Raw genomic sequence first — 223,889 nt, 5'->3', positions numbered from 1 at the left:
TCCGCACGCTCGACGCGGTTGGCACCGAGGGCGCCGGGCTCGCCGCCCGCCATGCCGTACGGGGGAACCCTGCGGTGCTGGGAGAGCGTCGAGACGGTCATCGGCTCGTGGAACCGGATGCGGCGTACCGCGCCGTCGCCGCCGCGCCACCGTCCCGCGCCTCCGCTGCCGCGCCGGACCGAGAACTCCTCGAGCCGGACGGGCAGGCGCCACTCCAGGACCTCGGGGTCGGTCAGCCTCGAGTTGGTCATGTGGGTCTGGACGACGCTCGCGCCGTGGAAGCCGTCACCCGCGCCGGAGCCGGAGGCGACGGTCTCGTAGTACTGGTGGCGGGCGTTGCCGAAGGTGACGTTGTTCATGGTCCCCGAGCCCTCCGCCTGAACCCCGAGCGCGGCATACAGGGCGCCGGTAATGGCCTGGGAGGTCTCCACGTTGCCCGCGACGACGGCGGCGGGCGGCTCGGGCGCCAGCATGGAGCCGTGCGGTACGACGATGTCGATCGGGCGCAGGCAGCCGTCATTGAGGGGGATGTCGTCGGCGACCAGGGTGCGGAAGACGTAGAGGACAGCCGCATTGACGACGGAGTAGGGCGCATTGAAATTAGTGGCCAGCTGGGGTGATGTACCGGTGAAGTCGACCAGGGCGGAGCGGTTTTCGCGGTCCACGCGCACGCGTACCCGGATGACGGCGCCCGCGTCTGTCTCATAGGCGTACTCGCCGTCGTCCAAGGCGTCGATGACGCGGCGCACGGCTTCCTCGGCGTTGTCCTGGACGTGCCGCATGTACGCCTGGACGACGTCGAGGCCGAAGTCCCGGATCATGCGGGCGACTTCGTCGACGCCCTTCTGGTTGGCGGCGATCTGGGCGCGCAGGTCGGCGAGGTTCGTCTTCGGGTTGCGGGACGGGTGGGGTGCCTCGGTGAGCAGGCGGTGGGTCTCCTCCTCGCGGAACCGGCCGTTCTCGGCGAGCAGCCAGTTGTCGAAGAGGACGCCTTCCTCCTCGATGGTGCGGCTGTTGGCGGGCATGGAGCCGGGGGCGATACCGCCGATCTCGGCGTGGTGGCCGCGCGAGGCGACGTAGAAGAGGATTCGGTCACTCTGCGTGTCCTCGGCGCTGTCGGTGTCGAAGACCGGGGTGATCACGGTGACGTCGGGGAGGTGGGTGCCGCCGTGGTACGGGTCGTTCACCGCGTAGGTGTCCCCGGGCCGCATGCTGCTGCCGCGGCGTCGGATGACCTCCTTCACGCTCGTGCCCATCGAGCCCAGGTGAACAGGGATGTGGGGGGCGTTGGCCACCAGGTTTCCGTCCGGATCGAACAGGGCGCAGGAGAAGTCCAGACGCTCCTTGATGTTGACGGACTGTGCCGTGGACTCGAGTCGGGCACCCATCTGTTCGGCGATGGACATGAAGAGGTTGTTGAAGACCTCAAGGAGAACCGGGTCGGCTTTCGTGTCGAGTTCGGAACTCTGTGTAACCGCCGCGCGTTCCATGACCAGATGCCCGTCGTCGGTCGCCGCGGCCTGCCAGCCGTCGTCGACGACGGTCGTCGCACTGGCCTCCGTGATGATCGCGGGGCCTGTGACGGTGTCGCCGGGGGGCAGGTCCTCGCGGCGATGGAGGGGTACGTCGCGCCAGGCGCCGCCGGTGTGGAGGCGGACGGCCTGCGGGGCGGTGGGGCGGCCCTCGTAGGGGGCGAGAACGGAGAGATCGGGGGGTTCGGTGATGCCGGTGGCTTCCACGGAGAGGGCTTCGACGACGATCGGGCGGTCGAGGGTGAAGGAGTACGTGGCGCGATGACGTTCTTCGAAAGCGTGCTGCATCGTGGCGGGATCGGTCAGCTCGACGGTGAGGGCGGTGTCGGTGCCGTCGTAGCGGAGCTGGGCGCGGCGGGTGACCTCGATACGGTCCTCGGGGACGTCCTCGGCGAGGAGCTCGGCGCGGGCGGCTGCCTCCAGGTCGTCCGCCGTCTTGAGGACGCCGGGCATGGCGGCGGGCTCCAGAGGGGCCTCGACGGACTGCTCGCGCATGGCGGTGGTATCGGCAAGGCCGATACCGAGCGCGGAGAGGACTCCGGCCATGGGGGGTACGAGGACGGTGCGGATACCGAGCGAGTCGGCGACCATGCAGGCGTGCTGGCCGCCCGCACCGCCGAATGTCGTGAGGGCGTAGCGGGTGACGTCGTGGCCCTTCTGGACGGAGATCCGCTTGACGGCGTTGGCGATGTTGGCGACAGCGATCTGCAGGTAGCCCTCGGCAACCTGTTCCGGGGTGCGGTCGTCGCCGGTCTTTTCGCGGATCTCACGCGCGAGATCCGCGAAGCGGTCGCGGACCAGGGCCGCGTCGAGGGGCTGGTCGCCGTCGGGGCCGAACACGTGAGGGAAGTGGTCGGGTTGGATCCGGCCGAGCATCACGTTGGCGTCGGTGACGGCGAGCGGGCCGCCGCCCCGGTAACAGGCGGGCCCGGGGTCCGCGCCCGCCGAGTCCGGCCCTACGCGGTAGCGGGAGCCGTCGAAGTGGAGGATCGAGCCGCCGCCGGCCGCGACGGTGTGGATGTCCAGCATGGGGGCACGCAGTCGGACGCCGGCGATCTGTGTGGTGAAGACGCGTTCGTACTCACCGGCGAAGTGCGAGACGTCGGTGGAGGTGCCGCCCATGTCGAAGCCGATGACGCGGTCGAAGCCGGCGAGCTGCGACATGCGGGCCATGCCGACGATGCCACCCGCGGGGCCGGACAGGATGGCGTCCTTGCCGCGGAACTGGCCGGCTTCGGCGAGCCCTCCGTTCGACTGCATGAACATCAGGCGTATGCCTTCGAGCTCGTCGGCGACGTGCTGGACGTAGCGGCGCAGCACGGGCGACAGGTAGGCGTCGACGACGGCGGTGTCGCCGCGCGGCACGAGCTTCATCAGCGGGCTGACCTCGCTGGACAGCGAGATCTGCGGGAAGCCGATGCGCCCGGCGAGCTCCCCGACGGCCTGCTCGTGGGCGGGGTGGAGGTGGCTGTGCATGCAGACCACGGCAACGGCTCGGATTCCGTCGTCGTACGCCTGCCGGAGAGGGCCTGCGAGAGCGTCCAGGTCGGGGGCGCGCAGGGCGGTGCCGTCGGCGGCGAGGCGCTCGTCGGCCTCGATCACGCGTTCGTGGAGCAGCTCGGGAAGGTCGATGCGGCGGGCGAAGATGTGGGGGCGGTTCTGGTAGGCGATGCGCAGGGCGTCGCGGAAGCCACGCGTGGTGACCAGCAGGGTGCGCTCACCCTTGCGTTCCAGGAGGGCGTTGGTGGCGACCGTCGTCCCCATCCGCACTGCTTCGACGGGGTCCTGGGAGCCGGCCAGCAGTTCGCGGACGCCCGCCACGGCCGCGTCGGCGTATCGGGCCGGATTGTCGGACAGCAGCTTGTGTGTCAGCAGTCGACCGTCCGGGCGCCGCGCGACGATGTCGGTGAAGGTGCCGCCCCGGTCGACCCAGAACTGCCAGCCTGTCACGTCTCCACCTCGCTTCCGCGCTGCTCACAGCGCCCGGAGACCGTTGATCACGTCGCGCAGAATATTCTCGTCCGGCAGCTCGGCCGGGGGTACAGGGCGTGTCACATGGATCAGTTCCGCGTCCACGAGGTCCCCGATGAGGACCCGTACCACTCCGATCGGCAGGTCGAGTTCGGCTGCGAGTTCGGCGACCGACTGAGGAGCCTCGCGGCAGAGCGCGACGATGTCCACGTGCTCCGGGGACAGCGCCGGGTCCGCTTCCGGATCGTCCGCGTGGGGCTCCGTGACGACCACCGCGATCAGATCGAGGCGGTGCTGGGCCGCATGGCTGGTGCGGCCGCGCGTCATGGCGTAGGGGCGGACGACCGGTCCTGCTTCGTCGTCGAACCAGTGGCTTCTTGCCTGACCGTCTGCGCTCATGTCATCCCACTACCCGCCTGCGGGCAGATCGGTGCGCGGAGCGGTGGCCAGATGCGCGCCGACGCGCTTCACGAGGAGCGTCATCTCGTAGGCGACCTGACCGACGTCCGAGTCGGCGTCGGACAGGACGGCGAGGCAGCTGCCGTCGCCGGCGGCCGTGACGAACAGGAAGGCGTCGTCGAGCTCGACCATCGTCTGCCGCACGTTGCCCGCCTCGAAGTGCCGGCCGACGCCCTTGGCGAGGCTGTGGAATCCGGAGGCGACGGCGGCCAGGTGCTCGCCGTCCTCCCGGGTCAGGTCCTTGGAGACACCAGTCGCCAGGCCGTCGCCGGAGAGCACGACGGCCTGGCGGATGCTCGCAACGCGGTCCACCAGGTCGTCGAGGAGCCAGTTGAGCTCGCCGGACTTGCCGTTCGCGGTGTGGCCGGTCGCCTTCGGTGCGGTCATCGACCGTCCCCCTTAGTCGTTCCTTGTGGTGCTGTGCCGCGCTGGGCGTCGTCGCCCGCGGCGTTCTGCTCACGGCCGCGCTGCCAGCCGCGCTGGAGCGAGGCCATCCGGCTGCGGACCTCGTCGGCGTCCCGTTCCACGGGTTCCGTCCTGTCCTCGGTGCGGCGGCCGGGGTCCTGCCGGAGCTGGGGGGCCAGGCTGGCCTGGCGGACGCGCCGTGGGAGCGGACCGACGGAGGACCCGGGCTCGTCGGCCGTGGTGCGCTCGGCGGTGTCGTCGACTGCGCCGGACTCGATCGCAGAGGGCGCTGTGCGCCTTGGGAGGGCGGGAGGCGCCGCCGGTCCAGCGAGGCCACGCCCGGGCCTTGCGGTGCGCCCGCCGAGGTCGCGTACCGGGGACTCGGTGCGCTCGCGGCTGCCTCCCGGGGAGTCGGAGCGCTCACCGCGGTCCTCGCCCTGGGAAGCTGGGCGCTCGCCGACACGGCCGTCGGGGCTGGAGGACCGGCCGAGCGGCGAGCCGCCGCGGCGACGGGTCGGCAGGGGTGCTGTTCGCTCCGTCTCCGGTCGGCGTGCGGCGGGGCCGGTCGAGTTCTCCTCGTCGGCTTCCTGGCGACGGGACCGCTGCTCGGCGACCGGGCGTCCGTGGGAGCTGACCAGTTTCGGGGTCCGTCGGCGGGGCAAGGGCACCGGGGTGCCGAGGTGATCGTCCGTGTCGGCTCGGCCGGAGCCGTCGAAAGAGCCGGCGCCCGGCTCGTCGTCGGCGCTGCTCGTCTTCTCGTCGTCCGCGCGGGTGAGGGAGCGGCGCGGACGGAACAGGCCGCCGCGCTCGGTCTCCTCGCCGTCGAGCTCGCCGGGGAAGTCCGCGATGGCGTCCAGGTCGACGGGGGCCTCCAGTTCGACCGGCCCGTCCAGGAGCGAGGTGGGCAGGCCGGGCAGCTGCACCGGCACCTGGGAGAGTGCGATCCTGCGGCTCTCCTCGAGTTCGGCCTCTTTGGAGGGCCGAGGGCGGTCGAGGCGGAAGCCGATACCGTTCGTGTCCGGTACCTCATCCGTCAGCAGCGAGTCGGGAATGAAGACGACGGCCGTGGTGCCGCCGTAGGGGGACGGCTGCAGCGAGACCCGGACGTTCTGCCGCTGGGCGAGCCGGCTGACCACGAACAGCCCGAGCCGGTCGGTGTCGGACAGCTCGAACTCCGGGGTCTCTGCAAGCCGGAGGTTTGCGTCCAGCAGGGCCTCGGCCGCCATGCCCAGGCCACGGTCGTGGATCTCCAGCGTGAAGCCGTTGGCGACCCGCTCGCCGAGCACATGGACGGCCGTGTGCGGGGGCGAGAAGACCGTGGCGTTCTCCAGGAGTTCGGCCACGAGATGGGTGAGGTCCGCGACTGCCGGGCCGGTGACAGCGGTGCGCGGCAGGCGGCGGACCTCGATCCGCTCGTAGTCCTCGACCTCTGCGACGGCGGCGCGTACGACGTCCATGAGCTGGATGGGTTTGCGCCACTGCCGGGAAGGGGCGGCGCCGGAGAGGATCACCAGGCCCTCGGCGTGTCGGCGCATACGGGTGGTGAGGTGGTCGAGGCGGAACAGGTCGGCCAGTTCCTCGGTGTCCTCGGTCCTGCGTTCCATGGCGTCGAGGAGCGTGAGCTGCTTGTGGAGGAGGACCTGACTGCGGCGGGCGAGGTTCACGAAGACCTCGGAGACACCGGAGCGGAGTTGGGCCTGTTTGACGGCGGCTTCGACGGCAGCGCGCTGCAGGGTGTTGAGGGCCTGGCCGACCTCGCCGAGCTCGTTCCTGTCGTACTCCAGGCGCGGGACCTCGGTCTCCACGTCGACCTCTTCGCCCGCCGAGAGGCGGCGCATCACGCTGGGCAGTCGTACGCCGGACGCCTCGTGCGCCTCCAGGCGCAGTTGCCGCAGGTCGCGAATGTGGCCGCGGCCGATGCGGACGGACACGAAGAGCGAGGCCAGCAGTGCGATCAGGCCGAGCACTCCGGCGACGACGGCCTTGACGATGACGCCGATCGCGATCGGGCGGACGCGGTCCTGATAGCGGTCCGCGGCCTCGTCGTCGAGGGTGCCGAGTTCGTCGAGGACATTCCCGGCGGCGGTGTCCCAGCTCTGTGCGGTGACTCCGTCGGCATCGCCAGAGGGCTCGGAGACGGCGGATTCCTCGGCGACGCGCAGGGGAGCGCTGGCGGCGTTCTTCCAGAATCTCTCGTAGCGGTCGCGCTCCGAGCTCGGCAGCAGCGGCAGGTTGGTGTCGTACATCAGTGTGCGCTGGGCCATGAGGTCGGTGATGTCGCGGATCTCGTCGCGGGAGAGCTTGCCGACGATCAGCGCGGAGCCGAGGAGAGCGTCCTCGCGGGAGAGCAGTTCGCGGGCTCGGGCGAGGTTGACGAGTGCGCGGTACTGCGTGTCCATCTCCACATTGTCGACGACATGGAGGTCGGCGAGGAGGACGAAGCAGGGGTCGACCAGGCGGTTGTACAGGTCGAGGGCCTGGGAGCGGTTGACGGTGCCGTCCTCAACACTGCTGCGCAGGGATTCGATGCCTTCGAAGGCGTCCAGTACGGCGGTCAGGCGTTCCTTCGTGTCCTCGCCGAGGGCGTCACCCACCTCGGTGTTCCGGGCGTTCTTGCGGACCTTGGCCAGGGCTTCGTCGGTGGCGGTCCGGCTACGCCTGAGCGCAGCGAGTCCGTCGGAGGCACGGGGGTCGGCGAGATGGACCAGGGTCTGGCGGCGTTCCTGCTGGAGGACCCGGACGGTGTCCTCAATGGGGTAGCCGATGTTCTCGACGACGGACGAGACGCTGACCAGCCGACCTGCTTCGCGTCCCGTAAGTACCGTGGCAAAGGCCCAGATCGCGGTCAGGGACACCAACGGCACGAGCAGCAGCGCCACGATCTTCCTGCGGATGGATTTCCCGCGAAAGCGCATGGCCTCCCCCAGCTCGACCCCCACCGGCAGGGGGTACATGTGCATCAACAAACGGCGCGAGCCTACTACCGTCGCACAGTTAACTCGAAGGGCATTCCGGAGGCCGAGCTTCCGTACGGGTCGCCGGGCATGGGGAGTTGTCCGGTCATTGCGGGAGATTGCCTCCCGGATTCCGGCCGCGGCCCCGAGACCCGATCAGGTCGGCATGACTGGGCGTTTGGCCGGAATTTTTCGCTCGTTGGGAATCTTCGGGGCGCACCGTTCGTCCTTCTCCACAGGAAATGGGGGCGGAATGGGCCACAGGAGCCGCATCCTGCACCCGGGCGGCGTAAAACAGCGCAAGCCGGGCAGCCAATGGGGAGTCGGGTCTTCGGACCGGGGCGAGCGTCTGCTGGCGGTGGGGAGTGACACGGTGATGGGCACGGCGGAGCTTCGTGAGGCGCCCGCGGACGGCGCGGCCGCGCGGGTGAGGGAGCAGCGGGACACCAGGGCACCGGATCGCGACATTCCGGCAGGCGGACCCGAGCCGGCGGACCGGCGCGCGGCCAGGCAGGGGCGGGAGGCGGCCGACGCGGGCTTGTCGGGGGAAGGGCGTGACGCTCCGGCGGGTATGGACACCGGAGCGACGGAACACGGCCGCGTCGCGGGGTCCGATGAGCCGGATGCAGCCCAAGGGCGGTCGTACTACCGACCGTTGTGGGTCGAGGAGCCCGCGAAGCGCCGTCGGCTGCCCGACCCGGTGCGGACGGCGGCCGTGCGGGCGGTGCTCATCATCGCCGTGACGTTGATCCAGGCGATGGTTGCCTTCCTGTGCACGATGGCCGGATCCTGGCTGGCGTTCCCCATGGTGATCAGCAGCGTCGTCAGTACTGTGGTGGCGACCTGGAGTGTGCTCGACGTATGGGTGACGCGTCAGGTCTGGAATCAGCGCAACGGCGTGGTGTCGATGCCGAGCAGCACCGCACGCGCTTTGCGCCGCGAACGGCGCAGGGCTCGGCGCAGGGCACGGGCCACCGAGCGCACGCAGCAGCGAATACGCCGACGGGGCGGCACCGGACAGCTGTCGCACCCCTGAGGTACCTGTCCTCGGGGGCGGGAGCCGCGGCGTCGGGCTCCCGCCGGTGGCGGCGGCCAGTCTGTTCCGCCGAGGCCCTTCCGCTCAGAGTGCGGCCGGCTCCACTCTCCCTTCCCCGCCCACGAACTCGCGTCTTTCCTGACGCAGAGTTCGCGCCCCCAATTTGATCAAGATGCCGGACGTCGATCGTGTCGAGTACGGATTGATCAAGGTGGCGCTGCGCGAGTGGCTCCGCTACGCCTGGGGTGTGCCTCACCGACGCCCCCTCCTTCGAGGAGACGGTGACGGGCGCGGCCGTCGAGCGGCTCGGTGACGCGGCCGCCATCGAGCACTACGGCACGGAGAACCTCGCGCTCGGAAAACGCATCACCTATGACGTGAAGGCGAACTGGAAGCTGATCGTCAGGAACTTCATGGAGTGCTGCCACTGCGCGACGATCCATCCCGAACTCACCAATGCCCTCCCGGAGTTCGCCAACGGCTACGCAGCAGTCTTCATCAACCTCGTACCGGATCACGTCACCCTGCACCGGGTGTCCCGCTTGCCGAAGACCGCACGGAAGTCGACTGCGACTGGCTGTACGCGCCGGAGCTGGTGGCGTCGGGGGCGGACGTGTCGAAGTCGGTGGAGCTGTTTCACCGGGTGAACACACATGACTTCGAGGCGTGTGAAAGGACCCAGTCGGCGATGGGTTCCCGCGCGTACCGCAAAAGCGCCCGCTGCCCCGCAGACGGCTCGCGGTCGGGGTCGTGGACGAGCGACGAGGCCCGGGCGCACGGGTAGCGGCGCGGCTGTACTTGGGCACGGTCTGGATCAACGACTACCACCCGTACGCCCCGCCGGCGGACTGAGATCCGGCCACAAGGAGGTCAACAGCTCATGCGCATCGATGAGTTCGACTACGTCGTGGTCGGCGGCGGCACGGCGGGCAACGTGGTCGCGGCCCGGTTCCCCGAGAACCCCAAGCGGATCTGGTCAAGGCGGATGACTAGGCCGGCCGCTTGAACATCCGCGTCGCCGTGATCTCGCTGTGCCCGGCTTCACCGGCGGGAGTCTCACGCGGAAGGCCCGGCCGGAGGTGTTCCTCCACGCTGATGTACTTCAGGCCCGCGCGCAGGTCCGCATCGTTGCGCAGCCGGATGACCAGCGGGAACTCAGCGAGTGCCGTGGTGTCGAAGAGGCCGGTGGTGTAGAGGAGCTGGACGCCCAGCGCGTCCGACACGGCGCGCTGGAGCTCCAGCAGGTACGTGGCGTTGGCGCGGCCGATGGGGTTGTCGAGGAACAGCGTGCCGGCGTGCCGGTGCTTGTCGCGGCCCCGGTCGTTGGAGCGCAGCGCGGCCATCGTGCAGTACAGGGCGATGGCCGCGGTGAGCAGCTGGCCGCCGGAGAACACATCGCCCATCTGTCCGACCGGGACGCGCTCCGCGCGCAGGACGGCGTCCGGCTTGAGGATCTCGACGGCGACGCCCTTGGGCTGGAGTGCCGCGGCCACGCCCCGCAGCAGCAGGGACATGCCGTCCCGCCGCAGGTCGGAGTTCTTCTTGACGGCGGCCCGGGTCGCCTCGTCGATGACCTCGCCGAGCCGCTCGGTGAGGGTGGCCTGGTCGGGCTCCTCGAAGCGGATGCGCAGGAACTCCTGCCCGGACCACTCGCCGAGCCCTTCGGGCAGCCGGGACAGCCGCTGCGCCGAGCGCAGGGTGGCCAGCGCCGAGTCGACCAGCCCGCGCAGCCGGTCCACGATCGAGTCCCGGTTGCGCTCCAGCTGCGCCAACTCGTCGGTGAGGACGCGCAGTCGGGGCGCGAAGGCATCGGCCCACTTCTGGGCGTGCTCGGGCAGCGCGGATGCGGGCAGCTCGCGGATCTGCTGCCGGGCGGGGGTGCGCACCTGCTCGTAGCGGGTGGAGTTGGCGTGCCGGACGAGGATGTCGCTCGCCTCCCGGACGGCGGCCTCGGCGGCCGACAGGTCGGCGGCGCAGCCGCGCAGGGACCGGCGGGCCTCGGCGGCGGACTGCCGGGCGTCCTCGAGGCCGCCCGGGTACGGCTCCGGCGCCTCCTGCTCCTCGTCCCCGGCGTGCTCGCGCAGCAGGTCGCGCAGCAGCGCGGCGATCTCGTCGAAGCCGCCGGCCGCGTCCTCCGCGGCGCGATGGGCGTCGAGGAGCTCGGCGTGCGCCTCCCGGGCCTGCGTCAACGCCTCGGTGCGCGAGGCCAGTTCGGAGGTCGCCGTGCGCAGCAGCGCCTGCGCGTGCTCGGCGTCGCAGGGCTGGAGGTCCTCGGGCAGCTCGGTGTGCGTGTCTCCGTCCTCGGGTGCGTGCCGCTCGGCCTCGCCGCGGAGCCGGCCGAGCTGCTCGCTGGCGCTGGACATGCGGGTCTCCAGGAGCTGTACGAGCTCCTCCGCGCGCGCGGCGGCGGCCTGCCGGGACGGCCCGTCGGAACCGTCGGGGGACTCGAGCAGCTGCTCCGCGCGCGTGCGGACCTTGTTGCTCAGGCGGTCCAGCTCCGCGCGGGCAGCGCTCTCGTCGCTCTCCGCGCGCGCCTGCTCGGCCCGCAGGTCGGCGCCGACGCCGACCTTCTCGTACACCTGGGATGCTGCGCGATAGGCCTCGCGCAGAGCGGGCAGGGCCGCCTTCGGCGCGTCCGTGGCGTCTTCCGGTACGTCATCGGGGGCGCCGGCGATCTCGGAGCGCTCGGCGCGCAGCGCACGCGCGGTGCGGCGGGCGTCGTCGGCGGCCCGCTGGGCGGCACGCCGGTCCTCGTCGGCGGCGCGGGCACGCTCCAGGCAGGCCTGGGCGCGGGCCTCCGACTCGGTGGCCTCGTCGGCGAGTTCGCGCAGCTTCACCTGCCAGCCGGCCCGCTCGCGCAGCCGGAAGGCCAGCCCGGCGAGGGCGTCGGCGGCGCGCCGGGCCTTCTGTGCGGCCTCCTGCCGCTCCTCGCGCACCTGCGCGGCCTCCGCGGCGGCCTCCTCGGCCTCGGCCCGCACGGTTCGCGCCTCGGTCAGCTCGGCCTCGGTCTCTTCGGCGAACGCGCGCGCCTCCCGCGCGGCCTGCGCCAGTTCGACCAGCCGACCGGCCGGACAGCCCGTACGCCACGAGGCGAGGCGTGCGGCCAGTTCACGATCCTTGCCGAGCCGCGCCGCGAGCGTGCGGATCTCCTGGTCCCGTTCGGTGGCCCGCGCGCGCAGCGCCTGCCGCTCCTCGTCGGCGGCGTGCTCGTCGTGCATGGCCGGGTTCGGCGGGACGAGGAACACGTCACCGGGGGTCGAGTCGGCGGGCGGGGTGGGTGCGAGCAGGGCGGCGGCCGTGCCGACCGCCACGGCGGAGCGGGGCAGCAGCGCGGCGTCGCTCAGCGCCTCCCGGGCGCGTGCGTGCGACGCCGGGTCGGTGATGATCACGCCGTCGACCAGCTCTGGACGCGCGGCCAGCACGCGTGCGTGGTCGGCGGGATCGACGGCTTGGGCGAGATAGCGCCAGCCCGGCAGCGCGGGGATGCCGTGCTCGCCGAGGTACTCCACCGTGGCCAGCACGTCCGGGCCGGGCGGCAGCAGCCCGCCGTCACCGAGCGCACCGAGGATCCGGGCGTCGTCGGCTGCGGCCGTCCTCAGCTCGAACAGCTGCCGCTCGGCCGAGGAGACCGCGTCGTCGAGCAGCTCGCGCAACTCGTCGGCGAAGCGGTCCAGTTCCTCGGCGGTGAGGGCGCCCTCGGCGAGGGGACGCGGAGTCCTGCGGGCGTCCTGGCGCGGGCGGCGCGACGGGGTGTCGGCCGCGTCCGTGCCCGCACCCCGCCCGGCCGTGCCGTCGGCTGCGTCGGCACCCGCCGCTGGGGCGCTGCCGGTGAGGCCGTCCGCGGCCTCCGACGGGGCACCGTCCCCGGAACCCTGTCGCCCGCCCCCGCTCGTCCCGTCGGCACCCGCTCGAGGTGCGGACACGCGACCGGACGCCGCGCCGCCGGAGCCGGGCAGGCTGAGCAGCTCCGCCAGCCGCTCCTCCGCGGCCAGCCCCTCGGCGATACGGCACTCCGCCTCGTACGACCGCTCGGCCGCCGAAGCTGCGTCCGCCGCGCGGGCCGCCGTCAGCTCGGCGCGGGACTCCGCCGAGGCGGCCTCACGCGCATGCTCGCTCGCCCGGCGCGACGCCTCACGCGCCGTGTCCCAGGCGGCCACCGCCGACTTCTCGGCATCGCTGGCCGCGAGGGCCGCGCGGGCCGGATCGGCGTCGGGTGCGCTGTCGTCGAGCCAGCCCGCGCGCACCGCCTCGGCGGTCTCCTGCTCGACCTCGGTGAGGCGCTGGCGCAGGTGCCCGGTCTCGCTGCGGGCCCGCTGCGCCTGCGTGGCGGCGGCGGTGGAGTCCCCGTACGCGGACTCGCTGACCTCCTGCAACGCCGCGGACCGCTCCTCCTCTTCGTTGGCGAGGGCCTCGGCGCTCTCCGCGGCCGCGTGCAGAGCCCGTACGAGGTCGACGGCGGCCTTGGTCCGGGCGGCCAGCGCGGGGGCGGCGTCCCGCTCGGCCTCCTGGATGGCGACGGCCACGCGTGCGACCCGGTCGGCGGCGGCGCGGTGCCGCAGCACGGCTTCGGCGGCCTGCCAGGCCGCGTGCAACGTACGTGCGTCGGCGAGCTCGCGTTTCTGCGCGGCCGCCGACTTCTCGGCTGCGGCCAGCGCCAACGAGGCGTGCCGGTAGGCGAGTTCGGCGGTGATCAGCGCGCTGCGCTCACGCCCCGACTCGGCGTGGGTGACCGCGTAGGCTGCGGCCGTGACCCGCTGGGCGAGGTCGGCGGCCCGCACCCGCTCCTGGGCGCCGCGCGCGGACAGCCGCCGGGCCAGCGTCCGCGTCCGCCGCTCGGCGCCGGCGTGGATGTCACGCGCGCGGGCACGCGCTTCGGCGGCCTCCACGATCCGCCCGAGCAGGTCGACCGACCCGGCGGTGAAGTCGCGCTCGGCGATCAGCTCGGCGCGCCGCCCCAGCTTGTTGCCGAAGCCGCTGACGAGGTCGGCGAGCCCGTCGGTGTCCCGGGTGTCGGTGACCGCGCGCAGCAGCAGGTCGGTGAAGTCGGAGTCCTTCTTGACCGCGAAGAGGCCGGCGGCCTCGCCCTCGTCGGCGTTCATCTCCCGCTGGTAGCGGAAGAGTTCGGGGTCGAGGCCGAGGTCACCGAGGTGCTCGATCCACCGGTCGTGGATCTCCTCCCAGTGGACTTCCAGGTGCGGGTACGCCTTGCCCGCCTCGGTGAGCGCGTCCCGGAAGCCCTTCATGGTGCGCCGACGGCCCTGCGCGCCGGACTGGCCCTCGGCGGGCGGCCGTATGGCGGTGGCCTCGGCCACGGGCAGGTTGTCCAGCGTGAGCCCGGGCCCGGGACGGAAGGAGTACCAGGCCTCGGCGAACTTCCGCGGGTCGTTGGAGACCTGACGGCCCCGCCATTCGCTCACCTTGCCGACGACGACGCACTCGCCGGTCTGCACATGCTGCCACTCCAGCGCCACGTGCCCGCAGTCGTCGGCGAGCAGGAACTTCCGCAGCACTCCGGAGCTGGCACCACCCAGAGTGTTCCGGTGACCGGGCAGCATCACCGAGAAGATCAGCTTCAGCAGGACGGACTTGCCGCCGCCGTTCTCCAGGAAGAGCACACCGGCAGGGGCGGGCCGACGCGGCGGTCCGACGGGCTCCTCCTCGAAGAACTCCGCCTGGGTGGGCGCGGGGTCGGGCACGGGCTCGCCCACACCGCGCAGGTCAAGCACGGTGTCGGCGTAGCGCGCACCGGCGGGCCCGATGGAGTAGAGGCGGACCCGGGACAGCTCGTACATGGCGGACTCTCGTAAGCCTTCGTCAGTCTTCGTCAGGAATTCGTCAGGAAAGGGAGTTCAGGCGGAGTGGAACGGCAGCCCGGCGTCGGCCACCAGCTCCAGGTCGTCGGTGTCCTCGGCGGGCAGCAGCGTCGGAGTGCCGTCGGTGACCGGGACGACGCCCAGGTCCAGCAGCTCGGCCATGGCGGCACTGCCCGCCATGTCGCGCACCTGGAGCTGGTAGCGGGCGGTCGTCCGGTACGTCCCGCCGTTGTCGTCGCCGGTGCGCTGCAGGAACCCGGAGTCGGTGAGGAAGGCCACGGCCTTGCCGACGATGCCGGTCGTGGAACCCGCGAGCCGGCGCGCGTCCTTCGTGGCACCCGTCGCACTGCGTCTGACCCAGATCCGCCACGCGGCCTCCAGCCCGGGCGCGTCCGTGGCGGGGTCGGTGTTCTCCCCCTCCTCGGCCGCCCGCTCCTCCAGCCGCCGGCAGGCCTGGCGCACGAAGGCGTCGACGCCGTTGACCGTCACGCGCCCGATGTAGCCGTCGTCGGCCAGATCCTCGGGCCGCGGAAACGCCATGGCCGCCACGGCGAGATGCGCGAGCCCGTGCAGGAAACGGTCCCCGGAGTCGGCAGCGGTGCGCCGCGCATAGTCGCCCATGCGAACGGCGAACACCGAGTCCTCTGCCGCGGTCACCGCCATCCCCGCTCGCGGCGACACCTCCAGCACGACCAGCCCGAGCCCGGTGGCGACGGCGTCCGCGAGCCGCGCGAACGCCGGATCCTCCCGGTACCGGCGCAGCAGATCCGCGTACTCCTGGTCCCGTGCGGGCAGCAGCTTCGGCTGCAGTCCGAACGCCACGAGCCGCGCCGCGTCGGCGGCGTCGGCAGGGGTGACGGCGGGGGAGGCGGGCGGGGCACCGGCCTCCGGCTCACTCCGGTCGACGTTCTCGCTCACGGTCGGGGCTCCTCGCTGCGCTGATGCTCGTACGTACTCATGCCGCCTCTGTCCTGTCGGCCGCCATCCCTGCCGCATCCAGCAGAGCCGTACCGACGATGAGATCGGCCCCGCCGAACTCGGGGTCGTCCAGCTCGGTCCCGTCGTCCACGGCGAACAGGAGCTTCTCCTCCCCCTGCCGGTAGGCCGTGCCGACCGCCGGGCTGGCCGCGTGGACGGCCAACAGGGCGACGAGATAGGGCAGGTCGGGATCGCGCCGCCGAGCCTGAGCCAACAGCCCCGACAACCGCCGCGGCGCATCCGCCGGCAGGTCCAGCAGCTCCGTGGCCGCCGCCAACTGCTCCTCGCTGAACCGGCTGTCGTCCGGCGTCGCGATTAGGTCCGGCTCCGGCATCTCGGCCCCCAGATGCTCCCGCTCCACCGGCGGAGTCAGCAGCAGGTCCAGCAGGTCCCCCATCCGAACGGACACCGGCGTGCGCAGTCCGGTGCCCCGCGCGAAGAACGCGTCCGTGACGCGGATCGCCTGCTCCAGCGGCAACGGGAGCACCGGCGCGACGAGATGGCCGTACAGGTCTATCCCGGATGTCGCCGTCGGCGCGGCGAAGGCCTGGCGGTCCTGCTCGGCGCGGAACAGCGGCCCGGCTTCCAGCAGTCGCGACTGCAACTGGGTGTGCCGACGGATGCAGTCCTTGACGATGTCGACCAGTTCGGCGGCCCGCCGCTTGTGCTCGGGGTCCTCCGACTCGTCGCGCGCCCTGCGGATGTTGGTGAGGATCGCGTTCTCGTGCCGATAGCGGTCTGCCACGTGGTCGAGCGCCTCGGCGATCATGTCGGGCACGGTGTTCAGCCAGTCCACCGCACGGACGTTGCGCCGGGTCGCCTCGAGCGCCCTGCGGAGGGTCTCCGAGTACTGCACGGTCCGGTAGCGGGCCTGCTCGGCCGCCAGCTGCGCGTCCGCGAGCCGGCCGCGGTTGATCAGCACCTCCAGCTTGACCTCGGCGGCGATCTGCGCGCTGGTGACGTCGGTGTCGAGGGCGCCGACGAGGACGTTGACCGCCTCGTCCGTCGTACGGAGATAGACGCTGCCGCCGGGGCCCGGCACCTCCTCGATCAGCTTGAAGTCGTAGTCACGCCGGACATACGTCCCATCTGGTGCGAATGTGCCGTATACCGCCCGGAATCCGCGGTCCACGCTGCCGACGTTGATCAGGTTCTCCAGCACCCAGCGGGCCACACGCTCGTGCTCGGCGACGGGTCGCTGCGGGGCCTGCGCGGCGATGCGCGGCAGGAGCCGTGCGACGACCTGGTCGTGGTCGGCGCCGGTGTCGAAGTCCATGTTCAGCGTGACCAGGTCGATCGCCGCGAGGGCGACCTCCGCCATGCCGTACACGGCGTACTCGCCGGCGAGGTTGGCCTTGCGCGCATCGAGATCGTGCAGCGGCGCGGTGCAGGCGAGCGCGCGCAGCCGCCGCGCCAGTCCCTCGTCGGCGGCCGGACCCGGAGCGGGTCGCGGCCCCGCGCTGAACTGGGGCGGAGCACTGTCCGTCGATACAGGCGAAGTCACGGTGCACAGATTAGGTCCTCGGTCTGACAACGACCCAAACGACGCAGATGCGCCCCTGCGTCACGGTTGTCACACCGACGACGGTGAATGCTCTAGTCGTCCTCGCCCACCCGACGCCGGTACACCTCCACGACCCGCTCGAGCGAGTCGTCGAGGTAGGTCTCCAGCAGCCGCTCGGCCTCGACCCGGTCCCCCGCCTGCAGCGCCTGGAGGATCTGGCGGTTGCGCATGAGGTACGGCTCGTGCAGCCGGCGCGGGTCGTCCACGACGTGGAAGGCGAGGCGCAGTTCGGCGAAGACGCTGCGCATCAGCTCGTCGGTGCGCTCACTGCCGGCGAGCGCGACCAGCTCCCGGTGGAAGTGGATGTTGGCCGTACCCAGGCCTTTCCAGTCATTCTCGACGGCGGCCCGCTGCCCCTGCGTCACGGCCGACGCGAGGCCGTCGAGGCCGTACGGCGGCTCGCCCAGACCGCGGACGACCGCACACTCGACGAGCCGTCGGGTGCGGTAGATGTCCTCGACGTCCTCCACGGCCAGAACCCGCACGAAGACGCCGCGGTTCAGCTCGTGGACCAGCAGACGTTCATGTGTGAGCAGCCGGAACGCCTCGCGCAGGGTGTTGCGGGAGACCCCGAGCGCTCCGCCGATGCTGTCCTCCGACAGCCGGGTGCCGGGCGGGAAGTATCCCTCGGCGATGCGGCTCCTGAGGATGTCCGAGACCCGTTCGGCAGTGCTGGTACGCCCCAGGAGGGCGCGGTCGTCGGCCAGTCCGGTCAGCTGCTCTGCCATGCCCGGAATTCAATCGCAGATACAAGAACGAAACAACATGAGTATTGAGGGATCGTTCAACGATCCTCTACCTTGCTACGAACGGCGCCGCCCATCCCCACCGCGGTACCGATCGCCTCCGCACGGCACGGCTCAGTCCTCAAGCACCCTCCGTCCTCCCACTGCGAGGTGCCCATGAGCACGACCCCTCCACCGCAGGCCCTGACCACCGACACCCGCCCCGGGGCGGGTGAACACACCGCCGACGACGGCGCGTTCGCCTGGCTGCGCGCCCTCGGCCCGCGGGGCCGCCGCGCCTTCGCGGGCGCGTTCGGCGGCTATGCGCTGGACTCGTACGACTACTTCACGCTTCCGCTGAGCATGGTCGCGCTGGCCGCGTACTTCGGCCTGGACAGCGGCCAGACAGGCCTGTTCACCACCGTCACACTCGTCGTCTCCGCGGTCGGCGGTGCCCTGGCCGGGGTGCTGGCGGACCGGATCGGCCGGGTCAAGGCGCTGATGATCACGGTCATCACGTACGCCGTCTTCACCGTGGCCTGCGGCTTCGCGCCCAACTACGAGACCCTTCTGGTCTTCCGGGCCCTGCAGGGGCTCGGCTTCGGCGGCGAGTGGGCGGTCGGCGCGATCCTGGTCGCCGAGTATGCGAGCGCTAAACACCGCGGCCGCACCCTCGGAGTGATCCAGAGCTCCTGGGCCGTCGGCTGGGCCCTGGCCGTGATCGTGTACACCCTGGTCTTCTCGTACCTCGGCGACGACCTGGCCTGGCGCGTGATGTTCTGGACCGGCGCGCTTCCGGCGGTGCTGGTCATCTGGATGCGACGCCGGGTGCACGACGCACCGGAGGCGGCCGCAGCTCGGGAGAAGAACCCGCAAAAGGGTTCATTTGCGGCCATTTTCCGGCCGGGCACGGCCGAGGCGTCCGGTCTGCTGCGCACCACGTTCTTCGCGGTGCTGCTCTCCACCGGCGTCCAGGGCGGTTACTACACGCTCGCGACCTGGGTGCCGACCTATCTGAAGACGGAGCGCGATCTGTCGGTCGTCGGCACCGGCGGCTATCTCACGTTCCTCATCTCCGGCGCCTTCATCGGCTATCTGACGGGCGGTTACCTCACCGACCGACTGGGCCGCCGGCGCAACATCTGGCTGTTCGCGCTGCTGTCGGCCGTCTGCATCCTGGCGTACGCGAACATTCCCAGCGGCGCCAACACCCTTGTGCTGGTGCTCGGTTTCCCGCTCGGGTTCTGCATGTCGGCCATCTTCAGCGGCTTCGGTTCCTTCCTGAGCGAGCTGTACCCGACCGCGGTGCGGGGTACGGGGCAGGGATTCACGTACAACACCGGTCGCGCGGTGGGCGCCGTCTTTCCCACGACGGTCGGCTTCCTGGCGGACAGCTGGGGCGTGGGCGGCGCGCTGGTCTTCGGTGCCGTCGGCTACGGACTCGCGGCGCTGGCGCTGCTCGGGCTGCCCGAGACGCGCGGGAAGGAGCTGGCGTGAACCGCACGGAGGACCGTCCGCTGACCCTTGTCGACGAGCACGCGCGCGCGTGGAGCCCGAAAACGGCCCGAGCCCGCTTCCGCGCGGGACTGACCGGCCCGACGGCCGGGGTCGCGGCCGGCCACACCCAGGTCAACCTGATCTCGGTGCCCGCGGACTGGGCGTACGACATGCTGCTGTTCTGCCAGCGCAACCCCAAGCCCTGCCCGGTGCTCGACGTCACGGACGCCGGCTCGTGGACGACGGTGCTGGCAGCCGGCGCGGACCTGCGCACCGACCTGCCGCGCTACCGGGTGTGGCGGGACGGTGAGTTGGTGGACGAGCCGACGGATGTGCTCGGCCACTGGCGGGAGGACCTGGTGTCGTTCCTGATCGGCTGCAGCTTCACCTTCGAGTGGGCGCTGACCGGCGCGGGCGTACCGATCCGCCATATCGAGCAGGGCCGGAACGTCCCGATGTACGTCACGAGCCGTCAGTGCCGGCCGGCGGGACGGCTGCACGGGCCGCTGGTGGTGTCCATGCGTCCCGTGCCGCCCGAGCACCTTGCGGCGGCGATCCGGGAGAGCAGCCTGCTCCCGGCGGTGCACGGCAGCCCCGTGCACTGCGGCGATCCGTCGGGGCTCGGCATCGACGACCTGGCCGGCCCGGACTTCGGCGACCCGGTGGACGCCGAAGCGGACGACATCCCCGTGTTCTGGGCCTGTGGGGTGACTCCGCAGGCCGCGGTGATGGCGTCCCGACCGCCGTTCGCCATCACCCACGCACCGGGCCAGATGTTCCTGACCGACGCCCGCGACGAGCAGTACCGCGTGGCCTGACCACCAGAGGGGACCATGACCGCGATCGATCTGAACGCCGACCTCGGCGAGGGCTTCGGCCGCTGGCGGCTGACCGACGACGAGCAGTTGCTGTCCGTTGTCACCAGCGCCAACGTGGCCTGCGGCTTCCACGCCGGGGACGCGGCCACCATGCGCCGGGTGTGCGAGCTGGCCGCCGCGCGCGGGGTGACGATCGGCGCCCAGGTCTCCTACCGGGACCTGGCCGGGTTCGGGCGGCGCGCGATGGACGTCCCGTCCGCCGAGCTGACGGCCGAAGTGGCGTACCAGATCGGCGCCCTGGAGGTCTTCGCACGGGCGGCGGGTGCCCGCGTGGCGTACGTCAAGCCGCACGGTGCGCTGTACAACCGCGTGGTGCACGACGAGGAGCAGGCCGGCGCGGTCGTCGACGGCGTGCTCCTCGCGGACGTCACGTTGCCCGTGCTGGGGCTGCCCGGCTCGCGGCTGCTGGAGCTGGCCGCCAAGGCGGGGCTCCCGGCCGTCACGGAGGCCTTCGCGGACCGCGCGTACACCGACGAGGGCACCCTCGTGCCGCGCGGCCGGGAGGGCGCCGTGGTCACCGACCCGGAGACCGTCGTGGAGCGCTCGGTCGGCCTGGCGCGCTCGGGCATGGTCACCTCGCACTCCGGGTCATCCATCGAGGTACGCGCGCGTTCCCTGTGCCTGCACGGGGACACGCCCGGCGCCGTCGAGCTGGCCCGTCGGGTGCGGGAACGGCTGGAGAAGTCAGGTGTCCGGGTGGAGGCCTTCGCATGAGGGCGCTGCCCGTCGGCGACGACGCCCTGCTCGTCGAGGTGTCCTCGGGCGAGGAGGCACAGGCGCTGCACGCGGAGCTGCTGCGCCGCCGCGCGGAGGGCGCGCTGTCGGTCCGTGAGATCGTCCCCGCGGCCCGCACCGTCCTCCTCGACGGCCTCGCCGACCCAGTGCGCCTGGCTGCCGAACTGGCCGCCGCCGAAGTGCCGCCCGCTCCCCCGCGCGCGCGTGAGGTCGTCGAACTCCCGGTGCGCTACGACGGCCCGGACCTGGCCGACGTCGCCGCACACTGGGGCGTCGACGAGCAGGAGGTGGCCCGCATCCACGCGGGCACCGAATTCCGCGTCGCCTTCTGCGGTTTCGCCCCCGGCTTCGGCTACCTCACCGGCCTGCCACAGCGCTACGACGTCCCGCGCCGGGCCACGCCGCGCACGGCCGTCCCGGCCGGTGCGGTGGCGCTGGCGGGCCCGTACACGGGCGTGTATCCGCGCCCGTCGCCGGGCGGCTGGCAGCTGATCGGCACCACGGACACCGTGCTGTGGGACCACGCGCGCGTGCCGGCCGCGCTGCTGTCACCGGGCACACGCGTGCACTTCGTGCAGGTGGGACCTGTAGGACGAGCCGGGCCGGTGCGACAGACCGGAGCGGCTGGACCGGTCGGCGCGGCAGGACCGGCGGTGGCGGAATGACCGACCGCGCGCTCGCCGTCGTACGGGCCGGGGCGCTGACCACCGTCCAGGACCGGGGCCGCCCGGGCCACGCCCACCTCGGAGTGCCCCGCTCCGGGGCGCTCGACGCACCCGCGGCGGTGCTCGTCAACCGGCTGGTCGGCAATCCGCCCGAGGCGGCCGTCCTGGAGACCACCCTCAACGGCTGTGCGCTACGGCCGCGTTCTGCGGTCACCGTGGCGGTCGGCGGCGCCCCGTGCCCGGTCACGGTGGGCGGACGCCCGGCCGCCTGGGGCGCGCCGGTGCGGGTGCCCGCCGGGGCGCTCCTGGACGTCGGCGCGGCCGTCTCCGGGGTGCGCAGTTATGTGGCCGTCTCCGGCGGTATCGCCGTCGAGCCGGTCCTCGGCAGCCGCTCCACCGACCTGCTGTCGGGGCTCGGCCCGCCACCGCTCACGGACGGTGCCGTGCTTCCCCTGGGGCAGCCGGTCGGCCCCCACGCGCGCGTGGACGTCGCCCCGCAGCCGGCGCCCCCGGCCGAGCTCGTCCTGCACGTGACCCTCGGTCCCCGCGATGACTGGTTCACACCGGCGGCCGTACGCACGTTCACGTCCCGCACGTACCAGGTGTCCGCCGCGAGCAACCGCATCGGGCTGCGCACGGAGGGACCCGCCCTGGAGCGGGCCCTCCCCGGTGAACTCCCCAGCGAGGGCGTGGTCCTGGGAGCGGTCCAGGTCCCGCCCGACGGCCGGCCGGTCGTCTTCCTCGCCGACCACCCCACCACCGGCGGCTACCCCGTGATCGCGGTCGTCGGCGCGAGCGACCTCCCGGCAGCCGCGCAGGCGGTGCCGGGCACCCCGGTCCGGTTCGTTGCCGTACGCCGTCGCTGACTCCCGCAACCCCCTGCGTGCGCTACGCCGCCTCCGGCTCGGGCTGCTGCTCCGGTACCGACAGCCTCTCCGACAGGGACCGCTGCCCCGGCACGGACCGCTGCCCGGGCATCGACCGATGCTCCGGCAACGGCCTCGGCTCGGGCGCCGACAGCGAGGCCAGCGCCCTGGACACCGCCTGTGCCGCCCGCAGGTCGAGCCGGCCGCTGGTTCCCCTCGCGCGGTGGCGCATCTCGTCGGCCGCGAGGCGCAGCAACTGGGGCAGCAGGTCGTTGCACCGGCGGACCACCCAGGCGGTACCTGCAGTGGCCAGCCACAGCAGGCTCGCCGACCTGGTGGGCGGCGGGAACTCGGGCTCGGGCCGGGGCGCGGTCCCCGTCGCGATGCCGGCGTCCGCCAGCAGCCCGTGGAACCGTACGGCCAGCTGTCGGTGCCCCCGCTCCCCGGGGTGCAGCCGGTCCGAGCTCCACATCGCCCGGTCGTCGACCCAGTCGCCCTCGGCGGCGTGCAGGTGCAGGGCCCCGTACCGCTCGGAGAGCGCGTGGACCACGGTGTTGACCGCCCGCTGCCGCCGGGCCAACGGTGTGGCCAGCACCCCGGGCAGTCCGAGCATCGCGCCGGGGTCGGGCAGGCACGCGGTGAGCACGGCGGTGCCCTGCCGGGTGAAGGCCGCGTAGACCTTGTCGAGGCGTTCGGCGACGTTGTGGATGTCGAACGTGCGGCGCAGTGTGTCGTTGACGCCGACGAGGACGGACGCGACGTCCGGGCGCAGGGCCAGCGCGGCGGGCAGCTGGGTCTCCAGCACGTCCCGCGTCTGCGCCCCGCTGACCGCGAGGTTGGTGAATTCGGCGGGCGGTTCGCAGAGCCCGCCGGCGAGCAGCGCGGCCCAGCCGCGCCACTCATTCCCCACGGGATCGCCCACCCCCTCGGTCAGCGAGTCCCCGAGGGCGACGTAACGGACCGGTCTCATGCCGCGCCCTCCGCACGCACGAAGGGACGCGTCGGCACCGCCGCGTCGTGCGCGGTGAGGAAGGCGTCCACCGCCGTGCCCCAGCCGAAGCACTCCGCACGCGCGCGTGCCGCCTCCCGGCGCTCGCGCTCGGGACGGTCGAGCAGCATCTCCACGGCGTCCGCGAAGGCGTCCCCGGTGTCCGCCGCGGTGGCGCCGGCGGATCCGATCACCTCCGGCAGCGCGGAGGACGCGCTCGCCACGACGGGCGTGCCGCAGGCCATGGCCTCCAGCGCGGCAAGCCCGAACGTTTCGGCGGGCCCGGGTGCCAGGCACACGTCGGCGGAGGCCTGGAGCGCGCCGAGCAGGCTGCGGTCGGCGACATGACCGAGGAAGGTCACCGGCAGGTCGCGCTCCTGCGCCCGCTGTTCGAGCCGTGCGCGCAGCGGGCCGTTCCCGGCCACCACGAGCACCGCGCGCACGCCGCGCCCGCGCAGCGCCTCCAGGGCGTCCAGCGCAGTGCCGGGCCGCTTCTCCACGGACAACCGGGAGCACATCACGAGCAGCTTCTCGTCCGCACGCGCGTGGGTGTCGCGCAGCGCCGCATCCCGCAGGGTGGGACGCCGGTTCATCAGGTCGACGCCCAGCGGGGCCCGTACGACGTTGCGGGCGCCGATCCGCACGAACTCCCGCTCGGCGAACTCGGTGGTGCACACGACCTTGGCGTACGTGTGGGCTGTACGGACGTTGAGGGTGTCGGCGGCGCGTCGGGACAGGTTCTCCGACAGACCCCAGGTGCGCAGCACGCCGTCGGCGGTCTCGTGGGAGACCATCACGGCTGGGACCCGGGCGCGGCGGGCCCACTTGCCGGTCCACCGCAGCGTCGTACGGTCGGAGACCTCGAGGCGGTCGGGGGCGAGCTCCTCCAGGAGGGCGGCGACCCGCCGCTTGTCGATGAGCACGCGGTAGCCGCCGGTGCCGGGCAGCACCGGGCCGGGCAGAGTGATCACCCGGCCCTGCTCGGTCTCGCAGTCGCTGTACTTCTCACCCGGCACGATCAGGACGGGATCGTGGCCCGCCACCTTGAAGCCCTTGCCCAGCTCGCGCAGCGCGGTACGCAGCCCCCCGGAGGCGGGGGCGACGAAGTTCGCCAGCCGGACGATGCGGAGTGCGCTGTTCATGCCACCACCGCCGGCCTGCGGGCCTGGAGCACGGCCTCGTAGTGGGCGATGAGCTGGTCGCCGATGGCGGCCCAGGTGCGGCCCTCGACGGTGGCTCGCGCGGCGGCCCCGTAGGCGGTGCGCAGCCCCTGGTCGGCGGCCAGGGTCCGTACGGCCTCGGTGACGGCGTCCGCGTCGCGCGGCGGGACGAGCAGCCCGGTGCGGCCGTGGTCGACCAGGTCCAGCGGTCCGCCGGCGGCGGGCGCGACGACCGGGACACCGCTCGCCATGGCCTCCTGCACGGTCTGGCAGAAGGTCTCGAAGGGGCCGGTGTGGGCGAAGATGTCCAGCGAGGCGAAGATCCGGGCGAGGTCGTCGCCGCCGCGGCGGCCCAGGAAGACCGCGCCGGGCAGCGCCTCGGCCAGGCCGGGCCCGCTCGGCCCGTCGCCGACGATCACCACCCGCACGCCCGGCAGGCCGCAGACCCCGGAGAGCAGCTCGATGTGCTTCTCGGGTGCGAGCCGCCCGACATAGCCGACGATCAGCTCGCCGTTCGGGGCGAGCTCGCGACGCAGTGCGTCGTCCCGGAGGTCGGGGCGGAAGCGCACGGTGTCGACACCGCGCCGCCACAGGTGCACCCGGGGCACGCCGTGGGCCTCCAGGTCGGCCTGGGAGGCGCTGGAGGGGGCGAGGGTGCGGTCGGCGGCGGCGTGGACGGAGCGGATGCGCCGCCAGGCCGCGGCCTCACCGGCGCCCACGTAGGTACGGGCGTAGCCGGCCAGGTCGGTCTGGTAGACGGCGACGGCCGGGAGGCCGAGCCGGGCGGCGGCGGCCATGCCGCGGACGCCGAGGATGAAGGGGCTGGCCAGATGCACGATGTCGGCCTGGTGCGCCAGGAGCGCGGCGGCGAGCCGTCGGCTGGGAAGGGCGACGCGGACCTGGGGATAGCCCGGGAGCGGTAGGGAGGGGACGTGGACGACAGGGCACGGCGCGAGAGCGGCGGCTGCCTTGCTGCCCGGAGCGGGGGCCGGTGCGACGACGAGGGGAGCGTGACCGCGATCGACGAGGTGTCGGGCGGTCTGGAGCGCGCAGTGGGCCACGCCGTTCACATCGGGGGGAAAGGATTCGGTCACGATGACGACACGCATACGGGTGTTGTCGCCGCGCTGGACGTGGCCGCGTCAACGTCGATCTTTCCGAACGGGGAACGATCCATGAGCGTTGCGCTGCGCACTCGAGCAGGTCAGGCCGCGTCCATGCGCCTCTGACCAGTGAGTCATCCCACGTTCACTTTGCGGGCCCGGCGCGTCCGAATTCAGCCGTCGGGCCCGGCAGGTCCGAGTTCACTCAGCAGGTGCGCCAGGTCCGGTCCGGCTGCCTGCCATCGCGTCGTTCACACAGCGGGTGCGTCGGGCCCGATCCGGCTGCGTACCGCCGTCTGGACCTCCGCCTCCTCGGCCGGGTCCGCGGCGAGCCGACGCAGTTGCTCGACGACCCGGGCGTCGCCCGTCTCGGCGTGTCGGGCGGCGAGCTCGCGGGTGGTCTCCTCGCAGTCCCAGAGGCACTCGACGGCGAAACCCGCGGGGAAGGAGGGATCGGTGGCGGCGAGCGCGCGGGCGGCCCTGCCGCGGAGGTGGGACGAGGCGGTCTCGCGGTAGATATGGCGCAGAACCGGTGCGGCACAGCCGATGCCGAGCCGTCCGGCGCCGTCCACGAGGGTCCACAGCGTCGGTGCGTCCGGCCCTTCGCCCCGTACGGCTTCGCGCAGGGCTCCGAGGACCAGGTCGCTGTCGTGGGCTCCCCCCCGGCAGGCGAGCATGCGTCCGGCGGCGGCGCCCAGCGGATCGGGCCGTCGCGCCCAGCCGCGGGCCCGGTCGACGGCGGCGACGCTGCGCATCCGCTCGAAGGCGTCGAGGGCGGCCTCCACGACCGGCGCCGAGCCGGTGGCGACGGCAGCCTCGATCAGGTCGAGGGCGTCGGGATCGTTGCTGTCGGCGAGATAGCGCAGGGCGGTGCAGCGGGCGCCCTCGGTGCCGTCCTTGGCGGCCTGAACGATCTCGGGCCGGTCCTCGGGGCCGGCGACGGCCGTGAGGCAGCGGGCGGCGGGCACATGGAGCGAGGCGCCGCGTTCGAGGCCCTGCTGGGCCCATTCGAACACCGCTTGCACACTCCAGCCCGGACGGGGCCCCGTGGGCCGCATCTGCCGCTGCCATCGGTCGAAGCAGCCGGTTTCCTGTGCGGCACGCACGCGCGTGCCGATCGATTCGCGCGGATCCTCGGCCCACAGCCGCCATGGCCGGGGCTCGAAGGCGTCCCGCACGGCGGCGGCCAGCTCGGCCTCGCCCTCGGCGTCGGCCGGGAAGCGGGCCAGCACGGGCGCGGCCAGGGCGCGCAGACCGGCGTCGTCGTCACGCAGGGCGAGTTCGTCCAGGGCCCAGGCCCAGTTGGAGCCGTGGGCGGCGTAGCGGCGCAGCAGTTCCAGCGCGTCGCGCCTGCCGTAGGAGGCGAGGTGGCCGAGGACGGCGAGGGCGAGCCCGGTTCGTGACTCGTCGGTGTCGACGATGTCCTCGGGGTCGAAAAGATGCGCCTCGATCGCGCCCAGGTCGCCGCCCAGGTCGAGGTAGAGGCGGGCGTAGTACAGGGAGCGGTTCTCCACCTGCCAGTCGTGGCGGGGGTCGCGCAGCACACAGTGGTTGAGTGCCGCGAGCGCCTCGGCCCGGGGGGCGGTGAGCGCGTGCAGTGTGCCGTCGCCGCGGCCCCGCTGGAGCAGGCCGAGCAGCGTACCGCTGGGCGCTATGACCGGATCGAACATGGGAAACAGCCTCACATCAAGCGTCGACGCAACCGGGAAACGTGCTCTACCTGGCCGCGTGACAACACGTCGGGGCGCCCGCCGTCTCTTGCTTGCTGTAGACCATCTTCCTCTGCCTCTCGTCTGTGGCCCATGCGGACCGATCACGGCCCGCGTGGTGCGGCAACACCTGCCCAGCCATCGCGTCCGTGAATCACGACGTCATGATGACCCGGCTGTTCTCGATGCCGCGACCGAAATTTCCGGCGGCCCGGTACCGCCTCCCCCGTTTTCCGTGTCCTGCCTGATCAGGACGGCTCTTTTCGCTGGTCAGGGCGACGGTCTCAGTGTGCGCCGAACATTTCCAGCAGTTCCGTCCTGCCGAACATCCGGGCGGTGTCGACAGCCGACGGGGTGCCGGCGGCCGGGTCGGCGCCGCCCTCCAGCAGGGCCTTGATCACTTCTTCCTCGCCCTTGAAGACCGCCCCTGCGAGCGGGGTCTGACCTCGGTCGTTGACCCGATCGGCCTCGGCGCCACGGTCGAGCAGCGCCCGCACGGTCCCGGCGTGCCCGTGATACGCGGCGAGCATCACGAGGGAGTCGCCCCGGTCGTTGGTGAGGTTGGCCGGAACGCCCGCGTCGACATAGGCCACGAGGGCCTCGGTCTGTCCCTGCCTGGCCAGATCGAAGATCTTGGTCGCGAGCTCCACGACCTCGGGGTCGGGGGCTTCAGTCATCGGCCGGACCGCCTCTCACTACGCACGTCGAGGACCCTGGGAACAAGCGTACGGCCGCGAGCGGTACGGCCGTACGGGTGAATCGCCAGCGTACTGGCTGCACAGGAACATGACCGGCCGCAGCCGAGGCAAAGATCACCAATGCACCCATCGGGCGCAAGCCCGCCACCGGGCCGCGCCGAGCCGAATCCGCCGCATGGGCGAAATCCACCAGATTTCACCCAGTTGCACCTTTTATCGTATGGATACATCCTGTGATCCTGGAAGTACTCATGGTGACTGTCCCCCTCGACACCAGGAGACCTCATGATTCTGTCCATCTCAGGCGTCGTCCTGCTCGGCGTCATCATCTTCATCTTCTGCCGCAAATGCGATCTCAAGGTGTCCCACGCCCTGATCTCGGCCCTCTTCGGCTTCTACCTGGCGAGCACGGCCATCGCCCCGAGCATCAAGGCGGGCGGCGAGAGCCTGGCGAGCCTGCTGGGCGGCATCAAGTTCTGACGCGCCCGCCGCCCGGACACACCATCCCGCACGTACGCACCTCCAGGAGACACCCGTGGCCCGGCGCCCCCTCCCCCGCATTCTGAGCAACGGCAGCGCGCAGCTCGCCCGGAGCCGGGAGCTGGCCCGGACGGCGGCCGACAGCGCCACCGACGTCCTCCACCCCCTGATCACGATCACCCGCGGTCTGCGCCGACTGGCATCGGCCGGGCGGCGCAAGTGGGCCGACACCCCCAAGGACCGGCGCGGCCCGCTGCTGTTCCTGATGGCTTCGGTGTTCCTGGCCGTGGCGCTCGTCCCGTACGGCCCGCTGCTCGCCGTCATCGCCCTGATGGCGGCGGCAGCCTGGCAGGGCCGCAACCGCACCGGACAGACCGCCGAGGGGCCCGACGAGTCCCAGATCCAGCGCCTGCAGTCGCTGTACGAGGCGATGGTCCCGTACTTCTCGACCACCGAGGACCCGGCGCCCCTGTACGCGCACGGCGGCGAGTGGGAGAAGGCCTTCCCGGAGTACGAGTTCGACGCCACCGGCCGCATCACGCACCTCGCGATCCGCTACCCGGCGTACTTCCCGGACGGCGAGGCCGAGGCGCGCGCCCGGATCGAGCACCTGCTCTCGGCGAAGTCGGGCCGCGGCCGCGAGTACCGCTTCGCGTGGGACGAGGAGGGCAACCAGCTCACGGTCACGGTCCTCGCGCCCCTGCCCACCGACATCGCCGCCCAGCGCTTCGTGACGGCACCCGGCGAGACGGTCCTCGGTTTCACCGACCCCACCGAGGTCCAGCGCACGCTCCCGCTCGGCCACGGTGCGCAAGCGCGCGACGTGCCGCCCGTCGTGTGGCGCACGGGCATCCGCTCCACCGAACCGCACCTGCTGGCCGTCGGGCAGCCGGGCAGCGGCACGTCGACTCTGCTGCGCTGCATCGCCCTGCAGGCCCTGCAGTTCGGCGACGTCGTCATCGTCGACGGCGGCGGCACCGGTGACTACGCCTGCCTGACCGGCCGGGACGGGGTCCTGGCGGTCGAGTGCGCCCTTTCCGGGGCGCTGGCGAGCCTGGAGTGGGCCACCACCGAGACCGAGCGACGGCTGATCGCCGTCAACCGCGCCCGGCAGGCGGGCCACCCGCCGCCCGAGGACACCAAGCGCCCCCTGTGGCTCCTCCTGGACCGCCCGACCACGCTGGGCCAGGTGGCCGCCGCGGACGGCCACAAGGACCCCCAGTCCCTGCTCCAGGTGCCGCTCCGGCACGGCCGATCCGCCAATGTGACGGTGGTCGTGGCCGAGCAGTTCGACGGCCTGGACGCCCTCAGCGACCCCGTACGGCAGCACACACGCGCGCGGGTCGCGCTCGGCGCCGCCACCGCCGAGCAGCTCGAAGCGGTCCTGGGAGCGCCCCCGCACACCACGCCGGTCCCCCAGGTTCCGCCGGGCCGCGGCTACGCACGGCTGGGCGCGGGACCGGTCCTGCGCCTCCAGGTCCCGGCGACGCCCGACCCCTACGACGACGCGACGAGCGATGTCCACCGCCAGGCGGTGCTGGACCTCCTGCCGCCGCGTACGACACCGGCGGACGCGGAGCCCGAGCGGGTGCCCGCGGAGCCGGAGCCGGTATCCGCGGAGGCCGTGGTGGTGGAGAGGCCCAAGGCACGGACGTAGCCGTGGCTCGGGCAGCCCCCGTGCCGCCAGGGCGGCTGCCCGAGCCCCCTCAAGCCACGAACGACCCCGGCGCCACCGCCCCCACGGTCCCCCCGCTCTCGACCAGCCGAGCCGCCGCCGCCAGCCGCACCGCCGCCTCCTCCGCCACCGCACCCCCCACGGTGAACGGCAGCCGCACATACCCCTCGAAGGCACCGTCCACTCCGAACCGCGGCCCGGACGGCACCCGCAGCCCGACCCGCTCGCCCGCCTCCGCGAGCCGCGAGCCCGACAGGCCACCCGCGCGCACCCACAGTGTGAGCCCGCCCCGCGGTACCTCGAACTCCCAGCCGGGCAGCTCCCGGCGCACCGCGGCGACCAGGGCGTCCCGGTTGTCCCTGGCCTGCTCCCGGCGCACCGCGACCGCCTGCTCCCAACCCCCAGTGCCGAACAGCCAGTTCACCGCGAGCTGCTCCAGCACCGGCGTGCCCAGGTCGGCGTAGGCGCGCGCGGCGACCAGGCTGCGGATCACGTCCGGTGCCGCCCGCACCCAGCCGATGCGCATCCCGGCCCAGAAGGCCTTGCTGGCGGACCCGACGGTGACGACGGTGGACCCGGCCGGGTCGAAGGCGCAGACGGGCCGTGGCATCTCGACGCCGGGGTCCAGCCACAGCTCGCTCATCGTCTCGTCGGCGACGAGCACGGTGCCGGCCGAGCGGGCCGCCTCCACCAGCCGCCGCCGCTGGTCCTCGTCGGCGAGCGCACCGGTCGGATTGTGGAAGTCGGCGACGACGTAGGCGATCCGCGGCGCGGCTTCCCGCAGCACCTGCCGCCAGCGGTCCAGGTCCCACCCGGCGAGCCCCTCGGCCATCGCGACGGGCACGAGCCGGGCGCCGGCCTCCCGCATCAGCTGGAGGATGTTCGCGTACGACGGCGACTCGACGGCGATGCGCTCGCCACGCCCGCCGAAGAGGTGGCAGATGGCGTCGATGGCGCCCATCGCGCCGGTCGTCACCATGATCTGCTCCGGCATGGTGGGAATCCCGCGCGCGGTGTAGCGGTCGGCGATCATCGCGCGCAGTGCGGGCAGTCCGGCCGGGTAGTCGCCGTGCGTGCGTGCGTAGGGCGGCAGCTCCTCCAGGGCGCCCTGGACGGCGCGGGTGAGCCAGGGTTCCGGCGCGGGCAGTGCCGCGCAGCCGAGGTCGATCATCGAACCGAGTGCCTCGGGCGGCAGCGGTTCCAGGCCGCGCGCGGGGATCGGATTTCCGGCCGGTACGGCGGTCCAGCTGCCGGCGCCGCGCCGCGACTCCAGGAATCCCTCGGTGCGCAGCGCCTCGTAGGCGGCGGCGACCGTCGTACGGCTGACGGACAGCGCGAGGGCGAGCTCCCGCTCGGCGGGCAGCCGGGCGGCCACCGGCACCCGCCCCTCGAGCACCAGCAGGCGGATGCCGTCGGCGAGCGCGCGATAGGCCGGCGGACGGCGCGAACCCGGGCCCGCCGGACGGTCCTGCTGCGACTTGAGCAGCCGGGCGAGCTGCGCCGCCCCCACCGCCGAGGTCCACTGAGCCATGCGTACCAGTCCACCTTCCCCGAATTGGCCATGGATGGCGTTACTTCCCAAGCCACAGAGTGTCATGCATCAGGCCACTACCACCACCAGGGGGCACGTCTTGTCCACGCAGGGGCATCTCATACGTCGGTTGACCCAGCTCTACGCCGGTCTCGCGCTGTACGGTGCGAGCTCCGCGTTCCTGGTGAAGTCCGGCCTCGGCCTGGAGCCCTGGAACGTGCTGCACCAGGGACTGGCCGAGCGCACGGGCCTGAGCATCGGAACGGTGTTGATCATCGTGGGGGCGGCCGTCCTCCTGTTGTGGATCCCGCTGCGCCAGCGTCCCGGCCTCGGCACGGTCTCCAACGTATTCGTGATCGGCGTCGTCATGGACGGCACGCTGGCGGTGGTGCCCCAGGCGCACACCCTGGCTGTGCAGGTTCCGCTGATGCTGGCGGGCGTCGCTCTCAACGGCGTCGCCACCGGCCTCTACATCGCCGCGCGGTTCGGTCCCGGTCCGCGCGACGGGCTCATGACGGGGCTGCACCGGCGCACCGGCCGCTCGATCCGGCTGATCCGGACCGCCGTCGAGGTCACGGTCGTGGTGACCGGCTTCGCGCTGGGCGGCACCATCGGTGTCGGCACGCTGCTGTACGCGGTGTCGATCGGCCCGCTCGCCCAGCTGTTCCTGCGGGTGTTCGCCGTCCCCTCGGCATCCGGCGTCAGTACCGTCGTTGCCACCGGTCAACCCCGGCGCGCGATACTGCGTCCGTGAGCACGCGCATACGCCACCCCTTCCTGGACCACCCCGGCCCGATCGCCTTCGCCCACCGGGGCGGGGCGGCGGACGGCCTGGAGAACACCGCGCTGCAGTTCCGCCGCGCGGTCGAGGCGGGCTACCGGTACATCGAGACCGACGTCCACGCCACGCGGGACGGCCGGATCGTCGCCTTCCACGACGCGACGCTGGACCGGGTGACCGACGGGGCGGGCCGGATCGCCGACCTGCCCTGGGACGACGTACGGCACGCGCGCGTGGCGGGCCGGGAACCGGTGCCGCTGTTCGAAGAGCTCCTGGAGACCTTCCCCGACGTGCGCTGGAACGTCGACCTCAAGGCGGAATCGAGCCTCCATCCCTTCCTGGAGCTGATCGAGCGCACCGACGCCTGGGACCGGATCTGCGTGGGCTCCTTCTCCGAGGCCCGCGTGGTCCGCGCCCAGCGCCTGGCCGGACCGCGCCTGGCGACCTCGTACGGCACGCGGGGCGTGCTCAATCTGCGGCTGCGCTCCTGGGGCGTGCCGGCCGTGCTGCGCCGCTCGGCGGTCGCCGCCCAGGTGCCCGAGTCGCAGTCCGGCATCCAGGTCGTGGACCGCCGCTTCGTTCGGACCGCCCACGCGCACGGACTGCAGGTGCACGTGTGGACGATCAACGAACCGGAGCAGATGCACCGGCTTCTGGACCTCGGCGTCGATGGCATCATGACCGATCACATCGACACGTTGCGCAAGGTCATGGAGGACCGGGGCGTCTGGGTCTGACACCCCGGCCGGCCCGCGCACGGCACCTTCTCGGGGAAGCGAGGGCACGGGTGGGCACCGAGACCGTGCGGACACCGGAGGCGGACGAGGCCGCCGGGCGGCGGCGCGAGCAGCGCGGCTGGTACTTCTACGACTGGGCGTGCTCCGTCTACTCGACGAGCGTGCTCACCGTGTTCCTGGGCCCCTATCTGACCACGGTCGCCGAGTCCGCCGCGGACGCCGACGGCTTCGTCCATCCGCTGGGGATCCCGGTGCGTGCCGGTTCCTTCTTCGCCTACTCGGTGTCCCTGTCGGTGATCGTGGCCGTCGTGGTGATGCCCCTGGTGGGCGCGGCCGCCGACCGCACCGGACGCAAGAAGCCCCTGTTGGGTGCCGCCGCGTATCTGGGGGCGGCGGCGACGGCGGGCATGTTCTTCCTGGCCGGCGACCGCTATCTGCTCGGCGGCGCACTGCTGGTCGTCGCGAACGCGGCGCAGTCCGTGGCGATGATGCTCTACAACTCCTACCTGCCGCAGATCGCCCCGCCCGAGGAACGCGACGCGGTCTCCTCCCGGGGCTGGGCCTTCGGTTATGCCGCCGGAGCGCTGGTTCTGGTCGCGAACCTGGTCCTCTACCTCGCCCACGACACCTTCGGCGTCTCGGAAGCCATGGCCGTGCGCATCTGCCTGGCGTCGGCCGGCCTGTGGTGGGGCGCGTTCGCGCTCATTCCGCTCCGACGTCTGCGCGACCGCCGCGGGGCGCGGCGGGAGGCGTCCGTGACCGGCTGGCGGCAGCTCGCCGCGACCGTCCGCGACATGCGCCGCCACCCGCTGACGCTGTCCTTCCTGCTGGCGTACCTCGTCTACAACGACGGCATCCAGACGGTGATCACCCAGGCGTCGGTCTACGGCTCCGAGGAACTGGGCCTCGGACAGTCCACACTCATCGGCGCCATCCTGCTCGTGCAGGTGCTCGCGGTGTTCGGCGCGCTGACGCTGGGCCGGCTGGCCCGTCGGTACGGCGCGAAGCGCACGATCCTCGGTTCGCTGATCGCCTGGACGCTGACCCTGGCCGCCGGCTACTTCCTGCCGGCCGGGGCGCCGGTCTGGTTCTTCGTGCTGGCGGCCGGGATCGGGCTCGTCCTCGGCGGCAGCCAGGCACTGTCCCGTTCGCTGTTCTCCCACCTGGTTCCGGCCGGCAAGGAGGCCGAGTACTTCTCGGCGTACGAGCTGAGCGACCGCGGAATGAGCTGGCTCGGCCCGCTGCTGTTCGGTCTGACCTACCAGCTGACCGGAAGCTATCGGGACGCGATCATCTCGCTGGTGGCCTTCTTCGTCCTCGGGTTCGTGCTGCTCGCGAGGGTTCCGGTACGGCGTGCGATCGGCGAGGCCGGGAACCCGGTTCCGGACAGGATTTAGCGCTCACGGCGAAAGGGCTGTAGTGTACGCGTTTGGCCTGCCAGGCGTACCGTTACTGCGCGTCAAAGAAGCCGAAACGCTGGGTGACATCTACTGCCAGATGTGACAAACCGGGCGCCGGTGGGTACAACATGGGCGGCTACGACGGCGACGCATGACCCGGAACGGGACTCCGAACGGGAATCTTTACCGCCGACCGGACGTTGACCGGATGACGACGACAGCGACACCTGTCCTGTGGGCGACAAGCCCGGGAGGCACGATTCATGAGTGAGCGAGCTCTTCGCGGCACGCGCCTCGTGGTGACCAGCTACGAGACGGACCGCGGCATCGACCTGGCCCCGCGCCAGGCCGTGGAGTACGCATGCGAGAAGGGGCACCGCTTCGAGATGCCCTTCTCGGTCGAGGCGGAGATCCCGCCGGAGTGGGAGTGCAAGGTCTGCGGTGCCCAGGCACTCCTTGTGGACGGCGACGGTCCGGAGGAGAAGAAGGCCAAGCCGGCGCGTACGCATTGGGACATGCTGATGGAGCGGCGCACGCGTGAGGAGCTCGAAGAGGTCCTCGAAGAGCGTCTCGCCGTTCTGCGTTCCGGCGCGATGAACATCGCGGTGCACCCCCGAGACAGCCGCAAGTCCGCATAGTCCCTGCGGGGCTCGGAACCGGGGGTTCAGCGCGCGCCAATGACCGCGGGCGCCGTACGTGAGGTTGACGTACGGCGCCCGCGGTCTTGTGTGCGACGGTCGTGTCCCTGCGCTCAGCGCGTCAGCGGAGGGCGAGGTTCCTGCGGGGTCTCCCCGGGCTCGTCCCTGATGACCTCACCCTGCACGACCTTGCCGTCCGGGCGGTGAATGCGGGCCTGCTGAAAGGCGTCGCCGAGGCTACCGGGTGCGGCCCGGCGGAGTCGGCGGTCCACCGTGCGCTCCGCGTACCGGCTGAGGGCCTTCTGCACCGGCGGAATCAGCAGGAGCAGGCCCACCCCGTCCGAAATCAGGCCAGGGAGCATCAGAAGCAGGCCGCCCAGCATCATCAGGCCGTTGCCGCCGCCGCTCGACGGCGCACCGCCACGCTGAAGTGCCTCGTTCAGGTTCTGGAAGGCGCGCCGGCCCGCCCGCTTGATGACCACCGCACCGAGCACCAGCCCGGCGAGCAGCAGCAGGAAGACCGTGAACCCGCCCGCCCAGCCGGCGACCACGGTCAGCAGCCAGATCTCCAGCACCAGCCACGCGGCGATGCCCAGCGGCAGGAAGGTGCGCAGCCGTGAGCGCCGGGGCCGCGTGGAGTAGGGAGGAGTCGAAGCGCCAGTCGTCATGACTCCAGTGTGCCTGGGCCCGGCTCAGCGCGGGATAAACCCCTACGACTGCGGCGGCCGTCCCCGGCCCAGGAGCTTGCCGACCCGCTCCCCCACGCCCCATGAGGTGACCCGCCACAGCGCCTCGACGAGGATGTCGCGGCTCATCTTGGAGTCGCCCAACTCGCGCTCGACAAAGGTGATCGGCACCTCGACGACGTGGTAGCCGGCCTTCACGGCACGGCGGGCCAGGTCGACCTGGAAGCAGTAGCCCTGGGAGGCGACGTCGTCGAGGCCGAGGCCCTCCAGGGTCTCGCGGCGGAAGGCGCGGTAGCCGCCGGTGACGTCGCGGATCGGCACATCCAGCAGGACTCGTGAGTAGAGGCTGCCGCCACGGGAGATGAACTCGCGGCTCCTGGGCCAGTTCACGACCCGGCCGCCGGGCACCCAGCGCGAGCCGAGCACCAGGTCGGCACTCTTGAGTGCGGTCAGCAACCGGGGCAGTTCCTCGGGCTGGTGGGAGCCGTCGGCGTCCATTTCGATCAGTACGCCGTATCCGTTCTCCATACCCCAGCGGAAGCCCGCGAGGTAGGCGGCGCCGAGGCCCTCCTTGCCCCTGCGGTGCAGGACCCGGACGTGGTCGTCACCGGCGGCCAGCTCGTCGGCGATCTTTCCGGTGCCGTCGGGGCTGTTGTCGTCGGCCACGAGGACGTGCGCCTCGGGAACCGCGTTGCGCACCCGGCCGACGATGCTCTTGATGTTCTCCGCCTCGTTGTAGGTCGGAATGATCACCAAGGCGGTGCCGAGCGGGCCGAAGCGCCTCCCCCGGGCCTCTGCCGCGCGGGTCCCCTCGCCGTCGTTCACTGCTGCCCCTTCATGTCCGTCGCAGACGTCCACCATAGTGGCCGCAGCCTGCGCGGACGTGAACAGGACGGTCGTAAGGCGGTGTCGATTCCGCAGGAGCGGGGTAAGGATGGGTTTTTGCCCCTCTGTGCGAGCCGCGCTGCGGATGGGGGCCCGGCGCCCTTCGGGCCGACCTGGGACCCGCCGGCTGCGGGTCGACCTGAAGCCGTTGTCTACTGAGCTCCCGGGCCCCACCCTGGTCACACCCTTCCCCCCTCCGAGCTCTCGGCTTCGCTCAGGCAGGGACGGACCCCCGTCCGGCCGGACGTTCCCCAGCCGCGGCGCGGTCGCTGAGCCTGGCTCCCAGTGACGGTGCCCCGGTGCGGTACACCATCCCTGACCCAGCGGTGCCGCGACGCGTAAGCGGACGTTCGCCGGTCGGGCGTCCCGTGGTGGACCCGGCCGAACCTACCGGCCCCGAGCCGCGGCCTGTCAACTGCCGTGTGGGCTGCGGGGTTTCCCGCCATGCCCAGGTCGGCCCGCTGGACACGCAGGTCGCGCAACGGCGCGGCGGGCGGTGAGGTCCGCCGTGCCGCCCCAGAGATCACTCGCCCGGCCGTACGAACACCGTCCGTCCGCCCACCACGGTGCGCAGGCAGACGGGCAGGTCGGAGCCCGGGGTCAGGTCGGGCAGGCCGGGAGTGCCGGAGCGGGGGTCGGTCGACCAGCGCGCGACCCGGTCGTCGGGCGCCTGGACGACCAGCTCACCGGTGCGCCACACGGCGTAGTCCGCGGGCGTGCCCGGCACCAGGACGCCCGCGTCGTCGCGTCCGGTCGCCCGCCAGCCGCCGCGCGTGTGCGCCGTGAACGCGGCGCGTACGGAGACCCGGTGCTCGGGCGTGCGATGGAAGGCGGCGGCCCGGACGGTGCCCCACGGGTCGAGGGGCGTGACCGGGCTGTCGGAACCGAGGGCGAGCGGGACGCCGGCGCGCAGCAGCGCGGCGAAGGGGTTCAGCGTCCTGGCACGCTCCACTCCGAGGCGCTGGGCGTACATGCCCTCGTCGCCGCCCCACAGCGCGTCGAAGGCCGGCTGCACGGACGCCGTCAGACCGAGCTCGGCAAAGGCCGCGATGGTGTCAGGGGTGAGCATCTCGGCGTGTTCGACGCGGTGGCGGGCGGCACGGATCCGGGCGAGGCCGACCTTCTCGGCGGCGGCGCGGACGCCCTCGACGACGGTGGTCAGGGCGGCGTCGCCGATCGCGTGGAAACCCGCCTGGAGGCCCGCCTCGGTGCAGGCGACGACATGGGCGGCGACGGCTGCCGCGTCGAGGTAGGCGGTGCCGGTGTGGTCGGCGTCGGCGTACGGCTCGTGCAGGCAGGCCGTGTGGGAGCCGAGGGCGCCGTCGACGAACAGATCCCCGGCGGCGCCGGCCGCCCCCAGCTCGCGCGCCTTCTCGACGTCCCGCTCGGCCCAGTAGCCGACGACCCGCGGCCCCGGCTCCTCGGCGGCGAGCCGGAGCAGCCCCGTGAAGTCGTCCTCGGAGGAGATCTCCGGCCCGGCGCACTCGTGGACCGAGCCGATGCCGAGGGACGCGGCGTGGGCGAGGGCGGCGCGCTGGGCCTCGGTGCGCTGGGCCGGGGTGACGGCGGCGAACGCGGCGGCGCGTACGGCGTGATGGGCGTCGCGGGTGAGGGGGCCGTCCTCCCGGTCGAGGCCCGGAACGAGGTCGAGCAAGGCGGTGGTGACGACCGCCGAATGCACGTCGATCCGGCTCAGGTAGAGGGGACGGCCGCCGGTGGCCTCGTCGAGCTCCGCGCGGGTCGGGGGACGGCCGCCCGGCCAGCGCGCTGCGTCCCAGCCGTGGCCGAGCAGGACGCGGTCGCTCGGGCGGGCCTCGGCGAAGCCCCGGACCAGCGCGAGGGCCGCCTCCAGGGAGGGCGCGCCGGACAGGTCGAGGCCGGTGAGTGCGAGGCCGGTGGACGTGATGTGCACATGCGCGTCGGTGAACGCCGGGGTGACCAGGGCGCCATCGAGGTCGATCACCTTGTCCACGCCGTCCGCGAAGGCGTCGGCCGCGCCCTCGGAGCCGACCCAGGCGACCTGGCCGCGCTCGACGACCATTGCGGTCGCGAACGGGTCGGCGGGGCTGTGGACCTCTCCGCGGCGGAGCAGGACGGTCTTCGGCGGGGCGGTGCGTTCACTCATGACCGACAGTTTCCCGCCCTGCGCCGGTTGTGCTGCACCCGGGGCCCGGCGGTCGGGGGCGACAGCCCCGTCCGGCCCGCTCAGATGCGCGGTGGCCGTGCCTCGTACGGCGTGGACAGCACCACCGTCGTCCGCGTCGACACCCCCGCCAGCGACCGCAGCCGCGCCAGCAGCTCCTCCAGCTCGTGGGGGGTGGCGACCCGCACCTTGAGGATGTAGTTCTCGTCGCCGGCCACGCTGTGGCAGGCCTCGATCTCGGGCACGTCCGCCAGGCGGTCCGCGATGTCGTCGGGAGCGCTGGGGTCGAACGGTTTCACCGAGATGAAGGCGGTCAGCGGCAGCCCGACGGCCTCCGGGTCGACGACCGCGGCGTACCCGCGGATGACGCCACGCTGCTCCAGCCGGCGCACCCGCTGGTGCACGGCCGACGTGGACAGGCCCGTGGCCTTGCCCAGGTCGGTGTAGCTCATCCGCCCGTCCTTGACGAGCAGCTGCACGATCTGTCGGTCCAGCTCCTCCATGGCGCTAGAACCTACAGTGCGCCTGATCTCCTCGGATACCTCAGCAGCGCAGGTCATACCCGGTTCGTGATGTGCCCGAGAGCCGGCCGTGAGCCGGCTGGGGGACGAACGTGCCGCGCCGGGCACCTGCGAGCGGCATGTGACGAACGCCACAGGCCTCGAACGGTCTCCGTGATGAAGTCGCGATTACCCCGGAGAGCGGACGGGAAGTGCTTGCTGTGGTCGAGGCCGCAGCGCCTTCACGGCCCAGCACGAGGGGGAGAATCCCATGCAGAGTCTTAAGCGCCCTGGTCGTACCGCGCCCAAGCGTCAGCAGCCGGTCGTCGAGCCCGAGCCGGAGGGTGTCGAACCCGACGCCTTCGAAGCGGACGAGCTCGACGCGTACGACACCTTCGAGATGTACCGGGTGATCTGCCCGGACTGCGCACAGCCCATCGCCTTGCTGGCGGACGAGGATTTCCTGCCGGAGCACGCGCTGTGCGCCTCGCCGTGGAACCCGTTCGGACTCACGGTCTGCGCCGGCACGGGCCGCAGGGCCGCCGACGCCCGGCCCGCGGACGAGTCCATCGAGCCCCAGGAGCAGGACACCGCCCTCCTACTGACGCTCCCTCAGGGGCTCGACTGGCGGATGCAGCCCTTCTCGCACGTCGGAGGCCCGGGCTCACGCCCGATGCGCGTGCCGTCGATGCGCCGCCACGCCGCCTGAGCGACCTCGCTCAACCCCAGTAGCTGCCCCTGCACCATGGCCCGCAGGCTGCCGTGGTGCAGGATCAGTGTGCCCGGGGCCCGGCGGGACGGCGAACGCGGCGTATCTCAACCGGCCCTTGGCACAGTGCAGTTGACGGTACGTCAGGTGACATCGACCGCCGGACGCAGTCCCGGACCGTTGCGTGAACGCACGCTCGATTCCGGAGATCGGTGACCTGCCCGCACTTGGTCGCGTTGCCCAGGTATGACCCCCACCTACTCCACGACCGGGCGTCAGCACCGAGCGTTCGTTCCCGCCTCGGCGGAATCGGTTCCGCGGACCCCTCCGCCGCCCGCGCCGCCGCTCCAGGACCCGCCCATCTACAGCGATCTGATGCGCACCTGGGCCAACCGCGGCCGCACGCTGCCGGGACGCCACGATCCGGAGTGGATCCGGCTGGCGGCGCCCCTGGTCAGGCGGGGTCAGTTCAGCGGGTCTCCGGACCCGCGAGGTGACGGGCGATGACCATCCGCTGGATCTGGTTGGTGCCCTCGACGATCTGCAGGACCTTGGCCTCGCGCATGTACCGCTCGACCGGGAAGTCCGCGGTGTAGCCGTATCCGCCGAGGATCTGCACGGCGTCCATGGTGACCTTCATCGCGGTGTCGGTGCAGTGCAGCTTGGCCATGGCCGCCTGCTTGGCGAAGGGCCGGCCGGCGTCCCGCAACCGTGCGGCGGCCAGGTACAGGGCGCGGCCCGCCTCGATCTGCGTGGCCATGTCGGCGAGCATGAAGCGCAGCCCCTGGAAGTCGGCGATCGGCCGCCCGAACTGCCGCCGCCCGGTCGCGTACGCGACGGCCTCGTCGAGCGCCGCCTGGGCCAGGCCGATCGCGCAGGCCGCGATGCCGAGCCGTCCGGAGTCGAGAGCGGACAGGGCGATCGCGAAGCCCTGGCCCTCGTCGCCGATGCGCCGGGCGTCGGGGACCCGTACGCCGTCGAAGTGGACCTGGGCGGTGGGCGAGCCCTTCATGCCCATCTTCTTCTCCGGGGCCGCCGCGCTCAGCCCTTCGGCGTCGCCGGGCACCAGGAACGCGGTGATCCCGCGCGGACCCTCCTCGCCGGTGCGAGCCATGACGGTGTAGAAGTCGGCGACCCCGCCGTGCGTGATCCAGGCCTTGGTGCCCGTGATCACCCAGTGGTCGCCGTCCCGGACGGCCTTCGTGCGCAGCGAGGCCGCGTCGGAGCCGGAGGAGGGCTCGGAGAGGCAGTACGCGCCGAGGAGACCGCCGCCGAGGATCGCGGGCAGGTGCTCGACCTGCTGCTCCTTGGTGCCGTAGGCGGCGAGGGCGTAGGAGGCGAGGGTGTGGACGCTGACGCCGAGGCCGACGGTCAGGCGGGCCGCGGCGAGCTCCTCGAGCACCTGCAGATAGACCTCGTACGGCTGGTCGCCGCCGCCGTACTCGGAGTCGTACGGCAGACCGAGCAGTCCCGACTCTGAGAGCAGGGTGAAAACCTCGCGCGGGAAGCGTCCGGCGTCCTCCTCCTCGGCCGCGTGCGGGGCGATCTCGCGCTGCGCGATGTCGCGGACGAGCGAGATCAGATCCCGGGCCTCGTCCGTGGGCAGTTGACGGTCCACCGGCTGCGGGGCGCGGTCGGGCATGGCGACGCTCTCCTCCCTTTCGGGCGCTGCGACGGAGGTGCCGTGGGTGGGCGGCTCCGCCGGGTCTCACGGGTGCCCAGCCGACGCTCCGGCTCCCGGGTCACGGAAGGCGCTGACCAGCGGCTGTGCGCTGTGAGTATGCCCGATCGAAGGCATCGAGTCACCGGTTAACGGTCGCTTACTTCAGGAAACCTCCGACCGCCGAAATTGGTCCGCACCATTGACCCACTGGTCTAGTCCTCCTACTGTGACGGACCAGCCGACGCTTCATCGCGTTCATGCCAATCGGCGCCCGTCCCCCTCTCCCCCACGAGGAGACACCCGATGCGAACCTCCCACCGCCCCCGCGCCCGGTTCCGGGCGCTTCTCGCCGCCGTGTGTTCCGCCGTCCTCGGCGCCGGACTGCTCGGCGGCGTCGGCACCGCCACCGCCGCCCCCACAGCGGAGCGGGCAGCCGGCTCCAAGGTCGTCGGCTACTTCACGGAGTGGGGCACCTACGACCGCAAGTACCTGGTCAAGAACATCGAGACCTCCGGCTCCGGCGCCGAGCTCACCCACATCAACTACGCCTTCGGCAATGTCACCGGCGGCAAGTGCGCCATCGGTGACGCCTATGCGGCGACCGACCGGGCCTACACCGCGGCCGAGTCGGTGGACGGCATCGCGGACACCTGGGACCAGCCGCTGCGTGGCACCTTCAACCAGCTGCGCAAGCTGAAGCAGAAGCACCCGGACCTCAAGATCCTGTGGTCGTTCGGCGGCTGGACCTGGTCCGGCGGCTTCGGCGAGGCCGCCCGCAACCCGGCCGCGTTCGCCCAGTCCTGCTACGACCTGGTCGAGAACTCCAGGTGGGCGGACGTCTTCGACGGCATCGACATCGACTGGGAGTACCCGAACGCGTGCGGCGCCACCTGTGACACCAGTGGCCGGGACGCGTTCAAGAACCTGATGGCGGCCGTGCGGGCGAAGTTCGGCTCCGGCAACCTGGTCACCGCGGCGATCACCGCGGACGCCACACCCGGCGGCAAGATCGACGCGGCCGACTACGCGGGCGCCGCACAGTACGTCGACTGGTACAGTCCGATGACGTACGACTTCTTCGGCGCCTGGGACACCACCGGCCCGACGGCACCCCACTCGCCCCTGACCTCGTACTCGGGCATCCCGAAGGCCGACTTCCACACGTCGGCCACCATCGCCAAGCTCAAGGGCCTCGGCATCCCGGCCTCCAAGCTGCTGCTCGGCATCGGCTTCTACGGGCGCGGCTGGACCGGCGTGACCCAGTCGGCGCCCGGCGGCACCGCGACCGGGGCGGCGGACGGAACGTACGAGGACGGCATCGAGGACTACAAGGTGCTGAAGACGAAGTGCCCGGCGACCGGCACGGTGGGCGGCACCGCGTACGCCAAGTGCGGGAACGACTGGTGGAGTTACGACACCCCCGCGACCGTCGCGACCAAGATGACGTACAAGAACCAGCAGGGCCTGGGCGGCACCTTCTTCTGGGAGCTGAGCGGCGACACCGCGGACGGTGAGCTGATCAAGGCGATCAACTAGCCGCCGGGAACGGTTCACCCGGGGCGGAGGTTCCTTCTCGGGCCTCCGCCCCTCGCTCATGGGTCCCGGCGGGCGGACGCGGGGGCCGGGTAGGCGGGGTCCAGTTCCTCGATGGCGCGCAGGGCACCGCCGAGGGTCTTCACCAGCAGCTCACGCATCGTGTCGCGGGAGAGCTCGGGCTGATCGATCCAGTCGAGGGTGGCGCCCTCGACGGCGCACACCCAGCCCAGCAGTCCCATCCGCGCGAGCGGGTCGATCTTCCGCCTGCCGTACGCCCCTTCGGCGATGGTCGCGACGATCGCCTCACGCACCCCGTCCCGGATCGCCTGCACCTCGGTGTCGAAACCGACGCCGCCGCTGACGATCGTGCGGTACGCGGCGTGGTTGTGCTCGGCGTAGCGCAGATAGCCGTCGATCGTGCGGTGGACCCGCTCCACCGGCGGGAGTTCCAGGCCGCCGGCCGCGAAGGTGACCAGGTCGGCGACCGAGTCCTGGACGATGGCCAGGTAGTAGCCGCGCTTGGAGTGGAAGTAGTAGTAGATCAGCCCCTTGGCGACATGCGCCTGCCGGGCGATGTCGTCCATCGACAGCGCGTCGTACGACGTGTCGGCGAACAACCTGCGCCCGATGGCGATGAGTTCGGCGCGGCGCGCCAGCGAACGCTCGGTGCCACGCGCCCGGGGGCGGGCCGCGTCGCGCTGTTGACTGATCTTCACTGTCGACCCTGGTTCCAACGGGCGGCGGGACACCCGCAGTATGTCAGGTCGCCGTGTGGGTCAGTTCACAGCAGACCGAGCTGAGTCAGGAGCATGGCGAGCACCACGACGAGGGTCCAGCCCATGACGTGCTCGACGATCTTCGGGCCGTCGTCCTTGGGTCCGCCGGTGCGAACGCGGGCGGCAGTGGCTGAGTGTGCGGTCATGGCGTCTCGCTGTGTGTCGTGCGTGCAGTGGACTCTCCCCCACCGATCCGTCCACCTTGCCACTCCCGGCGGCTTTTGCGGCGGAGACGTTGGTCACAGCCGAAGGCCCCCGGAGTGGGTCCGGGGGCCGTCACGGGCCGGTTCAGCGCACGCCCACCGCCGCGAGCGCCATGCGCTGGCGCGGGGTCGGACGGGCCGGGAAGTAGAGGTAGCAGACCCCGCCGGTGCCGGAGACGACCTTGCCGGAGGCGTTGTACCGCTTGGTCCTGAGCCAGATGTTCTCCCACTCGCGCCGCCGGTAGACGCGTCGCACCGCCTCGTTGCTCGGCGAGGCGGGGTCGTTGGCGATCACATCGCCGTCGGCGGTGAAGCCGATCACGGTCATCAGGTGGCCGGAGGTGCCGTATCCGGCTCCCGTCAGCTCCGACGCGAGGAACGACTGGGACGTTATGGCCGGGATCCCGGCGGCGATCAGTGCCTCCAGGTCGGTGAGCGAGCCGAGCCGGGTGACCACACCCTGCAGGCCCTTGAAGGTCGCGGCGTAGGCGGCGTTGAAGGGCCAGTTGCCGCAGCCCGCGTACTGGTAGTCGTAGGTGTACCGGGCGGCGTGGCACACCTGCGGGTCGGCGTAGCTCGGATCGACCCAGGCCAGCTGCTCCTCGCTGAGCCGGCCGCCCCAGTACTCGATGATCATCTGTGACGAGGTGGGGCTGCACCAGGCCTCGCCGCCGTTGTCGTACTCCGGGTACTGGCCCTTGTGGATCTCCTGCGAGTACCGCGGGACGATCAGCTCCTCGGCCAGGCCGGGTGTCGAGGCGGGGACGGTGAAGCGGTCGGGCACGTCGGAGCCCATGGCGCCGAGCCGCCACACGGTGGGGGTGAGCTTGGTGCCCGGCTTGCGGTACAGGGTCAGGCGCAGTCGGTACGAGGTGAGGCGCAGGCCGGTGGCCGGGTCGTCGACGGCGAAGGTGTCCGTCCAGACGGTGCTCCGGCCGTCGGTCTGGTCGTCCACCGAGGTCCGCCGGATGTCCTGGTCGCCGGCCGCCCAGCGGCCCATCACGTACCAGGGCGTGTCCGTGCCGTCGGAGTAGGTGCCGCGCAGTTCGACCTGGATCCAGGTGCCGGCCGGGGTGTGCGCGTTCCAGGAGGCGATGACCTCGGTGGAGGGGACGGCGAGCCGGTGGACCGGGGACGTCCAGGTCGCGTACTCCCAGGTGGACGTCTTGCCGGTGTGCGGGTCGGAGTAGTCGACGGTGCCCGCCGCGGTGGCGATCACGACGCCGGGTCGGGCGCCGGCGACGGCACGGGTGCCCTGGGCGGTGCCGCCGCGCCAGTCGGTGTACGTCGTCCAGGCGCGGTTGTCGACGGAGCGGGCGGTGGTCCGGGCGGGGCCGACCGCGGGGGTGTCCGGCTGGGGTCCGGGGTTGTCCGGACGGGTTCCGGCGACGGCCACCGCCGGGCCCGCACTGCCTGCGACGGCGGCGACGACCGCGGCGGCCAGGAGGGTTCTGCGGGACGGCTGTTCGGCTCTGCTCATGGGCGGAAGACTCCCGGGGTCCGAGTCGGGGGCTGGTCCAGTGCACAGTTGCGTGCGCCAACTATGGCCGTGGGGGCCCGGTACTGCCAGCACTTCGGGGCATGCCGCGCCCACCAATATTGGTAAGGACCACTGGCATGACCTGGAGAGGAGCACGCCGGAGCGCGGGGCATGATGGGGGCGTGTCACCCTCCAGTCCCGCCTCGCACCCCGCGCTGCACGACCTCGCCCGCAGACTGCGCGCCCTGCCGCCGTCCTGCGGCCCGGCCCGCCTCATCGGCGTCGACGGTCACGCGGGCGCCGGAAAGACCACGTTCGCCGGGCAGTTGGCCGAGGTGCTGGGCGGCGCGCCGGTGCTGCACCTCGACGACATCGCCAGCCATGACGAACTGTTCGCCTGGACCGGCCGGCTGCTGTCCCAGGTGATCGAGCCGCTGCGCCGCGGCGAGACGGCGCACTACGCCCCCTACGACTGGCGGGCCCGGCACTTCGGACCGCCCCGCCCGCTGCCGCCCGCGCCGGTGGTCCTGGTCGAGGGCGTCGGCGCGGGCCGCCGCGCTCTGCGCCCCCATCTGGCGCAGCTGCTGTGGCTGGAGCTGCCCCACGAGGAGGCCTGGGCGCGCGGGCAGTCACGCGACGGGGCGGAACAGCGCGAGTTCTGGGCCGGGTGGGTCCGGGCGGAGCGGCGGCATTTCGCCGAGGATCCCTCGCGACCGTTTGCCGACCTGCTGGTGCGGCAGGTGATGGAGGGGTATGAGGTGCTCCCGGGGCCCGCGGGACCTACTGGTCCGGACCAGCAAGTCACGCACGGTGACGGACCATCCGCAATGTGCTGAACTTGTGAAGACCCCTGCGGCGGAACTTGGCCGAGTGCCTCAACTCGGCTTGACCGGGGGCCCGTACAGGACTTACGTTCTCAATGAGCGGCCGAACGAGGTCGCCGACAGACGCGAAGCCCCCGGTTGTTCCCCCGTGATCGGGGGCTTCGTTCTGTCCTCTTCCACTTCTTCCGGGCGCTCCGAGGCTCGATCCCCTCACCCTCGGTCACCATGCGCAGTGTGCGCCCCCTCTGCTCCCACCTCGCCGAACAGCCGGTGCGGCACCCTTCGGCGGGCACCGACCCGCGGGTACGATGCCCTCGGTGCGACCTGCGGACGGCTGCTCCGCGCACCGTTGCAACTCCGGTCCGCGGCACAGCGGTTGGACCGAGTCGGTCGGCGGGCGACGGCCCGGCGGCGAACCAGCGGGGGCAGGTTTGTGGGGGGACGTGATGGACTTCGGCACGCAGGGCCCCGAGGCCCCTGCCGACCTCGCCTGGCTACGAGGCGTGGACGCCTACACGATGGGCGCCTATCCGCAGGCGGAGGAGGAGTTCCGGACCGCGGTACGGCTGGATCCCGGGATGGCCGACGGCTGGCTGGGGCTGCACGCGCTGCGCGTGGACACGACGACCGCGCTGCTCAGGATGTTCCGCCACCGTGAGCGCTTCGGGGAACAGCGCAGCCGACACCGCCGCACGCTCAACTCCTGGTACTGGCTGGGCTGGTGGGTGCAGCCCGTGCTGGAGAGCCCGCGCGATCTGCTGCTCGCGCACGCCTCGCACTGGCTGGACGGCCGCCACGTCCCGGAACTCGATCGCGCGCTCGCCGGTCTGCCGCCCGTCGACACCGATCCGCAGGTGCGTTTCCTGCATGCCTGCCGCGCCTATCTGGTGAAGGACTGGGAGCAGTTGGTGCGGCACACCGACCCGCTGCTGAGCGATCCCCTGCTCGGCATCGAGGCCGGTCTGTTCGGCGGCATGGCCCGGGTCCGCCTCGAGATGTACGGACAGGCCGAGCCACTGCTGTCGGCGGCCCTGATGCGCTGCCGCAGCGAGCAGCCGCAGCGCAAGGAGCTGCGCTACTGGCTGGCCCGCGCCCACGAGGGCACCGGTCGCTCGGCCGCCGCGCTCCCGCTGTACCGGGCGGTGCACCGCGTCGACCCCGCGTTCATGGACACTTCGGCCCGGCTGGCGGCGATCGCCGAGGGGGACGGGTACGACGACGCCACCGACCTCGCCGCGATCGCCCTCGCCGGGACCGGGCAGGACAGCCTGGACGGCCCCGACGCACTCGATCCGCTCTACGGCAGCGAGGGCCGGGACCTCAAGCTCTCCGAGCCCGGCCTGCCGCCGACCGGGCCCCCGCCCTCGGTCACCGACCCGGCGGTGCGGGAGAAGAACACCGGGCCCGCGCCGTCGCTGCCCGCCGGACCGACCGACCCCGCATTACTCGAGGAGGCGCTCGCCGAGCTCGAGCGCATGGTGGGCCTGGAGCCAGTGAAACGCCAGGTCAAAGCGCTGTCCGCGCAGTTGAACATGGCCCGGCTGCGGGCCGGGCAGGGGCTGCCTGTCCAGCCGCCGAAGCGGCACTTCGTCTTCTCCGGCCCCTCCGGCACCGGCAAGACCACGGTCGCCCGCATCCTGGGCCGGGTCTTCTACGCCCTCGGCCTGCTCGGCGGTGACCATCTCGTGGAGGCCCAGCGGGCCGACCTGGTCGGCGAGTACCTGGGGCAGACCGCCGTGAAGGCCAACGAACTGATCGACTCCGCGCTCGGCGGTGTGCTCTTCGTCGACGAGGCGTACTCGCTCTCCAACTCCGGTTACGGCAAGGGCGACGCGTACGGCGACGAGGCGCTCCAGGTGCTGCTGAAACGGGCCGAGGACAACCGCGACCACCTCGTGGTGATCCTGGCCGGGTATCCGGAGGGCATGGACCGCCTCCTCGCCGCCAACCCCGGCCTGTCCTCCCGCTTCACCACCCGCGTCGACTTCCCGTCGTACCGGCCCCTCGAGCTCACCGCGATCGGCGAGGTGCTGGCCGCGGAGAACGGGGACGTGTGGGACGAGGAGTCCCTGGAGGAGCTGCGGTCGATCGCGGGGCACGTCGTCGACCAGGGGTGGATCGACGAGCTGGGCAACGGGCGGTTCCTGCGGACGCTGTACGAGAAGAGCTGCGCGTACCGGGATCTGCGGTTGTCGGCGTATCCGGGGATGTTGTCGCGGGATGATTTGTCGACTTTGCGGTTGCCGGATCTGATGCAGGCGTATGGAGAGGTGCTGTCGGGTCGGGGGCCGCAGGATCCGTCGGCCATGTAACCCCCGTAGCTGCGGGCAGTCGTGCCTCCCCCAGTGCCTTAAGGGCCTGGGGGGACCCCCAGGGCGGCACGGGTGGGCGCAGCGGCACCCTGCCGGCGCGGGCGAGCGAAACCCCGCCCGCACCAGCACCCCGCAGCTACGTCTGGGCCAGCACCTCTTCCGGCGAACTGCCGCGAGGCTCCGGCATCTCCCGATGCGCCGGATCCCGCACCTCACCCACCAGCAGCTCCAGTACGTCCTCCAGCGCCACCAGCCCCAGCACCTTGCCCGCCCCGTCCGCCACCTGCGCAAGATGCGTGGCGGCCCGGCGCATCACCGTCAGCGCGTCGTCCAGCGCAAGCTCGGACCGCAACGTCGTCATGGGCCGCCAGAGATGCTGCGGAACCGCCCGTTCGGAGTCCTCGAGGTCGAGTACGTCCTTCACGTGCAGGTACCCCATGAAGGCGCCGTTCTCCGCGGCCACCGGGAAGCGGGAGTAGCCGGTGCGGGCGGTCAGCTCGATGATCCGGCCCGGCGTGACCGAGGGGCTGACCGTGATCAGCGACTCACGTCGGAGGAGGACGTCGGTGACCGGGCGGGAGCCCAGCTCCAGGGCGTCCTCCAGGCGCTCGGCCTCCTCGGGGTCGAGCAGGCCGGCCTGGCCGGAGTCCTCCACGAGCCGGTTGAGCTGCTCGCTGGTGAAGACCGCCTCCACCTCGTCCTTGGGCTCGACACGGAACAGTCGCAGGACGGCCCGGGAGCAGGCGCCGAGGGCGACCGTGATCGGCCGGCACAGCCGGGCGAAGGCGACCAGGCCCGGGCTGAGCCACAGCGCCGCCTTCTCCGGAGCCGCCATCGCCAGGTTCTTCGGGACCATCTCGCCGATGACCAGGTGGAAGAAGACGACGGTGGCGAGGGCGATGACGTACCCCAGCGGGTGCACCATCGCGTGCGGCAGGTGGATCCACTCGAAGACCGGCTCCAGCAGATGGGCCACCGTCGGTTCGGCGACCGCGCCCAGGGTCAGCGAGCAGACGGTGATGCCGAACTGTGCGGCGGCCATCATCTGCGGCAGCCGCTCCAGGCCGTACAGCACCTGCCGGGCCCGGGCGGTGCCGAGCGGTTCGATCTGGCTGCGGCGCACCGAGACCAGCGCGAACTCGGCGCCCACGAAGAAGCCGTTGGCGAGCACGAGCAGCGCGGCGAACAGGAGTTGGAGCACGCTCATCGCACGGCCTCCATGACAGGGGCGGTGCGCACGATGCGTACCCGCTCGGCGCGGTAGTGCCCGACCTGGCGCACGGCCAGCCGCCAGCCGGGGAGTTCGGCCCGGTCGCCGACGGCCGGGATCCGGCCGAGCAGGTCGGCGACCAGTCCTGCGACCGTCTCGTACGGGCCCTCGGGCACGTCGAGGCCGATGCGCCGCAGGACGTCGATCCGGCAGCTGCCGTCGGCATCCCAGGCGGGGCGGCCGTCCTCCGGCGGGGCGGCGGCGAGTTCGGGCTGTTCGTCGAGCACGTCGTCGTGCTCGTCACGGACCTCGCCGACGATCTCCTCGACGATGTCCTCCAGGGTGACCACGCCGGCCGTGCCGCCGTACTCGTCGACGACGACCGCGATCGGCTGCTCGCTGCGCAGTCGGGCGAGCAGCGGCCGGACCGGCAGTGTCTCCGGGACGAGCAGCGGCGGCCGGGCGATCCGGCCCACGGGGGTACGCAGCCGCTCGGAGGACAAGACGGCCAGGGCGTCCTTGAGATGGACCATGCCGACGATTTCGTCGATCTTCTCCCGGTAGACGGGGAAGCGGGACAGGCCGGTGGCGCGGGTCAGGTTGACCACATCCGCGGCGGTCGCCGAGGACTGGAGCGCGCTCACCTTCACGCGCGGGGTCATGACGTGCTGTGCGGTCAGCTCGCCGAGCGACAGCGTCCGTACGAAGAGGTCCGCGGTGTCCTGTTCCAGGGCACCTGCACGCGCCGAGTGCCGGGCCAGGGAGACGAGTTCGCCGGGGGTGCGAGCGGAGGCCAGCTCCTCGGTGGGCTCGATGCCCAGGGCGCGGACCAGGCGGTTGGCGACGGCGTTCAGTGCGGCGATCACCGGCCGGAACACGCGCGCGAAGACATGCTGCGGGCCCGCGACGAAGCGTGCGACCTGCAGCGGCCGGGACACCGCCCAGTTCTTGGGCACGAGTTCGCCGACCACCATCTGCACGGCCGAGGCCAGCAGCATGCCGACGACGACGGCCACGCCGGGCACGGCGCCCTCGGGTATGCCGACGGCCGTGAACGGACCGTCCAGCAGCCGGGCGAGCGCCGGTTCGGCGAGCATGCCGACGACGAGGGAGGTGATGGTGATGCCGAGCTGGGTGCCGGAGAGCTGGAAGGACAGTTCCTTCAGCGACTCGACGACCCGATGGGCGCGTCGGTCGCCCTCGGCTGCGGCCTTCTCGGCGTCCGGGCGGTCGACCGTCACCAGGCCGAACTCGGCGGCCACGAAGAAGCCGTTGGCGAGAATGAGCAGGAACGCGGCTGCCAGGAGCAGCAGAGGGATGGTCATGATGCCGCCGCCCGTGCGCTATGTCGGCAGGGGGCGGCGCAGGTACTACAGGACGATCCGTCCATCGCCGGAGGGAGTCACTCCTCGGGTAGCAGGAACCCCTGTGCACCGGCCGGCACCACAGGGGCGGAGACGCAACGGGAACGCCTCCGCCAACAGATTAATCAAGACACCGGCCGATACGGCAGGGTGAACGGCCCGGAGTCGCCCGAGTCAGCTGTGATGTTGCTCGGCCCGGGCCTCGACCAGCGCTCGCAGTGCCCGGGCGTCGGCAATGGCGCGCTCCTTGGCGATGCCCGGCTGGATGCCGATGGCGGCCAGGCTGGTGCCGTCGCTGAGGTCGAGGAACACCCAGGGGTCGCCGACCCGCAGATGCACCTGGACGATTTCCGCCCAGGCCAGCCGACGCGTACTGGCGAAGTTGACGACCGTGACGCCGGATTCGTCGGCGACGACCTTCGGCCGGGCCAGCACCAGCACCACCGCCGACAGAAGCGCCGCGGTGAGAACGAAGCTGAGCCGCTCGGCCGTGCTGAGCCGGTCCAGCAGCAGCGCGACCAGCGACACGGTCACGAAGATCGCGACGGCCGCGGTGAGCAGCACGGCGCGGGTGCGGCCCGGCCGGAAGGTGACGGGCAGCTCGGGAAGAGGGGTCGAATCCGACATGGGTGTGTGGTGCCCCTCAGAGACGGCAGGCGTGGATGGCGGTGGTCAGGATGGCCCGCGCTCCGATGGCGTACAGGTCGTCCATGATCCGCTGGGCGTCCTTGGACGGCACCATGGCGCGGACCGCGACCCAGCCCTCGTTGTGCAGCGGCGAGATGGTCGGACCCTCCAGGCCGGGGGTGATGGCGACGGCCTGTTCCAGGTGCTCGGCGCGGCAGTCGTAGTCCATCATCACGTACGTCCGGGCCACCAGGACGCCCTGCAGCCGGCGCAGGAACTGCTGCACCTTGGGCTCCTCGGTGTCCGCCCCGACCCGCCGGATGACGATGGCCTCGGACTTCATGATCGGCTCGCCGATGACCTCCAGGCCCGCGTTGCGCAGCGAGGTGCCGGTCTCGACGACGTCCGCGATGACCTCGGCGACGCCGAGTTCGATGGCGGTCTCGACGGCCCCGTCGAGGTGGACGACGGAGGCGTCGATGCCGTTGTCGGCGAGGTGCTTGGCGACGATGCCCTCGTACGAGGTGGCGACGGTCCTGCCGTTCAGGTCCTCCACGCCGTTCGCCGTGCCGGGCCTGGTGGCGTAGCGGAAGGTGGAGCGGGCGAAGCCGAGCGGGAGGATCTCCTCGGCGTTGGCTCCGGAGTCGATCAGCAGGTCGCGGCCGGTGATGCCGATGTCCAGCTGCCCGGAGGAGACGTAGATCGCGATGTCGCGGGGGCGGAGGTAGAAGAACTCGACGTCGTTCTCCGGGTCGACGATGCGCAGTTCCTTGGACTCGCGGCGCTGCTGGTAGCCGGCCTCATGCAGCATCTCCGCCGCAGGGCCGGACAGTGAACCCTTGTTGGGGACGGCGATGCGCAGCATGAGGTCGGCTTCCTTTGCGTGGTTTCTTACGGGAACGGGTGCGGCTTACAGGTGGGCGTAGACGTCGTCCAGGGAGATCCCGCGGGCGACCATCATCACCTGGACGTGGTACAGCAGCTGCGAGATCTCCTCGGCGGCCGCCTCCTTGCCCTCGTACTCGGCGGCCATCCAGACCTCGGCGGCCTCCTCGACGACCTTCTTGCCGATGGCATGGACGCCCTTCCCGACCAGCTCTGCGGTGCGGGAAGTGGCGGGGTCGCCGTTGGCGGCCTTGTGCTGGAGCTCGGTGAAGAGCTCCTCGAACGTCTTCTTGGACATGGTGGCGCCCACTTTACGCGGTGTACCGGGCGGCCTAACGCCATGGTTCAGATACTGAGCGGAGGGTGGCCGCCGTGGCCACCGCCGCCGTCACCGCCTCGTGGCCCTTGTCCTCGTTGGAGCCGGGCAGACCCGCGCGGTCCAGGGCCTGCTCCTCGGTGTCGCAGGTCAGCACGCCGAAGCCGACGGGGACGCCGGTGTCGACGGAGACCTGGGTGAGGCCCTGGGTGACGCCCTGGCACACGTACTCGAAGTGGGGGGTGCCGCCGCGGATGACGACGCCGAGGGCGACGATCGCGTCGTAGCCCCGGCCGGCGAGCACCTTGGCGACGACCGGCAGCTCCCAGCTGCCGGGAACCCGGAGCAGGGTCGGCTCGTCGATGCCGAGGTCGTGCAGGGCGCGCAGGGCGCCGTCGACCAGACCGTCCATCACCTTCTCGTGCCACTGCGCCGCGACGACGGCGACCCGCAGGTCACCCACATTGCGTACGGACAGTTCCGGTGCGCCCTTGCCGCTCACGTTCTCGTGTCTCCTCGCTGTTCGCTTACTGGTTGCTGCAGGTGGACACGGCAGGCGTGTCCAGCCACGGCAGGTCGTGCCCCATCCGGTCCCGCTTGGTGCGCAGGTAGCGGAGGTTGTGCTCGCCCGCCTGGACGGGCATCGGCTCGCGGTCGGTGACCTCGATGCCGTGCCGGACGAGCGCGTCGGTCTTCTCGGGGTTGTTGGTCATCAGGCGCACGCTGCGGACTCCGAGGTCCGTCAGGATCTGCGCGCCGGCGGCGTAGTCCCGGGCGTCGGCGGGCAGGCCGAGCTCCAGGTTGGCGTCGAGGGTGTCACGGCCGCGCTCCTGCAGCTCGTACGCCCGGAGCTTCGACAGCAGCCCGATGCCGCGGCCCTCGTGCCCGCGCAGGTAGACGACGACTCCCCGGCCCTCGGCCTGGATGCGCTCGAGGGCCGTCTCCAGCTGGGGGCCGCAGTCGCAGCGCAGGGAGTGGAAGACGTCGCCGGTGAGGCATTCGGAGTGGACGCGGACGACAACGTCCTCGCCGTCGCCGATCTCACCGTGCACCAGGGCGACGTGCTCGACGCCGTCGACGGTGGAGCGGTAGCCGTACGCCGTGAAGGTGCCGTGGGCGGTGGGGAGCTGCGTCTGTGCCTCGCGGCGGACGGTGGGCTCGGAGGTGCGACGGTAGGCGATCAGGTCCTCGATGGAGATGATCGTCAGGCCGTGCTTGCGGGCGAACGGGACGAGTTCGGGCAGGCGCAGCATCTGGCCGTCCTCGCCGGCGATCTCGACGATGGCGCCGGCCGGGCGCAGGCCCGCGAGGCGGGCGAGGTCGACGGCGGCCTCCGTGTGCCCGTTGCGGACCAGCACGCCGCCGGGCCTGGCGCGCAGCGGGAAGATGTGGCCGGGGCGGACCAGGTCGGCGGGCTCTGCCGTGCCGCTCGCGAGCAGCTGAAGGGTGGTCGCCCGGTCGGATGCGGAGATCCCGGTGCTCACTCCATGGGCGGCCGAGGCGTCCACGGAGACCGTGAACGCGGTCTTCATCGACTCGGTGTTCTCCTCGACCATCTGCGGGAGGCGCAGCCGGTCCAGTTCCGCACCCTCCATGGGGGCGCAGATCAGGCCGCGGCACTCGCTCATCATGAAGGCGACGATCTCGGGGGTCGCCTTCTCGGCGGCGATGACAAGGTCGCCCTCGTTCTCCCGGTCCTCGTCGTCGACGACCACGACCGGGCGGCCGGCCGCGATGTCGGCGATGGCTTGCTCGATCGGGTCGAGGGTGAGGTCGTCGCTGTCGTCGGTGTAGTCGGTGCTGTAGAGGATCGGGGCCGTGCTCATGCCGGCGCTCCTTCCAGGACGGGCCGCGCGTCCTTGCGGGAGCGCAGCCACCAGTCGCGCATGCCCCACAGGACGAGTGCGCCGTAGATGACGTAGACGAAGCCGGAAAAGGCGTAGCCGTTGGCGAAGTTGAGGGGCACGCCGACCAGGTCGACGAGCAGCCAGGCGAACCAGAACTCGACCATCCCGCGCGCCTGGGCGTACATGGCGACGATGGTGCCGACGAAGATGTAGGCGTCCGGCCAGGGGTCCCAGGACAGGGTCGGGTAGGCGGTGAAGAGCAGGGCCACGGCGACCGTGCCGACGGCGGCCGCGGCGATCATCGCGCCGCGCTCGCGCCAGGTGGCGAAGCGTACGGAGATGCGGCCGTCCGCGGCCCGGCCCTTGCCGCGGTTCCACTGCCACCAGCCGTACAGCGCGACGGCCATGACGACGACCTGCTTGCCGGCGCTGCCGGTGAGGTGGCCGTAGAACGCCGTGAAGAGGACGAGGCCGGACAGGAACTGCACCGGCCAGGTCCACAGGGAGCGCCGCCAGCCGAGGGCGAGGGTGATGAGGCCGAGGACGTTGCCGACCATGTCCGACCAGATGATGTGCTGGCCGAAGAGGACGAACGCCTCGGAGTTGAGCCAGTTCACTGGGCCGCCCCCTGGGCGCCCAGGAGCCGCTCGACGTACTTGGCGATGACGTCGACCTCGAGGTTGACCGGGTCGCCGGGCTGCTTCAGACCGAGGGTGGTCAGGGCGAGGGTGGTGGGGATCAGGCTGACGGTGAAGTGGTCGGAGCCCGCTTCGACGACGGTGAGGCTGATGCCGTCGACGGTGATGGAGCCCTTCTCGACGACATAGCGCGCGAGGTCCGCGGGGAGCGAGACCTTCACGATCTCCCAGTTCTCGGACGGCTTGCGTTCCAGGACGGTGCCGGTGCCGTCGACATGGCCCTGCACGATGTGCCCGCCGAGGCGGGCGCCCACGGCGGTGGGGCGTTCGAGGTTGACGCGGGAGCCGACGGTGAGGACGCCGAGGCTGGAGCGGTCGAGGGTCTCGGCCATGACGTCGGCGGTGAACTCGTCGCCTTCGTGGTCGACGACCGTGAGACAGACACCGTTGACGGCGATGGAGTCGCCGTGCTTCGCGCCCTCGGTGACGACGGGGCCGCGCAGCCGGAAGCGGGAGGCGTCGCCGAGGTTCTCGACGGCGGTGACCTCGCCCAGCTCTTCGACGATTCCGGTGAACACTTCCCGGGTCCTCCTGCCTCTTCGGGCACGGACTCCGGGGCTGTCGCTGGACGACAGAATGTACGGGCTGTGGCACCGAGGGCGACGCCGGACAGAACCCGCCCTCACTGGACGAGCCGATACGGCGGCGCGCACGAATGCCCGCCCGCCGCGCACTGCCTCCCATCCGGACTTTAACCGTCGGTCCAGGAATTTCACCTGGTCAACCGGCCGCTGGAAGCGACCGGGTCGCGGACTGTAACCGCCGGTTCGGACTTTCACCGACCCCGGAGTGCGCTGCTTCTGGTACAGGGCAAGTGTGCCACGCCGGATCGACGTCCATACGGGCGATGGGTGTGGGTTCGCTCACAGGTCACGTCACTGGACTTCTCGACCAGGCGAACGGGCACCAACTCCCGTATGACCGCATCGGTTTGGAAATTGGTTTATACCTATTGACGCACTGGTCTAGTCCTCTCTGGGGTCTGCGCCAGCGGGCCCCGGCGGCGGTGACGACGGCCCTTGCCCGCCGCCGGGCCTCGCCAAGGCGCACGCACGTGTCCTGGCAGGGTGACCCCCTGGAGTCGGCCGAGCAGCGCGACGCCGTGTGCATGGCGATGCTGGTCCCCGGGACGGTGATCCGTCCGGGCGGGCGACACGCTGGTCGCGGTGGTGTCGGTCGAGCTGCGCGAGGGGCTGATCGCCGACCTGCGGGCCGTGGTGAATCCGGACAAGCTGGAATGTGTACGAGGTCGGCTCACGCGTGCCTGATCGTCCCCGGCGCGGTTGTCACATTTCCCGAGGGCTACCGGGGCACAGCTGACGAAGGGCGCTCCACCTGGGAGCGCACGGCGTCCGAAGGAGCTGAACAGCATGACCACGATCCTGGTGACCGGCGGTACCGGGACGCTCGGCCGGATCCTCACCGAGCGGTTGCGCGCGGACGGGCACGAGGTGCGGGTGCTCAGTCGGCATGCGCAGCCGTACGCGGTCGATCTGCGTGAGGGGGGCAGCGGTCTGGACGCGGCCGTCGAGGGCGTGGACACGATCGTGCACTGCGCGACCTCGCCGCGCGGCGGCGACGAGGAGGCGGGCGCGCATCTGATCGCGGCGGCGCGCCGGGCCGGCGTGGGCCACCTGGTCTACATCTCGATCGTCGGGATCGACCGGGTGCCGTTCGGTTACTACAAGACCAAGCTCGCCGTGGAGCGGCTGATCGAGGAGTCGGGACTGGGCTGGACCGTACTGCGCACGACCCAGTTCCACGACCTGCTGGCCCAGGTGTTCGACATTCTGGCCAAGCCGCCTGTCATGCTGCTGCCGGCCGGCGTGAACGACCAGCCGATCGAGGTCGCGGAGGTCGCGGGCCGGCTCGCGGAGCTGGCGGCGGGGGCGCCCGCGGGACGGGTCGAGGACATGGGCGGCCCCGAGGTGAGGACCTTCGACTCGCTGGCCCGCACCTATCTCAAGGCCACGGGCCGGCGTCGGGCGGTGGTGAGCGTGCCGCTGTGGGGCAAGGCGTACCGCGGCTTCCGCAACGGCGGCCATCTCACGCCGGAACGGGCCGTGGGGAAGGGCACGTTCGAGGAGTACCTGGCGACACGCTTCGGTGCAGGACGCGGGGCCTAAGGCCGGTCCGGGGGAGCGAACAGTTCGTCCTGGGCCCGGTCGCGTGCGGTCAGCAGCGCGCCGCGCAGCACCGCGCCGCCGCCCAGGGCACCGGCCCGCACCTCCGTGGCCAGCGGCGACATCCGCCGCAGCCGCTGCTCGACCCGCCCGGCGAGGACGTCACCCCCGGCCTGTCCCACCTCACCGCCGAGCACCACACAACCGGGGTCCAGGACGGCGACGACGGAGGCGACGCCGACGGTCAGGCGGTCCGCGAGGGCGTCGAGGAAGGGGGCGGCGGCGGAAACGCCGGAGGACACGGCCGCCACCGCGTCCCGCACCAACGCCGCTGCCACCGGCTCACCACCCCCCGCCGAGCCGACCACCCCGTGCTCCCCCGCCAGCCGGGCGATCGCCGCCGACCCGGCCAGGGAGTGAAAGCCGCCCTCGCAGTCGGTGGCAGAGGGCAGGCCGGCCGTCCCCGGCACCGGAAGGAACCCGATCTCTCCGGTGCCGCCGGAGGCCCCGCGGCGCAGCGACCCGTCCAGGACCACCGCGGCACCGGTGCCGTGGCCGAGCCACAGCAGCACGAACGTGTCCCGGTCCCGGGCCGCACCGTCCCGCTGCTCGGCCAGAGCGGCGAGGTTGGTCTCGTTCTCGACGATGACGCGGGCGTCGGGGAGCCGTTCCTGCAGGGCGGCGACCAGGCGGCGGTGCCACTCGGGCAGGCCGGAGGAGTCACGGAGTTCGCCGGTGGCCGGGTCGATCAGGCCGGGGGCGCCGATGCCGAGGGTGTGCAGTTGGTCGGCGCCCGCCTCTTTCGCCACGCGTTCGACGAGGGCGACCGCCTGCTCCACCGCGGGCCCGGTCCCCGTGGCACCGTCGATCGGCACGGACGCCTCGGCGAGCACCCGGCCGAGCAGGTCGGACACGACCACGGAGACGCCCTCGGTGCGCACGTCGAGCGCGGCCAGGTAGGCCCGGTCGGCGACGATCCCGTAGAGCTTGGCGTTGGGTCCGCGCCGCTGTTCCCCCGCCTCCCCGACCACGGCGATCAGACCGGAGGCGGTGAGGCGTTCGACGAGGTCGGCGACGGTCGGCCGGGACAGCCCGGTCAGCTGCTTCAACTGCCCCGCCGTCAACGGGCCCTCCTGCTGCAGCAGTCGCAGGGCGAGCCGGTCGTTGATGGCCCGGGCGGTGCTGGGGGTTGCGGGCATGCCGGGATCCTTCCAGACGGCGGGGCCGCACGACGTACGGCCGCCGGAATCCCCTATCTATCAGGCAGGGTCCCTGATAGTTTACGCGGCGGACAAGGCGAGGCCGAGACGCGACAAGGGGCAGGAACATGAGTGACGTGGTCCACGAGCACCGCGAGGTGAAGCGCGCACGGTACGCCGTGGCCGCCGTGTTCGCCGTGCACGGCGCCGTCACCGGCTCCTTCGCGACCCGCGTGCCGTGGATCCAGGACCACGCCTCGGTGAGCGCGGGCCAGTTGGGCCTCGCGCTGGCCTTCCCGGCGCTCGGGGCGTCCGTCGCGATGCCGCTCGCGGGCCGGATCAGCCACCGCTTCGGCGCCCGCACCGCGCTGCGCGGACTGCTCTCCCTGTGGACGCTGGCGCTGATCCTGCCGTCCCTCTCGCCCAACCTGCTCACGCTCTGCCTGGCCCTGTTCGTCTACGGCGCCACGGCGGGCATGGCGGACGTCGCCATGAACGCGCTCGGCGTGGAGGTCGAGAACCGTCTCGGCAAGTCGATCATGTCCGGCCTGCACGGCATGTGGAGCGCGGGCGCGCTGGTCGGCTCGGCCGGCGGCACGCTCGCCGCGCACCTGGGTTCGGACGCCCGCCTGCATCACGCTCTGGCGGCCGCGGTCCTGACCCTGCTGGGCCTGGTGGCGTGCCACTGGGTGCTGGACCTGCAGCCGACCGAGGACGAGGAACCGCCGCCGCGGTTCGCGCTGCCGCCGAAGTCGGCGGTGCTGATCGGCGCGGTCGGGTTCTGCGCGGTGTTCGCGGAGGGGGCGAGCCTCGACTGGTCGGCCGTCTATCTGGAGGACGAGCTGGGGAGCTCGGCAGGGCTCGCGGCCGCCTGCACGACCGGCTTCACGCTCACCATGGCGCTCGCCCGGCTCGCGGGCGACCGTGTGGTGGACCGTTTCGGCTCCGTGCGCACGGTCCGCTGGAGCGGTGTCCTCGCGACCCTCGGCGGGCTGTTGATCGTCGTCGCCGACCATCCTGCGGTGGCGATGGCCGGGTTCGCCCTGATGGGTCTGGGCATCGCGGTGGTCGTCCCGCTGTGCTTCGCGGCGGCGGGCCGCAGCGGGCCGAACCCCAGCCAAGCCATCGCCGGTGTGGCCACCATCACGTACACCTCCGGCCTGATCGCCCCGAGTGCGATCGGCTCCCTCGCACAGGCGACGAGCCTGGTGGTGTCGTTCGGCCTGGTGACCGTCCTGTCGTGCGGGCTCACGGCCTTCGCGGGCGTCCTGCGCTCGGGCGACCGGGACCGCCCGAAGGTCGGTCCGCCGAGCGCAGCAGTGCCCGACCCGCGGCCCTGAAATCACTCGGCCTCAGCGGGCGCTCACGTGTGCGAAGCACTCCCGGCCTGCCCTGACAATGGTCCGGACGGACTGCACGCACAACGAAAGCGACACCTCACATGGATCTCGGCGTCCGCTGGAAACTGCACGGCGACGGACGCACCCCCGCACCCGGCGCGGTGGTCCGGCCCGATGAGCGGCTGTCCTGGCCGCGCACGGCCGGGCTCGGCGCCCAGCACGTGGTGGCGATGTTCGGGGCCTCCTTCGTGGCGCCGGTCCTCATGGGCCTGGACCCCAACCTGGCGATCATGATGTCGGGCGTCGCGACGATCGTGTTCCTGCTCGCGACCCGCGGCCGGGTACCCAGCTACCTCGGCTGCTCCCTGTCCTTCGTGGGCGTCGCCGCGGTGATCCGCGCGCAGGGCGGTACGAGCGCCACCGTGACGGGCGCGGTCTTCGTCGTCGGCGTCGCGCTGTTCCTCGTGGGTCTGGCGGTGCAGCGGTTCGGGGCGCGGATCATCCATGCGGCGATGCCGCCGATCGTCACCGGCGCGGTGGTGATGCTGATCGGCTTCAACCTCGCTCCGGTCACGGCGTCCACGTACTGGCCGCAGGACCAGTGGACGGCCCTGCTGGTGATGCTGTTCACCGGCCTGGCCGTCGTCTGTCTGCGTGGCTTCTGGTCGCGCATCGCGATCTTCCTCGGTCTGGTCTTCGGCTACGGCATCTCCTGGGCCTTCGACCGGATCTTCGGCAGGATCCACTCGGTGGACGCGAGCGGCAAGCTCACCGACCACTGGCGCCTGGACCTCTCCGGCGTCGGCCAGGCCGACTGGATCGGCCTGCCCACCTTCCACGGGCCGTCCTTCGAGTGGTCGGCGATCCTGGTCGCGCTGCCGGTCGTCATCGCGCTGGTCGCCGAGAACGCGGGCCACGTCAAGGCGGTCGGCGAGATGACCGGCGACCCCCTGGACGACAAGCTCGGTACGGCGATCTCCGCCGACGGCGTCGGCTCGATGCTCTCCACCGCGGTCGGCGGCCCGCCCAACACCACGTACTCCGAGAACATCGGTGTGATGGCGGCGACCCGCGTCTACTCGACGGCCGCCTACTGGGCCGCCGCGGGCTTCGCGCTGCTCTTCGGTCTCTGCCCGAAGTTCGGCGCGGTGGTGGCCGCGATCCCGGGCGGGGTGCTCGGCGGTATCACCGTCATCCTGTACGGCATGATCGGCCTGCTCGGCGCCCAGATCTGGATCAACGCCAAGGTGGACCTGCGCAATCCGCTCAACCTGGTGCCGGCCGCGGCGGGCATCATCATCGGCGTCGGCAATGTCTCCCTGGAGTTCACCGACACCTTCTCGCTGAGCGGCATCGCGCTGGGCACGCTCGTCGTCATCACCGGCTACCACGCGCTGCGAGCCTTCGCCCCCGCCCACCTCAAGACGCAGGCCCCGCTGTTGGACGAGGGCACGTCCCGCTACGACGAGGCGGCTCAGCGCGCCAAGTCGTAGGCGTACGACGGTGTGAAGGTGCCGGGCCTCCCCTTGCACCCGTCCGACTCCCCCGGCAGCTTCACCCACAGGTAGGCGTCGATCCGCTCCTCGCCGGTGTTCATGGTCGGCGCCCGGCCGATCTTCCGTCCCGCCGGATCGCACCATTCGCCGTCGGCCGGGGCGCCGTTGCCGTTGCGGCTGGTGTCGATCACGGCGCCGAGGCCGGCCGGGCCGCCCAGGGCGTCCAGCACCTGTCGGTCGTAGGCGATCTCGTCGGCCGTGCGGTGGAAGTTGGAGACGTTGCTGAAGATGCCGTCGGAGGAGGCGGGTGAGGCCGCGCCGGCCTGTTTCAGCAGCGCCGCTTGCTCGGCGGCCGGGTGCCAGCCGGAGTGGCCTGCGTCGTGGTAGACCCGCGCCCTGGGGTTGGCGGCCTTGAGGACGCGGCCCGCGCGGGCCAGGGAGGCGAAGCGGTCGGCGCGGTCACCGGCGGAGAGACAGCCCGCCTGGGCGACGGAGTCGGGCTCCAGGATGACGATGACGTCGTCCGAGCCCAGCCCGGCGGCGAATCGGTCGATCCACGCGTCGTACGCCGCAAGGTCCGGCGCTCCGCCCTGGGAGTGGCCGCCGCAGTCGCGGTCCGGGATGGCGTACACCACGACGACCGGCACCCGGCCCTGCGCAGCGGCGCCGGAGGTGACGGCCGCGACCCGGGAGGTGATGGTCGCGGGCGTGAAGTCGGCGAACCACACCGAGGCCGGCTGGTCGGCGATACGGGATTCGATGACCGGGCGGCGCGGGTCGTCCGGGTTGGCCCGGACCCAGTCGAGGACCTGGGACTCGGGGTGGCGGTAGAGCCGGGTGTGCACGGTGGCGGTCCGCTGCTCCCGTTCGGTCCGGCTGGGCGAGGGCGTGGGTGTCTCCTTCTTGGTCGCGGATGCGGATGCAGACGGAGGCGGCGAAGGAGAAGGTGTCACCGGCGGCGACGGCACGACCGGCAGGCGCTCCAGACGCGTCGAGGCGGACCCGGTCGGCGACGGCCGCGCCTGGTCCGAACCGTCCCCGTCGTCCCACGCGGTCAGCACGCCGGTGACCGTACCGACCGCGACCACGACGGAAGCCGCCGCCACCATGGCGCCCCGCCGGGCGGCGCGACGGCGCTCGGCCCTGCGAGCGGCCAGGCGCCGGGCACGTAAGCCTGACACGGTGCTGCTCCCCCCTCTTCGGCCCGTTCTCGGCCCCGCGCGACGGGCGCGTTCCCCCGTTCCGGGGAAGCGTCGGGCCCGTCGGCACTCGGGCAAGCCTAGGACTGGGACCCTGCCCCCATGACGCAGTTGGAACAGTTCCCCACTCCCGTCGACACGGTGGTCGCCCGGATGCACGCGCTGGACGCGGCCCTTCCGGCGCGGGACGGGGTCGCGGTCTTCAACCGCGTCTACCTCGCCGTCACCGAGGCCGTCGACCGGCGCATCGACGCCGGACGGTTCCCGGACCCGCGGGCCGCGATCACGCTGGACGTGCGGTTCGCGGAACGCTATCTGGCGGCGGTCGACGCGGCCGCCGAGGAGCGCCGCCCGCCCGCCTGCTGGCGGCCCCTCTTCCAGTACCGTCGCCATCCCGGCGTACGACCGCTGCAGTTCGCGCTCGCGGGCATCAACGCGCACATCGGGCACGACCTCGCGCTCGCCGTCGTGGACGCCTGTCGTACGCTCGACTGCGAACCCGGCGAGCTGGAGGACGAGTTCGACCGCGTGGGCGACCTCCTCGTGACGCTGGAGGAGCGCATCCGCGAAGATCTGATGCCGGGTCCGGACCTGCTGCAGATCGCCGACCCGCTCACCCATCTGCTGGGCGCCTGGAGCCTGGAGCGCGCCAGGGACGCCACCTGGTCGACGGCACGGGCCCTGTGGGCGCTGCGCCGGCTCCCGGACGTCGCCCGGGAGTTCACCGACCGCCTCGACGCGGCGGTGGGCCTGGCGGGACGGATGATGCTCACCCCACTGCCGGACTGATCCGCCTGGGCCGTGCCGTGCGCCGGAACTCCTGTGTGACCGCTGTACGTTCGACAGAAAAGGACCTCTTGCAAAGGAGCACAGGGCATGGCGACCCGCCTCGGACTCGGCCTCCCGCAGAACAGGCAGTACGACCTCGGACGGGACGTGCCCGACGTGGCGCGCGCCGCCGAGCGGACCGGCTACGACAGCCTGTGGGTGTACGAGCGGGCTCTGTTCCCGGAGCCCGCCACCCAGGGCCTGTACGGCATCGAGGGGCTCCCCTGGCCCGACTCCTACCGGGGCGTGGCCGACCCGCTGGTCACGCTCACCCTGGCGGCCGCGGCCACCGAGCGCGCCGAGCTGGGCACCAGCGTGCTGGTGGCGCCGCTGCACGTGCCGTTCCAGCTCGCCAAGGCGCTGGCCTCGCTGGACGCGGCGAGCGGCGGCCGGGTGGTCGCCGGCTTCGGCACGGGCTGGTCCCTCGACGAGTACGCGGCTGCGTCGGTGCGGCCGTTCGAGGAACGCGGGCAGATGCTGGACGAGCTGATCGGGGTGTGCCGCGCGGTGTGGGGTCCGGACCCGGTGTCGTACGACGGGCGCGTCACGAAGATCGCCTCGGCCGTGGTCGGCCCCAAGCCGGCCCGGCCGATCCCGATCCTGCTGGCGGCGAACACCCCGAGGGCGCGGCGCCGCCTCGTCGACCACGCCGACGGCTGGATGCCGGTGGGCATGGGCGCCGAGGCCGTCGCCGCGCAGTGGCGTCAGCTGCAGGACCTGGCGGCCGAGCGCGGCCGTAAGGAGCCGATCCGCACGGTGCTGCGGGTGAACCCGCAGTACACGGCCGCGGCGTACGACGGCCCCGACCGCAGCCCCTTCCAGGGCAACGTCGACCAGATCCTCGAGGACCTGGTCGCGCACGCCGAGGTCGGCCTCGAGGAGATCCTCCTCGACCTCCAGTCCACCGTGCGGGACGCCCAGGAACTCAAGGACGTCGCCGCCCAGGTGTACGAGAGGGCGCGAGCGGCCGGAATCTAGCCTGCTAGTCCTCGGGGAGTTCCACCGGCGCGATCTCGTCGTAGCGGTCGCCGGGGCCGGGGTTGGTCGGGTCGGTGGTGCCGCCGAAGTGGTGCATGACGCCCCAGACCGCGTTGAGTGCGGTCTGGACGGCGCCCTCGGCCCAGCCGGCCGTCCAGGAGATGTCGTCGCCGGCGAGGAAGATGCCCCGCTTGTCCTCGGGCAGCCGGTCCTGCATGAAGTGCGTGAACAGGCGCCGCTGGTAGCGGTAGTGGCCGGGCAGGTTGGCCTTGAACGCGCCCATGAAGTAGGGCTCGTTCTCCCAGGAGACCGTCACCGGGTTGCCGATGATGTGCTTGCGGATGTCGACCTTGGGATAGATCTCGCCGAGCGACTTCAGCATGACCTCCATCCGCTCGTTCGCGGACAGCGGCAGCCACTTCAGGCTGTCGTCGCACCAGGTGTACGACAGGCAGATCACGGCGGGCTTGTCGGGACCGTCGTCGAGGAGGTAGGTCCCGCGCGTCATGCGGTCGGTGAGGGTCATCGACATGACGTCCCGGCCGGTCTCCTCGTCCTTGTCCAGCCAGAACGGCCGGTCGACCGGGACGAAGAGCTTCGAGGACTCCATGTAGTGAGTCCGCTCGATCGCGGTCCAGTGGTCGATCGGGAAGAGCGAGTCGTCGCAGGCGATCTTCGACAGCAGCATCCAGGACTGGGCGGTGAAGATCGCCGCCTGGTAGGTGCGGATGTCGCCGTTCGCATCCGTCACGGTGATCCGGTTGCCGGCGGTGCGGTGGAGCCGGGTGACCGCCGGACGGGGCTCACCGCCCTCGTGCAGCGTGGCCAGCGAGGTGCCGTACGGCCAGTGCACGATCTTCTCCGGCTCGCGCTCCCACAGGCGCAGCGGCAGCTGCTGGGAACCGCCGACGATGCCGCGGTGGTGGTCGTCGGCCTCGGTGTAGACGACCCGCAGGATCTCCAGGATGGAGTTGGGGAAGTCGGTGTCCCAGCCGCCGGTGCCGAAGCCGACCTGGCCGAAGATCTCGCGGTGCCGGAAGGACTTGAAGGCCTCGGAGTCGCAGAGGAAGCCGTAGAAGGTCTGGTTGTCCAGCTTCTCGACGAGCTTCGCCCAGATCTCGCGGATGCGCGGGACGTCGCGCTCGCGCATCGCCCGGTTCATGTCGGAGAAGTCGGCGCCCTCCTCCAGACACTTGTTCCAGGCCTGAGCCACGTCCCGGTAGACCTGCGGCAGGTCGTCGATCGTCTCGGCGTAGTGCGACTCGCCCTTGAGGTCGACGACGGTGGACGGGGTCGCCTCGGCCAGCGGGTTGGGGAACGGGCGGGTCTCGAGTCCCACCAGGTCGATGTAGTGCTGGAGGGCCGTGGAGGACGGCGGGAAGCGCATGGCGCCCATCTCGGCGGTCAGCGACGGGTCGCAGCCGTCGAAGCCGACGGTCCGCAACCGTCCGCCGATCCGGTCGGCCTCGTAGACGACCGGCTTGAGGCCCATCTTCATCAGCTCGTACGCGGCCACGATGCCGGACAGGCCGCCGCCGATGACCGCGACCTCGGTGCCGTGCTCGGTCGCGGGTATCTGGCCGAGGCCCGCCGGGTGGGCGAGGAAGTCGTCGTAGGCGTACGGGAAGTCCGGGCCGAACATGGTGATCGGCGGCTGCTGCTCGTCTGCGTGCTCGACGGCGTTGGGCACGGTGGACGTCATGGGGTACGGACTCCTTGCGCGGGAAGTGCTGGGGAAGCTGAGGGGGTTCAGACGAGGGACCCGTAGAGACCGGGGCGGCGGTCCTTCAGGTACGGGTTCGCCTCGCGGGATGCGGCGAGGAAAGCGGGGTCGACATCGGCGAGGACGAGTTCCTCACCGCGCCCGGCGCGGGTGCGGGCGATCCCGTCGGGCCCGGCGAGGGTCGAGAGCCCGACGAACTCGAACTCCCCCTCCTGGCCGACCCGGTTGACGTACGCGACGTACATCTGGTTCTCGAAGGCGCGTACCGGGACGACGCACTCGGCGACGAACTGGAAGGGGTGCATCTGCGCGGTCGGCACCAGCAGCAGGTCGGTGCCGGCGAGGGCGTGGGCCCGGACGTTCTCCGGGAACTCCACGTCGTAGCAGATCATCAGGCCGACCCGCAGACCGTTCAGCTCGGCCTGGACGACCGGCTGGTCGCCCGGGGTGAAGTGGTCGCGCTCGAAGCAGCCGAAGAGGTGGGTCTTGCGGTAGTTGGCGAGGCGGGTGCCGTCGGCGGAGATCAGCTGGGCGGAGTTGTACACCGCATCCGAGGAGCGCTCCGGGTACCCGTATGCGATGGCCAGGCCGTGCCGGGACGCGATGTCGGCGATCGCGTCGGCGGCATCGCCGTCGGCGGGCTCGGCGAGGCGGGCGATGTCGTCGCCGATCGCGTAGCCGGTCAGGAACATCTCCGGCGCGGCCAGCAGCGCGGCGCCCGCGGCGGCGGCGCGCCCCGCGGCCTCGTCGAGGACCTTGAGGTTCTCGACGGTCGAGCCGGGGCGGCCGGAGCTCTGGAGCAGGGCGGTGCGCATGCGTGATCCTCACCGGTACGGGGATGGATGTGGGGGCCACGTAGACGGTACGGGCGGGGGGTTCCACGGGACAAGGAGGAGCCGTTGCGCGCCGGTGAGCCGATCGTTGCGTCCGTTCGGGGCGGGGCGGCGATTCGTTGCGCGGCCCGGTTCGGGCGAGCCGGTCACAGTTCGCGCAGCCGCGCCACGATCTCCCGCAGCAGCTCCGGGTCCGTGGCCGGGCCGCCCGCCGCCGGCCACCGCGGCTCGTCGATGCGCACCAGACCGGCCTCGGCCAGATCGCCGAGCAGCACCCGTACGACGGTCAGGGGCAGGTCGGCGTCGGCGGCGAGCTCGACGACCGGCCGGGGGCCACGGCGCACGAGGTCGAGCAGCGAGGCGCGGGCGTGGTCGAGGCCCGGCCGTCCCTCGTCCGCTTCCACTGCGGTGACCTGCGACATCAGGTCGACGGTGTGACGGCCGGAGGGCCGGGTCCGGCCGCGCGTCACCATGTAGGGGCGCACCATCGACCCGGTCTCGTCCTCGTACCAGTGGTCGTCGGTCACGGCTGGCTCAGGGATCGTCGGTGCCGGCGGCCGACCGTACGGCGGTGTCGGCCTCCTCCGCCTCCAGCGGCGCGAGCACCCCCTCCGGCAGCAGCACCGCCGCCGTCGTGCCGCCGTACGGCGATCCGCTCAGGGTGACCTGGATGCCGTGCCGGACGGCGAGTCTGCCCACGACGTAGAGGCCGAGCCGGTCGTGCCGGGTGGGGTCGAAGTCGTCGGGGCGGGTGAGGGTGCGGTGGGCCTGAGCCAGCTGGTCGGCGGCGAGGCCCAGGCCCCGGTCGTCTATCTCCAGGACGAAACCGCCGCGAGCCGCCCGCCCGGTGCGCATGGTGACCCGGGTGTGCGGCGGCGAGAACATGGTGGCGTTCTCGACGAGCTCGGCGATCAGGTGCACGACGTCCGCGACGGCGTCCGCGGCGACGCCCACCGGCTCCATCGGGGGCACCTCCACGCGCGCGTAGTCCTCGATCTCGCTCACCGCGGAGGACACGACGTCGGCGAGGGGCACCGGGCGCCGCCATCGGCGGCCAGGGGCCGCGCCGGAGAGAATGATCAGGCTTTCCGCGTGGCGTCGCATCCGGGTGGTGAGGTGGTCGATGCGGAACAGCTCCTGAAGAACGTCCGGATCGTGGGTCCGCCGCTCCAGCGTGTCGACGAGCTTCAACTGCCGGTGTACGAGCGCCTGGTTGCGCCGGGCGATGTTCAGCAGCACCGCGGACATGCCCCGGCGCAGCGTGGCCTGCCGGACGGCGGCCTCGACGGCCGCGAGCCGTGCGGCGTTGAAGGACCGGCCGACCTGCCCGATCTCGTCGTCGCCCGCCTCCCCGTCGGCGAGCGGTGGTGCCTCGGTGGCGGCGTCCACGTCCTCTCCGGCGCTCAACCGCTCCATCACGTCAGGCAGTTGGTGTGCAGTCAGCAGATCGGCGGCATCCCTCAGCGTCTCCAGGCGGCGGGAGATGCGCCGGGCGCCGCGCACCGCCAGCCACAGCGACAGGCCCACGGCCGCGAGGCCCACCACACCGACGGCGACCGCCTTGGCCAACTCCCGGTAGGCGAACGCCCGTCCGCGTTCGGCGGAGTTCACGGCCGACTCGGTGCACAGCAGCATGTACCGCTTGACGGCCCGGTCGGTGGTGGTGCGCCAGGAGCCGGCCGCGACGGCCTCGCCCGCGCCGTCCGCTCCGGCCCGCAGCAGGGCGTCCTCGCTCGCGGTCAACTGCCGGTGCAGGTCGCTGCGTCGGAACTCCTCGAACAGCGCCCGTGAGTCGGACGGCAGGTCGGGCACATAGGTCCGCTCGAAGACCCGGCGGTCCTCGATGGTCGCGGTCAGCGTGTCGTACTGCCGGTCGGTGAGGGTGCCCGCGGCACGCGCCCCGGCGACCAGGGCGTCCTCGCGCGAGACGAACTCCCGCACCCGGACCAGCTCGATGACGACCTGCGCCTCCCGCGCCAACTGCCCGGCCTGCAGGGCGGTGAGCGCGGACTGGACGTCGAAGCCGGGCTCCACGAGGGTGCTGTACTCGCTCACCGCACGGTCCCAGGAAATGTCCCGGGACAGCACCCGCTGGCGCAGCGCCTCCAGCTGGTCGGCGGAGTCCACGACGGCGTCGAGCACCTGCCGCTGCCGTGCGGAGAGCCGGTCGCGGTCACCGTCCCGGATCGCGTCGCGCATGGCGCTCACCGCACGGTCGGTGCGGCGCTGCTGCTCCAGGAGATCCACGGCGGTGTCGGTACGGTGCCCGGCGCCCAGGTACGCGGCCGAGAGCCGCCGCTCGATCTGGATCTGCCCGATGGCCGTGTCCACCGGTGTGCCGAAGTCCTCGTAGACCCCCTGGACCCGGATCAGCGCACGCAGTTCGCCGGTGACGGACCACATGGCGAAGCTCCACAGCATCATCAGAGCGATCACCGGCGCGACCGCGAGCGCCACGATCCGGGCACGCACGGTGGTGGGACGGCCGATGGGCCGGCGCATGGTCTCCCCAGGGCGACAGGACGGTCGGACGGCTGGACACACTCGTTACCCACCGGTTCTACTCACCGGTAGCAAGCCGCGGCACAACCTACGGGACGGCGCCGCGGACCGCAATGGTCACCGGCGCCACCCCTGCCTCACGGCTTACGCCTCCCGCGCTCCGTTCCCCCGGCCGCCATCACCAGCGCGGTCACCAGATACGGCACCCCGAACACCGCGAACGCCGTGCTGTGCCCGGTCGACGAGACGACCGCCGCGTAGCCGCCGAACACGGCGACCGTGACCAGTTCGGTCCCCAGGCCCGCAACCGATGTCAGGGTCGCCCGCCCGGTGTCGTCGATCCGCCGCTGGAGGCGGGCGTCGGCCAGCACGTTCGCGAGCTGGAACCCGCCGAAGGCGACGGCGACCAGCACCAGCCCGGCCGGCGTCCGTGCCAGGGCGCCCGCCGCGAGGGCCAGTGCGGAGCCCCCGAGCAGCGCCGCGAACCCGGTCCGGCCCAGGCGTTCGCCCACACCGGCAAGCAGGCTGCCGGTCGTGGCGCCCGCCCAGATCAGCAGGAGCAGGTAGGGAGCGGCCCAGCCGGGGACGCCGGTGTCGCGCACCAGCAGCGGCGTGTACTCGTCGAGCGCGCCCCACACCGAGGCGACGAGGGCGACCAGCAGGAGCGAGGCCATGACGGGCCGGTCGGTCCGGGCCGCGGCGAGCCCGGAACGCAGGGTGCCGGCCCAGCTCGCGCTCCCGGCCGCCGGCGACCGGCGCTCCGGGAACCGGCTCGCCGTGGCCGCCGTCAGCAGGCAGGCCAGCACGCTCGCCGCGCCCACGGCCGGGTAGCCGCCGAGCGCGAACACCGGCCCGGCGAGTCCCATCGCGGCCATCACCGCCACCAGGCCCGCGGCGCGGGCGCGGCCCATCACGCGCGCATAGTCGTCGGCCGCACCGAGCCGGTCGAGCTCCTCGTACACCAGCGCCTCCAGGGCGCCGGATCCGAGCGCTCCGCCGACGCCCCACAGGACGAAGCCGAGCGCGAACGCCCAGTACGACGGCGTGAGCACCCACAGGGTGAAGCCGACGGCGGTCAGCAGCGGGCCGAGCCACAGCAGCAGCCGACGGGAGACGGCGTCGGCCAGGGCGCCGGAGGGGACCTCCAGCACGACGGCGGTGACGGACCACAGCGCGAAGAGGAAGGAGATCTGCCCGACCGTCAGACCGGTGTCGCTGAAGAGCAGCGCGTACAGCGGGTAGAGCAGGACGAACTCGTCAAGGAACGCGTAGCCGTACAGCGTGGCGGTCAACCGCCGGACGCCGGGCTCCCGTTGCTTCCGTTCACGTGAAGATCAATGTCGCCAGGTCATGGCTCCGATGCTACGCGGTGATCCTCCCCCGGCCCAGCGAATTACGTCGGCGACCCCGACGAGAAGCGCCGCAGCAGCGGCGACAGCACGAGCACCGACTTGGTGCGCTCCACGAACGGCTCCCCCGCGATGCGCTCCAGGACCCGTTCGAAGTGCCGCATGTCGGAGGCGAAGACCTGGGCGATCGCGTCCGCGTCCCCCGTGACGGTGGACGCGGCCACGACCTCCTGGTAGCGCTCCAGGCCCCGCTGGATGGTCTCCGGCGAGGTGTTGCTCCGGCAGTAGATCTCGACGAACCCCTCGGTCTCCCAGCCGAGCGCCGACGGGTCCACCCGTACGGTGAAGCCCGTGATGGCACCGGTGGCGCGCAGCCGGTCCACGCGCCGTTTCACGGCGGGCGCGGACAGGCCGACGAGCTGCCCGATGTCGGCGTAGGAGCGGCGGGCGTCCTCGGCGAGGGCGTGCACGATGCGTTCGTCGAGATCGTTCAGCACTGCGGGTGGTTCACTTCACTTCTGCTGCGGCGAGACGGGAACGGCGATAGCCGTACACGAAGTAGAACACGAGACCGGCGGCCATCCAGAACCCGAAGACGACCCAGGTCACGGTGTCGAGGCTGAACATGTTGTACGCGCAGAAGGCGAAGCCCAGGATCGGCAGAACCGGGCCGAACGGCACCTTGAACGTGCGCTCCAGCTCGGGTCGCCGGTAGCGCAGGACGATCACCGCGATGTTGACCAGGGCGAAGGCGAACAGCGTGCCGATGCTGGTGGCGTCGACGAGCTTGCCCAGCGGGATCAGGGCCGCGAGCACACCGCAGAACAGGGACACGATCACCGTGTTGAGGCGGGGCGCGCCGGTCTTCGGGTGAATCTTGCCGAGCGCCTTGGGCACCAGGCCGTCGCGGGACATCGCGAACAGGATGCGGGTCTGGCCGTAGAGCACGGTGAGGACGACGCTCGCGATGGAAATGACCGCACCGAGGGCGAGCAGGGTGCCCCAGAAGGTCTGGCCGCTGACGTCGTTCATGATCGCGGCGAGCGAGGCGTCGGAGCCCTCGAACTTGGTCCAGTTCCACGCGCCGACGGCGACGGCCGCGACGAGCACGTACAGCGCGGTCACGATGATCAGCGACAGCATGATCGCCCGCGGCAGGTCGCGCTTGGGGTTCTTGGCCTCCTCACCGGCGGTGGAGGCGGCGTCGAAGCCGATGTAGGAGAAGAAGAGCGTCGCACCCGCGGCACTCACGCCCGCCATGCCGAGCGGCATGAAGTCGGCGTAGTTGCCGGACTTGAAGCCCATGAAGCCGACGGCGCAGAACAGCACAAGGGCGGCGATCTTCACCGCGACCATGATCGTGTTGGCGCGGGCGGACTCACGGGCACCGCCCAGCAGGAACACCATCGCCAGCAGGACGACGATCAGGGCGGGCAGGTTGATGATGCCGCCCTCACCGGGCGCCGAGGACAGGGCGGACGGGATGGTGACCCCGATGGTGCCGTCGAGCAGTTCGTTGAGGTACTCGCCCCAGCCGACGGCGACGGCGGCCACCGAGACGCCGTACTCCAGCACCAGGCACCAGCCGCAGACCCAGGCGACCAGTTCGCCCATCGTTGCGTACGCATACGAGTACGAGGAACCGGCGACCGGGATGCTGCCCGCCAGCTCGGCGTACGAGAGGGCCGAGAACAGTGCGGTGAGTCCGGCGATCACGAACGCCAGGGTGACCGCGGGGCCGGCCTCGGGGACGGCGTCGCCGAGGACGACGAAGATACCGGTGCCGAGGGTGGCACCGATGCTGATCATGGTGAGCTGCCACAGCCCCAGGGTGCGCCGAAGCGCGCCTCCCTCACCCTGGCCACCCTCCGCGACCAGGTGTTCCACGGGCTTACGACGCATCAGGCGCGCGGCGACGCCCGGGGACGGCGGGGCGGTCTGGCGATTGTTCTGCGGGGGTGCGCCTTGGTCGAGCACGCGCTGGCTCCTTCATCGCTGCCGGTCAGGGAGACGGGGACCGGCGGCACCCCTTCGAGCAGGGACCCACCGAGCGGGGTCCCCGCCACGCCACGTACGAGGCGACAGCCTATGAGCAGCGACGTTGCCGTTGTAATGCAGCAACCTTGCGTATGCCCGCAAGATCATTGCGTTCATCGGGGCGGCGTGAGCGTTCGTTGCGCGGCGGCTGTCGACCGTTGCGCGAACGCCGTTTCAGAGCTCGTCCGGCTCCCCCGCGAGCGCCCGCGCACGCGGCCGCGTCGGCCTCCCAGCACACGGCGATCTCCATCCGCCCGACGGTAGAGCGTGAGGACGCGAACGGCCCCCGATCATCCCGGCGGGCGGGACAACGGGGGCCGTGCGGAAGGGAGTCGGGTCAGTTCCAGCTGGCGTGCAGGGGCTTGCCCTCGGCGTAGCCGGCGGCGCTCTGGATGCCGACGATGGCCTTCTCGGCGAACTCCTCGAGGGAGCCTGCGCCGGCGTAGGTGCAGGAGGAGCGGACGCCCGCGATGATCGAGTCGATCAGGTCCTCGACGCCGGGGCGGGCCGGGTCCAGGTACATGCGGGACGTGGAGATGCCCTCCTCGAACAGCCCCTTGCGGGCCCGGTCGTACGCCGACTCCTCCGACGTGCGGTTGGCCACCGCGCGCGCGGAGGCCATGCCGAACGACTCCTTGTAGAAGCGGCCGTCGGGGTCTTGCTGGAGGTCGCCCGGCGACTCGTACGTGCCCGCGAACCACGAGCCGACCATCACGTTGGACGCACCCGCGGCCAGCGCCATCGCCACGTCACGCGGGTGCCGGACACCACCGTCGGCCCACACGTGCTTGCCGTACTTCTTCGCCTCGGCGGCACACTCCAGCACGGCCGAGAACTGCGGCCGGCCCACGCCGGTCATCATCCGGGTCGTGCACATGGCGCCGGGGCCCACGCCGACCTTGACGATGTCGGCGCCCGCCTCGATCAGATCGCGCACACCCTCCGCGGAGACGACGTTGCCCGCGACGATCGGAACCTGCGGATCGAGGTCACGCACCAGCTTGACGGCGCTGATCATCGACTCCTGGTGGCCGTGCGCGGTGTCGATGACGAGCGTGTCCACTCCCGCGGCGAGCAGCTGCTCGGCCTTGCCGGCGACATCGCCGTTGATGCCGACGGCTGCGGCGATGCGCAGCCTGCCCTTCGCGTCGGTGGCCGGCGTGTACAGCGTGGCGCGCAGGGCGCCCTTGCGGGTGAGGATGCCGACGAGCTTGCCGTCCGCGTCGACGGCGGGGGCGTAGCGCCGGTTGTGGTGGTCGAGGGTGTTGAAGGCCTCGCGCGGGTCCATGCCGGCGTCGAGCAGAAGCAGGTCGTCCTTGGACATGACCACTTCGAGCTGGGTGAAGCGGTCCACGCCGGTCAGGTCCCGGTCGGTGACGACACCGATCGGGCGGTGCTCCTCGTCGACGACGACACCGGCGTTGTGCGCCCGCTTGTGCAGCAGGGAGAGCGCGTCGGCGACGGTCTGGTGCGGCGCCAGCACGATCGGGGTGTCCAGGACCAGGTGGCGGCTCTTCACCCAGGAGACGACCTCGGTGACGACCTCGATCGGGATGTCCTGCGGGATGACCACGAGGCCGCCGCGCCGGGCCACCGTCTCGGCCATGCGACGGCCGGCGATCGCCGTCATGTTGGCGACGACGAGCGGAATCGTGGTGCCCGTGCCGTCCGGGGAGCTGAGGTCCACGCCCTGACGGGAGCCGACCGCGCTGCGGCTCGGCACCATGAACACGTCGTCGTACGTCAGGTCGTACGAGGGCTGGATGTCGTTGAGGAAACGCACGTGCTGCACATCCCAGTCGATCAGAGGTGGCCCCCGGACAGGTCAGCCAGGGGGAAGAGCACGTACTTCATTGTCCCATGACGGCCGGAATGCGATGCCCGGTCACTTCATCCAGGCTGGTCAGAGCCCTCTTCGGAGGATCCTCCAAGGGCGAGTGCCACGGTCAGCGCCGACGCCGTGTCCGCGGCCTGGGCGAACACCTCCTGGGCGGTCTCCCACTCGTCCGGTCGCGCCTTCGCGTACGGCTGCCAGTTCCGTACGACGATCAGCAGTCCCTTCTCGACGGCGTCCTCGGGCCAGACATCGTGGTCGGAGAGGCTGTCGGCCAGCGCGTCCCAGTTGCGGCCGAACCAGTCGGGCAGCTGAAGGGCCCGGGCGCAGCGGTCCATCAGGCCGGCCTTGTCCATGACCCCGTCGAGATCGAGGGTGACCACGAGCTCCGTCATCTCAGTACCGCCCTGAACGAGTCGTAGTGATCGTCGGTGTAGTAGATCTCGCCGCCCCGTCCGGTGACAATGCGCCGGGCGCCGCGATCGCGTGAGCCGGGCGTCCTGACGGTGTATTCGCGGTAGTAGCCACGCTCGTGCGTCGGCAGCAGCCGCTCGAAGTTCCCGAAGACGGCACCGTCCCTGGCGTACGGGAAGGGGCCGCCCTCGTCGATGAGCCGGAGCGTCTCGCGGGCCTCGGCGGGGAGCTCGGCCTCCCGGACGGTGGCCGTGTCCCGGGCCCACGACGGTGGGGCGGAAGTGTCGCCGCATCCCGCGAGCAGGACGGCGAAGAGGCAGGCCAGCACCCGGGGGACGAACCGCAGCACCATGCCGCCGATGCTGCCACGGCCGCCCCCGCACGGCCTTGAAGTCAGGCCCCGTCCGGGTCGGCCCGGTTCAGCGCGGGCCGCGGCGTCGGCCCGGCCGCCATCAGATAGTCGGCCGCGGACGTGTCCGTCACCAGGCTGGTGACCAGCCCCGAGCGCAGCACGGCGTCGATCGCCGCCGCCTTGCGCTGCCCGCCGGCGATCGCGACGACCTCGGGGATACGGCGGAGCTGGTCGGCCTTGACCGTGATGCACCGCTCGCCGAGGTCCCGTCCGACCCGGCGGCCGTCGGAGTCGAAGAGGTGCGCGGACATCTCGGCGGCGACGCCGAGAGACGCGTAGTGCGCGCGCTCCTCGTCGCTGAGCATGTCGTGCACCGTCGAGATACCCGGCTCCCAAGAGCCGATGGAGACGCAGGCGACCGTGACCTTGTCGAAGTACTCGAAGGCCCGGGCGATCCCGGTCTGGTTGCGCAGCGCGGCCGCCGTGGCGGCGTCCGGCAGCAGCATCGGCGCGTAGATGGGATGCGCGTCACCGCCGGACACCTGCGCGGCCCGCCGCACGGCCTCCACCGAGCCGCGCTCGGCGGTCCCGGCGTCGTACACACCCGTCAGCTGCACCACCGTGCAGGGCGGCAGCCGGTCGAGGGCGGCGGCCATGTGGATGGTGGACCGGCCCCAGGCCAGGCCCAGGACGTCCCCCTCGTTGACGAGCTCGCCGAGCAGGTCGGCGGCCACCTCACCCAGGTTCTCGGGATCCGGGGTCTCCTCGGCCTCGGCCGGGGATTCGACCACGACGGCGTGCCTGAGGCCGTAGCGGGCGCGCAGCGCGTCGGAGCGCTCGGCGTCCAGCTCGGCCGGGACGCGGATCTCGATGCGCACGAGATCCCGTTCGAGGGCGGTCTCCAGGACCCGGGCCACCTTGAAGCGGCTGACGCCGAACTCCTCAGCGATCTGGATCTTGGACTTTCCCTCGAGGTAGAAGCGGCGGGCCATGGCCGCCGCCTGCACCAGCTCAGCGGGTCCCATCCGCATGGCTGACCGGCCCGCCGACATACCCGACACGGCGATCTCCTCACTGCTGTTCACACTCTGGATTCGCCGTTCATCCTTGCAGATCCGGCGCGGTTGATCAGCCCTGATCGACGACCGACGGGCGCCGTTCACGTAACCGTGGCTCAGTGGTCGCACGCCCATGTTGCCTGCTTCGTCACGGCCTCCGCCTTGGCCCGCAGGCCACGCACCGCGGCGGCCGGGTCGGCAGCGCCGTACACCGCCGAACCCGCAACGAAGACGTCGGCGCCCGCCTCCGCACACCGCTCGATGGTTGCGTCCGAGACCCCGCCGTCGACCTGGAGCCACAGTTCGAGGCCGTGCTTGCCGATCAGCTCACGGGTGCGGCGGATCTTCGGAAGCATGATGTCGAGGAACGCCTGCCCACCGAAGCCCGGTTCGACCGTCATGATCAGCAGCATGTCGAGCTCGGGAAGCAGATCCTCGTACGGCTCGATGGGCGTCGCGGGCTTGAGCGCCATGGACGCGCGGGCGCCCTTGGCCCTGATCTCCCGGGCGAGACGCACCGGAGCGGCGGCCGCCTCCACATGGAAGGTGACCGAAGAGGCACCCGCTTCCACGTACTGGGGCGCCCACCGGTCGGGGGCCTCGATCATCAGATGGCAGTCCAGCGGAGTGTCCGTCGCCCGGGCCAGGGACTCCACGACCGGCACGCCGAGCGTGAGGTTCGGTACAAAGTGGTTGTCCATGACGTCGACGTGGAGCCAGTCGGCCCCCTCGACCGCCTTCGCCTCGTCGGCGAGGCGCGCGAAGTCGGCGGACAGGATGCTGGGGTTGATCTGCACGGCCATGCCCCAAGCCTGCCATGCCCTCCGGGGGGTGGCGGCATCCGGTCCGTCGTGGGAACGGTTACACGGAAACCGCGGGCCGTCCTGTGGCTGGTCGCGCCCGCGCGGCGGAGCCGCACATGTCACGGCCCCGCGCCCCTTTCGGGGCGCTGCTGCCCCGGCGCTGCGAAGCCGGGGGCGAGCTTCAGCCGGTCCTCCGGATCAGCGCCAGGTACATCGCGTCCGTCCCGTGCAGATGGGGCCACAGCTGTACGTCGGGGCCGTCGCCGAGGTTCGGTACGTCCGGCAGCAGTGGACGGGCGTCGACGAGTTCCGTCTCGGGGAACTGCTTGAGTACGTCGGCGACCACGGCACGGGTCTCGGCGAGATGCGGCGAGCAGGTCGCGTAGCCGACGACGCCGCCGACGCGCACGGACTCCAGGGCGGTGCGCAGCAGCCCGCGCTGGAGCGGCGCGAAGCCGTCGAGGTCCTCGGGCCGGCGCCGCCAGCGTGCCTCGGGCCGCCGCCGCAGGGCGCCCAGCCCGGTGCACGGCACATCCATCAGCACGCGATCGAAGGTGCCCGGCAGCCACGGCGGCCGGGTCCCGTCGGCGGCGATCACCTGGTAGGGCCCGGGATTGCCGTGCAGGGCCCTGGCTACCAGTCCGGCCCGATGGGGCTGCTTCTCGGCGGCCAGCAGCGAGGCACCCCGCTCGGCGGCGAGGGCGGCGAGCAGCGCGGCCTTGCCACCGGGTCCGGCACACCCGTCCAGCCACCGCTCGTCGGGCCCGTCGACCGGCGCGTTGGCCAGGGCCAGCGCGACGAGCTGGCTGCCCTCGTCCTGCACGCCCGCACGACCGTCCCGTACGGCGTCGATCGCACCGGGTTCGCCGCCCTCGGTGAGCCGTACGGCGTACGGCGACCAGCGCCCCGGCACGGCGGCGTCCTCACGCAGCAGCTCGTCGGTCGTGGCCCGCCCCGGCCGGGCGACCAGCGTCACCTCCGGCCGCTCGTTGTCGGCCGCCAGCAGCTCCTCGATGCCGGTCCGCCCGCCGCCCAGCGCGTCCCACAGCGCGGAGACGACCCAGCGCGGGTGCGAGTGCACGACGGCGAGATGGTCCTCGGGATCCTCGTCGTAGGGCGGCGCAATCCGCTCCAGCCATCCGTCGAGGTCATGCTGGGCGACCTTGCGCAGCACCGCGTTGACGAACTTGGCGCGCCCGTCGCCGAGCACGACCCGGGCGAGCTCGACGGTGGCGGAGACGGCCGCATGGGACGGGATGCGCGTCCCCAGCAGCTGGTGCACACCGAGGCTCAGCACGTCGAGGACGGGCGGATCGACGTCCCTCAACGGCCGGTCGACGCACTCCGCGATGACGGCGTCGTACGTCCCCTGCCGGCGCAGCGTCCCGTACACCAGCTCGGTGGCGAGGGCGGCGTCCCGCCCGTCGAAGTCCCCGCTCTCCCGCGCCTTGCGCAGCAGCGGCGGCAACACCAGGTTGGCGTACGCGTCCCGCTCGTCGACCGCCCTGAGCGCCTCGAAGGCGAGGATGCGCACGGGGTCCTTCTTGGGCCGACGGTAGGGCTTGCCGGGTTTGCGGGGCCGACGGGAGGTGTCGCTCACGAAAAGGTGCTCCGGATTTCTGTATACGGTGTGCACCCAGCGTACGTCGAAGGGCTCCCGCCGGGCCGTCAGGCCCCGAGCGTCTCCCTCTCCGCGATACGCACCCCGCGCGCCCAGTCCGCCGCCCGCATCGGCTTCTTGCCCTGAGCCTGCACCCACAGCAGCTCGACGGCGTACGAGCCGGTGCCGACATGGACGCTGTTCTTGCCGACCGCCGGCTGACCGGGGGCGAGATCCGTCCGGTCGGGCACGGGCGCGACCTGGACGAGCTTGAGCCGCTCGCCCCGGAAGGTGGTCCAGGCGCCCGGCGCGGGGGTGCAGCCCCGCACCACCCGGTCGATCCGCAGGGCGGGCGCGGACCAGTCGACCCGGGCGTCCTCGACGGTGATCTTCGGTGCGATGGTGACGCCGTCGGCGGGCTGCGGTACGGCCTTCAGCGTGCCGTCCTCGATGCCGTCCATGGTGGCGGCGAGCAGCCCGGCGCCGGCGAAGGCGAGCCGGGTCAGCAGGTCGCCGCTGGTGTCGGTGGGCCGGATCGTTTCGGTCACGGTCCCGTAGACGGGCCCGGAGTCGAGCCCTTCCTCGATGAGGAACGTGGACGCCCCCGTGATCTCGTCGCCCGCCATGATGGCGTGCTGCACGGGCGCGGCCCCCCGCCAGGCGGGCAGCAGCGAGAAGTGCAGGTTGACCCAGCCGTGGGCGGGGATGTCGAGGGCGACACGGGGCAGCAGCGCCCCGTAGGCGACGACGGGACAGCAGTCCGGCCCGATCTCCCGCAGGCGGTCCAGGAACTCCGGGTCCCGCGGCTTCACCGGCTTCAGCACCTCGATCCCGGCCTCCTCGGCCCGCTCGGCGACGGGGCTCGCGACCAGCCTGCGCCCCCGCCCGGCCGGCGCATCCGGCCGCGTGACAACGGCGGCCACCTCATGCCGCCCGGAGGCAAGCAGGGCGTCCAGAGCGGGAACAGCGACCTCGGGGGTACCGGCGAAGACAAGCTTCATGGGCGGACACGGGCCTCTCGGCTGGGGTTTGGCAACGGGCAACACACAAGTCTATGAGCCACTACGCCCCCGGAAAGCCCCCAACGATCCGGGAAAGCCGCCACCGTCGATCAACCCCCACAGGCGAGGCCCACCTCTTACCCGACTGGAAACGGGTGGTGCGCGGGTGGGAGAAAAACGAATCCCGGCCGCAGGCCGAACCGGCCGCGCACACCCGGCACGGACAGGCGCACGCATATGCCCATACGCCCCCACTGCGTGACCCGCGGAGCGAATCCGCGTTGGTCAAGAAAGAGTTGACCACAACGGGCCGCGCGACCATCGCGGCCCGATCCTTTCTCCTCAACGCCGGTTCGAGAGGCTTGTTCATGGCCGACCACGCAACCCACGACGCCCAGGCTCGGGCCAGCCTGCACTTGCTGGTGCGGGACATCGAGCGGGTCCGCCGGCAGGTGGACGCACTGCGCACGCTCACCGCCCAGCTGGGCAACGTCTACCGCCCGCGCCGCTCCGGCCCCTCCACGGGCTTCGTCGTCTACGGACGCGCCCCCGCCCCGACAGTCCGGCTCGCCCAGGAACTGCGGGACAGTGTCGAGACCCTGGTGACGGCCGCGGTCGACTTCGACCGCTCACTGGGCTTCTCGTGGGACGCGGTGGGCTCCGCACTCGGTGTCACCAAGCAAGCGGTCCACCGTCGTTACGGCTCTCGCCGCGCCACTGCACAGGCGGCCGCCGAGGCCGAGCGGAGCACGGAGCCGTCGGGCACCCGCACGGTCAATGTCAACACCGGAATCCCCACCGTGCCGACGGTCCCCGCGGCCCGCTCCATGCCGACCCAGCCGACCGCGGGCAGCAAGGCGCTGCGCGACGAGGCCAGGCAGCCGACGGCCCTCCCTGGCCCGCGCAACGGCTGACGCCCACTGCCGCACCACCGGCTGCCTCACCCGCCCTCCCGGCCGTGTCCGGGAGGGCAGCCGTATGCCCGACGTCACCGCAGCAGCCGTACCCGCGCTCGCCGAGGCAGGCACGGACCGCCGCCCGCACCGCACACGAGCGCGCCTCACCCGATGTCGGGCGGATCGATCCGCACTCGCACCGCCTGCGCGGCACCCCGAGCCATCCGCGCCGCCTGAGCCGCTTTCAGGGCGGCCGCCAGCGCGGCGCCCTTCCCCGGCGGCACCCGGATCAACGCCCGCTCCCACTGTTCTCCGGCAGGCGGCGTCCCCGGCCGCCGCGACCGCCCCGTCGCCACGGTCGGGGTCACCGGCAGCGGTACGGGCCCCAACATCTCTGCCTCCGGCGGCAGTTCGACGGCCCCCAGGAACTCCACGACCGCCTCCGCCGGCCCGGACACCGCCGCCATCCGCGACACCGGCGGAAACCCCAGCTCGGCCCGCTCGGCGAGCTCCCGCACCGCATGCCCGACCGGGTCCCACCGCACCAGGGCCTGCACCGGCCGAAGCGTCGGCTCCGCCACGACGACCACGGTCCCCCCGGCACCGTGCGGCCGTACGAGCGCGGCGGCTGCGATCCACCGCCGCAACGCGTCCTCACCGGCGCGCAGATCGGGCCGCCCGAGCATGGCCCAGCCGTCGAGCAGCAGCGCGGCGGCGTATCCGCCCTCGGCGACCGGCTCGGCGCCGGGCGTACTCACCACCAGTGCGGGCGCCCCCGGCACCGTGTCCAGCACCTGCTCGCGCCCGGAGGTCCGCACCGGCACGGCCGGAAACGCCCGCCCCAGCTCCTCGGCGGTACGCCGCGCCCCCACGACCTGGGCCCGCAACCGGAACGACCCGCATTCCGGGCAGTGCCAGGAGCCTTCCGCACGCCCGCACCACCCGCACCGCAGCGCCCCGGCATCCCGCGCCTCCAACGGCCCGGCGCAGTGCCGGCACCGCGCGGGCGCCCGGCACTGCGCGCACGCCATCCGCGGCACGTATCCCCGCCGGGGCACCTGCACGAGCACCGGCCCGGCCCGCAGCCCGTCCCGGACCACCTGCCAGGCGAGGGTCGGCAACCGGGCGGCCCGGGCGGCCTCGTCCCGTGCCAGGTCCTGGTCCCCCACGGTCCGTACGAGCGGAGCGGCCTCCCGCACCTGCTCCCGCAGCGCGACGAGCGGCCGCGCCCACCCGCTCTCCACGAGCTGTGCGGCCTCCACCGTGCAGCTCCAACTCCCCAGCAGGAACGCGCACTTGTCCTGTGCAGCGCGGAGCAGCAGCACTTCCCTGGCATGCGGCTGCGGTGCGTGCTGTTCGCTGTGGCTGTCGTCGCCGTCGTCCCAGAGGGCGACCAGCCCGAGATCCCGGACCGGCGCGAACATCGCGGCCCGCGTCCCGACCACGGCCCGTACGGATCCCCGCCGCACGGCGAGCCATTCCCGGTACCGCTTCTCCGGGCCGGCGTCGGCGGTCAGCAGCGCATGCCGTCCCTCGCCCAGCAGGGCGGTCAGCGCGGCGTCGACCCGCGCGGCGGCGCGCCCGTCCGGTACGACGACCAGCGCACCGCGCCCCGAGGCCAGCGTCGCGGCGACCGCGCGGGCCAGTTCATCGCTCCACTCGGGGCCGGGCAGGGCGTTCCACACGGCACGCGGCGCGCCCCCGGAAGCCAGCGCCTCCAGGAAGGCCGCCCCGCGCTCATAGCGCGCCCAGGACCCCGCCTCGGGCACCCCGGGCGGCGGCAGCGGCTCCGGCGACGGCCGCTGCTCGGCCCGCGCGCTGCGGGGCGGCACGGCGAGCTGCAGGACGTCGGCGAGGCTCCCCGCATAGCGGTCGGCCACGGCCCGAGCCAGGCCCAGCAGTTCCTCGCTCAGCACCGGCTCCGGCGAGACGACCTGGGCGAGCGCGGCGAGCGGCCCGGCGTAGTCGGACTCGGCCCTCCGCTCGACGAGGAACCCGTCGATGAGCCCGCCGCCCTCACGACGCCCTTCCCGCACCCGATGCCGCCCGGCCCCGAACCGCACCCGCACCCGCACCCCGGGCTGCGCCTCGGCATCCAGCTCCTCGGGCACGGCGTAGTCGAAGTACCGGTCGAGGTGGAGCACGCCCTTGTCCACGAGCACGCGTGCCACGGGCAGCTCCTTGGCCAGCGCGGCCCCCCGCCACGTCCGCGGCTTGGCCCGGGGCGCCTTGGCCTTCCGCACGCTCTCCCGAATGAACGCGAGCTGCTCCGGCGGCGCGCCTTCGGCCCCGCCGCCGTCCCCCTGCCCGTACTCGCTGCTCACGCTTGCATTCTTACCAAACGCCACTGACACCGCTTTCGCGCATGCCGCACACGCCGAGGCCCGGCCCCCAAGGGGAACCGGGCCTCGTAAAGCCGACGCGGGACTCGCAGAGCGAGGCGGGACCTACAGCCCCGCAGCCGCCCGCAGCGCCTCCATGCGGTCCGTGCGCTCCCATGTGAAGTCGGGGAGCTCACGACCGAAGTGGCCGTACGCCGCGGTCTGGGCGTAGATCGGGCGGAGCAGGTCGAGGTCGCGGATGATCGCGGCCGGGCGGAGGTCGAAGACCTCGTCGATCGCCTTCTCGATCTTCTCGTGGTCGATCTTGGCGGTGCCGAAGGTCTCGACGAACAGACCGACCGGCTCGGCCTTGCCGATCGCGTAGGCCACCTGGACCTCGCAGCGGGAGGCGAGGCCCGCGGCGACCACGTTCTTGGCGACCCAGCGCATCGCGTACGCCGCCGAGCGGTCCACCTTGGACGGGTCCTTGCCGGAGAAGGCACCGCCGCCGTGGCGGGCCATGCCGCCGTAGGTGTCGATGATGATCTTGCGGCCGGTCAGGCCGGCGTCGCCCATCGGGCCGCCGATCTCGAAACGGCCGGTCGGGTTCACCAGCAGGCGGTAGCCCTCGGTGTCGAGCTTGATGCCGTCGTCCAGGAGCGCCTTCAGCTCCGGCTCGACGACGAACTCGCGGATGTCGGGCGCCAGGAGGGACTCCAGGTCGATGTCGCTGGCGTGCTGCGAGGAGACGACCACCGTGTCCAGGCGGACGGCCTTGTCGCCGTCGTACTCGATGGTGACCTGCGTCTTGCCGTCCGGGCGCAGGTAGGGGATCGTGCCGTTCTTGCGCACGTCGGACAGGCGCTTCGACAGACGGTGCGCCAGGAAGATCGGCAGCGGCATCAGCGTGGGTGTCTCGTCGGAGGCGTAACCGAACATCAGGCCCTGGTCACCGGCGCCCTGCTTGTCGAGCTCGTCGTCGTCGCCCTCGACCCGGGACTCGTACGCCGTGTCCACACCCTGCGCGATGTCCGGGGACTGCGCGCCGATCGACACCGAGACACCACAGGAAGCGCCGTCGAAGCCCTTCTTCGAGGAGTCGTAGCCGATCTCGAGGATCTTGTCCCGGACCAGCTGCGGGATCGGCGCGTAGGCCTTGGTGGTGACCTCGCCGGCCACGTGCACCAGACCGGTCGTGATCAGGGTCTCGACCGCGACCCGGGATGACGGGTCCTCGCGCAGAAGCGCGTCGAGAATGGTGTCGCTGATCTGGTCAGCGATCTTGTCGGGGTGACCCTCGGTCACGGACTCCGAGGTGAACAGGCGACGGGACACAACGCTCCCTGGGGTTGCAGCGGCTGCTGGCTGATCATTGGCGGACGGGACGGGGGCTGCGCCCGGCGTCGTCCGAGAACAGTTTATCGGTCGCGCTCCGCCGCATGGCCACCGTCTCGCTTCTCGGGAGTGCTGTGACCTGCGGCACGGGCATTCTGCCCAAAGTCCGGCTGCGTTGGCCAGGGTCGCCACGCCTCAAATGTGCATGCGTGCGGAGCGCGGTGGGGCGCATGAAGCATTCAGCGCAGTCGTTCGGACACCAGGTCCCACACCGTTTCGGCCAGTGCCTCCTTCGGGCCGTACGGTACGGGGATCTCGGTGCCGTCGGCGCCCAGCACCACGGCCTCGTTCTCCTCGGAGCCGAAGGTCTTGCGCTCCCCCACCTCGTTCACCACGAGGAGGTCGCAGCCCTTGCGCTCCAGCTTTCTGCGACCGTTGGCGAGGACGTCGTCGGTCTCGGCGGCGAAGCCGACGATCACCTGTCCCGGTCGGGCGCGGTCGGCCGAGATCTCGGCCAGGATGTCCGGATTCCGCACCAGCACGATGGGGTCCGGGTCCTGCCCGTCCTTCTTCTTGATCTTCCCGGCGGCGTACGTCTCCGGGCGGAAGTCGGCGACCGCCGCGGCCATCACGACCGCGTCGGCGTCCGCGGCCGCCTTCAGCACCGCCTCGCGCAGCTGTACGGCCGTTCCGACCGGGACGACGTCCACGCCGGCCGGGTCGGGCAGGCCGGTGGTGTTCGCCGCGACCAGGGTGACCCGGGCTCCGCGGGCGGCGGCCGTACGGGCGAGGGCGTAGCCCTGCTTGCCGGAGGAGCGGTTGCCGAGGAAGCGGACCGGGTCGAGGGGCTCGCGGGTGCCGCCGGCGCTGACGACGACATGGCGGCCCTTCAGGTCCGGCTCGGTGACGCCCCGGGCCAGGACGCGGCGGCAGACCTCGAAGATCTCGCCCGGGTCGGGCAGCCGGCCCTTGCCGGTGTCGACGCCGGTGAGCCGGCCGACGGCGGGCTCGATGACGACCGCGCCGCGGCGGCGCAGCGTCGCCACGTTCTCCTGGGTGGCCGGGTGCTCCCACATCTCCGTGTGCATGGCGGGGGCGAAGACGACCGGGCAGCGGGCGGTGAGCAGGGTGTTCGTCAGGAGGTCGTCGGCGAGGCCGTGGGCGGCCCTGGCGAGCGTGTCGGCCGTGGCCGGGGCGACGACCACCAGGTCGGCCTGCTGCCCGATGCGCACATGCGGTACCTCGTGGACGTCGTCCCAGACCTCCGTCGAGACGGGGTTGCCGGACAGGGCGGACCAGGTCGCGGCGCCGACGAAGTGCAGGGCGGAGGCGGTGGGCACGACACGGACGTCATGACCGGACTCCGTGAGTCTGCGCAGCAGCTCACAGGCCTTGTACGCGGCGATGCCGCCGCTGACCCCCAGAACGACCTTCGGCTTGTCCACCGTCTCTCCCCGGACTCGGCAACGTACGACTCCACACTGCATCATCACGGGGGACGACCCCGCACCCCCGAGCAGACCACAGGCCCGGCAGTCGCGCTGCCGGGCCTGTGGATAAGACTGCTGCGAGCAGAAAATACTACTGCGCCGGGCCCTCGACGGCCTCGGAGGTCAGCAGCCCCGCGTTGATCTCGCGCAGGGCGATCGAGAGCGGCTTCTCGTGGACGTGGGTGTCGACGAGCGGACCGACGTACTCGAGGAGGCCCTCGCCGAGCTGCGAGTAGTACGCGTTGATCTGGCGGGCCCGCTTGGCCGCGTAGATCACGAGGCTGTACTTCGAGTCGGTGGCCTCGAGGAGCTCGTCGATCGGCGGGTTGATGATGCCCTCGGGCGCGGAGATGGAAGAGGACACGCTCTACCTTCCGATGGATGGGAAAGAATCAGTCAGGGTGATCAGTCAGTCACGATCACACGACGTCCATCAAGGCTAGCAGCTCGCGCGCCACGTCCTCGACGGAGGTGTTGACCAGGGTCACGTCGAACTCCGGCTCGGCCGCCAGCTCGACCTTCGCGGCCCGAAGCCGGCGCTCGATCACCTCGGGCGGCTCGGTGCCCCGGCCGGTCAGTCTGCGCACCAGCTCCTCCCAGGAGGGCGGGGCCAGGAACACCAGCTGGGCCTCGGGCATGGACTCACGAACCTGCCGGGCGCCCTGGAGGTCGATCTCCAGCAGGACGGGCTCGCCCGCCTCCAGCCGCTCCAGTACGGCCGCACGCGGCGTGCCGTAGCGGTTGCCGGCGAACTCGGCCCACTCCAGCAGCTCGCCGTTGGCGATCAGCTTGTCCATCTCCTCGTCGGTGACGAAGAAGTAGTGGACTCCGTGCCGTTCGCCGGGGCGGGGCTTGCGGGTCGTCGCCGAGACCGAGAGCCAGACCTCGGGGTGTTCCTTGCGCAGATGGGCGACGACCGTGCTCTTGCCGACCCCGGAGGGTCCGGAGAGCACGGTCAGCCGCGGACGTTCACTCATGCAGCGATTATTCCAGCAATCCGGGAGTGCCCGGGACCAGTCCCGGTGTCCCGGATGAAGTCAGGAACCGGTGCTGCCGAACTCACGCTCGAGGGAGGCGATCTGGTTGGAACCGAGACCACGCACGCGGCGGCTCTCGGAGATGCCGAGTCGCTCCATGATCTGCTTGGCGCGGACCTTGCCCACGCCCGGCAGGGACTCGAGCAGGGCGGAGACCTTCATCTTGCCGATGACGTCGTTCTCCTGGCCCTGCTTGATGACCTCGTGAAGGGAGGCGCCGGAGTGCTTGAGTCGATTCTTGACCTCGGCCCGCTCCCGGCGAGCCGCGGCGGCCTTTTCGAGCGCGGCTGCGCGCTGTTCGGGGGTAAGGGGCGGAAGAGCCACGCCTACGTCACCTCGGATGTCGAACTGTCGGATACGGACCGGTGAGGAACCTAGTCGCCCCACACCTGGGGAGCCACGAGCAACACGCTTGCCCGCTCACTCACGTCGGAGACTAGCGGTCAAGTCCGCCAGAGTCAGCGAGAACAGCGGAAAAGTCCTGGTCAGCCTCTGTCAGGACAGGATATTTCAGACATACTGCCCTGGATTTGAGAATGTATCCAGCCTCAGACCGGCTCGGAGACGCTGGTCGAAGGGCTCAGGCCGCCGTCACGGCGGCCCGGATCTCCTCCGCGAAGCGGTCCGCGGCCGCCCGCAGCGCCCCGACGTCGGGTCCGTGCCGCAGCACACCCCGGCTGACGTTGGGCACGACGTTGCGCACCGCAGCCCCGAAGACCCGGGGAAGATCGGCCGGAGTGGCGCCCTGAGCCCCGATGCCCGGGGCGAGCAGCGGACCGTTGATGTCGAGGTCGTACGACGAGAGGTCGCCCAGGGTGGCGCCGACGACCGCGCCGAAGGAGCCCAGGGGCTCGTCCCCTGCGTTCTCGGCAGCCAGGTGCGCCAGCATCGTCGCGCCGACCGTGCGGCCGTCGGCGCGGACGGCGTGCTGGACCTCGCCGCCCTCGGGGTTGGAGGTCAGCGCCAGCACGAACAGCCCGGTACCGCTCTCGCGCGCCAGCTCGACGGCCGGCTCGAGAGACCCGTAGCCGAGGTACGGAGAGACGGTCAGCGCGTCCGAGAACAGCGGGGCGTCCTTGTGCAGGAAGGACTCGGCGTACGCGGCCATGGTGGAGCCGATGTCGCCGCGCTTGGCGTCCATGACGACCAGCGCACCGGCCGCCCGCGCCTCCTCGACCGCCTTCTCCAGGACGGCCACGCCGCGCGATCCGAAGCGCTCGAAGAACGCGCTCTGCGGCTTGAGGACGGCGACCCGGTCGGCCATGGCCTCGACGACCGTGCGGCTGAACCGCTCCAGGCCGGCGATGTCGTCGTTGAGGCCCCACTCGGTGAGCAGGGAGGCATGCGGGTCGATGCCGACGCACAGCGGGCCCCGCTCGTCCATGGCGCGGCGCAGCCGGGCTCCGAAGGGTTCGAGAAGAGTCATCCCGTCTTCCTTACGTCGGCGCCGACCGCGTCGGCGAGGGTGGCGTACGGGCTCGCACGGAGGCGGGTGGCGAGGCCCTTGTGGATGGCACGGGCCCAGAAGGGGCCCGCGTAGATGAAGGCGCTGTATCCCTGTACCAGCGTCGCGCCGGCCAGGATGCGCTGCCAGGCGTCCTCGGCGCTCTCGATGCCGCCCACGCCGACGAGCGTGATGCGGTCGCCCACGCGCGCGTAGAGACGGCGCAGGACCTCCAGGGAGCGGGCCTTCAGCGGGGCGCCGGAGAGGCCGCCGACCTCCTTGACCAGGGAGGGTTCGGATTTCAAACCGAGTTCGTCGCGCGCGATGGTGGTGTTCGTGGCGATGATCCCGTCGAGGCCGAGCTCGACGGCGAGGTCGGCGACGGCGTCGATGTCCTCGTCCGCCAGATCGGGCGCGATCTTCACCAGCAACGGAACGCGGCGGTCGGTCACGCGGCGGTCGGCGGCCTCGCGGACCGCGCTGAGCAGCGGGCGCAGGTGGTCCACGGCCTGGAGGTTGCGCAGCCCGGGCGTGTTCGGCGAGGAGACGTTCACGACCAGGTAGTCGGCGTACGGCGCGAGTCGCTCGGCGGACTTCACGTAGTCCCCGACGGCCTCGGCCTCCGGAACGACCTTGGTCTTGCCGATGTTGACGCCCACGACCGTCCTGAAGACCGGCGTACGCGAGGCGAGGCGGGCGGCGACGGTCAGGGAGCCGTCGTTGTTGAAGCCCATGCGGTTGATCAGGGCGCGGTCCGGCACCAGCCGGAACAGCCGCTTCCTGGGATTGCCGGGCTGCGACTCCCCTGTCACCGTGCCGATCTCGACATGGTCGAAGCCGAGCATGGCCATGCCGTCGATCGCGACGGCGTTCTTGTCGAACCCGGCCGCGAGCCCGAAGGGGCCGTGCATGCGCAGGCCGAGGGCTTCCGTGCGCAGCTCCTTGTAGCGGGGCGCCAGCACGGCCGCGACGAAGGTCCGCAGCACGGGGATGCGGACGGCGAGGCGGATCCACCGGAAGGCAAGGTGGTGGGCCTGCTCGGGATCCATCCGTCGGAAGACCAGACGGAAGAACAGCTTGTACATCACTCAGTGTCCTCACGAAGAGGGGGACACCGTTTCCGGTGTCCCCCTCGGGCTGCTAGTCGCGGGCCGCGGTCAGGAGTTCCGCGTGTTCCTGGAGCGAACGGACGCCCACATCACCGTGGTTGAGGGCGTCGATGCCCTGGACGGCGGCGGCGAGCGCCTGAACCGTCGTCAGGCACGGCACCGAACGCGCCACGGCTGCCGTACGGATGTCGTAGCCGTCGAGGCGGCCGCCGGTGCCGTACGGGGTGTTGACGATGAGGTCGACCTCGCCGTCGTGGATGAGCTGGACGATGGTCCGCTCGCCGTTCGGGCCGGTACCCTCGGACTGCTTGCGCACGATGGTGGCGTGGATGCCGTTGCGCTTGAGGACCTCGGCCGTGCCGGACGTGGCGAGCAACTCGAAGCCGTGCGCGACCAGTTCACGCGCCGGGAAGATCATCGACCGCTTGTCGCGGTTGGCGACCGAGATGAAGGCGCGGCCCTTGGTGGGCAGCGGGCCGTAGGCGCCGGCCTGCGACTTGGCGTACGCCGTGCCGAAGACGGAGTCGATGCCCATGACCTCGCCGGTGGACCTCATCTCGGGGCCGAGGACGGTGTCGACGCCGCGTCCGGAGGTGTCCCGGAAGCGGGTCCAGGGCATCACGGCCTCCTTGACCGAGATCGGCGCGTCCAGCGGCAGCTCGCCGCCGTCGCCCCGCGCGGGCAGCAGGCCCTCCGCGCGCAGCTCGGCGATGGTCGCGCCCAGCGAGATCCGGGCGGCGGCCTTGGCCAGCGGCACCGCGGTGGCCTTCGAGGTGAAGGGGACGGTGCGTGAGGCACGCGGGTTGGCCTCGAGGACGTAAAGGATGTCCCCGGCCATCGCGAACTGGATGTTGATCAGGCCGCGGACACCGACGCCCTTGGCGATCGCCTCGGTCGAGGCGCGCAGGCGCTTGATGTCGAAGCCGCCGAGGGTGATGGGGGGCAGGGCGCAGGCCGAGTCGCCGGAGTGGATGCCGGCCTCCTCGATGTGCTCCATGACACCGCCGAGGTACAGCTCCTCGCCGTCGTACAGCGCGTCGACGTCGATCTCGATCGCGTCGTCGAGGAACCGGTCGACCAGGACCGGCCGGGAGGGGCTGATCTCGGTGGACTCGGCGATGTACGCCGACAGCCGGGCCTCGTCGTACACGATCTCCATGCCGCGCCCGCCGAGGACGTACGAAGGCCGGACGAGGACGGGGTAGCCGATCTCGTCGGCGATGGCCTTGGCCTCGGCGAAGGTGGTGGCGGTGCCGTGCTTGGGCGCCGGGAGGCCGGCTTCCTTGAGGACCTGCCCGAAGGCGCCGCGGTCCTCGGCGGCGTGGATGGCCTCCGGCGGGGTGCCGACGACCGGCACGCCGTTGTCCTTCAGCGCCTGCGCCAGGCCCAGCGGGGTCTGGCCGCCCAGCTGGACCACGACACCGGCGACCGGGCCCGCCTGCTGCTCGGCGTGGACGATCTCCAGCACGTCCTCGAGGGTGAGCGGCTCGAAGTAGAGACGGTCGGAGGTGTCGTAGTCGGTGGAGACCGTCTCCGGGTTGCAGTTGACCATCACGGTCTCGTACCCGGCGCCGGACAGCGCGAAGGAGGCGTGGACGCAGGAGTAGTCGAACTCGATGCCCTGGCCGATCCGGTTGGGACCCGAGCCCAGGATGATGACTGCGGGCTTCTCGCGCGGCGCGACCTCGGTCTCCTCGTCGTACGAGGAGTAGAAGTACGGCGTGCGGGCCGCGAACTCGGCGGCGCAGGTGTCGACCGTCTTGTAGACGGGACGGATGCCGAGTGCGTGCCGCACCTCGCGCACGATGTCCTCGCGCAGGCCACGGATCTCGCCGATCTGCTGGTCGGAGAAGCCGTGCCGCTTGGCCTCGGCCAGCAGGTCGGGGGTCAGCTCCGGCGCCTCGGCCAGCTCGTCCGCGATCTCCTTGATCAGGAACAGCTGGTCGACGAACCACGGGTCGATCTTCGTCGCCGCGAAGACCTCTTCCGGCGTGGCACCGGCGCGGATGGCCTGCATGACCGTGTTGATCCGGCCGTCGGTGGGCCGGACCGCCGCGCGCAGCAGCTCGTCCTTGTCCCCGGGGTCGCCCACGAACGTGAACTGGCTGCCCTTCTTCTCGAGCGAGCGCAGCGCCTTCTGGAACGCCTCGGTGAAGTTCCGGCCGATGGCCATCGCCTCGCCGACCGACTTCATGGTGGTCGTCAGCGTGGAGTCGGCGCTGGGGAACTTCTCGAAGGCGAACCGCGGTGCCTTGACGACCACGTAGTCGAGGGTCGGCTCGAAGGAGGCCGGGGTCTCCTGCGTGATGTCGTTCGGGATCTCGTCGAGGGTGTACCCCACGGCAAGCTTCGCGGCGATCTTGGCGATCGGGAAACCGGTCGCCTTGGAGGCGAGCGCCGACGACCGCGACACGCGCGGGTTCATCTCGATGACGATGACACGGCCGTCGTCCGGGTTCACCGCGAACTGGATGTTGCAGCCGCCGGTGTCGACGCCGACCTCGCGGATGACGGCGATGCCGATGTCCCGCAGGATCTGGTACTCGCGGTCGGTGAGCGTCATCGCCGGCGCGACGGTGATCGAGTCGCCGGTGTGCACGCCCATCGGGTCGAAGTTCTCGATGGAGCAGACGACCACGACGTTGTCGTGCTTGTCGCGCATGAGCTCCAGCTCGTACTCCTTCCAGCCGAGGATGGACTCCTCCAGGAGCACCTCGGTGGTGGGCGAGAGCGTGAGGCCCTGACCGGCGATGCGGCGCAGTTCCTCCTCGTTGTGCGCGAAGCCGGAGCCGGCGCCGCCCATGGTGAAGGAGGGGCGGACGACGACCGGGTAGCCGCCGAGCTGCTCGACGCCCCCCAGTACGTCGTCCATCGAGTGGCAGATCACGGACCGGGCGCTCTCGCCGTGCCCGATCTTGCGGTGCACGGCGTCGACGACCAGCTTGAACTGATCGCGGTCCTCACCCTTGTGGATCGCCTCGACGTTGGCGCCGATCAGCTCGACGCCGTACTTCTCCAGGGTTCCGTTCTCGTGCAGCGAGATGGCGGTGTTCAGCGCCGTCTGACCGCCCAGCGTCGGCAGCAGGACGTCCGGCCGCTCCTTGGCGATGATCTTCTCGACGAACTCCGGGGTGATCGGCTCGACGTACGTCGCGTCGGCGATCTCCGGGTCGGTCATGATCGTCGCCGGGTTGGAGTTGACGAGGATGACCCTGAGGCCCTCGGACTTCAGGACACGGCACGCCTGGGTGCCGGAGTAGTCGAACTCGGCGGCCTGGCCGATGACGATCGGGCCGGAGCCGATGACCAGGACGGACTGGATATCGGTGCGCTTAGGCACGCTGGCCCTCCATCAGGGAAACGAAGCGGTCGAACAGATAGGCGGCGTCGTGCGGGCCGGCTGCCGCTTCGGGGTGGTACTGGACGCTGAAGGCCGGGCGGTCGAGGAGCTGGAGACCTTCCACCACGTTGTCGTTGAGACAGACGTGGGAGACCTCGGCGCGGCCGTAGGGGGTGTCGGAGACCTTGTCGAGCGGGGCGTCGACGGCGAAGCCGTGGTTGTGCGCGGTGACCTCGACCTTGCCGGTCGTCCGGTCCTGCACCGGCTGGTTGATGCCGCGGTGGCCGTACTTCAGCTTGTAGGTGCCGAAGCCGAGCGCGCGGCCCAGGATCTGGTTGCCGAAGCAGATGCCGAACAGCGGGGTGCCGCGCTCCAGGACCGCCTGCATCACGGAGACCGGGTGGTCGGCGGTGGCCGGGTCGCCCGGGCCGTTGGAGAAGAACACGCCGTCCGGGTTCACGGCGTACACGTCGTCGGCGGTCGCCGTGGCGGGCAGCACGTGCACCTCGATGCCGCGCTCGGCCATCCGGTGCGGGGTCATGCCCTTGATGCCGAGGTCGACGGCGGCGACGGTGAACTTCTTCTCACCGATGGCGGGGACGACGTACGGCTCGGTGGTGGCGACCTCGGCGGAGAGGTTCGCGCCCTTCATCTCGGGGGCCTGGCGCACTTCGGCGAGCATGGTGCCCTCGTCGGGCAGCGCGTTGCCGGAGAAGATGCCGACGCGCATGGCGCCGCGCTCACGCAGGTGCCGGGTCAACGCGCGCGTGTCGATGCCGGAGATGCCGACGACGCCCTGGTCGCGCAGCTCCTCGTCCAGGGACCGCCTGGAGCGCCAGTTGGACGGCACGCGCGCGGGGTCCCGTACGACATAACCGGAGACCCAGATCCGCTTCGACTCCGGGTCCTCGTCGTTGACGCCGGTGTTGCCGACGTGCGGGGCGGTCATCACGACGACCTGACGGTGGTACGACGGGTCGGTCAGCGTCTCCTGGTAGCCGGTCATGCCGGTGGAGAACACGGCCTCGCCGAAGGTCACCCCCACGGCCCCGTAGGCACGGCCGCGGAAGATCCGGCCGTCCTCCAGGACGAGTACGGCAGGAACCTTCGCGGTTCCCCTGGTGGAGGTCGTCATCGTTCGGCGCCTTCCGTGGTGGTTGCTTTGATCATGGAGTTAATGACGTCGGCCCACTCGTTGTGCTCGGCCGCGTGGTCGGAGCGGAAGCCGGAGTCGATCAGCCGGTCGCCGTGCGCCCAGGTCACCACGAGCAGACCGCCCTCGGTGAGGACCTTGCCGGCGATGCCCTTGTCGAGCCGCGCTTCGCGCAGGGCCTCCACGGGGACGAAGAAGTCGGTCGCCCCGGGGCGTACGACGTCCAGTCCCGCGTCCGTCAGCGTGAGCTCGACCCGGCTGCGGGTGCCCAGGCCGTGCGCCACGATGCGGTCCAACCACTGACCGGCGGTGGTGGAGCCGTGGTAGCGGCCGCTCAGGCTCAGTTTCGCCGGGCCGGGGTCGTCCGGCGCGGTGGGGAGCTCCGGCAGGTCGCCCTGAAGGGTGCCGCGCCACTTCCAGCCCTCGCGCATCAGCCAGTAGACGAGCGCGACGAACAGGGCGAGGCCCACCACCCAGCCAACACGGGCGGCCCAGTCGGTCACTTCCGCCGATTCCTTCTCGGCGGCCAGCAGGATTACAGGTGTCACGTGAGCTTCCCGTCGACGAGCGTGGCCTTGCCCCGGAGCCACGTGTGCGTGACACGGCCCGGCAGCTCACGCCCCTCATAGGGGGTGTTGCGGCTGCGCGAGGCGAAGCCCGCGGGGTCCACCAACCCACGGTATGCCGTGTCGACGAGAGTGAGGTTGGCGGGCTCACCTGCCGAGACGGGACGTCCGTGGCCCGTGGCCTGCCCGATCCGCGCCGGCGTGAAGGACATACGGTCCGCGACGCCGGCCCAGTTGAGCAGCCCGGTGTCGACCATCGTCTCCTGGACCACTGACAATGCGGTCTCCAGGCCGACCATCCCCATGGCGGCGGCGGCCCACTCGCAGTCCTTGTCCTCGTGCGGGTGCGGGGCGTGGTCGGTGGCGACGATGTCGATCGTGCCGTCGGCGAGCGCCTCGCGCAGCGCCAGCACGTCGCGCTCGGTGCGCAGCGGCGGGTTCACCTTGTAGACCGGGTTGTACGTCCGGACCAGCTCGTCGGTGAGGAGCAGGTGGTGCGGGGTGACCTCGGCGGTCACGTCGATGCCGCGGGACTTGGCCCAGCGGACGATCTCGACCGAACCCGCCGTCGACAGGTGGCAGATGTGGACGCGCGAGCCGACGTGGTCCGCGAGCAGCACGTCGCGGGCGATGATCGACTCCTCGGCGACGGCCGGCCATCCGCCCAGCCCCAGCTCCGCGGAGACCACGCCCTCGTTCATCTCGGCGCCCTCGGTCAGCCGCGGCTCCTGCGCGTGCTGGGCGACGACGCCGCCGAAGGCCTTCACGTACTCCAGCGCCCGCCGCATGATCACGGCGTCGTGGACGCACTTGCCGTCGTCGGAGAAGACCGTGACGCCGGCCGCCGACTCGTGCATCGCACCCAGCTCGGCGAGCTTCTTGCCCTCCAGGCCGACGGTGACGGCCCCGATCGGCTGGACGTCGCAGTAGCCGTGCTGCTGTCCGAGCCGCCAGACCTGCTCGACGACACCGGCCGTGTCGGCCACCGGGAAGGTGTTGGCCATGGCGAACACGGCGGTGTAACCGCCACTCGCAGCCGCGCGCGTACCCGTCAGCACGGTCTCGGAGTCCTCGCGGCCGGGCTCACGCAGATGGGTGTGCAGGTCGACGAGGCCGGGGAGCAGCACCTTGCCGTCGGCCTCGACGACCTCTGCGCCGTCGGCGCTCAGACCGGTACCCACCTCGGCGATGGTGTCGCCGTCGATCAGGACGTCCTGCGGCTCGCCGCCGAGCACCTTCGCACCACGGATCAGGATCTTGCTCATCTGTGTTACTTCTCCTCGGTACGGGTGTTGGTGACGGCGGGTTCGTTGCCGCCGAGCAGCAGGTACAGAACGGCCATCCGGATGGAGACTCCGTTGGCGACCTGCTCGATCGCGGTGCAGCGCCCGGAGTCGGCGACCTCGGCGGTGATCTCCATGCCGCGGACCATCGGTCCGGGGTGCATCACGATGGCGTGCTCGGGCATCCGCGCCATGCGGTCGCCGTCGAGGCCGTAGCGCCGCGAGTACTCCCGCTCGGTCGGGAAGTACGCGGCGTGCATCCGCTCGCGCTGCACGCGCAGCATCATCACCGCGTCGGACTTGGGCAGCGCGGCGTCGAGGTCGTAGGAGACCTCGCAGGGCCAGGAAGCGACGCCGACCGGCAACAGGGTCGGCGGGGCGACGAGGGTGACCTCGGCGCCGAGGGTGTGCAGCAGGTCGACGTTGGAGCGGGCGACCCGGCTGTGCAGGACGTCGCCGACGATGGTGACGCGTCGGCCGGCGAGGTCCTGACCGAGCCCGGCGTCCCGGCCGACGAGCCGGCGGCGCATGGTGAAGGCGTCGAGCAGGGCCTGGGTGGGGTGCTGGTGGGTGCCGTCGCCGGCATTGATGACGGCGGCGTCGATCCAGCCGGAGTTGGCCAGCCGGTACGGGGCTCCGGAGGCGCCGTGCCGGATGACGACGGCGTCGACGCCCATGGCCTCCAGGGTCTGGGCGGTGTCCTTGAGGGACTCGCCCTTGGACACGCTCGACCCCTTGGCGGAGAAGTTGATGACGTCCGCGGACAGCCGCTTCTCGGCGGCCTCGAAGGAGATCCGGGTGCGGGTGGAGTCCTCGAAGAAGAGGTTCACGACGGTGCGGCCGCGCAGGGTCGGCAGCTTCTTGATCGGCCGGTCGGCGACCCGGGACATCTCCTCGGCGGTGTCGAGGATCAGGACGGCGTCGTCGCGGGTGAGGTCGGCGGCCGAGATGAGATGGCGCTGCATCTTTCAGGCTCCGTAAGGCAGTTCATTCGGGAGATTTCGGGCGGGCAGGAGTGCACGCAGGCGTACGACGGTGGCGTACGCCTCCGTTTGCTAGTGCTGCGCGCCCTGGGCGGTCTGCTTCACACCGAGCAGCACGGTGTCGCGACCGTCCTCCTCGGCGAGCTGGACCTTGACCGTCTCCCGCAGCGACGTGGGGAGGTTCTTGCCGACGTAGTCGGCGCGGATGGGCAGTTCACGGTGACCGCGGTCGACCAGGACCGCGAGCTGCACGGCACGCGGGCGCCCGATGTCGTTCAGGGCGTCGAGGGCGGCGCGGATGGTGCGGCCGGAGAAGAGGACGTCGTCGACCAGGACGACGAGCCTGCCGTCGATGCCGTCACCGGGGATGTCGGTGCGGGCCAGCGCACGCGGCGGGTGCATGCGCAGGTCGTCGCGGTACATCGTGATGTCCAGCGAACCGCACGGGACCTTGCGCTCGGTGATCTGTTCGAGCTTGGCGGCGAGCCGCTGGGCGAGGAAGACGCCTCGGGTGGGAATGCCGAGGAGCACCACGTCGTCGGCGCCCTTGGCGCGCTCGACGATCTCGTGGGCGATGCGGGTCAACACCCGCGCGATGTCGGGCCCTTCGAGCACGGGCCGCGCATCGGACGCTTGCGTGTCCATACGAAACGGACCTCCTTCTCCGCCTCACGGGACGGACCTTAAAGGACGTCGGGATTGCGCCATCCACGGTAGCAGGCCGGGACGACCGCCCTGATCACCCCCCTGACGGCCGTGGATCACTCGCTCGGCGCAGTCGACCGCCGATACCACGGAAGAGTCGCTGCGGACCATTCGGCTTGACGCAGGAGAGTAACGCTGCGTAACCTCACAGTGAGTTACCAGCCGCGCGGCATGGAAACAAGCCGGCCGCGTCGACACAGTGTCCGGGGAGCTATATGTCCAGCGAATACGCCAAACAGCTCGGGGCCAAGCTCCGGGCCATCCGCACCCAGCAGGGCCTTTCCCTCCACGGTGTCGAGGAGAAGTCCCAGGGACGCTGGAAGGCGGTCGTGGTCGGGTCGTACGAGCGCGGCGACCGCGCCGTCACCGTGCAGCGCCTTGCCGAGCTGGCGGACTTCTACGGCGTACCCGTGCAGGAACTCCTTCCGGGCACCACCCCCGGCGGCGCCGCCGAGCCGCCGCCGAAGCTGGTCCTGGACCTGGAGCGGCTGGCCACGGTGCCGGCCGAGAAGGCGGGTCCCCTGCAGCGGTACGCGGCGACGATCCAGTCGCAGCGCGGCGACTACAACGGCAAGGTGCTCTCGATCCGCCAGGACGACCTGCGCACACTCGCCGTCATCTACGACCAGTCGCCCTCGGTCCTCACCGAGCAGCTGATCAGCTGGGGCGTACTGGATGCGGACGCGCGTCGTGCGGTGTCCCACGAGGAGGGCTGAGCACTCCGCGGGTTCAGCAGAAACGTGCCGCCGGGGTGGCCGGAACTTCATGGTTCCGGCCGGGGGGGGGGGGGGCCCCCCCGGGGGGGGGCGGCCCCCCCGGCGTTTACCCCCCACCGGGGCCGGGGGGGGGCCGTCAAATTCTGGGCCCCCCCCCCCCCGGCGGCGTTCTGAGCGCTTCGGGGGCCCTCTGAGCACCCGAGGACGCGGAAAACGCCTCAGGGCCGCAGCGTGCGAGCTGCGGCCCTGAGGCGTTCAGGTGACTCAGTCCTCGGCGTCCTCGGCGGTGCGACGCAGCGAGGGCTTGAGGTCCTTCAGCCGGCCGAGGAGACCGTTGACGAACGAGGGCGACTCGTCCGTCGAGAACTCCTTCGCCAGCTGCACCATCTCGTCCAGCACGACGGCGTCCGGGGTCTCGTCGACCCAGATCAGCTCGTACGCGCCCAGGCGCAGGATGTTGCGGTCCACGACCGGCATCCGGTCGAGCGTCCAGCCGACCGAGTACTGCGCGATCAGCTCGTCGATCCGCTTCGCGTGCTGCGCGTAGCCCTCGACCAGCTGCATCGTGTACTCGCTCACCGGCGGCTGCCGGGTGTCGGTCCGGGAGAGCCGGATCCAGTCCGCGAGGACCGTCAGGACGTCGGCGCCGCGCTGGTCGCCCTCGAAGAGGATCTGGAAGGCGCGCTTGCGGGCCGTGTTGCGGGCAGCCACGGTTAGCTGTTCACCCGGCCGAGGTAGTCGCTCGTGCGGGTGTCGACCTTGATCTTCTCACCGGTGGTGATGAAGAGCGGGACCTGGATCTGGTGGCCGGTCTCCAGCGTCGCGGGCTTGGTGCCGCCGGTGGAGCGGTCGCCCTGGACGCCCGGCTCGGTCTCGGCGATGGTCAGCTCGACGGCGGCCGGGAGCTCGACGAAGAGCACCTCGCCCTCGTGCTGGGCGACGGTGGCGGTGAAGCCCTCGACGAGGAAGTTGGCCGCCTCGGCAACGGTCTTGCGGTCGATGTGCAGCTGGTCGTAGGTCTCCATGTCCATGAAGACGAAGTAGTCGCCGTCCATGTAGGAGAACTGCATGTCACGCTTGTCGACGGTGGCCGTCTCGACCTTGACACCGGCGTTGAAGGTCTTGTCGACGACCTTGCCGGAGAGCACGTTCTTGAGCTTGGTGCGCACGAAGGCCGGGCCCTTGCCGGGCTTGACGTGCTGGAACTCGACGACGGACCAGAGCTGGCCGCCTTCGAGCTTGAGCACCATGCCGTTCTTGAGGTCGTTCGTGGAAGCCACGGTTGCGGAATCTCCTGGACTGACGTGGACGACCCCGGGGCAGGCGCCGCGGTGGTGTGCCGCTAGAGCGCGAGCAGCTCCTTGGTCGTGATGGTGAGTAGCTCGGGTCCGCCGTCCGCCTCGGGGCGTACGACGAGCGTGTCATCGATCCGGACGCCGCCCCGGCCCGGGAGGTGGACCCCCGGTTCGACGGTGACCGGCACGCAAGCGTCCAGTTTACCCATGGCCGAGGGAGCCAGCTGAGGGTCCTCGTCGATTTCGAGTCCGACGCCATGGCCGGTGAGGGGCGGGAGGCCTTCTGCGTACCCCGCGGAATCCAGCACCTGGCGTGCGGCGCGGTCGACGTCGCGGTAGGCGGAGCCGGGCGCCAGCATCTCCCGGCCGGCGCGCTGGGCTGCGAAGACCAGGTCGTACAGCTCGATCTGCCAGTCGGCGGGCGAGGTGCCGATGACGAAGGTACGGCCGATCTCGCAGCGGTAGCCGCGGTACGTCGCGCCCAGGCATACGGAGAGGAAATCGCCCTCCTCGACGCGGCGGTCGGTGGGGCGGTGGCCGCGACGGCCGGAGTTGGGGCCGGTGGCGACAGAGGTCGGGAAGGCGGGGCCGTCGGCGCCGTGGTCGACGAGGCGGCGCTCCAGTTCCAGGGCGAGGTGGCGTTCGGTGCGGCCCACGAGGATGGATTCCAGGAGCTCGCCGAGGGCCTGGTCGGCGATTTCGGCGCCGATGCGCAGGCAGGAGATCTCCTCCTCGTCCTTGACGACCCTGAGCTGCTCGACCGCGCCGCCGAGATCGGCGAGGCGCAGGCGGGGGGCGACCGAGCGGATGGCGCGGTGCCGGGCGACGGTGAGGTGGTGTTCCTCGACGGCGAGGGAGTCGGCGCCCTGGGATACGGCGAGGTCGGCGGCCGCGACGGCGGGGTCGCCGGCGGGGCCGGGGCCGGGCAGGGTGTGCACGGGCAGGGCCTCGTCGGGGCGGCCTTCCGTCGGTTTCTCGTCCGGGGGGCCGGTGCAGACCAACAGGTCTTCGCGCTTGCCGATCAGCAGGGCGGCACGCTGGGGTGCCGCTCCTGCGAGGTAGCGGACGTTGGCGGGACGGGAGATCAGCGCCGCTGCGCTGCCGGCCGCGTTGCAGCGCTCCCGTAGCCGGGTTCGGCGGGCCGCGTACACCTCTGACATGAGCCGAGCGTACGAGGGGTGGGCGGTGATCGCCGGTTGGGAGGGCCGAGTGGGGGTGTCTCCGACGATTGAGCGGCGGGCGCCTTGTGCCGGTGGGTGGGTCGGGGTCGCGGTGGTGCGGCGAGCCCGCCGCGGGTTGCGCCCCTCCGCCAGCTGCCACGGTGGACGTCCGTTGGTAACCGGCTAAGCGGCGGGCTGCGCCGCACCCCCACGACCCGCTCCCGTGCATCGGCGGCTGCGGGTGTGTGGTGGCGTGCGTGCTAGCCGCGCCCACCCGTGCCGCCTGGGGCGGCACGGGTGGGCGCGGGCGGCACCCCGCAAGTGCCGGGCTGCGCGACCAACCCCGACGCCTTCACCAACGCCGGGCTACGTCACCCACCGCTCGCGTCAGCTACCACTTGGGCGGCGATGCGATCGACCTCGCCAGGACCTCGTCCAGGACGCGGGCCGTGCCGGGTATGTCGAGTTGGGAGTTGTCAATGATCGGGAGGCCCGAGCCGTACCAGCCCGCCATGCGGCCGTGGATGCGGGCGACCTCCTCGTCGGTGAGGCGGCGGTTGCCGGTGCGTTCGGCGTTGCGTTCCAGGACTATGTCGAGGCCCGGGAGGAGGACCACGGGGAGCAGGCCGGGGCCCACGTGCCGTTTCCAGCCGCCGAGGCCCACGACCGGGCGGTCCGGGAAGACAGCATCGTCGAGGATGCAGGAAATGCCGTTGGCCAGAAAGTTGCGCGCGGCGAATCCGCAGGTGCGGCGGGCGAGGCGGTACTGGGCCTCGGAGTGGTCGTTCCATCCGGACTGCGGGTCCGCGAAGCCCGAGCGGACCCATTCGCGTACGTCGTCCAGACTGATGTGGGCCGTGGGGACCCGGCGGTGGTCCGCCCAGAACTTGGCCACGCTGGTCTTGCCGGCGCCGGCGGGGCCGATGAGCAGCACCGCGAGTGTCGTGGTGCCGGGGTCGGGAGCGGTCGTCGCGGGCGGCGTGCTGGGCATGGCGACGGGGCCGCCGGGCGGTAGCGGCACATGGCCGGTGGTGTCGGGCGCCGTCGGGACGGTTTGCGCAGCCGTCGGGTGCGAGGCGGGCGGGACCGGGGCGGAGGGGGCGCCGGTGAAGCCGGGGGCCGGGGGCGGCGGGGGCACGGGGACGGGTCCCTGCGGCCCGGGTGCGGAACCCTGGTGGTGCGGACCTGGGTGTTGTGCGGCCGGCGACCAGCCGGCGGCCGGTCCGTGCCCCGGCTGGTGGGGCGGCGGCAGCGGAGACCCCACTGCGTGCTGCATCCGGTGCCACTCCGTCTCGTACAGGCAATTGGCGCTGGCAGCGGGGCGCACCCGCTCGCTACCGAACGGTACCGTCCCCGGCCGCCGTTTGGTGAACGGCCGGGGACGGCCCGAAGTGCCCGGTGTGGAGAGGCGAATCGGGCGGATGGGGCCCCTGTGGACTTACTGGCCCACTTCGCCGTAGGCGGCGAGGAGCATGGCCGGATCGGGGCCTTCCAGAACGGTGGGCTTGGCCAGGCCGTCCAGGACGATGAAGCGCAGCAGGTCCCCGCGGGACTTCTTGTCGACCTTCATGTTCTGCAGCAGCTTGGGCCACTGGTCGTAGCGGTAGTGCAGCGGCAGGCCGACCGATTCGAGGATCGTGCGGTGCCGGTCGGCGGTGGCGTCGTCCAACCGGCCCGCCAGACGGCCGAGTTCGGCGGCGAAGTGCATGCCGACGGCGACCGCGGCGCCGTGCCGCCACTTGTAGCGCTCGTTCTTCTCGATGGCGTGACCGAGGGTGTGGCCGTAGTTGAGGATCTCCCGCAGGCCCGACTCCTTCAGGTCGGAGGAGACGACCTCGGCCTTGACCCGGATGGACCGCTCGATGAGCTCGGCGGTGTGCGGGCCGGCCGGGGTGCGGGCGGCCTGCGGGTCGGCCTCGATGAGCTCGAGGATCGTCGGGTCGGCGATGAAGCCGGCCTTGATGATCTCGGCGAGCCCGGAGACGTAGTCGTTGACCGGGAGGGAGTCCAGCGCCGCCAGGTCGCACAGCACGCCGGCGGGCGGGTGGAAGGCGCCGACCAGGTTCTTTCCCTCGGCGGTGTTGATGCCGGTCTTGCCGCCCACCGCCGCGTCGACCATGGCCAGGACGGTGGTGGGGATCGCGATCCAGCGGACCCCGCGCAACCAGGTCGCGGCGACGAAACCGGCGAGGTCGGTGGTCGCACCGCCGCCGACGCCCACGACGACATCCGTGCGGGTGAAGCCGGACTGGCCGAGCGCCTTCCAGCAGTAGGCGGCGACCTCGGCGGTCTTGGCCTCCTCGGCGTTGGGCACCTGGATGGCGACCGCCTCGTAGCCCTGCTCGGCCAGATCGGCGCGCAGTGCCTCGCCGGTCTCGGCGAGCGCCTCGGGGTGGATGACGGCGACCCGCTTGGCCTTGTCGCCGACCAACCCACCGAGCTCACCGAGCAGCTGACGGCCGACCAGGACCTCGTACGGCTCGCTGCCCGCGGTGCCGCCGACCTGGATCCGCGTCACTGACTCGCTGCTCATGCTTCCTTCAACTCCAGGGCGTTCAGGACCTCTTGGGTGACCTCTTCGGGCGTACGGTCATCGGTGGCCACGACCGAGCGCGCCACCTCCTCGTACAGGTGCCGACGGGCCTCCATCAGCTCCCGCCACTGCTTGCGCGGGTTGATCGCCAGCAGCGGCCGGGCGGCGTTCAGGCCGGTGCGCCGGGCCGCTTCCTCGACGTCCATCGACAGGTAGACAACCCGCTGTGCGGCCAGCAGGCCGCGGGTGTCCGGGTCGAGGACGGCGCCGCCGCCGAGTGCCAGCACTCCGGCATGCTCGGCCAGCGCCTTGTGCACCGCCCGCTTCTCGATCGCGCGGAAGGCCGGTTCGCCCTCCTCGACGAAGATGTCGGAGATGGTGCGGCCCTGTTCGGCCACGATGTCCTCGTCGGTGTCCCGGAAGCCGACCCCGAGCCGCTGCGCGAGCAGTTGGCCCACGGTGGACTTGCCGACGCCCATCGGGCCGACCAGGACGACCAACGGCCCGCTCACCGGATCGCCAGGTTGTCGAGGTACGACTGCACGTTACGGCGGGTCTCGGGCACGCTGTCGCCGCCGAACTTCTCCGCCACCGCGTCGGCCAGCACCAGCGCCACCATCGCCTCCGCGACGATGCCGGCGGCCGGCACCGCGCACACGTCGGAGCGCTGGTGGTGAGCGGCGGCCTCCTCGCCGGTGGCGACGTCGACGGTCCGCAGGGCCCTCGGCACCGTCGCGATCGGCTTCATCGCGGCCCGCACCCGCAGCAGCTCACCCGTCGACAGTCCGCCCTCGGTGCCGCCGGAACGGCCGGTGGCCCGCTTGATGCCCTCGTCGGTGGTGAGGATCTCGTCGTGCGCCTTCGAACCCGGCACCCGTGCCAGCTCGAAGCCGTCGCCGACCTCGACGCCCTTGATCGCCTGAATGCCCATCAGGGCGGCGGCCAGCCGGGAGTCCAGCCGGCGGTCCCAGTGCACGTGCGAACCGAGGCCCACGGGCACGCCGTACGCCAGCACCTCCACGACACCGCCGAGCGTGTCGCCGTCCTTGTGGGCCTGGTCGATCTCCGCGACCATCGCCTTCGACGCGTCCGCGTCCAGGCAGCGCACGGGGTCCGCGTCGAGCTTCTCGACGTCCGCCGGGGTCGGGTACACGCCGTACGGGGCCTTGGCCGCCGCCAGCTCCACGACATGGCTGACGATCTCGATGCCGGCGGTCTCCTTCAGGTACGACCGCGCCACCGCGCCGAGCGCCACCCGGGCCGCCGTCTCCCGCGCGGAGGCCCGCTCCAGCACCGGACGTGCCTCGTCGAAGCCGTACTTCTGCATGCCCGCGAGGTCGGCGTGACCGGGCCGGGGCCGGGTCAGCGGCGCGTTGCGGGCGAGGCCGGCCAGCGCCTCGGGGTCGACCGGGTCGGCCGCCATGACCTGTTCCCACTTCGGCCACTCGCTGTTGCCGACCATGATCGCGACCGGCGAGCCCAGGGTGAGGCCGTGCCGGACACCGCCGAGGAAGGTGACCTCGTCCCGCTCGAACTTCATCCGCGCACCGCGCCCATAGCCGAGCCGTCGGCGCGCCAGGTGGTCCGCCACCATCTCCGTGGTGATCGGCACGCCGGCGGGAAGGCCCTCCAGCGTCGCGACGAGTGCGGGACCGTGGGACTCCCCCGCGGTCAGCCAGCGCAACCTGCTCAACGGTGCTCCTCAGTGCTCGCGCCCCGGTACTGCCCTGCGTACGCGCGTCCTCGCGTACGGCGATGGCGCGACCGGGGTGCGCGGCCCTGGCCCGCCACCTCCGATCCTCCCACGTCCGAGGCCCCTGCCCCGCCGCCGGTCCATCAGACGGACGGGACCCGGCAGGACGACGATCAGGAGGGGCCGTTCTCCGGACGCTGCTGCGGGGCGTAGGCGCCGAGGTAGTCGGCGCCGCTGGGCTGCTGCGGGGCCGACTGCTGAGGCGCGTACTGCCCCAGGTAGTCCGCTCCGCTCCCCTGCCCGTACTGTGCCGCCGGCACCGGCTGTGCCATGCGCCGCGCGCGGCGTGCGGCGATCTTGTTCCTCAGCTTGAGGATCCAGGTCGCCAGGACAGCGACAATGATCAGTACGAGCACGGTGTTCTGCACCCAGTCGGGCAGGAACCACAGCAGGCTCTCGAAGATCTGGCTCTTGGCAGACGCCAGCGACACGCCTGTGGACATCGAACGCTTTCCCCTCCCGGCCCGCCCCCTGCGGAACCGGGGGGATCCTATCGAGCGTCGAGCGCGTGTTCGCCCGCTTTTCGCATGGCCTCCAGCGCCGGTACGCGCCCCGTCATCTGCTCGACCTGGAGCACCGCCTGGTGCACCAGCAGGTCGAGACCGCTGACGACGGCCCCGCCGAACATGGACCAGCGGGCCGCGAGTTCGGTGGGCCACGGCTCGTAGAGCACGTCGAAGAGGGTGGCGGGCCGCTCGGGCACAGCGGCGGCCAGGACGTCCGTCGTACCGGTCGGCGTCGTCGCGATCACCAGCGGAGCGCGCAGCGCCTCGGCCGCGTCCGCCCAGTCCGCCGTCCGTACCTCGACGTCGAGCCGCTCACCCCACTGCCGCATCTCGGTGGCGCGGGCGGCGCTGCGGACGTACACCACGACCTCGCCGGTGCAGATCCGGGCGAGCGCGGCCAGCGCGGAGGAGGCGGTGGCGCCCGCGCCGAGGATCGCCGCCGAGTCGACCTGCTCGATGCCGTGCTCGCGCAGCGCGGCGACCATTCCGGGGATGTCGGTGTTGTCGCCGACGCGGCGGCCGTCCTCGGTGAAGACGACCGTGTTGACCGCCTCGACCGAGGCCGCGGTGGCGCTGATCTCGTCGAGCAACGGGATCACGGCCCGCTTCAGCGGCATGGTCAGCGACAGCCCGGCCCACTCGGGACCGAGCGTGCCCAAGAAGCCCGGCAGCGCCGCCTCGTCGATCTCGAAGCGGTCGTACCTCCACCCCTCCAGGCCCAGTTGCGCGTACGCGGCACGGTGCAGCACCGGGGAGAGGGAGTGGGCGATCGGAGAGCCGAGCACGGCGGCCCTTCGAGGTGCGGGCATCAGTCGTCCCTCGACGCGTTGAACTTGTCGACCAGCCTCTGGTGTTCCTCGATCGTCTTGGCGAACTCGGTCTTGTTCATGCCGTCCGTGGCGACGAAGTACATCCAGCCGTCCTCCGTCGGGTTCAGCGCGGCCTTCAGCGCCTCGTCGCCCGGGTTGCCGATCGGGCCGGGAGTCAGGCCCTTGTTGGTGTACGTGTTGTACGGGTCCGGGTTGCTGTTGATCTCCGACGCGGAGATGTCGATCTTGCTCTGACCCTTGAGGTAGTTGAAGGTCGAGTCGAACTGGAGCAGTTGGTTCGTCTCTGTGTTGGTCGACTCGAGGCGGTTGTAGACGACCTCGGCCATCTTGCGGAAGTCGTCCGTCGTCTTGCCCTCGGCCTGGACGAGGCTGGCGACCGTGATGACCTGCAGCGGATTCTCCAGGTCGAGCGCCTTGGCCTTCGCGTCGAGGTCGTACCGGCCGTACTGCTCGTTGGCCCGCGTGACCATCTCCTTCAGCACCGCCTCGGGCTTCATGCCCTTGGCCGCGGGATACGTGCCCGGGTAGAGGAAGCCCTCCAGCGGGTCCTTGATGTCGCCGTTGTTGTTCGCCCAGCTGGGCAGGCCGAAGCCCTTGTACTTCTTCTTGGCGACGTCCTTGGTGGTGCCGGACTCCAGGCCAAGCTTCTCGTCGATCCTGTCGTAAACCTGCACATTTCGCTGGCCCGGAGCGACGATCACATTGTTCTGGCTCTTCGGGTCGAGCATCATCTCGACGGCGCTCGCCGCGGACATCTGCTTGTTCAGCAGATAGGCGCCCGCCTGGATCGACTCCCCGTCAGGGTTCTGCGACTGCGCGGCGACGAAGGCGTCCACGCTCTTGATGACGCCCGCGTCCTTGAGCCGGCGGCCGATCTCGGCTCCGCTGGCGCCCTTGGGGACTTCGACGGTCACCTGCTCGTCGGTGCCGTCCCCCGCGTAGTCCGGGGCGGCGCCGAAACGATCCTGGTAGTACTGGTAGCCGAAGTAGGAGACACCGGCCAGGCCGCCGCCGAAGACCAGGACGACCACCAGGCAGGCGCATCCGCTGCGGCTCTTCTTGCTCTTGCCGCCCCGGCCCCGCCGGTCGCCGCGGCCACGCCGGTCCCCCGGCTCGTCGCCGTCGTCATCGTCCCCGCCCGAGAAGAAGGCGTGCTCGCCCTGGTCGGGGCCGGGATCCCAGTCGGTCCTCGGCTCCGGTTCGGCGCGCCGCCGGGCGGGCGGCTCCGGCGGCGGGTACGCGTCCGGGGTGCCGTAGAAGTCCGGCTGCTGTGCGCCGTAGGGGGCCGCCTGCTGGGCGTACGGGTCGGCCGGGTCCGGGGTGTACGGGACCTGCGGGTGCGTGCCGGTGGCCCAGCCGCCGGTGTCGTACTGCTGGTGCGGGTCGTACGACTGCTGCTGGTGCGGGTCGTACGACTGCTGCTGGTGCGGGTCGTACGACTGCTGCCCCTGACCGGAGTACTGCTGCTGCCCCTGACCGGAGTACTGTTGCTGCGCCTGATCGTATGCGGCCTGCCGGCCGTCGCCCCAGTCGCCGTACTGCGGCTGCTGCGGCTGCTCTGGATAGTGCTGCGACTGGCCGTCGTAGGGGGACTGCTGACCCTCGTGGGCCTGCTGTCCTCTCCATCCGCCGTCCCCGTACAACGGGTCCTCCGGATGCCACGGTTCGGAGCCTTGGCCCCGGCCATACTCAGTCATCGATCCCCTAGAGCCGCGAGGCGGCGGTCGCGTGGCTTCCGGCTCGGCTCCCGTCCCGCCTCTTGCTGTGCGGAGGCTGTTCGAACACCACCGCATCGCGCGGAACGTTACCGTATCGCGATCAGATGACCACTTCGACGCCCTCGCCCGGGGCTTTCCCTGACACCCGTTCGGATTCCAGCGCCTGCTGCAGGATGATGACAGCGGCTGCCTGGTCGATGACCGAGCGGCCCTTCTTGGACTTCACGCCCGAGGCGCGCAGTCCCTGGCTCGCCGTCACCGTCGTCATCCGCTCGTCGACCAGCCGGACCGGGACCGGTGCGATGCCCTGCGCGAGTTCCTGGGCGAAGCCGCGGACCTTGGCCGCGGCCGGGCCCTCGCCCCCCTTGAGGGAGCGCGGCAGCCCGACGACGACCTCGATCGGCTCGTACTCCTCGACGAGCTGCTTCAACCGGCGGTGCGCTGCGGGGATGTCCCGTCCCGGGACCGTCTCCACCGGGGTGGCGAGGATCCCGTCGGGGTCGCACGAGGCGACCCCGATCCGGGCGTCCCCGACGTCGATCGCGAGTCGACGTCCTCTGCGCATCACTTGGCCGTTTCCGCCACGAGCCGCTCGACGGCGTCGACGGCCTCGCCGATGGCGGCCGGGTTCTGGCCGCCGCCCTGAGCGACGTCCGGCTTGCCGCCGCCACCACCGCCGAGGGTCTTGGCGGCCGTACGGACCAGGTCACCGGCCTTCAGGCCGCGCTCGCGGGCGGCCTCGTTGGTGGCGATCACCGTCAGCGGCTTGCCGTTGACCGTGGTGAACAGGGCGACCACGGCGGCCCGGCCGCCCTGGATGCGGCCGCGCACGTCAAGGACCAGCTTGCGCAGGTCGTCGGCGGTGGTGCCGTCCGGGACCTGGCCGGTGACCAGGGCGACCCCGCGCACGTCCTTGGCGGACTCGGCGAGGCCGGCGGCGGCCTGGAGCACCTTCTCGGCGCGGAACTTCTCGATCTCCTTCTCGGCGTCCTTCAGCTTGCCGAGCATGGCGGAGACCTTCTCCGGCAGGTCCTCCGGGCGGCCCTTGAGCAGCTCGGTGAGCTGGTTGACGACCGTGTGCTCGCGGGCGAGGAAGTTGTAGGCGTCCACGCCGACCAGGGCCTCGATCCGGCGGACACCGGAGCCGATGGACGACTCGCCGAGCAGCTTCACCAGGCCCAGCTGGGCGGTGTTGTGCACATGCGTGCCGCCGCACAGCTCCTTGGAGAAGTCGCCGATCGTCACGACGCGCACGCGCTCGCCGTACTTCTCGCCGAACTCGGCGATGGCGCCCTGCTTGCGGGCCTCGTCGATGCCCATGATGTCGGCGCGCACGTCGAGGTCGCGGGCGAGCACCTCGTTGATCTTCTGCTCGACGTCGGTCATCACGGCCGTCGGTACGGCGGACGGCGAGCCGAAGTCGAAGCGGAAGCGGCCGGGCTGGTTCTCGGAACCGGCCTGGGCGGCCGTCGGGCCGAGGGCGTCGCGCAGGGCCTGGTGGGTGAGGTGGGTGGCCGAGTGGGCGCGGGCGATGGCCTTGCGGCGCCGGTTGTCGATCGAGGCGTGGGCCTTGGCGCCGACCGTCACCTCGCCGACCTGGACGACGCCCTTGTGAACGTACACGCCCGGGACCGGCTTCTGGCAGTCGCGGACCTCGATGACGGCACCGGTGTCGACCTTGATCCGGCCGGTGTCGCCGATCTGGCCGCCGCCCTCGGCGTAGAACGGCGTGCGGTCGAGGACGATCTCGACCTCGTCGCCCTCGGTGGCGGCCGGGGAGGAGACGCCGTCGACGAGGATGCCGACGATCGTGGACTCGCCCTCGGTGTCGGTGTAGCCGATGAACTCCGTCTCGCCGGCGCTGTCGGCGATCTCGCGGTAGGCGCCGAGGTCGGCGTGGCCGGTCTTCTTGGCCTGGGCGTCGGCCTTGGCGCGCTCCCGCTGCTCCTTCATCAGGCGGCGGAAGCCGTCCTCGTCCACGGACAGCCCCTGCTCGGCGGCCATCTCCAGGGTGAGGTCGATCGGGAAGCCCCACGTGTCGTGGAGCAGGAAGGCCTTGTCGCCGGGCAGGACGGTGGAGCCGGCGGCCTTGGTGTCGGCGACGGCGGTGTCGAGGATGTTGGTGCCGGCCTTCAGCGTCTTGAGGAAGGCGTTCTCCTCGGCGAGGGCGACCTTCTCGATGCGCTCGCGGTCGGTGATGAGCTCGGGGTACTGCTGGCCCATCATGCCGATGACGACGTCGATCAGGTCCTTGACGACCGGGCCGGTGGCACCGAGCAGGCGCATGTTGCGGATGGCGCGGCGCATGATGCGGCGCAGGACGTAGCCGCGGCCCTCGTTGCCGGGGGTGACACCGTCGCCGATGAGCATCACGGACGTGCGCATGTGGTCGGTGACCACGCGCAGGGAGACGTCCGAGTCGTGGGCGTCGCCGTAGCGCACGCCGGTCAGCTCGGTGGCCTTGTTGATGACGGCCATGGAGGTGTCGATCTCGTACATGTTCTGCACGCCCTGCAGAATCATGGCGAGCCGCTCCATGCCGAGGCCCGTGTCGATGTTCTTGCTCGGCAGCTCGCCGAGGATCTCGAAGTCCTCCTTGCCGGTGCCCTCGCCACGCTCGTACTGCATGAAGACGAGGTTCCAGATCTCCACGTACCGCTCGTCGTTGACGGCGGGGCCGCCCTCGACGCCGAACTCGGGGCCGCGGTCGTAGTTGATCTCGGAGCACGGGCCGCAGGGGCCGGGGACGCCCATGGACCAGTAGTTGTCCTTCTTGCCGAGGCGCTGGATGCGCTCGGCGGGCACGCCGACGACATCGCGCCAGATGCGCTCGGCCTCGTCGTCCTCGAGGTAGACGGTGATCCACAGACGCTCGGGATCGAGGCCGTAACCGCCCTTGTCCTGGGGCGTGGTGAGCAGCTCCCAGGCGTACTTGATGGCGCCTTCCTTGAAGTAGTCGCCGAAGGAGAAGTTGCCGCACATCTGGAAGAACGTGCCGTGCCGGGTGGTCTTGCCGACTTCTTCGATGTCGGGCGTGCGCACGCACTTCTGCACGCTCGTGGCGCGGGCGTAGGGGGGCTTGACCTCGCCCAGGAAGTAGGGCTTGAAGGGCACCATGCCGGCCGGGACGAGGAGCAGAGTCGGGTCGTCCGCGATGAGCGACGCCGAAGGGACGACGGTGTGCCCGCGCTCCTCGAAGAAGCTCAGCCAGCGGCGGCGGATCTCAGCCGACTCCATCAGTGGTCCTCATTCCGGTTGTACGAGTACGTCGTGCTGTCGATGACGTACGTCTTCGGCTTGTTGCGGTTCTCGATGGCGGCATACCGCCGCGGCGTGGGGAGTTCGGGGTCCTCGTGGATGCCGAGCGCCTCCCCCAGCTCGGCCTCCCGCTGGGCCATGTTGTCGCGGACGTCGAGGGCGAAGCCCACCGCGCGGTCCTTGAGCCGGTGGCCCGCGTCGATCGCCTTGTTCGCGGCCGTGGCGGCGAGGCTCTCGGGGGTCAGCTGCTTCAGCTTGCGGTTGACCTTGGTGGTGGCCCACACGCCGGCGGCGACACCCGTGGTGAACCAGAACGTACGGCGGAACATCGCTAGGTCTCAGTCCTTCTTCCGCTTCGCCCGCCGCGCGGCCGGGACGGTCCGGCCCACGATCACGGTACGCCTCGACGTCCTGGCGGGCACGTCCTCCTTGCGGCCGCCGAGGGCCCGGCGTACGCCGTAGCCGAAGGCGGCGACCTTGACCAGGGGCCCGCCGAACGTGGAGGCGACGGTCGTCGAGAGCGCGGACGCGTTCGACGTGACCTCCTGGACGTCCGAGGCGATCGCGTCGACCCGCTCGATCTGGGTCTGTGCGGAGCGCACCGCCGCGGAGGCGTCGGCCAGCAGCGGGACGGCCTGGTCGGTCACGTCCGCCACGAGCTTGGTGGTCGCCCTGAGCGTCTGGGCCAGCCTCGCGAGTGCCACCGCAAGGAAGGAGACCAGGATCGCCCAGAAGACGGCCACCAGGATCCCGGCCACCTCTCCACCGGACACTGCGCACCCGCTCCCTGAAACGTGCCTGAACATCGAAAAAGTCGTGCACCGAGCCTATCGCGCCGGGGCTGGGACTCCGTACCGGATTACGGCCCGGCGGCGCGCGGGCGCCGCGCATGCGGAAGCCCGCCGCCTCGCCCGCCCGGAAGGGCGGGGAGACGACGGGCTGAGGTACTGCCTGCCGGCTGGGATCAGCGGGCGTAGTACTCGACGACGAGCTGCTCGTCGCAGATCACCGGGATCTCCTTGCGGTTCGGCTCGCGGTCCAGGCGGAACGCCAGGGCCTTGAGGTTCACCTGGAGGTAGCGCGGGGTCTCGCCGTCGGCGGCGAAGCCACCCTCACGGGCGATGGAGAAGAGGGTCTTCTCGCGGCTGCGCTCGCGGACCATCACGACGTCGTCGGGACGGACGCGGAACGACGGCTTGTCGACCTTCTGGCCGTTGACCTCGATGTGGCCGTGAACGACCATCTGACGGGCCTGGTAGATCGTGCGGGCGATGCCCGAACGAAGGACCAGCGCGTCGAGACGACGCTCGAGCTCGATGATCAGGGCCTCACCGGTCTTGCCCTGAACCTTGGAGGCACGCTCGTAGGCGCGGACGAGCTGGCGCTCGGACACGTCGTACTGCGCGCGCAGACGCTGCTTCTCGAGCAGACGGACCTTGTAGTCCGAGTTCTGCTTGCGGCCACGGCCGTGCTCACCCGGCGGGTAGGGACGGGCCTCGAAGTACTTGACGGCCTTCGGGGTCAGCGCGATACCGAGGGCACGCGACTTCTTGACCTTGGGGCGGGACTGGTTCGCCATGAACCAAACACCTCGTGTTTCTTATGCGAATACGGCTTCACCAGGGTTAGGGGAGGTCGCATCCGCAGCCGGGGAAACCCGCCGGGTCCGCTTACGGACCTGCCGGGCAGCCGCTCCCCTGGTCTGGGCACATACGTGCAGCACGCGAGTGGCCCACCGACCGCTCCCGGAACTTCGGGTGGTGGTGGGCTGCCCGCGACACCGTTCGCCGGTGCGCGACGCTCCTGGAGATCCCTGCCCGGGGGCCGGGTTCTCCGGCTGGATGTCCCGTTCTGGTGGTGCCGGCTCCCCTTTCGAGGTGCTGGGCACGGGACGCAGCGCTTCGAGCAAGTCTACAGGCTGCTCAGGGCCGCCTGCGACCGAGGTGTTTCCTGGTCCACTCCACAGCGTCCGCGTAGCGTGCCTCGGCGCCGTGCCGGGTCGGTGTGTAGTACTCCCGGTCCTTGAGGGCGTCCGGGGCGTACTGCTGGCCGGCGATGCCCTCGGGCAGGTCGTGCGGATACACGTACCCCTGGGCGTGGCCCAGTTTGGCGGCGCCCTTGTAGTGCCCGTCGCGCAGGTGCGGCGGGACGGGGCCGGCCAGTCCCTTGCGTACGTCGTCCAGGGCGGCACCGATCGCGGTCGTCGCGGCGTTCGACTTGGGGGCCAGGGCGAGGGCGATGGTGGCGTGGCTGAGCGTGAGGGCGGCCTCGGGGAAGCCGATCATGGCGACGGCCTGGGCGGCGGCGACCGCGATGGGCAGGGCGTGCGGATCGGCGAGGCCGATGTCCTCGCTGGCGGAGATCATCAGGCGGCGCGCGATGAAGCGGGGGTCCTCGCCGGCCTCGATCATGCGGGCCAGGTAGTGCAGGGCCGCGTCGACGTCGGAGCCGCGGATCGACTTGATCAGGGCGCTGGCCACGTCGTAGTGCTGGTCGCCGTCGCGGTCGTACTTCACGGCGGCGCGATCGACGGTCTCCTCCAGCGTCCGGAGCCCGATGTCCGTCTCGCCCTTGTCGAGCGCGGCCCCGGCGGCGGCCTCCAGGGCGGTCAGGGCGCGGCGGGCGTCGCCGCCGGCTATCCGCAGCAGGTGTGCCTCGGTGTCCTCGGGAAGGGTGACGGCGCCGCCCAGGCCCCGGTCGTCGGTGAGGGCCCGGCGGATCAGACCGCGTATGTCGTCGTCCGTGAGGGGCTCGAGGGTCAGCAGCAGGGAGCGGGAGAGGAGGGGCGAGATCACCGAGAAGTACGGGTTCTCCGTGGTGGCGGCGATCAGCGTGACCCAGCGGTTCTCGACGGCCGGGAGGAGGGAGTCCTGCTGGGCCTTGCTGAAGCGGTGGATCTCGTCGAGGAAGAGGACGGTCTCCTTGCCGAAGCCGCCGGTGGCGCGGCGGGCGCCGTCGATGACCGCGCGGACCTCCTTGACGCCGGCGGTGATCGCGGACAGCTCCACGAAGCGCTTGTTGGTGGCCTTGGAGACGACGTAGGCGAGGGTCGTCTTGCCGGTGCCGGGCGGGCCCCACAGGATCACCGAGGACGGACCCGCCGGTCCCCCGGCGCCCTCGCCGACCAGTCGGCGCAGGGGCGAGCCGGGCTTCAGCAGGTGCTGCTGGCCCACGACCTCGTCGAGGGTGCGCGGGCGCATCCGCACCGCCAGGGGACTTGCGGTCGGGTCCTTCTCCTGGCGTTCTTCTGCGGCGGCGGTGAACAGGTCGGGTTCCACGCTGAAACCCTAGTTCACCCCACTGACAACACCCCTGGCCCCGGGCTCAGGCCCAGAGCTGGCTGCCCCAGCGGGTGAGGATCAGCATGACGATGATGCCGACGTGCGTGACCGGCAGCACCCAGGTGAACTCGGCGAAGAACCGCTTGAGGCCGGCGGGGGCCGGCAGGAAGTTGTTCCGGATGTTGAACGACGTCACGTACCAGAACATGACGATCGTGGCGACCCAGGCCAGCGAGCACCACAGGCACAGCGCATTGATCCGGTACAGCGACTGGAACATCAGCCAGGTGCAGAAGGCGACACCGAAGAGGGTGCCGGCGTTGAAGGTGAGCCAGTACCAGCGCGGGAAGCGAGCCCTGGCGAGCAGGCTCATGCCGACGCAGATCACGATGCCGTAGGTGACGAGGCCGAGCATCGGGTTGGGGAAGCCGAAGGCGGAGGCCTGGTCGCTCTCCATGACGCTGCCGCAGGAGACGATGGGGTTGAGGCTGCAGCTCGGCGTGAACGTCTCGCCCTCGGCCTTGGCTTCGAGGATCTTGAACTTGTCGAGCGTGATGACCCACGCGGCCAGCAGCCCCGCAGCTCCCGTGATCACCAGCAGCAGGGCGAAGGCCCGGCTGCCACCGACCGTCCGCGGCTCGGCGACTGCACTCTCCGGTTCGGGCTCGGTGGAGACATCCCTGACTGTCGTCTTGCTCATCACGCCGATTCCGTCACTCGAGGGGGATCTGCTTCCAGCATGGGCCATTGTGCCGCACGCGCCCATGTGTCCACCGTTTGCTGCGCATAAGGACGCCGGCCTGCCGTTCGGTTCCGGACATGCGCGAGGGCGCCGGATGCCTGGAAAGACGGCCGACGCCCTCAGGAACGGCAATCAGCCGAGCCGTGCCTCCAGTTCCGCCACGATCTCGTTGACGCCGACCGCCGTCTGCTCGCCGGACTCCATGTCCTTGAGCTGGACGACGCCCTCGGCGAGGTCGCGTTCACCGGCGACGATCGTGTAGCGGGCGCCGCTGCGGTTGGCGTTCTTCATGGCGCCCTTGAGGCCCTTGGCGCCGTAGGAGAAGTCGGCGGCGATGCCGACCTTGCGCAGCTCGGTGACCTTGGCGAACAGCACCCGGCGGGCCTCCTCGCCGAGCGGCACCGCGAACACGCTGGTCGCCGCGGGGAGTTCGAGCTCGACGCCCTCGGCCTCCAGGGCGAGCACCGTGCGGTCGACGCCGAGCGCCCAGCCGACGGACGGCAGGGCGGGGCCGCCGATCATCTCCGACAGGCCGTCGTAGCGGCCGCCGCCGCCCACCGCGGACTGGGAGCCGAGACCGTCGTGGACGAACTCGAAGGTCGTGCGGGTGTAATAGTCCAGGCCCCGCACCAGCTTCGGGTCGTCCTCGAAGGCCACGCCCGCCGCCGTGATCAGCTCACGGACCTCCTCGTGGTACGCCTTGCAGGCGTCGCAGAGGTAGTCACGCAGCAGCGGGGCGTCCCCGAGCTGCTTCTGGACCGACTCGCGCTTGTCGTCCAGGACACGGAGCGGGTTGATCTCGGCGCGGCGGCGCGTGTCCTCGTCGATGTCCAGGCCGCGCAGGAAGTCCTGCAGCGCGGCCCGGTACACCGGGCGGCACTCCTTGTCGCCCAGGCTGTTGAGCAGGATCCGGAAGTTGCTCAGACCCAGCGAGCGGTACGCCTGGTCGGCCAGGATGATCAACTCGGCGTCCAGGGCGGGGTCCTCGGCGCCGATCGCCTCGGCGCCGACCTGCGAGAAGTGCCTGTAACGGCCCTTCTGGGGGCGCTCGTAGCGGTAGTAGGAGCCCGAGTACCAGAGCTTGACCGGGAGGTTGCCCGCCTTGTGCAGGTTGGCCTCCAGGGCCGCGCGCAGGACCGAGGCCGTGCCCTCGGGGCGCAGGGCGAGCTTGTCGCCGCCCTTGGTCTCGAAGGCGTACATCTCCTTGGTCACGATGTCGGTGGACTCGCCCACGCCGCGTGCGAACAGCTCGACGCTCTCGAAGCCGGGTGTCTCGATGTAGCCGTAGCCGGAGTTGCGCAGCGGGGCGGCGATGGCCTCACGGACGGCCAGGTACTTGGCGGAGTCCGGCGGGATCAGGTCGTACGTGCCCTTGGGGGCCTTGAAGGTGCTCACGGAAGGTCTCTCGTCACATTCCTCGTCGGGGAGCCTCGGCGGCTCCCTGGCCGGCGGCCACCTGCCGCAGATACGGGTTGGTGGCGCGTTCCTGGCCGATGGTCGTCTGGGGGCCGTGGCCGGACAGCACCACGGTCGAGTCGTCGAGCGGCAGGCACACGCGGGCCAGCGAGTCGAGCATCTCGGCCATGTCACCGCCGGGCATGTCGGTGCGTCCGATGGAGCCGGCGAAGAGCAGATCCCCGGAGAAGAAGACCGACGGGATGTCGGCGGTCTCGGGCATCCGGAAGGTCACCGACCCCTTGGTATGGCCCGGCGCGTGCGCGACGGAGAGCTCCAGTCCCGCCAGCTCGAGCCGGACGCCGTCGGCGAGTTCCTTGACGTCGTCGGGCTCCCCCACGGTCAGCTCGCCCATCAGCGGCATCCCGATGGATCGGCCGATGGCCTTCTCGGGGTCACTCAGCATGTACCGGTCCTCGGGGTGGATCCAGGCCGGTACGTCGTGCGCTCCGCAGACCGGGACGACCGAGGCCACGTGGTCGATGTGGCCGTGGGTGAGGACGACGGCGACGGGCTTGAGCCGATGCTTCCTGATCGCTTCCTCGACACCTGCGGCGGCCTGGTGGCCGGGGTCGATGATCACGCACTCCTCACCGGCGGCGGGGGCGACGAGATAACAGTTCGTCCCCCAGGCCCCGGCGGGGAACCCGGCAATGAGCACGATCGTCCTTCGTTTGGGTCGGTACGGGCGGACTTGGCGGCGGCTGCGCCTGACGTCAGAGCCTACCGGCGCTGCCGAATCCTCAGCGAACCCATATACGGTACGGGGCACACGCAGGCGGTCGGCTCACAGCACGCGCGCGTAACCGGTCGACGTTCGAGACTCATGAGGAGTAAACCCGGTGGTCAGCCAGGAACAGCGGCGGCGTCAGCTCGCCCGGGAGAAGTTCTTGCGGCAGCAGCAGCGGCGCACCGACGCCCGGCGCAAGGCGCGTATACGCAACGCCGTGATCGCGTCGGCGCTCGGCGTGGTCCTGATCGGCAGCCTCGCGCTGTACACGACCGGCGTCCTCAAGGAGGACGAGAAGACCAACGCGGGGGCTGAGGTCACCGAGAGCTCCTCGCCCGCCAGCCCGCTGCCGGACCCGTGCGAGAAGCCCGCCGCGGGCAAGGTCAAGTCGGAGACCTGGAAGAAGGAGCCGGCGATGACCATCGACAAGTCGGCCGCGTACACGATGAAGCTGGCGACGACGTGCGGTGACATAGACATCGACCTGAAGACGTCGGCGGCCCCGCACACCGTCAACTCGTTCAACTTCCTGGCCGGCAAGGGCTACTTCGACCACACGAAGTGCCACCGCCTGACCACCAACGGCATCTACGTGCTCCAGTGCGGCGACCCGACGGGCAGCGGCAGCGGCGGTCCCGGCTACACGATTCCGGACGAGAATCTGAAGGACAAGAGCCTCAAGGGCAACATGTACCCGGCGGGCACGGTGGCGATGGCGAACACGGGGCAGGCGGACTCCGGCGGCAGCCAGTTCTTCCTCGTGTACCAGGACAGTCAGCTGCCCCCCAGCTACACACCGTTCGGTACCGTTTCCAAGTCGGGCATGACCGTGCTGAAGAAGATCGCCGCCGCAGGTGAGAGCACGGGCGCCGGCGACGGGGCCCCGAACGCAACGGTCGTGATCAACAAGGCAACCGTCACGAAATCCTGACCGCCAACTGCGGAATTTCGGTCGCGCGGGATGCGGACAGGCAACCCGCCGGTCGCCTATGTTGGCCGTGACGAAACTGTGGACGATGCCCGGGGGCTCGAGGCCCTGCGCAGGCATCATGTGGAGGAGGCGCTGTGAGCAGCGACCCGTGGGGCCGCGTCGACGAGACGGGGACCGTGTACGTGCGTACGGCCGACGGCGAGAAGGTCGTCGGTTCCTGGCAGGCAGGCTCCCCTGAGGAAGCGCTGGCCTACTTCGAGCGCAAGTACGAGGGCCTGGTTGTCGAGATCGGCCTCCTCGAGAAGCGAGTGCAGACGACCGACCTGTCGGCGAAGGACGCCAAGGCCGCGATCGACCATCTGCGCGAGCAGGTCGACGCGCACCACGCCGTCGGCGATCTGGATGCGCTGCGGGCCCGGCTGGACAAGCTGGTCCAGACCGTCGAGGCTCGGCGCGAGCAGCGCAAGGCGCAGCGGGCGCGGCAGGCGGACGAGGCGCGGCACGCCAAGGAGGCGCTGGTCACCGAGGCCGAGGAACTGGCGCAGTCGGACCAGTGGCGGGCGGCCGGCGAGCGGCTGCGGGCTCTGGTGGACACCTGGAAGGGGCTGCCGCGGCTGGACCGTAAGTCGGACGACGAGCTGTGGCACCGCTTCTCGCACGCCCGGTCGGCGTTCTCCAAGCGCCGCAAGGCGCACTTCGCGCAGCTGGACGCGCAGCGCGAGGAGGCCCGCAGGACCAAGGAGCGGCTGGTCGCCGAGGCCGAGGCCCTTTCGGGGTCGACCGACTGGGGTCCGACGGCCGCGCGCTACCGCGAGCTGATGTCCGAGTGGAAGGCGGCGGGCCGCGCCCAGCGCGAGCACGAGGACGATCTGTGGAACCGCTTCCGCGGCGCCCAGGACGTCTTCTTCGCCGCCCGCAGCTCGGTCTTCGCCGAGCGTGACGCGGAGCAGGCGGAGAACCTCAAGCTCAAGGAGGAGCTGGCCGGTGAGGCCGAGAAGATCCTCCCGGTCACGGATCTGAAGGCGGCGCGGGCCGCGTTCCGCTCGATCAACGAGCGCTGGGAGGCCATCGGCCATGTGCCGCGGGATGCCCGGCCGAAGGTCGAGGGCCGGATGCACGCCGTCGAGCGGGCCATCCAGGAGGCCGAGGAGGCCGAGTGGCGCCGCACCAACCCGGAGGCACGCGCGCGTGCCGAGGGTCTGACGGGCCAGCTCCAGGCCGCGGTGGACAAGCTGAAGACGCAGATCGAGCAGGCGCGCGCCCAGGGCAACAACGCCAGGGCCGACAAGCTCGAGCGGGAGCTGGAGGGCCGTCAGGCCCTGCTGGACCAGGCGCTGAAGGGCCTCCAGGAGTTCGGCGGCTGACCGACGCCCGGCAGGTATGACAGGGGCTCCCGTACCACCGACGTACGGGAGCCCCTGTCGTTTGTCTCGTGCGGCCCTACGACCTGCTGCGCGCCGACGTCACCCGGTACACGTCGTACACGCCCTCCACTCCCCGGACCGCCTTCAGGACATGGCCGAGATGTTTCGGGTCGCCCATCTCGAAGGTGAAGCGGGAGGTGGCGACGCGGTCGCGGGATGTCTGGACGGCCGCGGAGAGGATGTTGACGTGCTGGTCGGACAGGACCCGGGTGACGTCGGACAGGAGCCGGGAGCGGTCCAGGGCCTCGACCTGGATGGCGACCAGGAAGACCGACGACTGGGTGGGCGCCCACTCGACGTCGAGGATGCGCTCGGGTTCGCGGGACAGTGACTCGACGTTCACACAGTCGCTGCGGTGAACCGATACACCACTACCGCGGGTGACGAAGCCGATGATGGGGTCGCCGGGGACGGGCGTACAACAGCGGGCCAGCTTGACCCACACGTCGTCGACGCCCTTGACGACGACGCCCGGATCGGCGCTGGTGCGGCGTTTGCGGCTGCGTCCGCGCGCGGGCGGCACGCTCTCGTCGATCTCCTCGGTGGCGGCCTCCTCGCCACCGAACGCCTGGACGAGCTTCTGGACAACGTTCTGCGCGGAGACATGGCCCTCGCCGATCGCCGCGTACAGCGCGGAGATGTCGGGGTAGCGCATCTCGTGCGCGAGGGTGACGAGGGAGTCACCGGTGAGGATCCGCTGGATCGGCAGGTTCTGCTTGCGCATCGCGCGGACGATGGCGTCCTTGCCCTGCTCGATCGCCTCGTCGCGGCGCTCCTTGGAGAACCACGCCCGGATCTTGTTGCGGGCGCGCGGCGACTTCACGAAGCCGAGCCAGTCCCGGGAGGGGCCCGCACCGGCCGCTTTGGAGGTGAAGACCTCCACCAGGTCGCCGTTGTCCAGGGTGGACTCCAGCGGGACGAGCCGCCCGTTGACCCGCGCCCCTATGGTGCGGTGGCCGACCTCCGTGTGGACCGCGTACGCGAAGTCGACCGGAGTCGCGCCGGCCGGGAGCGCTATGACGTCGCCCTTCGGGGTGAAGACGAAGACCTCGTTGCGGGAGAGGTCGAAGCGCAGCGACTCGAGGAACTCGCTGGGGTCCTCGGTCTCCTTCTGCCAGTCGAGAAGCTGCCGCAGCCACGCCATGTCGTTGATGGCGTCCTTGTCCTTGCCCGACGCCTTGGGCACGTCGGTGCGCACCTTGGACGCGCCGGCCACCGCCTCCTGCTTGTACTTCCAGTGCGCGGCGATGCCGTACTCGGCGCGGCGGTGCATGTCGAACGTGCGGATCTGGAGTTCGACCGGCTTGCCGTTGGGGCCGATGACCGTCGTGTGCAGCGACTGGTACATGTTGAACTTGGGCATCGCGATGTAGTCCTTGAACCGGCCGGGGACCGGGTTCCATCGCGCGTGCACCGTGCCGAGGGCCGCGTAGCAGTCGCGGACGGTGTCCACGAGGACGCGGATGCCCACCAGGTCGTAGATCTCCGCGAAGTCGCGACCGCGGACGATCATCTTCTGGTAGACGCTGTAGTAGTGCTTCGGGCGGCCGGTGACGGTCGCCTTGATCCGGGCGGCGCGCAGGTCCTGCTGGACCTCGTCGGTCACTATCGCGAGGTACTCGTCGCGCTTGGGCGCCCGCTCGGCCACCAGACGCACGATCTCGTCGTACATCTTGGGGTAGAGGATCGCGAAGGCGAGGTCCTCCAGCTCCCACTTGATGGTGTTCATGCCCAGGCGGTGGGCGAGCGGCGCGTAGATCTCGAGCGTCTCGCGCGCCTTCTTCTCCTGCTTCTCGCGCTTGAGGTAGCGCATGGTGCGCATGTTGTGCAGGCGGTCGGCGAGCTTGATGACCAGGACGCGCGGGTCCTTGGCCATGGCGACGACCATCTTGCGCACGGTCTCGGCCTGCGCGGCCTCGCCGAACTTGACCTTGTCCAGCTTGGTGACGCCGTCGACGAGCAGGGCGACCACGTCGCCGAAGTCACGGCGCAGATCGTCCAGGCCGTACTCGGTGTCCTCGACCGTGTCGTGCAGCAGGCCGGCCATCAGGGTGGCCGGATCCATGCCCAGCTCGGCGAGGATGGTGGTGACGGCGAGGGGGTGCGTGATGTACGGGTCGCCGCTCTTGCGCTTCTGGCCGCGGTGCCAGCGTTCGGCGACCTGGTAGGCCTTCTCGATCTGCCGGAGCGTCGACGTCTCGATCTTGGGGTCGTTGCTGCGTACTATCCGCAGCAGCGGCTCCAGCACCGGGTTGTACGGGTTGGCGCGCTGGACGCCGAGGCGGGCGAGGCGGGCGCGGACGCGGTTGGAGGAGCCGGAGCGCGGGGTCTGCGGCGTCGCGGCGGGGCGGATCGGGGGCGTGGGCGCGGGGCGCTCGGCAGGGGCGGGCTTGGGGCGCGAGGACTCTGCTGCCTTGGCGACGGGCGCGGACTGGGCGTGCTCCACCGACCCGCGGGTGTCGTTCTTCGCGTGCGGCGCGGGTTTGGCCGCGGGCTCCGAGGCGCGCTCGGGCTTGGCGGCGGTCAGGTGCTGGGCCTCGTCTGGCAAGAGGGCTCCTCGTGCGCGATCCGGGTCCCCCGGTCAGGCTCCGGAGACCCCATGGTAGCGATCCTGAGCTCCAGGATCGCCCTCAGACCGATCTGAGGACCATGTACCCCGGTAACACCAGAGGCGGGCTCCGGATTCCTCCGGGCCCGCCTCAGCGGTGTCACACGGGTGGCGTGCGCCTTTCGCCTGCCTTGCGCGCAGGTGCCGGGCCGACGTCCTGAACGCCGGCTCAGACGGTGAGGAGCGCCTCCAGGGGTGCCCCGTCGAGGGCCGGTTCCAGGCGGGCGCGGCCGTTCAGGAACGCCAGTTCCATCAGGACGGCGACGCCTGCGATCTGGGCACCGGCCCGGCGGATGAGCTCGAGGGAGGCCTCGGCCGTGCCGCCGGTGGCGAGGACGTCGTCGACGACCAGGACACGGTCGCCTCCGGTCAGGTCCTCGGCGTGCACCTCGATCTCCGCGGAGCCGTACTCCAGGTCGTACGCCTGGCGGAGGGTGGCTCCGGGGAGCTTGCCCGCCTTGCGTACAGGGATGAAGCCGACGCCGGCCCGCACGGCGACCGGGGCGCCGAGGATGAAGCCACGGGCCTCCAGGCCGACGATCTTGGTGGCGCCGGTGCGCCCGGCGGTCTCGGCCAGCGCGTCGGTGAGCGCGGTGAACGCCGCCGGGTCCGCCAGGAGCGGGGTGATGTCCTTGAACATCACGCCCTGCTCCGGGTAGTCGGACACGTCGCGGATGCGGCTGAGCAGCAGCTCCTTGATGTCGGTCATCGGCGCTTCCCCGAGGGTCGGCCGCGGCCCCGGTTGCGGGACGCGGGCTGGTTGCGCGGGCCGACGACGGCCGGGGCTGCGTCCTCGGGCTCGTCGGCGAACGACTCGTCGGCGGTCTCGGCCTCCAGCGGCTCACCCTTCTCCCGCTTGGCGAGGACACGCTTCTTCAGGGCCTTCATCTGCGGCTCGCGCTCCTTGAGGTCGGCGACGAGCGGCGTGGCGATGAAGATCGAGGAGTACGCACCGGCCGCGAGACCGACGAACAGCGACAGCGAGATGTCGTTGAGCATGCCGGCGCCGAGGACACCGCCACCGATGAACAGCAGGCCCGCCACCGGCAGCAGCGCCACCACGGTGGTGTTGATCGAGCGGACCAGGGTGCTGTTGATGGAGCGGTTGGCGACGTCGCTGTATGTCCAGCGGGTCTGCTTGGTGATGTCCTTCGTCTGCTCCTTGAGGCTGTCGAAGACGACGACCGTGTCGTAGAGCGAGTAACCGAGGATCGTCAGCAGACCGATCACCGTGCCCGGTGTGACCTCGAAGCCGACGAGGGCGTAGATGCCGACCGTGATGGTGATGTCGTGGATCAGGGCGACGAACGCGGCGAGCGCCATGCGCCACTCGAAGGCGATCGCCAGATAGATCACCACGAGGATCAGGAAGATCCCGAGGCCCTGCCAGGCCTTGTTGGCGATCTGGTCACCCCAACTGGGGCCCACCAGTTCGGCGTTGATCCGCTCCGAGTCGACCTTCAGGTCCTCGGCGAGCGTTTCCTTGATCTGGTCGGACCTGTCGGTGTCGATACCGGCGATCTGGATCCGCAGGCTGCCGTTGCCGAGCCCCTGGACGATGGCGTCGTGACCGGACGCCTCCTCCGCGTACTCCTCGGCCTGGGAGACCGAGACGGACGTCTTCGGCGTGGTGAAGACGGCACCGCCCTGGAACTCGATGCCCATGTTCAGGCCGCGCACCGCCAGGCCGACGATGGCCGTGATGGTGATCAGGATCGAGATGCCGTACCAGATCTTGCGGTTGCCGACGAAGTCGTAACTGACCTCGCCTCGGTGCAGTCGGGCGCCGAGGTTGCCGAGCTTCGACATCTCACGCCTCCTTCGTTTCGACGGGGGCGGCGGGACGGCGGGTGCGGCGCAGCGGCGGCCGGGCACCGAGTCGCTTCGGGTCGAGACCGGACCACGGGTGGCCGCTGGCGAAGAACTTCCTGCGGGCCATGAGCGTCAGCAGCGGCTTGGTGAAGAGGAAGACCACCACGACGTCCAGCAGGGTGGTCAGGCCGAGCGTGAACGCGAAGCCCTGGACCTTGCCGACGGTGACGATGAAGAGCACCGCGGCGGCGAGGAACGACACGAAGTCGGAGACCAGGATGGTGCGCCGGGCGCGCGGCCAGGCCCGCTCGACCGCGGGGCGCAGCGAACGGCCCTCACGGATCTCGTCCCGGACCCGTTCGAAGTACACGATGAACGAGTCCGCCGTGATGCCGATCGCGACGATCGCACCGCAGACGGCCGGCAGGTTCAGCGCGAAGCCGATGGTCGGGCCGAGCAGCGACATGATCACGTACGTGAGGGCGGCGGAGACCATCAGGGAGAGGATCGCGATGAACGACAGGCCGCGGTAGTAGACCAGCAGGTAGAGGACAACCAGAGCGAGACCGATGGCACCCGCGATGAGACCGGCCTGGAGCTGCTCGCCGCCGAGCGCCGCGGTCACCGTGGTGACGCTGTCCTCCTTGAAGGTCAGCGGCAGGGCGCCGTACGACAGGATGTTGCCGAGGCTCTCGGCCTCCTGCTGGGTGAAGCTGCCGGAGATCTCGGCGTTGCCGCCGGTGATGGACTGGCTGACGTACGGGCTGGAGACGACCTCGCCGTCCAGGACGATGCCGAACTGGTTCTGCGGGGACTGGTTCTGCGCGAGCTTGCCGGTGACCTCGGCGAACTTCTTGGCGCCCGCGTCGGTGAAGTCCATCTGGACCTTCCAGCCGGCGCCGCTCTGGGTGTCGTAGACGGCCTGGGCCTTGTCGACCTCGGTGCCGTCCACGCCGGCCGGGCCGAGCAGGTACTTGTACCAGACGCCCTGGATCTCACCGCAGCCGACGGTCGACTCCTCGGGCTTGGCGCCGTCGCCGGCGGTGGCGCGGGTCGCTTCCTTGCTGCAGTCGAGGGCCGCGTACTGGGCCTGGAGCTTGCTGTCGTCGGTGGTGCCGCCGCTCGCCGATGGGGAGGCGCTGGGCGAGGCGGACCCCGAGGGAGTGGGAGTGGGGTCGGCCTTCAGTGCGTCGGTGGCGGCGCGGCCCTGCGTGGTGGCGGACGCCGAGGGGGTCGCGCTCGCCTTCTCGGAGCCGGAGGCCGACGGGCTCGCCGAACCGCTGGGGGAGGCGCTGGGCGAAGGCGACGTCGCGGGGCCGCCGGTTGCCTCGGTGGCGAGGACGGGACGGAAGTAGAGCTTGGCGGTGGTGCCGACCTGCTGCCGGGCTTCCTCCGAGTTGGTGCCCTTGGGGATGTTGACGATGATGTTGCGATCGCCCTGGGTCTGGACCTCGGCCTCCGAGACACCGAGACCATTGACACGGCGGTTCATGATGTCGACCGCGGTGTCCATGTTCTTCTTGTTGATCGCGGACTCGTTGCCGTCCTCGGGGACAGCCCGGAGTGTGATGCTCGTACCACCGGCCAGGTCGATGCCGAGACGCGGAGTGGTGTGGCCGGAGGCGAACATGCCCCCGGTGAGCGCCACGATGGCGATCAGGATCAGGGCCAGCGAGCGCCCCGGCTTGCTCGGGGCGCTCGCGCTCCGGCCCTTTTTAGGTGCTGCCACCTTCTCGTACTCCCTCTCGGGCCGCCGCACGCCGGGTCAGCGGGCGAGCGGCCATGACATGGTGTCGGGATCCCGTGCGAGATGCGCATGTCCCGGGGCGCGCGAGCCCGGCCCGCGCCTTCCGGGACATGACTACTTCGCGTCGGAGTCGCCGTCGGTCTTCTTCGGCTCGTCGTCCGTCCCGGCCGCGGTGCTGTCGGAGGGCTCCTCGTCCGCGTCCTTCTTGCCGAGGTCGACGGACTTGTCGGCGGAGGCGGCGGCGGACTCGTCGGTCTCGGTGAGGGAGGAGGCGTCGTCCGGGACGGAGTCCGCGTCGGACTTCAGGTCGTGCTCGATACCGTGGACGATGCGGTTGTACTCGTCGTCGGAGAGCACGGCACCGATCGAGTTCTTCGCAAAGAGGAGCTCGACGCCCGGGCCGGCGTCGAGGAGGACCGTGTCCTCGTTGACCTCCTTGACCGTTGCGTACATGCCCCCGATGGTGCGGACGCCGGAACCGGGCTGCATCTGATTCCGCATGTCGACGGCCTGCTGCTGCTTCTTCTTGGCCGAGCGGGTCATCAGGATCATGGCCCCGATGAGCACGATGAACGGGAGGAGGGTCACGAGGCTATTCACGGGACGAATTTTCCTTCGCACGACCGCGCAGGTGAGCGGCCTGATGGATGGGGGTATGTCTGCCGCCGGGGAAGGCGGCATCGGCGGAGTCTAAGCGAGTCCGCGCGCATGGAACAACGCTCAGCATGGCACCCGGGTTCCTGGTCCGGCCAATGCCCTCGCCGTCACGCCCCGAACAGGTCCTGTTGTCCGTTTCCCGCGGCTCCGGTGCGGGGCGGGGTGAGGCCGAGATGCGCCCATGCCGCGGGGGTGGCGACGCGGCCGCGCGGGGTGCGGGCCAGCAGGCCCTCCCGTACGAGGAAGGGCTCGGCGACCTCCTCGACGGTCTCGCGCTCCTCCCCCACCGCGACGGCGAGCGTGGACAGGCCGACCGGGCCGCCGCCGAACAGCTTGAGCAGGGCTTCGAGCACGCCGCGGTCGAGGCGGTCGAGTCCGCGGGCGTCGACCTCGTACACCTTCAGCGCCGCGGCCGCGATCTCGCGCGTGATGATCCCGTCGGCCTTGACCTGCGCATAGTCCCGTACGCGGCGCAGCAGGCGGTTGGCGATACGCGGGGTCCCGCGGGAGCGGCCGGCGATCTCGGCGGCACCGTCTGCCTCGATCTCGACGTCCAGCAGGCTCGCGGAGCGGTGGATGACGCGCTCCAGCTCGGCCGGCTCGTAGAACTCCATGTGCGCGGTGAAGCCGAAGCGGTCGCGCAGCGGGGGCGGCAGCAGGCCTGCGCGTGTGGTGGCACCGACCAGGGTGAACGGCGGCAGCTCAAGCGGGATGGCCGTGGCGCCGGGGCCCTTGCCGACGATGACGTCGACACGGAAGTCCTCCATCGCCATGTAGAGCATCTCCTCGGCGGGCCTCGACATGCGGTGGATCTCGTCGAGGAAGAGGACCTCGCCCTCCTGCAGGGAGGAGAGGATCGCCGCGAGGTCACCGGCGTGCTGGATGGCGGGGCCGGAGGTGATGCGGATCGGGGCACCCATCTCGGCCGCGATGATCATCGAGAGGGTGGTCTTGCCGAGGCCGGGAGCGCCGGAGAGCAGCACGTGGTCGGCGGTGGCGCCACGCGCGCGTGCGGCGCGCAGGACCAGGTCGAGCTGCTCGCGGACCTTCTCCTGGCCGATGAACTCGTCCAGGTCCTTGGGTCGCAGTGCGGCCTCGACGGCCTGGTCCTCACGGTCGGCGACAGAGCCCACCAGCCGCTCCGCGGCGGGGCCGACGGGCCGCTCGGCGGCGGGGGTGTCGGTCATGTCGTCCCAGTTCACTGAAATTCTCCTGCGGTGGGCGGTTTCCGGCTTCTCGGGGGCGATTTCAGGACGCTTCTGTCCCGTGCCCTGCGCGGCGCCCTCGTCAGCGGGCTCTGTTGAGCGTCTGCAGGGCGGCCTTCAGCAGCCGGCCGACCTGGGGGGTGCCGTCGGCGGCCTCGGCCTGCGGGGCGACCGCGGCGACCGCCTCGTCGGCCTCGCGGGTGGCGTAGCCCAGGCCGATCAGGGCGGCGTGCAGCTGGTCGCGCCAGCCGCTGGTGACCGGGGTGCCGACCGCGGGGGCGCCGATCGGCTCGCCCAGACGGTCCTTGAGCTCCAGCAGCAGCTTCTGGGCGCCCTTCTTCCCGATGCCGGGGACGGCGATGAGGGCCTTTTCGTCGCCGGTCGCGACCGCGCGGCGCAGGGCGTCCGGGGTGTGCACGGCGAGCATCGACTGCGCCAGCCGGGGGCCGACGCCGCTCGCGGTCTGCAGCAGCTCGAAGACCTGACGCTCGTCGTCGTCCGCGAAGCCGTACAGCGTCAGGGAGTCCTCCCGTACGACCAGGGAGGTGGCGAGCTTGGCGGGTTGGCCGATGCGGAGCGTCGAGAGCGTGTTGGGCGTGCACTGGACGGCCATGCCGACGCCGCCGACCTCGACCACCGCGGCGTCGGGGGCGAGGGCGGCGACCGTGCCGCTGACGAAGGCGATCATGCCGTACGGCCTTTCGGTGCTGTTGCTTGTGCGGTGTGCAGGGCGACGGCCTGTTGGAGCCGGTTCTGCGCGGGGGCGCGCCAGATGTGGCAGATGGCGAGCGCAAGGGCGTCGGCGGCGTCGGCGGGCCTGGGCGGTGCGTCCAGCCGCAGCAGGCGGGTGACCATGGCGCCGACCTGGGCCTTGTCGGCACGGCCGGTGCCGGTGACGGCGGCCTTGACCTCGCTGGGGGTGTGCAGGGCGACGGGGATGCCGCGGCGGGCGGCGCAGAGCATGGCGACGGCGCTGGCCTGGGCCGTGCCCATCACCGTGCGCACATTGTGCTGGCTGAACACCCGCTCCACGGCGACGAACTCGGGCCGGTGCTCGTCGAGCCACTGTTCGATGCCCTGCTCGATGGCGACCAGGCGGTGACCGAGGTCGGCGTCGACGGGCGTACGGACGACGCCGACGCCGAGCATCGTGAGCGGCCGCCCGGGAACCCCCTCGACGACACCGACACCGCACCGGGTCAGCCCCGGGTCCACCCCCAGTACCCGCACGGCCCCTCCCTTCTTTTCTTTGCGGCTGAACCGCCGCCGCTCTCGCGGACCTGGCCGAGCACCGTCGGGGTTCCTCAACTGCTGGTTGCGGTCCGTGGACGGTGATCTTTCGACTGTGCCAGGCTATCCGCTGCCACTGACAGCAGCGGCGGGCCGGTGGGACGTATCCCCACCGGCCCGCCGAAATCGCGGCTCACGCGGCAGCGTTACGCGCCGACCTTCTCCATGATGTCGTCGCTGACGTCGAAGTTGGCGAAGACGTTCTGCACGTCGTCGCTGTCCTCGAGCGCGTCGATCAGCTTGAAGATCTTCTTGGCGCCCTCCTCGTCCAGCTCGACCTGCATGGTCGGGACGAAGTTGGCCTCGGCGGAGTCGTAGTCGATCCCGGCGTCCTGCAGAGCGGTGCGGACCGCGACCAGGTCGGTGGCCTCGCTGATGACCTCGAAGTTCTCGCCGAGGTCGTTGACCTCCTCGGCACCCGCGTCCAGGACGGCACCCAGGACGTCGTCCTCGGTCAGCTCACCCTTGGGGACGATGACGACGCCCTTGCGGTTGAACAGGTACGACACGGAGCCCGGGTCGGCCATGGAGCCGCCGTTGCGGGTCATGGCGACGCGGACCTCGGAGGCGGCGCGGTTACGGTTGTCGGTGAGGCACTCGATGAGCACCGCGACGCCGTTCGGGCCGTAGCCCTCGTACATGATCGTCTCGTAGTCGGCGCCACCGGCCTCCAGGCCGGCGCCGCGCTTGACCGCGGAGTCGATGTTCTTGTTCGGAACCGACGACTTCTTCGCCTTCTGGATGGCGTCGTACAGCGTCGGGTTGCCCTCGGGGTCGGCGCCGCCCATACGGGCCGCGACCTCGATGTTCTTGATCAGCTTCGCGAAGAGCTTGCCGCGCTTGGCATCGATCACGGCCTTCTTGTGCTTCGTCGTGGCCCATTTAGAGTGGCCGGACATCTGCCTGTCTCCTTCGCGTAACCCATCTCTGCAACGACGCCAGAGATCCTACAAGGACTCCGCTGTCCGGTTCGCGCGCACCATGTCCACGAAGAGGCTGTGTACACGGTGGTCGCCGGTCAGTTCCGGGTGGAACGACGTGGCCAGCGCGTTGCCCTGACGGACCGCGACGATGTGGCCGTCGTGCTCGGCGAGCACCTCGGCCTCGGCGCCGACGGACTCGACCCAGGGGGCGCGGATGAAGACGCCCTCCACAGGATCGCCCGCGATGCCCTTCACGTCGACCGCTGCCTCGAAGGACTCGTTCTGCCGCCCAAAGGCGTTGCGGCGCACGATCATGTCGATGCCGCCGACGGTCTCCTGCCCCGAGCGCGGATCGAGGATCTTGTCGGCGAGCATGATCATGCCCGCGCAGGTGCCGTAGACGGGCATGCCGTCCCGCACGCGCGCGCGGAGGGGCTCCATCACACCGAACAGAACGGCCAGCTTGGAGATGGTGGTGGACTCGCCGCCGGGGATGACGAGGCCGTCGACCCCGGCGAGCTCTTCGGGGCGCCGCACCGGCCTGGCCACGGCGTCGGCCGCGGCCAGGGCGATGAGGTGCTCCCGTACGTCGCCCTGGAGGGCCAGGACGCCGATGACGGGGGTGTGGCTCATGGGTGTGGTGCCTTACCAGCCGCGGTTGGCGTAGCGCTCGGTCTCGGGGAGGGTGTCGCAGTTGATGCCGACCATGGCCTCGCCGAGGTTGCGGGACGCATCGGCGATGATCTTCGGGTCGTCGTAGAAGGTGGTGGCCTTCACGATGGCGGCGGCGCGCTTGGCCGGGTCGCCGGACTTGAAGATGCCGGAGCCGACGAAGACGCCCTCGGCGCCGAGCTGGCGCATCAGGGCGGCGTCGGCGGGGGTGGCGACACCGCCGGCGGAGAACAGCACGACCGGGAGCTTGCCGAGCTCGGCGACCTCCTTGACCAGCTCGTACGGGGCGCGCAGCTCCTTGGCGGCGGCGTACAGCTCGTGGTTGTCGTAGCCGCGCAGGCGGGCGATCTCGTTCTTGATCTGCCGCAGGTGGCGCACGGCCTCGACGACGTTGCCGGTGCCGGCCTCGCCCTTGGAGCGGATCATGGCCGCGCCCTCGGCGATACGGCGCAGGGCCTCACCGAGGTTGGTGGCGCCGCAGACGAAGGGGGTGGTGAAGGCCCACTTGTCGGAGTGGTTGACCTCGTCGGCCGGGGTGAGGACCTCGGACTCGTCGATGTAGTCCACGCCGAGGGACTGCAGGACCTGGGCCTCGACGAAGTGACCGATGCGGGACTTGGCCATGACGGGGATCGAGACGGCGTTGATGATGCCCTCGATCATGTCCGGGTCGGACATACGGGCCACGCCGCCGTCCTTGCGGATGTCGGCGGGCACGCGCTCCAGGGCCATGACGGCGACGGCGCCCGCGTCCTCGGCGATCTTCGCCTGCTCCGGCGTGACGACGTCCATGATGACGCCGCCCTTGAGCTGCTCGGCCATGCCGCGCTTCACGCGGGCGGTGCCGGTCGCAGTGTTCTCGTCGGGCTGGGCGGAGTTGGGGAGCGTGGTGGACACGGGTGACCTCACTCGATGGAAAGAGGGTTTCTTGCTGGACCGAGGAAACGTGACGGATGCAGGCCACAGCAAGGGCCAATGAGGAGGCGGTGGCTCGTTTTCCGGTACGGCGGGCTAGGACCTGTCCGCCAGGGCCGTCGGCGGCTCGTCGTCCATCTCGAAGGCCATGGGGAACGGGGCGTGGCCCGCGAGGCGGAACAGGCGGACCTTGCGGTGGCGGCGCAGGGCGCGGGCCGCGCGTACGGCGTCGTTGTGGAAGCGGCGGGCCATCGGCACCCGGCGGACCGCTTCCGTGAGCTCGCGGGCCGCTGCCTCGCCGCCGGGCGCCGCACCGACCGCCTCGACCTGCTGCGGGTCCGCAAACACGGCCCGCAGGGCCTGGCTCAGCTCGCTCTCGGCGACCTCCCGCTGGTCCTCCTCGGCCTGCCGTGCGGCGTGCGCCGCCTCGTAGAGCACGATCGACGCCGCCGGGTCCAGCACGCCGGACGTGGCCAGTTCCTGTGCCACCGAGGCGCGGCGCAGCAGCTGCGCGTCGAGCGCGGCACGGGCCGCGTCGATACGGGCGTGCAGACGGTCGAGCCGGCCCGCCGTCCAGCTCAGGTAGAGGCCGATCGCGATGAGGGCGACGAGGATCCAGATGAGGGTTGCGGTCACGGGCGGCAAGGCTACCGGGGCGCTCCGCCGGGTGAGCCGGCGCACTTGCAAGCCTCAAACGCCGGCCAGGCCGGTTTTTCCGCAGTCAGTCCCGTGCCAACCCCAGCCGTGCCCGCAACCCCGTGGTGCGTTCGTCGGCCGCCACCGCCGCGGCGCCGTCCGTGACCGTCTCGTAGACCGACAGGATGTCCGCGCCGACCGTCGACCAGTCGAACCGGCGGACGTGGGCGCTGCCTCGCTTGCGCAGTTCGGCGCGGCGTGCCGGGTCACCGAGCAGCCGCACCGCCGCCGCGGCGAGCGCGTCCGCGTCCTCGTTGGCGAACAGTTCTCCCGCCGCGCCCTGGTCGAGGACCTGCGCGAAGGCGTCCAGGTCGGACGCCAGGACCGGCGCGCCCGCCGACATCGCCTCGACCAGGATGATCCCGAAGCTCTCGCCGCCGGTGTTGGGCGCCACGTACAGGTCGATGCTGCGCAGGAAGCGGGCCTTGTCCGCGTCGCTCACCATGCCGAGGAACTCGACGCGCGAGCGGAGCTCCGAAGGCAGCGATGCCACCGCCTCCTCCTCGTTCCCGCGGCCCGCGACCAGCAGCCGGGTCTGCGGGCGCTCGGCGAGGATCGTGGGCAGCGCCCGCATCAGGACCGGCAGGCCCTTGCGGGGCTCGTCGATGCGCCCTATGAAGCCGATCGTGCTGCCCTCCCCTTCCGACTGCCAGTCGGGGTTGGGCTCGGCCTCGGCGAAGAAGTCGACGTCGACGCCGTTGGGGATGACGACCGCGTCCCCGCCGAGGTGCTCCACCAGCGTGCGGCGGGCGTACTCGCTGACCGCGATCCGCGCGCTGATCTTCTCCAGCGCCGCCTGGAGGATCGAGTACGCGGCGATCATCGCGCGCGAGCGGGGGTTGGAGGTGTGGAACGTGGCGACGATCGGGCCCTGTGCCGCCCAGCAGGTCAGCAGGCCCAGGGACGGCGACGCCGGTTCATGGATGTGGATCACGTCGAACGCGCCGTCGTGCAGCCAGCGTCGCACCCGGGCCGCCGACAGGAAGCCGAAGTTCAGCCGGGCCACCGAGCCGTTGTACGGCACCGGGACCGCACGGCCGGCCGAGACGACATATGGCGGGAGCGGGGTGTCGTCGTCGGCGGGGGCGAGGACGGACACCTCGTGCCCGAGGCGGATGAAGTACTCGGCGAGATCGCGGATGTGGAACTGGACGCCGCCCGGCACGTCCCAGGAGTACGGGCAGACGATGCCGATCCTCACGACGGCCCCTTCGCGGGGTCGAGGTCTTCGAGCCACAAGCGCTGCAGCATGTGCCAGTCCTCCGGATGGTCGGCGATCCCCGAGGCGAAGGCGTCTGCCAGCGCCTGTGTCATCACAGACGTCTTCTCGGCCCGGGTACCTGTCTCGGGTACCTCGATCGGGGGATGCACGCGGCCCTGCATGACGGGCGAGTCGTCGTACCAGAGCGTCACCGGCAGCAGCAGCGCGCCCGTCTGCTGGGCCAGCAGGGCCGGTCCGGCCGGCATGCGGGCCGTGTCGCCGAAGAACTTCACCTCGACGCCGGAGGCGGACAGGTCGCGGTCGGCGACCAGGCAGACCAGGCCGCCGTCGCGCAGCCGCCGGGCCAGCGTGCCGAACGCGGTGCCGCCGCTGTGCGGCAGGACCTCCATGCCGAGACCCTCGCGGTAGGCGACGAAACGGTCGTACAGGGTCTCCGGCTTGAGGCGTTCGGCGACCGTGGTGAAGGGGGTTTCCAGCTCTGTGGTGACCCAGGCGCCGGCGAGGTCCCAGTTGGCCAGGTGGGGCAGGGCGAGTACGACGCCGTTGCCGGCGGCGAGGCCGTCGGTCAGGTGGTGCAGATCCTTCGGGTCGAAACCGCTCTTGATGCGCTCGGCACTCCAGGCCGGGAGCCGGAAGGACTCCATCCAGTACCGCAGGTACGAGCGCATGCCCGCGCGGGAGAGCTCGGCAAGGCGCTCAGGGGTCGCGTCGGGCACCACGCGCGCGTAGTTGCTCTCCAGCCGCCGTACGCCCTTGCCGCGCTGCTTCCAGGCCAGGTCGGCCACGGTGTTGCCGAGCCGTACCGCGACCGGCTCGGGGAGCTTCTTGACCGTGCCCCAGCCGAGGCCGTACAGCGCGTCCGTCAGCCGCTCCTGAGCGCTCATTTCGCCGCTTCCGTCCCCTGAGAGGCATTCTCCGTGCTTTCCTGCCCGGCCGCCGCTGCCTCCGCCTCCGCGGACTCCCGGCGGACCGTGACGACCCGCTGGATCAGGGTGATCAGGCTGCCGACGGCAACGATCCACAGGGCGATGGGCAGCAGTACGTCGATGCCGGGCACGCCGAACTTGTGCATGCCCGCGAGCCCGGCGGCGACCAGGGAGATCACCAGCCGCTCGGCGCGCTCCACGAGACCGTTGACCGCGACCGGCAGGCCGATCGACTCGCCACGGGCCTTGGTGTACGACACCACCTGCCCGCTGGCCAGGCAGAAGATCGACACCGCGCACAGCGCGAGGTCGTCGCCGCCGCCCGCGTACCAGAGGGCGAAGCCGCCGAAGATCGCGCCGTCGGCGACCCGGTCCAGGGTGGAGTCCAGGAAGGCTCCCCAACGGCTGCTGCGGCCCAGCTGGCGGGCCATGTTGCCGTCGACGAGGTCCGAGAACACGAACAGCGTGATCACGACCGTGCCCCAGAAGAACTCGCCCTGGGGGTAGAAGACCAGCGCGCCTGCCATCACGCCGGCCGTGCCGATCAGCGTGACCGTGTCCGGGCTCACGCCCCGGCGGATGAGAAACGCGGCGAACGGTGTGAGGACACGCGTGAAGAATGCACGCGCGTACTTGTTCAGCATGGCCTTCCCGAGGGTCGGTGTCGCCGCGCGGCCCCTGCTGGCCACCGGCTGGCCCATCGTAGCCACGCGCGCGCGTGGGCGACGGCCGGGCACCCGCACCCCGTGAGGGGATCCGGCGTGCGGGACGCAACCGCCGGCGGGCGACGCCTTCCGGTCCTCCGTATGGACGCACCGTGACGAGAGTGGAAAGCTCGAAGAACCGCGGGCGTCGCCGGAGCCGCCCCGCACGGGTCCCGCGTGTCCGCGCCCACAATGACCTCACCGTGCACGGGAGGCAAGGCCATGGGCGACAAGGCGAATGCACACCCCGGAGCCGCCGGCAGGGCAGTGGCGGCCGACCATCCCGCGTCCGTACGGAATGTGGTGCTGGTCGGCCACTCCGGATCGGGCAAGACGACTCTGGTGGAGGCTCTCGCGCTGACCGCGGGAGCGGTGAACCGGGCGGGCCGCGTGGAGGACGGCGGCACCGTCTCCGACTACGACGAGATCGAGCACCGGCAGCAGCGCTCGGTGCAGCTCTCCCTGGTGCCGGTCGAATGGGACGGCATCAAGGTCAACCTTCTCGACACCCCCGGATACGCCGACTTCGTCGGGGAGCTGCGGGCCGGTCTGCGAGCGGCGGACGCGGCCCTTTTCGTCGTCTCGGCGTCGGACGGCGTGGACGGCTCGACCCGCATGGTGTGGGAGGAGTGCGCGGCCGTCGGCATGCCGCGGGCCATCGTCGTCACGCACCTGGAGGCCGCGCGGGCGGACTTCGAGGAGATGACGCGGATCTGCGCGGAGGCCTTCGGCGGGGACGACCCCGACGCGGTACTGCCGCTGTATCTGCCGCTGCACGGCCCGCAGGGGCCGGACGGGCACGCGCCCGTGACCGGCCTGACCGGGCTGCTGTCGCAGAAGCTCTTCGACTACGCGTCCGGGGAGCGCAAGGAGTCCGATCCGGGCGAGGACCAGCTGCCGCTGATCGAGGAGGCACGCAACCGGCTGATCGAGGGGATCATCTCCGAGAGCGAGGACGAGACCCTCATGGACCGGTATCTCGGCGGTGAGCAGATCGACGTCAGGACGCTCGTGGAGGACCTGGAACGGGCCGTCGCGCGCGGGACGTTCTTCCCCGTCCTGGCCGCCGCTCCCGCGGCCGAGGGCGCCCGGCAGGGGCTCGGCACGGTCGAGCTGCTGGAACTGATCACGCGGGGGTTCCCGACCCCGCTGGAGCACCTGACGCCCGGCGTCACCACGGTGGACGGCAAGCCACGTGAGCTGAAGACCTGCGATCCGGACGGTCCGCTGGTCGCGGAGGTCGTGCGGACCTCGTCCGACCCCTACGTCGGCCGTGTCTCTCTCGTGCGGGTCTTCTCCGGAACGCTGCGGCCGGACGAGACCGTGCACGTCTCCGGGCACGGACTGACCGACCGGGGCCACGAGGACCACGACGTCGACGAACGCATCGGCGCCGTGTCCACGCCGTTCGGCAAACAGCAGCGCCCGGTGTCGCACTGCGTCGCGGGCGACCTCGCGTGCGTGGCGAAACTGAGCCGCGCCGAGACCGGCGACACCCTGTCCGCCAAGGACGACCCGCTCCTCATGGAGCCGTGGGACATGCCGGATCCGCTGCTGCCGCTCGCCATCCAGGCGCACAGCAAACCGGACGAGGACAAGCTCTCGCAGGGGCTCGCCCGGCTGGTCGCCGAGGACCCGACGATGCGGCTCGAACAGAACCAGGACACCCATCAGGTGGTGCTGTGGTGCCTGGGCGAGGCGCACGCGGACGTCGCGCTGGAGCGGCTGCGCAGCCGGTACGGCGTCCAGGTCGACGTCGTACCGCACAAGGTCTCCCTACGGGAGACGTTCGCGACCAGGTCGGCCGGGCGCGGGCGGCATGTCAAGCAGTCCGGCGGGCACGGGCAGTACGCCATCTGCGAGATCGAGGTGGAGCCGCTGCCGGGCGGCTCGGGCATCGAGTTCGTGGACAAGGTCGTCGGGGGCGCGGTGCCGCGCCAGTTCATCCCGTCCGTCGAGAAGGGCGTACGCGCCCAGGCCGCCAAGGGGGTCGCCACGGGCAATCCGCTCGTCGACGTCCGGGTCACGCTGCTCGACGGCAAGGCGCACTCCGTGGACTCCTCCGACGCCGCCTTCCAGACGGCGGGCGCGCTCGCACTGCGGGAGGCCGCGGCCGACGCGAAGATCCATCTCCTGGAGCCGGTGGCCGAGGTGAGCGTCCTGGTCGGCGACGAGTACGTGGGCGCCGTGATGAGCGACCTGTCCGGGCGGCGCGGCCGTGTGCTGGGCACGGAGCAGACGGCCGGTGGGCGCACCCTCGTCCGGGCCGAGGTGCCGGAGATCGAGATCGGGCGGTACGCGGTCGATCTGCGCTCGCTGTCGCACGGCACCGCACGCTTCAACCGGCGATACGCCCGGCACGAACCCATGCCGGCTCAAGTCGCCGAGCGGGTACGGAAACAGGAGCAGGAGGCGTCATAGGAAGCGGGGAACAGGTGGGGGGCGGCGCGTAGTTGGTACGGGGGCGCGTGCAAGTGGCTTGCGCTGCAGCCTCCGAGCGGACTGCGCGGTGCGCTGCCCCGTGCGCCGGCGGGCGGCTTCGGCCGTCCGCCGCCGAATGTCCGTACCTGCGGATACGCTGATGACCTGATCAACAGGTGTGCAGAGCACGGAAGTCGGGAAGGCCGCAGGAGCGACAGTGGCGGCGATCGGGGGCGGGAATGACCGTTGACAGCGGTTACGCGGACATCTTCGGGCCGCAGGTACCGCGCACGGGCGACGAGGGGCAGACGGCGACGTTCGCGCTGGCCTCTGCGGCGTACCGGGACAACGAGGTCGAGGAGATACTCAAGGCCAACAACGAGTGGCACGAATCGACCGTGAAACCGGGCCAGAAGTGGGCGAAGATCTTCCGGCCCAATCTCGGTGAGGCGTTCTCCCGCGCGGTGGTCGACCGGATGCTCGGCTCCGACCGCAAGCCGCTGATCCAGTCCTTCGGCACCGAACCCCAGGTGGTCGTCGAGCACTGTCTCGCCGCGAACCGCATCCGCCGACAGCGCGACAACCTGCTCACGGTCGTCATGGTGCTGTGCGGGCTGCTCTTCCTGCCCGGCCTCCTGGTGTGGCTGATGGTGTTCACGATCCGCTCCACCATCGCCAAGCGCGAGGACAAACGGGCCTCGACGCTCGCGACCACGCTGCTCGTCGCGGTGGGCGCGCTCGCCGTGATCTTCCTGATCCAGATGCCCTTCACGGGATTCTGGGCCTGGTACGCGCGCGCGTCGGTCGTGCTGCCGGTGATCGGCTGGTTCTGGGCCCGGCAGATCTGCGAGCGCACAGCGAAGGACCTGCGGGAGCGCTGGGACAGCCTGCTCTCGGGCAGCAGCGTCGGCGCGAAGGTGCCCGAGGCGGTGCCGAGCAGCCCCGGGGAGACCGCGGCCGAACAGTTGCGTCAGTCCCTGGCCCGGCTCAGCGCCGAGCAGCAGTCCAACTCCGTCTTCTACGCCGGGCCCAAGGGCATACTCGGCATGGGCACGCGCTGGGGCAGCTGGCAGCTCGCCGAGGATCTGACGCCGGCCGATCCCGACCGGGAGATCCATCCCTTCCGCAGCTGGGACATCATCCGGTCGATCCACGACCAGCTGCGCATGCTGGAGCGCGGTCCGCTGAACACGGGTGGCTTCACGAAGCCGTCGATACGGCACTGGATCGTCACGCCGATCGGGGAGAACGCGAAGGAGGTGTCCCGGCCGGAGGGCACCGACGTGGACGCCTACCAGGTCAAGTCGCACGCCATACAGGACATCTGCAACAAGCAGCAGTTCGGCAGCGGAGACCGGCACTACCTGGGCGTGCAGTGGACGCTGTGGGACGGGCAGCTGGTGATCACCATGCTGATCACCGTGACCGTGCTGTACGAGACGCTGCGCATCGAGGTCACCGGGCATGCGCTGGGACCCGTGCACGCCCTGTTCACCTCGAAGCCTGCGGCCAAGGAGAAGTCGGTACAGAAGTCGCTCAAGCGGTGGGAGACGCGGACGGTGAAGCTTCCGCTGGTCGACACCGACGAGGTGGTACGGCTGGCGGCCCGGGCACCTCTGACCTGGTATCCCCCGCTGCTGAACTGGCTCGGCGGCACCCTCACCCTGCCGGAGCCGTTCGGCCTGCGGCACGCCTGGGCCGACAAGCCCTGGCGCCACCGCTTCATGGCCGACGACGCGCTGCGGGCGGCCACACCGGTGCTGCGGGTGGTGCACTCGGCGGCGATCCGGGTCCTCGAGGAGAACGGCGTGGACACGGAGAAGTTCGGCACCCGCTCGGCATTCCTCAGCACGGCGATCCAGGACCCGACACCCAAGAAGGCAGACCTCTACGACGCGTAGCCCGCCCCTTCGTCCTACCGCGGGCATTCGTGCCTCCCCCAGTGCCTTAAGGGCCTGGGGGACCCCCATGGGCGGCACGGGTGGGCGCGGGCGGCACCCCGTCAACGCCGGGTTGCGCGACGCCCCGCCCACCCCCACGCCGGCTGCATGAAAACCAGCGGCCTCACCCCGCCGGCCAGGCCTCCGCCAACATCTTGCGCGTATCGGCCAGCAACTGCGGCAGCACCCGCGTATGCCCCACCACCGGCATGAAGTTGGTGTCCCCACCCCAGCGCGGCACGATGTGCTGGTGGAGATGCGCGGCGATCCCGGCCCCGGCCACGGTCCCCTGATTCATCCCGATGTTGAACCCGTGTGCCCCGGACGCGGTCCGCAACGCCGTCATCGCCTGCTTCGTCAGCGCGGCCAGCTCAACGGTCTCGGGCCCGGTGAGGTCTGTGTAGTCGGCGACATGCCGATAGGGCACGACCATGAGGTGGCCGCCGTTGTACGGGTACAGGTTCAGCACGGCGTACACCTGCTCACCGCGCCGGATGATCAGCCCGTCCTCGTCGGACTTGGCCGGGATGGAGCAGAAGGGGCAGCCGTCGTCGGCCCCCGGACCGGTGGGCTTGTTCTCGCCCTGGATGTACGCCATCCGGTGGGGCGTCCACAGGCGCTGGAACGCGTCCTGCGTCCCCACTCCGATCTGCTGCTCCGGCTCACTCGTCATGCACTGCAGCATATGGCTTCGCCCGTTCGCGGCGTGTCGCCGGGGCTCGGTGAAAACCACCCGGGCGAAGCTGGGCCGGTGGACGACGACAACCGCACGGCCGGCTGGGAGCGGCGGATGGGGATCCCGCTTGCGGTGGCCTCTCTGCTCTTTCTCGTCTCCTACGGGGTGCGGGTCCTGGGCGAGGGGCTGCCCCAGCCGGTGCGCGATCTGTGTCTGGCGGTGACGTACGCGTCCTGGGCGCTGTTCGTCGTGGACTACGCGGTGCGGTGGCGGCTGAGCGGCGAGGGGTCGGCCTTCGTCCACCGGCACTGGCTGGACTCGCTGGTCGTGCTGCTGCCCCTGCTGCGGCCGCTGAGGATCGTGCGGGTCTACGACGCCCTGCAGGATCGCCGCCGGGGAGAACCCCGGCTGGCCCTGCAGACGCGGGTGATGCTGTACGCGGGCCTGGCATCCACATTGCTCGGCCTCTCCGCCGCCCTTGCCGTGTACCACTACGAGCACCGCGCCCCGGGCGCGACGATCCGCACGTTCGGCGATTCACTGTGGTGGGCCGCCTCCACTCTGGCCACCGTCGGCTATGGCGACGTCGTCCCGGTGACCCTGGTGGGACGGCTGATCGCGGTGGCACTGATGGGCTGCGGCCTCGCGCTGCTCGGCGCGGTGACGGGGTCGTTCTCGTCGTGGCTGATGCAGCGGTTCGCACGTGCCGGGGACGACGCGGGGCCCCCGGCGAGGTGAACTCGCCGGGGGCCCCGCATCACGTACGCGTCAGACCTGCACCCGCTCCTCGACGACCTTCGCGATCTTGGCGATGGCCTCGTCGACGGGGATGCCGTTCTCCTGCGAGCCGTCGCGGTAGCGGAAGGAGACGGCGTTGTTGGCCATGTCCTCGTCACCCGCGATGACCATGAACGGCACCTTCTGCTTCTGGGCGTTGCGGATCTTCTTCTGCATCCGGTCGGAGGAGGAGTCCACCTCGACCCGCAGGCCCTTCTTCCGTGCGGCCGTGGCGAACTTCTCCAGGTACTCGACGTGCGCGTCGCCGATCGGGATGCCGATCGCCTGGACGGGGGCGAGCCAGGCCGGGAAGGCGCCCGCGTAGTGCTCCAGGAGCACCGCGAAGAACCGCTCGATGGAGCCGAACAGCGCGCGGTGGATCATGACCGGGCGCTGCTTGGAGCCGTCCGCGGCCGTGTACTCCAGGTCGAAGCGCTCGGGCAGGTTGAAGTCGAGCTGGATGGTCGACATCTGCCAGGTGCGGCCGATGGCGTCCTTGGTCTGGACGGAGATCTTCGGGCCGTAGAAGGCGGCACCGCCCGGGTCCGGGACCAGCGGCAGGCCCTGCTTCTCGGCGACCTGGCGGAGGGTCTCCGTCGCCTCCTCCCAGGCCTCGTCCGAACCGACGAACTTCTCCGGGTCCTTGGTGGACAGCTCCAGGTAGAAGTCGGTCAGGCCGTAGTCGCGCAGCAGGCCGAGGACGAAGGTGAGCGTCTTGTCCAGTTCCTCGGACATCTGCTCACGCGTGCAGTAGATGTGCGCGTCGTCCTGGGTGAAGCCGCGGGCGCGGGTCAGGCCGTGCACGACGCCCGACTTCTCGTACCGGTACACGGTCCCGAACTCGAAGAGGCGCAACGGCAGTTCGCGGTAGGAGCGGCCGCGTGCATCGAAGATCAGGTTGTGCATCGGGCAGTTCATGGGCTTGAGGTAGTAGTCCACGCCCTCGTCGAGCTGCATGGGCGGGTACATGCCCTCGGCGTACCAGTCCAGGTGGCCCGAGGTCTCGAAGAGCTTCCCCTTGGTGGCGTGCGGGGTGTAGACGAACTCGTAGCCCTCTTCCTCGTGACGGCGCCGCGAGTAGTCCTCCATCACGCGGCGGATGATGCCGCCCTTGGGGTGGAAGACGGCGAGGCCGGAACCGATCTGCTCCGGGATGGAGAACAGGTCGAGCTCGGAGCCGAGCTTGCGGTGGTCGCGCTTCTCGGCCTCGGCGAGGAACTCCAGGTACGCCTTCAGCTCGTCCTTCGACGGCCAGGCGGTGCCGTAGATGCGCTGGAGCATCGGGTTCTTCTCGCTACCGCGCCAGTAGGCGGCCGCGTTGCGCATCAGCTTGAACGCCGGGATGAGGCGGGTGGAGGGCAGGTGGGGACCGCGGCAGAGGTCCTTCCAGCACAGCTCACCGGTCTTGGCGTCCAGGTTGTCGTAGATCGTCAGCTCGCCGGCGCCGACCTCGACGTCCGCGCCGTCCTCGGCGGATGCGGACCCCTTGAGGCCGATCAGTTCCAGCTTGTACGGCTCGTTCGCCAGCTCCTCGCGCGCGGCCTCATCGGTGACGACCCGACGCGAGAAACGCTGGCCGCGCTTCTGGATCTCCTGCATCTTCTTCTCGATGGCCTTGAGATCCTCGGGCGTGAACGGCTTCTCGACATCGAAGTCGTAGTAGAAACCGTCCTTGACCGGCGGGCCGATGCCCAGCTTGGCCTCGGGGAAGAGCTCCTGCACGGCCTGCGCCATGACGTGCGCGGTGGAGTGGCGCAGGATGTTCAGGCCGTCCTCGGAGGAGATCTCCACCGGCTCGACCTCGTCACCCTCGGTCACCGAGTACGCGAGGTCCTTGAGCTCGCCGCCCACGCGTGCGGCGATGATCGAGCGCTCGCCGGCGAAGAGCTCGGCGGCCGTAGTGCCCGTCGTCACCGTGCGCTCTTCCCGCTCGGAATCGCGTTGGATGATCACACGGACGTCTGACACCGGTCTCTCCTGACTGAAGGTGGATGCGGCGCCATACCGAGAGCGCGCGCAATAAGGGATCGTACCGACCCCGGACCACCCCAGGCGAAATCAGTCCCCGCTGCACGCCTCCTCGAAGAAGTCGAGATTCTCCTGCAGCGACTTCATCAGCCGGTCCCGCTCCGCCTCGTCCACCTGCACGGGTACGACGCCACAGGCGCCGGTCAGCCGGCGGAAGCCGCCCCTGCTCTCCAGCCGCCCGTGCACCCGCACCGGCAGTCCGACGAGGTGGGCCTGACCGGCGATCCGGTAGTCCTCCTCGTCCAGCGTCAGCCGGACGTGCGGGATCTCGGCCCCGGCGAGCACCCGCAGCCGTACGGTGCCCTCGCCGCGCCGCTCCGACCTGCGCATCCGGACCACCTCGCCGGTGATCCGCACCGGCACGGACGGCTCCTCGCGCAGATAGCGGGCCCCGGCCTCGCGCAGTACGGGCAGGTCGCCCGGCGAGAACTCGACCGCCTCGTCGGGGGCGGCGGCACCTTCGGGGACTCCGGCGCCCGGCGCCCACTCGACGGCGACCCGGGCACCCTCCGTCCCGCGGACGAGGGCGATGAGGGCCTCGGTGAGCTCGCGGCTGACACCGGCCTCGACGGCGCCGTCGAAGGCGTCCATGCCACCGGTGGCCCGCTGGTAGTCGATGGCCTCGCGGACGGCGTACAGCGCCTGGTGGAGGCGTAGGGCGAGCGGGCGCCCCGGGGCGACGGGCACGAACGCGGTGAGGCGGCGGCCGCCGGTCGCGGCGCCGACCAGGACGCTCTGCAGCATCGAGGCGGCGGTGCGCTTGTGCCGGGCACCGTAGTAGCCGGCACGCGCGCGGGTGGCGAGGGCGCCGGCGAGCAGCATCTGGCGGGCGGCGGTGCGCAGCTGTTCCTCGACGGTCCAGGACGCGGCTCCGGCCGGCCCGCTCGGTACGTCTCGCCACCAGCGGATCTCGTCGCTGGGCACGGTGAGCCCGACCAGCACCTCGCGCGCCGAGGGCGTCGCGCTGCGGGAGAGCGCGACGAGCGCCTCGGCGAGCAGGTCCTCGCTGTCGGGGAAGGCGCGGCTCTCCGGAACGAGCAGGCTGGTGCCGTTGCCGCCGGGTCCCGGCGGCGTCCAGCGGCCGTAGCGTCCGACGGCGCCGCCCCGGCGCTGCCAGCCGTGCCGGTGCAGCAGCGCGCCGAGCACGGCGGGGTCGACCTGGCCGGGCTCCGGCGGCGGCTCGTTCCACGGAGCCTGGGGATGCGGCCGGACCGGCCTCGCCGGCTCGTCGAGCGGGCGGTGCGTCACGGTCTGCCTCCCGTCCCGACCCGCGTCATGATCTCGCACAGCGCCCGGTCGTCGAAGATGCGTGAGGTCGGTATGCGGACGTTGGTCCGGTGCCGGCCGGTGATGGCGTGCCCGGCGAGGTTGACCCAGTAGCAGCAGTGTCTCAGGTCGAGCCGGTCGTGGCTGGCGCGCAGCCACTCGTCCTGCGACCGCGGGACGAGCATCACGACCAGGATCTTGTGCACCGAGACCGGAGTGCGGGCGAGTTTCACCAGGTGGTCGTTGTCGAGCGTGAAGGAGAAGAAGCGCCCGGGAGGGTTCGGTGCGATCTGGTACGTGGCCTTGAGCTGCACCTTGATGGTGACCTCGTCGTCGACCGTGTGCCCGGGCGCGCTGTGGCTGACGTGCCAGTCGATGCCGTTGTCCGGGAAGGGCTGGGAGAGCGAGCAGCCGGCGGCGGCCGCGACGGCGTGCAGATAACCCACCTGCAGTGTCTCCATGCAGGCGGTGGTGGCGAGTGAACCGCGATGGGGCCCCGCGCGTTCGGGCAGCAGCCCGCCCCGCTCGGGCTGCGCTATCGCCATGACCAACAGCCTTCCAAGCAAAGTGATTTCCCCGCGAGGGCCCGCTGAACTGCGCGGACCCGTACTTCTGTTGTCTCCTCCCGGCGTACGGCGCAAACAGCCCGGGTATCACCAAACGGGCAGAAGACGGGGCGTCAGCTGCCATGGGTGAACGAGGAGTTGTGTACGTATGACGTGCTGGTACGAGGGCCCTCTGGCGGCATTCGACACGGAGACAACGGGCGTGGACGTCGAGACCGACCGGATCGTGTCGGCCGCCCTCGTCGTCCAGGACGCCCCTGGCACGCGGCTCCGGGTGAGCCACTGGCTGGTGAACCCGGGCGTACCCGTACCCGCCGAGGCGACGGCGGTGCACGGGCTGACGGAGGATCACCTGGCGCGCAACGGCCGCTGGCCGGCACCGGTGATGCAGGAGATAGCCACCGAGCTGGCCGAACAGGCGTCGGCCGGGCGGCCGTTGGTGGTGATGAACGCACCGTTCGACCTGACGCTCCTCGACCGTGAGCTGCGTCGCCACCGGGCCTCGTCGCTGGGCCACTGGTTCGAGTCGGTGCCTCTGCTCATCCTCGACCCCCGGGTCCTGGACAAGCACCTGGACCGCTACCGCAAGGGCCGTCGCACCCTGACCGATCTGTGTGCGCACTACGGCGTCGCCCTGGACGGCGCGCACGACGCGGCCGCGGACGCGCTGGCCGCGCTGGAGGTCGTACGGGCCATAGGCCGCCGTTTCCCGTCACGGCTGGAACGCCTCACCCCCGCCGAGCTGCATCCACTGCAGGCGGTGTGGCATGCGGCACAGGCACGCGGCCTGCAGGCGTGGTTCGCCCGCAGCGGCAGCGAGGAGGCGGTGGACCCGGCATGGCCGCTGCGCCCGGACCTGCCGACGGCGGCGTAGCGGACATCAAAAAAGCCGGTCCGCTGCGGCGGACCGGCCTTTCCCGGTGGGCGATACTGGGTTCGAACCAGTGACCTCTTCGGTGTGAACGAAGCGCTCTCCCACTGAGCTAATCGCCCGGGAACGCACTGAACAATACAGGTGTCCGCGGGTCTGGTTCAAACCGCTTCGAGGTACGCCAGCAGGCCGCGCCGTCCGGCCCGCATCATCAGCCGGTGGTTGGCCCGGAAGACCGGCCGCCCCGGTACGGCGAACCGCCTGAGCAGCGGCTTGGCCACGTCGACCACCTGGTCGTAGCGGGCGAGACATCCACCGTCGGCCGACGTGACCGTCCAGCGCGCCCAGCCCTCGATGTCGTCGGACATCGCGACCTCCAGCACCCCGGCCGCCGGGTCGCGGCGCACCTCGCGGGCCGTGAAGGTCATGTCGTACGGGAGGAGCGACCGGATCCGGATCACGCCCGTGGTGTCGTCGACCCGCTGGACCTCGCGCACCTGACGCCACCAGCGGGGGTAGCCCTCCGGCCGCGCCAGCACGCCGTACACGGTGGCGGGCGGGGCGGGCAGGGGCCACAGGCTGCGGAAGCGGTAGTGGGTCCAGTCCATGCGAAGAGTGTGCCCATCCAGGGACATTCCCCTACCACGTCTGAGTACCTTCTGAGTACGCGTACTCATGGCGCACCGCGTGACGTGGGCCACACTCCAGAGCGAGCGCCGCCGCCCGTGCGGCGGCGCTCTTCCTGCCCCCGACCGGAGTGCTAGGACGGCATCTTGTCGCCCAGCAGCGCCAGGTTCTCAATGGCCGCGAGTCCGTACAGCGCGGTGTCGTTCGTGGACACCCAGGTCGCCTCGCTGCCCGGGACCAGCGAGACCGGGCCACTCAGCTCCTCCGTCTTCCACGGAGCCGACTCCTTGTAGCCGTCGGAGTTGTAGAACTTCTCCCACGCGCGCTTGGCGAGCTTCTCGTCGCCGGTCTGGACGGCGGCATACGCGTCGAGGCGCGAATGGCCCTGAAAGAGGATGAGGCTGCCGAAGTTGGAACCGTAGCGCGCCGCCTGCTCCGCCTTCGTCGCGTTGAAGTAGCGACAGTAGTCGAAGTACGCCTCGTTGAACTTCGGCATGTCGACCAGGTCGATGAGCTCGGCGCACAGCTCGTTGAGACCGAACACGGCGGAGAGGTGCGAGACACCCACCACCGGCTTGTCGGCGATGGCGAACTTGCCCGTGTCGAGGTCGTAGAGCCCACTCCCCTGCACGAAGCCGTTCGGCTGCGCGGCGATCGTCTCCATCGTCGACAGGACGCGCGCCTTGGCCTTCTCCCACTTGGGGCCCTTGCGCTCCCACTCCGTCAGCCACGCCGACACGAGCCCGCTCCAGTCCGTGCCGAAGCCGATCGACAGCGCGTGCCGGTCGGGCGTGTACGGCTCGGTGCGGATCTTGCGGATCGGGTCGAGGACGAGGAAGGTCTCGTCAGAGTCGACGTTGGCGTGCATGAGGTCGCCGACCCGCTCGTCCGCCGTGAGGAAGTAGTAGTAGCGGCGGTACGTGGTGTTGGCGATGCGCTGCTGCTTGGCGCTGTCGGCGTAGTGCTGTACGCCATGCCGGGTGCCGAGGCCGGCCCATTTGCCGAGGTGGTAGACGTCGACCTCGCCCGTGTGCCGGGTCATCGCCTCGGCGAACCGGAAGATGTCCGCGCGGCCGCTTCTCAGATACGCGAACCACAGCCAGAGGTCCGGCGAGAGCTCGGAGTTGTCCCAGGCGTAGCCGCCGATGTCGTACCGCCACTGGTGCCTGACGGTGTCGTAGGTGTGCATGATGTCGCCGTAGTCCCAGAAGCCGTACCAACGGCGCATCTCCACCTGGTCCTTGTAGTAGGTGAAGAGGAAGTCGAGGTGGTCCTCGATCTTGGCCTTGGCGGGTGTGGAACGGTCCGGCTCGGAGTAGAGCCCCGGCCCGAAGACCTTGGCCTTGATGAGCTGCTTGGGCGGGGCGGCGAGCTGCGGCAACACGCGTACGGCCTCGACCTGTTGAGCCAGAACTTCTGCTGAGGGCGTCGACTCGTTGGCCCAGAAGAGGAGTTCGGAGGTGCGGGCGATTCCGTAGGGGGTGCCGAAGCCGGGCTCGTAGTCCTCGTAGGTGATGTTGAGGCCCTCAAGCTGCTCGGGGTAGGTGTCCTGGCCCATGCCGTCGTGGTAGAAGCGCAGGTCCATGGGCTGCGCCTCGGGCGACCAGAGCCACATGGTGACCTCGGCCTCGTCGGTGTGGGCGTCGCGGATGTCGAGCTGCGCGGGGAACTTCTCCCAGAAGTCCCGCAGCCCGAAGGAGAATCCGCCGCTGACCCCACCGACGTAACCGAAGCCGGAGGCGCGCCGGCCACCGCCGGCGCCGATCCAGCCGTAGCCCTTCTTCGTGCGCTTGCGCAGGGTGAAGCCGTCGGCGGAGAGCTGGGAGAGGGTGTAGTCGCCCCACTCGGGGATGTACTGGAGCCGGGTCGTGACCCGCTGGTCCCAGGTGGACGGGTCGGGCAGCTTCTGCCCCGCGAACTGCGCCGCCTGTACGGCCGTCCCCGGGTCGCGGCGCAGTCCGGTGATGCCCTTGACGGCCTCGCGGAGCATGCCGGTGCCCTCGCCGCCGATGCGGATGTGGCGGTCGTACGACTCGTCGCGCATCGGCACGGTGAAGCGCACGCCGATGCCGCGGATGAAGTCGCCGCTCGCCTTGCCCGGCTCCTGGGTGCCGTCGTAGGTGATGGTGTGCACCATGCGGAAGGAGTCCGCGCCCGCGTAGAAGTACAACCGGATCGAGAACGGCATCCAACTCCGGTCACCCTTGCGGTGCTTGCCGTCGATGCGGACGACGGCCCGGACCGGGCCCTCCTGCTCGACGGCGACCTCGCCGATGGCTCCCTCGAAGCGCTCGTACTTCACCGTGCCCTGGTCGCCGTCCTCGATCTCCGGCTGGCGGAGCAGGACGAGGCGGCCGTTCTTGGCGATCTCGGTGGAGCCGCGGGTGACCGACTTGATCAGCGTGGCGCCGGACTTGCCGATCTTCGCGGTGATGACGCCGGTCGAGACGTCGATGGTGCCGCCGCTCTTGTCGACGGTGACCTTCTTGGCGGGCGCCTCTGGCGTGCCGGCCGTCAACGTCAGCTTTCCGGATCCCGAACTGACCGCGTGCGCGGTCCACTTGAGGGAACCGTCCGGCCAGTACGCGATGGGCCACGACTGCACGGGTACGGCCTTGCCGTCCGCGTCCGTCAGCGCGAACGTCTGGTCCTCCTGGTACACGCCCTTCGGCCAGGGGACACCGACGGTGGAGCCGGGGGCGGCACCCAGGCCGCCGTCCTCCAGCCAGTCCAGGATCACGGGAGCCGCGTCGGCGGCCTCGGCTCTGGGCGCGGCCTGCGCGTTCGAGCCGAGCGCCCAGCTGAACTGCGCGGCGGCTCCGGCGACCGCGGCCGCCTTGAGGAGGGACCTGCGAGGGATGGGGGACATGGCCTTTCCTTTCCGTGCGGGTGCAAGGGGGTGGTCAAGGGCATGACAGAGAGAGGTACGGCACCCAGGGCGCCGGCCTTGTGCGAGGCGCCACCCGTCAGCGGTGCCGGTACCGCTCCTCCACGGCGACGGCGGCCGCCGCGACGGCCCCCAGGACGGGGACCGCCAGCGGCGCGACGAACAGGGCGGAACAGGCGACGACCGCCAGTCCGCCGACGAGCAGGAAGGACCCGGCCGGGTCCAGGACCGTCCGGCGTCCGGCGTCCGCCAGCAGTGCCCGCCACCTGGCGCCCGGCGTCCACACCGCCGCCGCACGCAGCCCGGCGACGGCGAGCCCGATCAGCGCGAACAGGCCGACCGCCCCGACGAACGACCCGCCGGGAATTCCGGCGCGCGCGGCCTGGACGTCCACCCAGACCGCGGCCACCGCTGCCCACCCGGCGAGCCCGACGATCCACCCGCCGCGCACGGCCTCCCGGAAGTCCACGACGAACTCCCGCCAGCCACCGCCCTCGTGGGCCGTACTACGCCGCAGATGCCGCGCGCCGGCGGCGAAGGCCGCGGGGTAGGTGACGACCCCCAGGCAGGCCACGGCGATCCACACGCCGGTGAGCAGGCACTCGGCGAAGACCGCGAAGCGCTCGCCGAACACGGACTCCTTGCGCGGGGCGCGGGCCTTCACGCGTGCTTGCGCCATGGTGACCGCCTCAGCCCTTCAGTCCGGAGGTCGCCATACCGTCGATGAGGTAGCGCTGGAAGGCCATGAAGAAGGCGATGACCGGTATCAGCGCCACCAGCGACATCGCGATCATGCTGCCGTAGTTGGAGATGCCCTCCTGGTCGCGGAACATCATCAGGCCGAGCGAAACGGTGTACTTCTCAGGGGTGTTGAGGTAGATCAACGGCCCCATGAAGTCGTTCCAGGCGTTGATGAAGGTGAAGATCGCGCTGGTGATGATGGCGGGGCGGCTCAGCGGCAGCACGATCGACCAGTAGGTGCGCAGATGCCCGCAGCCGTCGAGCTTGGCAGCCTCGTCAAGTTCCTTGGGGAGCCCGCGCATGAACTGCACCATCAGGAACACGAAGAAGGCTTCCGTGGCCAGGAACTTGCCCGCGACGAGCGGCACCAGGGTGTCGGTGAGCTCGAGGTTGCGGAAGAGCACGTACTGCGGGATGAGCAGCACGTGGTACGGCAGCAGCAGCGTGCCGATCATCAGCGTGAAGAGCAGGTTCCGTCCGGCGAACCGGATCTTGGCGAAGGCGTACGCGGTCAGCGAGCTGGACAGCACGACACCGACCACGGCCAGGACCGCGTACATCAGCGAGTTGGTGAAGAAGCTGGTGATGGGGATGCCGGAGATGCCGTCGGCGAGCCCGGAGAAGTTCGCCCAGACCGGCTCGGTCGGCAGCAGGTCGAGGCTGGCGATGATGTCCTTGCTCGGCTTGAACGAGGCACCGATCACCCAGATCACGGGATACAGGACGACCGCGAGCACGACGAGCGCGCCCACGTGCCAGGCGATCGATCCGAAGCGCCGCCGCTCGTTCGCGGTGCGCAGGGCAGGGCTGGTGGCACTGGTCACTTGGCGGCCTCCTCGTAGTGCACCCACTTCTTCTGCGACCAGAACAGGACCGCCGTGACGAGCGCCACCGCGATCACCAGCGTCCAGGCCATCGCGGAGGCGAAGCCCATCTGGGCCTCCTTGAAGCCCTTCTGGTAGAGGTAACAGGTGTAGACGAGCGTGGCGTCGGCGGGCCCGCACCGGGTGTCGGAGACGACGTACGCGGAGCCGAACACCTGGAACGCGTGGATGGACTCCAGCAGCACGTTGAAGAACAGCACCGGGGAGATCATCGGCAGCGTGATGTTCCAGAACCGCCGCAGCGGACCGGCCCCGTCCACCTCGGCGGCCTCGTACAGCTCCTGCGGGACCTGCTTGAGGCCGGCCAGGAAGATGACCATCGGCGCGCCGAACTGCCAGATGCTCAGCGCCACCAGGGCGTAGATGACGTAGTCCGGGTTGCCGATCCAGCCGCCCACGTCGAGCCCGAAGATCTTCTGCGTGCGGTCCACGATCGCGTCGTCCGAGAACAGCGCCCGCCACACGAAGCCGACGGAGACGCTGGCGCCGATGAGCGAGGGCATGTAGAACGCGGCCCGGTACAGGCCCTGTCCGCGCCGCTTCTGCGCGAGCAGCAGCGCGACACCGAGCGCGAGCAGCAGCTTCAGCGGTGTGGCCACGACGACGTACTTCAGCGTGACCTCGACCGACTTCTGCCAGCGCGGGTCCTGGAACATCGTCGTGAAGTTGTCCAGCCCCACCCACTGGGGCGGCGTGAACAGGTTGTAGCTGGTGAACGCGTAGTACAGCGACGCGATCATCGGCCCCGCCGTGAGCAGCAGGAAGCCCGCGATCCACGGCGACATGAAGAGATAGCCGGCGAGGTTCTCGCGGCGCCGCCCGCGCCGCCCGGCGGCAGGAGCGGCGGGCCGCTTCTTCGCCGGGCGCGTGGGCGCTTCCTTGACGAGCGTCATGGTGGTACGTCCCCTCAGCCCGCGAACGCGGCCTTGGCCTCGCTGAACAGCGCCTTCGCGGCGTCGGCCGGCTTGGTCTTGCCCTGGGCGACCTCACCGCCGAGGCGCAGGAACGCCGCCTCGATGACGTCCGTACCGGACGGGTGCGGGGTGATCTTCCCGAGGACGCCGGCCGCGGCGACCTCTTCCTCGTACGCCTTGACACCCTTGTTGTTGTCGTCGGTGGGCGTGAACGCCTCGTACTGCTCGGTCGTGGCGAGGATGCCGCGGTCGTAGCCCATGATCTTGCCGACCTCGGGGTCGTGGACCATGAAGTCGATGAACTGGGCGACTTCCTTGGGGTGCTTGGTCCCGGAGAAGGCGCTCATCATCAGCGAACCGAGGTACTGGCCGGTGTCCTTGCCGTCCGTGGTGGGGATCGGCGCGAGCCCGTAGTCCGACTCGCCCTCGCCCTCGTAGCGGATGGAGAAGTTGTCCCAGGTGAACTCGGACGCGGCGAGCCCCGCCGAGAGCGCGGACTTGGGCTTGACCTGCTCAACCTTCTTCGGGTCGGCGACGAGCCCGGACCTCACGCGCTTGTAGCCGTCCTCCCACCACTGCGTCAGATCGTCCTCGGTGAAGCCGAGATCGGAGTCGGTGAAGAAGGCCTTGCCGTTCTGACGCAGGTACAGGTCGTAGAGGTACATGATGCTGAAGTAGCCGGTGTCACCAGCGATCTTCAGCTTGTCCTGGATCGTCTGCAGCGCGTCGAAGTACTCGTCCCAGGTCCAGCCGAACTTCGCCTCCACACCCGCCTTCTTGAAGGCCTTGAGGTCGATGACGAGCGCCATGGTGTTGGCGCCGACGGGTATGCCGATCTGCTTGCCGTCGACCTGACCGTTCGCCAGAACGCCGTTGCGGAAGTTCTCCAGGCTCAGATTCCCGGCGTCCGCCTGCGTCTTGAGGTCCATCAGAACGCCGCGCTTGTCGTACTTGCGCAGAAAGCCGACCGCATTCTGGAAGACGTCCGGCGGATTCCCGCCGGAGGCCTGGGTCTGGAACTTCTCCCAGAAAGCCTCGTAGTCGGTGAATTCCGGCTTGATCTTGATCTTCGGGTACTTCTTCTCGAAGAGCGCGATCGTCTTCTTGATGGCGATGGTGCGCGGCTCGCCACCCCACCACGCGTAACGGAGCGTCACCGTTCCGTCTCCGGAACCGCTGTCGCCACCGCACGCCGTCGTGGCACCCAGCCCGAGCGTGGCTGCCGAGGCCCCGGCCACCTTCAGGATCGTACGCCTCTCAACATTCCTGCTGGTTCCCATGGTTGGGCCCCCTCCCCGCAGCGTCATTGCCGACTGCATGAATCGTTTCAAGTAAGCGCTTGCTGGCACAAGCTACGAGGGGCCTCGGAGTGCGTCAATGATTCGGACAGGATTTTCTTGCGGAGCGGCTCCATGATCCGGCGCGATTCGAGGGCCGGGTGGCGGGAGGCATGAGGTGACGCCGCAGGTGAGACGGGTGCGGTCGGCTGGTCGGACGGCGGGCGGAGTGCCGTACGGGTGTGGCGTTCGACTGAAAGACGTCGGAGGGGTGGGCGTCGGCGGGGCGGGCGCGGGTGGTGAACCGATCCGTGACGAAGCGGGTGCGTCGACCCGCTCAGGCGCGACGAGGTGCGGGCCGCAGACGATGACCACCGCCGGGCTCGGGGAGCGGACGCCGCCGCCGACACTCGCCGGCACGAAAAACGGCGGCCCACCTGCACTCTCGCAGGTGGGCCGCCGTCTTCGGACGGTGGGCGATACTGGGTTCGAACCAGTGACCTCTTCGGTGTGAACGAAGCGCTCTCCCACTGAGCTAATCGCCCGGGCGCAGGAAGAACATTACCCCATGTCAGGCGGTGCCTGTCACCGGCGTCGGCTGGTACCTGCGCCCTTCCGCGGATCGGCGGATCACTGGTTCTCGATCTTCCACGGCATCATGAAGCCGAACTTCCAGAGGTAGACACCGGCGAGAACACCGATGATCACGCAGCCGATCGTCGTCAGGATGATGTTGCGTCGCCGCACCCTGGGATCGAGGGCGCGCTGGGCCGCCTCGGTGACCTTGCGCTTGGTCCAGCGCAGAACCAGCTGGGCCCAGACGAACTCGGTCGCCCAGATCGCCATGCCGCCGAAGATGATCACCCAGCCCGGTCCGGGCAGCGGCAGCAGGATGATGCCGCCGACCACGACCGCCAGGCCCACGAGGAAGACGCCGACCTGCCAGCTCACGTGGAGCAGTCGGCGCCCCTTGATGAATTCCGGTGCCCTCGAACCGAGCCCTTGCTCGCGCTGCACCTCGTCCCGCTTCGTCTCGTCCGCCGCCACGGCTGCCTCGCCAGGCTCGCTACTCCCCGTGTTCATACGGCCAAACCCTACCGGACCGAATCCGATCACCGGAATGGACGCACCCGACGAACGGGTTCTCCGCCGGAAGAGTTACGTAAAGGCACGCAAAACACTCAGAGGGGTTTACAACGGCACCGTAGGTGGCATGTCGATTTCGCCGACGTGCGAATCCCCGAGCGCACACTGAGCGAAAGGCCCTGGCGCTTATGAACACCACGGTCAGCTGCGAGCTGCACCTGCGCCTCGTTGTGTCGAGCGAGTCCTCCCTGCCTGTCCCCGCAGGCCTGCGGTACGACACGGCCGACCCCTACGCCGTGCACGCCACCTTCCACACCGGAGCCGAGGAAACCGTCGAGTGGGTGTTCGCCCGCGACCTCCTCGCCGAAGGGCTTCACCGGCCCACCGGCACCGGCGACGTCCGCGTCTGGCCGTCGCGCAGTCACGGTCAGGGCGTCGTGTGCATCGCCCTGAGCTCCCCGGAGGGGGAGGCGTTGCTCGAGGCCCCGGCGCGGGCCCTGGAGTCGTTCCTGAAGCGGACCGACGCCGCCGTGCCACCCGGCACCGAGCACCGGCACTTCGATCTCGATCAGGAGCTCTCGCACATTCTGGCGGAAAGCTAGGCGAGGCCTCACAGAGCTGCCCGACGCCGTCCAACTCGGGGAGACGGCTCGGGCCAGGACAACCGCATACGGCACACACCGACGTCGCCACCGTGAACCTCCGCGGGGCGGCGCCGGTGCGCGTGTTTCGCCGCCGCCCCGCCTTCCGGGAACCGCGCTGCCGCCGGCCGGCGTTCTACCGGCAGGCGCAGGCTGGTGCGGGGCGCAGGCAGTGGGGCGCCGTTCCGCGAGCCACTACCATCGGCCAGCATCGGCGGGCGCCTGCCCGACCCCCCAGGCCAGGGAGCGAAACGTGCTGATCACCCACGACACCCGGTGCGCGCTCGACACCGTGGTCGATCTGGTGAACACCGCACCGGAGGACGACACGACGCCGGACGGACTGCCGGATGTCGCGGCTCTCGCGGATTTTGTACGAAAGCACGAGATCAGCGACGTCGGAGTGCTCTCGGAGTTCGACCTCTCGGCAGTCCACAAGATCCGGAGCCGGTTCGCCGGGATCTTCGCGGCGGCGGACGCCCGGACCGCGGCCGGAATGATCAACGATCTGGTCGCAGCCGCCGGCACCACGCCCCGGCTCACGGACCACGACGGCTACGACTGGCACGTGCACTACTTCGCGCCCGGCGCCTCCGTGGCCGATCACCTTGCGGCCGACTGCGGCATGGCGCTCGCCTTCTTCGTGGTCGCCGGGGAACAGGAGCGGCTGCGGCGCTGCGAGGCCCCCGACTGCCGACGCGCCTTCGTCGATCTCTCCCGCAACCGTTCGCGCCGCTACTGCGACAGCCGCACCTGCGGAAACCGCCTGCATGTGGCCGCGTACCGGGCTCGACGCAAGGAGGCGACGGGCTGACGGCGCCCGGCGGGACGGGCGGCGGTCGGGACGGGCGGTCGGCGGCGGAAGCGGGACACCGGTGCCGACGCGGTACCCGGCGGGTGGCGCCGGGAACCGCGCGTACGGCTCAGAGCAGCAGCAGATCGTGCAGCGCAGCCATGAGCAGCAGACACCCGATCACCGCAAGGAAGATCATCAGCGGTGGCTGGGAAAGGGCGAAAAGGCACCCGCGCGGCTCGTCCTGAGGCGGCGCGGCGTCGCTCTGTGTCGTGTCCAGCATCTCGCGGGCGATGATGGCGCAGCAGGCACCCCCGACGCGATCAACACGCTCGGAAGATACGGGAGTTCGCCGAATTCCATGATCTTGTGCACGATCGGTGTCTCAGGTCTGACGGCTTACGACCGCACGCGATCTCTGGTTCGTTTCAGTCATCGGGCCGACGTCATATGCCGTGCTTCTTCAGGATGGCCTCGATGTCGCTGAAGTCGTCCGCGGAATCGGCCCGGGGCCCCGGCTGGGGCCTGGCCGTCGCGCGGGAGGCCGGACCCAGCGAAGGCGCGGAGGCCTGCGGGGCCAGGGCGTCGGGCTGGGCCGCCGTGGCTGCCTTGCGCTCCTTGCGGGTGCCGCCCCGGCGCCGCTCCACCGCGCGTGTGCCGGCGAACAGCAGCCAGGCGCCGCCGAGCACGCCGAAGCCGGCCCAGGCCGTGGGGCTGAACGCGGTGTCGGCGGCCCACTGAACGACCCCGGTCATCACCAGACCGAGGGGGACGAGCGAGTAGGCGGCGATACGGGCGGCCGTGAGGAAGCGCTTGCGGTACGCCGTCACCGCCGCGATGCCCAGGCCGGCCGCGGCAACGGCGGAACAGACGGTCTCGGCAATCATCCGGTCCTCCATGCGGGCTCGGTCGGGCAGGGGCGCTTCGCCCCTTCCATCCTGCACCCCCCACGCCCTCGCAGGCCATGCTCCGACCGGACATCAGGGACATCTCCGGGTCAGCTCCTCCGCAGGTGCCGGTTCGGACGGACGACCGCACGCACTCCGGCAACCGGGGCCCGGTCAGTCCGAGGTCCCTGTTGGGTCGGTCGAGCCGCGGCTGGGAGACTGGGGTTCATGAACGACTCCTCCCCGACCCGCCCCGCGCCCGTCCTCGACATCTGGTGCGAACTCCAGTGCCCGGACTGCCGTAGCGCCCTGGACGACATCCGCGCCCTGCGCGCCCGCTACGGCGACCGGCTCGAGCTGCGGCTGCGGCACTTCCCGCTGGAGAAGCACAAGCACGCCTTCGCCGCCGCGCAGGCCGCCGAGGAGGCCGCGGAGCAGGGGCAGGGGTGGCCGTATGTCGAGGCCGTGCTGGCTCGGGTGGAGGAGCTGGACCGTAAGGGGGAGCCCTTCCTGGTCAAGGTGGCCGGTGAACTCGGCCTGGACGCCGAGGAGTTCGACACCGCCCTCGTCGACGGCCGGCACATCCTGATCGTGGACGCGGACCAGGCCGAGGGCAAGGCGATCGGCGTGACCGGCACCCCGACGTATGTCATCGGCGGGGAGCGTCTCGACGGCGGCAAGAGCCAGGAGGGGTTGCGCGAGCGCATCGAGGAGATCGCGGACCGGCTGCTGGCCGAGCAGGGTTGAGCCCGGAGCTGGGCTCAGAGCAGGTTCTTGTACAGGGAGTACCTCACCGGCACGTAGCCCAGTGACTCGTAGAGCCGCTCGGCCGGAGTGTTGCCCGCGAAGACGTTGAGGCGCAGGACTCCCTTCCCGGCGTCCACCGCCTGCCTCTCGGCCAGCAGCATCAGTGAGCGGCCGTGACCCCGGCCCCGGAAGCGCTCGTCGGCCTCGACGTCGTAGACGTACGCCATGTCCTCGGTCAGCGCGAGCCACAGGGTGCCGACCCTGGCGCCCTCGTGCTCCAGGACACTGAGCAGCATGTTCTCGGTCGCGACGCCGTGCGGGAGCAGCTGGGCATGGTCCCGTTCCGCCTTGGTCCATGCCTCGTCCTCGGCCACCCCGCGGTCGATCCAGCTCTGTGCGTAGTGGGCCTTGTTGTAGGCGAGCCACGGCCCGTACTCGGCGGGCGTCATGGGCCTGCCCCGGCTGCCCGCGGGCAGTTCGGGCGCCACGTCGCCGAGGGGTTTCTCCATGCCGCGGTTGCGTTCGACGTAGCCGAGCGCTGTGACGAACCGCAGCGCGGCGGCGTCGGCGGGCACCGTGATCTCGATCCGGCTGCAGCCCCAGCCGCGCGCCACCTCCTCGGCGGCCAGCGCGGCCACGGTGCCCCGGCCGCGTCTGCGGTCCGCCTCTTCGATGCGCAGGTCACGGATCTGGGCGACCTTGGGTCCGAAGAGGGCGTGTGTCGCGAGGTGTATCGCGCCGACGGGGCGGCCGTTCACGCACACGTGGTAGTGGCGGGACAGCGCCCCGTGGGCCGCGCGTTGAAGCGGCTCGATCGGCCGCAGGGTGGTGGTCATCAGGGGTGTTCTACCCGCCGCGGCGAGCCGGGTCAGCCGAATTTCCGCGGCATCTGCTGTCAGGGATCGAGGTCGTCCCCGGACCGCTCGTCGAAGACCCGCATGGCCTTGGCGGTCACCGGGCCCGGCGCGCCCGGCAGTTCCCGCTCGTCGACGCGGTGGACGGCCTGGATGTCGCGCAGCGTGGAGGTCAGGAAGACCTCGTCCGCCCGCTCCAGGACGTCCAGCGGGAGGTCCGTCTCCTTGGCGCCGGTCCACTCGACGGTCAACGCGCGCGTGATGCCGGCGAGGCAGCCGGAGGCGAGGGGCGGGGTGTGGATCTCGCCGTCGAGGACGACGAAGACGTTGGAGCCGGTGCCCTCGCAGAGCTGTCCGACCGTGTTGGCGAACAGCGCCTCCGACGCGCCCTGTTGGTGGGCGCGGGCCAGGGCGACGACGTTCTCGGCGTACGAAGTCGTCTTCAGGCCGGTGAGCGCGCCGCGCTCGTTGCGGGTCCAGGGGACCGTGATCACGGCGGTGGAATCCGGGCGGCGCCGGGTCTCGCCGAGGGCGACGACCAGGGTCGGGCCGTGCTCGCCGCGGTCGGAGCCGAGCGGGCCGTGACCGCCGGTGTACGTGATGCGCAGCCGGCCGAGCGGCATGGGGTTGGCCTCGAGGACGGCGGCGCAGCCGCGGCGGACCTCGTCGAGGTCCGGGTCGGGCAGGCCGAGGCCACGGGCCGAGCGGGTCAGCCGGTCGAGGTGCCGGGTGAGCGCGAACGGCCTGCCGTCGACCGCCTTCACCGTCTCGAAGATGCCGTCGCCCACGGTCAGCCCGTGGTCGAAGACGGAGACGCGGGCGGATTTGATGTCCTGCAGCCCGCCGTCGAGCCAAAGCTTCACTGGTCGCTTCCTCGCAAGTCGGTACCGGGGGCGTCGGACCGGCCGGGGGTCCAGGGGGTGTCCCCCGGGCCGGCACAGCACGTCGTCAGTCCCTCTCCACTCACCTCGTACGCCCCCGACGCTACCGCGAGCAGCCTGGCCGCCTTCAGTTCGGTCTCCCGCCACTCCCCCTCGGGGTCCGACCCCCAGGTGATACCCGCGCCCGTGCCGAAGCGCAGCACACCCTCCGCCCGGTCGATCCAGAAGGTGCGGATGCCGACGGCCAGCTCGCCCACTCCCCGGTCGGCGTCCACCCAGCCGATGCCGCCGCAGTACGGCCCCCGGGGTGCCGTCTCCAGCGCGTCGATGATCCGCAGGGCGCTCGACTTGGGGGCACCGGTGACCGAGCCGGGCGGGAAGGCGGCGTCGAACAGTTCCGGCCAGCCCGCGTCGGCACGCAGCTCACCGCGGACGGTGGAGACGAGGTGCACCAGTCCCGGGTGCTTCTCCACGGCGCACAGGTCGGGGACGGTCACGGTGCCGGTGGCGCAGACGCGCCCGATGTCGTTGCGGACCAGGTCCACGATCATCACGTTCTCGGCGTAGTCCTTCGCCAGGAGGTCCGCCTCGGTGCGCCCGGTGCCCTTGATCGGCCCGGACTCGACGGTGCGGCCGGCGCGGCGCAGGAAGAGCTCCGGGGACGCGGTGGCCGTCTCGACGCCGTGCTCCGGCAGCCGGATCGTTCCTGCGTACGGTGCCGGGTTGCCGCGGGCCAGCAGTGCGGTGAGGGCGTCCACGTCGGCGTCCGGCGCGACCGGCGCGGAGAGCACCCGGCAGAGGTTCGCCTGGTAGACCTCGCCGGCCGCGATGTGCTCACGGATGCGGCGCACGCCCGCCATGTACGCGGCGCGGTCGAGCGACGACGTCCAGTCACCGACGGCCGGCCCTCGCCACCTGCCCGGCACCGGGGCGGGTACCGGCTCCTCTCGTACGTCCGCGAAACGCGCGCAGGTCAGACGGCCCTCGAAGTCCGCGACGACGGCCCAGAAACCGGCGGAGTCCAAGGCCGAGGGATCGCTGGTGACATCGAGGAGGCCGGTGGCGACACGGTCGCCGAAGCGGGCGAGGGGAGGGAGGTCGAGCACGTTGCCGAGTCTATGGCGGGTGTCCCGCAGGTGGCCCGGGCGTGTCCTTCCCGGTGGTCCGACCACGTCCGTGACCAGGTGCAGGGCAGCACGCTGCACAAACGCGTTTTTGTACTGGCCCCGGAATCCGCTAGAGTTCAACACGTCGCCGGGACGCGCAAGCCGACCGAAACGACAGGCGGACGTAGCTCAGTTGGTAGAGCGCAACCTTGCCAAGGTTGAGGTCGCGAGTTCGAGCCTCGTCGTCCGCTCGAAGGAAGTGGGGATCCTCCCGGTCCCCTACACTCCTGGTGGAGTGGCCGAGAGGCGAGGCAACGGCCTGCAAAGCCGTCTACACGGGTTCAAATCCCGTCTCCACCTCCAAGGACGATTAGCTCAGCGGGAGAGCGCTTCCCTGACACGGAAGAGGTCACTGGTTCAATCCCAGTATCGTCCACTGGTCCGCAAGGACCTCGATCCGCAAGGATCCCCGCGCGATTAGCTCAGCGGGAGAGCGCTTCCCTGACACGGAAGAGGTCACTGGTTCAATCCCAGTATCGCGCACGCAGTGCCCGTGATCGGCTCCTCGGAGTGACGTGGAGTGATCATGGTCCCGAGGACGATTAGCTCAGCGGGAGAGCGCTTCCCTGACACGGAAGAGGTCACTGGTTCAATCCCAGTATCGTCCACACGCCCCGGAACCCCCGGCCGTCTCGTACGGCCGGGGGTTCCGTCGTGAGCACGTACTGTCGGGCTCAGCTGGAGAACAGCATGCGACCGAAGCTCTTGTGGCGGCGGCTGTCGTGGTGGCCCCCGTGGTGGCCGCCGTGCGGTGCACCCCAGGCGGGGGCGGGCGGGGCAGGGTAGGACTGCGCGGCGGGCGGGGGCGGCGGGCCCGGCTGGGACCACTGGGACTCGAGGCGGGTCAGGGCCTCCAGCTCGCCGTAGTCCAGGAAGATCCCGCGGCAGTTGGCGCACTGCTCTATCTGGACGCCGTTGCGGTTGTACGTGTGCATCGGCGCGTGGCACTTCGGACACTGCATGCTCGGCTCAACTCCTCGCCGTTCGGTCCTGCTTCGCGTATCGCCAGGACAGACTCTGTCCGGCTGCGGTCGGTTGCACCCTACTTCGCGAAGTTCCGGGGCAACTGGGCGGGGACGGAAGCCATTCGGGCACAGGCGTCGACGAGGGACTGCTCCACCTCGTCCAAGAGGCGGTCCGCCGCGACGGCCTTGACGATGGCGAGGGCGGCGGTCTGCACGGTGAGCGCGCGGGCGGGGACGTCCAGGGCGGGCCAGGGGTCGCCGGCCGTCGGGACGGCGGGGCCGTCGGCCGCACGGTAGGCGGTCAGGAAGCGGGTCCACTCGTCGGGCGTGAGCAGCCCGCAGGCGTACCAGGCGGCCGGGCGGGCCAGGTCCCAGGCCGCGGGGCCCACACCGAGGTCGTCGATGTCGATCAGCAGCCAGGGCCCGGCGGGTACGGGGTGGCGGACGAGCTGGCCGAGGTGGAGGTCGCCGTGGCAGAGGGTGCTGGTGTCCGGCAGGGGGGCCTCGGCGCGGGCCCAGGCGGGGAGGGCTGCCCAGGCGCGCAGGACCGGGGGTGCCGCGGGGTGCGGGCAGCCGGCAGAGCGGAGGCGGGCGATGGCACGGGCCGCCTTGGCCGGGCCGCGCATGGGTGGGAGGGGTACGGGGGGTGGGGTGCTGTGGAGGCGGGCGAGGAGGGTGGCGGCGGCCTCCCAGGGGGCCTCGTCCGGGGCGTCGGGGTCGACGGGGGTGCCGTACGGCCAGAAGGTGACGAGGCGGCCGTGCAGGGTGACTGGCGTCGGGCTGAGCGGGGGCAGCAGGACGTCGGGGATGCGGGTCGCTGTGGCGAGGCGGGGGGTGAGTTCGACGGGGTCGGTGCCCGGGGCGTGGGCCTTGGCGACGGTGGCTGCGTGCCGGACGACTGTGGCGTCGGGGCGGTCGGCGAGGGTGACGGTGGCTCCGCAGGGACAGGCGGATGCTGCCGAGTGGGCCTTGGCCTTGACTCGGGCGGTGAGGTCGGAGAGCAGGGTGCTTGTGGTCACGGGGCTCCTGGAGCGGACGGGGCTGTCGCCGAGGGTACGCAGGCTGCGCGGACGAGAGTTGCCAGGTGCCCGGCATCAGCGCCGGCCTCGCTGGGGGCTCCGCCCCCAGACCCTGGGCCCATGCCCACCCCACCACCCGACTCCGTCGGCCAAGAGGGATCCTCGAAGCCCTCGCAGCTGGACGACACCGGCTGCACAGAGCGGCGCCGGTCCAGGCGCAAAGCAATGCCGGCGCAGCTCCCCAGCTGCGCCGGCATTTTGCCGTCCGCCGCACCCCCGTCCCCACGGGGTTATGGGTGGATGTCCCCGCCCGGACCGCTCTTCCGGGCCTGGGGTCGCCGCTCAGCGCCCCAGCATCACGCCCACGGACGACGCCTGTGTGGCCACTGTCTCCCAGCCGTCGAAGACGACGAGGAGCAGGACCGCCAGAGGAAGGGCCATTGCCGTTGCCACCAAGGGGTGGCGGCGGCCCGTACGGCCGGGGCGGAACGCGGCGTACGCCTTGCGTCCCTGCGTGCGGATCGCCGTCCGCGGTGCCGTGAAGGCCATGGTCCCTCTCCTGACCGTTCTCAGTTGTCGTTGGCAGCGGCGGGTGTCTGACCTCGGGGGACGAGTGCTGCACCCGCCGCTTGACCTCAAATCTAGGGGCGCGGCGGGTGCGTGGCGTCATGCCCTCGTACCGATTGGCGGGCCTCCCGGAGGATGAGCGGTCACCTGGGGAGTACTCCCCTGGGTGGAGAGACGGTCCTAGGTCTCCGGGTCTTCCCGGAGGGGGCGTCCGATGTGTCCGGGCTTTTCCGAGCTGTCCTCGCGGGGTACTGGCTGCTCGACCAGAGCCAGGACCCGGTTCGCCATGAAGCGGGCGGTACGGACGACAGTCCCGCTTCGGGTGACTTCGCTCACTTCCACGACACCTCGGCGTACCGCCGTCTCCACCCGGCGGCCCGCCCTGCTCGCCACCACCTCGTACGTACGTGTCGTGTCCCCGGCGTCCACGACTATCTCGACTCGGTCACCCTTCACGGGCCCAATCCCCCTTCTACGACGGGTGTTTGGATGCGGGAGGAGGACGAAGGCGCCCTGTCCGCACGCTCCTTGACCACCCCTCAAGTCTCCCACCCGGCACTGACAATCCGTCGGGCCGAGAGGGCGCGGCCTCTGCGCGCACACGGCCACGGAAACGTAAGCTGTGCCACGTCACACGGACCGGGCAGCGGGGATGAAAATGGCGATGATGCGCCTGAGGCGCGAGGACCCGCGCGTCGTCGGCTCGTTCAGGCTGCACAGACGGCTCGGCGCGGGCGGGATGGGCGTTGTCTACCTGGGCTCCGACAAGAAGGGGCAGCGGGTCGCACTGAAGGTGATCCGGCCGGACCTGGCGGAGGATCAGGAGTTCCGGTCACGGTTCGCGCGCGAGGTCTCCGCCGCCCGGCGGATCCGGGGCGGGTGCACGGCCCGGCTGGTGGCGGCGGATCTGGAGGCGGACCGGCCGTGGTTCGCCACGCAGTACGTACCGGGGCCCTCCCTGCACGACAAGGTCGCCGACGAGGGACCGCTGCGCGCGGCGGACGTCGCCGCGGTCGGGGCCGCTCTTTCGGAGGGGCTCGTCGCCGTGCACGAGGCCGGTGTGGTGCATCGCGATCTGAAGCCCTCCAACATCCTGCTCTCCCCCAAGGGCCCGCGGATCATCGACTTCGGTATCGCCTGGGCGACGGGGGCCTCCACGCTCACGCACGTCGGCACGGCCGTGGGCTCGCCCGGTTTCCTCGCCCCCGAGCAGGTCCGCGGCGCGGCGGTCACTCCGGCCACGGACGTGTTCTCGCTGGGCGCCACGCTCGCCTACGCGTCGACCGGCGACTCGCCCTTCGGGCACGGCAGTTCCGAGGTGATGCTGTACCGCGTGGTCCACGAGGAGGCCCAACTGCACGGCGTTCCCGATGCGCTGGCTCCGCTCGTACGGGCCTGTCTGGCGAAGGACCCGGAGGAGCGGCCCAGCACGCTCGAACTGTCGCTGCGGCTGAAGGAGATCGCGGCTCGTGAGGCGCAGGGCCTTCTGGATGGACGGCCGCCGGCGCCGCGCTCCGGTGAGGCGGACCGGCCCACCGGCCGGCTTGCCGACACCTACCCCGACCGCCCGCTGCGCCGTCCGCCGGGGCAGGCGGGCGCGCCCGGGATTTCCACGACCCGGGGTCCGGGCGCGCCCCGGGGTTCGGCGCCGGTGCGGGGCGGAGCTCCCTCGCGCGGCACGTCGCCGCGGGCCGGCAACGCGGCCTCGCGGGGCGGGGGTGCACCGTCGGCACGGTCCGGGGCGGGGCTCACGCCGACGTCGAGGAACACGCCCGCTTCCCGCAGTACGACCCGGTCCGGCGGCGGGAGCCGGCCCGTGCCGCGCGGTACCGCAGGGCGTCCGGGGCCCCGGAACACCGGCGCCGGGCGGCGGCCGGCCAATCCGCGGCTGCTGCGTCAGCGGCTGTTCGTGTTCGTCGTCGTGACGCTGCTCGTTGCGCTCGGCATCGGCGTGGTGCAGGGCTGCCAGGGGCCGGCCCGGGGGCTCGGCGGCGAGCCGGGCGGCGAACGCGAGCGGCAGGAGCGCGTCCAGCCGGACCACCGGCCGCTGGACGAGGAGGCGTTGATGTCCGAGCGGTTCGAGTCGACGATCGAGCAGTCCGCGCCCGAGTAGGGCCTACGTCCGGGGGCGTCGGCCCGAGCAGGGCCTACTCCTGGGGGCGGCCGGTCGCCACCGCGTAGAAGGCGACCGCGGCCGCCGCGCCCACGTTGAGGGAGTCGACGCCGTGGGACATCGGGATGCGGACCCATTCGTCGGCGGCGACCAGGGCCTGGGTCGACAGGCCGTCGCCCTCGGCGCCGAGCATCAGCGCGACCCGGTCCATCCGGTGCGGGGCCGCCTCGTCGAGGCTTCTCGCCTTCTCGTCGGGGGTGAGGGCGAGGAGTGTGAAACCGGCCTCGCGGACCGACTCCAGGCCCTTGGGCCAGGTGTCCAGGCGGGCGTACGGCACGGAGAAGACCGCGCCCATCGAGACCTTGACGCTACGACGGTAGAGGGGGTCCGCGCAGTCCGGGGAGAGCAGGACCGCGTCCATGCCGAGGGCGGCGGCCGAACGGAAGATCGCGCCGATGTTGGTGTGGTCGTTGACCGACTCCATGATCACGACCCGGCGGGCGGTCTGGAGGAGTTCGGCGGCCGTGGGCAGCGGCTTGCGCTGCATGGAGGCGAGCGCGCCACGGTGCACGTGGTAGCCGGTGACCTGTTCGGCGAGCTCCGGGCTGACCGCGTAGACGGGGGCGGGGAGCTCGTCGATGACGTCGCGCATGACGTCGACCCACTTGGCGGAGAGCAGCATCGACCGCATCTCGTAGCCGGAGTCCTTCGCCCGGCGGATGACCTTCTCGCCCTCGGCGATGAACAGGCCCTCGGCGGGTTCGCGCTTGCGGCGCAGTTCCACGTCGGTCAGGCCTGTGTAGTCGTGCAGGCGCGGGTCGTCGGGGTCCTCGACGGTGATGAGATCGGCCACAGGGTGATACTGCCTTGTCCTGGGTGTGGTGCCAACGGCTCGGGACGAGTTGTGTTACCCGCGGTTACGCGGAGGGGTGCGGGCCTACGTTCACTACCGCGCCGACGACGATGACGGCCGGCGGCTTCACCTCCTGCGTATGCACCGCCTCGGCGACCGTCGCGAGGGTCGCGTCGACGCGGCGCTGGGCGGCCGTCGTGCCCTCCTGGACGAGGGCGACCGGGGTGTCGGCCGGCTTGCCGTGCGCGATCAGGGTCTCGGCGATCTTCCCGATCTTGTCGACGCCCATGAGGATCACCAGCGTGCCGGTCAGTTTGGCGAGGGACGGCCAGTCGACGAGGGAGCGCTCGTCGTCGGGAGCCACATGGCCACTGACCACGGTGAACTCATGGGCCACACCGCGGTGGGTGACCGGGATTCCGGCCGCGCCCGGCACCGAGATCGAGCTGGAGATGCCGGGGACGACCGTGCACGGGATGCCCGCCTCGGCCAGTGCCTGGGCCTCCTCCATGCCGCGACCGAAGACGAACGGGTCGCCGCCCTTGAGTCGTACGACCGACTTGCCCTGCTTGGCGTGCTCGATCAGCGCGTTGTTGATGGCCTCCTGGGCCATGAAACGGCCGTACGGGATCTTCGCCGCGTCGATCACCTCGACGTGCGGCGGGAGTTCGGCGAGCAGGTCGCGGGGGCCGAGGCGGTCGGCGATGACCACATCGGCCTCGGCGAGCAGGCGCCGGCCGCGGACCGTGATCAGGTCCGGGTCGCCCGGTCCGCCGCCGACGAGGGCGACGCCCGGGGTGCGGGTGCGGTGGTGGGGGGCGACGAGGGTACCGTCACGCAGGCCCTCGACGACCGCGTCGCGGATGGCGGCGGTGTGGCGGGGGTCGCGGGACTTGGTGTCGGTGGTGAGGACCGCGATGGTGACGCCCTCGCTGTGGCCCGTCGCCGGGGTCCAGGCCGTGGCCGCGTCGGCGTCGTCGGAGCGGACGCACCAGACGCGGTGCCGTTCCGCTTCGGCGGAGGCCTGGGTGTTCGCCGTGTGGTCGCTGGTGGCGATGAGGGCGTACCAGGCGTCGGCGAGGTCGCCGTCCTGGTATCGGCGCTTCGCCCAGGTGATCTCGCCCGATTCCGCCATCGCTTCGACCGAGGGGGTCGCTTCCGGTGATACGAGGAGGATGTCCGCGCCTGCCGCGATGAGGGCCGGGAGGCGGCGCTGGGCGACCTGGCCGCCGCCGAGGACGACCACTTTGCGGCCGGTGAGGCGGAGGCCTACGGGGTAGGCGGGGTGTTCGGCCATGAGGGTGCGGCTCCTGGTGCGGGGCGATGCGGGGCGATGCCTCTGCGGCTGTGCAGTGGTCTTTGACGTGCGGATTTTACGGTGCGGGCGTTTATCGCGGCACGGGTGTCCGGTGGCTGAGCGTCGTGGCCGGGTGCGGGTGCGGGGGTCCGTGCCCACCCGTTCCGCCCTGCGGAACGACTGCCCACGGGCCCCCGTACGAACCGGCGCTGCTCACGGGCCCCGGTACGAACCAGCGCCGCCCCACGGACCCCCGTACCAACACGCGTCACCCACGGGCCCCCGCACGAACCAGCGTCGTCCACGGGTCCGGTACGAACCGGTGTTGCCCATGGACCCCCGTACCAACACGCGCCGCGCACGGCCCCCCGCACGAACCAGCGCCGTCCACCGATCCCCGCACGAATCCGGCGGCGCCCACCGGCCCCCGTACCGACCGGCGGCGCCCTCGCGTCGGAATCAGTGGTCGTTACTTCTCGGTCACCCCGGCCGAATCGAACGTCGCCACCTCGTGCATTGCTCTCGCTGTGCTCTGGACCATCGGGAGGGCCAGTAGGGCGCCCGTGCCCTCGCCCAGGCGGAGGTCGAGGTCGACCAGGGGGCGCAGGCCGAGCTTGTTGAGGGCGGCCACGTGGCCGGGCTCGGCGCTGCGGTGGCCTGCGATGCAGGCGGCGAGGACCTCGGGAGCGATCGCGCGGGCGACCAGAGCCGCGGCGCCGGCGCTGACGCCGTCCAGGATCACCGGCGTACGAAGGGACGCTCCGCCGAGGAGGAGGCCGACCATGGCGGCGTGTTCGAGGCCGCCGATCGCGGCGAGGACGCCGATCGGGTCGGCCGGGTCGGGCTGGTGGAGCTCGATGGCGCGGCGCACGACCTCCGTCTTGCGCGCGAGGGTCTCGTCGTTGATGCCGGTGCCACGGCCGGTCACTTCCGCCGGGTCGGTGTCCGTGAACACCGAGATCAGGGCCGCCGAGGCCGTTGTGTTGGCGATGCCCATCTCACCGGTGAGCAGGGCCTTGTTACCGGCCGACACCAGGTCGCGGGCGGTCTCGATGCCCACCTCGATGGCCTGCCTGGCCTCCTCGCGGGTCATCGCCGGGCCGGTGGTCATGTCGGCCGTGCCCGGGCGGACCTTGCGGGGCAGCAGGCCCGGGGTGGCCGGGAGCTCCGCGGCGACGCCCACGTCGATGATGCAGACCTCTGCGCCCACCTGATTGGCGAAGGCGTTGCACACCGCTCCCCCGCCGAGGAAGTTGGCCACCATCTGCGCGGTGACCTCCTGCGGCCAGGGTGTGACGCCCTGGGCGTGCACACCGTGGTCGCCGGCGAAGATCGCGACGGCCGCGGGCTCCGGGATCGGCGGCGGGCACTGGCGGGACAGCCCGGACAGCTGCGCGGAGATGATCTCCAGCATGCCGAGCGCACCGGCCGGCTTGGTCATCCGCTTCTGCCGCTCCCACGCCTCGCCGAGCGCCTTGGCGTCCAACGGGCGGATCTGCGCGACGGTCTCGCCGAGCAGGTCGTGCGGTTCCTCGCCGGGCAGGGCGCGGCGGCCGTACGTCTCCTCGTGCACGACCCACGACAGCGGGCGGCGCTTGGACCAGCCCGCCTGCATCAGCTCCGGCTCGTCCGGGAACTCGTCGACGTACCCCACGCACAGGTAGGCGACGACCTCCAGGTGCTCGGGCAGGCCGAGAGCGCGTACCATCTCGCGCTCGTCGAAGAAGCTGACCCAGCCGACGCCGAGGCCCTCGGCGCGGGCAGCGAGCCAGAGGTTCTCGACCGCGAGCGCGGAGGAGTACGGGGCCATCTGCGGCTGGGTGTGCCGGCCCAGGGTGTGGCGACCGCCGCGGGTCGGGTCCGCGGTGACGACGATGTTCACCGGGGTGTCGAGGATCGCCTCGATCTTCAGTTCCTTGAACTGCTTCGCCCGCCCCTTCGGCAGCGACTTGGCGTACGCGTCGCGCTGACGCATGGCCAGGTCGAGCATCGCGCGCCGGGTCTCGGCGGAGCGGATGACCACGAAGTCCCAGGGCTGCGAATGGCCCACGGAGGGTGCGGTGTGGGCGGCCTCCAGGACGCGGAGGAGCACCTCGTGCGGAATGGGGTCGCTGCGGAAGCCGTTGCGGATGTCGCGGCGCTCGCGCATGACCTTCAGTACGGCCTCGCGTTCGGCGTCGTCGTAGGGGGGCGCGGCCGGGCGGGGGGACTGCCGTGCTTCTGCCACTTCGGCCGTGCCCTCTTCCTGGTCGGCGGCCCGGGTGTCCAGGTCCTCCGCGTGCTGTACGAGTTCCGCGAGTTCGGGGGCCGGCTCCGTGTCGGCCTCGCGGGGGGCCGGGACGGTGGCCACGGGTTCGGGACTCGCCGGGGTCTCGGCCCCCTGCTCCTGCGTGGGGAGGACGACAGGGTGCGGCGGGGTGGGAGCCAGGTGCGGGGTGGTCGGCACCGAGCCCTCCACCGGGACGAACTGGCCCACGGGCTGGTCCGGCTGAGGCTCCGACGGGAGACCGGCCGCGGCCACGTCCTGCGACTGCGCCTCCGCGGGCTGCTGGGCCGGGGCGGGGGTCGCCTCCGGGGCAGGCGTGGCTGCGGCCGCGTCCGCCGTGGGCTCGGGCTGCGGAACGGGGCGCTCCGCTGCAAGCTGGTCGGCGGTGTGGTCCGTGAGGGGGGCGGAAGGGTCTGTGGCGGAGGGACCGGTCACGTCGTGAGCCTCCCCCGCCGGGGCACCCGGCTGCGCGTCCTGCACGGGTGGCGTGGCCTCGGCCGTCTGCAGGGCCTGTTGCTGATCGGCGTTGGGGGGTTGGGGGGACGACGGTTCGGTGGAGGTGGCCGCAGCGGGAGCGGGGTGAGCGTCCGTGGGCTGGGGCTGCGCGGCGTCCGTGACGGCCGGGGCGCCGGGGGCCGTGTCCGGGAGCGGCTGCGCGGGCGCGGGGGCCTCGGGTGCGCTGTCGGATACGGCGGAGACGGGGGCCTGCGGCGCGTCGGGGGCGGCCTGCTCGGGCTCGGCGGCCTGCGGCGCGACCGATGCAGCCTGCTCGGGCCCGGAGACCTGCAGCACGTCGGGCGCAGCCTGCTCGGCCCCGGAGACCTGCAGCACGTCCGATGCAGCCTGCTCGGGTCCAGAGGCCTGCGGTACGTCGGGGGCGGCGGTCGCAGGGGTCTGCGCCGAATCGGGGGCAGCCGTGGCGGGAGCCTGGGCCGCATCATGGGCAGCCGTGGCAGCAGCCTGCGCCGCTTCGGGCGTGCCGGTTTCCGACGCGGACTCGGGCGCCACGGTCTCCGGCAGCTGCGCGACCTCGGATGCGGCCATCGCCTGTTCAGGAGTCCCGTCGGGTGCGGGGGCGGCTTCTACGGCCTGGGGGGGTTCAAGGGCGCTGGTTCCGGCATCCGGGAACTGTCCGGAGTCGGCGCCCGCAATCTCGGCAGCCGCGGCGGCCTGTCCGGCATCCGGCGACTGCACGGCCCCGGCACCATGTCCGGCACCCGTGGCCTGCCCATGTCCGGCACCCGTGGCCGGCACCGAGCCGTCCCCATGCCCGGCACCCGCGCCCTGCACAGACCCATCCCCATGCCCGGCACCCGAGGCCTCCGCGCCCCCCGGCACCTGGTCGGCGGGCCCGTCGGCCTGAGCCACGGCCGCCTGGTCGGAGCCCGCGGCAAACGCGGTCCCGGAAGGCTCTCCGCCCCCCGACTCCGACAGGCCGCCCAGCGCCTCCCCCGCGCCCACGGACGACGTCCCCTCAGCGGCCGGCCACGTCTGAGCGGCGTACGCCCCGCTGTGGCCGGAGGCCCCCACGGCCTCCGTCGCGAGTCGGGCCACCGCGGCCTGTGCGGCGCCCACCGGCTCGGTCTGGTGATGTGTGGTGGGGACAACCGTTTCCGCAGGCGTCGCCTCCGCGCCGACCGGCGTCTGGGCATGAGCCTGGCCGCCCCACGCCACCGCACCCTGCGGGGGCGTCTCGCCCACGCGAGGGACGTCGAGGTACTCGGGGCCGACGGTCGGCGGGCTCGGCTGGCGCGCCGGCGCGCCCGCGGGACCGCGGTCGGCCAGGGAGCGGACCGGGCTCGCGGAGGCGTCGGGGACCGGCGGGCCGAGGTGCAGCGGGCGCCGGTGGGTCGACGGCGCGGCCGGTGTCGACGGCGGGGTCGGGTCGGGCAGCCGGACCCCGCCGAGGTCGACCGCACCGCTGTCGCGGCCGGACATCTCGTGCGCGTCGGGTTCGTGGACGGCCTCGACGACCGGCTCGGGCGGGGGCGGGGCCACTTCGTTGCCCCAGGCGCCCTGGGCGCCGGGGAGGAGCAGGTCTTCGTCTTCCGCGGGCGTCTCGGAGAGGTAGGTGTACGCGCCGGGCGCGAGGACGCCCGGCTGCTCCACCATGCCTGCGTTCTCCGGCAGCCCCTCGCCCGGGACCTGGCCGGTGTCAGTCATGCGTACCCCTCGCCCATCGGTTGATGCTCCTACGACCAGCTCACCCGGAACGGCGCACCGACCGCCCCGTAGTGAAGAACGAGCGTGCGTGCCCAGCGGCACGAACGACCCGCCGGAAAAGGCGACAAAGCCATTCAGTGGCATTGTCGCGGTCGTCCCTCCGCCACGTCAGCCTGATCCGCGACGGCCCGCTGTGGACTGCGCCACGTTGCGCGTCCTCCGGTTCTGCCGTACCACACCCCACCCAAAACGGGTGCGTTTTCCGGACATTGACCGACGAAGCGCCGGGCGTCCGAGTGCGGTACAACGATCGGCCAGCCTACCGCGCGCGGTACGACAACCGGATCACGGGGACGGCACCGGCATCAGGACGTGCGATCGGGCAGCACACCGCTGAGCAGGAACGCGACGCTCCGTTCCTTCTCCGTCCAGGCCCTGGTGTCGAGTTCGACGGACTGCAGGAGTGCGCACTCCACCTCGTAGCCGTGCTCGGTCAGGTCGCGGCCGACGAGTTCGGCCTCGTCCCGGGTGGCGGCATGGCTGACGATGCGCTGCGGGCGGCGGTCGGCGACCGCGGAGACCACGGCCGCTCCCCCGCCGCCGACCCGGACGACGTCCGGTTCGGGCAGGTTCTCCAGGACGTGCGGCGCGATGCCGTGCACGATCTGGAGCTGGACCCCGAAGCGGCGTGCGGCGGCCTCGGTGCGGGCGCAGGCGCCGGGGTCCCGGTCGACGGCGATGACGGCGGCGCCGGCCCGGGCGGCCTCAGTGGCGAAGGCGCCACCGCCGCAGCCGATGTCCCACACGAGGTCGCCGACGCGCGCTCCGAGCCGGGCGAGTTGGGCGGCGCGGAGCAGTTCGGCCTCCCCTTCGCCAAGCTCACCGTCGTACGCCTCGGCGGGCAGCGTCCAGCCGCGCGGTCCCGCGCCGGGGTCCCGTCCGGCAATCCAGCCGCCGCCCTCTCCGGCGCCGACCGGGCCGCCGATGACGATGACGACGTTCGGGTCGCGCCAGGTGTGGTCGGCGGCCTTGTCGGAGGTGACGACGGTGACCTGTTCGCGTCCGGTGCCGAGTTCCTCACAGATGACGAAGGTGCGGTGGATTCCGTCCAGGAGCAGGCCGAGTTCGGCGGGGCCCGCGCCGGGTGAGGTGAGAACCGCGACCTTGGTGTGGGCCCGGCATACATTCACCGCACGTCGCAGGGTGCGGGGGTGTGCGACGACCACCTGGGCGTCGTCCCACGGCATGCCGGCCCGGGCGAAGGCGGCGGCGACCGAGGAGACGGCGGGGACGACTTCCACCTCCAGGCCGAACTCGGGCGCGCGCAGGGTTCGTACGACACCGAAGAAGCCGGGGTCCCCGTCGGCGAGCACCACCGCCGTACCGCGATGGGCGGCGATGCGGCGGGCGGCCAGGGTCAGGCTGCCGAGGCGGATGCGCTCGGCGGTGGGCGGCACCTCCGGGAGCGCGAGGTGGTGGGCGGCTCCGGCCACGAGCGTGGCCGCGCCCAGGGCGCCGCGTGCCGCGGCGGTCAGCGGAGAGCCGTCCCAGCCGATCACCGTGACCCGGTCGGCCATCGTCGTCAGTCTCCAGGGGGTTTGCGCAGGTCGTCGGGGGCAGCCCGCGGGCAGGCGGGCTCCGTGAGAGTACCTGGTGCCACCCGGGCGCGCTCGCGCGGCGCCCCCCGTGCCATCAGTTCCAGTCCGAGTACGACGTGAAACCGCCCGTGTCGGCCAGCTGGTCCCCCGCACCCTCGATGTCCTCGGGCAGCAGGCTCCACACGATGTAGTCGGTGCGCACCTCCGCCCAGGCGCCGTCGTCGGTGCGGGTGCGCGCTATGCAGGCGTTGCGCAGAACCCCCTCGCTGATGCACCCGATCTTCTGGGCGACCTGCTGGGAGGCCGTGTTGTCAGCGGCCGTGCGCAGCTCGATGCGTTCGAATTTCTGGTCGCCGAACAGCCATTGGGCCGTGGCCAGCGCGGCCTCGGAGGCGTAGCCCTCACCGCGGGCCCAGGGGGCGATGATGTACGACATCTCGGTGGAGCGCACATGCCAGTTCGTCTTGCCGAGCTGGATGATGCCGACCAGGCGCTGTGTGAGGAACTCGGTGACGGCGAGGTCGAGGCCTCGGCCGGCGGCGCGCTCGGTGGGGGTGTATTCGGTGATCCAGGTGCGGGCGCCGTCCTCGGTGAAGGGCTGGGGGACGTCCGTCCAGGCCGCGACCTGCTCGTCGTTCATCATCTCGGCCAGGGCCGCGACGTCGTCCTCGTCGAGGGGACGCAGCACCAACCGCTCCGTGCTGATGGAGATGTTGGGGAAGGTGCTCGTCATGACGCCGCTCCGTAACCTTCGAACCGTCAGGCCTGCTGAACTGCCCAGCATGCAGCATGAAAGCACTGAACCACACACCCGGGGTCCACTCCGCGTGATGGAGTGGACCCCGGGTGCGAACAAAAGGGCGTCGCTCAGAAGGACGCGATGACCGAGCCGTCGTACTCGTCCTCGATGAACTTCTTCACCTCGGCGGACGTGAGCAGCTCGGCGAGCTTCTTCACGCGCGGGTCGTCCTCGTTGCCCTCCTTGACGGCGAGGAAGTTGCCGTAGGGGTTGTCCTCGGCGGACTCCAGGACGAGGGCGTCGTCGGCGGGCTTGAGGTCGGCCTCGATGGCGTAGTTGCCGTTGACGACCGCGGCGTCCACGTCGTCGAGGGAGCGCGGGGTCTGGGCCGCCTCCAGCTCCTTGAACTCGAGGTTCTTCGGGTTCTTGGTGATGTCCGCGGGGGTCGCTTCGTTGCCCACGCCGTCCTTGAGGGTGATCAGGCCGTTGTCGGCGAGCAGCTTCAGCGCCCGCGCCTCGTTGACCGTGTCGTTCGGGACGGCGATGGTGGCGCCGCTCTTCAGGTCGTCGGCGCTCTTGATCTTGTGGGAGTAGAGGCCGAGCGGCTCCAGGTGGACCGTGACGACGGGCACGATGTGGGTGCCGTTCTTCTTGTTGAAGTCGTCGAGGTACGGCTGGTTCTGGAAGTAGTTGGCGCCGACCGAGCCGTCCTCCGTCGCCGTGTTCGGCGTGACGTAGTCGGTGAACTCCTTGACCTCCAGGTCGAGGCCCGCGTCCTTCGCCAGGTTGTCCTTGACGAAGGTGAGAATCTCGGCGTGCGGGGTGGGGCTCGCGGCGACGACCAGGGGGCCGTCGGCGTCGGCGGAGCCGGAGCCGCTGTCGGAGGAGCCGCATGCGGTGAGCCCGAAGGTGAGGGCTCCGACGGCGAGGGCGGCGGTGGTGATCTTGGCGGTGTTACGCACGAAAAGTGCCTTTCCTTATGGGTGGAGCGACCCCGTCTTGGGTATACGGGGGGTTCTTGGGATGCTCAGGCGACCTTGCTGACGTCGGCTGCGGCCGGCTCCTTCGCCTTCAGCAGGCGGAGCTTGGGGCCGGGGCCGGAGCGGGCACCGCGGCGGTGCAGGGAGCGGGCCGCGTAGTCGCCGGCGAACTGGATGAGCGCAATCACGACGGCGAGGAGCGCCACGGTGATCCACATCAGCCCGGTCTCGAAGCGCTGGTAGCCGTAGCGGACGGCGAGGTCGCCGAGGCCGCCGCCACCGACGGTGCCGGCCATGGCCGAGTAGCCGATGAGGGCGATGACCGTGGTCGTCGTGCTGGCGATCAGCGAGGGCAGCGCCTCCGGGACCAGGACCTTGCGGACGATCGTCCAGGTGTTGCCGCCCATCGACTGGACGGCCTCGACGAGCCCGTGGTCCACCTCGCGGACGGCCGTCTCGACCAGGCGGGCGAAGAACGGGATGCCGCCGATGGCGAGCGGCACGATGGCGGCCTCGCTGCCGATGGTGGTGCCGGTGACCCAGCGGGTGAAGTTCATCAGCGCGACCATGAGGATGATGAACGGCAACGAGCGGCCGATGTTCACGATCTGCCCGATGACCTTGTTCGCCACGGTGTTCTGCAGCAGGCCGCCCTTGTCGGTGAGGACGAGCAGGACACCGATGGGCAGTCCGAGGACGACCGCGATCAGGGTGGACCAGCCGACCATGACCAGGGTCTCGGTACACGCCTGCTCCAGCAGGGGCTGCATCTCGGACCAGGTCACTTGGCACCTTCCTTCACCAGCACGGGCTCGTCGCCCAGGACGTCGATCTGCAGGCCCTGTTCGCGAAGGAAGCCGATCGGGACGACGTTGTCCTCGTAGCGGCCGGGCAGTTCGATGCGCATCCGGCCGACCTGGAGGCCGCCGACGGTGTCTATGGCGGCGCCGAGGATCGATATGTCGATGTTGTAGGTGCGCGACAGCTGGGAGATGACGGGCTGGGTGGCGGCCTCACCGTGGAAGGTGACGTCGAGGACGGTGCGGTCGTCGGCGGAGGCCTCGCCGCCCACCGGGAAGAGGGCCGCGGCCAGCTCCGAACCGGGGGTGGCGAGCAGCTCGCTGACGGTGCCGGACTCGACGATGCGGCCCTTGTCCATCAGGGCGGCCGAGTCGCAGATGCTCTTGACGACGTCCATCTCGTGCGTGATGAGCAGGACGGTCAGGCCGAGTTGCTGGTTGAGGTCGCGCAGCAGTTGGAGGATCGAGCGGGTGGTCTCCGGGTCGAGGGCGCTGGTGGCCTCGTCGGACAGCAGCACCTTGGGGTCGCCGGCCAGGGCGCGGGCGATGCCGACACGCTGCTTCTGGCCGCCGGAGAGCTGGGCCGGGTAGGCCTTGGCCTTGTCCGCCAGGCCCACCAGGTCGAGCAGCTCAAGTGCCTTGCGGGAGCGCTCCTTGCCCGACGTGCCGAGGATTTCGAGCGGCAGCTCGACGTTGTCCTGCACGGTCCGGGTGGACAACAGGTTGAAGTGCTGGAAGACCATGCCGATCCGGCTGCGCGCCCGCCGGAGCTCCTTGCCGGCGCGGGGTCCGCGCCCGGCGAGCGCGGTGAGGTCCTGGCCGGCGACGGTGACCGTGCCGGAGGTGGGGCGCTCGAGGAGGTTGATGCAGCGGATGAGCGAGGACTTGCCGGCGCCGGACTGGCCGATGACGCCGTACACCTCGCCTTCGCGGACGTGCAGGTCGACGCCGTCGAGGGCGGTGACCTCGCGGCCGCGTGAGCGGTAGACCTTGGTCAGGCCCGAGGTGGTGATCACGTGGTTTCCGTCACTGTCGAGTACGCGGGCGTGGGTGTGCCCTGGTACGGAGGTAAGAGGTGCGCGATGGGGGTCCCCCACGCCGTTCAGGCAGTGGGGGAAGCTGGGTCACGTACGGGCAGCGGGCGTACGGACATGCCACGGCGGCTCGCTTCGGGGCGCGAGGCTCAGGGAGTGCAGGGGCCCTCTAGAAGGCGCACATTCGACACATACAGCGAGCACCGGGCGTCATGGTCGCCTCGGTCGCAGGGATGCGGCTGCTCGTCGTGGTCATGCGATCAGTAAAGCAGACGTATGAACGCATCCGAGAACCGCTGTCCGCATGTCGGACAGCGGTGGACAGTCGTCAGTCCCGGACGGAGACCTCCACGCCCTCGGCGGTGACCAGCGCGGACAGGGCCGACAGGTCCTTCACCACCAGGTCGGCGGTCAGTTCATGGGCCTGGTGGGTTGTGGCCAAGGCCACGGTGGTCATCCCGGCGGCGCGGCCGGCCTGGAGTCCGGCGGGGGCGTCCTCGAAGACGACGCAGCGGGCCGGGTCGACGCCGAGTTCGCGGGCGGCGAGCAGGTAGGGCTCGGGGTCGGGCTTGCCGCGGGTGACGTCGTCGGCGGCGATCAGGGTCTTGGGGAGGATGCCGACGGCGTCGAGACGGGCCTCGGCCAGCCGGCGGGTGGCGGAGGTGACGACGGCCCAGCGGTCGGCGGGGAGGGAGTCGAGGAAGGCCTTGGTACCCGGCAGCAGGCGCACGCCTCCGTTGGGTACGTCCTCCACCTCCAGCTTCTCGATCCGTGCGACGGCCTCCGGCACGACGTCGGCGGGCAGCAGGTCGGCGGCTATCTCGGCGGCGGTACGCCCGTGCAGTTCGATCTGCGCGAAGTGCTCGGCCGTGATGCCGTACTCCCCGGCCCACCGGGTCCAGCAGCGGTTCACGGAGTCGAGGGAGGAGACGAGGGTGCCGTCGTTGTCGAACAGGAGTGCTTCAGCGCGGATCTTCATGTCCCCGACCCTACGGGGCACCGCGGGGGTGGCCGCATCAGGCCTTTTGGCCCGTAATAGGGTCGCTGCATGCTTGATGCCCTGACGCTGGCGACCGGTGTCGCCGCGCTGCTGCTCGCCGCGTGGTGCGGTTGGGCCGCGTACCGTGATCAGCCGACGAAGGACTGGCACTTCATCGGGATGGCCGTGGTGTCGGTGCTGGCGCTGGTCCAGCTGATTGTCGGGGTCGTGCAGTTGGCGCGGGGCGAGAAGCCGGAGCAGGGGACGACGATCTTCGTGGCGTACCTGCTGGGGGCGTTCGCGTGCATCCCGGCCGCGGGGTTCATGTCGCTGGCGGAGCGGACGCGGTGGGGGTCGGTGACGGTGGCCGCCGGCGGTGTGGTGCTGGCCGTCCTGGAGGTGCGGCTCTATGACATCTGGGGAGGCTGAGGTGGCCACGACGACCAGGACACGGCTGATCAGTGGGCCCGGCGTGCTGCTCGTGTGGTTGTACGGCGTGATGGTCGTGGGGGCGGTGTCGCGATCCGGGTACCAGATCGCGACGGAGTTCGACCGGGCACCGCTCGCCTATTCGCTGTCGGCGGTTGCGGGAGTCGTGTACGGGTTCATCACGTACTCGCTGGTGCGGGGTGGGGAGACGGCTCGCCAGGCGGCGGTGGTGTGTTGTGCCGCCGAGCTGGTGGGTGTGCTCATCGTTGGTACGTGGACGCTTGTCGAGCCGTCTGCCTTCCCTGACGCGACCGTGTGGTCGGACTTCGGCATGGGGTATCTGTTCATTCCGGTTCTGTTGCCGGTTTCAGCGTTGTACTGGCTGCGGAAGTCGCGTCGCGAGCTGCGGAGTTGATCGCCGTTGGCGGGTGCGGGTCTTCTGTGGCTTGTCGCGCCCACGGTGGGGGAGGAGCCGCAAATCGATACAGCCCCGTGCCCCTCACCGGCGTTGCACCTGACGCCCGTCAAGCGGTAGCCGCGTATGCCCCCGCCTGCTTCTCCAGGACGATCATCGGTACCCCGTCCGTACCCTCCGACGTGCCCACCGTCTCGTAGCCGACCCGGCGGTACAGGCGCAGGTTGCTCTCGCTGCGGTGGCCGGTGTGGAGGCGGAACTTCTTGGCGCCGCGTTCCTCCGCGAGTGCCGCCTCGGCCGCGCGCAGCAGCCGCGCGCCGATGCCGTGGCCCTGCATGCGGGGGTGGACGCACAGGCGGCTGATGGAGGCGGCGCCGTCCTCAGTCACCGCGCCGCGTACGGAGCCGACCACCTCGTCGCCGAGGCGGGCCACGAACACGCAGTCGGTGGCGACCTCCTGGCGGACGGAGTCGAGGGTCTGGACGAGCGGGTCGATGCGGTAGTTGCCGTACAGCGCGGCCTCGCTCTGGAAGCACAGGTACTGCAGCTTGAAGATCTGCTCGGCGTCCTGGTCGGTCGCCTCGGAGATGATCACGCTCATGCCCATGTGTGCACGCCTCCCGCTCACCTGTTGCCTGTCGTCCCTCACTCCTATCCCCGCGCTTCGCGAGCCGCAACCTCCGCTGCAAGCAATCGCCGTAGACATCCCAGACATCTGGAACGTTCCGGCCCCAGACTGCCCTGTGAGATACCCAACTCCCCCGCGATTTCCCGGTATGTGAGGTCCTTCGGCGACAGAAGGGCTTCGAGGAGCGTGGGGCAGCGGCCCGGCAGCCGGCGCACCGCGTCGCGCAGGGCGCGGCGGCGGGCGGCGGCGAGGGCGAGCTGTTCGGGGCCGCGGTCGCCGTCGTCGGCGGGTTCGCTGTCGTACGGTCGCTCGCGTCTGGTGGTACGGCGGGTGCGCCGGGCCTCCGAGCGGACGGCCCTGCGCAGCCAGCGCTCGGGGTCGTGGGGCGGACCGTCGGCGTCGAGGCGCTCCAGCAGGCGCAGCCAGACCGCCTGTTCCAGGTCGCCGGGTTCGGTGCCGGCGGCCGGCGCCTCGGCGGAGGCTTCCGCGGCGAGCAGCGGGCGCAGTGTGGTGAGCAGGTCGTGCGTCATATGCGGCACGACGCGGCCGCCCGGCGGTGGGTTGCCCCGGGCGGCCGGCTGTCACTCCGAACGGTGGCCGGGGACTCAGCCGTTGACGAAGTCCTCGCGGGCCAGCAGGCCGGTGTCGGGGTGGTCGGTGAAGATGCCGTCGATGCCGGTCGCGAAGTACGCCCGGTAGGCGCCGAAGACATCGCCGTAGGCGTCCGCGTCGGTGCCCTTGCGGAAGTCGGCCGGCAGGAAGGGGTTCTCGTTGCGCAGGGTCCAGGGGTGCAGGACCAGACCGACCTTGTGCGCGTCGCTGACGAGGGTGGTCGGCTCGGTGAGGTTGCCGGCGGCGTCCTTCGGGATGATGAGGTCGAGGGTGGGGCCGATGCCCTGCGCGTAGGAGGCGATCTCCCTGAGGCCGGCCGGCTTGATCAGGTCGGCGACCGTGCGGGGGTCACCGGTCTCGACGAAGTCCCAGGGGCGGGTGCTCGCGCCGGACAGCAGGACGACGAGCGGGTTGTCGACCAGCTTGTTGAGGCGCTGGATGCTGGTGGGCTCGAAGGACTGGAGGATGACCGGCGAGTTCCACTTGTTGCGCCCGTACTTGCGCAGCACCTTGGCGACCCGCTCCTCCAGGCCGAGGCCCAGCTTGCGGAAGTACGTGGGGTGCTTGAGCTCGGGGTAGATCCAGACCTGCCTGCCGCGTCGGCGGGTCTGCTCCTCCTGCCACTGGAGCACCTCCTCGAAGGTGGGGATCTCCCAGCGGCCGTTGTACAGGGTGTTGTGCGGCCGGTTGGCCGGGATGCGCTCGGTCGCACGCAGCGTCTTCAGCTCGGCGAGCGTGAAGTCCTCGGTGAACCAGCCGGTGGTGGAGACGCCGTCCAGGACCTTGGTGGTCCTGCGGTCGGCGAACTCGGGGTGGTCGGCGACGTCCGTGGTGCCGCCGATCTCCGGCTCGTGCCGGCAGACGAGGTGACCGTCCTTGGTGGGCACCAGGTCGCCGGCCTCGACGATGTCGGCGCCCATGTCGAGGGCCAGCTGGTACGAGCCGAGGGTGTGCTCGGGGCGGTAGCCGCTGGCGCCGCGGTGGGCGACGATCGTCGGCACGGGCAGGGACTTCATTCCGCGGCCTCCATGTCGCGCATCGGCTCTCGCCGTGCCGGACAGACCGAAAACGGCTCCGCTCGCGCCGAGCACGGCCGCGCCGAGGAGCGCCCGCCGTCCGGTGCCGGTGGCGTTCTCCTGCGCCTGCTCGTTCGACTCCTGCGGTCCCATCAGCGGCCTCCCTGCCGTCGACTCGTCGGTGCGCGCCGATCGTAGGGGGGTGGACGTGTCCGTCGGGAGGCCTCGGTTCGAACGCGTGGATGACGCTGGATGTCGTATGGGGTGCGTGTTCCAGCCACCCTATGACGGCCCGTCGGCGTCGGCCCCGCCCTCCGGGGTAGCCGGACGTTAGGCCTCCCGCGCGATGTCCGTCACATCGTCGCGTACGGGTTACGCGCCGCCCACGACGCGCCACCGCAGGTAAACGTACGTCAACAGTGCGTAAGGCCTCGGTGAACCCGATGTCCCCGATGTGCGCGACCCGTGCCGCCGCGAGTATCGTCCTCACCTGCACAGACATAGACCGAATCCCTTGACGTCCCTAGACACCCGTTGACACCGGAGGGTCCGTTGTCCCGCTTCGCGCTCATCAAGGCAGTGCTCGGTCCGATCATGCGCCTGATGTTCCGCCCCCGGGTGGAGGGCGTGGAGCACATCCCTGGCGACGGTCCGGTCATCCTGGCCGGCAACCACCTCACGTTCATCGACTCGATGATCCTGCCGCTGGTCTGCGACCGTCAGGTGTTCTTCATCGGCAAGGACGAGTACGTCACCGGCAAGGGCCTCAAGGGCCGGCTGATGGCGTGGTTCTTCACCGGCGTCGGCATGATCCCGGTCGACCGGGACGGCGGCAAGGGTGGTGTCGCGGCGCTGATGACCGGCCGCCGGGTGCTGGAGGAGGACAAGGTCTTCGGCATCTACCCGGAGGGCACGAGGTCTCCCGACGGGCGGCTGTACCGAGGGCGCACCGGCATCGCGCGGCTCACCCTGATGACCGGGGCGCCGGTCGTCCCGTTCGCCATGATCGGCACCGACAAGATCCAGCCGGGTGGCGCGGGCATGCCGCGGCCGAGCCGGGTGACGGTGCGGTTCGGTGAGGCGATGGAGTTCTCGCGGTACGAGGGGATGGACCGGGACCGGTACGTCCTGCGGGCCGTCACCGACTCGGTGATGGCCGAGGTGATGCGGCTGTCCGGGCAGGAGTATGTGGACATGTACGCCACGAAGGCCAAGGAAGCGGCGTAGCTCCGCTGGGTTCGCCGGGGGGTCGGGGGGCTGTGGGTGGTTCGTTGCCTGCGGGTTCGTTGTGGCTGGTCGCGCAGTTCCCCGCGCCCCCTCAAACCTCGCAGTTCCCGCGCCCCCTCAAACCTCGAGCATCCCCCCCGCCCCCTAGCGGCACTAGATCGGCGCGTGCTCCGGTGGGGCGCCGTTTGTGTGGGGCTGGCCTGAGGCTGGGAACCACAGGACGAATGTCGAGCCCTTGCCTACGCGGGAGAAGAGTCGTACCTGGCCGCCGTGGGACTCCACGATCTGTCGGACGATCGCCAGGCCGAGGCCCGCGTGGCGGTCGCGGCCGTTGCCGTTGCCTTTTGCGCGCCAGAAGCGGTCGAAGACGCGGGCCTGGTCGTCATCGAGGATGCCGGGGCCCTGGTCCTGTACGGCCGTCCACCGCCAGCCCTCGGAGCTGCCGGCCGCGACCGTGATGCGGGTGCCGGGCGGGGCCAGGCGGACCGCGTTGGAGAGCAGGTTGCCGACGGCGCGGCGCAGGGCGTCGTGGTCGCCGATGACTGTCAGGCCAGGCGCCAGTCGGCGATGCAGGACGAGTCCGCGTTCCGCGGCGAGTGGCGCGAACTCCTCGCAGGCCTCGCCTGCCGTGACCGCCAGGTCGACGTCGGCGTCGGCGAGGGCGGGCGCGCTGCGGCGGGCGGTGGCGAGCAGGTCCTCGACGAGCCGGGTCATCCGGGTGGTGGCCCGGTCCACGCTGCGGGCGGCGGCGCGCCGGTCCTCCTCGTCGGACTCCTCGGCCGTGAGGACGGCATCCAGGTTGGCGCGGATGATGGCGAGCGGGCTGCGCAGTTCGTGCGAGGCGTCGTCGATGAGCTGGCGCTGGGCGCGGAAGGCCTCGTCGAGCCGGTCGAGCATGGAGTCGACGGTGTCGGCGAGTTCGCGCAGTTCGTCCTTCGGGCCGGTGAGGCGGATGCGCTGGGAGAGGTCGGTGGCCTGGATCTCGGCGGCGGTACGGGAGATGGCGCGGACGGGGCGCAGGGCGCGGCCGGAGAGGATCCAGCCGATGACCGGGCTGGCGACGGCGAGGACACCGAGCACGGCGAAGGAGAAGTTGCGCAGGTTGCCGAGGGTCTCGTAGTTGACGGCCGCCTCGACCTCCTGGAGCTTCACGACGTCGATCTCACCGATGTAGACGTCGTTCACGTACTTCTTCGCCGAGAACTGGTTGCTGACCGGGTGGGCCTCGCCGCTGCGCTCGACCGCGAGGTAGGTGGCGCCGAGGACGAGGGCGGTGAGGACGAAGAGAAGGCCGGAGTAGAGGACGGTGAGGCGGAAGCGGATGGTGTGGGTGAAGGCAGGCAGACGCGGGCGGCGCGGGCGCTTCATGGCGTCTCCTTGAGGCGGTAGCCCTGCCGTATCACCGTCTCGATGAGCGGCTCGTCCTCGCCGGTGACCTTTCGGCGCAGGGAGCCGACCGTGACGCGGACGGTGTTGGTGAACGGGTCGGCGTGCTCGTCCCAGACGTGCTCCAGCAGTTCCTCCGCGGGCACGACCCGGCCGGGGCGGGTCATCAGATAGTGCAGGACGCCGAACTCCTTGGGGGTGAGCCGGAGCGGCCGGTCGCCGCGGAACGCCTCGAAGCGGGCGGTGTCCAGCCGTAGTTCGCCCACCTCGACGACCGCGGTGCCGCCGTCCTCGCGGCGCAGCAGGGCGCGTATGCGGGCGAGGAGTTCGGGCAGGGCGAAGGGTTTCACCAGGTAGTCGTCGGCACCCTCGTCGAGGCCGCGCACCCGGTCGGCGAGCCGGTCGCGGGCGGTCAGCATCAGGATGCGGGGCCCTCCGGGGGCGGCACGGATGGCCCGGCAGACGGAGAAGCCGTCGCCGTCGGGGAGGTTCAGATCCAGCAGGACCAGGTCGTAGTCGTTGACGGCGAGCTTCTCGGTGGCCGTGTCCACGTCGGGGGCGACGTCGACGGCATAGCCGGCCCGCACGAGCCCGACCTTGAGCGCAACGACCAGGTCCTCCTCGTCCTCGACCACGAGCAGTCTCATCACAACCTCCTGACCTGCAACGCCCCCACGCTCACCCGCCGTCGATGATCGTCCGCGCCGCATCCACCGCGTCACCCACAGGAATGGCGAACCCGATACCGATGGACCCACCCCTCTCCTGGTCCAACGTCGCAATGGCCGTATTGATGCCGACGACCTGCCCGTCGTCGTCGACCAGCGGCCCACCGGAGTTGCCCGGATTGATCGACGCGTCGGTTTGCAGCGCCCGCCGCTGGCCTCCCTCACCGAGCCGGACCGGGCGGTCGAGGGCGCTGACGATGCCGGAGGTGACCGTGCCGCTCAGGCCCAGCGGCGAGCCGATCGCCAGAACGGTGTCACCCACGGCCGGACGGCCGCCCGTGGCCAGCTCGGCCGCATCCAGCCCACGCCCCGTCTCCGGTTCGAGGACGGCGACGTCATGCGCGGGGTCGTCCCCGATCACCTCCGCCCGCAGCCGCCGCCCGTCCTGCAGCTCGACGGTCACCTCGGAACTCCCCTCCACCACATGGGCGTTGGTGAGCACCCGGCCGCGCTCGTCGAAGACGAACCCCGAGCCCTGTCCCCGCGCCGTCTCGACGGACACCACGCTGGGCAGGACACGCGCGGCGACGCCTTCGAGGTCGCCCGCCTGCCGGGCCGCCGGTGCGGCCGGGTCGGTGTCGCCGAGGGCCCCGGCCGCGTAGCCGGCGGCGCCGCCCGCGAGGACGGCGGCGAGGAGGGTGGCGACGAGGGGGCGCGGAGTGCGTGCGGGGCGAGGGGCAGGTGAGGGGTGGGGGGCGACGTACGGGGAGGCCGGCGGGTCGGGCCGGGGCACCGGCCGGCCGGGGAGAGAGGGCACGCTCCCGGACAGGAACGCCGGGCCTCGCGGGGCCCCCAGGCCGGGTTCCGTGCGGGACTGTTGCGTCGGCGTCCGCGGGCCGCTCGGGTCGTCTGTCACGGGCCTGTCTCCTTGTGATGTGGGCCGGTTCACGGGATCCGGGAGAACCACAGCAGTGACGTCGCGGCCGCGAGGAGCGCGGTGAGGAGACCGGCCGCCACGAACCACTGCCAGATCTCGCGTTCCTCGGTGCGGTGGCCGACGGAGCTGCCGATGTCCTCGTAGACCGCCTGGAGTTCCTCTCCGGTCGCCGCCTCGTGGAAGTCGCCGCCCGTCGTCGTGGCGAGTTCCTCCAGCGCGGGTCCGTCGACCGGGACGGGGACGCTGTCGCCGGACGGGAGGGTGATCGTGCCTTCCTGGGTGCCGTAGGCGATCGTCGACACCGGGATGCGGTCGGCGGCGGCCTCCCGGGCCGCCGACTCCATGGAGCGGCCCGTGGTGTTGGAGCCGTCGGAGAGGAGCACGATGTGGGCGGGCGGCGGTTCGGTCTCCGCCCGTTCGTCGAGCGCGCGGACCGCGTTCCGGGCGGCGACGACGGCGTCGCCGATCGCCGTGCCCTCGCCGGTGTTCAGGCGCTGGATGGCCGTGCGCAGCACCTCGCGGTCGGTGGTCGGCGGTACCGCGACCGTGGCGGAGCCGCTGAAGGGGACGAGCCCGGCGTTGAACCGCTCCGGCAGCCGGTCCACGAAGGCCAGCGCGGCGTCCCGGGCGGCGGCGAAGCGGGTCGGCTGCACGTCCGTGGCCTCCATGGAGGCGGATACGTCGAAGGCGACCACGATGGTGGCCCGCTCCCTGGGCACCTGGACCTCGGTGGTCGGCCGGGCGAACCCCACGACGAGCAGCGCGAGCATGCCGCAGAAGGCCGCGGCCGGGACATGCCGCCGCCAGCCGGGCCGGCTGGGCGCGACCTTGTCGAGCAGGTCGAGGTTGGTGAAGCGGACGGCGTACCGGCCGCGCCGGCGCTGTACCACCAGGTAGGCGACGATCAGCGCGGCGAGCGGCACCAGAAGCAGCAGCCAGCCCGGGGACCGCAGACTCATGCCGCCCCGCCTCCCGCCCGCCGCCGCTGCGTCTCGACGTACCGGACGATGTCCCGCACCCAGTCCCGGTCCGTGCGCAGCCGCAGATGCGCGGCGCCGGCCCGGCGTATCGACTGTCTGATCAGCGCCCGCTGCTCCAGCGCGGCCGCCGCGTACCGCTCCCTCAACCGCCGTGAGTAGGTGGGGACTTCGCGCCGCCGCCCGGTCTCCGGGTCCACCACCGTGAGCAGTCCGACGGCGGGCAGCTCCAGCTCCCGCGGGTCGACCGTCTCGACGGCGAGCACCTGGTGGCGGCGGGCCGCGGTGCGCAGCGGCTGTTCCCAGCCGGTCTCCAGGAAGTCGGAGACGACGGCGACCAGGCCCCGGGAGGGCAGCGCGCGCAGCGCGTGCAGGGCGTCGGCGAGGGTGTGCTGCGGGACGCCGGGGCCGACCCGGGGCCGGTCGAGGGCGGCGTGCAGGATCGCCAGCAGGTGGCGGCGGCCGGTGCGCGGCGGGATGCGGTGGATACCGGACGGGCCGGTGAGCTGTGCCCCGAGTCTGTTTCCGGCCCGCTCGGTGAGGAACGCGACGGCCGCCGCCGCGCCCACGGCGAGGTCCCGCTTCTCCATCGTCGCCGTGCCGAAGTCCATGCTGGCAGAGGCGTCGAGGACGATCCATGTGGTGAGTTCGCGGTCGGCGAGGGTGCGGCGGACGTGCGGGACGGTGGTGCGGGCGGTGGCGTTCCAGTCCATGCGGCGGACGTCGTCGCCGATGACGTACGGACGGGTCTCCGACACCTCACTGCCGGGACCGGGGACGAGGGAGGCGTGGTCGCCCTGGAGGAGTCCGTCGGGGCGCCGGGTGAACAGCAACTCCAGGTGTTTCAGGGCCTGTTCGGGGGTGAGTTCGCGCAGGGTCGGGGTGCTCATGCGGCGGCCTCCTCGGCGGCCTGGCGGGGGCTGATCCGGGGCTGCTCCACCGCCGCGAGCACCTCGTCGACGATCTCGCCGGCGGTGATGCCGTCGGCGAGGGCGTCGAAGGACAGGACCAGGCGGTGCGCGATGACCTCGTGCGCCAGGTCACGCATGTCGTCAGGCAGGACATAGCCGCGCCCGCGCAGCAGCGCCAGCGCCCGGGCGGCGGCGACCAGGCCGAGCGTGGCGCGCGGACCGGCGCCGTGCGCCACCCGGCTGCCGGGACCGGCGAGTTCGCGGGTGGCGACGACGAGCCGTACGGCGTACTCGGCGACCGCATGGTGCACGAACACCTCGTCGGCGGAACGCTGGAGGGCGATCAGCCCCTGGGGGGTGAGGACGCGGCGCGGGCGGGGCGGGTCGACGCTCATCCGGTAGAGGATGGCGAGCTCCTCGGACTCGCTGGGAGCGGCGATCTCCACCTTGAGCAGGAAGCGGTCGCGCTGGGCCTCGGGGAGCTGGTAGACGCCCTCGGACTCGATGGGGTTCTGGGTGGCGAGGACGAGGAACGGCTCGGGTACGGACAGGGTCGTGCCGCCGATGGAGACCTGGTGCTCGCCCATGACCTCCAGGAGCGCGGACTGCACCTTGGCGGGGGCGCGGTTGATCTCGTCGGCGAGTACGACGTTGGCCATCACCGGCCCCGGCTCGATGTCGAAGGCCTCCTGGGAGGGGCGGTAGATACGGGTGCCGGTGATGTCGGAGGGGACGAGGTCGGGGGTGAACTGCAGGCGGGCGAAGTGGCCGCCTGCGACCTGCGCGAGGGTCTTCGCGGCGAGCGTCTTGGCGACGCCCGGCACGCCCTCCAGCAGGCAGTGGCCGCGGGCCAGGATCGCGGTGAACATGCGCTCCACCATGCGGTCCTGGCCGACGATCACCCGCTTGACCTCGAAGAGGGCCTCCTCCAGGAGTTTGCCCTCGCTCGACGGGGCGGTCACAGCGCGGAGGAGGGGTCGCCCGACGGGGTCGTGGTGCCGCCGCCGTCCTTCCAGGGGCAGTCCTCGCGCCCGTCCGTGCCGCCCTCCTCGACGACGAACCTGATCTGCTCGCGCGGCGGCTCGTCACCGTCGGCGGCGAGCGCGACGCCGCCTCCGGCGAGGCCGACGACTGCGAGGGCTCCGCCGGTGACGAGGAACTTGCGTGTACGTCGTGTCATGGTCTGTGGCTCCTTCGGCCGTGGGGGACGACGTCGGGTACGGAGCCAAGACCATCAGGTGGAGCCGAAAACGGGCTTAAAGCCGGATGTGGGGGCTGGTCGGGGCTGCGGGGCGGGTGCGGGTGTGTGGGGGCTGATCGCGCAGTTCCCCGCGCCCCTAAGGTCGGTTGTCCAGCCGTTGGTTTCGCAGCATGAACCACGCCGCTGCCGCCGCTGCCAACAAGACCGCCGCTCCCGCGCCTGCAGCGATCGCGAGTCCGTCCACGAAGGACTGCCGAGCCGCGTCCATCATCGCCTCGGACGTCTGCGCCGGCATGCCCGCCGCCGCTTCCACCGCTCCGCCCAGCGACTCGTGCGCCGCGTCCGGAGTGCCCGCCGGTCCGGGGAAGCCCCGGTACACGCCGGTCACGATCGAGCCGAGCAGGGCGATTCCGAGGGCAGCGCCCAGTTCGTACGCCGTCTCGGAGACCGCCGACGCCGCGCCCGCCTGTTCCTTCGGCACGCCGGAGAGGATCACGTCGGCGGTCACGGTGAAGGAGAAGCCGGCGCCGATGCCCACGACCAGCAGGGCGGCGCCGAGCAGTGGGTAGCCGGTGGACTGGTCGATCACCGTCAGCGCGGCCAGTGCGAGGCCGACCGCCGCGAGCCCGCCGGAGACCACGGCCCGTACCGAGAAGCGCCGGGCCGCCCGCCCGGCGACCAGACCGGCCGCCACCGCGCCGATCGCGGCGGGCAGTTCGGCCAGGCCTGCCTCGAACGGCCGCCTGCCCTGTACGAGTTGCAGGTACTGCGAGAGGAAGAACACCAGGCCGGACAGGCCGAGGACGGTCAGCAGATCGGCCAGCACCGCACCGCTGAAGCCGCGGCTGCGGAACAGCCGCATGTCCAGCAGCGGGGTGGGCAGGGTCAGCTGGCGCCGGACGAACCAGTAGAGGGCGGCCGCACCCACGAGGCCCGCGGCGAGCGCCGCCCACCCGAAGCCGTGCGCGGCGGCCTCCTTGACGGCGTACACCATGCCGACCATGCCGACCAGCGACAGCACGACGCTGTACAGGTCCCACGGGCCGGGGTTGGGGTTGCGCGACTCCGGCAGCAGCTTGACGCCCACCACGACCAGCACCGCCATCACGGGCAGGTTGATCAGGAAGACCGATCCCCACCAGAAGTGCTCCAGCAGGAAACCGCCGACGATGGGGCCGACCGCCGTACCGGCGGAGGCGGTGGCGCCCCAGATGCCGATGGCGAGGCTGCGTTCGCGCGGGTCGTGGAAGAGGTTGCGGATCAGGGCGAGCGTGGACGGCATCAGGGTGGCACCGGCGACACCGAGCAGCGCCCGGGCCAGGATCATCATCTCCGGCGTCGTCGCATAGGCGTTGAGCACGGACACCGCGCCGAACGCCGTGGCGCCGACGAGCAGGATCCGCTTGCGGCCGATGCGGTCGCCGAGGCTGCCCATGGAGACGAGCAGACCGGCGATGACGAACGAGTAGACGTCGCCGATCCACAGCAGCTGGGTGCCGGAGGGCCGCAGGTCCTCGCTGATGTACGGGGTCGCGAGGCCGAGGACGGTGGCGTCGACGGCCACCAGCAGCACGGCGAGCACGAGGACGGACAGCGCGAGCCAGCGGCCCGGGCGCTTCACCGCCTCGGTCGCGGTCGCCGGCTGCAGGGTGCTGGTCATGATTCCTCTCTCCGCAGTGCGCCGCCGAGCAGCAGCTCGACGATCATGGTCTGGAAGTCCTTGGCTGCGACCTTGCCGTCATGTACGGACCAGGCCCCGGCGGCGATCAGGCCGTAGAGGGCCTCGGTGAGCCAGGCGGGGGTCAGGTCGATACGGAACTCTCCGCTGTCCTGGCCGCGCCGGAACAGGGCCGAGACCCGGGCGTCGAGCCGGGCCCAGCCCTCGTTCTGCTGCTCGCCCTCGAACAGCTGGTTCTCGCTGTAGAGGAAGGACAGAAGTCCGGCCGCGGGCTCCATCTCGCGGACCAGGCGCCGTACGGCGTCCTTCGCGCTGCCCTCGTCCAGGCGGGCCGCGTCCAGCGCGGCCTCGCACTCCGCGATGCCGAGCGACTCCAGCGCCCGGACCAGCGCGTCGCGCCCGGCGAAGTGGCGGTGCAGCGTGGCCCGGCTGATCCCGGCGGCCTTGGCGACCTCGTCCATGGTCGCGGTGGATTTGCGGGTCAGCAGGGCTGCGGCGCTGCGGAGTACGTGGTCTGGATCGATGGCCATGAGACAACGATAGCGCGCATGAGACATTCACGTCTCACTCTGGGCGTGCGTGGCTCAAAGCCCCAGGTCGGAAAACCCTCAGTGCCAGGGCAGCTGCCCGCGCCGCTCCCAGTACGCCTGCGGCTCCTCGACGAGCGCGGCAAGGCGGGTCAGCTGGTCGTCGTCCAGGTCGACGACGGCGGCGTGCAGGTTGGAGGCGAGCTGGGTGACGGTCGCCGCGCCGGAGAGAACGACGCCGGCCCACGGCTGGCGCAGGATCAGGGCGAGGGCCACGGCGTCGCAGCCGAGGGAGGTCTCTTCCGCTACGGCCTTCAGCGCGTCCGGCGCATACGGCTCAGCGAGCCGGCCGTTGGCCATGGCCTCCTTGACGATCACCGTGAGGCCGGCGTCGTGGGCCTCGGCTAGGGCGGAGGCGGCGGACGTCTCAAGGGCGTTGTACGTCGACTGCACAGTACGGAAGAGGGGTTCGCCGTCGACCGTCACTTCCAGCGCCGCCCGGATCGCGTCGGCCTGCGCGGGCCCGCTGGTGGAGAAGCCGATGGTGAGGCCCTCGGCCGCGGCGTCGGCCAGCCTGGCGTGCAGGTACTTGTCGGTGAGGGCCGGGCTGTCCGGGGTCACCGAGTGGATCTGGTAGAGGTCGAGCCGGTCGCCGAGCAGCTCGGCGCTCTCGGCGCGCTGCCGCTCGAAGGTGGCGACGCTGTGGTCCTTGACCTCGTGTTGTTCGGCGTCGGTGGTCCACTCGGCGGTGTAGGTGTAGCCCCACTTGCTGCCGACGACGATGTCGTCGATCTCGGGGTGGGCGTTCAGCCAGTCGGCGAGGAACTCCTCGGAGCGGCCGTAGGAGCGGGCGACGTCGAAGTAGCGGACGCCCTGGGCGTAGGCGGCGTCCAGGAGCTCGCGCGTCCGCTCGCGCAGGGCCTCGACACTGCGGTCGGCGGGGAGGTCCTGCTCACGGCCGAGGTTGATGTAGCCGGGGCGGCCGACGGCGGCGAGGCCCAGGCCGATGTGGCAGGTGGGAGTCGTTGCCGAGGCCAGTCGGGCGAAGGGCATCGCGGGCTCCGTTCGGTCGCTCCATACGGCGTGCGACCAACGTAACCCGCGATGCCCCCGTGTCACTTACGGGCGTTCGCCCACGCGTGCTGCGCGGTCACGTCCGCCTTGACCTCGGCCAGCTGGACGGCGACGGCACTGGGCGCCGTACCGCCGCGGCCGCTGCGGGAAGCGAGGGCGCCCGGCACGTTGAGGACGGAGCGGACCTCGGGGGTCAGGTGGGCGGAGATCTTCGCGAACTGTTCGTCGGTCAGCTCGTCCAGCTCCTTGCCCTCGGCCTCGGCGACCTTCACGCACTCGCCGGCGACCTCGTGCGCGACCCGGAAGGGCACGCCCTGCTTGACCAGCCACTCGGCGATGTCCGTGGCGAGCGAGAACCCGGCCGGGGCCAGCTCCTCCATGCGCTCGCGGTGGACGGTGAGGGTGGCCATCATGCCGGTGAAGGCGGGGAGCAGGACCTCCAGCTGGTCGATGGAGTCAAAGACCGGCTCCTTGTCCTCCTGGAGGTCGCGGTTGTACGCGAGCGGGAGCGCCTTCAGGGTCGCCATCAGGCCCGTCAGGTTGCCGATCAGACGGCCGGACTTGCCGCGCGCCAGCTCGGCGATGTCCGGGTTCTTCTTCTGCGGCATGATCGACGAGCCGGTGGAGAAGGCGTCGTGCAGGGTCACGAAGGAGAACTCCTTCGTGTTCCAGATGATGACCTCCTCGGCGATCCGGGAGAGGTTCACTCCGATCATCGCGGTGATGAAGGCGAACTCGGCGACGAAGTCACGGGAGGCCGTGCCGTCGATGGAGTTGCCGACGCTGCCGTGCTCGAAACCGAGGTCGCGGGCGACGGCCTCGGGGTCGAGGCCGAGAGAGGAACCGGCCAGCGCGCCCGAGCCGTACGGGGAGACCGCCGTCCGTTCGTCCCACTGGCGCAGGCGTTCGGCGTCCCGGGACAGGGACTGCACATGCGCGAGGACGTGGTGGGCGAAGAGCACCGGCTGGGCGTGCTGGAGGTGCGTGCGGCCGGGCATCGCGACGTCGGGGTGCGCCTCGGCGAGGCCGATCAGGGCGTCCTGGAGGTCGGCGATCAGCCCGCCGATGATGCGGGCGTGGTCGCGCAGGTACATGCGGAAGAGGGTCGCCACCTGGTCGTTCCTCGACCGTCCCGCGCGCAGCTTGCCGCCGAGGTCGGGGCCGAGGCGCTCCAGCAGGCCGCGCTCCAGGGCCGTGTGCACGTCCTCGTCGGCGATCGTGCCGGTGAAGGACCCGGCGGCCACGTCCGCTTCGAGCCGGTCGAGCCCGGCGATCATCCGGGTCAGCTCGTCCTCGGTGAGCAGCCCCGCCGTGTGCAGCACGCGCGCGTGCGCACGCGAACCGGCGATGTCGTAGGGCGCGAGCCGCCAGTCGAAGTGGACGGACGCGGACAGCTTCGCCAGGGCCTCGGCGGGACCGTCGGCGAAACGACCGCCCCAGAGCCGTACGTCACCGCTGTTGCTGCTCACTTGCTCGTACTCCTCGGGAGGTGTGGATGTGCCACCGCCTCCCCACGGCGCGAGTGAGGAGGCGGTTGTCAGGCTAGTGCGGGTGAGGTGTTCTACGACGTCTTACGCGAGGTCCCGCTTGGCCGCGATCTTCGACGACAGGCTGTAGATGTCGATGAAGCCCTTGGCCGCGGACTGGTCGAAGGTGTCGCCCGTGTCGTAGGTCGCGAGGTTGAAGTCGTACAGCGACTCCTGCGAGCGCCGGCCGGTGACGACGGCGCGGCCGCCGTGCAGGGTCATCCGGACGTCGCCGGAGACATGCTGGTTGGCCTCGTTGATGAAGCCGTCCAGGGCGCGCTTGAGCGGGGAGAACCACAGGCCGTCGTAGACCAGTTCGCCCCAGCGCTGCTCGACCTGCCGCTTGTAGCGGGCGAGTTCGCGCTCGACGGTGACGTTCTCCAGCTCCTGGTGGGCGGTGATCAGCGCGATCGCGCCCGGGGCCTCGTACACCTCGCGGGACTTGATACCGACCAGCCGGTCCTCGACCATGTCGATCCGGCCGATGCCCTGGGCGCCGGCGCGCTCGTTGAGCTGCTGGATGGCCTGCAGGACGGTGACGGGCTTGCCGTCGACAGCGACCGGGACGCCCTCCTTGAAGGTGATGATCACCTCGTCCTCGTCGCGCGGCGTCGCCGGGTTCTGGGTGTACTCGTAGATGTCCTCGATCGGCGCGTTCCAGATGTCCTCGAGGAAGCCGGTCTCGACGGCGCGGCCGAAGACGTTCTGGTCGATGGAGTACGGGGACTTCTTGGTGGTCGCGATCGGGAGGTTCTTCTCCTCGCAGAACGCGATGGCCTTGTCGCGGGTCATCGCGTAGTCGCGGACCGGGGCGATGCACTTCAGGTCGGGGGCGAGGGCGACGATGCCGGCCTCGAAGCGGACCTGGTCGTTGCCCTTGCCGGTGCAGCCGTGGGCGACCGTGGTGGCGCCGTGCTTCTTGGCGGCGGCGACGAGGTGCTTGACGATCGTCGGCCGGGAGAGGGCGGAGACCAGCGGGTAGCGGTCCATGTAGAGGGCGTTGGCCTTGATCGCCGGGAGGCAGTACTCCTCGGCGAACTCGTCCTTGGCGTCGGCGACCTCGGCCTCGACGGCGCCGCAGGCGAGCGCGCGCTTGCGGATGACGTCCAGGTCCTCGCCGCCCTGGCCGACGTCCACGGCAACGGCGATGACCTCGGCGCCCGTCTCCTCGGCGATCCAGCCGATGGCGACAGAGGTGTCCAGGCCGCCCGAGTAGGCGAGTACGACGCGCTCGGTCACGGGTTTCTCCTCACACTGCATTCGCTGACATGCATGAGTATGCAGGAGACTGCATGATTCGTCAATGCGGTGCCTGCGGGACCGGAAATCTCGTCGGCGGGTGAACATCCGAAACCGCTTTCTCGTACTTCCCACCGAACACCGGCGCCGGTTCTGTCAACGCACACCCCCGACCCAAGTGAGGCTTCCGCATGTCCAGGGCTCTTCCGAAGTACAACAAGCGCCGCGTCGCGATGATCGGCGGCGTGTCAGCGGTGGTGTTGTCCGGGGCACTGATCGCCGGCTCCGCCTTGGCCGGGGAGACGCCCGAGAACGGCGCGCAGGCGACGACGAAGGCGGCGGCCGGCACCATCAGCTGCCCCGAAGTGGCGTCCCGGCTGCCGGCGATCCCGGCCTCCGCACAGGCCGAGGTCGACCGCAACCTGGCACTGCTCACCACGCAGATCGACGAGGCCAACAAGCGCCTGAACGAAACCGTCGGGCAGGGCGGACCCAACTTCGTGCAGAACGCCATCCTCGGCCCGCTCGAGGACAAGCGCATCGCGACGCTGAACCGCATCGAGACCGCCATCGGCCGCGCCGCCGAGAAGCCCGAGGGCCTTGAGGCGTTCGCGACCTGCACGCTCGACGCCGGCGCAGGCGCCGGGGCCGGCGAGGGCGCGGAGGCGGGCGAGGACGACACCGCCACGGCGGAGCCGGAGGCCCCGGCCACGGAGGAGGCGGGCGGCGCCGAGGACGCGGGCGACGCGGCGGGCGGCAACACGGCCGCCGGCGCCATCGCCTGCCCCGACGTCGCCTCTCAGCTGCCGGCGATCCCGGCCTCCGCACAGGCCGAGGTCGACCGCAACCTGGCACTGCTCGACACCCAGATCGACGAGGCCAACAAGCGCCTGAACGAAACCGTCGGGCAGGGCGGACCCAACTTCGTCCAGAACGCCATCCTCGGCCCGCTCGCCTCCAAGCGCACCGCCGCCATCGACCGCATCGCCATCTCCATCGGCCGCACCGCCGAAAAGCCCCAGGGCCTCGACGCCCTGGCCGCCTGCACGCTCAACGAGTGACGTGACAGGTACTGTGGCCGCCCCGTTGGAGCGCCGGCCGGGGCGGCCGCGGTGACTCTCCTGGAAATCCTCGGGCAGGGAAACGACTTTCCTCGACAATCAGCGGTATGGGAAAGACGTATGAGCGCATAGACGGCCGACTCCGTACGTTCATCGAGGAGCAGCCCCTCTTCTTCACCGCGACCGCCCCGCTGTCCGGGGACGGCACGGTCAACCTCTCCCCCAAGGGCCTGAAGGGCTCCTTCGCGGTGCTGGACGAACACACCGTGGCCTACCTCGACTTCGCCGGCTCCAACGCCGAGACCATCGCCCATCTGCGGGAGAACGGCCGGATCACCCTCATGTGGTGCGCCTTCCAGGGGCCGCCGAACATCGTCCGGGTGCACGGCCGCGGGGAGCCGGTGTTCCGCGACGACCCGCGGTTCGGGGAGCTGCTCGCCCGCTTTCCGGACGTCGACCCGAGCCCGCACGGGCTGCGGGCGATCGTCGTCGTGACGGCCGAACTCGTCCGGGACTCCTGCGGTTTCGCGGTGCCCCACATGTCGTACGACGGGGACCGCGACCTGCACGCCCAGCGCTTCGCGCGCGAGGACGACGCCTCGCTCAGCGAGTACTTCGCCAAGAAGGACCACATCGCCACAAGCCTGGACGGGCTGCCCGGCCTGCCGCTGCCCTTGCCGCCCGTCCGTCCGAAGTAATCACTTCGGACGTCGGCCCGCCCGAATGGCTCTTCCGAACTGCCGCTGCCCCTGCGGCCCGTTAGCTTCACAGGCATGCGCTCTGGTGTCACAGCCGTCCTGTCCGTCCTCACCTCCGCCGCCCTGCTCGCCGTCGCTCCGGCAGGAGCCGCCCCGCTGCCCGACCGGATGGCCGACACCGGCGGCGGCAGCCAGCTGATCACCGCCGTGGCGCCGCGGGCCGGCTCGACGACGGGCACGGTCACCTGGTGGGACCGGCGGGACGGTCGCTGGGTGGAGGCCGGTTCCACGCCGGCCCGCTTCGGGGCGAACGGGCTCGTCGAGGGCGCCGCACGGAAGCAGGGCACGAACACGACGCCGACCGGGCTGTACGACCTGCCGTACGCCTTCGGCATCAAGGCGGCGCCGCACGGGACGACGTACAAGTACCGCTCCGTACAGCAGAACTCCTGGTGGTGCCAGGACGCCTGGTCCCGCTCCTACAACCGGTGGACCGAGCCCCGCCCCGCCGACTGCCGGGCCACCGAGGCCGAACACCTGGTGTCGTACGGGAACCAGTACGCGCATGCCCTCGTCATCGGCTTCAACTACCGCAAGCCGGTGCGCGGGCGCGGCGCCGGAATCTTCCTGCATGTCAACGGGCGCGGGGCGACGGCCGGTTGTGTGTCCGTGCCGGCGGACGCCATGCGGCGGATCCTCGATTGGGCCGAGCCGGCGCAGCGGCCGCACATCGCCGTGGGAACGGTGAGCGGCCGCACGGCGATCACTCAGTACTGACCTGAACACACGGCCACCCCCGCACGTATCTCTGGGCCAAGGGACTACGACACACCCGTTGCCCCCGTCCCCGGAGGAACCGTGACCACCACGCTCGCAGGCGGCCGTGCCGCCCGGCGTCAGACGATGCGCCGTATCCGCCCGCGCCGCTCCCCCGCCGTCCCGCTGCTGCTCGCCCTGTGGGCGGGCGCGGCCGGGGTGCTGTGGCTGTGGTGGGACAACACGCCGTCCATCGCCGACCGCACCGGTCAGATCCTGGCCGCGGGCCGGATCACCGGTCTGCTCGCCGGATATCTCATGGCGCTCGTGGTCCTGCAGATGGCCCGGGTGCCCGCCCTGGAACGGCGGGTGGGCTCCGACCGGGTCGCCCGCTGGCATGCGATGACCGGCCGCTACACCCTCTGCCTGGTCCTCGCCCATATCTTCCTGATCATGTGGGGCTACGCCCTGCAGGCCGGCAAGGGGCTGGGCGACATCGTCCAGCAGACGGTCGACTCCGTCACCCAGCTGCCGGACATGGGCAAGGCCGCCATCGGCACCGGACTGCTGCTGCTCATCGGCCTGGTCTCGATCGGCGGGATCCGCCGCAGGATGCCGTACGACACCTGGTACCACGTGCACCTGATGACGTACGCGGCGGTGTTCCTGACGTTCTGGCACCAGATCAGCTCCGGCAACGAGTTCGCCGTCGAACCCCTCGCCAAGACCTTCTGGTACGGGCTCTACGGGTCGGTCACCGCGCTCGTGATCTGGTACCGGATCCTCACCCCGATCCGGCTCAACCTGAAGCACCGGATGCGGGTCGAGGCCGTGATCGAGGAGACACCTGGGATCGTGTCGGTGCTGATCGGCGGGCGGAAGCTGCACCGGATGGGGGCGGAGGCCGGGCAGTTCTTTCGCTGGCGGTTCATGGCACCGGGCATGCGGTTCAGCTCCCACCCGTACTCGCTGTCGGCGGCGCCCCGCCCCGACATGCTGAGGATCACGGTGAAGGCGATCGGCGACCACAGCACCCGGCTGCGCGAGCTCCAGCCCGGCACCCGGGTGTGGGCCGAGGGACCGTACGGTGCGCTGACCGCGTCCCGGCGCAGCCGCGGCAAGGTGCTGCTGGTGGCCGGCGGTGTCGGCATCACCCCGATGCGGGCGCTGTTCGAGACGCTGCCCGGCGCGGCCGGCGACCTCACCCTGCTGTACCGGGCCAACAGCACCCAGGACCTGGCCCTGTGGAACGAGCTGGCCGCCATCGCCGACGAGCGGGGCGCCCGGCTGATGTACGCGGTCAACAGCCCGGACGGGGCACGCCCGGACATCTCCGCGGAGTCCCTGCAGCGGAAGATCCCGGACATCGACCGGCATGACGTTTTTCTGTGCGGGCCGCCCGGCTTCGCGCAGTCCGTGTACGAGGCACTGCGCGGCGCGAGGGTTCCCGCCCGCCGTATCCATCACGAGTCGTTCGAGATGTGAGCGACGGGTCATCAGGAGACCGGCAACCATGAAGAAGAGCCATCCCGTTCGGCGTGCCGTGCTCGCCACCGCCGCCACCGTGTCCGGCATCGTGCTGCTGCTGACGCTGAAGCCGGCGTCCGACCCCGGCTCCGCGGCCGCGGCGGGCGGTGCGGCACCGCCCGCCGCGGCCGCGGGACAGTCGCCCCAGGGCGGCGCCCAGGCCGCCGGCAGCGGCACGGTCACCGGCGAGGTCGCCCAGACCCAGTACGGACCGGTGCAGGTACGGCTGACCGTGAGCAACGGGAAGATCACCCAGGCAGAGGCGGTGCAGGCACCCAGCGGCGGCCGCAGCACCCAGATCACCGCCGACGCCGTACCCCAGCTCAACCAGGCCACCGTCACCGCAGGCAGCGCCGACATCGACGCCGTGTCCGGAGCCACCTACACCAGCACCGGCTACAAGCAGTCCCTGCAGTCCGCCCTGGATCAGATCCAGGCCGGGGGCGGCGGCGCCGCGGACCAGGGATCGGGCAGCGCCCAGGCCCGGACGGTCACGGGCGAGGTCGCCCAGACCCAGTACGGGCCGGTCCAGGTCCGGGTCACCGTCAGCGGCGGGAAGGTCACCCAGGCAGAGGCGGTGCAGGCACCCAGCGGTGGCCGCAGCAGCCAGATCACCGCCGATGCCGTGCCTCAGCTCAACCAGGCGGCCGTGGCCGCAGGCAGCGCCGACATCGACGCCGTGTCCGGGGCCACGTACACCAGCACCGGCTACAAGCAGTCCCTGCAGTCGGCCCTGGACCAGGCCGGTGGCTGAGCCGGTGGCCGAACCCGCACAGGCTCCCGCCGCGGTACGCCGGGCGGAGGAGGCGATGGGGACCGTCTTCTCCTTCGACGTCCGCGGCGGGGATCCCGGCACGGTCCGGGCGGCCCTCGACGAGGCGATCGCCGGACTCCACCGGGTCGACGAGGTGTTCAGCACCTACCGCGAGGACAGTCAGATCTCACGGCTGGCCCGCGGCGAGGTGACCGTCGAGGAGTGCGATCCCGACGTCGCCCTGGTGCTGGAGCTCGGCGCCGAGGCGGAGCGGATCAGCGAGGGCTGGTTCAGCATGTCGTACGAGGGACGGCTCGATCCGACCGGGATCGTCAAGGGCTGGGCCGTCGAGCGGGCGGCCCGGCGGCTGGCGGCGGCCGGGGTGAGCGGGGTGAGCGTCAACGGCGGCGGTGACGTCCAGCTGCTCGGCGCACCCGGCCCGCAGCGGCCCTGGCGGGTCGGCGTGTCGGATCCGCTGCGGCCGGGCGGGCTGGCGGCGGTGATCTCCGCCGCCGGACTGGACGAGCTCGCCGTGGCCACGTCCGGCACCGCCGAACGCGGCGCCCACATCGTCGACCCGCGCACCGGGAAGTCCGCGGTGACGGACCTCGTCGCCGTGACCGTGGTGGCGCCCCGGCTGACCTGGGCGGACTGCTGGGCCACGGCGGCCTTCGCGATGGGCTCGCGGGAGGGGCTGGCGTGGCTGGAGTCGCTGCCGGACGTGGAGGCTCTGCTGATCACCGCCGGTGACGAGGTGCGGTGTACTGGGGGGCTGGCGGCGCGGTTGGGTTGACCGGCGCTGTTGCTGAGGGGTGGGTTTTGCTCGCCGCGCTTGCGGGGTGCCTCCCCCACTCTCGGCTTCGCTCGAGCGGGGACCCCCATCGCCCACCCGTGCCGCCCTGGGGGTCCCCCCAGGCCCTTAAGGCACTGGGGGAGGCACGACTGCCCGCAGCTACGTCAGTGGCCGTTCTGGGCCAGCCGCAGCAGGTGCTCGGCGAGTGCCTGCCCGCCGTCCGGCTGCCGGCTGATCAGCAGCAGGGTGTCGTCACCGGCGATCGTGCCCAGGATGTCGTGCAGTTCGGCCTGGTCGATGGCCGAGGCCAGGAACTGCGCGGCCCCGGGCGGGGTGCGCAGGACCACGAGGTTGGCGGAGGCCTCCGCGGAGATCAGCAGCTCCTGCGACAGCCGCCGCATCCGCTCCTCCTTCGCCGACTCCCCCAGCGGCGCCCGCGGGGTGCGGAAACCACCCTCGCTGGGCACCGCGTAGATGAGGTCGCCGTCGGTGTTGCGGATCTTCACCGCGTTCAGCTCGTCCAGGTCCCTGGAGAGCGTCGCCTGGGTGACGGTCAGCCCGTCGTCGGCGAGAAGCTTCGCCAACTGGCTCTGGGAGCGCACCGGTTGCCGGTTGAGGATGTCCACGATCCGGCGGTGGCGTGCGGTGCGGGTCTGCGGCACGGCAGGCCCTGCGTGCCCGTGGTCCTGCGCGTGGCTCATCGTCGTCTCATTCTCCGGCTCGTCCGTCCCCGTGGCTTGCGTCGAGGATGCCGGGCAACGCCTGGAGAAGCGCCGCCACTTCGTCGTCGCCGAGGTTCAGCGGCGGCATGAGCCGTACGACATCGGGGGCGGGCGCGTTGACCAGGAATCCGGCGTCCTGAGCCGCCTGCTGCACCTGCGGCGCGAGCGGCTTGGTGAGCACCATACCCAGGAGCAGCCCCGCACCCCGGACATGGCCGACCAGCGGATGGCCCAGGGACTCGATTCCGTCCCGCAGTTTCTCGCTCTGCCGCTTGACGTTCTCCAGCAGACCCTCGTTCGCGATGGCGTCGAGGACGGCGAGTCCGGCGGCGCAGGCGACCGGGTTGCCGCCGAAGGTCGTGCCGTGCTGGCCGGGCTGCAGCAGCTCGGCGGCGCGGCCGAAGGCGACGGTGGCGCCGAGCGGCAGCCCGCCGCCGAGCCCCTTGGCGAGCGTGACGACATCGGGCAGGACGCCCTCGTGCGCCTGGTACTCGAACCAGTGGCCGGTGCGGCCGACGCCGGTCTGCACCTCGTCCAGGACCAGCAGCGATCCGGTGGCGGCCGTGATCGCGCGGGCCGCCTTCAGATAGCCGGCGGGCGGGACCACGACACCGTTCTCGCCCTGGATCGGCTCGATGATGACCAGCGCCGTCTCCTCGGTGACCGCGGCGGCCAGCGCCTGCGCGTCGCCGTACGGGACGTGGGTGACGTCACCGGGCAGCGGCAGGAACGGGTCCTGCTTGGCGGGCTGGCCGGTGAGCGCGAGGGCGCCCATGGTGCGGCCGTGGAAGCCGCCCTGGGTGGCGACCATGTGGGTACGCCCGGTCAGCCGGCCGATCTTGAAGGCGCCCTCGTTGGCCTCGGCCCCGGAGTTGCAGAAGTAGACCTTGCCGTCCCGGCCGAAGAGCTCCAGGAGCCGCTCGGCGAGCGCGACGGGCGGTTCGGCGACGAACAGGTTGGAGACGTGGCCGAGCGAGGCGATCTGGCGGCTCACCGCCTCGACGACCCCGGGGTGGGCGTGGCCGAGGGCGTTGACCGCGATGCCGCCGACGTAGTCGACGTACTCCTTGCCGTCGGCGTCCCACAGCTTCGCGCCCTCGCCGCGGACGAGGGGCAGTCGCGGGGTGCCGTAGTTGTTCATGAGCGCGCCCTGCCAGCGCGCGGTCAGTTCCTGGTTGGCACTCATTCGGCATCCCCCTCTTGTTCGTCGGGCACGACCATCGTGCCGATGCCCTCGTCGGTGAAGATCTCCAGCAGGATCGAGTGCTGGACCCGGCCGTCGATGACGCGGGCGGTGTTCACGCCGCCCCGCACGGCGTGCAGACAGCCCTCCATCTTCGGCACCATGCCGGAGGACAACTCCGGCAGCAGCTTCTCCAGTTGGGAAGCGGTGAGGCGGCTGATCACCTCGTCGGAGTTGGGCCAGTCCTCGTAGAGGCCCTCGACATCGGTGAGGACCATGAGGGTCTCGGCGCCCAGCGCAGCAGCGAGTGCCGCAGCCGCCGTATCAGCATTGACGTTGTAGACATGGTGGTCGTCCTGGGAACGGGCGATCGAGGAGACGACCGGGATGCGGCCGTCGGCGAGCAGTGCCTCGATCGCGCCCGTGTCGATCTCGGTGATCTCGCCCACCCGCCCGATGTCGACCAGCTCGCCGTCGATCTCGGGCTGGTGCCGGGTGGCGGTGATGGTGTGCGCGTCCTCGCCGGTGAGGCCGACGGCGAGCGGCCCGTGCTGGTTGAGCAGCCCGACCAGCTCCCGCTGCACCTGTCCGGCCAGCACCATGCGTACGACGTCCATGGCGTCCTCGGTGGTGACGCGCAGGCCCGCCTTGAACTCGCTGACGATGCCGTGCTTGTCGAGGGCGGCGCTGATCTGCGGGCCGCCGCCGTGCACGACGACCGGCTTGAGGCCGGCGTGGTGGAGGAACACCACGTCCTGCGCGAACGCGGCCTTCAGGTCCTCGTCGATCATGGCGTTGCCGCCGAACTTGATGACGACGATCTTGCCGTTGTGCCGGACCAGCCAGGGCAGCGCCTCGATGAGGATCTGGGCCTTGGGCAGTGCGGTGTGCTTACGCGTAGTGCTCATGACGAGTAGGCGCTGTTCTCGTGGACGTAGTCGGCGGTCAGGTCGTTGGTCCAGATGGTGGCGGTCTCTGCGCCCGCCGCGAGATCGGCGACGATGTGCACCTCGCGGTAGCGCATGTCGACCTTCTCGCGGTCCTCGCCGACGCCGCCGTTCTTGCAGACCCAGACGCCGTTGATGGCGACATTGAGCTGGTCCGGCTCGAAGGCCGCCTGCGTGGTGCCGATCGCGGACAGGACACGGCCCCAGTTGGGGTCCTCTCCGTGGATCGCGCACTTCAGGAGGTTGTTGCGGGCGATGGAGCGGCCCACCTCGACGGCGTCGTCCTCGGTCGCGGCGTTGATCACCTCGACCCTGATGTCCTTGCTGGCGCCCTCGGCGTCCCGGATCAGCTGCTGGCCGAGGTCGTCGCAGACGGTCCGTACGGCCTCGGCGAACTCCTCGTACTCCGGGGTGATCCCGGAGGCGCCGGAGGCGAGCAGCAGCACGGTGTCGTTGGTGGACATGCAGCCGTCGGAATCGACCCGGTCGAAGGTCACCTTCGTGGCCGCGCGCAGCGCCCCGTCCAGTACGTCGCTGTCGAGGTCGGCGTCCGTGGTGAGGACGACCAGCATGGTGGCGAGGCCCGGGGCGAGCATGCCGGCGCCCTTGGCCATGCCGCCGACGGTCCAGCCGTCCTTCGTCACGACGGACGTCTTGTGGACGGTGTCGGTGGTCTTGATGGCGATGGCGGCCTTCTCACCGCCGTGCTCGGACAGCTGCGCGGCGGCCGTCTCGACGCCCGGGAGCAGCTTGTCCATGGGGAGGAGTACGCCGATGAGGCCGGTGGAGCAGACAGCGACCTCGATGGCGCCCCGGCCGAGCACCTCGGCGACCTTCTCGGCGGTGGCGTGGGTGTCCTGGAAGCCCTTGGGTCCCGTACAGGCGTTGGCGCCGCCGGAGTTGAGGACGACCGCGGAGACCTGGCCGCTCTTGAGGACCTGCTCGGACCAGAGCACGGGCGCGGCCTTGACGCGGTTGGAGGTGAAGACGCCCGCGGCGGCGCGGCGGGGCCCGTTGTTGACCACGAGGGCCAGGTCCGGGTTGCCGTTCTCCTTGATCCCGGCGGCGACACCCGCCGCCGTGAATCCCTGTGCTGCCGTGACACTCACGGTGCGACTCCGATCGTGGAAAGGCCCAGCTCCTCGGGGAGCCCGAGGGCGAGGTTCATGCTCTGGACGGCACCGCCCGCGGTGCCCTTGGTCAGGTTGTCGATGGCACTGATCGCGATGATGCGGTGCGCGGCGGCGTCGAAGGCGACCTGCACCTGAACGGCGTTGGAACCGTGGACGGACGCGGTGGCGGGCCACTGACCCTCGGGCAGCAGGTGGACGAAGGGCTCGTCGGCGAAGGCCTTGTCGTAGGCGGCGCGGACGGACTCGCCGGTGACGCCCTCGCGCGCCTTGGCGCTGCACGTGGCGAGGATGCCGCGCGGCATCGGTGCGAGGGTCGGGGTGAAGGACACCGAGACCCGCTCACCGGCGGCCGCGCTGAGGTTCTGGATCATCTCGGGCGTGTGGCGGTGACCGCCGCCGACGCCGTACGGCGACATGGAGCCCATGACCTCGGAGCCCAGCAGGTGCGGCTTGGGCGTCTTGCCCGCGCCGGACGTGCCGGACGCGGCGACGATCACGGCCTCGGTCTCGGCCAGCCCCGCGGCGTACGCCGGGAACAGCGCGAGGGAGACGGCCGTGGGGTAGCAACCGGGCACCGCGATGCGCTTGGACCCCTCCAGCGCGGCGCGGGCGCCCGGCAGTTCGGGGAGGCCGTAGGGCCAGGTCCCGGCGTGCGGGGAACCGTAGAACTGCTCCCAGTCGGCGGCGTCCTTCAGTCGGAAGTCGGCGCCCATGTCGACGACGAGGGCGTCGGGGCCGAGCTGTTCGGCGACGGCGGCGGACTGGCCGTGCGGGAGGGCGAGGAAGACGACGTCATGCCCGGCGAGCACATCGGCGGTGGTCTCCTGCAGCACGCGGTCGGCCAGCGGCAGCAGGTGCGGCTGGAGCGCGCCGAGCCGCTGACCGGCGTTGGAGTTGCCGGTCAGGGCGCCTATCTCGACCTCGGGGTGCGTCAGGAGCAGACGCAGCAACTCGCCACCCGCGTATCCGCTCGCTCCGGCCACTGCGGCACGTACCGTCATGGGGGAACCCTCCTCCTCGATGGCATGACTATACGTTTCGCTGCACGTTTATGCAATCATGCGGTGCTCACAGGTCGCCGGAGCTGGAAGGAGAGCATCATGATCGCCATGACACCCGTCACCGGCCTTGACCTGACCGGCTTCACCGAGCGCGAGCCCGGCGTGTGGGCCGACGAGCGCTTCAAGGTACTGCCGCCCTTCGGGACGCCCGCGCGGGGCGCGTGACTCAGCTCGACGCCGGTGCTGGGCACGTCGTGCCACGAGTCACCCGGCGCCACCCCTCCCCGCTTCGCCGCATACGCCCGCGCCCGGTTGCCGCACTTCGTCGTGCACCAGCGGCGGGCGCCGTGCGAGCGCAGAAACCAGCGGGCGCAGCCCTGGGCGGCGTACGAGGACCGGCTCACCGCTTGTGCCCTGGAGTTGCTCGGGGAGATCCCCGGGGCGCACATCGTCGGCCCGTGCGATCCCACCGACCGGGGCAGCGCCCTCTCCTTCACGGTGGACGGCATCCATCCGCACGACGTCGGCCAGGTCCTGGACGAGCGGGGCATCGCCGTCCGCGTCGGCCACCGCTGCGCCCGCCCTGGCCGAGGGCGTGCGGGCGGCCCAGGCGTACTTCGGGGTGCCTGAGCCGCCCGCAGGGTCACCTCTGCTGGATCCTGAGGAACGTGACGGAGTTCGCCGGGAAGGTGTACGTGAACCTGTCCGCGACCCCCGAGAAGGTGGACGTGACCGGGGTGACGGGTGTGTCCGTCTCGGTGTTCACGTCCTCCGGCGCGGCGGCCAGCGTGGTCACCCGGGCCCGGGAGGCGGCCTTGGCGCCGCCCAGGTCGATCGCCGTACGGGCGGCGGAGGACTGGGCGTTGACGACCTTGACGATCAGGTCACCGGTCCGCTCGTCCTCGGTGACGACCTGACGGAACGGCTCGGCCGGCTTGTCGTCGGTGAAGCTGCCCCACAGCTCGCCGTCGAGGTAGAGGCTCACCTGGCGGCCCCGCACCTTGACGTCGATGTCGTACGTGCGGCCCGTCTCGATCGATCCGGCCTTGGAGATCAGCGTCGACTTGCCGCCGTCGACGGCCTGCTCGACGGCGGAGCTGGTGTTGTTCCAGCCGCCGAGGTTCCACCAGTAGTAGTTGCCGGTGTCCTTGACGCCGAAGGCGACGAGGAAGCCCTCCTTGCCGGACTTCTTGGTGGCCTTCACCTGCAGGTCGTAGTCCTGCCAGGCCGGGTCGCCGGCCGTGACCAGGGTGTTCTCGGCGGCGGCGTCGGTCTGGACGTACGCGCCGTCCTGGATGCTCCAGCTGCCGGTGCCGTGGTGCGTCCACTTCGAGGCGTCGCCGGAGAAGTCGTCGCTGAGCAGCGTCGTCCCGTCCGCGGCCGTGACCTTCACATCGTCGTACGCCGCGCTGGTCGCCCACGTCGACAGGCCGACCGCGCCGGTGATGGGGGCGTTGACGGTCGGAGTGCCGGTCGCCGAGGAGGGGACGACCCGGTCGCCGACGTTGGTCATGAACAGCTTCTGGACCTCGTAGTTGGCGGAGCCCCAGGAGGCGTGGTTGTTGAACCAGATCATGTCGGGGCGCCACTGCACGTAGTCCTCGTTGGCGAGCAGCGGGGCGTACGAGGCGAGCTTGACGATGTCGGCGTTGCGCTCCAGGCCGGTCATGTAGGCAGCCTCCGCGAGGGCGTTCTCCCAGGCGTTGCCCTGGGAGGCGTACTCGCCGAGGAAGACCTTGGGGCCGTTCCTGTCGTAGCTGTCGTAGCGGTCGTTGTTCTGCAGGAACCACTGCGGGCTGTTGTAGTAGTGCTCGTCGACCATGTCGACGTTCGCCTCGCGGTTGAGCTTCCAGGCGGTGTCGAAGGTCGCCCCCGTGTCGTCCGGGCCCGAGTTGGAGATGACGGTGATGTCCGGGTACTTCGCCTCGATCGCCGCACGGAACTTCTGGAAGCGGGCGAAGAACTCGTTCGGCAGGTTCTCCTCGTTGCCGACCGCGAGATGGGTGAGGCGGAAGGGCTTGGGGTGGCCCATCTCGGCGCGCTTCTTGCCCCAGGTGCTGGTCACAGGGCCGTTGGCGAACTCGATGAGGTCCAGGGTGTCCTGGATGTGCCGCTTCAGCAGCGCCTCGTCGTCGGTGGCGCGGTTCTGGCCGCATCCGGTGACCAGGGCCGGGACGACGGGCAGCGGCATGGCGCCGATGTCCTCGGAGAAGCGGAAGTACTCGTAGTAGCCGAGGCCGTAACTCTGGTTGTAACCCCAGAAGTTGGCGTTGGTGGCGCGCTCCTCGACCGGGCCGATGGTGTCCTTCCACTGGTAGGACCGCTTGCGCTGCCAGCCGGAGGCCTCGCTGTAGTCCTGCATGGAGCCGGTGTTGACCAGACAGCCGCCCGGGAAGCGGACGAACGCCGGGTCGAGAGCCTCGATCTTCTCGGCGAGGTCCTTGCGCAGGCCGTTCGGCTGGTTCTTGTAGGTGTCCCGCGGGAACAGCGACACCATGTCGAGGGCGGCGGCCTCGCTGGCGGCGACGGTGAGACGGCCGCGGCCGCTGGTGCGGGTCGCGGTGAAGGTGGCGGTGTACTTCTTCCAGCCACCCTTGACGGCCACCTGGCGGGCGCTCGCCAGTTCGCCGGCGGCGTCCTTCAGGGACACGGTGAGGGTGGTACCGGCCGCAGCGCGCGCCCAGACGGAGAAGTCGTACCTCTTGCCCTTCTCCAGCCGGATCCCGGTGTTGTAGCCGGCGTTCGTCACGGACGAACCGGCGTCCAGGGAGAGGTAGTTGCGGTTGCGCTCGTTGAGCCGGCCGTCGTCGTTGTGGACCTGCGCCGTGCCGCCGACCGTCCAGGAGGTCAGGGGGGTGTAGGAGGAGTGGTCGGCGGTGGAGTACTCGAAGGACCGGTTCTGCACGAGTTCGGCGTACAGGCCGCCGTCCGCGGCCCGGTTGATGTCCTCGAAGAAGACGCCGTACATCGTGTCGTCGATCTCGGCGCCGGTCCCGGCCGGGTCGACGGTGATCTCGTAGTCGGTGACGGCCTCGGCGTGCGCGGGGGCGGGCACGAGGGCGAAGGCCGTCAGGAGGGCGGTCGCGGTGAGACCGAGTCTCCGGCGGGTGCGGGTGGTGCGTGACATGGATACTCCGCGGCTCGACGATGGGAGCTGTTCGATATATCGGACATTGGTCAGCACTTCGAACGGCAAGATAGGGAGGGGGCGCAGTGGCGTCAATGGGTCGCGCAGCGACGGGCGGGACGGAGAGCGGGACGGGATGGGCGAGTTCTGGCCAGTACCGGATGTGCTGGCGTATCTGGCCGGGCGCTGGCGGGTGGAGCGCTCGGTGCGGGATCTCGCGAGCGGTGAGCGGGGCGAGTTCACCGGGACGACCCTTTTCAGCCCGCTGGAGAGCGGCGGGCTGCTGCACGAGGAGTCCGGCACTTTCGTCTGGCAGGGAGTGGCCCGGCCCGCCGAGCGGACGCTGCGCTTTCTGCCCGGGAGTTCGCCCGGCACGGCGGATGTCCGCTTCGCCGACGGCCGGCCCTTCCACGACCTGGACCTGACCGTGGGCCGTCACCTCGCCGACCACCCCTGCGCGGCCGACCTGTACCGGGGCGAGTTCACCGTCCTCGACGAGGACCGCTGGCGGTCGGTGTGGCGGGTGCGCGGGCCCGCGAAGGACCTCGTGCTCACCACCGGCTACGCGCGTGAACCCACTGTCAGTGCCCGCCTCTAGGGTGCTCGGCATGACCCAATGGACCCAGGACTCCTACGGCCACCACGAGGTGAACGTCGTCTTCGCACGGGGCACTTCACTCGACGCCCTCACCGGCGGCCTGCGCGGCCTCGCGCGCGAATCTCTCGACCACGGTGAGGGGAACGGCTGGATATGGGCGGTGCACGACATGGTCAACGAGGAGATCGAGGACTACGACCCCGTCGACTACCGGCGCGTGTGCCCCGACGGCACCGAGCTGGTCGTGATCGTGACCGAGCCGTGCAGCGTCAAGGCCTTCCCTCCCGACTTCCAGTACTACCGAGACGGCCGTCTGGTCCTCCGGTTCAGCTTCGAGGACGTGGAGCAGCGCGTGGGCGACAACCCGGACCACCTCTCCCCCGAGCTGCTGGCCGCGAACCTCATCGGCCCCGATGCGTACTGCCCGCACGCGGACGACGACGACCACGCCTGCTGGGAGCACGCGAGCGACGACCGGGAGCGGCTCATGAAGGTGATCGCCGACTTCTACGACCTGCCGTCGCCGCCGCTGGCCGTGGAGGTGACGGCGCGGTGACGTGGCTCGCCCCGAACACGTTCGTCACCTTCTGCAAGGGCATGGACCTGCCCACCCTGACCGGTGTCTTCACCCAGGCCGGACTGCCCGCCTCCGCCGCCGGCGAGTCGTCCGGCTGGGCCTGGGTGTCCCATGACACCCTCGCCGTGCCGCACGGCGGGAGCGTATGGAAGCTGGCGCGCGACATCACCGGCTTCCGCTACGAGGGCAACGCGGAGACCGTGTTCCTGGCCTCCACGCCCGCATGCGCCTGCCCGCACGGGCAGAGCTATCTGGTCCCGCACTGCCCCGAGCACCCGTTCCAGTTCACGTACAACCGGGGCGGGTTCGAGCAGCTGTATCTCAATGTCGGGGGGCGTCGCGAGTCGCGGCGCGGCGGCGGCATGGCCGATCTGCTGGTCCGCGAGCTGCTGGACGCGGGGATCGTCGGCCGGGACACCTCGCGCTACGACGCCGACCCCGAGTTCAACGCGGACGGCGCCCACACGATGCGGATCCTCGTCGAACACTTCGGGCTCCCGTCACCTCTACGTCCGTGAGGGCTGGGTCGGCACCCCGTCGAACCGCAGGTTCCAGCGGCCCGCCCGGCCGGTGACGGTCGTTGTCGACAGCGGACGGACGTCGAGGTTCCAGTACGTCGCGGGCGGCGCCTTCAGGGCGTACACCAGAGCGGCGCGGATCACCGAGGGCTCGGCCACGGCGACGACCCGGCCGCCGTCCTCCACGGGCCGGGTGTCGAGCCAGCCGCCGACCCGGGTGATGAACGCCAGCAGCGACTCGCCGCCGTGCGGCGTGCCGCGCGGATCCGCGAGCCAGGCGTCCACCGCCTCCGGCTCGCGGGCCATCGCCTCGCCGAGCGTCAGCCCGCGCCAGCGGCCCATGTCGCAGTCGCGCAGCGCGAGTTGTACCAGCGGCGCGTACCCGAGGGCGTCGCCGGTGGCGCGGCTGCGCGGGGTGGGTGAGCAGTAGCGCAGCTCGGCCGCCGACAGCGGCACCAGACCGTGGGCGACGCGCTGCACCTCGTCCCAGCCGGCCTGGTCCAGCGGACGGTCGTCCTCGAAGCGCTCCGCGAGCAGCGGGGAGCTGCGCGCCGCGGCGACGAACGTGACCCGAAGTGACATGCCGCGATCGTGATTCGCGAAAGTGCGCAGGTCAAGAGCTGCCACCTTCGAGTTACCCAGGGTACGCGAAACCTTACTTCCAGGTCAGGACCAGCCGGACAACCCGCTAGAAATGGAACGCCATCCATTGATTCGGTCAGCCGACTTCGGCGCAGGCCGCCCGCAGCCGCCGCACCCCTTCGGCGATCTCCCCCGTCCCGGCCACCGCCGCAAAGCTCAGGCGCAGGTGTGCGGCCGGGGGTTCGGCGCTGAAGTACGGGCGGCCGGGGGTGATCGCGACGCCCGCGCGGAGGGCGGCGGCGGTGAACGCCGACTCTCCCCCAGAGCCGAAAGCCTGGGAGGTGCCCCCAGTGCCCTCGGGCAGGCGGAGCCAGAGGTGGTAGCCGCCCGACGGGATGTGCGGCAGGGCGAGTTCGGGCAGGTGCAGCCGCAGCGCGGACGTCATCGCGTCACGGCGGGCCTTCAGCTCCGTCGAGACCGTCCTCAGGTGGCGCGGCCAGGCGGGCGAGCCGACGAGTTCCAGCGCGGCCTCCTGCAGGGGCCGGGGCACGAAGAAGGTGTCGACGACCTGGATGGCGCGCAGCCGCTCCAGGACCGGGCCGCGCGCGGCCAGGGCGCTCACCCGGAAGCTGGGTGAGGTCGCCTTGGTCAGCGAGCTGACGTGCACGACGACTCCGTCGGGATCGTCGGCGGCGAGCGGACGCGGCAGCGGCGGCGCGTCGGCGTGCACGAGCCGTCGTACGAAGTCGTCCTCGACGACGAAGGCCCCGGCCTCGCGGGCGATGCGCAGCACCTCGGCGCGGCGGTCGGGGGCGAGCACGGCGCCGGTCGGGTTCTGGAAGAGCGGCTGGCAGACGAACACCCGGGCGCCGGTGGCCCGGAACGCGTCGGCGAGAAGGGCGGGACGCACCCCGTCCGGGTCCACCGGGACCGGCACGGGACGCAGGCCCGCCGCCCGCGCGATGGCCAGCATGCCGGGGTAGGTGGGCGACTCCACGAGCACCGGCGCGCCGGGCGGCGCCAGTGCACGCAGGGCGATGGTCAGCGCCGACTGTCCGCCGGAGGTGACCAGCACCTCGGCCGCAGTGACCGCGCCGCCGATGCTGCGCGCGAACCACTCGCGCAGCTCCGGCAGCCCCTCCATGGGCGGTCTGCCCCAGGCACCGGGCCGACGCCCGGCCCGGGACAGCGCCGCCGCCATCGCCCGCTCCGGCTGGAGGGAGGGGTGCAGATAGCCGCCGTTGAACTCGATCACGCCGGGCGGCGGGGCGGCGAGCGAGACCAGGACGCCGGAGGCGTCCACCGAGCGCGGTACGAGCTCGGCGGCGCCGTCCGCGCTGAGGGAGACCTCCTGCCAGGAGGTGTCCCCGGCGGGTGCGGCCTCGGCGCGCGGCCGGGCGCGGAACGCTCCGGCGCCGGGCCGGGTCACGACCAGGCCTTCGGCCGCCAGTTGCGCGAGGGCACGCGAGACGGTCACCGGGCTCACCCGGAACCGTTCGACCAGGGCCCGGCTGGACGGGAGCTTTCCACCATATGAATAGCGGTCGAGTTCCCGCCGCAGCTGATCCGCCAGTTCACCGACACTGCTACGCTCTTGCATGAGAACACAGAGTAGCGCTACTGCTCCGACCAGGATAGCGGTCAGCGGCCCCACCAAGGCCTCCGGGGGCACCCTCCAGGCCGCCCTCGGCGTCATCGCCTTCTCGCTCACCTTCCCCGCCACCGCCTGGGGCCTGGAAGGATTCGGGCCCTGGTCGCTGGTCGCCGTGCGCAGTGTGCTCGCAGCGCTCATCGCGGGCGGCTGCTTGCTCGCGCTGCGAGTGCCGTTGCCCGCCCGGTCGCACTGGCCGGGTCTCGCGGTCGTCGCCGCCGGGGTCGTCGTCGGATTCCCGCTGCTCACCACGCTCGCCCTGCAGACCTCCACCACCGCGCACGCCGCGGTCGTGGTCGGCCTGCTGCCGCTGACGACCGCGCTGCTGTCCGCCCTGCGCGTCGGCACCCGTCCCTCGCGCACCTTCTGGACGGCGGCGCTGGCCGGCGCGACGGCGGTGGTCGCCTTCACCGTGCAGCAGAGCGGCGGCGCCCTCACCTCCGCCGACCTGTACCTGTTCGCGGCGCTGCTGGTGTGCGCGGCCGGATACACCGAGGGCGGGCGGCTGGCCCGGGTCATGCCGGGCTGGCAGGTGGTCGGCTGGGCGCTGGTGCTGTGCCTGCCGCTCACCGTGCCCGCCACGGCGCTCGCCCTCACCTACGAGCCCGTCCGGCTCACCGCGCACAGCGTGACCGGGGTGCTCTGGGTCGCGGCCGGCTCGCAGTTCCTCGGCCTGGTCGTCTGGTACCGGGGCATGGCCGCCATCGGCATCCCCAAGGCCAGCCAGTTGCAGTTGGCCCAGCCGCTGCTCACACTGGTGTGGTCGGTGCTGCTGCTGGGCGAGCACCTGACCGTGGCCGCGCCGCTGACGGCTGCGGCCGTGCTCGTCTGCATCGCCGTCACGCAACGGGCGCGAGGCTGAGCGGCGCGCACGCACCGGTACGGACCGGCGTCGCCCGCCCTAGACTCGAAAGTACGGACCGCTGCTCCGCACATGGTGAGGAGGCCCCAGATGCGCGCAAGCGTGGGCGACCAGCTTGTCCAGCACGGCAGGGTGGTCGGCCAACACGACAAGGTCGGCGAGATCGTCGAAGTGATGGGTCAGGAGGGCAACCCCCCGTACCGCGTCAAGTTCCAGGACGGGCACGAAGGCGTGTGCTCACCGGGCCCCGACACCGAGATCCGGCACAAGGAAACCACCGGACAGTGATTCAGCGCGGGGGAATCGCCGGCTGCTGATAGTGGTCGGCGACCACCCGCGCCATCGCCCCGAGGGCGTCGGCCTCCGCGTCGCGGGCGGAGAAGAAGACGTGCCCGCGCACCTCGGAGTGTTCGCGGGCGAAGGCCAGGTGCCGGGACAGCTCGGCCGGGTCCTGCCAGGCTTCGTGCTGCACCGGATCACCGGCCTTGTACAGCGCCTCCCCCACGTACAGCTGTGTGCCGGTACCGCGCGCCGTCTCCGCCCACCACGGCACGAGAGTGGCGTAGTCGGCGGCGGCGTTGCCGATGTGCCAGTACAGCTGTGGCGACGAAGAGCGGGGCTGGGGATTTTTAGGGCTCTGGTCGACATCTCGGGACGGTCACGATCGCCTCCGGTGGGGACTACGAGGCCGAGCAGGTCCGCCGGATGTACGCCGGGACCGGTGAGGACGGTCACCGTCGGTACGCCGTGCAGCAGATCACCGACGAACCGGGATCAAGCGCACCACCGTGTACGTGGCTCTGGCGCTGTTCCGCTGAAAGAGCTTCGGAACTCCCGCATCCCGCGCCAGTTGGAGGGAACCAGCCGTCTGACCCCCACCGCTCCTTGCGGTGGGGGTCGGAGGCACGAGTTCTGAGCCTGACCTCCTATTCGGTGCGCAGGGCCGTGGCTGTTCGGGCCCTGGCGGCCCAGCCGGCGGGCAGGAGCGCACCCAGGGTAGCGATGAGCAGGCCGCCGAGTGCGAGCGGGAGCAGTTCGGCCCCGTGGTAGACGGCGATGACGGAATCGGGGAGGCGGAGCCCCACGCTGTCGCCCATCGCGGGGATGACCCAGCCGTGCAGGGCCACGCCGAGCGGCACGCCCAGAGCGCCCGCGACCAGTCCGGTCACGACGACCGAGGTGAGGACCATCGCGACGGTCTGCCGGGGGGTCATGCCGAGCGCCTTGTGGACACCGATCTCCCGGACGCGCTCGCGGGTGTCGAGCAGCACGCCGTTCAGCACGCCGAGCGCGGCGACGGCGACGAGCATCAGCGTGAGGATCGCGGACAGCGCGTTGAGCGTGACGACCATGTCACCGCCGGCGTCGAGCCCGCCGGCCCGAGCGGCGACCCCCAGCGGTGCCAGGTCCCTGTTCAGCGCGTCGACGTAGCCGGTCACGTCGGTGCCTGACATGACCGCGATGTGATGGCTCGTCTCCGTCAGGTCGGGATGTGCGGCCGTCAGGGACGAGGCGTCCGTGAAGACCTGCATGCCGTCGTTACGGGGGTCTAGGACCTCACCGACGATACGGACCGTGACCGGCTCGGCCAGGCCGTTCAGGGTGACGGTGTCACCGATGCGAGTGCCGGTGGCGGTCAGGAAGGGGGTCGGGACCACGGCCTCGCCGGGCCTGTCGATCCAGCGGCCCGAGACCATCGTGTAACCGCCCCAGGAAGCGTCGCCGGTGAAGGCGATCACGTCGATAGTGCCGGTCAGGCCGGACACGGCCGCCCGTACCGTCGCGGCGCTGTAGTACTTCCCGGTTCCGGCGGCGGCCTCGATGGCCGCGGCGACCGCAGCGGGATCGGTCTTGGACGGCTTCTCGGTGCCGGATCCGGGGCCCTGGGGGCCGAAGTCCGGCAAGGGCGCGGGCACGACGGCATCGGCGGCGTCGTGGGCCCTGGCTTTCATCACCTGGCCGAGCGAGGCACCCATCCCCACGGTGAACGTGACGGCGATGGCGCCGAACAGGATCGCCGTGCCCATGGCCAGCGCGCGGGCGGGCCGCGCGAAGGGCCGCGCCAGGCCCAGGGCGACCGGCTGCGGCAAGGGCAGCCGTCCGGCCAGGCGGGCCGCCCACCGGCCGCGCCCCGCCGAAGCGGTACGCCCGACGGCGAGCGCATCGACCGTACGCAGCCGCCCGGCCCGCCAGGCACTCGCCCACGCGGTCACCGCCACCAGGCTGAGCACCCCGGCGATCACCGCCAGGTCGGCCCAAGGGGCGATGGCCAGGGACGAGGTGCCGTAGACCTCCCCGGTCTCGGCCAGTACGGGGACGGCGAACAGGTGGCCGGCGAGGACACCGAGGGCCGTGCCGACGGCGGCCGGGATCAGCGCCTGGCCCACATAGGCCCGAACGACCTGGGCGGGGGTGAAGCCGACGGCCTTGAGGATGCCGATGCGGCGCGTTCCCGTGCCGACGGCCGACGCGACGACGTTGCCGACGATGAGCACCGACATGACCAGGCCCAGGGCGCCGAACGCGATGAGGAAGGGGACGTAGAGGGCGGTGTCTTGCTCGGTGTTCTTCTTGACGGTGAGCCAGGACTGTTCGCCGACGGCCGTTCCCGGCGGCAGGGATTCCGTCACGGCCTTGCCGCCCGCGGTGATCTGCGCGGCGGTGCCCGCGTCGGTGAAGCGGTAGAGCATCTGGTAGCCGCCGCTGCCGGGCGCGGTGAGCGCCGGCATCTGGGACGGAACCACCCAGGCGTCAGCGGTCTGCGTGACCGAGCGGGCCACACCGACCACCGTCAGTGTCGGACCGCCGGACAGATCGGGGAAGGTGATCTTCATGCCCATGGTCGGGAAGAGCGCGGAGTTGGCGGACAGCACGATCTCGCCAGACTGCGTGGGCCACCGCCCGTCGAGCAGTGCCACCTCGTCCACGTCCCGGCCGGGATCGCCCCGGCCGACCACGGTCATCGGCCACCCGGGGCTGCCGTCCGCCCGCGGGGTGACCGTCGCCGTACGGAACGGCCCGGCCGCACTGCTCACCCCTTCGGCGTCCTTGGACTTCGACAGCTGCCCGGCACTCACCTTGCCCGCGTCGAACTGCACGGACAGATGCGCGCCGTTCTGCTTGGCGAAGGCGTCGTCGAAGGGCGCGCCGGACACCACGAGCAGCGTTCCGCCGAGGACGGAGGCGGCCACCGCCATCATCGTGGCGAGCCCGATCACCAGCGTCTGCACCCGGCGTCGTCTCACCCCCGAGCGCACCACCTTGGCGAGCGCGCTCATCGGACGGCCTCCGAGGCGACGGCCTGCGACCGGACGTCTTCGGTGATCCGGCCGTCGGCGATCCGGACCGTACGGTTCGTGCAGGACCGGGCCAGAGCCAGGTCGTGGGTGACCACGACGATGGTCTGTCCCTCGGCATTGAGGCCGGTGAGCAGCCTGCTGACGTCCTGTCCGGCGGCCGTGTCCAGGGCCCCGGTCGGCTCGTCGGCCAGGAGCAGCGCCGGCCGGTTCATCAACGCCCGGGCCACCGCGACGCGCTGCCGCTCGCCGCCGGACAGCCGCCCCGGGTAGGCGCGGGCGTGCCGGTCGATACCCAGCAGTTCCAGAAGTTCCGCCGTCCGGCGGTCTGCCTCGCCACGTGCCATACCCGCGAGGCGCGCGGGCAGGACGACATTGTCGGTGACGGTCAGATCGTCGAGCAGGTTGAAGAACTGGAAGACCATGCCGATCTTCGACCGCCGGTAGAGCGCCGATCCGGCTTCGCCCAGCTGGTCCACCCGCACCCCGTCCACGGTGACGGTCCCCGTATTGGGCCGGTCCAGGCCCGCGATCAGATTGAGCAGCGTGGACTTGCCGCTGCCGGAAGGGCCGAGGATCGCGACGGCCTCGCCGGGCTGCACGGTCAGCGACGCCTCGTGCAGAGCGGGCGGGCCGTCGTCGTATCGGCGGCTCACCTCGCGCAGTTCGATCACCGGCATGGTCATGAAAGGCTCCTTGGGTACGGGCAGTTGGCTGCGTGAACGCTAGGAGCGGGCCCGGCCCGCACGCGTCGCCCGCTCGAACCCATTGCGGTACAGCGCCGGGATGAGCCCCGGAAACGTCATCCCTGCGATGTAGGCGGGTGATGTATCCGGTGCGGTGGGAATGACCACCGGGACGGACTCCGCGAGTCCGCGCGGCGGCGAGAATGATCCGGTGATGGATGTACGTACGACGCTGGAGCGGCTACGGGAAGCCGCCCGCCGGACGGTCCGCGACGCCAGGCGTCCGAGCGGTCCACCGCTGCGGCCCACCCGGCGCGCCTGGCAGTTCGACGCGCTGGTGGCACTGGCACTCGGAATCGCCACCGTCTACTACGGCATCGACAACGCCAATAACGTCGTGGTGCGTGAGATCGCACCCGGCGTGGAGGTCGTCTTACCGCGCCCGTCCGGCCCCGGCGGCCTGGCCTTCATGGTGACCCTCGCGGTCATCGCCTCGGGTGCCCTGGCGCTGCGCCGCCGCTACCCGATCGCCGTGCTGTGCGTCGTGACGGCCGCGACACTGGCGACACCGCACAGCGTCATGCGGCTGACCTTCTACGCGTTCGTCATCGCCGTCTACAGCGCCGCCGTGTACAGCCCGTACCGGGTGGCGACCCTGGCGGCGCTGCCGGTGTCGGTCGTTCTGGTCGGCACCTCGGGGAACTCGGTGACACCGATCGTCCCCAACGAATACATCGCCCTGCTGATCCTGGTCCCGATGGCCGTGGCCGCCGTCGGCCTGCGTACCTGGAAACTCCGAACCGACGAGGGCCGCACCCGGCTCTCCGCCCTGGAACGCGAACAGGCCGAGGCGCTGCGTCGGGCCGTCGAGCATGAGCGGGCCAGGATCGCCCGCGAACTGCACGACGTCGTCACGCACAACGTCAGCGTCATGATCATTCAGGCGGGCGCCGCCCGCAAGATCATGAAAACCTCCCCCGAGCAGGCCGGCGAGGCGCTGCTCGCCGTCGAGGCGGGCGGGCGGGCGGCCATGACCGAGCTGCGCCACGTCATGGGACTGCTCACCATGGCCGACGAGAGCGAGGGGACGGACGCAGGTGCAGACCTGGCCGACACGGCGGCGGAGCTGGCCCCGCAGCCCGGCCTGGACCAGCTGGAAACGCTGGTCGGACGGGTCCGGGACACCGGACTGCCCGTCGACCTGACCGTGACCGGCCCGCTCCGTCCCCTCCCGCCCGGCCTCGAACTCGCCGCCTACCGCGTGGTCCAGGAAGCCCTGACCAACGCCGTGAAGCACGCCTCCGGCGCCACCGCCGCCGTGACCGTCGAATACGGCCCGGAACGGCTCCGGGTGGAAGTCACCGACACCGGTGGACACCCGGGCGCGGGCGCCGGAAGCGGCCGGGGTCTGATCGGCCTGCGCGAGCGCCTCGCCGTCTACGACGGAACCCTGAACACCGGCCGACGCCTGACCGGCGGCTACCGTGTGGAAGCACTGATCCCCTTGGAGACACCGTGACCGAGCCGCTGCGTGTGCTCCTCGCCGACGACCAGACCCTGGTCCGCACCGGATTCCGGTTGATCCTCGGCGCCGACGGCATCGACGTCGTCGCCGAGGCGACCAACGGAACCGAAGCCGTCGAAGCGGTCCGCCGCACACGTCCCGACGTGGTCCTGATGGACATCCGGATGCCCGAGATGGACGGCCTGGAGGCCACCCGCCGCATCCTCACCGGTGCCCCCGACAAACCCCGCGTCATCATCCTGACCACCTTCGACCTCGACCGATACGTCTACGCGGCACTGTCCGCCGGGGCCAGCGGCTTCCTCCTCAAGGACGTCACCCCCGAGCAACTGACCGCGGCCGTCCGCACGGTCCGTACCGGCGACGCCCTCCTCGCGCCCGCCATCACCCGCCGCCTCGTCCAGCGGTTCACCCAGCGTGGCAGCAACACCGCCGCTCTCCACCGCGACCTCGCCTCGCTCACCCCGCGCGAACTGGAGGTCCTCGGCCTGCTGGCCCGAGGACTGAGCAACACCGAACTCGCCACCCGCCTCCACCTGGCCGAGGCGACCGTCAAGACGCACGTCGCCCGCATCCTCGCCAAGCTCGGACTCCGTGACCGTGTCCAGGCCGTCATCGTCGCCTACGAGACAGGGCTGGTCAGCGTCGGCGAACGCGAGGCCGCCGAGCAGACGTAGAACAAAGCCGAGGCTTGGCCGGCCCCCGCGCTGTTGTGCGACGGACCGGAACACCAGTTGCCGACACCCCTCCCGAAGGAGGGGGCCTGCTCGCGTCTCTGCAGAGCCTCAAGGGGACTTGGACCCTTGTCTTTTGACGGCGACCTTGATGAAGCCACGGCCAGCCCCTCTATGGGGCAGCGGGGTGGGTCGGCGGGGCGGCTGCCGCTCATCCGGGGCAGCCGCAGGGCGGCGAAACAGCACGCCCAGTATCTGGGCCTGTTCCAACTCAGGATGCCGGCTCAAGATCTCCGTGAGCACCCTGTAGGGGGCCTGCCCCTCGATCATCGCAGCGTCCGCGCCGGCCGCTGGTAGTGGTCGGTAACCACCCGGGTCATGGCCCCGATCTTGTCCTGCCTGACTTCCTCGGCTGCAAAGAACACGTGCCCCCGCACCTCCGGGTGCTCCTTGGCGAGGGTGAGGTGTCGGGACAGTTCGGCCGGGTCCTGCCACTCCGCGGGCTGTGCCGGGTCGCCCGCCTTGTAGAGGGCTTCCCCGATGTAGAGCTGTGTCCGAGACCCCCTCGCGACCTCTGCCCACCAGGGCAGAAGGACGGCATAGTTGGTAGGAACCTGCTGGTCAAGCGGGTGTGCCGACCAATACAGCTGTGGGCAGATGTAGTCGATCCAGTTCTCACGCACCCACTTGCGGGTGTCCGCGTACAGGTCGTCGTACGTCTGCACGGACCGGGTGTCCGAGCCGAGCGGGTCAGTGTCGGCGTTGCGCCACACTCCGAACGGGCTGATCCCGAACCGCGTGCCGGGGCGGACCTCCTTGATGCCGGCCGCAGTGTCGCGCACCAGCCGGTCGATGTTGTCCCGCCTCCAGTCGGCCCGGTTCGTGAAGGCCGCGCCATGGATGGCGTAGGCCTCGTCGTCGTCGAAGCTCTGCCCGGCGACCGGGTACGGGTAGAAGTAGTCGTCGAAGTGGACGGCGTCGACCGGGTACCTGGCCACGGCGTCGAGCATCGCTTCCTGCACGAAGGCGCGTACTTCGGGAATCCCGGGGTTGTAGTAGAGCCTGCCGCCGTAGGCCACCACCCAGTCCGGGTTCTTGCGGGCCGGGTGCGAGGCGACGAGCCTCGTCGGGTCGGTGTGGATCGCCACCCGCAGCGGGTTGAACCAGGCATGCAGCTCAAGGCCCCGGGCGTGTGCCTCGTCGACCGCCATGCCGAGCGGATCCCACCCGGGGTGCTGTCCCTGGGTGCCGGTGAGGTACTCCGACCAGGGCTCGTACGGCGAGGGCCACAGCGCGTCGGCCGTCGGCCGCACCTGGAAGATCACCGTGTTGAGCCGGCAGCGGACCGCCCAGTCCAGGTGGGCGATCAGCTCGGCGCGTTGCTCCTTCGCGGTCAGGCCCATGGTGGAGGGCCAGTCGCGGTTGTTCACGGTCGCCAGCCACATGCCGCGCATCTCGGTGCTGGTGCGCGGCCGACGGGGGGCCGCACCCGCGTCTCGCGCCATCACGAGGGTCGACAGTGCGGCCAGTGCAAACACCCGACGAGACAGCTGTCCCACGACACGTACCCCACATACGCTGCGGATCCGCGCCGTCACGGATCGTCTCCGAAGCCCAAGGATGCCCCCACCCCGGCGATCGATCATCGATACTTACGGGTAACGTGCACGAATGGAGCAGGCACCGGAACCCGGCGACCTGCCTCGCGACTGGATCAGCGAAGGGGACGATGTGACCGACATCGAGCGCGTCGGAGTGGTGGGCTGCGGCCAGATGGGGGCCGGCATCGCCGAGGTGTGCGCCCGCGCCGGCCTGGACGTGAAGGTCGCCGAGACCACCGGCGAGGCCCTGGAGATCGGCCGCACCCGGCTGTTCAACTCCCTGAGCAAGGCGGCCGAACGCGGCAAGATCACCGAGGAGGAGCGGGACGCCACGCAGGCACGGCTGAGCTTCACCACCGACCTCGGTGAGTTCGCCGACCGGGATCTGGTCATCGAGGCCGTCGTCGAGAACGAGCAGGTCAAGACCGAGATCTTCCAGGTGCTCGACCAGGTCGTGACCCGCCCGGACGCGATCCTGGCCTCCAACACCTCCTCGATCCCGCTGGTGAAGCTGGCCGTCGCCACCTCGCGCCCCGACCAGGTCATCGGCATCCACTTCTTCAACCCGGCCCCGGTGCAGCAGCTCGTCGAGCTGATCCCCGCGCTGACCACCTCCGAGGGCACGCTCGGCCGGGCACAGCTGTTCACCGAGAAGGTGCTCGGCAAGCACGCCATCCGCGCCCAGGACCGCTCCGGCTTCGTCGTCAACGCGCTGCTGATCCCCTATCTGCTCTCCGCGATCCGGATGTTCGAGTCCGGTATCGCCAGCCGCGAGGACATCGACAACGGCATGGAGATGGGCTGCGCCCATCCGATGGGCCCGCTGAAGCTGTCCGATCTGATCGGCCTGGACACGGTGGCGTCGGTGGCGCATTCGATGTACGAGGAGTACAAGGAGCCGCTCTACGCCGCTCCCCCGCTGCTGCAGCGCATGGTCGACGCGGGCCGGCTGGGCCGCAAGAGCGGCTCGGGCTTCTACACCTACGGCTGATTACCGAGCGCGACGCTCCGCGGGCCCGGCACCTGAGGGGTGCCGGGCCCGTGTCATTCACACACCGTGTGCGCGTCGGGCCCGCATATGCCGCTCGCACACTCTCCCCAGGTGCCCACCAGGCGAGTTGACTCACCATGCGCATGCAAGGGACGTAAGACGACTACGGAAAGGAGCGGTTCGTGACCGCCGATCCCGAGCATTCCGTCGCCCAGGAGGAACTCGCAGAGTTACGTCGCCGTCTCGATGTGGCATACGCCCGCGTCGAGGGCGGGCTGGCACTGCTCTCCCATCGCACCGAGGAAACCGCCAAGGAACTGGACGAGTTGAGCACGCGGCTCATCACCCTGGAACACGCCCGATGGCCGCTGCCCTCGGTCACGGCCGTCACGGCTGTGGCCGCCCTCGTCGTGGCCGTCTGGCAGGCACTCGCACGCTAGGGCCTGCCCGGCGGATCATGCCGGACACGCCCTAGATGACGGTGTCCTGGCCCAGCCTGAGGTGGTGCAGTAAAAGCAGTGCGGCCGCCATGTTGGCGGCCGGGACCTCGCCGCGGGCGACCAGATCGGGGACGAGTTTGAGGGGGACCCATTCCCGCCGGTCCGACTCGAAGTCGTCCACGGGGTGCCCGATGTATTCGCCCTCGTCGGCCCAGTAGATGTGGTGCCGGGCGTCGGTGAGCCCGTTGGACGGCTCCACGCTCATCAGGTGGCGCAGGGGTCCCGGCCGCCAGCCCGTCTCCTCCTCGAGCTCCCGGGCAGCCGCGACCGCGATGTCCTCGCCGTCCTCGACCACGCCCGCCGCGAGTTCCCACCCCCAACTGTCGGTGATGAAGCGGTGGCGCCACAGGAGGAGGACCTCGTTGGCCTCATTCACCACCGTGGCCACGGCCACCGGCCGCAGCCGTATCAGGAAGTGGTCGAGGTGCCGGCCGTCCGGCAGCTCGACATCTGCGAGATTGACGCTGAACCAGCGGTTTTCATACACAGTTTGTTCGTTCTGTTTCGTCCACTGCACGGTTCTGCCACCTTCCGCCGAGTAAGTGGCAATATCGCAGCAGGAGCGTGCCCACAGCAGAGGGAAAGCGTGGCGTTGCCGTTCAGGCGGTGTCGCTACAGCGGTACGCGCAGTGCCCCGTCGATGAGTTCGGCGGCCTCGGCCGTGCCCGCGCCGCCGCTGCGCACCAGGTGCTCGCGCACCGCCCGGAGTCTGTCACGCAGCCGCTGGGACTCCATGCCGCGGGCCTGCTCGGCCATCTGCACCGCGGTCGCCACCGCCTTCTCGGCGTTGCCCTGGCGCAGTTCGATGGTGCTGAGCATGGCGAGCCGGTGCACCCGGCCCCGGTCGTGCGCGGGGTTGTCCACGGCGGCCGCGGCATGCTCACCGGCGGCGGCCAGTTCGCCGAGGCTGAGCAGTGCCTCCGCCACCTGGACGTTGACCAGGCCCGGCTGGACATAGCCGGTCTCGTCGGGTTCGTGTCCGCGCCGGATGCGTTCGGCGGCCTGCTCGGCCCGCCGTATGCAGGACAGGGCGCTCGTGCCGTCGCCGAGGTGGGCGTACGCCTTCGCCTGCATCGCGTACAGATCAGAGGCGAGGGCCGGGGTGATGTGCTTGCCTGCGGCCCGCAGCGCAGCCTCCGCGAAGGCGACGGCCTGACGGTACTCCCGCATGAACAGCGACTGGTTGACGAGCAACGCGATCACATAGGCACCGAGTCCCCGGTCGCCGCTGGCCTTGGCGAGCCGCAGCGCCTGGTGGAAGTAGCGCTGGGCGAGGCCGTGTGCGTCGGAGTCGTAGGCGCAGATGCCGGCGATCGCGACCAATCCGCCGGTGGCGCGGTGGATTTGGCGGCCGGTGGCGTCGGTGTAGCTGCCGCGCAGCAGGGGCGCCGCCTCGGAGTTGAGGAAGCCGACGATCCGGGTGCGGGTCGCGACGCCGCCGGCCTTGCGGTACATCTGCTCGTAGTGGGTGCGGGCGGAGCGCAGCATCTCGATGTCGGCCGGGGTGACCCGGTGCCGGCCACCGCGGGAGACGTCCACGTCCTCGGGCGGGTTCTCCCACTCCCACACGGGCATGACAGCCGGCGTGCCGGTGACGGCGGGGGCGCCGAGGACGTGCGGGCGCTGCTGTTCGTCGGAACGCCACAGGGCGGTGGCGCGTTCGACGAAGCCGGACAGCGACGTGCCGTGC

At 71.2% G+C, this 223,889-nt stretch carries 208 protein-coding genes, 7 tRNA genes, 1 pseudogene and 1 riboswitch (2 of these 217 cut by a window edge); of the genes and pseudogenes, 61 read left to right on the top strand and 155 right to left on the bottom strand.

What is annotated here, in order from left to right; genetic code table 11:
- The 4 genes in view from ACFVJQ_RS07370 to ACFVJQ_RS07355 are tightly spaced (at most 24 nt apart) and all read right to left on the bottom strand, a layout consistent with a single transcriptional unit that may run on beyond the window.
- Positions 1-3,482 carry the 5' portion of a hydantoinase B/oxoprolinase family protein gene (locus tag ACFVJQ_RS07370; RefSeq protein ID WP_385781616.1) on the bottom strand. Its footprint begins 154 nt before the window's first position, so 3,482 of the gene's 3,636 nt are visible here — the first part of the coding sequence; its start codon is at positions 3,480-3,482; its stop codon lies off the left edge, out of view.
- A 24-nt stretch (positions 3,483-3,506) separates the two neighbouring features.
- Positions 3,507-3,902 (bottom strand): DUF742 domain-containing protein, encoded by a 396-nt coding sequence (locus tag ACFVJQ_RS07365; RefSeq protein ID WP_385511303.1) that lies wholly within the window; start codon positions 3,900-3,902, stop codon positions 3,507-3,509.
- A 9-nt stretch (positions 3,903-3,911) separates the two neighbouring features.
- Positions 3,912-4,349, bottom strand: a complete 438-nt coding sequence (locus tag ACFVJQ_RS07360; protein ID WP_385511304.1) for a roadblock/LC7 domain-containing protein — start codon at positions 4,347-4,349, stop codon at positions 3,912-3,914.
- On the bottom strand, positions 4,346-7,282 hold the full coding sequence (locus tag ACFVJQ_RS07355) for a nitrate- and nitrite sensing domain-containing protein (RefSeq protein ID WP_385781659.1): 2,937 nt from the start codon (positions 7,280-7,282) through the stop codon (positions 4,346-4,348). The genes ACFVJQ_RS07360 and ACFVJQ_RS07355 overlap by 4 nt, the downstream gene beginning before the upstream one ends.
- Positions 7,283-7,697: 415 nt before the next feature.
- Here ACFVJQ_RS07355 and ACFVJQ_RS07350 point away from each other — a divergent pair, with 415 nt between their 5' ends.
- The 3 genes from ACFVJQ_RS07350 to ACFVJQ_RS07340 all read left to right on the top strand — a co-directional run bounded on the left by ACFVJQ_RS07350 (position 7,698) and on the right by ACFVJQ_RS07340 (position 9,363).
- Entirely contained in the window at positions 7,698-8,357 is a 660-nt protein-coding gene (locus ACFVJQ_RS07350) for a hypothetical protein (RefSeq protein WP_385511502.1), read from the top strand.
- A gap of 245 nt (positions 8,358-8,602) precedes the next feature.
- On the top strand, positions 8,603-9,004 hold the full coding sequence (locus ACFVJQ_RS07345; protein ID WP_385781612.1) for an SRPBCC family protein: 402 nt from the start codon (positions 8,603-8,605) through the stop codon (positions 9,002-9,004).
- A gap of 233 nt (positions 9,005-9,237) precedes the next feature.
- On the top strand, positions 9,238-9,363 hold the full coding sequence (locus ACFVJQ_RS07340) for a hypothetical protein (RefSeq protein WP_385511509.1): 126 nt from the start codon (positions 9,238-9,240) through the stop codon (positions 9,361-9,363).
- On the opposite strand, the gene ACFVJQ_RS07335 is transcribed toward ACFVJQ_RS07340, so the two are convergent.
- From ACFVJQ_RS07335 to ACFVJQ_RS07320, 4 genes are all read right to left on the bottom strand, one after another.
- Positions 9,347-14,149, bottom strand: a complete 4,803-nt coding sequence (locus ACFVJQ_RS07335; RefSeq protein WP_385781609.1) for a hypothetical protein — start codon at positions 14,147-14,149, stop codon at positions 9,347-9,349. The genes ACFVJQ_RS07340 and ACFVJQ_RS07335 overlap by 17 nt on opposite strands.
- Before the next feature lie 57 nt (positions 14,150-14,206).
- Positions 14,207-15,088, bottom strand: coding sequence for a hypothetical protein (locus ACFVJQ_RS07330; protein ID WP_385781606.1), 882 nt, complete (start codon positions 15,086-15,088; stop codon positions 14,207-14,209).
- A gap of 37 nt (positions 15,089-15,125) precedes the next feature.
- Complete coding sequence (locus tag ACFVJQ_RS07325; protein ID WP_385781604.1) at positions 15,126-16,652, bottom strand: hypothetical protein; 1,527 nt, start codon at positions 16,650-16,652, stop codon at positions 15,126-15,128.
- A 92-nt stretch (positions 16,653-16,744) separates the two neighbouring features.
- A complete protein-coding gene (locus ACFVJQ_RS07320) occupies positions 16,745-17,440 on the bottom strand; it encodes a GntR family transcriptional regulator (protein ID WP_224737362.1) in 696 nt (231 codons plus the stop codon).
- Positions 17,441-17,614: 174 nt separating this feature from the next.
- Here ACFVJQ_RS07320 and ACFVJQ_RS07315 point away from each other — a divergent pair, with 174 nt between their 5' ends.
- Genes ACFVJQ_RS07315 through ACFVJQ_RS07295 form a run of 5 tightly spaced genes read left to right on the top strand, consistent with a single transcriptional unit; the run spans position 17,615 to position 22,078 of the window.
- Positions 17,615-18,934: an MFS transporter gene (locus ACFVJQ_RS07315; RefSeq protein ID WP_385781600.1), complete on the top strand. Its 1,320-nt coding sequence runs from the start codon at positions 17,615-17,617 to the stop codon at positions 18,932-18,934.
- The gene (locus ACFVJQ_RS07310; RefSeq protein WP_224737364.1) at positions 18,931-19,752 is read left to right on the top strand and encodes a putative hydro-lyase; all 822 of its coding nucleotides are present in this window, start codon (positions 18,931-18,933) and stop codon (positions 19,750-19,752) included. Before ACFVJQ_RS07315 ends, ACFVJQ_RS07310 begins: the two co-directional genes overlap by 4 nt.
- Positions 19,753-19,767: 15 nt before the next feature.
- Positions 19,768-20,526, top strand: coding sequence for a LamB/YcsF family protein (locus ACFVJQ_RS07305; RefSeq protein WP_385511311.1), 759 nt, complete (start codon positions 19,768-19,770; stop codon positions 20,524-20,526).
- On the top strand, positions 20,523-21,212 hold the full coding sequence (locus ACFVJQ_RS07300; RefSeq protein WP_385511312.1) for an allophanate hydrolase subunit 1: 690 nt from the start codon (positions 20,523-20,525) through the stop codon (positions 21,210-21,212). Before ACFVJQ_RS07305 ends, ACFVJQ_RS07300 begins: the two co-directional genes overlap by 4 nt.
- Positions 21,209-22,078 (top strand): biotin-dependent carboxyltransferase family protein, encoded by an 870-nt coding sequence (locus ACFVJQ_RS07295; protein ID WP_385781596.1) that lies wholly within the window; start codon positions 21,209-21,211, stop codon positions 22,076-22,078. Before ACFVJQ_RS07300 ends, ACFVJQ_RS07295 begins: the two co-directional genes overlap by 4 nt.
- A 22-nt stretch (positions 22,079-22,100) precedes the next feature.
- Here ACFVJQ_RS07295 and ACFVJQ_RS07290 read toward each other — a convergent pair whose 3' ends face one another.
- The 5 genes from ACFVJQ_RS07290 to ACFVJQ_RS07270 all read right to left on the bottom strand — a co-directional run bounded on the left by ACFVJQ_RS07290 (position 22,101) and on the right by ACFVJQ_RS07270 (position 27,715).
- Positions 22,101-23,048 (bottom strand): SGNH/GDSL hydrolase family protein, encoded by a 948-nt coding sequence (locus tag ACFVJQ_RS07290; RefSeq protein WP_385781593.1) that lies wholly within the window; start codon positions 23,046-23,048, stop codon positions 22,101-22,103.
- The gene (locus ACFVJQ_RS07285; protein ID WP_385781590.1) at positions 23,045-24,208 is read right to left on the bottom strand and encodes a glycosyltransferase; all 1,164 of its coding nucleotides are present in this window, start codon (positions 24,206-24,208) and stop codon (positions 23,045-23,047) included. Before ACFVJQ_RS07285 ends, ACFVJQ_RS07290 begins: the two co-directional genes overlap by 4 nt.
- Positions 24,205-25,335 (bottom strand): glycosyltransferase family 4 protein, encoded by a 1,131-nt coding sequence (locus ACFVJQ_RS07280; protein ID WP_385781587.1) that lies wholly within the window; start codon positions 25,333-25,335, stop codon positions 24,205-24,207. The genes ACFVJQ_RS07285 and ACFVJQ_RS07280 overlap by 4 nt, the downstream gene beginning before the upstream one ends.
- 245 nt (positions 25,336-25,580) lie before the next feature.
- On the bottom strand, positions 25,581-26,999 hold the full coding sequence (locus ACFVJQ_RS07275) for a HEAT repeat domain-containing protein (RefSeq protein ID WP_385511320.1): 1,419 nt from the start codon (positions 26,997-26,999) through the stop codon (positions 25,581-25,583).
- Between the two features lie 323 nt (positions 27,000-27,322).
- Positions 27,323-27,715 (bottom strand): ankyrin repeat domain-containing protein, encoded by a 393-nt coding sequence (locus tag ACFVJQ_RS07270; protein WP_385781584.1) that lies wholly within the window; start codon positions 27,713-27,715, stop codon positions 27,323-27,325.
- 306 nt (positions 27,716-28,021) lie between these two features.
- On the opposite strand from ACFVJQ_RS07270, the gene ACFVJQ_RS07265 reads away from it, so the two are divergent.
- Positions 28,022-28,216 carry a hypothetical protein gene (locus ACFVJQ_RS07265; protein ID WP_224737373.1) on the top strand — a complete coding sequence of 65 codons (195 nt, stop codon included), beginning with the start codon at positions 28,022-28,024 and terminating at the stop codon, positions 28,214-28,216.
- 55 nt (positions 28,217-28,271) lie between these two features.
- Positions 28,272-29,873 (top strand): ABC transporter ATP-binding protein, encoded by a 1,602-nt coding sequence (locus tag ACFVJQ_RS07260; protein ID WP_385781581.1) that lies wholly within the window; start codon positions 28,272-28,274, stop codon positions 29,871-29,873.
- A 49-nt stretch (positions 29,874-29,922) separates the two neighbouring features.
- On the opposite strand, the gene ACFVJQ_RS07255 is transcribed toward ACFVJQ_RS07260, so the two are convergent.
- A complete protein-coding gene (locus ACFVJQ_RS07255) occupies positions 29,923-31,422 on the bottom strand; it encodes a PLP-dependent aminotransferase family protein (protein ID WP_385511323.1) in 1,500 nt (499 codons plus the stop codon).
- Positions 31,423-31,486: 64 nt separating this feature from the next.
- Here ACFVJQ_RS07255 and ACFVJQ_RS07250 point away from each other — a divergent pair, with 64 nt between their 5' ends.
- The 4 genes from ACFVJQ_RS07250 (at position 31,487) to ACFVJQ_RS07235 (ending at position 34,978) form a co-directional block, all read left to right on the top strand.
- Positions 31,487-32,176 (top strand): YitT family protein, encoded by a 690-nt coding sequence (locus ACFVJQ_RS07250; protein WP_385781577.1) that lies wholly within the window; start codon positions 31,487-31,489, stop codon positions 32,174-32,176.
- Positions 32,173-32,940, top strand: a complete 768-nt coding sequence (locus ACFVJQ_RS07245) for a glycerophosphodiester phosphodiesterase (protein WP_385781574.1) — start codon at positions 32,173-32,175, stop codon at positions 32,938-32,940. The genes ACFVJQ_RS07250 and ACFVJQ_RS07245 overlap by 4 nt, the downstream gene beginning before the upstream one ends.
- A 50-nt stretch (positions 32,941-32,990) precedes the next feature.
- Complete coding sequence (locus tag ACFVJQ_RS07240; protein ID WP_385511327.1) at positions 32,991-34,337, top strand: MFS transporter; 1,347 nt, start codon at positions 32,991-32,993, stop codon at positions 34,335-34,337.
- Positions 34,338-34,603: 266 nt separating this feature from the next.
- Positions 34,604-34,978 (top strand): RNA polymerase-binding protein RbpA, encoded by a 375-nt coding sequence (locus ACFVJQ_RS07235; RefSeq protein ID WP_003977404.1) that lies wholly within the window; start codon positions 34,604-34,606, stop codon positions 34,976-34,978.
- Between the two features lie 113 nt (positions 34,979-35,091).
- Here ACFVJQ_RS07235 and fxsA read toward each other — a convergent pair whose 3' ends face one another.
- From fxsA to ACFVJQ_RS07215, 4 genes are all read right to left on the bottom strand, one after another.
- On the bottom strand, positions 35,092-35,646 hold the full coding sequence (gene fxsA / locus ACFVJQ_RS07230) for an FxsA family membrane protein (protein ID WP_385511329.1): 555 nt from the start codon (positions 35,644-35,646) through the stop codon (positions 35,092-35,094).
- A gap of 42 nt (positions 35,647-35,688) precedes the next feature.
- On the bottom strand, positions 35,689-36,489 hold the full coding sequence (locus tag ACFVJQ_RS07225; protein WP_385511330.1) for a polyprenol monophosphomannose synthase: 801 nt from the start codon (positions 36,487-36,489) through the stop codon (positions 35,689-35,691).
- 583 nt (positions 36,490-37,072) lie between these two features.
- Positions 37,073-38,674 (bottom strand): amidohydrolase, encoded by a 1,602-nt coding sequence (locus ACFVJQ_RS07220; RefSeq protein WP_385781570.1) that lies wholly within the window; start codon positions 38,672-38,674, stop codon positions 37,073-37,075.
- 80 nt (positions 38,675-38,754) lie between these two features.
- Entirely contained in the window at positions 38,755-39,195 is a 441-nt protein-coding gene (locus ACFVJQ_RS07215) for an Lrp/AsnC family transcriptional regulator (RefSeq protein ID WP_076092236.1), read from the bottom strand.
- Positions 39,196-39,463: 268 nt separating this feature from the next.
- Between ACFVJQ_RS07215 and ACFVJQ_RS07210 the strand changes: the two genes are divergently transcribed.
- On the top strand, positions 39,464-39,901 hold the full coding sequence (locus ACFVJQ_RS07210) for a hypothetical protein (RefSeq protein ID WP_129796769.1): 438 nt from the start codon (positions 39,464-39,466) through the stop codon (positions 39,899-39,901).
- Positions 39,902-40,147: 246 nt separating this feature from the next.
- The gene (locus ACFVJQ_RS07205; protein WP_224735216.1) at positions 40,148-40,408 is read left to right on the top strand and encodes a hypothetical protein; all 261 of its coding nucleotides are present in this window, start codon (positions 40,148-40,150) and stop codon (positions 40,406-40,408) included.
- Here the strand turns inward: ACFVJQ_RS07205 and ACFVJQ_RS07200 are convergent.
- Positions 40,371-41,543 carry an acyl-CoA dehydrogenase gene (locus ACFVJQ_RS07200; RefSeq protein ID WP_385781566.1) on the bottom strand — a complete coding sequence of 391 codons (1,173 nt, stop codon included), beginning with the start codon at positions 41,541-41,543 and terminating at the stop codon, positions 40,371-40,373. The genes ACFVJQ_RS07205 and ACFVJQ_RS07200 overlap by 38 nt on opposite strands.
- 324 nt (positions 41,544-41,867) lie before the next feature.
- On the opposite strand from ACFVJQ_RS07200, the gene ACFVJQ_RS07195 reads away from it, so the two are divergent.
- Positions 41,868-43,100: a glycoside hydrolase family 18 protein gene (locus ACFVJQ_RS07195; protein WP_385511335.1), complete on the top strand. Its 1,233-nt coding sequence runs from the start codon at positions 41,868-41,870 to the stop codon at positions 43,098-43,100.
- A 56-nt stretch (positions 43,101-43,156) separates the two neighbouring features.
- On the opposite strand, the gene ACFVJQ_RS07190 is transcribed toward ACFVJQ_RS07195, so the two are convergent.
- The 3 genes from ACFVJQ_RS07190 to ACFVJQ_RS07180 form a co-directional block, all read right to left on the bottom strand.
- Positions 43,157-43,816 carry a TetR/AcrR family transcriptional regulator gene (locus ACFVJQ_RS07190; protein ID WP_385511337.1) on the bottom strand — a complete coding sequence of 220 codons (660 nt, stop codon included), beginning with the start codon at positions 43,814-43,816 and terminating at the stop codon, positions 43,157-43,159.
- A 65-nt stretch (positions 43,817-43,881) separates the two neighbouring features.
- A complete protein-coding gene (locus ACFVJQ_RS07185) occupies positions 43,882-44,022 on the bottom strand; it encodes an SCO1431 family membrane protein (RefSeq protein WP_224736058.1) in 141 nt (46 codons plus the stop codon).
- A 142-nt stretch (positions 44,023-44,164) separates the two neighbouring features.
- Positions 44,165-45,559, bottom strand: a complete 1,395-nt coding sequence (locus ACFVJQ_RS07180) for a peptidase C39 family protein (RefSeq protein ID WP_385511339.1) — start codon at positions 45,557-45,559, stop codon at positions 44,165-44,167.
- Between the two features lie 182 nt (positions 45,560-45,741).
- On the opposite strand from ACFVJQ_RS07180, the gene ACFVJQ_RS07175 reads away from it, so the two are divergent.
- Complete coding sequence (locus ACFVJQ_RS07175; protein ID WP_385781562.1) at positions 45,742-46,395, top strand: uridine kinase; 654 nt, start codon at positions 45,742-45,744, stop codon at positions 46,393-46,395.
- 434 nt (positions 46,396-46,829) lie between these two features.
- Positions 46,830-48,695, top strand: a complete 1,866-nt coding sequence (locus ACFVJQ_RS07170) for an AAA family ATPase (RefSeq protein ID WP_385511340.1) — start codon at positions 46,830-46,832, stop codon at positions 48,693-48,695.
- A 136-nt stretch (positions 48,696-48,831) separates the two neighbouring features.
- Here ACFVJQ_RS07170 and ACFVJQ_RS07165 read toward each other — a convergent pair whose 3' ends face one another.
- The 9 genes from ACFVJQ_RS07165 to ACFVJQ_RS07125 all read right to left on the bottom strand — a co-directional run bounded on the left by ACFVJQ_RS07165 (position 48,832) and on the right by ACFVJQ_RS07125 (position 56,160).
- Complete coding sequence (locus ACFVJQ_RS07165) at positions 48,832-49,902, bottom strand: hemolysin family protein (protein WP_385511341.1); 1,071 nt, start codon at positions 49,900-49,902, stop codon at positions 48,832-48,834.
- Positions 49,899-51,230 (bottom strand): hemolysin family protein, encoded by a 1,332-nt coding sequence (locus ACFVJQ_RS07160; protein ID WP_385511342.1) that lies wholly within the window; start codon positions 51,228-51,230, stop codon positions 49,899-49,901. The genes ACFVJQ_RS07165 and ACFVJQ_RS07160 overlap by 4 nt, the downstream gene beginning before the upstream one ends.
- A 213-nt stretch (positions 51,231-51,443) precedes the next feature.
- A complete protein-coding gene (locus ACFVJQ_RS07155; RefSeq protein ID WP_224736631.1) occupies positions 51,444-51,896 on the bottom strand; it encodes a PH domain-containing protein in 453 nt (150 codons plus the stop codon).
- Between the two features lie 16 nt (positions 51,897-51,912).
- The gene (hisG, locus tag ACFVJQ_RS07150) at positions 51,913-52,761 is read right to left on the bottom strand and encodes an ATP phosphoribosyltransferase (protein WP_224736632.1); all 849 of its coding nucleotides are present in this window, start codon (positions 52,759-52,761) and stop codon (positions 51,913-51,915) included.
- 45 nt (positions 52,762-52,806) lie between these two features.
- On the bottom strand, positions 52,807-53,079 hold the full coding sequence (locus ACFVJQ_RS07145; RefSeq protein WP_031486114.1) for a phosphoribosyl-ATP diphosphatase: 273 nt from the start codon (positions 53,077-53,079) through the stop codon (positions 52,807-52,809).
- Positions 53,080-53,113: 34 nt separating this feature from the next.
- On the bottom strand, positions 53,114-53,599 hold the full coding sequence (ribH, locus tag ACFVJQ_RS07140) for a 6,7-dimethyl-8-ribityllumazine synthase (protein WP_385270315.1): 486 nt from the start codon (positions 53,597-53,599) through the stop codon (positions 53,114-53,116).
- A 25-nt stretch (positions 53,600-53,624) separates the two neighbouring features.
- Positions 53,625-54,923, bottom strand: coding sequence for a bifunctional 3,4-dihydroxy-2-butanone-4-phosphate synthase/GTP cyclohydrolase II (locus tag ACFVJQ_RS07135; protein ID WP_385781555.1), 1,299 nt, complete (start codon positions 54,921-54,923; stop codon positions 53,625-53,627).
- A complete protein-coding gene (locus ACFVJQ_RS07130; RefSeq protein ID WP_385781552.1) occupies positions 54,920-55,561 on the bottom strand; it encodes a nicotinamide riboside transporter PnuC in 642 nt (213 codons plus the stop codon). Before ACFVJQ_RS07130 ends, ACFVJQ_RS07135 begins: the two co-directional genes overlap by 4 nt.
- The gene (locus tag ACFVJQ_RS07125; RefSeq protein ID WP_224736636.1) at positions 55,558-56,160 is read right to left on the bottom strand and encodes a riboflavin synthase; all 603 of its coding nucleotides are present in this window, start codon (positions 56,158-56,160) and stop codon (positions 55,558-55,560) included. The genes ACFVJQ_RS07130 and ACFVJQ_RS07125 overlap by 4 nt, the downstream gene beginning before the upstream one ends.
- A gap of 148 nt (positions 56,161-56,308) precedes the next feature.
- Positions 56,309-56,439: riboswitch (FMN riboswitch) on the bottom strand.
- Between the two features lie 573 nt (positions 56,440-57,012).
- Here ACFVJQ_RS07125 and ACFVJQ_RS07120 point away from each other — a divergent pair.
- On the top strand, positions 57,013-57,768 hold the full coding sequence (locus ACFVJQ_RS07120; RefSeq protein WP_385511347.1) for an SDR family oxidoreductase: 756 nt from the start codon (positions 57,013-57,015) through the stop codon (positions 57,766-57,768).
- Here ACFVJQ_RS07120 and ACFVJQ_RS07115 read toward each other — a convergent pair.
- Entirely contained in the window at positions 57,765-58,964 is a 1,200-nt protein-coding gene (locus ACFVJQ_RS07115) for an ROK family transcriptional regulator (protein ID WP_385511349.1), read from the bottom strand. The genes ACFVJQ_RS07120 and ACFVJQ_RS07115 overlap by 4 nt on opposite strands.
- A gap of 128 nt (positions 58,965-59,092) precedes the next feature.
- Between ACFVJQ_RS07115 and ACFVJQ_RS07110 the strand changes: the two genes are divergently transcribed.
- Together ACFVJQ_RS07110 and ACFVJQ_RS07105 are read left to right on the top strand one after the other, a co-directional pair.
- Positions 59,093-60,304, top strand: a complete 1,212-nt coding sequence (locus ACFVJQ_RS07110) for an MFS transporter (protein WP_224733840.1) — start codon at positions 59,093-59,095, stop codon at positions 60,302-60,304.
- Between the two features lie 101 nt (positions 60,305-60,405).
- Positions 60,406-61,797, top strand: a complete 1,392-nt coding sequence (locus tag ACFVJQ_RS07105; RefSeq protein ID WP_385511351.1) for a uracil-xanthine permease family protein — start codon at positions 60,406-60,408, stop codon at positions 61,795-61,797.
- Here ACFVJQ_RS07105 and ACFVJQ_RS07100 read toward each other — a convergent pair.
- Positions 61,779-62,909, bottom strand: coding sequence for a glycoside hydrolase family 6 protein (locus tag ACFVJQ_RS07100; RefSeq protein WP_385781656.1), 1,131 nt, complete (start codon positions 62,907-62,909; stop codon positions 61,779-61,781). The two genes, ACFVJQ_RS07105 and ACFVJQ_RS07100, sit on opposite strands and share 19 nt — an antisense overlap.
- A 192-nt stretch (positions 62,910-63,101) precedes the next feature.
- Here ACFVJQ_RS07100 and ACFVJQ_RS07095 point away from each other — a divergent pair, with 192 nt between their 5' ends.
- Positions 63,102-63,788, top strand: a complete 687-nt coding sequence (locus ACFVJQ_RS07095) for a DUF5995 family protein (protein ID WP_385781547.1) — start codon at positions 63,102-63,104, stop codon at positions 63,786-63,788.
- Positions 63,789-63,875: 87 nt separating this feature from the next.
- Positions 63,876-64,805, top strand: coding sequence for an LLM class F420-dependent oxidoreductase (locus tag ACFVJQ_RS07090; RefSeq protein WP_385781544.1), 930 nt, complete (start codon positions 63,876-63,878; stop codon positions 64,803-64,805).
- A 4-nt stretch (positions 64,806-64,809) separates the two neighbouring features.
- On the opposite strand, the gene ACFVJQ_RS07085 is transcribed toward ACFVJQ_RS07090, so the two are convergent.
- The 14 genes from ACFVJQ_RS07085 to fmt all read right to left on the bottom strand — a co-directional run bounded on the left by ACFVJQ_RS07085 (position 64,810) and on the right by fmt (position 80,311).
- Positions 64,810-66,507: a flavin monoamine oxidase family protein gene (locus ACFVJQ_RS07085; RefSeq protein ID WP_385511355.1), complete on the bottom strand. Its 1,698-nt coding sequence runs from the start codon at positions 66,505-66,507 to the stop codon at positions 64,810-64,812.
- A gap of 47 nt (positions 66,508-66,554) precedes the next feature.
- Positions 66,555-67,343: a carbon-nitrogen hydrolase family protein gene (locus tag ACFVJQ_RS07080; RefSeq protein ID WP_385511356.1), complete on the bottom strand. Its 789-nt coding sequence runs from the start codon at positions 67,341-67,343 to the stop codon at positions 66,555-66,557.
- Positions 67,344-67,507: 164 nt separating this feature from the next.
- Positions 67,508-67,888 (bottom strand): DUF742 domain-containing protein, encoded by a 381-nt coding sequence (locus ACFVJQ_RS07075; protein WP_224733846.1) that lies wholly within the window; start codon positions 67,886-67,888, stop codon positions 67,508-67,510.
- A gap of 7 nt (positions 67,889-67,895) precedes the next feature.
- Entirely contained in the window at positions 67,896-69,863 is a 1,968-nt protein-coding gene (locus ACFVJQ_RS07070) for a nitrate- and nitrite sensing domain-containing protein (protein WP_385511358.1), read from the bottom strand.
- Positions 69,864-70,000: 137 nt separating this feature from the next.
- Entirely contained in the window at positions 70,001-71,155 is a 1,155-nt protein-coding gene (locus ACFVJQ_RS07065; RefSeq protein ID WP_385781539.1) for an MFS transporter, read from the bottom strand.
- Positions 71,156-71,256: 101 nt separating this feature from the next.
- Positions 71,257-71,709 (bottom strand): Lrp/AsnC family transcriptional regulator, encoded by a 453-nt coding sequence (locus ACFVJQ_RS07060; protein WP_224733849.1) that lies wholly within the window; start codon positions 71,707-71,709, stop codon positions 71,257-71,259.
- Positions 71,710-71,719: 10 nt separating this feature from the next.
- Positions 71,720-73,189, bottom strand: coding sequence for an amino acid permease (locus tag ACFVJQ_RS07055; RefSeq protein ID WP_385511362.1), 1,470 nt, complete (start codon positions 73,187-73,189; stop codon positions 71,720-71,722).
- Between the two features lie 397 nt (positions 73,190-73,586).
- A complete protein-coding gene (locus tag ACFVJQ_RS07050; protein ID WP_385511506.1) occupies positions 73,587-75,032 on the bottom strand; it encodes a GuaB1 family IMP dehydrogenase-related protein in 1,446 nt (481 codons plus the stop codon).
- A gap of 107 nt (positions 75,033-75,139) precedes the next feature.
- Positions 75,140-75,478, bottom strand: a complete 339-nt coding sequence (locus tag ACFVJQ_RS07045) for a barstar family protein (RefSeq protein ID WP_385511363.1) — start codon at positions 75,476-75,478, stop codon at positions 75,140-75,142.
- Positions 75,475-75,849, bottom strand: coding sequence for a ribonuclease domain-containing protein (locus ACFVJQ_RS07040; protein WP_385511365.1), 375 nt, complete (start codon positions 75,847-75,849; stop codon positions 75,475-75,477). Before ACFVJQ_RS07040 ends, ACFVJQ_RS07045 begins: the two co-directional genes overlap by 4 nt.
- A 41-nt stretch (positions 75,850-75,890) precedes the next feature.
- Positions 75,891-76,934: a sugar-binding transcriptional regulator gene (locus ACFVJQ_RS07035; RefSeq protein ID WP_129796798.1), complete on the bottom strand. Its 1,044-nt coding sequence runs from the start codon at positions 76,932-76,934 to the stop codon at positions 75,891-75,893.
- 89 nt (positions 76,935-77,023) lie between these two features.
- Positions 77,024-77,710: a ribulose-phosphate 3-epimerase gene (gene rpe, locus ACFVJQ_RS07030; RefSeq protein ID WP_129796799.1), complete on the bottom strand. Its 687-nt coding sequence runs from the start codon at positions 77,708-77,710 to the stop codon at positions 77,024-77,026.
- Positions 77,711-77,891: 181 nt separating this feature from the next.
- Positions 77,892-79,310, bottom strand: a complete 1,419-nt coding sequence (locus tag ACFVJQ_RS07025; RefSeq protein WP_385781533.1) for an RsmB/NOP family class I SAM-dependent RNA methyltransferase — start codon at positions 79,308-79,310, stop codon at positions 77,892-77,894.
- Positions 79,311-79,378: 68 nt separating this feature from the next.
- Positions 79,379-80,311, bottom strand: a complete 933-nt coding sequence (gene fmt / locus ACFVJQ_RS07020) for a methionyl-tRNA formyltransferase (RefSeq protein WP_385511368.1) — start codon at positions 80,309-80,311, stop codon at positions 79,379-79,381.
- Positions 80,312-80,679: 368 nt separating this feature from the next.
- On the opposite strand from fmt, the gene ACFVJQ_RS07015 reads away from it, so the two are divergent.
- On the top strand, positions 80,680-81,225 hold the full coding sequence (locus ACFVJQ_RS07015) for a hypothetical protein (protein ID WP_224733855.1): 546 nt from the start codon (positions 80,680-80,682) through the stop codon (positions 81,223-81,225).
- Positions 81,226-81,371: 146 nt separating this feature from the next.
- Here ACFVJQ_RS07015 and ACFVJQ_RS07010 read toward each other — a convergent pair whose 3' ends face one another.
- From ACFVJQ_RS07010 to pyrR, 14 genes are all read right to left on the bottom strand, one after another.
- The gene (locus tag ACFVJQ_RS07010; protein WP_385781530.1) at positions 81,372-83,531 is read right to left on the bottom strand and encodes a primosomal protein N'; all 2,160 of its coding nucleotides are present in this window, start codon (positions 83,529-83,531) and stop codon (positions 81,372-81,374) included.
- 123 nt (positions 83,532-83,654) lie between these two features.
- Positions 83,655-84,863, bottom strand: coding sequence for a methionine adenosyltransferase (metK, locus tag ACFVJQ_RS07005; protein ID WP_385781527.1), 1,209 nt, complete (start codon positions 84,861-84,863; stop codon positions 83,655-83,657).
- Positions 84,864-85,102: 239 nt separating this feature from the next.
- Entirely contained in the window at positions 85,103-86,308 is a 1,206-nt protein-coding gene (coaBC, locus tag ACFVJQ_RS07000; RefSeq protein ID WP_385781524.1) for a bifunctional phosphopantothenoylcysteine decarboxylase/phosphopantothenate--cysteine ligase CoaBC, read from the bottom strand.
- Positions 86,309-86,444: 136 nt separating this feature from the next.
- Positions 86,445-86,717, bottom strand: coding sequence for a DNA-directed RNA polymerase subunit omega (gene rpoZ, locus ACFVJQ_RS06995; RefSeq protein ID WP_003988945.1), 273 nt, complete (start codon positions 86,715-86,717; stop codon positions 86,445-86,447).
- Positions 86,718-86,772: 55 nt separating this feature from the next.
- Positions 86,773-87,330 carry a guanylate kinase gene (gene gmk, locus ACFVJQ_RS06990; RefSeq protein WP_129796809.1) on the bottom strand — a complete coding sequence of 186 codons (558 nt, stop codon included), beginning with the start codon at positions 87,328-87,330 and terminating at the stop codon, positions 86,773-86,775.
- Positions 87,331-87,390: 60 nt separating this feature from the next.
- Entirely contained in the window at positions 87,391-87,714 is a 324-nt protein-coding gene (locus ACFVJQ_RS06985) for an integration host factor (protein WP_003977346.1), read from the bottom strand.
- A 256-nt stretch (positions 87,715-87,970) separates the two neighbouring features.
- Complete coding sequence (pyrF, locus tag ACFVJQ_RS06980; protein WP_385511373.1) at positions 87,971-88,816, bottom strand: orotidine-5'-phosphate decarboxylase; 846 nt, start codon at positions 88,814-88,816, stop codon at positions 87,971-87,973.
- Positions 88,813-89,919, bottom strand: coding sequence for a quinone-dependent dihydroorotate dehydrogenase (locus ACFVJQ_RS06975; RefSeq protein ID WP_385511375.1), 1,107 nt, complete (start codon positions 89,917-89,919; stop codon positions 88,813-88,815). The genes pyrF and ACFVJQ_RS06975 overlap by 4 nt, the downstream gene beginning before the upstream one ends.
- 55 nt (positions 89,920-89,974) lie before the next feature.
- Complete coding sequence (gene carB, locus ACFVJQ_RS06970) at positions 89,975-93,283, bottom strand: carbamoyl-phosphate synthase large subunit (RefSeq protein WP_385781520.1); 3,309 nt, start codon at positions 93,281-93,283, stop codon at positions 89,975-89,977.
- Positions 93,276-94,418: a glutamine-hydrolyzing carbamoyl-phosphate synthase small subunit gene (carA, locus tag ACFVJQ_RS06965; protein WP_385781517.1), complete on the bottom strand. Its 1,143-nt coding sequence runs from the start codon at positions 94,416-94,418 to the stop codon at positions 93,276-93,278. Before carA ends, carB begins: the two co-directional genes overlap by 8 nt.
- Positions 94,415-94,984 carry a hypothetical protein gene (locus ACFVJQ_RS06960; RefSeq protein WP_385781514.1) on the bottom strand — a complete coding sequence of 190 codons (570 nt, stop codon included), beginning with the start codon at positions 94,982-94,984 and terminating at the stop codon, positions 94,415-94,417. Before ACFVJQ_RS06960 ends, carA begins: the two co-directional genes overlap by 4 nt.
- Positions 94,981-96,267, bottom strand: a complete 1,287-nt coding sequence (locus ACFVJQ_RS06955) for a dihydroorotase (RefSeq protein WP_224733863.1) — start codon at positions 96,265-96,267, stop codon at positions 94,981-94,983. Before ACFVJQ_RS06955 ends, ACFVJQ_RS06960 begins: the two co-directional genes overlap by 4 nt.
- Positions 96,268-96,272: 5 nt before the next feature.
- Positions 96,273-97,250 (bottom strand): aspartate carbamoyltransferase catalytic subunit, encoded by a 978-nt coding sequence (locus tag ACFVJQ_RS06950; protein ID WP_129796816.1) that lies wholly within the window; start codon positions 97,248-97,250, stop codon positions 96,273-96,275.
- A 90-nt stretch (positions 97,251-97,340) separates the two neighbouring features.
- The gene (gene pyrR / locus ACFVJQ_RS06945) at positions 97,341-97,913 is read right to left on the bottom strand and encodes a bifunctional pyr operon transcriptional regulator/uracil phosphoribosyltransferase PyrR (protein WP_385511381.1); all 573 of its coding nucleotides are present in this window, start codon (positions 97,911-97,913) and stop codon (positions 97,341-97,343) included.
- 275 nt (positions 97,914-98,188) lie between these two features.
- Here pyrR and bldD point away from each other — a divergent pair, with 275 nt between their 5' ends.
- Positions 98,189-98,689 (top strand): transcriptional regulator BldD, encoded by a 501-nt coding sequence (bldD, locus tag ACFVJQ_RS06940; protein WP_129796818.1) that lies wholly within the window; start codon positions 98,189-98,191, stop codon positions 98,687-98,689.
- Between the two features lie 264 nt (positions 98,690-98,953).
- On the opposite strand, the gene nusB is transcribed toward bldD, so the two are convergent.
- From nusB to ACFVJQ_RS06845, 19 genes are all read right to left on the bottom strand, one after another.
- Entirely contained in the window at positions 98,954-99,400 is a 447-nt protein-coding gene (gene nusB, locus ACFVJQ_RS06935; protein ID WP_224733866.1) for a transcription antitermination factor NusB, read from the bottom strand.
- A 2-nt stretch (positions 99,401-99,402) separates the two neighbouring features.
- On the bottom strand, positions 99,403-99,969 hold the full coding sequence (gene efp, locus ACFVJQ_RS06930; protein ID WP_385781509.1) for an elongation factor P: 567 nt from the start codon (positions 99,967-99,969) through the stop codon (positions 99,403-99,405).
- A gap of 62 nt (positions 99,970-100,031) precedes the next feature.
- Complete coding sequence (locus tag ACFVJQ_RS06925; protein WP_385511383.1) at positions 100,032-101,144, bottom strand: aminopeptidase P family protein; 1,113 nt, start codon at positions 101,142-101,144, stop codon at positions 100,032-100,034.
- Positions 101,145-101,535: 391 nt separating this feature from the next.
- The gene (locus ACFVJQ_RS06920; RefSeq protein WP_385781506.1) at positions 101,536-102,420 is read right to left on the bottom strand and encodes a Pro-rich N-terminal domain-containing protein; all 885 of its coding nucleotides are present in this window, start codon (positions 102,418-102,420) and stop codon (positions 101,536-101,538) included.
- A 162-nt stretch (positions 102,421-102,582) separates the two neighbouring features.
- Positions 102,583-103,677, bottom strand: coding sequence for a 3-dehydroquinate synthase (gene aroB / locus ACFVJQ_RS06915; protein WP_385781503.1), 1,095 nt, complete (start codon positions 103,675-103,677; stop codon positions 102,583-102,585).
- Positions 103,674-104,189, bottom strand: a complete 516-nt coding sequence (locus ACFVJQ_RS06910) for a shikimate kinase (RefSeq protein ID WP_385511387.1) — start codon at positions 104,187-104,189, stop codon at positions 103,674-103,676. The genes aroB and ACFVJQ_RS06910 overlap by 4 nt, the downstream gene beginning before the upstream one ends.
- A complete protein-coding gene (gene aroC, locus ACFVJQ_RS06905) occupies positions 104,186-105,370 on the bottom strand; it encodes a chorismate synthase (RefSeq protein WP_385511389.1) in 1,185 nt (394 codons plus the stop codon). The genes ACFVJQ_RS06910 and aroC overlap by 4 nt, the downstream gene beginning before the upstream one ends.
- 173 nt (positions 105,371-105,543) lie before the next feature.
- Positions 105,544-105,873, bottom strand: coding sequence for a hypothetical protein (locus ACFVJQ_RS06900; protein ID WP_385511391.1), 330 nt, complete (start codon positions 105,871-105,873; stop codon positions 105,544-105,546).
- Between the two features lie 47 nt (positions 105,874-105,920).
- Positions 105,921-106,745 carry a shikimate dehydrogenase gene (locus tag ACFVJQ_RS06895; RefSeq protein ID WP_385511392.1) on the bottom strand — a complete coding sequence of 275 codons (825 nt, stop codon included), beginning with the start codon at positions 106,743-106,745 and terminating at the stop codon, positions 105,921-105,923.
- A complete protein-coding gene (gene mltG / locus ACFVJQ_RS06890) occupies positions 106,745-108,463 on the bottom strand; it encodes an endolytic transglycosylase MltG (RefSeq protein WP_385781499.1) in 1,719 nt (572 codons plus the stop codon). Before mltG ends, ACFVJQ_RS06895 begins: the two co-directional genes overlap by 1 nt.
- 121 nt (positions 108,464-108,584) lie before the next feature.
- Positions 108,585-109,049, bottom strand: coding sequence for a Holliday junction resolvase RuvX (gene ruvX / locus ACFVJQ_RS06885; RefSeq protein WP_129796827.1), 465 nt, complete (start codon positions 109,047-109,049; stop codon positions 108,585-108,587).
- Positions 109,049-111,721 (bottom strand): alanine--tRNA ligase, encoded by a 2,673-nt coding sequence (gene alaS / locus ACFVJQ_RS06880; protein WP_385511395.1) that lies wholly within the window; start codon positions 111,719-111,721, stop codon positions 109,049-109,051. Before alaS ends, ruvX begins: the two co-directional genes overlap by 1 nt.
- A complete protein-coding gene (locus ACFVJQ_RS06875) occupies positions 111,721-112,071 on the bottom strand; it encodes a hypothetical protein (protein WP_129796829.1) in 351 nt (116 codons plus the stop codon). The genes alaS and ACFVJQ_RS06875 overlap by 1 nt, the downstream gene beginning before the upstream one ends.
- Positions 112,072-112,080: 9 nt before the next feature.
- The gene (locus tag ACFVJQ_RS06870; protein ID WP_165396151.1) at positions 112,081-112,515 is read right to left on the bottom strand and encodes a DUF948 domain-containing protein; all 435 of its coding nucleotides are present in this window, start codon (positions 112,513-112,515) and stop codon (positions 112,081-112,083) included.
- Positions 112,516-112,706: 191 nt separating this feature from the next.
- Complete coding sequence (gene rpsD, locus ACFVJQ_RS06865; protein WP_385511397.1) at positions 112,707-113,321, bottom strand: 30S ribosomal protein S4; 615 nt, start codon at positions 113,319-113,321, stop codon at positions 112,707-112,709.
- A 343-nt stretch (positions 113,322-113,664) separates the two neighbouring features.
- Positions 113,665-115,020, bottom strand: a complete 1,356-nt coding sequence (locus ACFVJQ_RS06860; protein WP_224737465.1) for a replication-associated recombination protein A — start codon at positions 115,018-115,020, stop codon at positions 113,665-113,667.
- Between the two features lie 46 nt (positions 115,021-115,066).
- A complete protein-coding gene (locus tag ACFVJQ_RS06855) occupies positions 115,067-115,723 on the bottom strand; it encodes a vitamin K epoxide reductase family protein (protein ID WP_385511398.1) in 657 nt (218 codons plus the stop codon).
- Between the two features lie 174 nt (positions 115,724-115,897).
- Entirely contained in the window at positions 115,898-117,160 is a 1,263-nt protein-coding gene (hisS, locus tag ACFVJQ_RS06850; RefSeq protein ID WP_385511400.1) for a histidine--tRNA ligase, read from the bottom strand.
- 13 nt (positions 117,161-117,173) lie between these two features.
- Positions 117,174-117,881: an MBL fold metallo-hydrolase gene (locus ACFVJQ_RS06845; RefSeq protein WP_385781493.1), complete on the bottom strand. Its 708-nt coding sequence runs from the start codon at positions 117,879-117,881 to the stop codon at positions 117,174-117,176.
- Positions 117,882-118,062: 181 nt separating this feature from the next.
- On the opposite strand from ACFVJQ_RS06845, the gene ACFVJQ_RS06840 reads away from it, so the two are divergent.
- A complete protein-coding gene (locus ACFVJQ_RS06840; RefSeq protein WP_385781491.1) occupies positions 118,063-118,881 on the top strand; it encodes a peptidylprolyl isomerase in 819 nt (272 codons plus the stop codon).
- A gap of 134 nt (positions 118,882-119,015) precedes the next feature.
- Complete coding sequence (locus ACFVJQ_RS06835) at positions 119,016-120,245, top strand: DUF349 domain-containing protein (RefSeq protein WP_385511404.1); 1,230 nt, start codon at positions 119,016-119,018, stop codon at positions 120,243-120,245.
- 76 nt (positions 120,246-120,321) lie between these two features.
- Here ACFVJQ_RS06835 and ACFVJQ_RS06830 read toward each other — a convergent pair whose 3' ends face one another.
- From ACFVJQ_RS06830 to pgsA, 15 genes are all read right to left on the bottom strand, one after another.
- Positions 120,322-122,853, bottom strand: a complete 2,532-nt coding sequence (locus ACFVJQ_RS06830) for a RelA/SpoT family protein (protein ID WP_385511406.1) — start codon at positions 122,851-122,853, stop codon at positions 120,322-120,324.
- A gap of 229 nt (positions 122,854-123,082) precedes the next feature.
- A complete protein-coding gene (locus ACFVJQ_RS06825; protein ID WP_385511407.1) occupies positions 123,083-123,622 on the bottom strand; it encodes an adenine phosphoribosyltransferase in 540 nt (179 codons plus the stop codon).
- Positions 123,619-124,722: a protein translocase subunit SecF gene (secF, locus tag ACFVJQ_RS06820; protein ID WP_385511409.1), complete on the bottom strand. Its 1,104-nt coding sequence runs from the start codon at positions 124,720-124,722 to the stop codon at positions 123,619-123,621. The genes ACFVJQ_RS06825 and secF overlap by 4 nt, the downstream gene beginning before the upstream one ends.
- A 1-nt stretch (position 124,723) precedes the next feature.
- Complete coding sequence (gene secD / locus ACFVJQ_RS06815) at positions 124,724-126,454, bottom strand: protein translocase subunit SecD (protein ID WP_385511410.1); 1,731 nt, start codon at positions 126,452-126,454, stop codon at positions 124,724-124,726.
- A gap of 132 nt (positions 126,455-126,586) precedes the next feature.
- The gene (gene yajC / locus ACFVJQ_RS06810) at positions 126,587-127,072 is read right to left on the bottom strand and encodes a preprotein translocase subunit YajC (RefSeq protein WP_385511411.1); all 486 of its coding nucleotides are present in this window, start codon (positions 127,070-127,072) and stop codon (positions 126,587-126,589) included.
- 164 nt (positions 127,073-127,236) lie between these two features.
- Positions 127,237-128,331: a Holliday junction branch migration DNA helicase RuvB gene (gene ruvB / locus ACFVJQ_RS06805; protein ID WP_385511412.1), complete on the bottom strand. Its 1,095-nt coding sequence runs from the start codon at positions 128,329-128,331 to the stop codon at positions 127,237-127,239.
- A gap of 85 nt (positions 128,332-128,416) precedes the next feature.
- Positions 128,417-129,022 (bottom strand): Holliday junction branch migration protein RuvA, encoded by a 606-nt coding sequence (ruvA, locus tag ACFVJQ_RS06800; protein WP_385781487.1) that lies wholly within the window; start codon positions 129,020-129,022, stop codon positions 128,417-128,419.
- Complete coding sequence (ruvC, locus tag ACFVJQ_RS06795; RefSeq protein ID WP_385781485.1) at positions 129,019-129,564, bottom strand: crossover junction endodeoxyribonuclease RuvC; 546 nt, start codon at positions 129,562-129,564, stop codon at positions 129,019-129,021. The genes ruvA and ruvC overlap by 4 nt, the downstream gene beginning before the upstream one ends.
- Before the next feature lie 206 nt (positions 129,565-129,770).
- Positions 129,771-130,523 carry a YebC/PmpR family DNA-binding transcriptional regulator gene (locus tag ACFVJQ_RS06790; RefSeq protein WP_224737020.1) on the bottom strand — a complete coding sequence of 251 codons (753 nt, stop codon included), beginning with the start codon at positions 130,521-130,523 and terminating at the stop codon, positions 129,771-129,773.
- A 48-nt stretch (positions 130,524-130,571) separates the two neighbouring features.
- Positions 130,572-131,180, bottom strand: coding sequence for a pyridoxal 5'-phosphate synthase glutaminase subunit PdxT (gene pdxT, locus ACFVJQ_RS06785; RefSeq protein ID WP_385781482.1), 609 nt, complete (start codon positions 131,178-131,180; stop codon positions 130,572-130,574).
- Positions 131,181-131,192: 12 nt separating this feature from the next.
- Positions 131,193-132,116 (bottom strand): pyridoxal 5'-phosphate synthase lyase subunit PdxS, encoded by a 924-nt coding sequence (pdxS, locus tag ACFVJQ_RS06780; RefSeq protein ID WP_385511417.1) that lies wholly within the window; start codon positions 132,114-132,116, stop codon positions 131,193-131,195.
- 114 nt (positions 132,117-132,230) lie between these two features.
- Complete coding sequence (locus ACFVJQ_RS06775) at positions 132,231-132,770, bottom strand: hypothetical protein (protein WP_385781480.1); 540 nt, start codon at positions 132,768-132,770, stop codon at positions 132,231-132,233.
- Between the two features lie 85 nt (positions 132,771-132,855).
- Positions 132,856-134,031 carry a glycosyltransferase family 4 protein gene (locus tag ACFVJQ_RS06770; RefSeq protein WP_385511419.1) on the bottom strand — a complete coding sequence of 392 codons (1,176 nt, stop codon included), beginning with the start codon at positions 134,029-134,031 and terminating at the stop codon, positions 132,856-132,858.
- Positions 134,028-134,936, bottom strand: coding sequence for a phosphatidylinositol mannoside acyltransferase (locus ACFVJQ_RS06765; RefSeq protein ID WP_385511421.1), 909 nt, complete (start codon positions 134,934-134,936; stop codon positions 134,028-134,030). Before ACFVJQ_RS06765 ends, ACFVJQ_RS06770 begins: the two co-directional genes overlap by 4 nt.
- Entirely contained in the window at positions 134,933-135,679 is a 747-nt protein-coding gene (gene pgsA / locus ACFVJQ_RS06760) for a phosphatidylinositol phosphate synthase (RefSeq protein ID WP_385511422.1), read from the bottom strand. The genes ACFVJQ_RS06765 and pgsA overlap by 4 nt, the downstream gene beginning before the upstream one ends.
- Before the next feature lie 225 nt (positions 135,680-135,904).
- On the opposite strand from pgsA, the gene ACFVJQ_RS06755 reads away from it, so the two are divergent.
- Complete coding sequence (locus ACFVJQ_RS06755) at positions 135,905-138,103, top strand: elongation factor G-like protein EF-G2 (protein ID WP_385511424.1); 2,199 nt, start codon at positions 135,905-135,907, stop codon at positions 138,101-138,103.
- Between the two features lie 239 nt (positions 138,104-138,342).
- Positions 138,343-140,004, top strand: coding sequence for a hypothetical protein (locus ACFVJQ_RS06750; protein WP_385511425.1), 1,662 nt, complete (start codon positions 138,343-138,345; stop codon positions 140,002-140,004).
- Positions 140,005-140,167: 163 nt separating this feature from the next.
- Here ACFVJQ_RS06750 and ACFVJQ_RS06745 read toward each other — a convergent pair whose 3' ends face one another.
- Positions 140,168-140,728 carry an HIT family protein gene (locus ACFVJQ_RS06745; protein ID WP_385511427.1) on the bottom strand — a complete coding sequence of 187 codons (561 nt, stop codon included), beginning with the start codon at positions 140,726-140,728 and terminating at the stop codon, positions 140,168-140,170.
- A 66-nt stretch (positions 140,729-140,794) separates the two neighbouring features.
- Here ACFVJQ_RS06745 and ACFVJQ_RS06740 point away from each other — a divergent pair, with 66 nt between their 5' ends.
- The gene (locus ACFVJQ_RS06740; RefSeq protein WP_385781473.1) at positions 140,795-141,457 is read left to right on the top strand and encodes a potassium channel family protein; all 663 of its coding nucleotides are present in this window, start codon (positions 140,795-140,797) and stop codon (positions 141,455-141,457) included.
- A 30-nt stretch (positions 141,458-141,487) separates the two neighbouring features.
- Here ACFVJQ_RS06740 and thrS read toward each other — a convergent pair whose 3' ends face one another.
- The 3 genes from thrS to ACFVJQ_RS06725 all read right to left on the bottom strand — a co-directional run bounded on the left by thrS (position 141,488) and on the right by ACFVJQ_RS06725 (position 145,335).
- Positions 141,488-143,464 carry a threonine--tRNA ligase gene (thrS, locus tag ACFVJQ_RS06735; RefSeq protein ID WP_385511430.1) on the bottom strand — a complete coding sequence of 659 codons (1,977 nt, stop codon included), beginning with the start codon at positions 143,462-143,464 and terminating at the stop codon, positions 141,488-141,490.
- A gap of 90 nt (positions 143,465-143,554) precedes the next feature.
- Positions 143,555-144,772 (bottom strand): hypothetical protein, encoded by a 1,218-nt coding sequence (locus tag ACFVJQ_RS06730; protein ID WP_385511432.1) that lies wholly within the window; start codon positions 144,770-144,772, stop codon positions 143,555-143,557.
- On the bottom strand, positions 144,769-145,335 hold the full coding sequence (locus ACFVJQ_RS06725; RefSeq protein WP_385511433.1) for a DUF4365 domain-containing protein: 567 nt from the start codon (positions 145,333-145,335) through the stop codon (positions 144,769-144,771). Before ACFVJQ_RS06725 ends, ACFVJQ_RS06730 begins: the two co-directional genes overlap by 4 nt.
- A gap of 169 nt (positions 145,336-145,504) precedes the next feature.
- Here ACFVJQ_RS06725 and ACFVJQ_RS06720 point away from each other — a divergent pair, with 169 nt between their 5' ends.
- Positions 145,505-146,230: a 3'-5' exonuclease gene (locus ACFVJQ_RS06720; RefSeq protein ID WP_385781469.1), complete on the top strand. Its 726-nt coding sequence runs from the start codon at positions 145,505-145,507 to the stop codon at positions 146,228-146,230.
- Between the two features lie 47 nt (positions 146,231-146,277).
- On the opposite strand, the gene ACFVJQ_RS06715 is transcribed toward ACFVJQ_RS06720, so the two are convergent.
- The 9 genes from ACFVJQ_RS06715 to ACFVJQ_RS06675 all read right to left on the bottom strand — a co-directional run bounded on the left by ACFVJQ_RS06715 (position 146,278) and on the right by ACFVJQ_RS06675 (position 154,640).
- A tRNA-Val gene (locus ACFVJQ_RS06715) sits at positions 146,278-146,349 on the bottom strand.
- Between the two features lie 39 nt (positions 146,350-146,388).
- On the bottom strand, positions 146,389-146,835 hold the full coding sequence (locus ACFVJQ_RS06710) for an SRPBCC family protein (RefSeq protein ID WP_385781467.1): 447 nt from the start codon (positions 146,833-146,835) through the stop codon (positions 146,389-146,391).
- Positions 146,836-146,987: 152 nt separating this feature from the next.
- Positions 146,988-149,723, bottom strand: coding sequence for a Tat pathway signal sequence domain protein (locus tag ACFVJQ_RS06705; RefSeq protein ID WP_385781464.1), 2,736 nt, complete (start codon positions 149,721-149,723; stop codon positions 146,988-146,990).
- A gap of 97 nt (positions 149,724-149,820) precedes the next feature.
- Positions 149,821-150,420: a hypothetical protein gene (locus tag ACFVJQ_RS06700; protein WP_385781461.1), complete on the bottom strand. Its 600-nt coding sequence runs from the start codon at positions 150,418-150,420 to the stop codon at positions 149,821-149,823.
- Positions 150,421-150,430: 10 nt separating this feature from the next.
- Positions 150,431-151,306, bottom strand: coding sequence for a carbohydrate ABC transporter permease (locus ACFVJQ_RS06695; protein ID WP_385511440.1), 876 nt, complete (start codon positions 151,304-151,306; stop codon positions 150,431-150,433).
- Positions 151,303-152,259 carry a carbohydrate ABC transporter permease gene (locus ACFVJQ_RS06690; protein WP_385781458.1) on the bottom strand — a complete coding sequence of 319 codons (957 nt, stop codon included), beginning with the start codon at positions 152,257-152,259 and terminating at the stop codon, positions 151,303-151,305. The genes ACFVJQ_RS06695 and ACFVJQ_RS06690 overlap by 4 nt, the downstream gene beginning before the upstream one ends.
- A 14-nt stretch (positions 152,260-152,273) precedes the next feature.
- Complete coding sequence (locus ACFVJQ_RS06685) at positions 152,274-153,560, bottom strand: ABC transporter substrate-binding protein (protein WP_385511444.1); 1,287 nt, start codon at positions 153,558-153,560, stop codon at positions 152,274-152,276.
- 470 nt (positions 153,561-154,030) lie between these two features.
- Positions 154,031-154,102: transfer RNA gene (locus ACFVJQ_RS06680), tRNA-Val, on the bottom strand.
- 85 nt (positions 154,103-154,187) lie between these two features.
- Positions 154,188-154,640, bottom strand: a complete 453-nt coding sequence (locus tag ACFVJQ_RS06675) for a TIGR02611 family protein (RefSeq protein ID WP_385511446.1) — start codon at positions 154,638-154,640, stop codon at positions 154,188-154,190.
- Positions 154,641-154,831: 191 nt separating this feature from the next.
- Here ACFVJQ_RS06675 and ACFVJQ_RS06670 point away from each other — a divergent pair, with 191 nt between their 5' ends.
- Positions 154,832-155,245: an SsgA family sporulation/cell division regulator gene (locus tag ACFVJQ_RS06670; RefSeq protein ID WP_004002642.1), complete on the top strand. Its 414-nt coding sequence runs from the start codon at positions 154,832-154,834 to the stop codon at positions 155,243-155,245.
- 292 nt (positions 155,246-155,537) lie between these two features.
- Entirely contained in the window at positions 155,538-156,098 is a 561-nt protein-coding gene (locus tag ACFVJQ_RS06665; RefSeq protein ID WP_385511447.1) for a CGNR zinc finger domain-containing protein, read from the top strand.
- A gap of 109 nt (positions 156,099-156,207) precedes the next feature.
- On the opposite strand, the gene ACFVJQ_RS06660 is transcribed toward ACFVJQ_RS06665, so the two are convergent.
- Both ACFVJQ_RS06660 and ACFVJQ_RS06655 read right to left on the bottom strand, forming a co-directional pair.
- On the bottom strand, positions 156,208-156,360 hold the full coding sequence (locus tag ACFVJQ_RS06660) for a hypothetical protein (RefSeq protein ID WP_020138043.1): 153 nt from the start codon (positions 156,358-156,360) through the stop codon (positions 156,208-156,210).
- Between the two features lie 163 nt (positions 156,361-156,523).
- Positions 156,524-156,964, bottom strand: a complete 441-nt coding sequence (locus ACFVJQ_RS06655; protein WP_385511449.1) for a hypothetical protein — start codon at positions 156,962-156,964, stop codon at positions 156,524-156,526.
- A gap of 228 nt (positions 156,965-157,192) precedes the next feature.
- Here ACFVJQ_RS06655 and ACFVJQ_RS06650 point away from each other — a divergent pair, with 228 nt between their 5' ends.
- Positions 157,193-157,711 (top strand): DsbA family protein, encoded by a 519-nt coding sequence (locus ACFVJQ_RS06650; RefSeq protein WP_385781453.1) that lies wholly within the window; start codon positions 157,193-157,195, stop codon positions 157,709-157,711.
- A gap of 14 nt (positions 157,712-157,725) precedes the next feature.
- On the opposite strand, the gene ACFVJQ_RS06645 is transcribed toward ACFVJQ_RS06650, so the two are convergent.
- From ACFVJQ_RS06645 to ACFVJQ_RS06635, 3 genes are read right to left on the bottom strand one after another with little or no spacing between them, the layout of a single operon-like run.
- On the bottom strand, positions 157,726-158,547 hold the full coding sequence (locus ACFVJQ_RS06645; protein ID WP_385781451.1) for a GNAT family N-acetyltransferase: 822 nt from the start codon (positions 158,545-158,547) through the stop codon (positions 157,726-157,728).
- A 59-nt stretch (positions 158,548-158,606) separates the two neighbouring features.
- Entirely contained in the window at positions 158,607-159,428 is an 822-nt protein-coding gene (locus ACFVJQ_RS06640) for an aminotransferase class IV (RefSeq protein ID WP_385511453.1), read from the bottom strand.
- Entirely contained in the window at positions 159,425-160,552 is a 1,128-nt protein-coding gene (locus tag ACFVJQ_RS06635; RefSeq protein ID WP_385511454.1) for a chorismate-binding protein, read from the bottom strand. The genes ACFVJQ_RS06640 and ACFVJQ_RS06635 overlap by 4 nt, the downstream gene beginning before the upstream one ends.
- A gap of 178 nt (positions 160,553-160,730) precedes the next feature.
- On the opposite strand from ACFVJQ_RS06635, the gene ACFVJQ_RS06630 reads away from it, so the two are divergent.
- The 5 genes from ACFVJQ_RS06630 to ACFVJQ_RS06610 all read left to right on the top strand — a co-directional run bounded on the left by ACFVJQ_RS06630 (position 160,731) and on the right by ACFVJQ_RS06610 (position 161,220).
- A tRNA-Gly gene (locus ACFVJQ_RS06630) sits at positions 160,731-160,803 on the top strand.
- Between the two features lie 38 nt (positions 160,804-160,841).
- A tRNA-Cys gene (locus tag ACFVJQ_RS06625) sits at positions 160,842-160,915 on the top strand.
- 1 nt (position 160,916) lies between these two features.
- Positions 160,917-160,988: transfer RNA gene (locus ACFVJQ_RS06620), tRNA-Val, on the top strand.
- A gap of 35 nt (positions 160,989-161,023) precedes the next feature.
- Positions 161,024-161,095: transfer RNA gene (locus ACFVJQ_RS06615), tRNA-Val, on the top strand.
- A 53-nt stretch (positions 161,096-161,148) separates the two neighbouring features.
- A tRNA-Val gene (locus tag ACFVJQ_RS06610) sits at positions 161,149-161,220 on the top strand.
- A 66-nt stretch (positions 161,221-161,286) separates the two neighbouring features.
- Here ACFVJQ_RS06610 and ACFVJQ_RS06605 read toward each other — a convergent pair.
- From ACFVJQ_RS06605 to ACFVJQ_RS06590, 4 genes are all read right to left on the bottom strand, one after another.
- On the bottom strand, positions 161,287-161,574 hold the full coding sequence (locus tag ACFVJQ_RS06605) for a zf-TFIIB domain-containing protein (protein WP_385261528.1): 288 nt from the start codon (positions 161,572-161,574) through the stop codon (positions 161,287-161,289).
- A gap of 80 nt (positions 161,575-161,654) precedes the next feature.
- Entirely contained in the window at positions 161,655-162,596 is a 942-nt protein-coding gene (locus ACFVJQ_RS06600; protein ID WP_385511456.1) for an aminoglycoside phosphotransferase family protein, read from the bottom strand.
- Between the two features lie 342 nt (positions 162,597-162,938).
- Complete coding sequence (locus ACFVJQ_RS06595; protein WP_385511457.1) at positions 162,939-163,145, bottom strand: hypothetical protein; 207 nt, start codon at positions 163,143-163,145, stop codon at positions 162,939-162,941.
- Between the two features lie 198 nt (positions 163,146-163,343).
- Positions 163,344-163,619 carry a hypothetical protein gene (locus ACFVJQ_RS06590; protein ID WP_385511459.1) on the bottom strand — a complete coding sequence of 92 codons (276 nt, stop codon included), beginning with the start codon at positions 163,617-163,619 and terminating at the stop codon, positions 163,344-163,346.
- 196 nt (positions 163,620-163,815) lie between these two features.
- Here ACFVJQ_RS06590 and ACFVJQ_RS06585 point away from each other — a divergent pair, with 196 nt between their 5' ends.
- Positions 163,816-165,276, top strand: coding sequence for a protein kinase (locus ACFVJQ_RS06585; protein ID WP_385781446.1), 1,461 nt, complete (start codon positions 163,816-163,818; stop codon positions 165,274-165,276).
- Positions 165,277-165,310: 34 nt separating this feature from the next.
- Here the strand turns inward: ACFVJQ_RS06585 and ACFVJQ_RS06580 are convergent, their stop codons facing one another.
- From ACFVJQ_RS06580 to ACFVJQ_RS06540, 9 genes are all read right to left on the bottom strand, one after another.
- Complete coding sequence (locus tag ACFVJQ_RS06580; protein ID WP_129796876.1) at positions 165,311-166,129, bottom strand: RNA methyltransferase; 819 nt, start codon at positions 166,127-166,129, stop codon at positions 165,311-165,313.
- A gap of 64 nt (positions 166,130-166,193) precedes the next feature.
- Complete coding sequence (cobA, locus tag ACFVJQ_RS06575; protein WP_385511460.1) at positions 166,194-167,426, bottom strand: uroporphyrinogen-III C-methyltransferase; 1,233 nt, start codon at positions 167,424-167,426, stop codon at positions 166,194-166,196.
- Between the two features lie 469 nt (positions 167,427-167,895).
- Positions 167,896-171,855: a nicotinate-nucleotide--dimethylbenzimidazole phosphoribosyltransferase gene (cobT, locus tag ACFVJQ_RS06570; RefSeq protein WP_385781443.1), complete on the bottom strand. Its 3,960-nt coding sequence runs from the start codon at positions 171,853-171,855 to the stop codon at positions 167,896-167,898.
- Positions 171,856-172,220: 365 nt separating this feature from the next.
- A complete protein-coding gene (gene cbiE, locus ACFVJQ_RS06565; RefSeq protein ID WP_385511463.1) occupies positions 172,221-173,432 on the bottom strand; it encodes a precorrin-6y C5,15-methyltransferase (decarboxylating) subunit CbiE in 1,212 nt (403 codons plus the stop codon).
- A 115-nt stretch (positions 173,433-173,547) separates the two neighbouring features.
- Positions 173,548-174,186: a GNAT family N-acetyltransferase gene (locus ACFVJQ_RS06560; protein WP_385511465.1), complete on the bottom strand. Its 639-nt coding sequence runs from the start codon at positions 174,184-174,186 to the stop codon at positions 173,548-173,550.
- Between the two features lie 134 nt (positions 174,187-174,320).
- A complete protein-coding gene (locus ACFVJQ_RS06555) occupies positions 174,321-175,154 on the bottom strand; it encodes a MetQ/NlpA family ABC transporter substrate-binding protein (protein ID WP_385511466.1) in 834 nt (277 codons plus the stop codon).
- Between the two features lie 65 nt (positions 175,155-175,219).
- Positions 175,220-175,957 carry a methionine ABC transporter permease gene (locus ACFVJQ_RS06550; protein ID WP_385511469.1) on the bottom strand — a complete coding sequence of 246 codons (738 nt, stop codon included), beginning with the start codon at positions 175,955-175,957 and terminating at the stop codon, positions 175,220-175,222.
- Positions 175,954-176,988, bottom strand: a complete 1,035-nt coding sequence (locus ACFVJQ_RS06545; protein ID WP_385781437.1) for a methionine ABC transporter ATP-binding protein — start codon at positions 176,986-176,988, stop codon at positions 175,954-175,956. The genes ACFVJQ_RS06550 and ACFVJQ_RS06545 overlap by 4 nt, the downstream gene beginning before the upstream one ends.
- A 346-nt stretch (positions 176,989-177,334) precedes the next feature.
- Positions 177,335-177,985 carry an HAD family hydrolase gene (locus tag ACFVJQ_RS06540; protein ID WP_385781435.1) on the bottom strand — a complete coding sequence of 217 codons (651 nt, stop codon included), beginning with the start codon at positions 177,983-177,985 and terminating at the stop codon, positions 177,335-177,337.
- Positions 177,986-178,054: 69 nt separating this feature from the next.
- On the opposite strand from ACFVJQ_RS06540, the gene ACFVJQ_RS06535 reads away from it, so the two are divergent.
- A complete protein-coding gene (locus ACFVJQ_RS06535) occupies positions 178,055-178,414 on the top strand; it encodes a hypothetical protein (protein ID WP_385511473.1) in 360 nt (119 codons plus the stop codon).
- Entirely contained in the window at positions 178,395-178,829 is a 435-nt protein-coding gene (locus ACFVJQ_RS06530) for a hypothetical protein (protein ID WP_385781431.1), read from the top strand. The genes ACFVJQ_RS06535 and ACFVJQ_RS06530 overlap by 20 nt, the downstream gene beginning before the upstream one ends.
- Before the next feature lie 109 nt (positions 178,830-178,938).
- Here ACFVJQ_RS06530 and ACFVJQ_RS06525 read toward each other — a convergent pair whose 3' ends face one another.
- From ACFVJQ_RS06525 to ACFVJQ_RS06515, 3 genes are all read right to left on the bottom strand, one after another.
- Positions 178,939-179,436 (bottom strand): GNAT family N-acetyltransferase, encoded by a 498-nt coding sequence (locus ACFVJQ_RS06525; protein ID WP_385511475.1) that lies wholly within the window; start codon positions 179,434-179,436, stop codon positions 178,939-178,941.
- A gap of 44 nt (positions 179,437-179,480) precedes the next feature.
- The gene (locus ACFVJQ_RS06520) at positions 179,481-179,987 is read right to left on the bottom strand and encodes an RNA polymerase sigma factor (RefSeq protein ID WP_385511477.1); all 507 of its coding nucleotides are present in this window, start codon (positions 179,985-179,987) and stop codon (positions 179,481-179,483) included.
- Between the two features lie 75 nt (positions 179,988-180,062).
- The gene (locus ACFVJQ_RS06515) at positions 180,063-181,238 is read right to left on the bottom strand and encodes a glycerophosphodiester phosphodiesterase (protein ID WP_385781427.1); all 1,176 of its coding nucleotides are present in this window, start codon (positions 181,236-181,238) and stop codon (positions 180,063-180,065) included.
- A 399-nt stretch (positions 181,239-181,637) separates the two neighbouring features.
- Between ACFVJQ_RS06515 and ACFVJQ_RS06510 the strand changes: the two genes are divergently transcribed.
- On the top strand, positions 181,638-182,312 hold the full coding sequence (locus tag ACFVJQ_RS06510) for a lysophospholipid acyltransferase family protein (protein ID WP_385511479.1): 675 nt from the start codon (positions 181,638-181,640) through the stop codon (positions 182,310-182,312).
- Between the two features lie 153 nt (positions 182,313-182,465).
- On the opposite strand, the gene ACFVJQ_RS06505 is transcribed toward ACFVJQ_RS06510, so the two are convergent.
- From ACFVJQ_RS06505 to ACFVJQ_RS06450, 12 genes are all read right to left on the bottom strand, one after another.
- Entirely contained in the window at positions 182,466-183,680 is a 1,215-nt protein-coding gene (locus tag ACFVJQ_RS06505) for a sensor histidine kinase (protein WP_385511481.1), read from the bottom strand.
- Positions 183,677-184,345: a response regulator transcription factor gene (locus ACFVJQ_RS06500; RefSeq protein WP_224739980.1), complete on the bottom strand. Its 669-nt coding sequence runs from the start codon at positions 184,343-184,345 to the stop codon at positions 183,677-183,679. Before ACFVJQ_RS06500 ends, ACFVJQ_RS06505 begins: the two co-directional genes overlap by 4 nt.
- 31 nt (positions 184,346-184,376) lie before the next feature.
- Complete coding sequence (locus ACFVJQ_RS06495) at positions 184,377-185,282, bottom strand: trypsin-like peptidase domain-containing protein (protein ID WP_385781423.1); 906 nt, start codon at positions 185,280-185,282, stop codon at positions 184,377-184,379.
- Positions 185,283-185,311: 29 nt separating this feature from the next.
- Complete coding sequence (locus tag ACFVJQ_RS06490; protein WP_224737908.1) at positions 185,312-186,262, bottom strand: VWA domain-containing protein; 951 nt, start codon at positions 186,260-186,262, stop codon at positions 185,312-185,314.
- On the bottom strand, positions 186,259-187,170 hold the full coding sequence (locus tag ACFVJQ_RS06485; protein WP_385781419.1) for a DUF58 domain-containing protein: 912 nt from the start codon (positions 187,168-187,170) through the stop codon (positions 186,259-186,261). Before ACFVJQ_RS06485 ends, ACFVJQ_RS06490 begins: the two co-directional genes overlap by 4 nt.
- Positions 187,167-188,153 (bottom strand): AAA family ATPase, encoded by a 987-nt coding sequence (locus ACFVJQ_RS06480; RefSeq protein WP_385781417.1) that lies wholly within the window; start codon positions 188,151-188,153, stop codon positions 187,167-187,169. The genes ACFVJQ_RS06485 and ACFVJQ_RS06480 overlap by 4 nt, the downstream gene beginning before the upstream one ends.
- Positions 188,150-188,371: a hypothetical protein gene (locus ACFVJQ_RS06475; protein ID WP_224737904.1), complete on the bottom strand. Its 222-nt coding sequence runs from the start codon at positions 188,369-188,371 to the stop codon at positions 188,150-188,152. Before ACFVJQ_RS06475 ends, ACFVJQ_RS06480 begins: the two co-directional genes overlap by 4 nt.
- Positions 188,372-188,528: 157 nt before the next feature.
- The gene (locus tag ACFVJQ_RS06470) at positions 188,529-190,052 is read right to left on the bottom strand and encodes an MFS transporter (RefSeq protein ID WP_385781414.1); all 1,524 of its coding nucleotides are present in this window, start codon (positions 190,050-190,052) and stop codon (positions 188,529-188,531) included.
- Positions 190,049-190,600 (bottom strand): TetR/AcrR family transcriptional regulator, encoded by a 552-nt coding sequence (locus ACFVJQ_RS06465; protein WP_385781411.1) that lies wholly within the window; start codon positions 190,598-190,600, stop codon positions 190,049-190,051. The genes ACFVJQ_RS06470 and ACFVJQ_RS06465 overlap by 4 nt, the downstream gene beginning before the upstream one ends.
- Positions 190,601-190,678: 78 nt before the next feature.
- Positions 190,679-191,650, bottom strand: a complete 972-nt coding sequence (locus tag ACFVJQ_RS06460; protein WP_385781408.1) for an aldo/keto reductase — start codon at positions 191,648-191,650, stop codon at positions 190,679-190,681.
- Between the two features lie 62 nt (positions 191,651-191,712).
- Entirely contained in the window at positions 191,713-193,140 is a 1,428-nt protein-coding gene (gene argH, locus ACFVJQ_RS06455) for an argininosuccinate lyase (protein ID WP_385511493.1), read from the bottom strand.
- A gap of 102 nt (positions 193,141-193,242) precedes the next feature.
- Complete coding sequence (locus ACFVJQ_RS06450; RefSeq protein WP_385261597.1) at positions 193,243-194,436, bottom strand: argininosuccinate synthase; 1,194 nt, start codon at positions 194,434-194,436, stop codon at positions 193,243-193,245.
- A gap of 191 nt (positions 194,437-194,627) precedes the next feature.
- Here ACFVJQ_RS06450 and ACFVJQ_RS06445 point away from each other — a divergent pair, with 191 nt between their 5' ends.
- The 6 genes from ACFVJQ_RS06445 (at position 194,628) to ACFVJQ_RS06420 (ending at position 200,025) form a co-directional block, all read left to right on the top strand.
- Complete coding sequence (locus tag ACFVJQ_RS06445) at positions 194,628-195,497, top strand: hypothetical protein (protein ID WP_385781404.1); 870 nt, start codon at positions 194,628-194,630, stop codon at positions 195,495-195,497.
- 107 nt (positions 195,498-195,604) lie between these two features.
- Positions 195,605-196,195 (top strand): pyridoxamine 5'-phosphate oxidase family protein, encoded by a 591-nt coding sequence (locus ACFVJQ_RS06440; RefSeq protein WP_385781401.1) that lies wholly within the window; start codon positions 195,605-195,607, stop codon positions 196,193-196,195.
- A 75-nt stretch (positions 196,196-196,270) separates the two neighbouring features.
- Complete coding sequence (locus ACFVJQ_RS06435; RefSeq protein ID WP_385781398.1) at positions 196,271-196,972, top strand: L,D-transpeptidase; 702 nt, start codon at positions 196,271-196,273, stop codon at positions 196,970-196,972.
- Positions 196,973-197,053: 81 nt separating this feature from the next.
- Positions 197,054-198,436 (top strand): ferric reductase-like transmembrane domain-containing protein, encoded by a 1,383-nt coding sequence (locus ACFVJQ_RS06430; RefSeq protein WP_385511498.1) that lies wholly within the window; start codon positions 197,054-197,056, stop codon positions 198,434-198,436.
- Between the two features lie 28 nt (positions 198,437-198,464).
- Complete coding sequence (locus tag ACFVJQ_RS06425) at positions 198,465-199,232, top strand: FMN-binding protein (RefSeq protein ID WP_385781394.1); 768 nt, start codon at positions 198,465-198,467, stop codon at positions 199,230-199,232.
- The gene (locus ACFVJQ_RS06420; RefSeq protein ID WP_385515996.1) at positions 199,225-200,025 is read left to right on the top strand and encodes an FAD:protein FMN transferase; all 801 of its coding nucleotides are present in this window, start codon (positions 199,225-199,227) and stop codon (positions 200,023-200,025) included. The genes ACFVJQ_RS06425 and ACFVJQ_RS06420 overlap by 8 nt, the downstream gene beginning before the upstream one ends.
- Positions 200,026-200,189: 164 nt before the next feature.
- On the opposite strand, the gene ACFVJQ_RS06415 is transcribed toward ACFVJQ_RS06420, so the two are convergent.
- Genes ACFVJQ_RS06415 through argC form a run of 5 tightly spaced genes read right to left on the bottom strand, consistent with a single transcriptional unit; the run spans position 200,190 to position 205,011 of the window.
- Positions 200,190-200,726 (bottom strand): arginine repressor, encoded by a 537-nt coding sequence (locus ACFVJQ_RS06415; RefSeq protein WP_129796900.1) that lies wholly within the window; start codon positions 200,724-200,726, stop codon positions 200,190-200,192.
- A gap of 7 nt (positions 200,727-200,733) precedes the next feature.
- On the bottom strand, positions 200,734-201,933 hold the full coding sequence (locus tag ACFVJQ_RS06410; protein ID WP_385781390.1) for an acetylornithine transaminase: 1,200 nt from the start codon (positions 201,931-201,933) through the stop codon (positions 200,734-200,736).
- A complete protein-coding gene (argB, locus tag ACFVJQ_RS06405; RefSeq protein WP_385515994.1) occupies positions 201,930-202,838 on the bottom strand; it encodes an acetylglutamate kinase in 909 nt (302 codons plus the stop codon). The genes ACFVJQ_RS06410 and argB overlap by 4 nt, the downstream gene beginning before the upstream one ends.
- Complete coding sequence (gene argJ / locus ACFVJQ_RS06400; protein ID WP_385781386.1) at positions 202,835-203,986, bottom strand: bifunctional glutamate N-acetyltransferase/amino-acid acetyltransferase ArgJ; 1,152 nt, start codon at positions 203,984-203,986, stop codon at positions 202,835-202,837. Before argJ ends, argB begins: the two co-directional genes overlap by 4 nt.
- Entirely contained in the window at positions 203,983-205,011 is a 1,029-nt protein-coding gene (gene argC / locus ACFVJQ_RS06395) for an N-acetyl-gamma-glutamyl-phosphate reductase (protein ID WP_385515992.1), read from the bottom strand. The genes argJ and argC overlap by 4 nt, the downstream gene beginning before the upstream one ends.
- Positions 205,012-205,110: 99 nt before the next feature.
- Here argC and ACFVJQ_RS06390 point away from each other — a divergent pair, with 99 nt between their 5' ends.
- Both ACFVJQ_RS06390 and ACFVJQ_RS06385 read left to right on the top strand, forming a co-directional pair.
- Positions 205,111-205,236: a hypothetical protein gene (locus ACFVJQ_RS06390; RefSeq protein WP_385515991.1), complete on the top strand. Its 126-nt coding sequence runs from the start codon at positions 205,111-205,113 to the stop codon at positions 205,234-205,236.
- 15 nt (positions 205,237-205,251) lie between these two features.
- Positions 205,252-205,641 carry an aminotransferase class V-fold PLP-dependent enzyme gene (locus ACFVJQ_RS06385; RefSeq protein ID WP_385515990.1) on the top strand — a complete coding sequence of 130 codons (390 nt, stop codon included), beginning with the start codon at positions 205,252-205,254 and terminating at the stop codon, positions 205,639-205,641.
- A gap of 13 nt (positions 205,642-205,654) precedes the next feature.
- Here the strand turns inward: ACFVJQ_RS06385 and ACFVJQ_RS06380 are convergent, their stop codons facing one another.
- A complete protein-coding gene (locus ACFVJQ_RS06380) occupies positions 205,655-208,138 on the bottom strand; it encodes an alpha-L-arabinofuranosidase C-terminal domain-containing protein (protein WP_385781381.1) in 2,484 nt (827 codons plus the stop codon).
- 136 nt (positions 208,139-208,274) lie between these two features.
- On the opposite strand from ACFVJQ_RS06380, the gene ACFVJQ_RS06375 reads away from it, so the two are divergent.
- The 3 genes from ACFVJQ_RS06375 to ACFVJQ_RS06365 are packed head-to-tail and all read left to right on the top strand — an operon-like array spanning position 208,275 to position 209,831.
- On the top strand, positions 208,275-208,736 hold the full coding sequence (locus ACFVJQ_RS06375; protein WP_385781378.1) for a DUF6314 family protein: 462 nt from the start codon (positions 208,275-208,277) through the stop codon (positions 208,734-208,736).
- A 10-nt stretch (positions 208,737-208,746) separates the two neighbouring features.
- Positions 208,747-209,292, top strand: coding sequence for a hypothetical protein (locus ACFVJQ_RS06370; RefSeq protein ID WP_385781375.1), 546 nt, complete (start codon positions 208,747-208,749; stop codon positions 209,290-209,292).
- Positions 209,289-209,831, top strand: a complete 543-nt coding sequence (locus tag ACFVJQ_RS06365; RefSeq protein WP_385781372.1) for a hypothetical protein — start codon at positions 209,289-209,291, stop codon at positions 209,829-209,831. Before ACFVJQ_RS06370 ends, ACFVJQ_RS06365 begins: the two co-directional genes overlap by 4 nt.
- Here the strand turns inward: ACFVJQ_RS06365 and ACFVJQ_RS06360 are convergent.
- Together ACFVJQ_RS06360 and ACFVJQ_RS06355 are read right to left on the bottom strand one after the other, a co-directional pair.
- A complete protein-coding gene (locus ACFVJQ_RS06360; RefSeq protein WP_224734400.1) occupies positions 209,820-210,413 on the bottom strand; it encodes a histidine phosphatase family protein in 594 nt (197 codons plus the stop codon). The two genes, ACFVJQ_RS06365 and ACFVJQ_RS06360, sit on opposite strands and share 12 nt — an antisense overlap.
- 136 nt (positions 210,414-210,549) lie before the next feature.
- A complete protein-coding gene (locus ACFVJQ_RS06355) occupies positions 210,550-212,013 on the bottom strand; it encodes a PLP-dependent aminotransferase family protein (protein ID WP_385781369.1) in 1,464 nt (487 codons plus the stop codon).
- Between ACFVJQ_RS06355 and ACFVJQ_RS06350 the strand changes: the two genes are divergently transcribed.
- Together ACFVJQ_RS06350 and ACFVJQ_RS06345 are read left to right on the top strand one after the other, a co-directional pair.
- A complete protein-coding gene (locus ACFVJQ_RS06350; RefSeq protein WP_385781366.1) occupies positions 212,012-212,926 on the top strand; it encodes a DMT family transporter in 915 nt (304 codons plus the stop codon). The two genes, ACFVJQ_RS06355 and ACFVJQ_RS06350, sit on opposite strands and share 2 nt — an antisense overlap.
- A gap of 90 nt (positions 212,927-213,016) precedes the next feature.
- Complete coding sequence (locus ACFVJQ_RS06345) at positions 213,017-213,214, top strand: DUF1918 domain-containing protein (RefSeq protein ID WP_129796912.1); 198 nt, start codon at positions 213,017-213,019, stop codon at positions 213,212-213,214.
- A 1-nt stretch (position 213,215) separates the two neighbouring features.
- Here ACFVJQ_RS06345 and ACFVJQ_RS06340 read toward each other — a convergent pair.
- The 3 genes and pseudogenes from ACFVJQ_RS06340 to ACFVJQ_RS06330 form a co-directional block, all read right to left on the bottom strand.
- Positions 213,216-213,530: pseudogene (locus ACFVJQ_RS06340) on the bottom strand (hypothetical protein); the annotation flags it as partial.
- 322 nt (positions 213,531-213,852) lie between these two features.
- Entirely contained in the window at positions 213,853-216,204 is a 2,352-nt protein-coding gene (locus ACFVJQ_RS06335) for an ABC transporter permease (RefSeq protein ID WP_385781363.1), read from the bottom strand.
- The gene (locus ACFVJQ_RS06330; RefSeq protein ID WP_385781360.1) at positions 216,201-216,908 is read right to left on the bottom strand and encodes an ABC transporter ATP-binding protein; all 708 of its coding nucleotides are present in this window, start codon (positions 216,906-216,908) and stop codon (positions 216,201-216,203) included. Before ACFVJQ_RS06330 ends, ACFVJQ_RS06335 begins: the two co-directional genes overlap by 4 nt.
- Positions 216,909-217,122: 214 nt before the next feature.
- On the opposite strand from ACFVJQ_RS06330, the gene ACFVJQ_RS06325 reads away from it, so the two are divergent.
- Entirely contained in the window at positions 217,123-218,427 is a 1,305-nt protein-coding gene (locus ACFVJQ_RS06325; protein ID WP_385781357.1) for a sensor histidine kinase, read from the top strand.
- Positions 218,424-219,110 (top strand): response regulator, encoded by a 687-nt coding sequence (locus ACFVJQ_RS06320; protein WP_385781354.1) that lies wholly within the window; start codon positions 218,424-218,426, stop codon positions 219,108-219,110. Before ACFVJQ_RS06325 ends, ACFVJQ_RS06320 begins: the two co-directional genes overlap by 4 nt.
- 323 nt (positions 219,111-219,433) lie before the next feature.
- Here the strand turns inward: ACFVJQ_RS06320 and ACFVJQ_RS06315 are convergent, their stop codons facing one another.
- Positions 219,434-220,612 carry a glycoside hydrolase family 10 protein gene (locus tag ACFVJQ_RS06315; protein ID WP_385781653.1) on the bottom strand — a complete coding sequence of 393 codons (1,179 nt, stop codon included), beginning with the start codon at positions 220,610-220,612 and terminating at the stop codon, positions 219,434-219,436.
- Positions 220,613-220,838: 226 nt separating this feature from the next.
- Between ACFVJQ_RS06315 and ACFVJQ_RS06310 the strand changes: the two genes are divergently transcribed.
- Positions 220,839-221,699, top strand: a complete 861-nt coding sequence (locus tag ACFVJQ_RS06310; RefSeq protein WP_385516000.1) for a 3-hydroxybutyryl-CoA dehydrogenase — start codon at positions 220,839-220,841, stop codon at positions 221,697-221,699.
- A gap of 182 nt (positions 221,700-221,881) precedes the next feature.
- The gene (locus ACFVJQ_RS06305) at positions 221,882-222,139 is read left to right on the top strand and encodes a hypothetical protein (RefSeq protein WP_224734403.1); all 258 of its coding nucleotides are present in this window, start codon (positions 221,882-221,884) and stop codon (positions 222,137-222,139) included.
- A 31-nt stretch (positions 222,140-222,170) separates the two neighbouring features.
- Here the strand turns inward: ACFVJQ_RS06305 and ACFVJQ_RS06300 are convergent, their stop codons facing one another.
- Both ACFVJQ_RS06300 and ACFVJQ_RS06295 read right to left on the bottom strand, forming a co-directional pair.
- Positions 222,171-222,716, bottom strand: a complete 546-nt coding sequence (locus tag ACFVJQ_RS06300; protein WP_385515970.1) for an NUDIX hydrolase — start codon at positions 222,714-222,716, stop codon at positions 222,171-222,173.
- A gap of 95 nt (positions 222,717-222,811) precedes the next feature.
- On the bottom strand, positions 222,812-223,889 hold the 3' portion of the coding sequence (locus tag ACFVJQ_RS06295; RefSeq protein ID WP_385515969.1) for a transcriptional regulator. It continues 263 nt past the right edge of the window; 1,078 of the gene's 1,341 nt are visible here — the last part of the coding sequence; its start codon lies beyond the right edge, outside the window — the gene reads right to left on this strand; it ends in the stop codon at positions 222,812-222,814.

It is taken from the genome of Streptomyces sp. NPDC127197, assembly GCF_042672405.1.
GTDB classification, from domain to species: domain Bacteria; phylum Actinomycetota; class Actinomycetes; order Streptomycetales; family Streptomycetaceae; genus Streptomyces; species Streptomyces flavusporus.
Note: the sequence above shows the minus strand (reverse complement) of the source record. Positions and strands in the feature narration are given on the sequence as shown.

Bases quoted from the DNA above. Each gene is read 5' to 3' on its own strand.
- ACFVJQ_RS07365 (WP_385511303.1), bottom strand. From the start codon at position 3,902: ATGAGCGCAGACGGTCAGGCAAGAAGCCACTGGTTCGACGACGAAGCA.
- ACFVJQ_RS07360 (WP_385511304.1), bottom strand. From the start codon at position 4,349: ATGACCGCACCGAAGGCGACCGGCCACACCGCGAACGGCAAGTCCGGC.
- ACFVJQ_RS07355 (WP_385781659.1), bottom strand. From the start codon at position 7,282: ATGCGCTTTCGCGGGAAATCCATCCGCAGGAAGATCGTGGCGCTGCTG.
- ACFVJQ_RS07350 (WP_385511502.1), top strand. From the start codon at position 7,698: ATGGGCACGGCGGAGCTTCGTGAGGCGCCCGCGGACGGCGCGGCCGCG.
- ACFVJQ_RS07340 (WP_385511509.1), top strand. From the start codon at position 9,238: ATGCGCATCGATGAGTTCGACTACGTCGTGGTCGGCGGCGGCACGGCG.
- ACFVJQ_RS07335 (WP_385781609.1), bottom strand. From the start codon at position 14,149: ATGTACGAGCTGTCCCGGGTCCGCCTCTACTCCATCGGGCCCGCCGGT.
- ACFVJQ_RS07320 (WP_224737362.1), bottom strand. From the start codon at position 17,440: ATGGCAGAGCAGCTGACCGGACTGGCCGACGACCGCGCCCTCCTGGGG.
- ACFVJQ_RS07315 (WP_385781600.1), top strand. From the start codon at position 17,615: ATGAGCACGACCCCTCCACCGCAGGCCCTGACCACCGACACCCGCCCC.
- ACFVJQ_RS07305 (WP_385511311.1), top strand. From the start codon at position 19,768: ATGACCGCGATCGATCTGAACGCCGACCTCGGCGAGGGCTTCGGCCGC.
- ACFVJQ_RS07300 (WP_385511312.1), top strand. From the start codon at position 20,523: ATGAGGGCGCTGCCCGTCGGCGACGACGCCCTGCTCGTCGAGGTGTCC.
- ACFVJQ_RS07295 (WP_385781596.1), top strand. From the start codon at position 21,209: ATGACCGACCGCGCGCTCGCCGTCGTACGGGCCGGGGCGCTGACCACC.
- ACFVJQ_RS07290 (WP_385781593.1), bottom strand. From the start codon at position 23,048: ATGAGACCGGTCCGTTACGTCGCCCTCGGGGACTCGCTGACCGAGGGG.
- ACFVJQ_RS07285 (WP_385781590.1), bottom strand. From the start codon at position 24,208: ATGAACAGCGCACTCCGCATCGTCCGGCTGGCGAACTTCGTCGCCCCC.
- ACFVJQ_RS07280 (WP_385781587.1), bottom strand. From the start codon at position 25,335: ATGCGTGTCGTCATCGTGACCGAATCCTTTCCCCCCGATGTGAACGGC.
- ACFVJQ_RS07275 (WP_385511320.1), bottom strand. From the start codon at position 26,999: ATGTTCGATCCGGTCATAGCGCCCAGCGGTACGCTGCTCGGCCTGCTC.
- ACFVJQ_RS07270 (WP_385781584.1), bottom strand. From the start codon at position 27,715: ATGACTGAAGCCCCCGACCCCGAGGTCGTGGAGCTCGCGACCAAGATC.
- ACFVJQ_RS07265 (WP_224737373.1), top strand. From the start codon at position 28,022: ATGATTCTGTCCATCTCAGGCGTCGTCCTGCTCGGCGTCATCATCTTC.
- ACFVJQ_RS07255 (WP_385511323.1), bottom strand. From the start codon at position 31,422: ATGGCTCAGTGGACCTCGGCGGTGGGGGCGGCGCAGCTCGCCCGGCTG.
- ACFVJQ_RS07250 (WP_385781577.1), top strand. From the start codon at position 31,487: ATGCATCAGGCCACTACCACCACCAGGGGGCACGTCTTGTCCACGCAG.
- ACFVJQ_RS07235 (WP_003977404.1), top strand. From the start codon at position 34,604: ATGAGTGAGCGAGCTCTTCGCGGCACGCGCCTCGTGGTGACCAGCTAC.
- fxsA (WP_385511329.1), bottom strand. From the start codon at position 35,646: ATGACGACTGGCGCTTCGACTCCTCCCTACTCCACGCGGCCCCGGCGC.
- ACFVJQ_RS07220 (WP_385781570.1), bottom strand. From the start codon at position 38,674: ATGAGTGAACGCACCGCCCCGCCGAAGACCGTCCTGCTCCGCCGCGGA.
- ACFVJQ_RS07215 (WP_076092236.1), bottom strand. From the start codon at position 39,195: ATGGAGGAGCTGGACCGACAGATCGTGCAGCTGCTCGTCAAGGACGGG.
- ACFVJQ_RS07210 (WP_129796769.1), top strand. From the start codon at position 39,464: ATGCAGAGTCTTAAGCGCCCTGGTCGTACCGCGCCCAAGCGTCAGCAG.
- ACFVJQ_RS07205 (WP_224735216.1), top strand. From the start codon at position 40,148: ATGACCCCCACCTACTCCACGACCGGGCGTCAGCACCGAGCGTTCGTT.
- ACFVJQ_RS07200 (WP_385781566.1), bottom strand. From the start codon at position 41,543: ATGCCCGACCGCGCCCCGCAGCCGGTGGACCGTCAACTGCCCACGGAC.
- ACFVJQ_RS07195 (WP_385511335.1), top strand. From the start codon at position 41,868: ATGCGAACCTCCCACCGCCCCCGCGCCCGGTTCCGGGCGCTTCTCGCC.
- ACFVJQ_RS07185 (WP_224736058.1), bottom strand. From the start codon at position 44,022: ATGACCGCACACTCAGCCACTGCCGCCCGCGTTCGCACCGGCGGACCC.
- ACFVJQ_RS07180 (WP_385511339.1), bottom strand. From the start codon at position 45,559: ATGAGCAGAGCCGAACAGCCGTCCCGCAGAACCCTCCTGGCCGCCGCG.
- ACFVJQ_RS07170 (WP_385511340.1), top strand. From the start codon at position 46,830: ATGGACTTCGGCACGCAGGGCCCCGAGGCCCCTGCCGACCTCGCCTGG.
- ACFVJQ_RS07165 (WP_385511341.1), bottom strand. From the start codon at position 49,902: ATGAGCGTGCTCCAACTCCTGTTCGCCGCGCTGCTCGTGCTCGCCAAC.
- ACFVJQ_RS07160 (WP_385511342.1), bottom strand. From the start codon at position 51,230: ATGACCATCCCTCTGCTGCTCCTGGCAGCCGCGTTCCTGCTCATTCTC.
- ACFVJQ_RS07155 (WP_224736631.1), bottom strand. From the start codon at position 51,896: ATGTCGGATTCGACCCCTCTTCCCGAGCTGCCCGTCACCTTCCGGCCG.
- hisG (WP_224736632.1), bottom strand. From the start codon at position 52,761: ATGCTGCGCATCGCCGTCCCCAACAAGGGTTCACTGTCCGGCCCTGCG.
- ACFVJQ_RS07145 (WP_031486114.1), bottom strand. From the start codon at position 53,079: ATGTCCAAGAAGACGTTCGAGGAGCTCTTCACCGAGCTCCAGCACAAG.
- ACFVJQ_RS07135 (WP_385781555.1), bottom strand. From the start codon at position 54,923: ATGAGCACGGCCCCGATCCTCTACAGCACCGACTACACCGACGACAGC.
- ACFVJQ_RS07120 (WP_385511347.1), top strand. From the start codon at position 57,013: ATGACCACGATCCTGGTGACCGGCGGTACCGGGACGCTCGGCCGGATC.
- ACFVJQ_RS07115 (WP_385511349.1), bottom strand. From the start codon at position 58,964: ATGCCCGCAACCCCCAGCACCGCCCGGGCCATCAACGACCGGCTCGCC.
- ACFVJQ_RS07110 (WP_224733840.1), top strand. From the start codon at position 59,093: ATGAGTGACGTGGTCCACGAGCACCGCGAGGTGAAGCGCGCACGGTAC.
- ACFVJQ_RS07105 (WP_385511351.1), top strand. From the start codon at position 60,406: ATGGATCTCGGCGTCCGCTGGAAACTGCACGGCGACGGACGCACCCCC.
- ACFVJQ_RS07100 (WP_385781656.1), bottom strand. From the start codon at position 62,909: ATGGTGGCGGCGGCTTCCGTCGTGGTCGCGGTCGGTACGGTCACCGGC.
- ACFVJQ_RS07095 (WP_385781547.1), top strand. From the start codon at position 63,102: ATGACGCAGTTGGAACAGTTCCCCACTCCCGTCGACACGGTGGTCGCC.
- ACFVJQ_RS07090 (WP_385781544.1), top strand. From the start codon at position 63,876: ATGGCGACCCGCCTCGGACTCGGCCTCCCGCAGAACAGGCAGTACGAC.
- ACFVJQ_RS07085 (WP_385511355.1), bottom strand. From the start codon at position 66,507: ATGACGTCCACCGTGCCCAACGCCGTCGAGCACGCAGACGAGCAGCAG.
- ACFVJQ_RS07080 (WP_385511356.1), bottom strand. From the start codon at position 67,343: ATGCGCACCGCCCTGCTCCAGAGCTCCGGCCGCCCCGGCTCGACCGTC.
- ACFVJQ_RS07070 (WP_385511358.1), bottom strand. From the start codon at position 69,863: ATGCGCCGGCCCATCGGCCGTCCCACCACCGTGCGTGCCCGGATCGTG.
- ACFVJQ_RS07045 (WP_385511363.1), bottom strand. From the start codon at position 75,478: ATGACGGAGCTCGTGGTCACCCTCGATCTCGACGGGGTCATGGACAAG.
- ACFVJQ_RS07040 (WP_385511365.1), bottom strand. From the start codon at position 75,849: ATGGTGCTGCGGTTCGTCCCCCGGGTGCTGGCCTGCCTCTTCGCCGTC.
- rpe (WP_129796799.1), bottom strand. From the start codon at position 77,710: ATGGCCGTGCAGATCAACCCCAGCATCCTGTCCGCCGACTTCGCGCGC.
- fmt (WP_385511368.1), bottom strand. From the start codon at position 80,311: ATGAAGCTTGTCTTCGCCGGTACCCCCGAGGTCGCTGTTCCCGCTCTG.
- ACFVJQ_RS07015 (WP_224733855.1), top strand. From the start codon at position 80,680: ATGGCCGACCACGCAACCCACGACGCCCAGGCTCGGGCCAGCCTGCAC.
- gmk (WP_129796809.1), bottom strand. From the start codon at position 87,330: ATGAGTGAACGTCCGCGGCTGACCGTGCTCTCCGGACCCTCCGGGGTC.
- pyrF (WP_385511373.1), bottom strand. From the start codon at position 88,816: ATGACTCTTCTCGAACCCTTCGGAGCCCGGCTGCGCCGCGCCATGGAC.
- ACFVJQ_RS06975 (WP_385511375.1), bottom strand. From the start codon at position 89,919: ATGTACAAGCTGTTCTTCCGTCTGGTCTTCCGACGGATGGATCCCGAG.
- carA (WP_385781517.1), bottom strand. From the start codon at position 94,418: ATGACGACCTCCACCAGGGGAACCGCGAAGGTTCCTGCCGTACTCGTC.
- ACFVJQ_RS06955 (WP_224733863.1), bottom strand. From the start codon at position 96,267: ATGAGCAAGATCCTGATCCGTGGTGCGAAGGTGCTCGGCGGCGAGCCG.
- ACFVJQ_RS06950 (WP_129796816.1), bottom strand. From the start codon at position 97,250: ATGCAGCGCCATCTCATCTCGGCCGCCGACCTCACCCGCGACGACGCC.
- pyrR (WP_385511381.1), bottom strand. From the start codon at position 97,913: ATGGACACGCAAGCGTCCGATGCGCGGCCCGTGCTCGAAGGGCCCGAC.
- bldD (WP_129796818.1), top strand. From the start codon at position 98,189: ATGTCCAGCGAATACGCCAAACAGCTCGGGGCCAAGCTCCGGGCCATC.
- ACFVJQ_RS06925 (WP_385511383.1), bottom strand. From the start codon at position 101,144: ATGTCAGAGGTGTACGCGGCCCGCCGAACCCGGCTACGGGAGCGCTGC.
- ACFVJQ_RS06920 (WP_385781506.1), bottom strand. From the start codon at position 102,420: ATGCAGCACGCAGTGGGGTCTCCGCTGCCGCCGCCCCACCAGCCGGGG.
- aroB (WP_385781503.1), bottom strand. From the start codon at position 103,677: ATGAGCAGCGAGTCAGTGACGCGGATCCAGGTCGGCGGCACCGCGGGC.
- ACFVJQ_RS06900 (WP_385511391.1), bottom strand. From the start codon at position 105,873: ATGTCCACAGGCGTGTCGCTGGCGTCTGCCAAGAGCCAGATCTTCGAG.
- ACFVJQ_RS06895 (WP_385511392.1), bottom strand. From the start codon at position 106,745: ATGCCCGCACCTCGAAGGGCCGCCGTGCTCGGCTCTCCGATCGCCCAC.
- mltG (WP_385781499.1), bottom strand. From the start codon at position 108,463: ATGACTGAGTATGGCCGGGGCCAAGGCTCCGAACCGTGGCATCCGGAG.
- ruvX (WP_129796827.1), bottom strand. From the start codon at position 109,049: ATGCGCAGAGGACGTCGACTCGCGATCGACGTCGGGGACGCCCGGATC.
- alaS (WP_385511395.1), bottom strand. From the start codon at position 111,721: ATGGAGTCGGCTGAGATCCGCCGCCGCTGGCTGAGCTTCTTCGAGGAG.
- ACFVJQ_RS06875 (WP_129796829.1), bottom strand. From the start codon at position 112,071: ATGTTCCGCCGTACGTTCTGGTTCACCACGGGTGTCGCCGCCGGCGTG.
- rpsD (WP_385511397.1), bottom strand. From the start codon at position 113,321: ATGGCGAACCAGTCCCGCCCCAAGGTCAAGAAGTCGCGTGCCCTCGGT.
- ACFVJQ_RS06855 (WP_385511398.1), bottom strand. From the start codon at position 115,723: ATGAGCAAGACGACAGTCAGGGATGTCTCCACCGAGCCCGAACCGGAG.
- ACFVJQ_RS06825 (WP_385511407.1), bottom strand. From the start codon at position 123,622: ATGACCGACATCAAGGAGCTGCTGCTCAGCCGCATCCGCGACGTGTCC.
- secF (WP_385511409.1), bottom strand. From the start codon at position 124,722: ATGTCGAAGCTCGGCAACCTCGGCGCCCGACTGCACCGAGGCGAGGTC.
- ruvA (WP_385781487.1), bottom strand. From the start codon at position 129,022: ATGATCGCCTTCGTCAGCGGCACGGTCGCCGCCCTCGCCCCCGACGCC.
- ACFVJQ_RS06790 (WP_224737020.1), bottom strand. From the start codon at position 130,523: ATGTCCGGCCACTCTAAATGGGCCACGACGAAGCACAAGAAGGCCGTG.
- pdxT (WP_385781482.1), bottom strand. From the start codon at position 131,180: ATGAGCCACACCCCCGTCATCGGCGTCCTGGCCCTCCAGGGCGACGTA.
- ACFVJQ_RS06765 (WP_385511421.1), bottom strand. From the start codon at position 134,936: ATGAGCGCTCAGGAGCGGCTGACGGACGCGCTGTACGGCCTCGGCTGG.
- pgsA (WP_385511422.1), bottom strand. From the start codon at position 135,679: ATGGGCCAGCCGGTGGCCAGCAGGGGCCGCGCGGCGACACCGACCCTC.
- ACFVJQ_RS06755 (WP_385511424.1), top strand. From the start codon at position 135,905: ATGGGCGACAAGGCGAATGCACACCCCGGAGCCGCCGGCAGGGCAGTG.
- ACFVJQ_RS06750 (WP_385511425.1), top strand. From the start codon at position 138,343: ATGACCGTTGACAGCGGTTACGCGGACATCTTCGGGCCGCAGGTACCG.
- ACFVJQ_RS06745 (WP_385511427.1), bottom strand. From the start codon at position 140,728: ATGCTGCAGTGCATGACGAGTGAGCCGGAGCAGCAGATCGGAGTGGGG.
- ACFVJQ_RS06725 (WP_385511433.1), bottom strand. From the start codon at position 145,335: ATGGCGATAGCGCAGCCCGAGCGGGGCGGGCTGCTGCCCGAACGCGCG.
- ACFVJQ_RS06720 (WP_385781469.1), top strand. From the start codon at position 145,505: ATGACGTGCTGGTACGAGGGCCCTCTGGCGGCATTCGACACGGAGACA.
- ACFVJQ_RS06710 (WP_385781467.1), bottom strand. From the start codon at position 146,835: ATGGACTGGACCCACTACCGCTTCCGCAGCCTGTGGCCCCTGCCCGCC.
- ACFVJQ_RS06705 (WP_385781464.1), bottom strand. From the start codon at position 149,723: ATGTCCCCCATCCCTCGCAGGTCCCTCCTCAAGGCGGCCGCGGTCGCC.
- ACFVJQ_RS06700 (WP_385781461.1), bottom strand. From the start codon at position 150,420: ATGGCGCAAGCACGCGTGAAGGCCCGCGCCCCGCGCAAGGAGTCCGTG.
- ACFVJQ_RS06690 (WP_385781458.1), bottom strand. From the start codon at position 152,259: ATGACGCTCGTCAAGGAAGCGCCCACGCGCCCGGCGAAGAAGCGGCCC.
- ACFVJQ_RS06685 (WP_385511444.1), bottom strand. From the start codon at position 153,560: ATGGGAACCAGCAGGAATGTTGAGAGGCGTACGATCCTGAAGGTGGCC.
- ACFVJQ_RS06675 (WP_385511446.1), bottom strand. From the start codon at position 154,640: ATGAACACGGGGAGTAGCGAGCCTGGCGAGGCAGCCGTGGCGGCGGAC.
- ACFVJQ_RS06670 (WP_004002642.1), top strand. From the start codon at position 154,832: ATGAACACCACGGTCAGCTGCGAGCTGCACCTGCGCCTCGTTGTGTCG.
- ACFVJQ_RS06660 (WP_020138043.1), bottom strand. From the start codon at position 156,360: ATGCTGGACACGACACAGAGCGACGCCGCGCCGCCTCAGGACGAGCCG.
- ACFVJQ_RS06655 (WP_385511449.1), bottom strand. From the start codon at position 156,964: ATGATTGCCGAGACCGTCTGTTCCGCCGTTGCCGCGGCCGGCCTGGGC.
- ACFVJQ_RS06650 (WP_385781453.1), top strand. From the start codon at position 157,193: ATGAACGACTCCTCCCCGACCCGCCCCGCGCCCGTCCTCGACATCTGG.
- ACFVJQ_RS06645 (WP_385781451.1), bottom strand. From the start codon at position 158,547: ATGACCACCACCCTGCGGCCGATCGAGCCGCTTCAACGCGCGGCCCAC.
- ACFVJQ_RS06605 (WP_385261528.1), bottom strand. From the start codon at position 161,574: ATGCAGTGTCCGAAGTGCCACGCGCCGATGCACACGTACAACCGCAAC.
- ACFVJQ_RS06595 (WP_385511457.1), bottom strand. From the start codon at position 163,145: ATGGCCTTCACGGCACCGCGGACGGCGATCCGCACGCAGGGACGCAAG.
- ACFVJQ_RS06585 (WP_385781446.1), top strand. From the start codon at position 163,816: ATGAAAATGGCGATGATGCGCCTGAGGCGCGAGGACCCGCGCGTCGTC.
- cobA (WP_385511460.1), bottom strand. From the start codon at position 167,426: ATGGCCGAACACCCCGCCTACCCCGTAGGCCTCCGCCTCACCGGCCGC.
- cobT (WP_385781443.1), bottom strand. From the start codon at position 171,855: ATGACTGACACCGGCCAGGTCCCGGGCGAGGGGCTGCCGGAGAACGCA.
- cbiE (WP_385511463.1), bottom strand. From the start codon at position 173,432: ATGGCCGACCGGGTCACGGTGATCGGCTGGGACGGCTCTCCGCTGACC.
- ACFVJQ_RS06560 (WP_385511465.1), bottom strand. From the start codon at position 174,186: ATGACGAGCACCTTCCCCAACATCTCCATCAGCACGGAGCGGTTGGTG.
- ACFVJQ_RS06540 (WP_385781435.1), bottom strand. From the start codon at position 177,985: ATGAAGATCCGCGCTGAAGCACTCCTGTTCGACAACGACGGCACCCTC.
- ACFVJQ_RS06535 (WP_385511473.1), top strand. From the start codon at position 178,055: ATGCTTGATGCCCTGACGCTGGCGACCGGTGTCGCCGCGCTGCTGCTC.
- ACFVJQ_RS06530 (WP_385781431.1), top strand. From the start codon at position 178,395: ATGACATCTGGGGAGGCTGAGGTGGCCACGACGACCAGGACACGGCTG.
- ACFVJQ_RS06525 (WP_385511475.1), bottom strand. From the start codon at position 179,436: ATGGGCATGAGCGTGATCATCTCCGAGGCGACCGACCAGGACGCCGAG.
- ACFVJQ_RS06520 (WP_385511477.1), bottom strand. From the start codon at position 179,987: ATGACGCACGACCTGCTCACCACACTGCGCCCGCTGCTCGCCGCGGAA.
- ACFVJQ_RS06515 (WP_385781427.1), bottom strand. From the start codon at position 181,238: ATGGGACCGCAGGAGTCGAACGAGCAGGCGCAGGAGAACGCCACCGGC.
- ACFVJQ_RS06505 (WP_385511481.1), bottom strand. From the start codon at position 183,680: ATGAAGCGCCCGCGCCGCCCGCGTCTGCCTGCCTTCACCCACACCATC.
- ACFVJQ_RS06500 (WP_224739980.1), bottom strand. From the start codon at position 184,345: ATGAGACTGCTCGTGGTCGAGGACGAGGAGGACCTGGTCGTTGCGCTC.
- ACFVJQ_RS06490 (WP_224737908.1), bottom strand. From the start codon at position 186,262: ATGAGTCTGCGGTCCCCGGGCTGGCTGCTGCTTCTGGTGCCGCTCGCC.
- ACFVJQ_RS06485 (WP_385781419.1), bottom strand. From the start codon at position 187,170: ATGAGCACCCCGACCCTGCGCGAACTCACCCCCGAACAGGCCCTGAAA.
- ACFVJQ_RS06475 (WP_224737904.1), bottom strand. From the start codon at position 188,371: ATGACACGACGTACACGCAAGTTCCTCGTCACCGGCGGAGCCCTCGCA.
- ACFVJQ_RS06470 (WP_385781414.1), bottom strand. From the start codon at position 190,052: ATGACCAGCACCCTGCAGCCGGCGACCGCGACCGAGGCGGTGAAGCGC.
- ACFVJQ_RS06465 (WP_385781411.1), bottom strand. From the start codon at position 190,600: ATGGCCATCGATCCAGACCACGTACTCCGCAGCGCCGCAGCCCTGCTG.
- ACFVJQ_RS06460 (WP_385781408.1), bottom strand. From the start codon at position 191,650: ATGCCCTTCGCCCGACTGGCCTCGGCAACGACTCCCACCTGCCACATC.
- ACFVJQ_RS06445 (WP_385781404.1), top strand. From the start codon at position 194,628: ATGTCCAGGGCTCTTCCGAAGTACAACAAGCGCCGCGTCGCGATGATC.
- ACFVJQ_RS06440 (WP_385781401.1), top strand. From the start codon at position 195,605: ATGGGAAAGACGTATGAGCGCATAGACGGCCGACTCCGTACGTTCATC.
- ACFVJQ_RS06435 (WP_385781398.1), top strand. From the start codon at position 196,271: ATGCGCTCTGGTGTCACAGCCGTCCTGTCCGTCCTCACCTCCGCCGCC.
- ACFVJQ_RS06425 (WP_385781394.1), top strand. From the start codon at position 198,465: ATGAAGAAGAGCCATCCCGTTCGGCGTGCCGTGCTCGCCACCGCCGCC.
- ACFVJQ_RS06415 (WP_129796900.1), bottom strand. From the start codon at position 200,726: ATGAGCCACGCGCAGGACCACGGGCACGCAGGGCCTGCCGTGCCGCAG.
- ACFVJQ_RS06410 (WP_385781390.1), bottom strand. From the start codon at position 201,933: ATGAGTGCCAACCAGGAACTGACCGCGCGCTGGCAGGGCGCGCTCATG.
- argB (WP_385515994.1), bottom strand. From the start codon at position 202,838: ATGAGCACTACGCGTAAGCACACCGCACTGCCCAAGGCCCAGATCCTC.
- argC (WP_385515992.1), bottom strand. From the start codon at position 205,011: ATGACGGTACGTGCCGCAGTGGCCGGAGCGAGCGGATACGCGGGTGGC.
- ACFVJQ_RS06390 (WP_385515991.1), top strand. From the start codon at position 205,111: ATGATCGCCATGACACCCGTCACCGGCCTTGACCTGACCGGCTTCACC.
- ACFVJQ_RS06380 (WP_385781381.1), bottom strand. From the start codon at position 208,138: ATGTCACGCACCACCCGCACCCGCCGGAGACTCGGTCTCACCGCGACC.
- ACFVJQ_RS06375 (WP_385781378.1), top strand. From the start codon at position 208,275: ATGGGCGAGTTCTGGCCAGTACCGGATGTGCTGGCGTATCTGGCCGGG.
- ACFVJQ_RS06370 (WP_385781375.1), top strand. From the start codon at position 208,747: ATGACCCAATGGACCCAGGACTCCTACGGCCACCACGAGGTGAACGTC.
- ACFVJQ_RS06360 (WP_224734400.1), bottom strand. From the start codon at position 210,413: ATGTCACTTCGGGTCACGTTCGTCGCCGCGGCGCGCAGCTCCCCGCTG.
- ACFVJQ_RS06350 (WP_385781366.1), top strand. From the start codon at position 212,012: ATGAGAACACAGAGTAGCGCTACTGCTCCGACCAGGATAGCGGTCAGC.
- ACFVJQ_RS06355 (WP_385781369.1), bottom strand. From the start codon at position 212,013: ATGCAAGAGCGTAGCAGTGTCGGTGAACTGGCGGATCAGCTGCGGCGG.
- ACFVJQ_RS06345 (WP_129796912.1), top strand. From the start codon at position 213,017: ATGCGCGCAAGCGTGGGCGACCAGCTTGTCCAGCACGGCAGGGTGGTC.
- ACFVJQ_RS06335 (WP_385781363.1), bottom strand. From the start codon at position 216,204: ATGAGCGCGCTCGCCAAGGTGGTGCGCTCGGGGGTGAGACGACGCCGG.
- ACFVJQ_RS06330 (WP_385781360.1), bottom strand. From the start codon at position 216,908: ATGACCATGCCGGTGATCGAACTGCGCGAGGTGAGCCGCCGATACGAC.
- ACFVJQ_RS06325 (WP_385781357.1), top strand. From the start codon at position 217,123: ATGGATGTACGTACGACGCTGGAGCGGCTACGGGAAGCCGCCCGCCGG.
- ACFVJQ_RS06315 (WP_385781653.1), bottom strand. From the start codon at position 220,612: ATGGCGCGAGACGCGGGTGCGGCCCCCCGTCGGCCGCGCACCAGCACC.